This is a genomic window from Cytobacillus solani, from assembly GCF_006704205.1.
Classification (GTDB): domain Bacteria; phylum Bacillota; class Bacilli; order Bacillales; family Cytobacillaceae; genus Cytobacillus; species Cytobacillus solani.
Window position 1 is genome coordinate 865073 of sequence record NZ_CP041305.1, and the last position, 230686, is coordinate 1095758.

At 36.9% G+C, this 230686-nt stretch carries 210 protein-coding genes, 1 pseudogene, 1 riboswitch and 1 other annotated feature (2 of these 213 cut by a window edge); of the genes and pseudogenes, 44 read left to right on the plus strand and 167 right to left on the minus strand.

What is annotated here, in order from left to right:
• On the plus strand, positions 1-1119 hold the 3' portion of the coding sequence (locus FI644_RS04545) for a helix-turn-helix domain-containing protein (protein ID WP_053478926.1). Its footprint begins 117 nt before the window's first position; the window shows 1119 of its 1236 coding nt (coding positions 118-1236); the start codon falls outside the window, past its left edge; it ends in the stop codon at positions 1117-1119.
• 23 nt (positions 1120-1142) lie between these two features.
• Here the strand turns inward: FI644_RS04545 and FI644_RS04550 are convergent, their stop codons facing one another.
• Positions 1143-2906: a sensor histidine kinase gene (locus FI644_RS04550; RefSeq protein ID WP_056682752.1), complete on the minus strand. Its 1764-nt coding sequence runs from the start codon at positions 2904-2906 to the stop codon at positions 1143-1145.
• Positions 2903-3622 (minus strand): response regulator transcription factor, encoded by a 720-nt coding sequence (locus FI644_RS04555; protein WP_053478928.1) that lies wholly within the window; start codon positions 3620-3622, stop codon positions 2903-2905. Before FI644_RS04555 ends, FI644_RS04550 begins: the two co-directional genes overlap by 4 nt.
• Positions 3623-3776: 154 nt before the next feature.
• Here FI644_RS04555 and FI644_RS04560 point away from each other — a divergent pair, with 154 nt between their 5' ends.
• Positions 3777-4976, plus strand: a complete 1200-nt coding sequence (locus FI644_RS04560) for a DUF418 domain-containing protein (RefSeq protein WP_246067023.1) — start codon at positions 3777-3779, stop codon at positions 4974-4976.
• 72 nt (positions 4977-5048) lie between these two features.
• On the opposite strand, the gene FI644_RS04565 is transcribed toward FI644_RS04560, so the two are convergent.
• A complete protein-coding gene (locus FI644_RS04565) occupies positions 5049-5912 on the minus strand; it encodes a mechanosensitive ion channel family protein (protein ID WP_053478930.1) in 864 nt (287 codons plus the stop codon).
• A gap of 489 nt (positions 5913-6401) precedes the next feature.
• Positions 6402-6836, minus strand: a complete 435-nt coding sequence (locus tag FI644_RS04570; RefSeq protein WP_053478931.1) for an Rrf2 family transcriptional regulator — start codon at positions 6834-6836, stop codon at positions 6402-6404.
• Positions 6837-7039: 203 nt separating this feature from the next.
• Between FI644_RS04570 and FI644_RS04575 the strand changes: the two genes are divergently transcribed.
• Complete coding sequence (locus FI644_RS04575) at positions 7040-7681, plus strand: NAD(P)-dependent oxidoreductase (RefSeq protein ID WP_053478932.1); 642 nt, start codon at positions 7040-7042, stop codon at positions 7679-7681.
• 104 nt (positions 7682-7785) lie between these two features.
• Here FI644_RS04575 and FI644_RS04580 read toward each other — a convergent pair whose 3' ends face one another.
• Entirely contained in the window at positions 7786-8394 is a 609-nt protein-coding gene (locus FI644_RS04580; protein WP_056682749.1) for a rhodanese-like domain-containing protein, read from the minus strand.
• Between the two features lie 143 nt (positions 8395-8537).
• Here FI644_RS04580 and FI644_RS04585 point away from each other — a divergent pair, with 143 nt between their 5' ends.
• Entirely contained in the window at positions 8538-9704 is a 1167-nt protein-coding gene (locus FI644_RS04585) for a pyridoxal-phosphate-dependent aminotransferase family protein (protein ID WP_053478934.1), read from the plus strand.
• 179 nt (positions 9705-9883) lie between these two features.
• On the opposite strand, the gene FI644_RS04590 is transcribed toward FI644_RS04585, so the two are convergent.
• Positions 9884-10606 (minus strand): 3-ketoacyl-ACP reductase, encoded by a 723-nt coding sequence (locus FI644_RS04590; protein ID WP_053479307.1) that lies wholly within the window; start codon positions 10604-10606, stop codon positions 9884-9886.
• A gap of 203 nt (positions 10607-10809) precedes the next feature.
• Complete coding sequence (locus FI644_RS04595; protein ID WP_053478935.1) at positions 10810-11553, minus strand: SDR family NAD(P)-dependent oxidoreductase; 744 nt, start codon at positions 11551-11553, stop codon at positions 10810-10812.
• A 242-nt stretch (positions 11554-11795) separates the two neighbouring features.
• On the opposite strand from FI644_RS04595, the gene FI644_RS04600 reads away from it, so the two are divergent.
• Entirely contained in the window at positions 11796-12938 is a 1143-nt protein-coding gene (locus tag FI644_RS04600) for a LuxR C-terminal-related transcriptional regulator (protein WP_056682746.1), read from the plus strand.
• Positions 12939-13394: 456 nt separating this feature from the next.
• Here the strand turns inward: FI644_RS04600 and FI644_RS04605 are convergent, their stop codons facing one another.
• Genes FI644_RS04605 through FI644_RS04635 form a run of 7 tightly spaced genes read right to left on the minus strand, consistent with a single transcriptional unit; the run spans position 13395 to position 26851 of the window.
• Entirely contained in the window at positions 13395-16121 is a 2727-nt protein-coding gene (locus FI644_RS04605) for a GAP1-N2 domain-containing protein (protein WP_142108087.1), read from the minus strand.
• Positions 16122-16124: 3 nt separating this feature from the next.
• Positions 16125-17381, minus strand: coding sequence for a TRAFAC clade GTPase domain-containing protein (locus FI644_RS04610; RefSeq protein ID WP_053478938.1), 1257 nt, complete (start codon positions 17379-17381; stop codon positions 16125-16127).
• Between the two features lie 11 nt (positions 17382-17392).
• Complete coding sequence (locus tag FI644_RS04615; protein ID WP_053478939.1) at positions 17393-18028, minus strand: hypothetical protein; 636 nt, start codon at positions 18026-18028, stop codon at positions 17393-17395.
• 12 nt (positions 18029-18040) lie between these two features.
• A complete protein-coding gene (locus FI644_RS04620) occupies positions 18041-19321 on the minus strand; it encodes a vWA domain-containing protein (protein ID WP_053478940.1) in 1281 nt (426 codons plus the stop codon).
• A gap of 17 nt (positions 19322-19338) precedes the next feature.
• On the minus strand, positions 19339-21654 hold the full coding sequence (locus FI644_RS04625; protein ID WP_142108088.1) for a hypothetical protein: 2316 nt from the start codon (positions 21652-21654) through the stop codon (positions 19339-19341).
• A gap of 22 nt (positions 21655-21676) precedes the next feature.
• Complete coding sequence (locus tag FI644_RS04630; RefSeq protein ID WP_142108089.1) at positions 21677-25066, minus strand: tubulin-like doman-containing protein; 3390 nt, start codon at positions 25064-25066, stop codon at positions 21677-21679.
• A 12-nt stretch (positions 25067-25078) separates the two neighbouring features.
• A complete protein-coding gene (locus tag FI644_RS04635; RefSeq protein WP_246067028.1) occupies positions 25079-26851 on the minus strand; it encodes a vWA domain-containing protein in 1773 nt (590 codons plus the stop codon).
• Positions 26852-27199: 348 nt separating this feature from the next.
• On the opposite strand from FI644_RS04635, the gene FI644_RS04640 reads away from it, so the two are divergent.
• The 3 genes from FI644_RS04640 to FI644_RS04650 all read left to right on the plus strand — a co-directional run bounded on the left by FI644_RS04640 (position 27200) and on the right by FI644_RS04650 (position 29773).
• Positions 27200-28135: a hypothetical protein gene (locus FI644_RS04640; protein WP_142108090.1), complete on the plus strand. Its 936-nt coding sequence runs from the start codon at positions 27200-27202 to the stop codon at positions 28133-28135.
• Between the two features lie 13 nt (positions 28136-28148).
• Entirely contained in the window at positions 28149-29396 is a 1248-nt protein-coding gene (locus FI644_RS04645) for a YvbJ-related protein (RefSeq protein WP_142108091.1), read from the plus strand.
• Positions 29397-29536: 140 nt separating this feature from the next.
• Positions 29537-29773, plus strand: a complete 237-nt coding sequence (locus FI644_RS04650) for a hypothetical protein (RefSeq protein ID WP_056682736.1) — start codon at positions 29537-29539, stop codon at positions 29771-29773.
• Positions 29774-30012: 239 nt separating this feature from the next.
• Here FI644_RS04650 and FI644_RS04655 read toward each other — a convergent pair whose 3' ends face one another.
• The 23 genes from FI644_RS04655 to FI644_RS04755 all read right to left on the minus strand — a co-directional run bounded on the left by FI644_RS04655 (position 30013) and on the right by FI644_RS04755 (position 46168).
• Positions 30013-30702, minus strand: a complete 690-nt coding sequence (locus FI644_RS04655; RefSeq protein WP_142108092.1) for an N-acetylmuramoyl-L-alanine amidase family protein — start codon at positions 30700-30702, stop codon at positions 30013-30015.
• A gap of 85 nt (positions 30703-30787) precedes the next feature.
• Complete coding sequence (locus FI644_RS04660) at positions 30788-31027, minus strand: phage holin (protein WP_056682730.1); 240 nt, start codon at positions 31025-31027, stop codon at positions 30788-30790.
• Between the two features lie 14 nt (positions 31028-31041).
• On the minus strand, positions 31042-31296 hold the full coding sequence (locus FI644_RS04665; protein ID WP_056682727.1) for a hemolysin XhlA family protein: 255 nt from the start codon (positions 31294-31296) through the stop codon (positions 31042-31044).
• Between the two features lie 398 nt (positions 31297-31694).
• Positions 31695-31841 carry a hypothetical protein gene (locus FI644_RS26240; protein ID WP_181758177.1) on the minus strand — a complete coding sequence of 49 codons (147 nt, stop codon included), beginning with the start codon at positions 31839-31841 and terminating at the stop codon, positions 31695-31697.
• 15 nt (positions 31842-31856) lie between these two features.
• Positions 31857-32141 (minus strand): hypothetical protein, encoded by a 285-nt coding sequence (locus FI644_RS04670; protein WP_053478951.1) that lies wholly within the window; start codon positions 32139-32141, stop codon positions 31857-31859.
• Positions 32142-32154: 13 nt separating this feature from the next.
• Entirely contained in the window at positions 32155-33039 is an 885-nt protein-coding gene (locus FI644_RS04675) for a phage tail protein (protein WP_053478952.1), read from the minus strand.
• Between the two features lie 73 nt (positions 33040-33112).
• A complete protein-coding gene (locus tag FI644_RS26245) occupies positions 33113-33268 on the minus strand; it encodes a hypothetical protein (RefSeq protein ID WP_181758178.1) in 156 nt (51 codons plus the stop codon).
• A 21-nt stretch (positions 33269-33289) separates the two neighbouring features.
• A complete protein-coding gene (locus tag FI644_RS04680; RefSeq protein WP_142108093.1) occupies positions 33290-33604 on the minus strand; it encodes a hypothetical protein in 315 nt (104 codons plus the stop codon).
• Positions 33605-33617: 13 nt separating this feature from the next.
• Positions 33618-35348 (minus strand): tail fiber protein, encoded by a 1731-nt coding sequence (locus tag FI644_RS04685; RefSeq protein ID WP_142108094.1) that lies wholly within the window; start codon positions 35346-35348, stop codon positions 33618-33620.
• Positions 35349-35633, minus strand: coding sequence for a hypothetical protein (locus FI644_RS04690; RefSeq protein WP_053478955.1), 285 nt, complete (start codon positions 35631-35633; stop codon positions 35349-35351).
• On the minus strand, positions 35630-36217 hold the full coding sequence (locus FI644_RS04695; RefSeq protein WP_053478956.1) for a putative phage tail protein: 588 nt from the start codon (positions 36215-36217) through the stop codon (positions 35630-35632). The genes FI644_RS04690 and FI644_RS04695 overlap by 4 nt, the downstream gene beginning before the upstream one ends.
• Positions 36210-37289 carry a baseplate J/gp47 family protein gene (locus tag FI644_RS04700; RefSeq protein ID WP_142108095.1) on the minus strand — a complete coding sequence of 360 codons (1080 nt, stop codon included), beginning with the start codon at positions 37287-37289 and terminating at the stop codon, positions 36210-36212. The genes FI644_RS04695 and FI644_RS04700 overlap by 8 nt, the downstream gene beginning before the upstream one ends.
• A 1-nt stretch (position 37290) precedes the next feature.
• A complete protein-coding gene (locus FI644_RS04705) occupies positions 37291-37689 on the minus strand; it encodes a DUF2634 domain-containing protein (RefSeq protein ID WP_142108096.1) in 399 nt (132 codons plus the stop codon).
• A gap of 2 nt (positions 37690-37691) precedes the next feature.
• Complete coding sequence (locus tag FI644_RS04710) at positions 37692-38021, minus strand: DUF2577 domain-containing protein (RefSeq protein ID WP_142108097.1); 330 nt, start codon at positions 38019-38021, stop codon at positions 37692-37694.
• A gap of 1 nt (position 38022) precedes the next feature.
• Positions 38023-38988, minus strand: coding sequence for an XkdQ/YqbQ family protein (locus tag FI644_RS04715; RefSeq protein ID WP_142108098.1), 966 nt, complete (start codon positions 38986-38988; stop codon positions 38023-38025).
• 9 nt (positions 38989-38997) lie between these two features.
• Positions 38998-39657, minus strand: a complete 660-nt coding sequence (locus FI644_RS04720; RefSeq protein ID WP_142108099.1) for a LysM peptidoglycan-binding domain-containing protein — start codon at positions 39655-39657, stop codon at positions 38998-39000.
• Positions 39657-41669, minus strand: coding sequence for a tape measure protein (locus FI644_RS04725; protein WP_181758179.1), 2013 nt, complete (start codon positions 41667-41669; stop codon positions 39657-39659). Before FI644_RS04725 ends, FI644_RS04720 begins: the two co-directional genes overlap by 1 nt.
• A gap of 386 nt (positions 41670-42055) precedes the next feature.
• Positions 42056-42451, minus strand: coding sequence for a phage tail assembly chaperone (locus FI644_RS04735; protein WP_142108101.1), 396 nt, complete (start codon positions 42449-42451; stop codon positions 42056-42058).
• Between the two features lie 13 nt (positions 42452-42464).
• A complete protein-coding gene (locus tag FI644_RS04740) occupies positions 42465-42926 on the minus strand; it encodes a phage tail tube protein (RefSeq protein WP_053478964.1) in 462 nt (153 codons plus the stop codon).
• A gap of 1 nt (position 42927) precedes the next feature.
• Complete coding sequence (locus FI644_RS04745) at positions 42928-44244, minus strand: phage tail sheath family protein (protein ID WP_142108102.1); 1317 nt, start codon at positions 44242-44244, stop codon at positions 42928-42930.
• Entirely contained in the window at positions 44244-44414 is a 171-nt protein-coding gene (locus FI644_RS26250; protein ID WP_172797617.1) for a hypothetical protein, read from the minus strand. The genes FI644_RS04745 and FI644_RS26250 overlap by 1 nt, the downstream gene beginning before the upstream one ends.
• On the minus strand, positions 44407-44832 hold the full coding sequence (locus FI644_RS04750) for a phage tail terminator family protein (RefSeq protein WP_053478966.1): 426 nt from the start codon (positions 44830-44832) through the stop codon (positions 44407-44409). The genes FI644_RS26250 and FI644_RS04750 overlap by 8 nt, the downstream gene beginning before the upstream one ends.
• An 877-nt stretch (positions 44833-45709) precedes the next feature.
• Complete coding sequence (locus FI644_RS04755) at positions 45710-46168, minus strand: helix-turn-helix domain-containing protein (protein ID WP_056682704.1); 459 nt, start codon at positions 46166-46168, stop codon at positions 45710-45712.
• Between the two features lie 252 nt (positions 46169-46420).
• Between FI644_RS04755 and FI644_RS04760 the strand changes: the two genes are divergently transcribed.
• Both FI644_RS04760 and FI644_RS04765 read left to right on the plus strand, forming a co-directional pair.
• On the plus strand, positions 46421-46864 hold the full coding sequence (locus tag FI644_RS04760) for a helix-turn-helix transcriptional regulator (RefSeq protein ID WP_053478968.1): 444 nt from the start codon (positions 46421-46423) through the stop codon (positions 46862-46864).
• An 18-nt stretch (positions 46865-46882) separates the two neighbouring features.
• Entirely contained in the window at positions 46883-47317 is a 435-nt protein-coding gene (locus tag FI644_RS04765) for an ImmA/IrrE family metallo-endopeptidase (protein WP_053478969.1), read from the plus strand.
• A 158-nt stretch (positions 47318-47475) separates the two neighbouring features.
• On the opposite strand, the gene FI644_RS04770 is transcribed toward FI644_RS04765, so the two are convergent.
• The 8 genes from FI644_RS04770 to FI644_RS04805 all read right to left on the minus strand — a co-directional run bounded on the left by FI644_RS04770 (position 47476) and on the right by FI644_RS04805 (position 54925).
• Positions 47476-48606, minus strand: a complete 1131-nt coding sequence (locus FI644_RS04770; RefSeq protein WP_142108104.1) for a TIGR04053 family radical SAM/SPASM domain-containing protein — start codon at positions 48604-48606, stop codon at positions 47476-47478.
• A 261-nt stretch (positions 48607-48867) separates the two neighbouring features.
• Positions 48868-49473, minus strand: a complete 606-nt coding sequence (locus tag FI644_RS04775) for a response regulator transcription factor (RefSeq protein ID WP_142108105.1) — start codon at positions 49471-49473, stop codon at positions 48868-48870.
• The gene (locus FI644_RS04780; protein ID WP_056682697.1) at positions 49466-50581 is read right to left on the minus strand and encodes a sensor histidine kinase; all 1116 of its coding nucleotides are present in this window, start codon (positions 50579-50581) and stop codon (positions 49466-49468) included. Before FI644_RS04780 ends, FI644_RS04775 begins: the two co-directional genes overlap by 8 nt.
• Before the next feature lie 15 nt (positions 50582-50596).
• Positions 50597-51745, minus strand: coding sequence for a DUF418 domain-containing protein (locus tag FI644_RS04785; RefSeq protein WP_142108106.1), 1149 nt, complete (start codon positions 51743-51745; stop codon positions 50597-50599).
• A 218-nt stretch (positions 51746-51963) separates the two neighbouring features.
• Complete coding sequence (locus tag FI644_RS04790; RefSeq protein ID WP_053478974.1) at positions 51964-52926, minus strand: DUF4097 family beta strand repeat-containing protein; 963 nt, start codon at positions 52924-52926, stop codon at positions 51964-51966.
• Position 52927: 1 nt separating this feature from the next.
• A complete protein-coding gene (locus tag FI644_RS04795; RefSeq protein WP_053478975.1) occupies positions 52928-53527 on the minus strand; it encodes a DUF1700 domain-containing protein in 600 nt (199 codons plus the stop codon).
• Complete coding sequence (locus tag FI644_RS04800) at positions 53520-53840, minus strand: PadR family transcriptional regulator (protein ID WP_053478976.1); 321 nt, start codon at positions 53838-53840, stop codon at positions 53520-53522. The genes FI644_RS04795 and FI644_RS04800 overlap by 8 nt, the downstream gene beginning before the upstream one ends.
• Positions 53841-54115: 275 nt before the next feature.
• Positions 54116-54925, minus strand: coding sequence for a DUF2262 domain-containing protein (locus FI644_RS04805; protein WP_142108993.1), 810 nt, complete (start codon positions 54923-54925; stop codon positions 54116-54118).
• Positions 54926-55149: 224 nt separating this feature from the next.
• On the opposite strand from FI644_RS04805, the gene FI644_RS04810 reads away from it, so the two are divergent.
• A complete protein-coding gene (locus tag FI644_RS04810) occupies positions 55150-56547 on the plus strand; it encodes a YceG family protein (RefSeq protein WP_053478977.1) in 1398 nt (465 codons plus the stop codon).
• Positions 56548-56644: 97 nt separating this feature from the next.
• Here FI644_RS04810 and FI644_RS04815 read toward each other — a convergent pair whose 3' ends face one another.
• The 3 genes from FI644_RS04815 to FI644_RS04825 form a co-directional block, all read right to left on the minus strand.
• Positions 56645-57208 carry an LPXTG cell wall anchor domain-containing protein gene (locus tag FI644_RS04815; protein WP_181758180.1) on the minus strand — a complete coding sequence of 188 codons (564 nt, stop codon included), beginning with the start codon at positions 57206-57208 and terminating at the stop codon, positions 56645-56647.
• Positions 57209-57275: 67 nt separating this feature from the next.
• Complete coding sequence (locus tag FI644_RS04820) at positions 57276-57908, minus strand: class I SAM-dependent methyltransferase (protein WP_053478979.1); 633 nt, start codon at positions 57906-57908, stop codon at positions 57276-57278.
• Positions 57909-58091: 183 nt separating this feature from the next.
• Complete coding sequence (locus FI644_RS04825; RefSeq protein WP_056682691.1) at positions 58092-59774, minus strand: FAD-dependent oxidoreductase; 1683 nt, start codon at positions 59772-59774, stop codon at positions 58092-58094.
• A 227-nt stretch (positions 59775-60001) separates the two neighbouring features.
• Between FI644_RS04825 and FI644_RS04830 the strand changes: the two genes are divergently transcribed.
• Positions 60002-60613: a TetR/AcrR family transcriptional regulator gene (locus tag FI644_RS04830; RefSeq protein ID WP_142108107.1), complete on the plus strand. Its 612-nt coding sequence runs from the start codon at positions 60002-60004 to the stop codon at positions 60611-60613.
• 31 nt (positions 60614-60644) lie between these two features.
• Here FI644_RS04830 and FI644_RS04835 read toward each other — a convergent pair whose 3' ends face one another.
• The 5 genes from FI644_RS04835 to FI644_RS04855 all read right to left on the minus strand — a co-directional run bounded on the left by FI644_RS04835 (position 60645) and on the right by FI644_RS04855 (position 66419).
• Positions 60645-61478: an energy-coupling factor transporter transmembrane component T family protein gene (locus tag FI644_RS04835; protein WP_142108108.1), complete on the minus strand. Its 834-nt coding sequence runs from the start codon at positions 61476-61478 to the stop codon at positions 60645-60647.
• Positions 61469-63181, minus strand: a complete 1713-nt coding sequence (locus FI644_RS04840) for an ABC transporter ATP-binding protein (RefSeq protein ID WP_056682686.1) — start codon at positions 63179-63181, stop codon at positions 61469-61471. Before FI644_RS04840 ends, FI644_RS04835 begins: the two co-directional genes overlap by 10 nt.
• 45 nt (positions 63182-63226) lie before the next feature.
• Positions 63227-63784: an ECF-type riboflavin transporter substrate-binding protein gene (locus FI644_RS04845; protein WP_142108109.1), complete on the minus strand. Its 558-nt coding sequence runs from the start codon at positions 63782-63784 to the stop codon at positions 63227-63229.
• A 29-nt stretch (positions 63785-63813) separates the two neighbouring features.
• Positions 63814-64671: an SAM hydrolase/SAM-dependent halogenase family protein gene (locus FI644_RS04850; RefSeq protein ID WP_142108110.1), complete on the minus strand. Its 858-nt coding sequence runs from the start codon at positions 64669-64671 to the stop codon at positions 63814-63816.
• Positions 64672-64750: 79 nt separating this feature from the next.
• Positions 64751-65024, minus strand: a binding site (T-box leader).
• A 147-nt stretch (positions 65025-65171) separates the two neighbouring features.
• Positions 65172-66419 carry an MFS transporter gene (locus FI644_RS04855; RefSeq protein WP_056682682.1) on the minus strand — a complete coding sequence of 416 codons (1248 nt, stop codon included), beginning with the start codon at positions 66417-66419 and terminating at the stop codon, positions 65172-65174.
• 511 nt (positions 66420-66930) lie between these two features.
• Here FI644_RS04855 and FI644_RS04860 point away from each other — a divergent pair.
• Positions 66931-67977: an SDR family oxidoreductase gene (locus FI644_RS04860; RefSeq protein WP_142108111.1), complete on the plus strand. Its 1047-nt coding sequence runs from the start codon at positions 66931-66933 to the stop codon at positions 67975-67977.
• 83 nt (positions 67978-68060) lie between these two features.
• Here the strand turns inward: FI644_RS04860 and abc-f (FI644_RS04865) are convergent, their stop codons facing one another.
• From abc-f (FI644_RS04865) to FI644_RS04885, 5 genes are all read right to left on the minus strand, one after another.
• The gene (abc-f, locus tag FI644_RS04865; RefSeq protein WP_142108112.1) at positions 68061-69983 is read right to left on the minus strand and encodes a ribosomal protection-like ABC-F family protein; all 1923 of its coding nucleotides are present in this window, start codon (positions 69981-69983) and stop codon (positions 68061-68063) included.
• A gap of 813 nt (positions 69984-70796) precedes the next feature.
• On the minus strand, positions 70797-71804 hold the full coding sequence (locus FI644_RS04870) for a SadB/YajI family lipoprotein (RefSeq protein WP_056682674.1): 1008 nt from the start codon (positions 71802-71804) through the stop codon (positions 70797-70799).
• Positions 71805-72081: 277 nt separating this feature from the next.
• Positions 72082-73320, minus strand: coding sequence for a serine/threonine transporter SstT (gene sstT, locus FI644_RS04875; protein ID WP_056682671.1), 1239 nt, complete (start codon positions 73318-73320; stop codon positions 72082-72084).
• A gap of 454 nt (positions 73321-73774) precedes the next feature.
• Positions 73775-75082, minus strand: coding sequence for an ATP-binding protein (locus tag FI644_RS04880; protein ID WP_181758181.1), 1308 nt, complete (start codon positions 75080-75082; stop codon positions 73775-73777).
• Between the two features lie 191 nt (positions 75083-75273).
• On the minus strand, positions 75274-75564 hold the full coding sequence (locus tag FI644_RS04885; RefSeq protein ID WP_053478992.1) for an RNA polymerase alpha subunit C-terminal domain-containing protein: 291 nt from the start codon (positions 75562-75564) through the stop codon (positions 75274-75276).
• A gap of 246 nt (positions 75565-75810) precedes the next feature.
• Here FI644_RS04885 and FI644_RS04890 point away from each other — a divergent pair, with 246 nt between their 5' ends.
• Together FI644_RS04890 and FI644_RS04895 are read left to right on the plus strand one after the other, a co-directional pair.
• The gene (locus FI644_RS04890) at positions 75811-76305 is read left to right on the plus strand and encodes a CBO0543 family protein (protein ID WP_053478993.1); all 495 of its coding nucleotides are present in this window, start codon (positions 75811-75813) and stop codon (positions 76303-76305) included.
• Positions 76305-76766, plus strand: coding sequence for a CBO0543 family protein (locus tag FI644_RS04895; protein ID WP_142108113.1), 462 nt, complete (start codon positions 76305-76307; stop codon positions 76764-76766). Before FI644_RS04890 ends, FI644_RS04895 begins: the two co-directional genes overlap by 1 nt.
• 59 nt (positions 76767-76825) lie before the next feature.
• Here the strand turns inward: FI644_RS04895 and opuFB are convergent, their stop codons facing one another.
• From opuFB to FI644_RS04910, 3 genes are all read right to left on the minus strand, one after another.
• Positions 76826-78340, minus strand: coding sequence for an osmoprotectant update ABC transporter permease/substrate-binding subunit OpuFB (opuFB, locus tag FI644_RS04900; protein ID WP_053478995.1), 1515 nt, complete (start codon positions 78338-78340; stop codon positions 76826-76828).
• Positions 78337-79299, minus strand: coding sequence for an ABC transporter ATP-binding protein (locus tag FI644_RS04905; protein WP_053478996.1), 963 nt, complete (start codon positions 79297-79299; stop codon positions 78337-78339). The genes opuFB and FI644_RS04905 overlap by 4 nt, the downstream gene beginning before the upstream one ends.
• A gap of 540 nt (positions 79300-79839) precedes the next feature.
• Complete coding sequence (locus tag FI644_RS04910) at positions 79840-81099, minus strand: MFS transporter (protein WP_053478998.1); 1260 nt, start codon at positions 81097-81099, stop codon at positions 79840-79842.
• Between the two features lie 312 nt (positions 81100-81411).
• Between FI644_RS04910 and FI644_RS04915 the strand changes: the two genes are divergently transcribed.
• From FI644_RS04915 to FI644_RS04930, 4 genes are read left to right on the plus strand one after another with little or no spacing between them, the layout of a single operon-like run.
• A complete protein-coding gene (locus tag FI644_RS04915; protein WP_142108114.1) occupies positions 81412-82593 on the plus strand; it encodes a galactokinase in 1182 nt (393 codons plus the stop codon).
• A 1-nt stretch (position 82594) separates the two neighbouring features.
• On the plus strand, positions 82595-82813 hold the full coding sequence (locus FI644_RS04920) for a hypothetical protein (protein WP_142108115.1): 219 nt from the start codon (positions 82595-82597) through the stop codon (positions 82811-82813).
• Positions 82810-84291 carry a UDP-glucose--hexose-1-phosphate uridylyltransferase gene (galT, locus tag FI644_RS04925; RefSeq protein WP_142108116.1) on the plus strand — a complete coding sequence of 494 codons (1482 nt, stop codon included), beginning with the start codon at positions 82810-82812 and terminating at the stop codon, positions 84289-84291. The genes FI644_RS04920 and galT overlap by 4 nt, the downstream gene beginning before the upstream one ends.
• Before the next feature lie 8 nt (positions 84292-84299).
• Positions 84300-85343: an aldose epimerase family protein gene (locus tag FI644_RS04930; protein WP_369692271.1), complete on the plus strand. Its 1044-nt coding sequence runs from the start codon at positions 84300-84302 to the stop codon at positions 85341-85343.
• Positions 85344-85408: 65 nt separating this feature from the next.
• Here FI644_RS04930 and FI644_RS04935 read toward each other — a convergent pair whose 3' ends face one another.
• From FI644_RS04935 to FI644_RS05040, 22 genes are all read right to left on the minus strand, one after another.
• Positions 85409-86581: an ROK family transcriptional regulator gene (locus tag FI644_RS04935; protein ID WP_142108118.1), complete on the minus strand. Its 1173-nt coding sequence runs from the start codon at positions 86579-86581 to the stop codon at positions 85409-85411.
• A gap of 167 nt (positions 86582-86748) precedes the next feature.
• Positions 86749-89805, minus strand: coding sequence for a beta-galactosidase subunit alpha (gene ebgA, locus FI644_RS04940; protein WP_142108119.1), 3057 nt, complete (start codon positions 89803-89805; stop codon positions 86749-86751).
• A 417-nt stretch (positions 89806-90222) separates the two neighbouring features.
• Positions 90223-91824 (minus strand): aminomethyl-transferring glycine dehydrogenase subunit GcvPB, encoded by a 1602-nt coding sequence (gcvPB, locus tag FI644_RS04945; protein ID WP_142108120.1) that lies wholly within the window; start codon positions 91822-91824, stop codon positions 90223-90225.
• A 16-nt stretch (positions 91825-91840) separates the two neighbouring features.
• Complete coding sequence (gene gcvPA, locus FI644_RS04950; protein WP_142108121.1) at positions 91841-93229, minus strand: aminomethyl-transferring glycine dehydrogenase subunit GcvPA; 1389 nt, start codon at positions 93227-93229, stop codon at positions 91841-91843.
• A 54-nt stretch (positions 93230-93283) separates the two neighbouring features.
• Positions 93284-94060: an SDR family NAD(P)-dependent oxidoreductase gene (locus FI644_RS04955; RefSeq protein WP_142108122.1), complete on the minus strand. Its 777-nt coding sequence runs from the start codon at positions 94058-94060 to the stop codon at positions 93284-93286.
• Between the two features lie 179 nt (positions 94061-94239).
• The gene (locus tag FI644_RS04960) at positions 94240-95952 is read right to left on the minus strand and encodes an amylo-alpha-1,6-glucosidase (protein ID WP_142108123.1); all 1713 of its coding nucleotides are present in this window, start codon (positions 95950-95952) and stop codon (positions 94240-94242) included.
• Positions 95953-96006: 54 nt separating this feature from the next.
• Positions 96007-96828, minus strand: a complete 822-nt coding sequence (locus FI644_RS04965) for a carbohydrate ABC transporter permease (protein WP_053479309.1) — start codon at positions 96826-96828, stop codon at positions 96007-96009.
• 29 nt (positions 96829-96857) lie between these two features.
• Complete coding sequence (locus tag FI644_RS04970) at positions 96858-97799, minus strand: carbohydrate ABC transporter permease (RefSeq protein WP_057760765.1); 942 nt, start codon at positions 97797-97799, stop codon at positions 96858-96860.
• A gap of 168 nt (positions 97800-97967) precedes the next feature.
• Entirely contained in the window at positions 97968-99227 is a 1260-nt protein-coding gene (locus FI644_RS04975; protein WP_053479010.1) for a sugar ABC transporter substrate-binding protein, read from the minus strand.
• Positions 99228-99356: 129 nt separating this feature from the next.
• Positions 99357-100496 (minus strand): response regulator transcription factor, encoded by a 1140-nt coding sequence (locus tag FI644_RS04980; protein WP_075209085.1) that lies wholly within the window; start codon positions 100494-100496, stop codon positions 99357-99359.
• Entirely contained in the window at positions 100486-102165 is a 1680-nt protein-coding gene (locus tag FI644_RS04985; RefSeq protein ID WP_142108124.1) for a sensor histidine kinase, read from the minus strand. The genes FI644_RS04980 and FI644_RS04985 overlap by 11 nt, the downstream gene beginning before the upstream one ends.
• 806 nt (positions 102166-102971) lie before the next feature.
• Positions 102972-106472 (minus strand): endo-alpha-N-acetylgalactosaminidase family protein, encoded by a 3501-nt coding sequence (locus FI644_RS04990; RefSeq protein WP_142108125.1) that lies wholly within the window; start codon positions 106470-106472, stop codon positions 102972-102974.
• Positions 106473-106978: 506 nt separating this feature from the next.
• On the minus strand, positions 106979-107365 hold the full coding sequence (locus tag FI644_RS04995) for an MmcQ/YjbR family DNA-binding protein (protein WP_053479014.1): 387 nt from the start codon (positions 107363-107365) through the stop codon (positions 106979-106981).
• An 18-nt stretch (positions 107366-107383) separates the two neighbouring features.
• A complete protein-coding gene (locus FI644_RS05000) occupies positions 107384-107929 on the minus strand; it encodes a GNAT family N-acetyltransferase (protein WP_056682608.1) in 546 nt (181 codons plus the stop codon).
• Positions 107930-108150: 221 nt separating this feature from the next.
• A complete protein-coding gene (locus FI644_RS05005) occupies positions 108151-109158 on the minus strand; it encodes a tRNA dihydrouridine synthase (protein ID WP_056687056.1) in 1008 nt (335 codons plus the stop codon).
• 226 nt (positions 109159-109384) lie between these two features.
• Positions 109385-110764: a 23S rRNA (uracil(1939)-C(5))-methyltransferase RlmD gene (gene rlmD, locus FI644_RS05010; RefSeq protein ID WP_056682606.1), complete on the minus strand. Its 1380-nt coding sequence runs from the start codon at positions 110762-110764 to the stop codon at positions 109385-109387.
• A gap of 19 nt (positions 110765-110783) precedes the next feature.
• A complete protein-coding gene (locus tag FI644_RS05015; RefSeq protein WP_056682605.1) occupies positions 110784-111644 on the minus strand; it encodes a DNA-3-methyladenine glycosylase family protein in 861 nt (286 codons plus the stop codon).
• Between the two features lie 242 nt (positions 111645-111886).
• Positions 111887-112684 (minus strand): delta-lactam-biosynthetic de-N-acetylase, encoded by a 798-nt coding sequence (gene pdaA / locus FI644_RS05020; protein WP_056682601.1) that lies wholly within the window; start codon positions 112682-112684, stop codon positions 111887-111889.
• Between the two features lie 124 nt (positions 112685-112808).
• Positions 112809-114356: a fumarate hydratase gene (locus tag FI644_RS05025; RefSeq protein WP_053479020.1), complete on the minus strand. Its 1548-nt coding sequence runs from the start codon at positions 114354-114356 to the stop codon at positions 112809-112811.
• A gap of 384 nt (positions 114357-114740) precedes the next feature.
• Positions 114741-114926 (minus strand): SE1561 family protein, encoded by a 186-nt coding sequence (locus FI644_RS05030; RefSeq protein WP_053479021.1) that lies wholly within the window; start codon positions 114924-114926, stop codon positions 114741-114743.
• 123 nt (positions 114927-115049) lie between these two features.
• A complete protein-coding gene (locus FI644_RS05035) occupies positions 115050-115772 on the minus strand; it encodes a hypothetical protein (RefSeq protein ID WP_056682598.1) in 723 nt (240 codons plus the stop codon).
• Positions 115769-116896 carry a mandelate racemase/muconate lactonizing enzyme family protein gene (locus FI644_RS05040; RefSeq protein ID WP_142108126.1) on the minus strand — a complete coding sequence of 376 codons (1128 nt, stop codon included), beginning with the start codon at positions 116894-116896 and terminating at the stop codon, positions 115769-115771. Before FI644_RS05040 ends, FI644_RS05035 begins: the two co-directional genes overlap by 4 nt.
• A 149-nt stretch (positions 116897-117045) precedes the next feature.
• Between FI644_RS05040 and FI644_RS05045 the strand changes: the two genes are divergently transcribed.
• Positions 117046-118314, plus strand: a complete 1269-nt coding sequence (locus FI644_RS05045) for a helix-turn-helix domain-containing protein (protein WP_053479024.1) — start codon at positions 117046-117048, stop codon at positions 118312-118314.
• 58 nt (positions 118315-118372) lie between these two features.
• Here the strand turns inward: FI644_RS05045 and nhaC are convergent, their stop codons facing one another.
• A complete protein-coding gene (nhaC, locus tag FI644_RS05050) occupies positions 118373-119794 on the minus strand; it encodes a Na+/H+ antiporter NhaC (protein ID WP_053479025.1) in 1422 nt (473 codons plus the stop codon).
• A 226-nt stretch (positions 119795-120020) separates the two neighbouring features.
• Here nhaC and yfkAB point away from each other — a divergent pair, with 226 nt between their 5' ends.
• A complete protein-coding gene (gene yfkAB, locus FI644_RS05055; RefSeq protein WP_053479026.1) occupies positions 120021-121157 on the plus strand; it encodes a radical SAM/CxCxxxxC motif protein YfkAB in 1137 nt (378 codons plus the stop codon).
• A gap of 75 nt (positions 121158-121232) precedes the next feature.
• Here yfkAB and FI644_RS05060 read toward each other — a convergent pair whose 3' ends face one another.
• A complete protein-coding gene (locus FI644_RS05060) occupies positions 121233-122051 on the minus strand; it encodes a YfkD famly protein (RefSeq protein WP_053479027.1) in 819 nt (272 codons plus the stop codon).
• A 542-nt stretch (positions 122052-122593) separates the two neighbouring features.
• Positions 122594-123652 (minus strand): calcium/proton exchanger, encoded by a 1059-nt coding sequence (cax, locus tag FI644_RS05065; RefSeq protein ID WP_053479028.1) that lies wholly within the window; start codon positions 123650-123652, stop codon positions 122594-122596.
• A 186-nt stretch (positions 123653-123838) separates the two neighbouring features.
• On the opposite strand from cax, the gene FI644_RS05070 reads away from it, so the two are divergent.
• Positions 123839-125023 carry an MFS transporter gene (locus FI644_RS05070; protein WP_056682595.1) on the plus strand — a complete coding sequence of 395 codons (1185 nt, stop codon included), beginning with the start codon at positions 123839-123841 and terminating at the stop codon, positions 125021-125023.
• Positions 125024-125223: 200 nt separating this feature from the next.
• Positions 125224-127149 (plus strand): heavy metal translocating P-type ATPase, encoded by a 1926-nt coding sequence (locus FI644_RS05075; RefSeq protein WP_053479030.1) that lies wholly within the window; start codon positions 125224-125226, stop codon positions 127147-127149.
• Between the two features lie 223 nt (positions 127150-127372).
• Here FI644_RS05075 and FI644_RS05080 read toward each other — a convergent pair whose 3' ends face one another.
• The 3 genes from FI644_RS05080 to FI644_RS05090 are packed head-to-tail and all read right to left on the minus strand — an operon-like array spanning position 127373 to position 129052.
• Complete coding sequence (locus FI644_RS05080; RefSeq protein ID WP_053479031.1) at positions 127373-128197, minus strand: YihY/virulence factor BrkB family protein; 825 nt, start codon at positions 128195-128197, stop codon at positions 127373-127375.
• 28 nt (positions 128198-128225) lie between these two features.
• Positions 128226-128561, minus strand: coding sequence for a YtxH domain-containing protein (locus tag FI644_RS05085; protein ID WP_053479032.1), 336 nt, complete (start codon positions 128559-128561; stop codon positions 128226-128228).
• A 20-nt stretch (positions 128562-128581) separates the two neighbouring features.
• Positions 128582-129052, minus strand: a complete 471-nt coding sequence (locus FI644_RS05090) for a low molecular weight protein-tyrosine-phosphatase (protein WP_053479033.1) — start codon at positions 129050-129052, stop codon at positions 128582-128584.
• A gap of 521 nt (positions 129053-129573) precedes the next feature.
• Here FI644_RS05090 and FI644_RS05095 point away from each other — a divergent pair.
• Positions 129574-129801: a DUF1128 domain-containing protein gene (locus FI644_RS05095; protein WP_053479034.1), complete on the plus strand. Its 228-nt coding sequence runs from the start codon at positions 129574-129576 to the stop codon at positions 129799-129801.
• Positions 129802-129848: 47 nt separating this feature from the next.
• Here FI644_RS05095 and FI644_RS05100 read toward each other — a convergent pair whose 3' ends face one another.
• The 8 genes from FI644_RS05100 to FI644_RS05135 form a co-directional block, all read right to left on the minus strand.
• On the minus strand, positions 129849-130445 hold the full coding sequence (locus tag FI644_RS05100) for a molecular chaperone TorD family protein (protein WP_053479035.1): 597 nt from the start codon (positions 130443-130445) through the stop codon (positions 129849-129851).
• Positions 130446-130462: 17 nt separating this feature from the next.
• Positions 130463-133561, minus strand: a complete 3099-nt coding sequence (locus FI644_RS05105; RefSeq protein ID WP_053479036.1) for a molybdopterin-dependent oxidoreductase — start codon at positions 133559-133561, stop codon at positions 130463-130465.
• Positions 133554-134843, minus strand: coding sequence for an NrfD/PsrC family molybdoenzyme membrane anchor subunit (gene nrfD / locus FI644_RS05110; protein WP_231690192.1), 1290 nt, complete (start codon positions 134841-134843; stop codon positions 133554-133556). Before nrfD ends, FI644_RS05105 begins: the two co-directional genes overlap by 8 nt.
• Before the next feature lie 41 nt (positions 134844-134884).
• The gene (locus FI644_RS05115) at positions 134885-135793 is read right to left on the minus strand and encodes a 4Fe-4S dicluster domain-containing protein (RefSeq protein ID WP_053479037.1); all 909 of its coding nucleotides are present in this window, start codon (positions 135791-135793) and stop codon (positions 134885-134887) included.
• Between the two features lie 16 nt (positions 135794-135809).
• Positions 135810-136016, minus strand: a complete 207-nt coding sequence (tatA, locus tag FI644_RS05120) for a twin-arginine translocase TatA/TatE family subunit (protein ID WP_053479038.1) — start codon at positions 136014-136016, stop codon at positions 135810-135812.
• A gap of 192 nt (positions 136017-136208) precedes the next feature.
• Entirely contained in the window at positions 136209-137543 is a 1335-nt protein-coding gene (locus FI644_RS05125; RefSeq protein WP_053479039.1) for a sigma-54-dependent transcriptional regulator, read from the minus strand.
• A complete protein-coding gene (locus FI644_RS05130; RefSeq protein WP_053479040.1) occupies positions 137540-139627 on the minus strand; it encodes a sensor histidine kinase in 2088 nt (695 codons plus the stop codon). The genes FI644_RS05125 and FI644_RS05130 overlap by 4 nt, the downstream gene beginning before the upstream one ends.
• Before the next feature lie 2 nt (positions 139628-139629).
• The gene (locus FI644_RS05135; RefSeq protein ID WP_053479041.1) at positions 139630-140637 is read right to left on the minus strand and encodes an ABC transporter substrate-binding protein; all 1008 of its coding nucleotides are present in this window, start codon (positions 140635-140637) and stop codon (positions 139630-139632) included.
• Positions 140638-140824: 187 nt separating this feature from the next.
• Here FI644_RS05135 and mnmH point away from each other — a divergent pair, with 187 nt between their 5' ends.
• Both mnmH and FI644_RS05145 read left to right on the plus strand, forming a co-directional pair.
• Positions 140825-141883, plus strand: coding sequence for a tRNA 2-selenouridine(34) synthase MnmH (gene mnmH, locus FI644_RS05140; RefSeq protein WP_053479042.1), 1059 nt, complete (start codon positions 140825-140827; stop codon positions 141881-141883).
• A gap of 174 nt (positions 141884-142057) precedes the next feature.
• Positions 142058-142381: a helix-turn-helix domain-containing protein gene (locus FI644_RS05145; RefSeq protein ID WP_053479043.1), complete on the plus strand. Its 324-nt coding sequence runs from the start codon at positions 142058-142060 to the stop codon at positions 142379-142381.
• Positions 142382-142514: 133 nt separating this feature from the next.
• On the opposite strand, the gene FI644_RS26255 is transcribed toward FI644_RS05145, so the two are convergent.
• The 36 genes and pseudogenes from FI644_RS26255 to FI644_RS05325 all read right to left on the minus strand — a co-directional run bounded on the left by FI644_RS26255 (position 142515) and on the right by FI644_RS05325 (position 177709).
• On the minus strand, positions 142515-142661 hold the full coding sequence (locus FI644_RS26255) for an anti-repressor SinI family protein (protein ID WP_082446489.1): 147 nt from the start codon (positions 142659-142661) through the stop codon (positions 142515-142517).
• A gap of 29 nt (positions 142662-142690) precedes the next feature.
• A riboswitch (cyclic di-GMP riboswitch) is annotated at positions 142691-142783 on the minus strand.
• Between the two features lie 290 nt (positions 142784-143073).
• Positions 143074-143382: a DUF5658 family protein gene (locus tag FI644_RS05155; protein ID WP_053479044.1), complete on the minus strand. Its 309-nt coding sequence runs from the start codon at positions 143380-143382 to the stop codon at positions 143074-143076.
• A gap of 119 nt (positions 143383-143501) precedes the next feature.
• On the minus strand, positions 143502-143624 hold the full coding sequence (gene sinI, locus FI644_RS05160; protein ID WP_142108127.1) for a DNA-binding anti-repressor SinI: 123 nt from the start codon (positions 143622-143624) through the stop codon (positions 143502-143504).
• 113 nt (positions 143625-143737) lie between these two features.
• On the minus strand, positions 143738-143944 hold the full coding sequence (locus tag FI644_RS05165; protein ID WP_053479045.1) for a hypothetical protein: 207 nt from the start codon (positions 143942-143944) through the stop codon (positions 143738-143740).
• Positions 143945-144036: 92 nt separating this feature from the next.
• Entirely contained in the window at positions 144037-144597 is a 561-nt protein-coding gene (locus tag FI644_RS05170) for a TasA family protein (RefSeq protein WP_053479046.1), read from the minus strand.
• A gap of 35 nt (positions 144598-144632) precedes the next feature.
• Positions 144633-145373 carry an LPxTATN C-terminal sorting signal domain gene (locus FI644_RS05175; RefSeq protein ID WP_053479047.1) on the minus strand — a complete coding sequence of 247 codons (741 nt, stop codon included), beginning with the start codon at positions 145371-145373 and terminating at the stop codon, positions 144633-144635.
• Positions 145374-145440: 67 nt separating this feature from the next.
• Positions 145441-146073: a CalY family protein gene (locus FI644_RS05180; RefSeq protein WP_053479048.1), complete on the minus strand. Its 633-nt coding sequence runs from the start codon at positions 146071-146073 to the stop codon at positions 145441-145443.
• 81 nt (positions 146074-146154) lie between these two features.
• Positions 146155-146754, minus strand: coding sequence for a signal peptidase I SipW (gene sipW, locus FI644_RS05185; protein ID WP_053479049.1), 600 nt, complete (start codon positions 146752-146754; stop codon positions 146155-146157).
• Positions 146755-147247: 493 nt separating this feature from the next.
• Positions 147248-148801: a right-handed parallel beta-helix repeat-containing protein gene (locus FI644_RS05190; RefSeq protein WP_053479050.1), complete on the minus strand. Its 1554-nt coding sequence runs from the start codon at positions 148799-148801 to the stop codon at positions 147248-147250.
• Between the two features lie 230 nt (positions 148802-149031).
• Positions 149032-150027 (minus strand): ATP-grasp domain-containing protein, encoded by a 996-nt coding sequence (locus FI644_RS05195; RefSeq protein ID WP_142108128.1) that lies wholly within the window; start codon positions 150025-150027, stop codon positions 149032-149034.
• Positions 150028-150047: 20 nt separating this feature from the next.
• Positions 150048-151304, minus strand: a complete 1257-nt coding sequence (locus tag FI644_RS05200; RefSeq protein WP_056687053.1) for a type III PLP-dependent enzyme domain-containing protein — start codon at positions 151302-151304, stop codon at positions 150048-150050.
• Positions 151305-151353: 49 nt separating this feature from the next.
• Positions 151354-152280, minus strand: coding sequence for a beta-1,6-N-acetylglucosaminyltransferase (locus FI644_RS05205; RefSeq protein ID WP_056682589.1), 927 nt, complete (start codon positions 152278-152280; stop codon positions 151354-151356).
• Positions 152277-153362: an acyltransferase family protein gene (locus FI644_RS05210; RefSeq protein WP_056682586.1), complete on the minus strand. Its 1086-nt coding sequence runs from the start codon at positions 153360-153362 to the stop codon at positions 152277-152279. The genes FI644_RS05205 and FI644_RS05210 overlap by 4 nt, the downstream gene beginning before the upstream one ends.
• The gene (locus FI644_RS05215) at positions 153347-155035 is read right to left on the minus strand and encodes a M28 family peptidase (protein ID WP_056682583.1); all 1689 of its coding nucleotides are present in this window, start codon (positions 155033-155035) and stop codon (positions 153347-153349) included. Before FI644_RS05215 ends, FI644_RS05210 begins: the two co-directional genes overlap by 16 nt.
• A gap of 33 nt (positions 155036-155068) precedes the next feature.
• Complete coding sequence (locus FI644_RS05220; RefSeq protein ID WP_053479056.1) at positions 155069-155782, minus strand: WbqC family protein; 714 nt, start codon at positions 155780-155782, stop codon at positions 155069-155071.
• A gap of 13 nt (positions 155783-155795) precedes the next feature.
• The gene (rfbB, locus tag FI644_RS05225) at positions 155796-156830 is read right to left on the minus strand and encodes a dTDP-glucose 4,6-dehydratase (RefSeq protein ID WP_053479057.1); all 1035 of its coding nucleotides are present in this window, start codon (positions 156828-156830) and stop codon (positions 155796-155798) included.
• Between the two features lie 84 nt (positions 156831-156914).
• Positions 156915-157418, minus strand: a complete 504-nt coding sequence (locus FI644_RS05230; RefSeq protein ID WP_053479058.1) for a GNAT family N-acetyltransferase — start codon at positions 157416-157418, stop codon at positions 156915-156917.
• Positions 157419-157449: 31 nt separating this feature from the next.
• The gene (rfbA, locus tag FI644_RS05235; RefSeq protein WP_053479059.1) at positions 157450-158361 is read right to left on the minus strand and encodes a glucose-1-phosphate thymidylyltransferase RfbA; all 912 of its coding nucleotides are present in this window, start codon (positions 158359-158361) and stop codon (positions 157450-157452) included.
• 43 nt (positions 158362-158404) lie between these two features.
• Positions 158405-159895: a lipopolysaccharide biosynthesis protein gene (locus tag FI644_RS05240; RefSeq protein ID WP_142108129.1), complete on the minus strand. Its 1491-nt coding sequence runs from the start codon at positions 159893-159895 to the stop codon at positions 158405-158407.
• Positions 159896-159915: 20 nt separating this feature from the next.
• On the minus strand, positions 159916-160887 hold the full coding sequence (locus FI644_RS05245; RefSeq protein WP_056682577.1) for a glycosyltransferase: 972 nt from the start codon (positions 160885-160887) through the stop codon (positions 159916-159918).
• A 2-nt stretch (positions 160888-160889) separates the two neighbouring features.
• The gene (locus FI644_RS05250; RefSeq protein ID WP_053479062.1) at positions 160890-162095 is read right to left on the minus strand and encodes a glycosyltransferase family 4 protein; all 1206 of its coding nucleotides are present in this window, start codon (positions 162093-162095) and stop codon (positions 160890-160892) included.
• Between the two features lie 25 nt (positions 162096-162120).
• Positions 162121-163482, minus strand: a complete 1362-nt coding sequence (locus FI644_RS05255; protein ID WP_056682573.1) for an O-antigen ligase family protein — start codon at positions 163480-163482, stop codon at positions 162121-162123.
• Positions 163455-164678 carry a glycosyltransferase gene (locus FI644_RS05260; RefSeq protein WP_053479064.1) on the minus strand — a complete coding sequence of 408 codons (1224 nt, stop codon included), beginning with the start codon at positions 164676-164678 and terminating at the stop codon, positions 163455-163457. The genes FI644_RS05255 and FI644_RS05260 overlap by 28 nt, the downstream gene beginning before the upstream one ends.
• Before the next feature lie 2 nt (positions 164679-164680).
• Positions 164681-165502, minus strand: coding sequence for a glycosyltransferase family 2 protein (locus tag FI644_RS05265; protein ID WP_056682572.1), 822 nt, complete (start codon positions 165500-165502; stop codon positions 164681-164683).
• A 6-nt stretch (positions 165503-165508) separates the two neighbouring features.
• Positions 165509-166270 (minus strand): tyrosine-protein phosphatase, encoded by a 762-nt coding sequence (locus FI644_RS05270; protein ID WP_142108130.1) that lies wholly within the window; start codon positions 166268-166270, stop codon positions 165509-165511.
• A 50-nt stretch (positions 166271-166320) separates the two neighbouring features.
• Positions 166321-167010, minus strand: a complete 690-nt coding sequence (locus FI644_RS05275) for a CpsD/CapB family tyrosine-protein kinase (RefSeq protein WP_245637761.1) — start codon at positions 167008-167010, stop codon at positions 166321-166323.
• Entirely contained in the window at positions 167000-167746 is a 747-nt protein-coding gene (locus tag FI644_RS05280; RefSeq protein ID WP_075209083.1) for a YveK family protein, read from the minus strand. Before FI644_RS05280 ends, FI644_RS05275 begins: the two co-directional genes overlap by 11 nt.
• 34 nt (positions 167747-167780) lie before the next feature.
• Positions 167781-168947: an aminotransferase class I/II-fold pyridoxal phosphate-dependent enzyme gene (locus tag FI644_RS05285; RefSeq protein ID WP_053479068.1), complete on the minus strand. Its 1167-nt coding sequence runs from the start codon at positions 168945-168947 to the stop codon at positions 167781-167783.
• Between the two features lie 164 nt (positions 168948-169111).
• Complete coding sequence (locus FI644_RS05290) at positions 169112-170938, minus strand: polysaccharide biosynthesis protein (RefSeq protein ID WP_053479069.1); 1827 nt, start codon at positions 170936-170938, stop codon at positions 169112-169114.
• 354 nt (positions 170939-171292) lie between these two features.
• A complete protein-coding gene (locus FI644_RS05295; RefSeq protein WP_053479070.1) occupies positions 171293-172285 on the minus strand; it encodes a metallophosphoesterase in 993 nt (330 codons plus the stop codon).
• Positions 172286-172469: 184 nt separating this feature from the next.
• Positions 172470-172811 (minus strand): helix-turn-helix domain-containing protein, encoded by a 342-nt coding sequence (locus FI644_RS05300; RefSeq protein WP_056682570.1) that lies wholly within the window; start codon positions 172809-172811, stop codon positions 172470-172472.
• 182 nt (positions 172812-172993) lie between these two features.
• A complete protein-coding gene (locus FI644_RS05305; RefSeq protein ID WP_053479072.1) occupies positions 172994-173590 on the minus strand; it encodes a sugar transferase in 597 nt (198 codons plus the stop codon).
• A 41-nt stretch (positions 173591-173631) separates the two neighbouring features.
• Positions 173632-174666 carry a UDP-glucose 4-epimerase GalE gene (galE, locus tag FI644_RS05310; RefSeq protein WP_053479073.1) on the minus strand — a complete coding sequence of 345 codons (1035 nt, stop codon included), beginning with the start codon at positions 174664-174666 and terminating at the stop codon, positions 173632-173634.
• A 135-nt stretch (positions 174667-174801) separates the two neighbouring features.
• Positions 174802-174894: pseudogene (locus FI644_RS05315) on the minus strand (polysaccharide biosynthesis protein); the annotation flags it as partial.
• A gap of 791 nt (positions 174895-175685) precedes the next feature.
• On the minus strand, positions 175686-176597 hold the full coding sequence (locus FI644_RS05320) for a pseudouridine-5'-phosphate glycosidase (protein ID WP_082446485.1): 912 nt from the start codon (positions 176595-176597) through the stop codon (positions 175686-175688).
• Between the two features lie 17 nt (positions 176598-176614).
• Positions 176615-177709, minus strand: coding sequence for a carbohydrate kinase (locus FI644_RS05325; RefSeq protein WP_053479074.1), 1095 nt, complete (start codon positions 177707-177709; stop codon positions 176615-176617).
• Between the two features lie 171 nt (positions 177710-177880).
• Between FI644_RS05325 and FI644_RS05330 the strand changes: the two genes are divergently transcribed.
• Together FI644_RS05330 and FI644_RS05335 are read left to right on the plus strand one after the other, a co-directional pair.
• Complete coding sequence (locus FI644_RS05330) at positions 177881-178297, plus strand: MarR family winged helix-turn-helix transcriptional regulator (protein WP_053479075.1); 417 nt, start codon at positions 177881-177883, stop codon at positions 178295-178297.
• Between the two features lie 157 nt (positions 178298-178454).
• Positions 178455-179657: an MFS transporter gene (locus tag FI644_RS05335; protein ID WP_056682567.1), complete on the plus strand. Its 1203-nt coding sequence runs from the start codon at positions 178455-178457 to the stop codon at positions 179655-179657.
• 129 nt (positions 179658-179786) lie between these two features.
• Here the strand turns inward: FI644_RS05335 and motB are convergent, their stop codons facing one another.
• From motB to FI644_RS05350, 3 genes are all read right to left on the minus strand, one after another.
• Positions 179787-180575, minus strand: coding sequence for a flagellar motor protein MotB (motB, locus tag FI644_RS05340; protein WP_056682566.1), 789 nt, complete (start codon positions 180573-180575; stop codon positions 179787-179789).
• Positions 180568-181362, minus strand: a complete 795-nt coding sequence (gene motA / locus FI644_RS05345; protein WP_053479078.1) for a flagellar motor stator protein MotA — start codon at positions 181360-181362, stop codon at positions 180568-180570. The genes motB and motA overlap by 8 nt, the downstream gene beginning before the upstream one ends.
• Positions 181363-181583: 221 nt before the next feature.
• Positions 181584-181820 (minus strand): hypothetical protein, encoded by a 237-nt coding sequence (locus FI644_RS05350; RefSeq protein WP_142108131.1) that lies wholly within the window; start codon positions 181818-181820, stop codon positions 181584-181586.
• A gap of 195 nt (positions 181821-182015) precedes the next feature.
• Between FI644_RS05350 and FI644_RS26260 the strand changes: the two genes are divergently transcribed.
• The gene (locus tag FI644_RS26260; RefSeq protein ID WP_156341118.1) at positions 182016-182192 is read left to right on the plus strand and encodes a hypothetical protein; all 177 of its coding nucleotides are present in this window, start codon (positions 182016-182018) and stop codon (positions 182190-182192) included.
• A 49-nt stretch (positions 182193-182241) separates the two neighbouring features.
• Here the strand turns inward: FI644_RS26260 and hutH are convergent, their stop codons facing one another.
• Together hutH and FI644_RS05360 are read right to left on the minus strand one after the other, a co-directional pair.
• A complete protein-coding gene (hutH, locus tag FI644_RS05355; protein WP_142108132.1) occupies positions 182242-183735 on the minus strand; it encodes a histidine ammonia-lyase in 1494 nt (497 codons plus the stop codon).
• 266 nt (positions 183736-184001) lie between these two features.
• A complete protein-coding gene (locus FI644_RS05360; RefSeq protein ID WP_142108133.1) occupies positions 184002-186191 on the minus strand; it encodes a DNA topoisomerase III in 2190 nt (729 codons plus the stop codon).
• 226 nt (positions 186192-186417) lie between these two features.
• Between FI644_RS05360 and FI644_RS05365 the strand changes: the two genes are divergently transcribed.
• The 3 genes from FI644_RS05365 (at position 186418) to FI644_RS05375 (ending at position 190540) form a co-directional block, all read left to right on the plus strand.
• Positions 186418-187731, plus strand: a complete 1314-nt coding sequence (locus tag FI644_RS05365) for a short-chain fatty acid transporter (RefSeq protein WP_053479081.1) — start codon at positions 186418-186420, stop codon at positions 187729-187731.
• 117 nt (positions 187732-187848) lie between these two features.
• Positions 187849-189129 (plus strand): MDR family MFS transporter, encoded by a 1281-nt coding sequence (locus FI644_RS05370; protein WP_053479082.1) that lies wholly within the window; start codon positions 187849-187851, stop codon positions 189127-189129.
• A gap of 178 nt (positions 189130-189307) precedes the next feature.
• Entirely contained in the window at positions 189308-190540 is a 1233-nt protein-coding gene (locus FI644_RS05375; protein WP_053479083.1) for an aminopeptidase, read from the plus strand.
• 42 nt (positions 190541-190582) lie between these two features.
• Here FI644_RS05375 and FI644_RS05380 read toward each other — a convergent pair whose 3' ends face one another.
• The 3 genes from FI644_RS05380 to FI644_RS05390 all read right to left on the minus strand — a co-directional run bounded on the left by FI644_RS05380 (position 190583) and on the right by FI644_RS05390 (position 193612).
• Positions 190583-191737 (minus strand): hypothetical protein, encoded by a 1155-nt coding sequence (locus tag FI644_RS05380; RefSeq protein WP_053479084.1) that lies wholly within the window; start codon positions 191735-191737, stop codon positions 190583-190585.
• 133 nt (positions 191738-191870) lie between these two features.
• Positions 191871-193319, minus strand: a complete 1449-nt coding sequence (gene panF / locus FI644_RS05385; RefSeq protein ID WP_053479085.1) for a sodium/pantothenate symporter — start codon at positions 193317-193319, stop codon at positions 191871-191873.
• On the minus strand, positions 193316-193612 hold the full coding sequence (locus FI644_RS05390; RefSeq protein WP_053479086.1) for a YhdT family protein: 297 nt from the start codon (positions 193610-193612) through the stop codon (positions 193316-193318). The genes panF and FI644_RS05390 overlap by 4 nt, the downstream gene beginning before the upstream one ends.
• Before the next feature lie 276 nt (positions 193613-193888).
• Here FI644_RS05390 and mscL point away from each other — a divergent pair, with 276 nt between their 5' ends.
• A complete protein-coding gene (gene mscL / locus FI644_RS05395) occupies positions 193889-194266 on the plus strand; it encodes a large conductance mechanosensitive channel protein MscL (protein WP_053479087.1) in 378 nt (125 codons plus the stop codon).
• Between the two features lie 72 nt (positions 194267-194338).
• The gene (locus FI644_RS05400; RefSeq protein WP_053479088.1) at positions 194339-194977 is read left to right on the plus strand and encodes a Bax inhibitor-1/YccA family protein; all 639 of its coding nucleotides are present in this window, start codon (positions 194339-194341) and stop codon (positions 194975-194977) included.
• Positions 194978-195158: 181 nt separating this feature from the next.
• Here the strand turns inward: FI644_RS05400 and FI644_RS05405 are convergent, their stop codons facing one another.
• The 5 genes from FI644_RS05405 to FI644_RS05425 all read right to left on the minus strand — a co-directional run bounded on the left by FI644_RS05405 (position 195159) and on the right by FI644_RS05425 (position 201505).
• Entirely contained in the window at positions 195159-195458 is a 300-nt protein-coding gene (locus FI644_RS05405; protein ID WP_053479089.1) for a hypothetical protein, read from the minus strand.
• Positions 195459-195564: 106 nt separating this feature from the next.
• The gene (locus tag FI644_RS05410) at positions 195565-196908 is read right to left on the minus strand and encodes a TldD/PmbA family protein (protein WP_142108134.1); all 1344 of its coding nucleotides are present in this window, start codon (positions 196906-196908) and stop codon (positions 195565-195567) included.
• Position 196909: 1 nt separating this feature from the next.
• Entirely contained in the window at positions 196910-198301 is a 1392-nt protein-coding gene (locus tag FI644_RS05415) for a TldD/PmbA family protein (RefSeq protein WP_053479091.1), read from the minus strand.
• Between the two features lie 101 nt (positions 198302-198402).
• The gene (gene cls / locus FI644_RS05420) at positions 198403-199914 is read right to left on the minus strand and encodes a cardiolipin synthase (protein ID WP_053479092.1); all 1512 of its coding nucleotides are present in this window, start codon (positions 199912-199914) and stop codon (positions 198403-198405) included.
• Between the two features lie 157 nt (positions 199915-200071).
• Positions 200072-201505 (minus strand): erythromycin esterase family protein, encoded by a 1434-nt coding sequence (locus FI644_RS05425; RefSeq protein ID WP_246067029.1) that lies wholly within the window; start codon positions 201503-201505, stop codon positions 200072-200074.
• A gap of 127 nt (positions 201506-201632) precedes the next feature.
• Here FI644_RS05425 and FI644_RS05430 point away from each other — a divergent pair, with 127 nt between their 5' ends.
• Complete coding sequence (locus FI644_RS05430) at positions 201633-202130, plus strand: GNAT family N-acetyltransferase (RefSeq protein ID WP_056682545.1); 498 nt, start codon at positions 201633-201635, stop codon at positions 202128-202130.
• A gap of 149 nt (positions 202131-202279) precedes the next feature.
• On the opposite strand, the gene FI644_RS05435 is transcribed toward FI644_RS05430, so the two are convergent.
• Positions 202280-202606, minus strand: coding sequence for an SCP2 sterol-binding domain-containing protein (locus FI644_RS05435; RefSeq protein WP_056682542.1), 327 nt, complete (start codon positions 202604-202606; stop codon positions 202280-202282).
• Positions 202607-202836: 230 nt separating this feature from the next.
• Between FI644_RS05435 and FI644_RS05440 the strand changes: the two genes are divergently transcribed.
• Positions 202837-203349 carry an acyl-CoA thioesterase gene (locus FI644_RS05440; protein ID WP_053479095.1) on the plus strand — a complete coding sequence of 171 codons (513 nt, stop codon included), beginning with the start codon at positions 202837-202839 and terminating at the stop codon, positions 203347-203349.
• 36 nt (positions 203350-203385) lie between these two features.
• Here the strand turns inward: FI644_RS05440 and FI644_RS05445 are convergent, their stop codons facing one another.
• The 11 genes from FI644_RS05445 to FI644_RS05490 all read right to left on the minus strand — a co-directional run bounded on the left by FI644_RS05445 (position 203386) and on the right by FI644_RS05490 (position 214182).
• Positions 203386-203928 carry an RNA polymerase sigma factor gene (locus tag FI644_RS05445; RefSeq protein ID WP_053479096.1) on the minus strand — a complete coding sequence of 181 codons (543 nt, stop codon included), beginning with the start codon at positions 203926-203928 and terminating at the stop codon, positions 203386-203388.
• A gap of 96 nt (positions 203929-204024) precedes the next feature.
• A complete protein-coding gene (locus FI644_RS05450) occupies positions 204025-205350 on the minus strand; it encodes a polysaccharide biosynthesis protein (RefSeq protein WP_053479097.1) in 1326 nt (441 codons plus the stop codon).
• A gap of 163 nt (positions 205351-205513) precedes the next feature.
• Positions 205514-206788 carry an L-cysteine desulfidase family protein gene (locus FI644_RS05455; protein ID WP_053479098.1) on the minus strand — a complete coding sequence of 425 codons (1275 nt, stop codon included), beginning with the start codon at positions 206786-206788 and terminating at the stop codon, positions 205514-205516.
• Between the two features lie 81 nt (positions 206789-206869).
• Entirely contained in the window at positions 206870-208753 is a 1884-nt protein-coding gene (gene abc-f / locus FI644_RS05460) for a ribosomal protection-like ABC-F family protein (RefSeq protein WP_056682537.1), read from the minus strand.
• A gap of 190 nt (positions 208754-208943) precedes the next feature.
• The gene (locus FI644_RS27105) at positions 208944-209075 is read right to left on the minus strand and encodes an RAxF-45 family protein (RefSeq protein WP_256376283.1); all 132 of its coding nucleotides are present in this window, start codon (positions 209073-209075) and stop codon (positions 208944-208946) included.
• A 292-nt stretch (positions 209076-209367) separates the two neighbouring features.
• Positions 209368-210318, minus strand: a complete 951-nt coding sequence (locus FI644_RS05465) for a cation diffusion facilitator family transporter (protein WP_053479313.1) — start codon at positions 210316-210318, stop codon at positions 209368-209370.
• A 148-nt stretch (positions 210319-210466) separates the two neighbouring features.
• Positions 210467-211099, minus strand: a complete 633-nt coding sequence (locus FI644_RS05470) for a response regulator transcription factor (RefSeq protein WP_053479100.1) — start codon at positions 211097-211099, stop codon at positions 210467-210469.
• 44 nt (positions 211100-211143) lie between these two features.
• The gene (locus FI644_RS05475) at positions 211144-212166 is read right to left on the minus strand and encodes a sensor histidine kinase (RefSeq protein WP_053479101.1); all 1023 of its coding nucleotides are present in this window, start codon (positions 212164-212166) and stop codon (positions 211144-211146) included.
• Positions 212163-212897: a cell wall-active antibiotics response protein LiaF gene (liaF, locus tag FI644_RS05480; RefSeq protein ID WP_053479102.1), complete on the minus strand. Its 735-nt coding sequence runs from the start codon at positions 212895-212897 to the stop codon at positions 212163-212165. The genes FI644_RS05475 and liaF overlap by 4 nt, the downstream gene beginning before the upstream one ends.
• A 266-nt stretch (positions 212898-213163) precedes the next feature.
• Positions 213164-213811, minus strand: a complete 648-nt coding sequence (locus FI644_RS05485) for a PspA/IM30 family protein (protein ID WP_053479103.1) — start codon at positions 213809-213811, stop codon at positions 213164-213166.
• Positions 213812-213837: 26 nt separating this feature from the next.
• Complete coding sequence (locus FI644_RS05490; protein ID WP_053479104.1) at positions 213838-214182, minus strand: lmo0954 family membrane protein; 345 nt, start codon at positions 214180-214182, stop codon at positions 213838-213840.
• A 200-nt stretch (positions 214183-214382) separates the two neighbouring features.
• Here FI644_RS05490 and FI644_RS05495 point away from each other — a divergent pair, with 200 nt between their 5' ends.
• Both FI644_RS05495 and FI644_RS05500 read left to right on the plus strand, forming a co-directional pair.
• Complete coding sequence (locus FI644_RS05495) at positions 214383-215360, plus strand: VanW family protein (protein ID WP_053479105.1); 978 nt, start codon at positions 214383-214385, stop codon at positions 215358-215360.
• A gap of 31 nt (positions 215361-215391) precedes the next feature.
• Entirely contained in the window at positions 215392-216918 is a 1527-nt protein-coding gene (locus FI644_RS05500) for an FAD-dependent oxidoreductase (RefSeq protein WP_053479106.1), read from the plus strand.
• Positions 216919-217162: 244 nt separating this feature from the next.
• Here FI644_RS05500 and FI644_RS27110 read toward each other — a convergent pair whose 3' ends face one another.
• Positions 217163-217297, minus strand: a complete 135-nt coding sequence (locus tag FI644_RS27110) for a hypothetical protein (RefSeq protein WP_256376284.1) — start codon at positions 217295-217297, stop codon at positions 217163-217165.
• A gap of 74 nt (positions 217298-217371) precedes the next feature.
• Positions 217372-218511, minus strand: a complete 1140-nt coding sequence (locus FI644_RS05505) for a DEAD/DEAH box helicase (RefSeq protein ID WP_053479107.1) — start codon at positions 218509-218511, stop codon at positions 217372-217374.
• A gap of 184 nt (positions 218512-218695) precedes the next feature.
• On the opposite strand from FI644_RS05505, the gene FI644_RS05510 reads away from it, so the two are divergent.
• Complete coding sequence (locus tag FI644_RS05510) at positions 218696-219118, plus strand: hypothetical protein (RefSeq protein ID WP_142108135.1); 423 nt, start codon at positions 218696-218698, stop codon at positions 219116-219118.
• 40 nt (positions 219119-219158) lie between these two features.
• On the opposite strand, the gene FI644_RS05515 is transcribed toward FI644_RS05510, so the two are convergent.
• A complete protein-coding gene (locus FI644_RS05515) occupies positions 219159-220610 on the minus strand; it encodes an alanine/glycine:cation symporter family protein (protein WP_056682520.1) in 1452 nt (483 codons plus the stop codon).
• 295 nt (positions 220611-220905) lie between these two features.
• Here FI644_RS05515 and FI644_RS05520 point away from each other — a divergent pair, with 295 nt between their 5' ends.
• Positions 220906-222114 (plus strand): MFS transporter, encoded by a 1209-nt coding sequence (locus tag FI644_RS05520; RefSeq protein ID WP_053479110.1) that lies wholly within the window; start codon positions 220906-220908, stop codon positions 222112-222114.
• 44 nt (positions 222115-222158) lie between these two features.
• Here the strand turns inward: FI644_RS05520 and FI644_RS05525 are convergent, their stop codons facing one another.
• A complete protein-coding gene (locus FI644_RS05525) occupies positions 222159-222788 on the minus strand; it encodes a hypothetical protein (RefSeq protein WP_053479111.1) in 630 nt (209 codons plus the stop codon).
• Entirely contained in the window at positions 222769-223314 is a 546-nt protein-coding gene (locus FI644_RS05530) for a sigma-70 family RNA polymerase sigma factor (protein ID WP_053479112.1), read from the minus strand. The genes FI644_RS05525 and FI644_RS05530 overlap by 20 nt, the downstream gene beginning before the upstream one ends.
• Positions 223315-223447: 133 nt before the next feature.
• Here FI644_RS05530 and FI644_RS05535 point away from each other — a divergent pair, with 133 nt between their 5' ends.
• Positions 223448-224032 carry a hypothetical protein gene (locus FI644_RS05535; RefSeq protein WP_056682519.1) on the plus strand — a complete coding sequence of 195 codons (585 nt, stop codon included), beginning with the start codon at positions 223448-223450 and terminating at the stop codon, positions 224030-224032.
• 43 nt (positions 224033-224075) lie between these two features.
• Here the strand turns inward: FI644_RS05535 and FI644_RS05540 are convergent, their stop codons facing one another.
• A complete protein-coding gene (locus FI644_RS05540; protein ID WP_053479114.1) occupies positions 224076-224987 on the minus strand; it encodes an aminoglycoside phosphotransferase family protein in 912 nt (303 codons plus the stop codon).
• 114 nt (positions 224988-225101) lie between these two features.
• On the opposite strand from FI644_RS05540, the gene FI644_RS05545 reads away from it, so the two are divergent.
• Positions 225102-225644: a GNAT family N-acetyltransferase gene (locus FI644_RS05545; RefSeq protein WP_053479115.1), complete on the plus strand. Its 543-nt coding sequence runs from the start codon at positions 225102-225104 to the stop codon at positions 225642-225644.
• A gap of 631 nt (positions 225645-226275) precedes the next feature.
• On the opposite strand, the gene FI644_RS05550 is transcribed toward FI644_RS05545, so the two are convergent.
• Positions 226276-227043: a hypothetical protein gene (locus FI644_RS05550; RefSeq protein WP_053479116.1), complete on the minus strand. Its 768-nt coding sequence runs from the start codon at positions 227041-227043 to the stop codon at positions 226276-226278.
• A gap of 141 nt (positions 227044-227184) precedes the next feature.
• Here FI644_RS05550 and FI644_RS05555 point away from each other — a divergent pair, with 141 nt between their 5' ends.
• Entirely contained in the window at positions 227185-228228 is a 1044-nt protein-coding gene (locus FI644_RS05555; protein ID WP_053479117.1) for a lactonase family protein, read from the plus strand.
• Between the two features lie 224 nt (positions 228229-228452).
• On the opposite strand, the gene map is transcribed toward FI644_RS05555, so the two are convergent.
• Together map and FI644_RS05565 are read right to left on the minus strand one after the other, a co-directional pair.
• Positions 228453-229193, minus strand: coding sequence for a type I methionyl aminopeptidase (gene map, locus FI644_RS05560; RefSeq protein ID WP_056682518.1), 741 nt, complete (start codon positions 229191-229193; stop codon positions 228453-228455).
• A 68-nt stretch (positions 229194-229261) separates the two neighbouring features.
• Positions 229262-230266 (minus strand): zinc-binding dehydrogenase, encoded by a 1005-nt coding sequence (locus FI644_RS05565; protein WP_053479119.1) that lies wholly within the window; start codon positions 230264-230266, stop codon positions 229262-229264.
• 190 nt (positions 230267-230456) lie between these two features.
• On the opposite strand from FI644_RS05565, the gene FI644_RS05570 reads away from it, so the two are divergent.
• Positions 230457-230686 carry the start of an amino acid deaminase/aldolase gene (locus tag FI644_RS05570; RefSeq protein WP_053479120.1) on the plus strand. 943 nt of this gene lie beyond the right edge of the window, so only the first 230 of its 1173 coding nucleotides appear in the window; its start codon is at positions 230457-230459; the stop codon falls past the right edge of the window.

Here is a 230686-nt window from a genome sequence, read left to right on the forward strand (position 1 = left end):
CCATCTATGGAAAGCCTAGCCTATATCGCACAGCGATTAGGTGTAGATGTAACAGACTTATTAGAGGAAATCAGTTCACAGGAATTACGGGAAGTTCTTGAAAAGGCAGAAAAGTTGTTTAATCAAGATTTAGAAGAAGTGAATGATCAATATAAGCAGCTCATTGCCCTCATTGAACCCTATGCAAGCAGACTTGCCAATGGATACGAATCAGCACGCTTATTAGATATTTACAGCCGCTCACTTTACTATGAAAAAAAGGATGGTTGGAAAGGATTATTAGATAAAGCTGTACAAATCTATGATCAGATGAACCTCACTTCACGCAGGGCATCACTTGGTGTTTTTCGTTCGGCGGTAGAGTTTTTTGCCCATGACTATGCAGAGTCACTAAACATACATGTAAATGAACGCCGTAAAATTGAAACAACTCACGCTTACATCGATCCAATGACAAGGTTATCGTTGGATTATCATGAAGCAGCATTACACTTTGCTGTCGGTGATACAGAATCTGCTACACGCGTAATGAATGAGGCGATAAACTTTTCAAAAGAGAATCGAATATTTTACTTAATTGATGATTTATATCGGCTTGCTGCTGGATATGCGATGATGTCAAAGAATACTGAAAAAAAGGCGTATTACACACAGAAGCTGAAGCAATATGAGAAGTTTGCTGATGATATGAACTCAAAATGGTTTTGTGAGCTGATAAACATTGATTCACTCATTTCTGACGAACATGATTATGCTAAAGCAATTGAATGGATTGATGCGATACTTGAAAATAATCAGAAACCAGAAGGGTATCAACCGTATTTCTTCCTTGAAAAAGGACGAGCCTTATATGAACTTGGTCATTTTTCTGAAGCTCTTCAGTGCCTTGAAAAGATTAACATCCCTTCATATATTCATCATCCGTTCGATTTATCCATTTTTTATATTGCAGACTCCTATACGGCCCTTTGTCATCTGGAACAAAAAGATTTAAAAGCAGCTATTCATTTTTCAGAAGTTGCCGTGAAAAATTTTGAGCTGTTGCCAGATACATCGTATAAAGATTTCTGCTATGCCACCTATCAAAAAGTAAAAATGTTAAAACAAGCAGAAGAGTAATTTCTCTTCTGCTTGTCACATAGTTATTCCAACTGCTTGTTATCCTGAGGAAGCGGGATACAAACTGTAACCACGGTCCCTTTATTTATCTCCGAGTCTACAATAATGTCCCCCTTATGCAGCTCGGCAATTTGCATAGCGATACTCATCCCTAATCCAGAGCCCTCCACACGTTCATCTGTACTCGTTCCTCGATAGTAACGATTAAATAGATGTTTTCTTGTCTCTTCATCCATACCGATTCCATTATCTTTAATCATGATCTTAAGCTTCCCGCTCCCACTGTCTTCTTCTATTGCTATTCTGATAGCAGTTCCTGGCGGGTTATGAATAATCGCATTATATATTAAGTTATCCATCATTCTTTCAAACCAGCGTTTCGCAATTTGAAGGGATAGGTTATGATTTAATGGATCAAACGATAGGTGATAGTCTGATAATGTCATATCCTCATGGAACTTAATCACTATGCTTGTAAGGAGCTGATTCACTTCAATCGACTGAAAATCAACAAGTGCAGCCTCATTCTTTAATCTGAAGCTTAATGAGAAGTCTTCAATAAGACTTAGCATATAAGCACTTTTTTCGCCAATTGTTCTCCCTATATCCTCAAGCTCTTGTTTTGACCACTCATACTGTCCGCTTTCCAATAGCGTTCCATAGCCTTGCATCGTCGTTAAAGGGGTACGAAGGTCATGAGAAATGCCAGCCATCCATTCCTCCCTTGTTTTCTCAAGCTGCTCCCTCTCCTTCGTTGATGCGGCTAATTTTTCTGCCATCGCATAAAACGCTTGAAAAACTTCCGCATATAAACGGTATTTCAGGCGAACCTTCCCATTTTTCCGGAAAATAAGCTTCTTTTCCTTTTCGGTTAATACCTCATTGTACTTACCAGTCCCCATCCGGCTGAGCCAGCTAGTAAAAATAAAAAGCGGATTCCCATAACGGAAGCCATTCCAAAAGGAGATCACAATGGTTACGACAAGAACAATAACACCAGATACTGCAAATGCAATAATAATTTCTTTTAGTGAATCAAGCTTGATTTCTTCTTTATTTTTATTTGGGGTATAAAGCACCCATAAAGCCTGCGTTGCTGGATCCTTAATTATGGTAGTTTTCGTCGAATAAATATCAGGGGCCACTTTACGTACAAATACATCTAACGGGAGTTCTTCATCAAGACCTGATGGGCTGCCAACCTCTTGAATTAAATTTTCACTCACATCATAAACCTTAATAAACCCATCTATTGAAAGAAGCTGATCCTCAACCTGTTTCAATTGTTCTTGCGAAATCATGCCTTCTTTTCCATAGTCACCTATAATTTGCTGAAGTATTTTACGCCCTTTATCCTCGTGTCCTAACACGAATAAATACGGCTCCTCATATAACGTTTCTAAATAGAAATATAGGGAATAGCCTTGGAGCTCATTTGTTTCCTGCATTTTATGTAAATCATGCTGGCTATATTGTTTAGGTATCGAATCTGGAACATTGCCTGATTCAATGACTTCCCCTTTATGATTAATAAGTTGTACCCAGATCCCTTCCTCAGCCAAATCCTTATCCCAGCCATCAGGCATCGTAATTTCCTTCAATGAACTTCCTGTATCCATCGAAATGCTTTCAATTTTCGTCTGATAATAGTTATACTTTGATTCATCCTTCGTTATCCAAACAATTGTTATGAGTAAAATGAAAAAAAATAGTATGATAATTGCCACTGCCAATGAAATAAATTGAAAGGAGAAATGGAGGAATAGCCGCCTTCTTAATCGTTTCATATTTGTTTTCCTTTAATAAGCTTATAGCCAAGACCCCTGACAGTGAGCAGAAATTTAGGATTGCTTGGATCTTCTTCAATCCGCTCTCTAATTCTTCTAATATGAACGGAAACTGTGTTGTCATCAACAAAGTGTTCAAATCCCCAAACTGCTTCCAGAAGATTTGATTTAGAGAGCACGATATTCGGATGTTTACAAAAATAGAGCAGCAGTAAATATACTTGTGTAGGACATGGAACTGGCTCTCCATTAACGATTAGTTCTCCAGCACTCTCGTCCAGAATAAATCGTCCAAAATCATATAGTTTAGTAGCCTTAGATATTGGCTGTGCCTTGGCAGATGGAGCTGGCATTCTCCTAAGATACGCTTTTATTCTGGCAGCAATCTCTAGCGGATTAAATGGTTTCGTGACATAATCATCCCCGCCCGTTGCAAAACCCGTTAGCACATCAAGGTCAGAAACCTTGGCTGTTAAAAATATAATGTAAGCATTCGTTTTCTCACGGATTTTCGGACAAAGCTCGAATCCGCTGCAATCTGGCAGCATGACATCGAGAATAATAATATCGATGTTTATCTTTTCTACTATTTCAAGCGCCTCGCTGCCTGAATGGGCCGTATAAATATGCTGAAACCCTTCCTTTTTCAACATGAGCTCCAGCATTTTAACGATTGCTTTTTCATCATCTACAATTAAGATGTTGTTTGTTTCCATGTGTATCCACCTCTCCCATATCGTAGCATAGCAACTTTACGAACAGTTGAACGAAATGGAAAAAATTTATCCAATAGTAAAGTTTTGTTCATTGTCTTGAAAGCTGAACAAAGTAGAGTAGGGGTATGCAGATATGAATAAAGGAGAAGGTAAGATGAAACAAAGATTAGGAATAATTGATGGGATTAGAGGATTTAGTTTAATAGGCATTTTAATGGCGAATATGCTTATCTTTCAATACGGCATTTGGGGAATGAATGAACTTGAGCACTTTAAGTTATTTGTCGGTGATGAGGCTGCGAATATATGGGGAAAAGTATTTGTGGAAGGCAGCTTTATGCCAATCTTTATGTTTCTATTTGGGTATTCGATGATCAAAATGAAGGAAAAGCTTGAAGAAAATGGCGGGAAGGTGAAACGGCATTTTGCACGTCGTTTTTTCCAGTTAATCGTTCTTGGGCTGCTGCACTCCACCTTTGTGTGGGAGGGCGATATCCTATTTTCATATGGATGCTTAGGTTTGCTTATGATGATTTTCTTAAATCGCAAGAAAAAAACGATTTTCATTTGGGCGGTCACTTTGCTCATTTTAACTTCGTTCATTGGGTTTGGAAATATGATGGAAACTCCAGAAGAAGCAGAAAGTATAAACTCATACGTACAAAAGGCAAATCTTATTTATGCAGATGGCAGCTATTCAGAGATTAAAGATTTTCGCAATAGCGGGGAAGATCCGCTTGGCCTCCCTCCTGGTGCCTATTTCTTTATCATTCTATTAACTCCGTTTATGCTTTGCCCATTATTTTTACTTGGGATGTATGCTGCAAAAATGCGCTGGTTCACCCAGCCGAAGGAAGAACGAAAGCTGTATGTATGTTGGGCAAGTATACTCGTTCCTATTGGCTTACTACTAAAGAGCATTCCTTATTTACTGCCGAATACCGTTTGGGCAGGTGTTGCAGAAATCTTGGGTGCACCATTATTAGCGATTGGTTATATTTTCGCCTTTGCCCTACTTTATGCAAAGGGAGTAAATCCGGTTTTTCTAAAGCTTTTTGAAAATGTTGGACGTCTTTCCATGACTAACTATTTACTTCAAAGTATCATTTGTACAACCATCTTCTATGGTTATGGGTTTGGATTATTTGGGCAAATCGGCGTTATTAATGGCATATTATTAGCTATTGCCATTTATGGAATTCAAGTCATCACCAGCCACTTCTATTTGAAGGTTTGGAAAGTTGGACCTTTTGAAAAATTGATGAGAATTGGAACGTATTTAAAATGGAGCGGGAATACGAAGAAAAAGGCTAAGCCAGTACCTGATTATCCACAAGTTAAAGAACAAATATAAATATAAAATGATTGCATGAAAAAGTCAGTTCTACAATTAAATATAGAACTGACTTTTTTTAATCTATATTAATCATTCATTCCCTCGTGATTTCCCTAGATTTTGTTCATTTTTGTGAACCATCACTTGATGAGGATATGGAATTTCGATTCCGTTTTCATCAAATGCCGCCTTGATTGCCTTACGGATATCACGTTCTACTGCCCATTGTTCCCCATTCTCTGTTTTCGCTATTACACGCAGCACAACATCAGATGCACCTAAAGCTTGAACGCCGATGACATTTGGACCTTCTACAATGACAGGATTCTCTGCAGCCATTTGATCGCAAACTGCCTGAGTCACTTCAATCGCATGATCAATATCTTCATCATAAGCAATCCCAATATCAACAAGCGCACGCATACTTCCACGGGAATGATTTCTTACAGTCAGTATATCTCGGTTCGGAATAAAATTTAGTGTTCCATCAAAGCTCCGAAGCTGGGTAGTTCGTAAGCCTACTGCCTCTACAACCCCATCAATATTGCCAATTGTTACGTAATCATTTACATCCAATTGTTTCTCTAATAATAAGAAAAATCCTGTAACAACATCACTCACAAGTCCTTGCGCTCCAAAACCAATTGCTAGTCCGACCACTCCTGCACCTGCAATTAAGCTTGCAACTGGCAATCCAAATGCATTAAACAATGAAGCAGCAAGAATAAAGATTAAACTATACGATAAAATATTTTCGGCTAGCTTATGTAGTGTTAAAGCACGGCCTTCTGAAATGTTCTTCCTTTTGCTTATGTTAAGGAAAGTCCGATCTAAAACCTTACTGCCAATTTTCTTAACGATTACAAAAGCAATTAATATTCCAATAATCTCAAGAGCTTTCACTCCTGCATCTATAAGCAAACCTTCCCAATCAAAAGTCTTAAAATTTACCAAACCATTTCATCCTTCCTTTTAAAGCTTTTTCACATTGTTTATCTTAATGTGTTTCCCCTTTTCATTCAATCATTTTCTATTTAGATGGAACAATCTATTTTTTTGTTCTGTTCATCTAAAATGTTGTGTTACAATTTTTTATTAAAGTATTAAAAGAGAACTGCTTCTTTATAACCTCTTGAGCAAATCAAAAATATACATAAAGAACAGCAATACCAAGATTATTACTATGAGTATTTCAAATATACTATTATGTTATGTCCAACTATACATTCTCTCTACAAGCCTAAAAGGCTACTCCCTCTTTAATAACAGAAGATCCAACTCAAAATAAAAAAACTGAATCTATCTGATTCAGGTTAATGGAAATAGATCCAAGGTGCAGGTTCCTAGTCATAGAAAGAATTATTATGCACTAATCATCATTCCTCTATCGCATGGATTTCTGTTTATCCCGTATTTATTTCCCCCACATATTATGGGACAAGGTCATGTCCCTTGTCCTTTCTCTATTATTTCTTTTACAACGTCCATTATTGTAACGTTATCGAGTGCCTTCTCCATTGAGAGCTGGGCAGCAGAGAATATGGGGCTTATTGTTTCTTGAATATTTTTCCCAACTGGACATGATGGATTTGGATTTGCGTGAACACCAAATAGCTCTTTTTCCTGTACAACATTAACGGCCTTATAAACATCAAGCATTGTGATTTCTGAAATATCCTTCCCAAGTTCTGCACCTGCGACACCAGGACGGACTTTTACCAAACCGGCATTTTTAAGCATCCCCATGATTTTTCTTATAACAACAGGATTTGTATTGACACTGCCTGCAATAAATTCTGATGTATTCACTCCATCTTTATTAATTTCTAAAAGAGATAGTATATGAATTCCTACAGAGAATCGACTACTAATAGACATTTTATTCGCCTTCCTTCACCTTTTTCCCATAATCTATAAAGTATATACCATGTAAATTGTATAGTTACAAGTAATTGTATACATAATTAACAACCTTAATATATCCATTTTAACATTTATTGTTGACAAACGTATTAGTTGTAACTTATATTGTTACATGTAATCGTTATTATTACAACTTATACCTAAGGAGGATGAATAAAATGAAGATTGGAATTATTGGTGCAAGCGGGAAGGCTGGAAATCAAATTTTAAAGGAAGCTCTTGAACGTAATCATGAGGTCACAGCTATTGTAAGGAATGCTGGGAAACTTCAAAATCACGTTAACCTTGTATTGGAAAAAGATATTTTTGATATAACAACAGACGATTTAAAGGAATTTGACGTTGTTGTTAATGCATACGGTGCAGCCCCAGGCCAAGAACATCTGCATGTAGACGCTGGCAGAAAATTAATTGAATGCTTAAAAAATGCTCCACAAACAAGATTAATTGTCGTTGGCGGAGCAGGCAGTCTTTTTGTTGACGAAGCAAAAACGACTCGCGTAATGGATACACCTGATTTTCCAAAAGAATATTTTGCAACAGCATCGAATCAAGGAAAAAACTTAGAAGACCTGCAAAATGCAAGCGCCATTCAATGGACTTTCATTAGCCCAGCTGCGTTCTTTAACCCTGAAGGTAAAAGAACTGGGTCCTATCAAAAAGGGAAGGATCATTTAATTTTAAATCATGCAGGCCAAAGCTATGTAAGCTATGCTGATTACGCTATTGCTGTATTGGATGAAATTGAAAATCCTCAACATATGAATGAGCGGTTTACCCTTGTTTCTGAAGCTGAATAACTATTGGTTAACATCATTAGGCAGCTAAGCCTACCTCTTCTAAATTAGATGCTTGACCAAAAAACCCACTTGCCATAGGAAAGACCTGTAGCAAGTGGGCTATACTATTTTACTAATATGAAAGAGTATTCCTTTACACCTTCAATAGCATTTATCACATTTTCATATCCTAAACCTTCCAATTGCATTGCAACCTCTGAACTCTTTGTACCTGTATTGCAATATAAAGCAATTGTCTTCTCTTTTGGTAATTTATCAAGATTTTCCTTCACAGCATCGAATGGCACATTTATTGCCCCTTCAATCATACCCTCTTCTTTAACTTGCTTTTCTGGTCTAACGTCTACAAGAATAAGATCTTTATTTTCATCAATCATTTCTTGGAATGCTGCCCCTCTAACCTCCTTGTAATGCACTAAATCATACTCGTATTCTTTAACACCTTGCGCATTTGTTACATCCGTAAACCCGTTGTTTGCTAGTATTTCTGCTGCCTTTCCACTTCTATTTCCTGTGTTGCAATAGAGAATGATTGGTTTATCTTTATAGTCCTCTAGACCGCTTGAATTACGTAAATACGTATTATAAATTGAAGCAATATCATCTAATGGCCCTTCCACCCAATCATCCTTATTTGCCGATAAGGATTTAGGCGGCATATCAACAAGAATTAAGGATTTTACATATTCCAATCCACTTTTATTCAATTTCATAGAATACTCCTAAATATATAATGCTATAAACTATATGAAAACTATATCCCATTACCCTTCTGTTTTAAAAGTAAGAATAATTAGACAAAATGTTTTTTTTATAGTTAGATATAAATAATTTAACAAAAAGGGAGGCTATGGAAATGTATACAAATATTTTACGACACCCAGGACCTACACCAATACCTAAAAAAGTACAATTAGCAATGGCACAAGATATTTACAGCCACCGCAGTGGTGATTTCGTAGAACTATATCGTGAGATAAACAAACGAGTGAAGCCATTGTTTGGGACGAAGCAAGATATTTTACTTTTACCATCTGGTGGAACTGCAGCACTAGAGGCAGCAGCAGTCAATATTGTTTCACCAGGAGAAGATGTGGTCGTTATTACTATCGGGGCATTTGGTGACTATTTTGTAGGAATATGTGAAAAATATAATTTCAATGTACATAAGCTAGCGATTGAATGGGGAGAGGCTTGTACAGAAGAGATGCTTACAGAATTCCTCAAGCCTTTAAATAATATAAAGGCTGTCTTCGTTACATACAACGAAACATCTACTGGTGTTCTCAATCCGATAGACAAAATAGCAAAGGTTGTTCACGCGCATACTGATGCATTATTTATTGTAGACGGAGTCAGTTGTATCGGCGGTACACTAGCAGAAATGGATGAGTGGGGTATTGATATTTTAGTAACTGGCTCACAAAAAGCAATGATGCTCCCACCTGGTCTTTCCCTTGTTAGTGTCAGTGAAAAAGCATGGACAGCGATTGAGGAAAATAAGACTCCTTCATATTATCTAAACCTATTAAGCTACCGCAATTGGGCAGAGAAAGGAATGACACCTAATACACCAGCTATTACGCTAATATACGGACTAGCTGCTGTTTGTGACTTAATTGAGGAAGAGGGGTTTGACCAAACGGTTGCTCGGCATGCTCTAATGAGGGATATGGTCCGAGCAGCAATGAGATCTTTAAACTTAGGACTTCTTACTAGCGACGAATTCGCTTCACCAACCATTACAACAATTCTAACTCCAGAAGGATTGGATCTTAGTGATTTTCTAGGACACTTGAAAAAAGAATACCATCTAGATTTTGCTGGGGGACTAGGTCATTTACAGGAAAAAGTCTTTAGATTTGGCCATATGGGCTATTGCTTCCCGAGTAATGTTCTTGAAGCTATTTCTTTAATGGAGGCTGGATTGCAGGATTTTAACTATTCGTTTGAACCTGGCGCAGGCATTATGGCAGCCCAGAATGTATTTTTAAGTAAGAAAAATACATTGAAAACTAGATAAAGAAGTAGAACCATTAACACTATCTCTCCCACTGCCGTACGTCCGATTTCTTATACTCTTTTTAAAAAATAGTATATCTAGGCTTATAAATTTGGGATTAAACATCTTTAAAAGTAAAAAGCAGTGAATACCAAAATGCACTGCTTTTTGCTTTCGTCTTTTAATTTTAAAATGTTCTATTAAAATGGATTTGTTCCAATAAGTGTTGCAGCCTTCACATAAATTCGCGGATGTAATTTTAATTGTGACACAACAAATTCAGCTATGTCTTCAGGCTGCATATACTTCTCTTCGTTCCCATTGATTAAATTGCTTTGAACTGCAAGCTCTGTTGCTACCGTGCTTGGAGCCAATGCAGTTACACGGATGTTATTTCTGCGGACTTCTTGTGCCAACGATTCAGTTAAACCAATCAGCCCAAATTTTGATGCACTATATGCACTTGATGTAGCTGCCCCATTTAACCCATTAGTAGAAGAAATATTAATAATGTCCCCACCATTTTTTTCAATTAATTGAGGAAGAACCGCACGTGTTACATAATATGGACCCATTAAATTAACATCAATCGTTCTCTTCCATTCTTCTGGATCCATATCTAATAGAGACGCAAATTTCCCAGTTCCCGCATTATTTACGAGAATATCAGCTGTACCAAGCTCGCTTGTCAATTGTTTAACTGCTTCTTCAACCTGATCCATTGATGAAACATCGACAGCTGCGTATGCCGCATTAACACCTAATTCTTGAACTTCAGCTGCTGCCTCTTTCAAAGCATCTTCCGTTCTTGCAAGCAACCCAACATTAACTCCTTCTTTAGCTAACGCAGTCGCTATTGCTCGGCCGATCCCTCTGCCAGATCCTGTTACAATCGCTACTTTTCCTTTTAATGACTGTGACAATATAAACGTCCCCTTTCCATATATATCTTGCTCTTCTATTTCAACATTCATTATAGAAGAAGATTTATATATTTTATTCCTTCCTATTTATGTAATCAAGTAAGTTGCTTCTAGGATAAGGTTCCTGTATCCTTATCCCTCGACAAAAAGCCTATTCCCGCATGGAGAATAGGCCGCTATTTCATTCTTTTCCCGTCAAAATGTTATTGCACCGTATATCCACCGTCAACTAGTAAGCTAGCACCAGTTACGAATGAGGCATCATCACTAGCTAAGAACAATACGGCTTTGGCAATTTCTTCTGGTCTGCCTAGTCTGCCAATTGGATGCAGGGAAGCAAGATATTCTTTCACTTTAGGATCCACCTCGCTGATTAACGGTGTATCAATATAGCCTGGACAAACAGCATTCACTCGAATCCCATGCTTTGAATAAGCTGCACTCAAATTCTGCGTTAAAAGCTTTACCCCGCCCTTTGCAGCTGAATAGGCAGTTACATTTGGTAAGCTCACATGACTATGGATAGATCCAGCGTTAACAATCGCACCGCCTGTCCCTTGTTTAAGCATTTGTTCAATCGCGTATTTATCAGAAAGAAATACACCTGACAGATTAATGTCAATTGTTCTCTTCCACTGCTCATAAGATAGCTCATGAGCAATTGCATCATTGGCAATCCCTGCATTCGCATACATAATATCAAGCTTTCCGTATTTGTCTACAGCTGCAGAAATCATATGTTTTACTTCGTCTTCCTTAGTTACATCTGTTTTTACAAAAAATGTATCATACCCATTTGCATTTAGTTCTTCTGAAATCGCTTGTCCACGGTCAGAAAAATCGGCAATGACTACTTTTGCCCCTTCTTCAGCAAATAAACGAACCGTTGCCTCTCCGATTCCACTTGCTCCGCCTGTAATAATAGCTACCTTGTTATCCAATCTCATATTAATCACCTATTCCTTCATATCATATTTGTTCCATCCATGCTTGCTAAATACATATTTAGTTAAGCTTTTTTTGTTTACAACGTGCAAATACTGTTTATTGTTTTGAAAAGATTAACTATTTGTTATAATTCAATTTTACTACTCCTTGTATGAATTACTATCCTACATCATGCTGTATAATACGTAGAGGATGATCCTTCATTCATAGGGTTAAATTGTTTTAAGGAGAATGAATTCGTATGAAGCCTCAATCCAATGCATATGAAGAAATAGATTTTGAACAATTCATTATCTTTATTAAAAGTCATAGCAAGCAAATTAGAGAAAATATTACGATATATATAAATCTTGATCCTGCTATAACTGAAGAAGAGCGGATAAAAGTTGGTACACTATTAGACTCATTTATACATTTTTTGTCTCATCCAGATATTGAAGAGATCAGCAATCATTACAAGGAGCATTTAGATACTTGGCTGCAATCACAAATAACTATATTGGATACACGGATATTCCATTTTTTTCACTTATTTTTTGAAAAATCGATCCTTACATTAATGGCGAATTTAAAACAACATAGCCGCAACATTCCCATTTTATTGTTTTTATTATCCATTTTTTCTCACCTTCTCTATAGCTATAACAAATGGATGGATTCTGAAACAGAGAGTCCTGTTTCTAGAAATGCAGAGGAAAACGAGGAACTTAGAAGACTATATTTGCTAGATCAATTAAACCAGATCTTAATCAGTACTTCAGGTGTTAATAACCTTGCACATATTCTAAAAAAATGCGAGGATATCCTCCACTATAGAAGATGTGTATTTTACGCATATATTCCTTGGTCCAATCAGTTTTATGGGGTCATTGGATCTGAACTAACAAAGGTTCAGAGTATGAGAGGGCAGCTTAATAAACAGAATACCTTTTTTAATACTAGGGGACCTATATTTCTAAAAAATCCTCATAATTTTGTAAGTGAGGAACATATCAAACTGTTCAATCTCTCTTCCGTTATTTTTGTTCCCGTATTTAATCAGCAGCAATTATTAGGCTGGCTAACATTTGATCAGTTAGGGGAAGAATTTGATTGTTCGAAAGAAGAGTTAGTCTTACTCGAACAAGCCGGAAAACGGATTGGACTATACCTTGCAAGAAATAACGATGAGGTAAGCAGAGTAGCAGAGATTCGATTGACTGAACGAGAAACAATGATCCTAGACCTGCTTACCGAAGGATATGACAACAAAAAAATGGGAGAATTACTGCATTTGAGTGAACATACCGTCAGAGACTATATTAGCAGCCTTATGACAAAACTAAATGCCAAAAACCGCACTCAAGTCGTCGCCTCCGCATTCCGTCTCGGCCTGATCGAATAAATCATTCTGCACACTCCTCCTGAGGATGAAAAAGCAACAAAAAGAGCCAGACTCTGTTTAAGTCTGGCTCTTCCGTATGTTATCCTTTCAATTTGACATTCATATTAAACGTTCATAAAATCAGATTAACTAAAATAGCTATTTTAGCTAATTCGTGGAGGGTGTCGATATGATTATTAACTCAACAGAATACAAAATAATTTTGGTAAGTACTTAATGCATGCGGCACAAGAGGTTATTATTATTACACGAAACGGAACGGAACGGAAATCGCGAAGCTGACCTCAGTTAAAGATGCATCGGCAACGAATATTCCTACTATAAAAGAGCAAGTGCGTGAAAAAGCCACAGAATATAGCACTGATGGGAAAAAGGCAACTTTAGAGGAGTTTCTTCATCGTGCCTCTAATTGATTTTTCTCAATAGCAATCGTTTATAAAAGCTCATTAGATACACTCATATTTCCGATGATTCATTCTGTTCGTTTGCCTCACTAATTACCTTCTCTGCTATTGGAAGGATATAAGCTACATTGTTATCAGTAATCTTTACATTCACACTTGCTGCATTTGGTTCTACTACTATATCTGCTTCCGATACATTGTTGATTTCTATTTTCTCTTCCTTATAATTTATATCCAATTGCTCAAGAGTAGGGAGTTTTGTCATGTCTATTTCATTTGAAATCACTATAATTAATTCATCTGAATTAGAAATTTCCCCATCATTATTAACATCCTTGTATGTCATCCCAGTTGCCTGAAGTGTCATGGTTTTAGCTGCTCGTTCTGCTTCTGCACGCTCGGCTTTTACTCTTTCTTCTGCTGCTCTTTTCTTCTCTGCTTCTTCCTTTTTCTTTTGAATAGCAAGAGCCTCCGCTGCCTTTTCATCCATTATCTGCTTATAGACAAGTCCGCCTGTTCCTCCAAGAATGACCAAGCTGATCAAAATGATCAAACTGGATATCACCGTTTTTTTGTTTTTATAAATATATTTACCTAAAGCGCTAAGCTGCTGAAATTTAACCTCCTCCATTGCCTTTTTGATTATTGGATGAATAGCTTCCCATCTTTTTTCGACTCTTTTATCACCAAAAATCACCTTTGCATGCGTGTTCAAATAACGCTGGACAGAATTTTTGAAAGCAGGATCACTTACCTGGAAACCTCCCCACATTCTGATAAAACGCTGTAAAAAGACTCTCATTTCTTCCATGCCGCCATTTGAATCTACAAATGAAAACATTTCATCATAGTGATAGATAGTATCTTTTCTGTGGCCTTTGTTATAAAAACATAAAGCAATCCTTTCCGTTTGCTCTTCTAAATGGCTCGTTGGTATTAACTTTATAACGATTGCTTGAAGTTTGTCGAAATGGGAGTACTGAAAATAACGTTCTGGATTAGAGAGATACCTTTTCTCCATAATGTCATGAACTATATTAATAAGTTCGATCTTTTGCTTAATCTCAGCATTCATAAATTCCCTTGGGATATTATTGACTATGACAGCAGCTTGGTCAAATTCCTCTGGACTTAGTAATTCCATCTTTAAGCTGCCCATCACTTCTAAAGACAGATCAGTTATCATATTCTTTTTAAACCACTGAATTCTATCTGCTAGACTTCTGGTTCCACTTAAATGTTTCTGCACCTCTTGAAAGGCTCTTAATTGATTGCTTTCCTTTTGAAAAACTAAGACAAGCCTTTCTTTAGACAGACCATTAATTACTTGGTTATCAAATACCTCTGGATGCTGATCCAGCCAAAATTTAATTTCTCCTGTTACCTCTTTTAATGTTGCCATGCGATTCAATCGCATTTTCACATAAGCTTCTAGTATAACTGGCACTAATTTTTGGTTTTTCAAGATGGCAGCATTCACATTTTTAAATAGCAGAGGGTATCCCTTTATATGTTTATAAACTTGATTTAAATAATTTGAATCATTTGCTCCATAGTATAATGCCAAAATTAAATACTGATTGATTTTACCAAGATCTTTTTGAGCAAATAAGGAGGCTAGCTGTAAAATCTCGACGATTGTTTCGTCTTCAGGCAATGCATTCCTAGAGATTTTTGCAGCATCATCATTTACTAGATTCACTAAAACATGATATAACTCTGTTTTTTGCGTGATATTATCACTCGTTAAAAATGAACGAAAACTTTTATATAGGGATGACTGCTTATTGTTTAAATGGTTATAGGTTCCTTCTTTAATAGAATAAAAGGCGACTAAATCATTATAAGACTGGAGTGAAGGGCTTTTATGATCACATAATGATGTTTTCGCAAACGTATAAAAATCTGCTAGCTTTGAAGGAGTTTGCTGTAAATTTCTATATACAAACTCAATGAAAGGATGACGATTTATATTTTCGTTCGCATTGATAAAATGATTAAAAGCAAAGTCAAAAACGTAGTCCTTGCTTATTAAACTGTCATTTGGACGAATGCTTCCCTTTTCAACAAACATGAGGTTAATATTCTTTTTACTTTGGGGTTCGGCAGCATAGGAAATAAACCCAAAATATTTCCTTAGTTCATGTGGAATACATTGGAATAAATAATAAGTTAAATCAAAAGCAGATTCAGTTGCCGAAATGATATCTCTAGGTAAGGACACATACACTTTTTTCTTCGTTGTTAATGAAGAAAGCAGCGCAAATACCAACTGCATAAATTGATCAGACGAAATATGACTATCGTTCAAAACAGCCTTCAATGGTTTGAAATCCCCATTTACAAAAGGCAAATGATCTAACTCTTCCAACTGGCTCCCGTTTGTAAGTTCATAGCCTGTACGGAAAGGAAGACTCCCAAAAACTGTATCGGCGGAATAAAGATACTCCTTTGCTCTTTCTTTAGGGACAATCATATTATGGGAAAAGAAGGTTTCCCTCTCTCCTGTATAGTCCGATTCTTTATATACACTTTGTCCAAAAATCAATTCCCCTGTTTCAGTAACCATAATAAGCTTTGATTTTGGATACTTTCCTTCATCTCTTTCCCCGCTATTTAAAAGTTCTTTAGGAGGATAATAAGAACTGAGAGGGTGAATCACCTTTTTAATAAAATTGTTTTCGAGCCCTTTCGATTTAGCAATCGTATCGTATCCAGGAGTGGTCGTAAAGATTCCTTCCCTCTCCCTTGTGTACATATGCTGCTGAATTTGTACCATCACCTAGTATTCCTTTCCTTCAATATAGCCTAGCTGGTTCAATAGCCATATGACTGGTTCATCGACACGAATCGGATTTACTACTCCAGATATTTCCTTATTTACTGGATTCGTACCTAGTGCTGATACAGCAAAAAAGGCTGTGTTTGTGAAGTAAACATCTAAAGCATCTTTAAATGGGCGATCAATCTTCTCGATAAGCCTTCTAACTTCTCCATTAATATTCTCAAACTCTATTAAATTTAACGCGCCTGTATGTACATAGTTATTAAACAAATTACTGTTCGGCTGAATATAGGCACCATCTTCTTCAGCAAGTGTGGTTAATAAATCACTCTTTGTAATAATAACAGCTGTCGGAATAGCCGTTTTTCCTTTATCCTGATGACCAATAAAATTCTCAAACAAATTTAGAATCACATCTCGTGGCTCAGCATATCGCTCAGATAAATCTCCACGATTGTCTAAATGAATGAGCATTCGTTCCCGGATCGACTTAATCTGCAATGGATCAACAAGGAATAAAATCCCTGCTGAATTTTTAATATGGGAGGCAAAGATAGATAGAAAATCCTGATCAACCATTCCTTCACCTGGAACATCAAAAAAGACTAAAGTGAGCGGTGCCTGCTTTTCATTTTTAAAGATTAATTGAAAAATATAGGGCTCCTGCAGCTCTAATCTCGTAGATTGCAGCATTCTGCCATTTTCAAAAATTGGATCTTCATATTTTTCTTTGAATTTACGGCTGACATCTGCATTTAATGGCATACAGGCTGCATTAAAATTATAAGCAGTCGTATTTTGAAGGGTATGAATTAAGGAAGTCATGTATACTGATTTACCTACCGAGGATGCTCCTACAATCGAAATAATATTGCTTGGCACCTTACCAGCATTAATAGGCAGTTCATTATGGCAGCTAGGGCAAAGGCGCTTTCTCGTAACTATCCCATGTGAATCTGTAATGGCAACGAGTACACCGTCGGCATACATTTTATCATCATCATGAATGTATTTTGGATGGAGCACCGCTTCCATCTCTGGTACAGAGTCCATCCCAAATTTTGCCCGATATTTATTCAGCTCTTCATCTTCCTGAAGTGCATAATTTTCATCATCTTCCAGATGATGCGCAGCCCGGAATACTACATCTTCTGGCTGATATTTTTCGAAGCAATAAGGACAGACGATATCATAAAATGGCGGCTTTACTTTGACTTCTTCTTTCTTAAACAAGTTCTTAAACATGCTGATCATCATACATCCTCCTATTCTGGAATGAGTTCATATAAATCACCATACTGTTTTCCATCAGTAAAAAAGAGACGAATATAGTCATCCTTATTTACTTGAATTTCCGGCAGAGAGGTTTGACCTGGCTGAAAGTCATTTACAAAATGATAAATGGACCCATCGATTGTACTTGTAGGATGACTATCCTTTTTTTTGACGTAGCATAAGGTTTCTTTTGGTATGAATATTTCAGATTTAATGGTGATTTTCACCGTCTTTTTGGGGCTGAACCATCCCTTTTTATACTTTATCGAATAATAAATCTTCGCTTTCTGTGCTTTAATGGTTATTTCATTGTGCTGATTATCCTGATTAAGAATAACTATATTCCCATCTTCATGAATGGCCGGGTAGATTTTATAAACAATTTTCCCTATAGAGTCAACAGTATCCTTGTAACCAGCATTTGATTTATATTCTTCTCTTGTATAGAGCTTCATAGGAATAGAGCTTTCCTCACCAAAGGAAAGCCCCTCCTCTTCTGCTGATTTACAAATATAAACAAATTCTATATTCTTTGGCCATTGCCAAGAAAGGATGACGGCATGATCTTGCATTCTTATCTTTGGATCTTTAATCCACTGATTGGACTCTGCATAACTCCAATTCATGTTTAAAACTCCTTAATAAAAAGTTTTGCTTGTATTTTTCTTATCAGATTCAGCAAATGTTTTTCGGTTATACAAACTAACATTCGTCCTGTTCGTTCCATTTTCAGCATTGTACATTCTATACGGGACGACAGCTGAGAACAAACTTACTATAACTGCAAGGATGATATCACTCCAAAGCCTAATATAAAATCCCTTTAAGAAAAGACTTCCGAATCCCCATTCTAAAATCAAACCCGCAATTATTCCTGCTGTTAAACCGCCAATAGCAAAGCTTTGTGCTAAGAAACGGTTATCAAACATCATCCCGAGCGCTAAACCTAATCCCCCTCCAATTAAAGAAATAAATAGGATTCTAAGGAATTTATATAGAAGCATGTATTGGGCAGAACCTTGACGTTCACCAATTAAGAGCCTATCTTGTGTATCCTTTTGGATATCCTGAAAAGCGCTGGAAAGCTTACTCGCATCATCGACGCTATAATAAGCCCCCCCTGTTCGTTCCGAAATATCACTTAATAGATCTGCACCTTCATTTTGTTTCTGGCTTAAGCCAACTGTGTTAATGACAATCTGTTTATCTTGGTATGGTTTTACAGAACGAGAGACATTCATTTCACTAAACCCATCTGATAAAAGAACAGCCATTGTCAGTCTGTCATCATTTACACGGTTAAGATATTCCATTGCATCAGAAAGAGCGAGTCCGATATCTGTTCCGCCTTGAAAACGGATTGAGCTTTCAAATTCATCTCCAGCCTGTTTTTTCTCATTATTATTTTTCAAAAAAGTAAATGATTGAAGCATCTTTGTTTGATCATTAAAGACTAAAAGTGCACTTCTCTGATTCCCATCTACTTTCATTAAAAACTCTTTAACAGCAGCAATTGTTTTATTTTCCGGATCCGTTTCTAGCATACTTTCAGAAATATCCACGATTAGAATAATATCTTCAGGAGACTTCGTATCCAATGCATCTAATTCATAGATAAATTGAAACAGGCAGCCTGCAATAAATGGGAGAATCACCATAACTGGGACAAGCAATTTCAATGAAAAAGACGCATAGGATGAAGCCCAGCGTAAACCATTTAATCTAGGATTCAATTTTTCTGCAATGAATGCCAGTAAGCCAATCCATAGTCCTAACTGACCGAAATATAGCCCTACTAAAATGCTATTAGGAAGCTCCCCTTTATATTCGGAAAGTAAAGCCTCTCCAGTAAATGCACCAATTACTCCTCCAATAGCCGTTAAAATAAAGAGAAGAAAATTAAAATTCCTTACCTTCATCAAGTGACCCCTTTCAATCAAGTTGATATGGAATTCGGTTCAGGGTGGAACTCATATCCACTTTCTTGATACTTTTCATAATATCGAATCGTGTTTTGATAAAATCTCAAGTCCTCGATAGCAAACCCACCCATTAAACTCAGCTTTTCAATCCCGCTTGCTCTATTCTCATGTATACAGCCGAGGCGGTAAGGGCGATTATCCTTGTCTATTCCTAAAACATATTGAATAAAGCTGCTCTGAAAATCACCAAGGTAATACTTCTCTTCATACTTATGTTTCTGTGTATACTCTAATAAATGAATATGGCATGCGGAATCCTTTTCTAGCAGCTGGTATAGTTCATTAAATAGCTCTTCCTTTGTCATAACCTGCGGATCACCATAATCAACCATTACATTTCCCCTTGCTAATATTTCCTGTTCGAACGTTTGATCTAGCTTTCCTGATTCGAATATGAGCCTTTGGCACATTTCTGTTACTCGATTCGCAAACTGCCCCTGGTTAAGAAGGAGGGAATAGTTTGCCAAATTCTTTTCTTCAAAGTAAAATTCTGTTGAGCGTCTTTCCTCTAAATCTTGAAGAATGGATTTAACCATCCTCTCATAATACTCAGGAATATTTTGGTTAATCTTATTTTGATAACCTGAAGTCACTTCAGCCTTCATGCGGTACAAATTTGTTTCCAAGCTATTTAGAACTTCAATTTGTCCTTTATACTCTTCATGACATTCTTCTAGAATCAAAATATAGTAATTGACCAGCTCAAGCTTTGCGTTTACTAGTACACTTTTACACTTAAGCTGGTAGATTCTATTAAGTAAATGAGAGATGAAATTCCTTGTTGTCCGCTTCTTGGAAAAAGGTGTTTTTCGGAAATTCTGCTGACCTCCGTATTCACTGTAAATAGCGTTTAACTCTTCTTCAAATAACTCAAATTGATGGGCATACTCAGAACGAAGCCGGAGCAGATATTGGACAAATGGTTCATCCGTCCATCGAAAAGCGCAATAAGCTCCATAAGTAGAGTTTTCTTCCACTCGCTTTTGAAGCAGCTTTTTTAGCGGTCGTTTTGAATAGTATCTCTTCATATTTTCAGAAAATGGGTTCAGCAGATTTTCTTGAAAAAACACTTTAGCTGAGTTCCCAAACAATAATTCTTCTGCTTCTCTTAAGGTTTGATTTTCCAACTGATGATACATATAATCAGAAGGCATTAAACCAAGCATCTCTTCTATTATTTCCATAGGAGGAAAAAAAGAAGAGACTCTATTATGAATAGAGGCGTTATCTAATTCAAGTAATTCAATTACTTTTTGATGCTCTATATTACTGGCACGATCACCGATAACAGCTTTTAAATATGTATAAAAATAATATAGGACATTAATAACAATCGCTTCATTTGGACGGCAGACTTTTGAAAATCCAGCAGTAACAAATGCAGGTATCCGTTCATCATTTTGAATATTTTTCGAGAAATGGACATTGTTGTACATTTCATTTCCGGGAAAATGTTCATTTTCATTTACCTTTTTATTTTTAATTAGGTTAATCGCAGAAATAATTTCTGCATTCTTACCTATGCTATTTTCTGTAAACATCCCACGTTCGTCTTTATCACTTAGCAGATACACAAGGTCAAATAGTGGTCCCTTTCTAGTAACAGGGATTCGAATCCTATCTTTAGTAACAAGAATCTCTTTTGAAAAGGAATATTGCTGTTCTTGCATATTCTTTAATTCCCGAAGAAAACTCAAGCCTAGCACCGAGGTGCCTTCGTCTGCTGTTCTTTCTTCCAGTAAACAGAAAGCATCTAGGTAGGTCATCGTGAATAAATCCCTTAAGGAGTGTTCAAGTAAAATAGTTAACTCAGATAAAATAACTGTAAGTGGATCATTTATCTCAGTAATAACAGAGATATTAATCTTTTGAAAGGAAGCAAATTTATTCCCTAGTTCTGCAAAACGGACATTTAATTGGCGCAAAAGCTGGTTATAATCAACCAGCTTTTGCTCATCTTGATAAAAGGCTTCATATAATGAAGGCCTACTTCTTTTTCCTGTTGCATCATTTTCAGAAGCTTTAAATGAAATAACATTTGCTTCTGTCCATGTTTCTTTCAAATAGACGTGAAAATACAAAATTCCGTCATGGTTAGCCCACTTTTTTTGATTTAGTTCATAGACAGCCTTTAGAGCAGGCAGAGACTGATCACCAATAAATAGGTAAATGATTGGATTACTGATCAGCCGTCTCCCCTCTTTACCAAGATGGCTGTTTTCAGCCTTTAGAATATAATCTTCGATGATTTTTTCTAATAACTTTTGCATTCCATTTTGGCCCCTTAAAGGTTTATCTAATCACCTTAATTAGACTATTTACCTTTTCAAGAATTTGTTTATAAAATGTATACAATTCTTCTCCGTTGACGAATTCTTTTCGATCATATTCTAATGTCGATTTAGCTTCGAAGGCTGCATCACTTAATGCTTCTAATCTACTTGTTAATACCCCGGTATCATCACTCATCGACAAATTCGTATTTCTTCGATCCGCTTTCTTATCAATAATCACTTTGCGCTTTTCATTTAGCGAACGGTAGACTTGGTAAAGCTCAAATTCAATAAACTTATTGACCTTCGTTAAGTTAAGGAAAGGCTCCCAGCTCTCTTCTTCTACATCGTGATCATAGACATAAACAGCACCTTTTTTCGTAATGGTGCCTGTATATAAAACTTCAATAAACTTCTCGATATTCACAGCTTCATCCTGAAACGATTTAAGTGAAGCTTCGAGTTCATACAATACTTCCTGAATCGATTCATATTTTAGAACTTCTTCTTTAACATAATGGATGAGGTTTGGTGTACGAATAAAATTTTCAATCGCCAAATTTTTATTACTGCTGCCAAAAATATCTCTCTTGGAAACAACAGGAAGCTGCTCTGTTAAAAGCCTGCGAAGTTCACCGATACACTTTTTCACTTCACCTAAATTAGGTTTATCTGAATGATGTTCCATTTGGTAACGGTTTAGAATTTCCGAAAGATTAAATTCTCCAGAAAGAATGACTTCAAATTTATTATTTGTATTGGCATATTCGCCCTTATCCTTGATTACACCGAATTCTATTGCTTTAGCAAATAATTCTCTTATACGGCGGTTGTAATCTTTAAGTCTAGCATTTTCATAAATGTCTCCCCATGACATTTCTGGAATAGGCGATGGAAGGTATGCCCAATTATCTTTTTCCGATTGAGAAAGGTGGCGGCCTACCCCTTCTTGTTCGAATATCGTGCGTTCATAGCTTTGTTCATAACTAGTAAGAGGTGTATAGACAAATAATGGTATACCATTTTTCGTGTTCAACCAGAAAATCCGGTTCTTTACCTCACTTTCCTTGACTGTGAAGCGAGCACCACTTACTGATGTTCTCTGGAAATCCTTTATTCCCTTTAAAATATTTGGTGCTTTATGAGGGACCGAGACAAACCCCCAAGAAGGAAACACAAGATTCCCTACACTGTTGTTTAAATGAAAAACAGGAACAGCTTCATCATTAAGCAATTTTGCAATTTTTCGTTCGATAATATGTTCAATCGATTCTTCTTCTCCGTATTTCATCACGAGAAAATCTTCCATCGATTTCGTAATTAAATCACCAAACTTTTCAGAGAGGAATTCAGAAATCGAACTGACAATATCTAAATCCTGTTCTTTTACCCAACGATTTGATTGATCTAGCAGATCTTTTGTAAAATCTGCAATCATATCATTTCCATCTTTTGTTTCCATAATTTCGGTTATTTTTTCAGCCATGTCAGGAATACTTACTACATTCCAATAATAGGTTTTGTTCCCAATCCCATCCTGAGTTTCTTCGCCACGAATTAAGATATCCCCATTTTTTTCAAAAATCGCATTTAATGTATTTAATATCTCCGTTACAACAGCGTACATTTTATTATTTTCTTCATTAATCATCGTGTGGACATCCTGATAAAAATCAATCATATGCTCCATGCACTCTTTATCTGCACGAAGGTGATATTCATCAATTTTAGTCGATATGTAGGCGTTTTTCTTTTTATCCTTTGAGAATAGCGCACTTTTTGCATCGGCAAGTCTTTCTGCTCCATGCTGGGCCATATCGTTTATTTCCATTGGTTTTCGATATACCTGTTCTTGCAAAAATTCAATATAGGACTTTATTAAATTTAATAAACTATTTCCTTTAGCTGTGAAAATTAAGCGGGAAACAAAAAATGGACCCTGCTCTGGATTTAAAAATAAACGTTTAATTTGTTCCTTAAAATTTTCAAGCAGCTCTGCAGGATATTGCTTTTTCAACTTAATATAGTTTTCCCTTGCCTTTGAAAGATACCCTTGATCAAGTTCTTGATCTAAACTGATTGTTTGCTGTTTAATCACATTATTAAAGTTTAAGCGGTCGCTGTTTTCATAGCCCGGAATCGGTTCAGGAACAAGCGAATTGAACTTTCTATGTACGGAATCAATATCAAGACCCATCCTATTCGCAAACGTTTCAACTTCCTCTTGAGTAGGTGCAGCAGGAAACATTTTTTCCATCTTTTTAAATACTTTAAATGCTAAATAGGTAGTCATTTCTTCAACAGGCAAAATTGCAGATGATGCCCCAAGAATGTTATAGGAATAGTTTGCTGCATATGCTTTATGCATCTGCTTGATATTCGTGCCAATATTGCTGATATAATCGTGAATGGCAAATTCTTCTCCCGACTGCTTATCTTCATTTGCCATAAAGTTTGTAATATTTTCAGCTGTTACATTCATTGTGTAGTCATATGCATTTTCCAGCAGTTTTCCGTCGAGATTCGTCGCAGAAATGAGATGACACAGATTATATGGCGGCATTGGTGAGTTAACAGCCAGAATATTTCCATACTGCTGTTTAAAGCGCTCATTCCGCTCATCCACATTCATCCAATAATCAAGCTCTTTTAAAGCTGCAAACCCATTTTTCTTGATGTATTCACTTGTGTGCGTATTTAAGCTTTTATTAGATAAATTGACATCTGGTGTAAATAAGTACCCGAGAATACTCACTTTATCAACACCTGCTGAGCCGTGTTCCTTCTCCATAATGCCGCGAATAATATAGGAAATATCTAGGAAGCATCCAGAACCTGTACCCCCAGAGATACCCGTTAAGATGAACACGGACATCCGTTTATTTGTCCCTTCAGATAATACCTTTATTTTCTTTTCGATTGTTTGCACTACTTGATTAATTTTCGTGAATAATAACAATCTCCCTGCCTGTCTTATGCCAGATGCTCCACTAATTCCATCTGTAATCAACAGCTCTGGTGAAAGCCAATCTGTAATATACGAAGGAAGTGTGCTCCGATTTTGCAATAGACTTCCAATTTCGGGATTTGAGAGCAGGACAAATTCTGTTACAGGGTCTAGCCCAATTCCTTTGTATTTTTTAAACCGATCCTGTTCATTTGTTTCAAAAGCAAGATACTCAATATTATTTGGCTTTTCCTTCTTCTTTTTGGAGATTGGATCAGCCGGAAGCTTAAACCTTCTATTCACCTGGTATTTTAAACGGAGAAGAGCATCTATCCCTGTCCCGCCAAGGCCAATAACAAGCATTGGATTATCGATTGTATCCACACGGATTTTTTCACTTACGATTCCACCGCCTAATGATACGTCTAACTGCTGGATATGCTCTCTAACTGTTGCTTTCATGCCGTATACCCCCTATATGAGATAATCAAGAGAAATCGATTTATTCACCTTGCTCAGTTTAGCTTTCAGCCTATCATTCTTCTTAATCGTTATTCCTTTTGAAGCATCTACTGCCCGGCCAGCTTTCTCAATGATTACTTCCCCTTTATTAAAAAGAGTGAGTGTGTCATTTTTGCCTGGCACAAGAATGATAGATTCCGTTTCAATGTATTCTGGTGCAAGCTGAAGAAGCTGGTGGAGTTTAATCTTCCCTTTGAATGTATTCAACTTTCGATATTGTGGTGTTGTTTTCTCTCCTGTATCTTCATCTCGGATTTCAACAACAATCTGGCCGATAAACCCTTTATTTGCTTTTTTTATAAAAGAAAGAATATAGAATGCAAGCGCTGCTAAGAAGATTAAGCCTATTCCCATCATTACGTACAATAACCATGGGAAATCCTTTTTATTTTCCATTTTTTCAGGTGCAGCAGAAGCAGCAGCCATTACACTGGCATCGATGATAATCGGATCTGTTTCACGGTAAAAACTATTATCTTCAGCTACAACTTTTAATTCATATTTTTTATCCTCTGGAATGGTAAATTCTCCATGAAAGCTTTTTCCATCATTAGTAAGAGTAAGCTCGCTTATCGTATTCGATGCGATCTCGTTAACAACCAGTTTCGCACCCATTGATTGATATAGTTCTGGACTATCCACCTTCTGTCCATTTGATTCAAGAAAAGACTGAATAGCAATAACGTCACCCTTTTTGTAGTTCTTTTTCGCAGGATCTACTAGACGAAGCCCTAAATCATAATTAAAAACCATATTGATATCAATTTTGTCCTTTTGTACGCCTTTCACTTGAACCTTCCAGTTCCCAGAAGCTGGTTTAATTAATTTAATTAATGAATAAGCCTTTGACTTAGAATAGTAAACATCGTCGGATGGGATTTCTATTTCCTTACCATCTGGAGAAAATAACTTTGCTTCAATCGGATTCCCAGAAGTAATTGAGATGTTTGCTTCCATTACACTGTTGTTTGGAATATCGATATTCACGTCTTGAAATTGGCCATTTCCTGTTAAATTTGTAATAGGTATTACTTTTAACTTGAGATGGTTTGCAAATATCTCACTCAATATTCTTGGAAGGTCATCTGCCGTTGTAGTAGTAAAAAATTTCCCGCCTGTTTCTCCAGACAGCTTTTCTAATATCGTTTTATTTAAGGTTCCGTCCGCATTTAAACCAATTGTGTAGATAGGATATCCTTCTGACTTTGATTTCCTAATCGCTTCATCCAGATCCTTGCCAGACAGCTCCTCTGTTCTATCCGAATTTGGATTTAAATAGTTATTGCCATCTGTTAATAAAATGATTAAAGGTGTATGGTCAGCTTCCTTGCCGGCATCAAGGATTTTAACAGCTTCACTAACACCAACGGCAATATCTGTATAAGCGCCAAGGGATAATGTATCTATGTATTTCTTAAAATCAGTTTTATCAGCATCTGATCCAATCTTCATTAAGGCTTTTTCCCGAATAATTTGGTCTGTATAGGCGACCATTCCGACCTTATCCCCATTTTTTGAAAGCATGTCAATGAACATCTTCATTGCCTCATTGCTGATTTTGTTTTTGTCACTGTCCTTCATAGAATTACTGACATCTACCACTAATACAGCATCCATCTTTTGAGCATCTGTGGATATATTCGCAGCAGCAGAATCAGTTAGAATAAGTGAATTTAATAATAATAGGCATAATAAGAAAAAAGCCGCATACTTATGCACCTTCACAGAAACATCCCCCTTAAAAAAATAAGCAATCCTCTCATATTCACCCGAAAAACAGCCATATATTGTAAACTAACCCTTTATTTATAGAAAAATCGCCCTATTTTAAATATAATTAAATTATCGTATATTGTAAAGTTTTGAATATTTTTGTTAATATAGAAGGATTTTACATCCATTAAGGAGGAGGAGCTTTGATTCCATACTATTTGCCTTTACTTATCTTTATTTTTAGTTTTCTATGGAAATCGTTTCAGCTATACAAATACAAAACTACGATTATAAAACAGGAAAAGGTTGATGAGGTAATTTATGAATATATAAACAATAAGCAGGGAGGGAACTTATCACATGAGCAAAACTCCAGTCAAATTTAGCCATTTTACTCTTAATGAGAAATTGACAAACCAATTATATCTATGCAAAAGTTGCGGCGGATACACCCTGCTGCGTATGGAACATTGCAGTCACTGCTCACAAGCAAAGGGCTATCTTTCAATGGATCAATTTATCTCCAAAAAATACCGGCTTAAATTTCAGAGTGATGTTTTCCTATTATTGTTTCTCTTATTTATTGCTGTTCTCTTTACCTTTAATCCTATTTCAATAGCAATCATTGGCATAATTGGTGCTGTAGCGATTATCCTCTACAGTATTTTTAAACTGCTAATCCGCAGCTCTGAAAAAAATCATCTCCTCATGGACCAAGTCACTGCCGATAGAGAAAAAATTAAGAAAGGGATTTATGTCAACAAAACATTTGCTGAAAATAAAATGCAAGATAACGCCTACCTTGAAGCCTATGAGATTTTAAGAATCATCGGTTTATTTTCGAATGATGATGACACTAAAAAACTAAAATTAACATGCTTAAATACTTTTATCATTCGAAAAGATATGCAATTAGAAATGGATACAGTTGTTCCAGCTATGTATAGTAAGGAATTTATTACGTACTTAGGTAATGCAGCAAAAGTCCAGCGGCAGCTCGTCAATAAGAAGGTATTAGATTATGTCGTTACTTATGAAAGGGAAATACAAGAACATTTTTCTAATGAGATCTTTATCATCGTAGCGGGTGCTGCCTTAAGAATGAAACAATACTTTTTACTCTATGAAGAGTTTATTATGAAATATGTCGATGATATGCCTAAGGAGCGAATCATTCGCTTATGTAAGCTTCTGGATTCGATCAATTCTTACGAAATAGAAGAATCAAAGAAACGGGTACATCATATATTGCACACAAAATTTAATGGGGATCCATTTGTAATGGCCCTCCACTAGGAAGGACAACGTAATGAAAAATACTCTAAGAATTAGAAACGGATTATTTCTTCTGTTTATCATTTCGTTAGGACTTCTTAGTTACAAGGCTTATCTTGGTTTTGAAAAATTAACTGTCACCAAAAAGGCAGAGCATTTTTATATGTCACAGCAATACGTTAAGTCTGAATCATATTATAAAAATGCCATGAACAATCGTTCCATCCTTTACAAAGAGAATGAAATCCAATCAACTTATACTATGCTTTCAAATAACAATAAAGAAGTTTCCGCTCTATTAGAAAAGGCAGATTCCTTATACAGAAATGAAAATTATTCTGGTCTTATCAAAACGTATAAAAGCTACCTTGATCTAAAAGAAAAGAAACTAAATGATCCTATATTTTTAGATTACGATCAACACTTCAATGTACAAAATGAATTTGATACCCTGCTTTCAAATACGAAAAAGAACTTATATAAGCAAATGGATGCGAATGTAAATAATGAGATGTTTGAGAATGAATATTTCATTGCTATTTTAGGAGAATTGCCAAATGAGGTTTATGGGAGTGCAGATAAAAAAACAGAAGAACTAACGAGTCATTTTATTAATTATGATGAAAGGAAATATTCGTTTTTAGAGAAATCACTCCGTTACAATCAGCTTAAAAAAACAATTAATCGCCAAATTTCTTCCTATCATAAAATTGGCTTAGAGGCCTTTTGGCTTAAAGAAACGCTCAAGAAGATTGAAAAGGCTCATGAATTAAAAATGGCTGCTTTAGAGGAAGAACGCAAAAGGAAAGAAGAAGAACTAAAGAAAGCAATGGAAGCGGAAAAAGCAAAAGACCCTGCCTTCCAGGAAGAAATAATGGCCGTGGTCAATGAGTACGCGATCGGATGGATGTCTGCCTATAATCAGTTAGATTCTTCCTATTTTGTTCATATTACACCTGAACTATTGAATTTCTTTGATGAACGATTTGAGGAGATCAGGTCTAATCAGACAATTTTCACCGGAGAACTTTTATACACTGAATTCGACTTAGATAGTTTTAATTATAGTATGGATGATGAAGAAGAAAGTGTTGAGCTAAATGTTGTTTTAACAATGAATTCAGCTTCCTATGCTGAAGGAGAAATTTACGAAATGAAAGAAACCGCCAATCCATGGTATTACAAGCTAATCCATACGAATGATGGCTGGAAGCTAAGCGAACGCAAGGAACTTGTCCATTTCAATTACTCAAATACCAGAATTTATGAATTTGCATATTAGGGACAGGGGGACAGGTTCCTTGTCCCAAAAGTCATCGTATAAAAAAGGCAGAATTTTCAAAAGGACAAAAACGAATATCTATACGGTTCATATGATACAACAGGTTCGAAGAATATTTGAGGAAGGATGAGGCTTGACATATGTATTATATTCCATCACCTTATTACCCTGTTTATATGCCCTATAGGGATTTAAAGAGCGAAACATTAAATGTCGTTACACCATTTGTTGAGTATGGTTTAAAAGAAGCAGCATTTACATCATATTCTCATGCAATGACTGAAGTAGCAGCCATCGCCTATTTGATTGGAAAAGGATATAATCCGCAAACAGCTTATCAAATGGTTGAATCATGGGAGGTGAATGAAAAGTTTTAATTGGTGCACTTTTCATTCATAAAAATCAGATCGTCTAAACTTTGATTACTCTTCCAATGCCACAAGATATAACACTGATAAGGAGTACGAGGGGTTTCTCCTTCGTACTCCAACAAACATATGGAACCGTGTCGGCGGTTCCATATGTTCATTTGTTTTTCTTTTACCACTGAGCAGTAGGACAAACTAACTAAACAATGAAAAGGATCACGGAAACTCTTTGAGAAGTACTTCTTAGTTTATTTCACCCGAAGTCTTTGCCCAACATAAATGGTATAGTTAGCATCAAGTCCATTCCAATCTTTAATCTGTTGAATCGTGCTGCCATATTTTTGAGCTAAAGAATATACCGTATCGCCTTGTACAACAATATGGTAAACAGCTGTTGCTTTCTTAGGAAGATTAAAGCTTTTCGCAATCCCATTTACATGACCACGCGCAATGCTTTCGATAAAAGAGCTTGTCTTTAATTTAGCTGCATCATTGGCGTTATCGATAAATCCATTTTCCGTTAAAATTGCTGGCATATTAGATTCACGGAGCATATGGAAATTCGCAGTCTTTTTGCCGCGGTCAGAAAAATTAACAAGCTTCATGACTTCTGAATGAATATTGTTCTGATAGGTAGTAGTTGGTGTTCCTACACCCGGATAAACATAGTCTTCATAACCTGTTCCCCCGCCAGCATTAATATGCACAGACAATAAAAAATCTGCTCCCCAAGCATTTGCTACATTCGTTCGTTCCGATAAAGAAACGGTTTGATCACCTGTACGGCTCATTCTAATGGATACGTTGTCATATTCATTTAAAAGAATATCTCTAATTCTTGTAGAAATCTGCAGTGTAATGTTCTTTTCCTGAAGACCATTTCCAACTGCACCTGAATCTGTTCCCCCATGACCTGGATCGATAAATATTTTTGCCATTATTAATCACCTCATATTTTTATTTAAAAATCATAAAGCTTGTACAAAATAAACCACTTACAGACATTGTTTTTAATAAAGCTGTTTATTTAAGATTGTGCCGCTCAAGAATTTCTTTCTGAAGCTTTGCTTTCTTTGTTAAGGCATACGTATTTTTATAAACAGCATATAAATTGATCCCAAAAGCAATAGCTGCAGAAATCAAAACAACAAAAGCATTAATACTGTCCTGCGTAAACCATTCAAACGAAATCCCAATCGTTCCAAAGAAGAAAAAAAGGGCTGTCAAAAAGCCCCCGATCAATGTAGCAATATCTTTTTTCATTATCTAATCGCCTCTTACAGTTTAAAATTTATGGCTGCATAAAAAATAGCCACTGCTCCTCCAATCAAGCCAACAATAAATGCGTTGGTGATCGCGCGCCGTAGCCATTTTGTATCCTCTTTTATATCCTTTAAATCCATCTGGATCTCACGAATATCCCGATCATGAATTAGTGTTTTATCCTGAAGCTGGCGAATATCCTGTTTCATGTCTTCGACGGAGGTTTTGAGTGTAACGATATCTTTTTGGACTAGGTTTAGTTCATTCATTTGGTGCCTCCTTTCGATTAAATAAAAAAGAGCCTAGATTGGAGTATAAACTTTAATACTGCGTTCTTATTCTGATAGAAAAATACAGTATTGCCTTTTGCTATAGCTAGAATAAACTACCTTGAAGAATAAATTTGCGCTAGTATTATGCAAGTATGTTTATTTTTATTTCTTCTTAAAATTACTTAGGGGCTTGTTAACAAAAATTTATTCTACCCTGTTCTAAAAAGCAGTCTAACTACTTATAGAGTAATCTTCTACATCAGAAATTGTAGCAAAATAAAAGTATATAGCTCATTAATAATTATATTGGATTCGTTAGTGCGCATAATCATCCAAGTGTTTATAAAGATGTTTCTAATAGAGTGTTTAATTTAGAGCATTGATTTTGTGAAGCCCTATTTTTTCATTTGTGGAGTTATTAGAATAGCATCTCTTTCTGATTCTGTTATATAGCTTTTTGCTAGTGCATTGTTTACATACTCTTCGTTTTTTCCTAATACCCATTGGTTAAGTATGAATCCGTATAATGGATTTGTATTCATCTACTTCCCTCCTACTTATAATCCTAACAGAACGTTCAAAGCTGCTTCCGCATCATCAAGTCGTTCCTCAATGCTAGGTGGTTTTGATAGTCTGATATATTCCTGTACGGAATCATAGACTAATTGAGTAATGATTTCCAGTTCAGCGTGTGAAGGAATCTCGGCATTATACATGAGATAGGCGGCATTTTCATTGTTTGGATAAAGCTGTGTACCTCCCACAATTTTTGTTAGATCAAGTCCTTTATAATCACATTCGTGATTAGACTGGACAAGATTATGAACTTTTATTAGATTCAAATTAATTCCTCCTTTATGCAGATGTGAAGTCAAATAACATTCGAGTCAAACCTTGTACATACATGAAATTACGTTCAGTTAAATCAGTATTGATAACTGTGGCGTGTTTATCCATATCATAAGATAAAACAAAATTATTATTCTTGTTTAGGAAATAAATCGTGGAGACGTCCATTCTTCTTAATACCGTACCATTTAAATCCATTATCCATGTTACGCGTTGATTATTATTTCTACAAACGACATGACCCTCTTTTCGGTACAAAGCATACTGGTCAATGCCCCCTAATGGAATACCTCTAAGAAAGGTTCCATTAATATCTTTAAGGTTGTATAAAGCATTACTCATATTATCATACGTCCAACCATCTATATATCCATCTTGGGTTAGACCGTACCTCCATTGAGTGTCATATGGAACGGTACGAATAAGATTCCCGTACTTGTCCAAAATTTGTCCACTAAATATATAATAATTTTCAAATTTATCAATGGCTGTCCATAATTCAGCTTCAGTAAGTGTTATGGATTGAATATACAATTTTCCAGTTATCCCATTCACTCCATCAGCAAGCTGTTGAAAGGTTGGATTGTCACCACCCGCAACGGTTGAACTTTTGCCAATAATAGCGTCACGGACTAATAACTTTCCATTATTGGCTGACATAAAAGCCTGATTGGCTTTATCCATAGCTGCCTTGACCGCTTTTGGTGTCGCGGCCTTCGTTTCATCCATACTATCGGTAGCACTCGACAACTGTACATGACCTTCCTTTAACAATGTAGACTTTTTCGCCAAATGCGCTACAACGTCATTTTTTAAAGTATTTACATCCTCTCCAGTAATTTGAATATATTCCCAACTACCATCTGCTCTTTGTCTTTTAATTGTAGCCATGAGTATTTGCTCCTTTCCTTAAAAAACTCCTCAATTCGCATTGAGTTAATACACATTTTCATCCAAGAGTTTATCAAGCTACTGTTAATAGGTTTGTTAACTCCGCATATTCATCTTGCGTGACACGATTGCCAATTAAAAAAATATCCAGTTTTTGCTGCATATCCTCTTTATCAATATAAGACTTTTTCTCGATTTGTAATTTACAAGCTTTGTAAGTTAAATTCATTTTTCATTCCTCCATTTTTTATTATACTAAGCCAAGTTCAATCATTGTGACGCGATAATCTACATCAATCACGTAGCTCATCAACAACTCATTTTCGCTTTGCTCTGGAACTGGCTCTGGTGGTTCTACATATGGATAAAAACCTTTTTCAGGTGTATAGCAATACGTAAACGGTGCTACACCTTCGGGCACAGTTTCAACTTTGAGAATGTTAGCATTTAGGACACCGACAATACCGTCAGAAGTTTCAATGTTTCCGTAGATATTACGTGTTGCTGTCATAGTAACAGCTAGAATTACGTTACTAGCGCTAGTGATAATATACATCGTATGCATTATCCTCCTCTCCCTAAAATAATAATAATTCAGTTTCTGATACACTCTTACCCAAAGCATTACCCCCTGAAGGGAATGATCTGGTAAGTACGCTATTGACCGCTGCATATCTGCTACCTGTTACAAGACCTTCGAATCCCTCTACTATACCTGATATAGTAACTACACAAGATTCTCCTTCTCTTTTATTTTCACTTGCAATACCTACAACGTTTACATTATCACCTACAATTGAACCAATATCATATCTTGGCGTGTAAGTGTTTGTGTAAGAATGAAAAATAACCCTGTCTCGCAATAACCATACAGCCACAGGCTGCTGCACGCGTGAACTGTCTAGTGGTACACCAATGGTATTTCGTACAAGTATATCTTCATCTTCATCATAATAAATGCCTGCCATAACACCTGTATTCACTTCGATAAATGATGCATTTGCTGTTTTAAATAATAAAGAAGTATTATAACCAATTACACTATTTATTTCGGTTAGAGTATTGTCTTCATTTACACGTAATAAGTACGTAGTTTGACCCCATTTCAAGACAACACGATTTTTATTTATAGGATAAATTACGTTTAAGTGTGGTGTCATAGATAACGTAACTTGTGGAAAAACTACAATTTCCCCGTTATTTGTCGTCACGACATGCGCAAAATTATTATAAAAGACTAAAAGTTTATTATCATCAAGTTTTTTTACTCCTGTGGTAGCACTTACGATAGTTTTTATTACGTTTTCATTACCTACAATTAAATCTAACCCATCCCATTTAATGATACGTAAAACTACAGCAGCAGATACTGGATGTCTATACACTAGCGCTACGGTGTTTGTCTCTAATTCTGTGGCGCTGAGTGAATAACTACTAAAGTAGTGATTTACAATTGTTTTCTTAGTTATATAAGATAATTCTAGAGTATCGGGGTTTACATAACCTATACCAATTTCTAAATAATTAGAGCCATTTAGTAACGCAGCATAGAAAAACATAGTGTCATTTAATCTCGCCAGGGAGACATAGCTCGGTGAATTAATAAGCAAAGGACTATTCATATCAATATAAGTCGGTGGTACTCCTTCTGTGATTGTATCATCAACATTCAACCTACATACAATCGCTCCCATTTTGTAAACAGAGCCATCACCACCACCCCTTATTTGCACCAAATATACTGATAGTGCATCTGTAAGCTTAACAACACCGTGATTATGAGGTGACTGTTGATTTACAATTTGTTTCCCTAATCGGGTCTGATCAGCGAAATTAGGAATAGGAGAACTATTCTTTGAGCGTCTTAAACATCCATCTTTGTCGACTTGTACAGCATCCCCTTTATTCACCGATTCCCCATTTGCTACTATAAACGTTTTAGTTTGTGATAACGCCTTTTTCGCATAATCATATGCTGCCTTTACCGCTTTAGGCGTGGCTGCCATTGATTCACTGTCACTGTCTATAGAGCTGGATAGCTTTGTATGACCATAACCGTTTATCGACGCTTTTTCCGCCAAATGCGCACCAAACTCCTCTTTTATACTCTCAAATACAGTCCCCTGATACGTATTATCACTAGTGTCAAGCCACAGTCTCCCTTCCTTAATACCATCGGGAGGAGTCTCTTGTTGAATGATCGGATCGTTTCCTTCAAGAGCATCGGAAATTCCCTGCTCAATCCTATTAAAGTCTGCTTCAGTAGGAGTGTCGTTATATTTCCAGTCTGTTTTCGGCTGAAATTTCATCTATTGTGCCTCCTTTACAAATATAGTCTGTGAAAGAATTGTATCTGATGAGATTGGAACGTATACTTGGTTCGAAGTAATGACATTATCCAATTCATCTTTTAGTTCAATTTGTTGAATATTTTCAACAGAGCCAAACGGGACAGTATATCTCATCTTAAGCTCATTTGCTGCTACTTTTTTCAGATCAAAATTAGGAATTTGATAGGTTCCATTTAATACGACCTTATTAATCTTCTTATCTGTGAAAATCGCCACTTCGCTTAAAAATTCCTGGGAAATCACTTGATGATCACCTCCTTTCCTCCTACAGCAAATGGTGTGCTGCCGAGCTTCCATGTAGTTGAGAGCCTTGTCATTCTCGTAACTTGCCTCATGGAGATATGCTCTTTAAACAAAATCGTGTTGCTTAATGCGGTTTGCTGTTGATAGACCATGCTTGCGGGCTTTACTGTCTTAATCGTATGCTCAACCTCTTTAAAAACCTTCGCATCACCTATATTAGCTGCTATTGATAAAATGCTGGTTAGCCAATCGGCAGAGACTGCTGCTCTCCCTTCCCCTACTAAATAGTTGAGTCTATCCTGAAGGAATCGTATGGTAAACGGTACTTTCGTTGATTGACGGTTAATTATTCTTCGTTTTCGAAAGTCTAAGCTTTCCGTTTCCGGATCCGCTTGAATTTTAAGCAGTTTTTCGTGACGTTTAATTGCGTATTCGTTAGCAGTCTGCACAAAGCGATTACGAAAGATTTGTTCTATTTCCGCTTCAAGCAATTGAACCTCTTTATCAACAGCTTTAGCAATCTCCAAAAACTCAGGGATATCATGAAAAATTGGCGGTAATTGGGTTAAATATGCTTCAGCCATTTAAAATCACCTGGTCTAAGAAAGGAATTTTTTCGGCATCTAGTTCAACATTTACTGAAGAACCATTTATAGTTGTATTTGTTACATCCACAATATTAGGGATCGTTAATATCCGCGCTTCAATTTGAGATAAACGGATAATCGTGTTAACTTCGTTCTTCCAATTTTTTCGCAGAGATAGAAAATAATCCTTTAGTATCGCTTCAATGTCACCTACTACTTGACCAATTGTCACACCATTCGCTAAGGTAATCGTTGACTCAATAGTTAAGAGAATTTTAGCAGCACCAGTAATCGTGACAAAATGGTTCATTGGCGCAAGTCCGAGCCCTTGTCCTTGAACAGGGATTGGATCTACTTTTTCTTGTATTTCATGAATAAAATCTGGAGTTGGCTCATTAAAATCGCTTGTAAGAACACAGCATTTAACAGAACCTCCGCCTTGCCATGCCGGGAAAACCTTTGTACCTCCGATGCCATCCAGTGTATTGAGCATCTTTTTATAATCTGCAACATTGCCTCCGAAAGGTTCCTCATTTACTTCCTCAAAGAATCGTTCGCGCAAAGCCTCATCCTCTTCTTCGTTTTCACCAGGGATCAGTACATCAGCTAATTGCGCTTCAACTAGTCCAGCAATGTATTCAACTGGTAGAAGGACACCAAACTGTTCATTCCCTGCAGTCCCTGCTGTCTCACACTTCAAAATAAACTCACCTAAACCAAGCCTGCTTTCAACTAGATAATATAAACTACCAATTGAGAAGCGGCTATTAATTGGGACATCCATCGGGGTTGCATTCGCTCCATAAAACTTTCCTTTTCTTTTTGCAAAAGTGGCAAGGTTTTTATTGATCCCATGCTCACTTGTCCCTCTTGCTAAATATTCTCCATCCGCAGAGTCAACAAAAGAAAGATTATTGTGTACATCTAAATCGGCATAAAATTCAGCAAGGATATAGGCAACTGGTGCAATGGCTGTATAAATCGGTGAGCTTTCACGTTTATCAAAATTGGCTGATACCCTGCTTAGCATGCGATCAAGTAAATATTCAGGTGTCATCTGTTCATACATTCTAATTCACCTCCGTAGCTTCCTGAAAGCTTCCATATTCTGTTTCGACAGTAAATGTTACTTGCACGTTATGTTCATTAAAAATAAATTGAAAATCTTCAATGCTTGTTATTCGATCATCTTGAAGCAGCGCTTCAGTTATGCGTCGAGCTAGCTCTGATTTCACATATATGGGGTTCGTCCCTATTAAATTTTCTAATTCAATACCAAAATGATCATTGTATATCATGTGCTTAAAGCGTTCTGTGTGCAAAATAATAAAGACTGCCTGCTTAATTGCAGCAAGCTGATCTGTCATGCCAGACATTCTTTTTTTCTGAAAATCAATCTTATACGTCAAGCTCGGAAAAATCGCCACCAATTCAAGCTCTTCAATAAAATCAGACTGTGGGATTGTCATGTTCACACCACCTTATCAAGGACCACAAATTGCTGTCCGCCTTGCACTCGCAGCAGGATCACCTTATCACCATTTTTTAAACCAGCTTGAATAATAAGCGGCTTAGAGGGCGGTGCGGTTTCTCCATTTGCCGATGAGTGAGTATGCTCGTTCTCCTCATACCGGGTCAACCTTTCTGTCAGTACTAAAAAATCCTCTGTGAGAGTGAATTTTTGCTCGACATTCACCTCAAGAGGATTCGATTTTGTTACCGTTCCAAATAGAATATGAACAGGGTTTTGCGCATGTATGGCGCCAACCCCTGCTTGTTTAATGATATTGATCATGCTCATTTTATATCACCTTCAAATCCAGCGACATCGTATGATCTGCCCCTTCCCAACTGTGAGTACATTCATCAACTAAAAAATACTGACGGATACCAAATTCACTTAGAATGATAGGAACGAAGCATCCTGCCCGAATCCTCAAGTCTCCAATCGCACTAATTTTTATTTTCCTATGTTCACGATTTTTAAGAGTACCCAATTGATCTAATAGATTATTAATTTGAGCCTCATTCATTTTTTCATCTGCCTTATGAAGAAGCTGGAGACGACCCCATTTTGCAATATTGCTGCTATCCTCTGCAATATACACATCACGTTTTCCCGTCTCTTTATTATCCCGAATGATTTTGATGCGATTATACGTTTCATCATCGATAGACTTTTCGTAACTATAATCATGCATTAAGCTTTCATCCCCAATAACAACGTCTGCCTTCATGTTTTTAATATTCTTTAAAGTTAATGCACCAAAATGATCATAAAAAACATAATTTTGCGTTGTGGCGATTAATGTTAAATCAAGTGATTTACAGATCGTATCAAGAAGCTTTTTATCATCCTCTATCAATGTTGGAATTTGGTGTTTTGTATCTTCAATTACACCCAGCTTTAATTTAAGATCATTCGCTATTTTTTTTATTACTTGGGTGGCTGTTACATTCGTGCCTACATAGGTTTCATTTGTCATTAGATATCGTATTTGATCATAGGCAGTGATCTTGACCTCTTCACTTTTCCCGCTTCCAATTTTAAAAATATAGCCGTAAAACACTGGCTGATTTTCATCCTTTACGCGAATGACATCGCCATTATTACATTGGAATGCTTTATCTTGATTTGGTGAGCCTTTGATCATCGTCAGCTCCAAACTAGAAGCACGGCCGATCCTCGTCGTTTTCCAGGCAACATTTGAAACCATATTCGTTATATCCCAGACATTCCCGTTTTTGTTATCTAATAAAATTTCCATTGCTACCACCTACTTTGGAGGCAATTTTACTTCCAGTCCTATAGGAAGCTTTCGCAGCTCTGACTCTTTAATATTATTTAGCTTTTGTATTTCTTTATAGCGAGAGCCACTGCCTAAAAATTTTTGTGCAATTTTCCATAAACTATCACCTTTAACTAGTTTATATATTTTTGCCGGAGCCCGATTATCCGGGCGAGGAGATGCTTGCTTGTTAGCTGCAGCTTTATTGACAACTTTCACCTTTTGAGCTGCATAATGCACATATTTTTTCAAAGACAGCTTATATTCAATATCACCAACTGCACCGCCAGCTTCTTTCCACTCAAATGCTTCAATACTTGCAAGTGTATTAATAGAAAAAGTTGAACCCGTAAAGATGAAGCGGATCGGCTGCTTCGAAGCCATCCACTTCCGAATGTAATCCACATAGCTTTCTGGTTCAAGTGCTCTTTTTGCTAACACGAAAGGATTTTTCTGAGAAGGGAATACACCTTCAAATGTATATTCAGTTAGCGATGAATCTTTTAATACATTAATTTCCCCTATTCCTGAAATATGATAGGTTTTATTACTATTTGCATCCTTGATTTCAATAGAAGAGGGATTCTCAGGCAACTGGAATCCCTCCGCTTCATTATTAAATGAAAGCCATATTTCATAATCAGTCATTACATATACACACCCTCAGCTGCAGCATAAAATTCTTGTTCCAGCTTTTGTTCAATCCTTGCAACAATCGTATTAATGTCTGCTTCTTCCCGAACGCTTATCCCTTCCACATTCACGCTCGGTTGCAGTGACACAAAGTTTTGGATCGACTTCATTTCTGCCAGCTCTCGCATTGTTTTTATGTCTTCACTGGAAATATCCACAGTATCATTGATTTTTCCTACTTCTCCAACTTTATCGATGTTCGCTAATTGATTACCGCCATTATTCATATTAGAGAAGCCGTTACTGCCATTATTCATATTAGTGAAATTATTGCCACCTGGCATACCCGGTTTATCTTTAAAAAAGTTTTTACCTGCAAAACTTTCAAGTCCATCAGATTTCCCGAGGTTTTTAACGAAATCACTGCCAGTTTTGTAGCCATTTTGAAATGATTCAGGAACTGACTTTAACTCCATACGTGGGATTTTTACTACGTTTTTATCACTTTTAGGCTCTTCAAGATTATTAACAAAGTTTTTAAGTTTGTCAGACAGTCTACTGCTAGCACCGCTTTCAAATTTTTTGACTTCCTGAATATCAACACCTGGAATTTTGTTCAAAGCCCTAATAAGAGCATTTATTCCTCCTATTGCTAAATTTGCACCATTTACAAAAACTTTTCCCAAAATATCAGCTACCATATCAAACGAACCTGCTAATGAAGCAAGATTGTTCACAGCCATTTTGACAAGATCATAAAAGAGCTTCTTGACAGCATAAACAGGGTCAATGAATACATTAATTAAAAATTCCGCGAGCATCGCAAAGAAGTTCCAAATGTTGGCGATGTTATTATAAATTAGCGCAAAGAGAGAGGAAAACACCGCAGCAACGAAACCTACAATTTGATCTGTTGTAACGCCAAATTGCCGAATAATAAAAACTAAAAGCCCTACCGCAGCAACGATTAATAATATTGGCCAATTAGCAGCAAGCCATGCCATGGCTTGTGCAAAAATTGGCGGTACCATCCCCCAAAGTTTAGCAATTATTGAAGGGATTAGCGTTGCTCCCCAAGTCAAAAGCATAGCTGAAATCTCCGGCAAATAGGTTAAAACAAAGTTAAAAACTCGCCCAATAACATCTGTTAAGAATACGAAACCTCTTACAACAAGATCAATCCCCATCGCTAAACCATTGAAAAACTGCTCTCCATTTGCAGAATTTAACCAGGCTATAAAGCCCTGCATCTGTTCCGTTATTAAGGTTAGTGGTCCTCCAACCTGATTGAGATTCCCAATAAATTCAACAAATTTGTTTTTCATAATGTTTGTTGCACCCTCGAAAGTTAAAGGCATATGCTTGAACATACCATCTATTACATTGCTTTGATTTTCAAAAGCCTTTACGATCATGTCTGCTGTCAGCTTTCCTTCTTCTCCCAAATTCTGCAGCTCAGTTTCAGAAATACTTAGACCCGCTGATAAAACATCCATAATAGCAGGTGCCGCTTTACTCATTTCTCTGAACCCAATATCTTGCATTTTTCCATTTCCCAGCGCCTGAATCATCAGCTGACTAACATTATCCTTAGTCCCTTTGTCTGCTCCACCTATATCAAGCGTTTTGTTAAAGCTTTCGGTAAAAGCCAGCATATCGTCATTATTCTTAAAAACACCTTTTGAAGCTGATCCAAGCGCTGAAATAAATCCTGCTGTCGACTCATAGCTAGTAGCAGTACGATTTGCAACATCGAAAACTTGCTGCTGTAACTGAGACTGCGTTCTTAAACCATCATTTATAAAAGATAAACGTGTATTAGTGGCTGTAATACCGTCCGCAAATGCCATTGTGGCATCGACAGTTGCATAAACTTTTTCTGCCGTCCCTAATATTTTATTAAATCCATTTATAACCTTACCTAATCCGCCACTGATAGAACCATTATCATTTCCTGCATCATTCTGGTTAGGGGGATTACTTTGGGAGTTGAGCAGAGAAGCTTCGGCGGCAGCAATTCTTTGCAATGTTCCTACTAGATGATTCGTGAACCGATTTATTGAGCGATTCAATTCTACGATGGCAAAATTAGTCTGCTTCATATTTTGATTCATATTTTGTAATGAGCTTGAAAAACTGCTCATTATATTATTAATTGACGTCTTCTCCACCACCTTTTCAAAAGCAGAAAAGCACCCTATATACTTGAGTGCTTTCCATTTACCTTATCTTTTATTTCGTGACATCATCCGTGCTTTTGCTTCTTCCTTTCTATCTTGTTCTATTCGATAATCAATCATCGCATAGATGACTGCTTTTTCTCGTAGACTCATATTCATAAGTTCATGTGGAAGAATGCGGAGCTTATGGAGGGCATAGTATGCATAATTTGCATCTGCATCGCCCTCCTTGATTAGTTTTTTGCGTATTGAATCATTTCATTGATATCAAATCCGTTTGCTTCTTGTACCTTTTGACAAAGTCTTGAATACTCACCTGATAAAAGCATTTCTTTAAGTAAATCCTCAGCCCCCATAACACCGTAAGACTTTTGAAGATCAGGATCCTTTAAGTTAGGAAAAACAACACTTTCGGTAACAAGCTTGGCTGCGTAGGATTCCCCATCAATATTCCCTTTTTTATCACGTGGTGTATTTTTTCTAATTAATTCATTCTCTTTTTCACTCATCGAGCGAATTTTCCAAGGGATTAGTTTACCGTTTTCATCAATAAATCTCTCAGAAATAATCACATCTAGCTGTTTATTACACTTAACATTTTGAGAAAAAAATGCCTGCAGTTTACTCATCTTCTTTTCCCCCTTAATTTGTTGGTGCTACAAAACTCTCCAAAATATCCACATCATCAAAAGTGAAATTTGTTTCTTCTTCAAGAAATTCACTTTCTGTATCAACCTTTGCCATGATCACATTGTCTAAGTTGACATTTTTTAAAACGACGGTTTGTCTTCCGATACTTGATGTTGGATCTTCATTCACAATTTGAATGTCAAAATATACATCTTTTCCGGTTTTAATATAATCAAGCATCAGCTGGCGGAATCGTGTCGTTACATAGTAAATAGTCATACTTCCTGTGCCGTTCCATCCAGTCGCTTTGTGCTGCGTTCCTCTTCGGCCAAGAGCTTTCATTTCTGATTTTTGCTTTTCAACGGTCGCTTCTAGCGTTTTAACATAGAACATTTCTTCTACATTGCCATTGATCGTTGCATATGCTCTTCCTTCCTGTCCAGAGATTGCATCTCTTGCTTGTAAAAATGCCATTTTACTTCACCTGTACTTTCATATAAATTTTCTCAATAGAGTCTACTGGCTGTACATGTACTTCAACATATACACTGTCCGAATCGCTGCCTGCTTGGATTGTGACATCCTTTTGCGCATCAAAGTTTTGAATGGCATTGACGTTTTGCAGCATCAATAAATAGTTGTTCAATTCATTCCGTAAAAGGTTGCGGCCATCAGCATTATTGTCTACTTTTCCAATGTAAAATTTTTCAAAGATCCGTTTAATATCTTGATTAATGCCGTCAAGCACACGGATGACACGATTCTTTGAAAAATGTTTTCCCTTCTTCGGTGAAAAGCTTTTAAGCGTATTAATATCCTGCTCGACCATCGCAAGGCCATTGCTTTGAACAAATACAAACTCGCCATTCTTTAATGCAGCTTCAATTTGTGAATTGGTATATCGAGGCTCAGCATCTACTGCATCATCATAGGCCTGGTAGGTTAGAGATTCATTAACATCAGCTGCCGCAGTTGCACCAGCCACCCATGCTACTGCTTGGTTAGCGGATAGTGCTGTTCCATCGGATAGAATCACTCCATTCTTAACACTGATGACGCCTTCCCCGTCAGCTATTGGATAATTTTCAACAACCAGCTGGACCTTAATCCCTTCATCGCTACGTAAGCGATGAACGAACGAGCTATATAGTGATTTCAGCATGGTATCGGCTGCTGTTAATCCAATCGTGTTAAATTCAAAAACCTCGATAGCACATAAATAATCTAAATGATCCTCATTCGTGGCAGTGCCGTCTGATCCATTTGCCAAAGAAATTCCTGCTGTTTCGGTCAGGACTCCAGTTCCGCTAAAAGTTACCCAATCATTGGAATGCAGCTGCTCGATGGATTCTACCGTTTGTAAATCCATTTCAGCACCCTCAACAAGTGTTTGGACATCAAATTTAGTCGCATCATCAATGTTTTTTTGAACTGCAATTGAGATATCATTTCCTCTAATTCCGCTATATTTTGCTGTAATCGTTAGGGTATCTGCAGTTGCTGTCGCTTTTGTTCCTTCATTTAATCGATAAAGAATCACCTTTTTCGCTCTTTTCAATGCTTCGCGAACAAGTAAAAGCTCTGGATCTGTGAGGCTATACCCTAGCTTCGCTCTAACATTTTCACCTGCTTCAATCTCAAGCACTTCTTTTTCCACACCCCAGCTAAGAGGAAGTGCAAATGTAACAATTCCTCTCTCACCAAGTGAACCTAATGGTTTCGGTTCGCTTTCAAAATTGATGTATACACCCGGTCTTACTTTATTCATCGCTGTATAAGTGCCGCCTGCCATTATTTAGCCTCCTTTTTTAAAAAAGCGCTGATTAATTTATCAGCTTGTTCCGCCGTATATTTTTCATCATCCTTAAGTACAGTTTGTAGTAAATCTCTTTTATCGGCATAGCGATCCGAATTTAGAAACTGCTCTTTTGAAAAGCCTGCCTTATTCTTTGACTTAATCATGGACAAATTCCTCCTGTTCAAGCTTCTGCATCTTAATTTGATTGGTTTTTTCTTTTACAACATAAAAGTCGTAATCAACAAAAAAGTGAAAAACACCTTCAATGATTTCGTGCCTCATGTTTAATGCATGGACTAAGCTGCCATTTAAATCGATATACTCTAAATACCGGTACAGCTGTTCAGCAATTATATCTATTTCATCCATTGTGTTCGCTGAACTAGGCAAATAGGTGATATCAAAGGAATGGCTGCGCTTATATCGCCGATTGATTTCCCTTAATTGTTTAGTCGAAAGCAGCCTAACAAAAAAACAAGGTCCCTCTGCACCTTGTTTCTGTTCTTCATATAAAGTTATAGAAGAAAAATAAGTCTTTAAAGTGGCCATTACTGCCTTTCTCATTTCATTTATAGTGATCATTCACTCCCTCCTCTCTGTTGCATATCCATCAACTCCAAATTTATAAGTTGATTTTTAAAGATTTTTTCATTATTTAATCACCTCCCTTCAAGTAAGCTCGTTAACACTGGTCACCACCGAAACTGTCTTGTTCTTTAACGCCGACAATACTAAAACGGCAAATAAAAAAGCACCTACTCTTTTAATCTAGTAAGTGCTCTTTACATTCATTTTTATTATCACTAATTAAAACTAAGTAATTACTAAGGTATTGAATTCATCTCCTTGACCTCATTTTACACTGCTGGTTTCCTCTGTTTCAACTCGTGCGTAAAGTGGCAGGTTTGGCAGATATGGCTGATCATTTCATCTAATTTTACTAAAGCATGATTCCAAAATAAAAAGCACTTACTTTAAAATAAGGAAGTGCTTAATTCTTGCCTTAGACAATTCTTTTTACGTGACCATATTTTCCTTTTTCTTCAAGAAACGGGTTCCATTATCTTTTTATGTGACCACATTTTCCTTTTTCTTCAAGAAACGGGTTCTATTTTCTTTTTACATGCCTACATTTTCCTTTTTCTTCAAAAAACGGGTTCTATTTTCTTTTTACGTGACCACATTTTCCTTTTTCTTCAAGAAACAGGTTCCATTATCTTTTTACGTGCCCATATTTTCCTTTTTCTTCAAGAAACGGGTTCCATTATCTTTTTACGTGCCCATATTTTCCTTTTTCTTCAAGAAACAGGTTCCATTATCTTTTTATGTTACCGCAGTCTCCTTTTTCACTAAAAAATGGGTTCCGCTTCTTTTAACGACATTTCCCTACTGTTCAAAAAATGGAGTCTTTCTCTCAATTATAGTGTCAATCGTGATGACCTCTCGCCTTGATCTCATTTTACACTGCTGATTTATCCCGTTTCAACTCATGCAAAAAGTGGCAATTTTGGTGGATATGGTCGATCATTTCGTTTTTTAAGGTTCGGACTTTTTCTCTCGAAAGTCCTAAATGAGCTGCAATCGCTCGATAGCTCATGCCTTCCATCATGCAATCCATTAATGTAAGCTCTTGATCATCTACTAAATAAAGCTCTGCAATCTTTTCAATCGCAAATACTTTTTTTCTATACATGTTTAAACGTTTATATAATCGTCTCTCTCTTATGTCTAACGCTTCTAATTCTGCCTCACTCTTCAGTAAACTCCCTTTTGGCATGGCTGCTTCTATTCCATATTGTGTGACCCCAATGCTTTTTATAGGTACAGAAAATCCAAAAACAATCTTTTCTAATCGGCACACTTCTTTACGTAACCAATGATAATCATAAATCAGTTTTTCGATTTCATTACAATTCATTTATATACCCTCCTTATGATAATTTATTTATCCAATCTCACAAAAAAAATATCGAAATAAGTTGACCGGATAATTTAATATTCTTATAATACATATTAGATAATAAAATTATCATTTTGGTTAAAATTGGATTATTTATCAACATTTTTTCCATATTTTATATTTCTTTAGTAAGTAATTAAATTATATTGGATAAAAATATTATCTGTCAATCAAAAAATGGATAAAATATTTTTCACTCGAGGTGAGACCATGATGACTCTTGGACAAAGTCTGAAAAGCCTTCGCAAAAAAAAAGGGCTAAGTCAATATGAAGTTGCTGACAAACTGGGGATAAAAAGAGGGCGATATAATTCTTGGGAAAATGATATAGCAAAACCACGATTTGACATGCTAGATAAGATTTGTGAGTTTTTCAATATTCCTATGAATGAATTGATTGGACATTCTGAAGATAAACTGTATGTTTCTTCTAACCTATCGCCTTTTTCTGAAAAAGACGAAAAAGACATTGCTAAACGAATGGAAAAAATCAAAAATGATCTAACTAGTGAAGACGGGTTAAGTTTCAATGGAGAGCCTATGAGCCCTGAGGCAATCGAATCACTGTTAGAGGCAATGGAATATGCTGTTCGCCAAACACAACGGATTAATAAAAAATACGTTCCTCATAAATACAGAAAAGAGAATGAGTAGGGATGCGAGGCGATATCATTGGGATGGATCAAAACAATAGTGAATGAAATAAAGAAAAAGCACAAAACTTCTGACCCATTCGAGCTTGCATCTTTAAAGAAGATACACATCATTCCATGGGATTTACATGAGGAAATTTTAGGCTTTTATAAATATGATAAAAGGAATAAATATATTTTTATTAATAACAATTTAGACAATGAGATGCAGAAATATATATGTGCTCATGAATTAGGACACGCAATCCTTCATCCAAGGGTAAATACTCCATTCTTGAGAAAAAACACACTTTTCTCATTAGATAAGATAGAGGTTGAGGCAGATATCTTTGCCGTTGAAATTTTAATACCAGACGAGCTGCTATATGAAAATATGAACAATACCACTACTATTTACGAGGCTTCTGCTGCTTACGGCGTACCCTCAGAGATTATTCATTTGAAAAAGTATTAAGGGATATTGGGCAAAAGATCGTAATTACAGTAATTAAAATAAAACAAAATGATAGACCGAATGGATCAAGTTCCATATATCAAAAAATATCATTCGGTGGGAAACCATAAAGAAATATCGTACGTCTTTTCGTACGATATTTCTTTATGGCTTTAAGTTTAATGTCGTATCTGTTCCTTTTTATTTCTTAATGCTTCAGGAATATAGACACAGAACGGTTCACTTTCTAAATAATCACCAGTTACTGCATATGCTCTTGAACGGGAACCGCCACAGACAAAGCGATACTCACAAACGCCGCACTTTCCTTTATAGTTATTCGGATCACGTAACTCTTTGAAAATGCTGGATTCCCGGTAAATTTCTTTTAATGGCGTTTCTTTAATATTTCCGGCTTTAATTGGAAGCAGTCCGCTTGGGTACACATCACCTATATGTGAAACGAAAGCAAAGCCATTTCCATCATTCACACCACGTGGGGCACGTTTTAATCCATCTACCATAAATGCGATGTCTTTTGTAATCGTATCCTCGTAGCGAATATTATCTTTGCTTAAAGCCTTTTCACGCACCTTTTCTTGCAGAACCACTCGGCGGTAATGCTGCGAAGCAGTTGTTTTAATATCATAAGGAGCTGATTTGCTTAAGTCATATAGCCAGCGAAATACTTTTTCATGCTCAGCAGGTGTAATGCAATCCTTCATTTGTCCTCTCCCTGTCGGAACGAGAGTGAATACATACCACACAACCGCCTTCAGTTCCTTCACCAGCTCTGCCATTTCTTCGAGATGATCATAATTATACCTATTTATCACCGTATTAATTTGATGAGACATATTTAGTTCATTCAAATACTGAATCTTTTCAACGGTTAAATCAAATGAACCTGGGGTTCCACGGAAAAAATCATGAATCTCTGGTGTGGGTCCATCAAGGCTAAACCCCCATCTGGATAATCCGGCCTCTTTCGCCATGATCATTTTTTCCTTCGTCACATTAGGAGTAGCACTTGGAGTCATTGAAACTCGCATCCCTTTTTTCACTGCATAGTCTGCTAGCTTATAAAGATCCTCCCTCATCATACAATCCCCGCCTGTAAACACTAGCATGGGATTATTCATTTCGTAGATTTGATCAATGAGATTCATTCCCTCTTCATGCGATAACTCATCAGGATGTGGGGTTGTTTGCGCCTCAGCTCTACAATGTACGCATTTCAGCTGACACGCTCTCGTCGTTTCCCAGATTACGATAAATGGATTTTCATTGTAATCAATAATTGGATGCATTATTTATCACCATACTTTACATATAATATGATTAAATACCTATACAGGTACTATAATGCATCTTCATTGGACTTTTAATAGAGTTCACCAATTCTACTTACATACCTATGTATGCTGAAAATAATACAAATCTGACATTACAGTATGCGTAGTATTGAAAAGAGGATTCACGATTCATTCACATTTGTATTAGCATTAAAAATCACTGGATCATTTTTACATCTCAATAGATTGTTGTGAAAGGTTTCATTTTATACCGTTTTAAATCCATCCTTTATTTTTCGCCTTCTCAATCGCCTGCTGTCTCGTCGTAACCTCTAGCTTTTGGATGGCAGAAGATAAATAGTTTCTAACCGTTCCATCTGTTAGATATAAGGCTTTGACAATTTCTCTTGTCGTCATCCCTTTTTTTGCGAGACGGAGTACATCCATTTCCCGCTCTGTTAATGGATTCACCTCTTTTAAAAATAATGCTGCCGCTAAGTCCGTACTTAGTACACGTTCACCATTTTTTACACTTCGAATCGCTTCAATTAGAAAATCGATTGGTTCTTCCTTTAATAAATAGCCCTCCACCTGCGTATCAATTGCTTTTTGTAAATAGCCAGGGCGGGCAAATGTCGTGACGATAATAACCTTTGATAAATGATTCTCTTGCTTAAGTTTCTCTGCAATTTCAAGACCTGACATCGAAGGCATCTCAATATCTAATAAACACACATCAGGCTGATATTCCATAATCGCATCCCATGCCGCCAATCCATCTGCAGCTTCTGCTACGACTTCTATATCATCCTCCAGCTTTAATAATGAAGTTAACGCCCCACGAAGCATTTTCTGATCTTCCGCTATTACAACTCTAATCACGGTATCCTCCCCTTCCATTTAAATGAATTGGTACCCTCAACGTGATCGTACTGCCCTTTTGTGGACTCCCATAGATTTCAACCTGCCCTTGAAGCATATCGATCCGCTCCTTAATGGACAGTATTCCATTTCCTTTGCCTTCCTTTAATTGACCATTTCCGTCATCTATTACTTGAATGCAACAATATCCATTTTCTTCAAAATGAGAAAGTGTACAATGGTTAGCCTTACTGTGTTTGACAATATTCGTAATGGTTTCCCTTACAGAAAGTGCCAGCATCGTTTCCGCAACATTCGATAATAAAGGCATCTGTTCTTGTTTCTCATGAATCATTGCAATACCAGCAGTTTGCAAAACTCTTTGTGATTGTTCGATCTCCTCTTCAAGCGAAACAAACTTCATATCTGAAACGAGTTCCCTCACTTGCTTTAACGCAAAGCGGGATGTATTTAAAATATCATCTAGCTCCTGTTTCGCCTTGTTTTCATCTTTTTCAATTAACCTCTTTGTTAACTCGCTTTTCAGTTTTATCATCGTTAATGTTTGCCCAAGTGTATCATGTAAATCCCTCGCTATTCTCTGCCTCTCCTTCTCCAAAATAAGCTGAGCGTTTGCCGTATCGAGTTCCTCTTGAAGAACATTTGCCTTTTCTCTTATAAAAATAACAACCGGCACAAGCATTTGCACAATCATAAAGGGGAAATGCAGCGTTTTGACAATTGCAAACGGGCTTCCTTCTGTTAATAAACCGAATAAAATATGCATCACTGCAATGCCAATGATCCCGATTCCAAGATCTACCTTACGCTTTGCTCTTCCAAGCAAATCAGCAAAAATAAATCCGAAAAGTAAAATCCATTTATCCACATAAACGGCTAATAGCATAAGAATGAGGCAGCCTGCAAAACTGGCTGCAGAAAGCCTCCAATCCTTATGCCACAAGCAAATATAAAAGCATATTAAATACAAAACGACTAAAAAAAGCTGCCCTGGAAGCCCTATTGCTCCATTCGTAATGCAAACTTTATAAATTAATATCACAATAGTAATCACATCAATAAGCAAATATTTTTGAATCTGATCAAAAGGATAAAGCTTTTTTAGCATTACGATGAACTCCTTTTATTTAGTTTCTACTAATCTTGAAGTATATCTCCTAGCAGCTTCCATAGGACCAAACTTATAATGCTGCAGCCAAATATTCGCAAATATGACTTGAATCGTGCTAATAAACAGCCAAATAAGAACAATCGTCACAGAATTTACTTTTCCGCCTAGACCAATGCCCCAGCCGTAAAAAACGATCGCTGAGATTAAATTTTGCATAACATAGCAGCTTAGCGACATCTTTCCAACACTTTCAAGCTTGCTCCAAAGCCAAAAGCTCTGGGTTCTTTCTACTATTTTAGCAATAAATGCTAAATAACCTAAAGATAAAATGGGTGCAAATAGATAACGCACCGGAAAATCAAAGATGCCCCCTGGCACAAAGATGAGTAAATTTAGCGGAATGCCTACATACAAGCCTAATTTTATCAATTTCTTTCTCTGTTTCTTGCCATTTTCATCAGGAGAAAAGACACCTGATCTCATTAGACGAACACCAAGCAAAAAGAGAAATATATTCATAGGAATAACGAAAATAACCTCTGTACGTAAAAATACGAAATTTAATAGACGATATTGAATCTGCTTTATCCAGCTTCCATTTTGATAGAGGAATACGATTTCTTTTATATCACCAATTGACACATTCGACGCTGTAAATCCAAGAACGATTCCTTGCACTAAAAGCAGCAGCATAAAACCGCCGTGAAGTCCGCCAATGATCTTCATCGCCCTAGCAATCACCCGATCTCCGCCCTTTACAATAAAGGAAACAATGATCGCCGTTACCCCATAGCTCATTAAAATATCGTATTCCATGACAAGCGTGAAATGAATAAAGCCCTCCATCATTAAGATAAAGGAAGTCCATATATAAACACCCGGCCAAGCATTTCCTTTTCTTAAAGCCTGCTGATATTTTAATTCAAGACCTACGCCAAACATAATGGTTAATAAACCGAGCAGCTTTCCATTCACCAAAAATAAAACAAAAATCCTGATAAAATCTTGAAAAGACTTCCACCATGCAGAATGATCATATGTGAAAATATAAGACAAGTCCCCTAAGTAGGCAAATATCCATATATTTGTACCTAATGTCCCCAGCACGGCAAATCCTCTTAAAATATCTAGTAAGCGAATTCGTTTATTGTTTGTATTCATCCATTTCCATTTCCTTTCCTGATTTGATAATTTTATTTTAACTGTGAAAATAAGCAATCAATATTCACACTTATCAGGAGTTTTTTATGACAGGTGTCATATACAAAAAAATGGACGTGCTCATATGAGCACGTCCATTTAAATCAAAATCCTTTATGTAAAACTCCATTAATCAATAAAATCCGAATCTCAATAAAGAGACTCGGATCGTGGTGCATTTAAAAGTCAACTTGAACATCCCCATCATTAGAAACGATATCTAGCTTATGTTCAGTATTTGCCTTATGCGTTGCCTTTGCTTCGAAATTATTATCATTAATTGAAATATCTCCAAATTGATTGCGGATATTGTAGCTTAGCTCTGATTCTTTATTAGACAGCTTCAAATCAATGTCCCCAAAGCTTGAATGAATGACGGAATTTCCTAGAAGCTTTCCTTGAATGTCGATATCTCCATCATTGCTTTTCATCGAAAGCTCTTGACTAGTAAATTCTCTGAAGGTAATGTCACCAAACTTATTATTAAAAACAGTTGAAGCTGCTTCTATCCCATTAAATTCCGCATCGCCATCATTCATTTCCACGTGTAATCTTTCTGTTTTCACCTTGCTTCCTGTAATATCTCCAAACCCATTTTCAATTGTTAATTCATCGGATTGCAAATCCTTGATTACAATATCCCCATCGTTCGCATAAATGTCCATTTTATCCACTATCATTTCAACTAAGCGAATATCTCCAAATTTGTTCACTAATGAGATATCAGAGAATTTTGCGTCCTTTGGAACATAAATCTTAATAGCTGGCTGCGGAGTGCTCGTTAAAGTTAAATTAAGGAAAAATTTCGGGCCAGACTTTTGATCTTCACTTGTTAGAATAAGTGTGTCATTCTTTACTTCATGTGTAATCTCTATTCCTTTTAATGTCTTTATTTCGATTTTATATTCGGATGATGGGATGATCTCTACATCTGCATCTTTGAAATCAATCTTTATATTTTTAAAGGAAGGCAAAGAAAATTCTTCCGTTATCCGATCCTCTGGTCCGATTACCTGAAAGCCATCCTTTGTATTAGTAATGGTAAACCTTGCCCCTGCAGACAAGCCAGCCACGCTAAGAATAATTCCCATAACAATCATGCAGCTCGCAATGATCGTCATTGTTTTTCTTGAGGTTTTCATTTTACATTCCCTCCTTACGTCTGCGTGTTATTTTATCGAAAAGCCTTTTCAGCCATTTAGCTAATGAATTACTTATATTCTTTGTTACTAATACAAGTGGAGGGAATAAAAGAATACCTATTCCAGAAGCTGTTAATCCAATGCCAATAAAGAAAAGAGACGTTTGCCAATGCTGTGTAATCACAGCAAACCCTGCAACTATGCTAACAATGCCTGCTAAAGCTAGAGATACATTTAGAAGGAAGAATGTTAATAGAAAGCTTCCACAAAGCAGCACTACAGCAAATACAAGACAAACAACAAGTAAAAGCAATGGTAAAGCAATCGGTGATGCGAGAATAGCTAGAATGATGAACCATACAGCTGACAGTCCTTTTTTAGCTGTGCTTGATTCATTATCCAAACCTTTTACAGCGTATTCCGCTAAAATTTGCGAGGACACAAGTGCCGGTGAACCTAGTTTAGCTATTACCTCTGCTGTATTTTCCTCACCCGCTTCATCAAAATATTCATTATAGAAATCTATGGCTGCGTTTATTTCTTCATTCGGCAATTTATTAAGCTTTTGCCGCAGCACTTTTAAATACTCTTCCCTACTCATGATTTATTCCCCCTAATAGGACTGAATCAATTTTTTGCTTATAATCTATCCACTCCTCAAGCAGCTCCTCATATTTGGAGCGACCGCTTGGAGTAATTCGATAATACCGCCGGTTTCTTCCTTGAAAAGGCTGATCATAGGTTGTTAAATAGTCACCTTTTTGCAGCCTTCGCAGAACAGGGTAAAGTGTCGATTCTGAAATATCCATAACCTCGCGCACTTGCTGTGTAAGAGAATACCCATATGCATCCTCCTTCGCTAATATGGCCAGGACACAAGCATCAAGCAAAGAGGAACCAAGCTGAAATGACATAACTGTACACCTCCATGTATTATACATTAGCACATATTATATATCGTATAGTATTGGTGTTAGACATATTATATGACGTATAATATGTTGTGTCAACGTATATTATTGAAAAATTTTCCACTTAGATTGTTTAAGGGTTAGAATAAATAATATAAAAAAGAAGCTATTGTTTAAAATAGCTTCTTTCATGGGTGGGATATAACAGAACATAGGATAGGAGCCATGTCCCCCTTTTCCTTAACTGGGACAAGGTTCCTGTCCTCTTGTTCCTGCATTTATCCTGCAATTTCAGCCGAAGTAAGATCTCCATTAATATTTCCACTTACAATGATCGAATGTCCCCAAAACATCTCCCCATCAAAAAAGAATAAATTAAAGTCACCGTCTGAATAAACACTAATACAATCTAATTTCATAAGTTCCATGAACATGTCATTTGTAATCTCGTCTATCTCTGTCTCTTCATTATCCTGAAGCCAATCATTTGCTAATTCAGTCAGTTCTTTTGCGGCATACCTTCTAATTTTCATGTTCCATTCCTCTTGATTTTCGAAAAGAGCGTAGGCTGTTTCTAACGCAGCCTTCATCCCGCTTTCATCTTCATCCCAGTCAAAATACAGATTGCCTTCTTCTCCAGCCCATAATACTTTCTTTTCAAAAGTCTTCACACTTTTATCCAGTTCAAACTTACCTAACACCTCATCCGTGTAAAAAACCGGCTTTAACGATTCCTGCAGAATCATTTCCAACTCATCATCTTTATATGCTGTCTCCAAAACCTTAACAAGCATCATTGAATTCTCTGCTCTTCTTACAAGTAATCTCACAACTGTATTCTTTTTCAAAATATCTTTGGATTGTTCCCATTCTTCATCATTCACTTGCCATTCTAACCGTAACTCTTCTATTTTCGTTTCAGTAGATAATACATTTTTCCATGCAATTAATGGAATGGATGCATTCCACAGCTTAGCTCCACCACCTCTTCCTGCCCCAATTCCCGACGCCCCTGTAACAGCTGTAATTTCGATTACTTCTTCTGTGAATCTGTTATCAAATCTACTTTTTTCGCGCGATATACTCATCTTCCTAACATTCCTTTCATTATAAATATCTTCTTTATATATTAAACCTAAAATATACCATTTGGATGATTCCATTCTCCCCCTTTATCTAATAAAATCTTTGTAGCGGGAATAATACCCTATACCTTTGTATATATTTACTTATTAAAATTTCTGCCTATGAACTTTTCAATAATTTCCTTATAATTACATTATACAAATAATTGGAAACAGGAGAATGATTTATGATTGTAAGAACAAAGCCTTTAAAGGTAAAACTTAAATCAACAAATAGTCCTCTTGAGGATTTTATGACTATAAATAAAAAAGAGTCCGTTTCAAAAGAGGTTCTTTTTGTAAGATATATTGGTATTCCTGAATCCATTAAACATTACACAGAAACGATTCTAAAGATTGATCAGCACATGTCCACTGCTCCTTATTTACGTTTACAAGGGCTTGAGAGAATATCTAATAACAATGATATTAACAGACTGGCAAATGTTTGGGAGAATTGGCAAACGGTGGTTTCACCTTCTGCTAGCAACTCAAATTCTCTTTATCATGCAAATCTGTGTGCCCCATTACATAATGACACCCTTGAGTGGACGAAAAAGCTTACCTTTATGCAGGTTCTTTCAATGTATACTCAAACCCATCCGAACATGAATCCAAGTTTAACGAAAAACTTCGTCATTAAATTTTTACATTGGATGGAAATCTATTTACCTAAGCTTTTTACTAACTCAGGAACTTCCCCGAAAGTCATTTTTATCGGTGATATTAAACAGCATGAATTATTATTTTTGTATTTCTTATCTAAGCTTGGCTGTGATATCTGCTATATGAATCCGAAAGAGGACATTATCCATTTGCATCCTGAAGCCGAAACTTACTCCACATTATATAAATGCAGTAATTTCTATTCAGAGCCAATTAAGTTACCTGATTATTCAATTAAACCAAGTGCAGAGATTGCACCCATGCCTTCTAGGCCAAATATAATCTCCCAGCCCAAGATAGCCAATCCTGTAAAACAAATCCAAATCCGGGTGCCTGCTGCAGAACTGAGTTATGAACAGCTGGCTGGTCTATCAAACTCAGTTGTTATGATTAAAGTATATGATAACGAAAATAAGGTTGTATGCTACGGTTCTGGTGTGGTCATTCATAGTAAAGGATATATTTTAACGAATTTACATGTAGTTCAAGGCGGGCATCTTTTTTCAGTGCTCTATGAAAATGAAACAGAAGAATATGTAACAGATCATTTCATTAAATATCACCAGCAATTTGACCTGGCCATAATAAAAGTGGATAAACATTGCTCCCCTTTAATTGTTAAGACAGATGGTGAATTAGTTCGCGGCCAAAAAATTGTCGCCATCGGCAGCCCATTAGGATTATTTAATTCTGTCTCTGATGGGATTGTTTCCGGTTTTAGAGAAATTAATCAGTTATCCATGATTCAATTCACTGCACCGATTTCTAATGGAAGCTCTGGCGGTGCTTTGCTCGATATGTTTGGGAGACTAGTAGGCTTGATCACCGCAGGGTTTGATAATGGGCAAAATCTTAATCTAGCTGTGCCCTCACAAAAAATATACTTATTTGCCCAGAATTTTATTGAACATACGAACTAGCATAGTAAAATCCACCGCTTCAAATGATGATAATAATGAAGCGGTGGATTTATTTGTTATTGAGCAGTTGCCTTTTTCTTCTATTATATATAAGTTCTTAATTATTTATTTTTTTTCGTCTCATTAAAAGGTAGATTCCTATAATACCAATGACTAAAACGCCTCCACCCCATATAAACCATTGACTTCCATTTTGCTTATCCCTAAAATCAATTGTTTCAGTAGGTGCTCGTCCTTCGCCTAGTATTTCCAAGTCTTCCTGTGAAGATTTCAAATCATTTGTTCGATCACATATGATTGATACAAGTGTTTTTTTACCATACATGGTGGAATCATTTGCGTAAACCAGATATTCTTCTCCTTCTTTAAAATCAATTCCACAGTCACCTCCGCCTTGACCAGTAGTTATGATTATTTGTGATTGGTTTACACCCTTCCAGGTGTTCTTTACTTCAAAAAGAACAGACTTTGATCGATATCCTTTTAAACTTCCTTTTTCTCTTATATCGATAACTTTTCCACTGAAAACCGCTCTCGAATTTTCAAATTCAGTTTCTACACTAGGTAATTCTGCACACGAGCAAGCGCTGGCCATAGAAGGAAAAGTGCCTATTAATAATAAGCAAAAAATGAATGAGAGAACTGGAATACTTTTTTTCAAAAAAATCACCTCAATCTCTAGCAAAACCATACGTACTATGAGTAATATTATGTACAAAGTAATAGAATTATTCTCTTGCATCTGGAATTTTCATACTTATAATCTTTCTATACATCCCATTTAACATAATAGGAATATCAGTTTGAATGGATAGTTGCTTTACAAAAGGCTCGGATAATTTCTCAAAATTGATTCCAATATCTGTACCTAGCATGGAGATAAGCGGTCTTACAGCTTTTTTAATTGGTGATAGCTCTTCGTTCTTAGGGATAAATTTATCAAAAATTATTATTCTTCCCTTAGGTTTTACTACTCTAATCATCTCTTCCATACACTTTTGCGGATTCGGAACAACAGAAAGAAGTAAACTTGCAATTACGATGTCATACGTTTCATCAGGAAATGTTAGGTTTTGCGCATCCATTTGCAGAAATGTAATATTTATATGGGGAAATTTTTCCTTTGCCTTGTCAAGCATGTCACTAGAATAATCTATGGCTGTTATCTTAATATTATTGTATGGAACATATACTAAATCAGCACCTGTGCCACAGCCCACAAAGAGAACTTTTTCTCCATTAATAAATTCTATATCCTTAAATACTTCTTTTCTTGCTTTTAAAAACATACCTTTGTTGAAAAAACGGTCATAGAATGGCGACCAAGCTTTATAGATTATTTGATTCCATTTATTATTCATTTTGAACTCCTCTTATATAGTCTCTCTTTTAGTAACCTTATTCTTTAAAAAACAAGGAAATCCTTTATTTTCAGGAGTTCTTATTAAAATAGAAACCTTACCCCTGCATTCAATAAAAAATGGAGAGCCTGAGCTCCCCATTTTTTATTGAATATACTAAAGATTAAATATACTTACCGGCTATTATGCCTCTTTCAGTCTAGCCGCAACAGCAGCCATTTCACTGGCTGCTACATAGCCAAACACCATCGATGGACCGATCGTTGCACCAGGTCCAGGATACGTTTCTCCCATAACAGAGGCCGCACAATTTCCAGTTGCATATAGTCCTTGGATCGGCTGCCCGTTTTCTTGCATAACCCTTGCCAAATCATCCGTAACTAAACCGCCTTTTGTCCCTATATCTCCAGGATAAATTGGAATCGCATAGAAAGGTGCTTTTTCCAATGGAGCTAGATTAGGATTTTTCAAGGTTGGATCCCCGTAGTAGCGGTCATAAGCGCTTTCCCCACGCTTAAAGTCTTGATCTTTGCCATCAACGGCAAATTTATTAAAGCGTTTTATGGTTGCCGCAAGTTTCTTCGGTGAAATCCCGATGCCTTCAGCTAATTCCTCCGGTGTATGCCCTACCTTTAAATACCCTGTTTCTGCCCATGTTTTTGGGAATGATTGTCCCGGCATGATGCCAAAGACCAGGTATCGTTTTTTCACGGTTTGATCAAATATCATCCAAGAAGGAACAGTTGTTGCCTCTGATTGGTTGTTTTCATACATTTTATCAACAAACTCATGATAAGGGACTGATTCATTTAAATAACGCTCCCCTTTACTGTTCACAATAATCAGACCTGGTGTTGCACGTTCAGCAACAGGCATAAAGGCTGGAGTACCAGGTGGAATGGATGTTGGCGTTCCCCACATCTTATCCATTAAATCCAATTTTGCACCTAATTTACGGCTCGCTTCAATGATATCACCCGTTTGCCCTTCGGATGATAAGGTCCAATCTGTTTTCGTTGGCTGCGGCAAGTATTTTTCACGAAGCTTACGATTGTGTGAAAAACCTCCAGAGGCGAAAATGACCCCATGCTTTGCTTCGATTTTCATTTTCTTCCCCTTTTGTTCAACGACAATGCCTGACACACGATTATTTTCGAATATAAGATCATGAAAAGGAGTTGACAGCCAGACCTCCCCGCCAGCTTCTTTTAACGAAGTATATAATCGCGCAACAAGTGCCTCTCCAAGAGTGGTAGGCTTATATGAACTAAGCTTCGTTCGAATAAGGCGCATGCCTACTTTCAATGATGTTGTTTTTCCAATCCAAGTCCTTGTAATCATATTCACTTTATGAAATTCACTAGACTTTAGCACCATCCCTTTCGTTGGCAGTCCAGCTTTTCTCAAATTCTTTTCATCTTCTCCTAGTTTATTGAGATCAAACAGCTGTGCTTCCATTGCCCGCCCATTCGGATTTCCGCCAGGAAGCTCAGGATAATAATCAGAATATCCAGGGGTATATTCCCATCTAACATGTTCTGTATTTTCATGGAGGTACTTTATCATCTCCGGACCTCTACGTAGGTAAGCATCCTTTAAGGATTTGGGCACACGATTACCTATGGCTGCATCCATATAAGCACTTGCTTGCTCGTAGGAGTCCTCTACCCCAGCCTCTTTAAGATAGAGGTTATTAGGCACCCATACCGTGCCACCGGATTTAGACGTTGAACCTCCAAAAAGCTCTGTTTTTTCCACAACTATCGCAGAAAGCCCTCGCAATCTAGCGGTTAAAGCTGCAGTCAATCCTCCTGCTCCTGATCCAACGACTACCACATCAAAACTGGAATCCCATTGTTTACTCAAATCTTCAATCCTCCCCTACAAATGTATCCTAGCCTAATAATAATATGATATAATACAATTTCAAAAAGAGGGAAAATTCAATCAATTAAAGAAAATATAGATCCCCTTTTACCTACTATAATGTTCTAAGGTCAAATCAATCAATCAGTAAAATTCTATTAATTGTATAGATAAACAACAGATATCATAAATGTGTATATAAAAAATAATAGGAGCAGCAGACAATTATGGATAAAAATATCGATAGACGAGTACGCAGAACAAAGGCACAGCTCAAGCAAGCTTTTATCAAATTAATGGAAATAAAAAGCTATGACCAAATTACCGTGACGGACATTGTGAATCAGGCAGATTATAATCGGGCAACCTTCTACCGGCATTATAATTTTAAAGAAGAATTGGCAGAAGAAATAATCTCTGACAGAACGAGGGAGCTTATAGAAACATTTAAATATCCCTACAAAAGAAAAACACTTATTCATATGAACACTCTATCCCATTCAGACATTATTATATTTGACTACATTATGGAAAATAAAGATTTCTACAAGCTTTGGGAAAAATTCAAATCAATACCTGGATTTGAGGAATCGTTCTTACAATCCATCGCGAAATTTTTCAAAAAGGACATTATTCTATTAACACCCAATGATTCTAACTTGGATAATAATCTTTATACATCCTTTTATGCCAATGGAATTCTAGGTCTGATTATGGACTGGATAAAGAACGGACTTGAACCGGACCCAGACTATATGGCAAAGCAGCTTGTAAAAATATTAAATTACTATCCAGCAGTGTCGTTTATAGGAAACAGGGAGACGAGAATTCTCCCTTAACTTTGGTTTCATATCATGCTTTCTAAAACAATTACGATTCAAAAGGATTATAAAAACGGTTTCCGTCATGAAAGGTAACTACCATTGCAGTCACAAAGATTACTCCAAATACAAATAGTGTTACATAATCTCCTCTCTGAAAGGGGCGCGCACTATACCAGGTCCTTTTGTTACTTTTTCCAAAACCGCGAAGTTCCATTGCATTACTTATTGTCTCAATCTTATCAAGACTAGATAAAATAAGCGGAAATATTATGGAGGCAGCATTTTTTATGCGGATTGGCAATTTTTCTTTTTTGGACATATCAATCCCCCGAGCTTGCTGCGAAAGAGCAATGGTTCGAAAATCCCGTTGAACATCAGGTATATAACGAAGTGCCAAAGCAACAGCATAAGAGATTCGATAGCTCACACCAATTTTGTTCAATGAAGCCGCAAATTCACTTGGGTGAGTCGTAACAATGAAGAGTAATGCTATTGGGATAACGGCGAAATATTTTAACGTTACATTGCATTGGTAAAAAATTTGTTCGATTGTGACATCATATCTTCCAGCTATCTCAATTAAAACATGACTGCTGCCATAGATTTTCACTCCCTCTTGAGGAGAGAATAGATAAATAGCCAGATTATTGATGAACAAGAAAACCAGAATAAATATAAGAACGAATGAAACTTCAGATACCTTTATTTTTGAAACAATAAAAATGACAATACTAAAAATAAAAAGAAAGGCAAGAATACGAGTATCATACGTCAGCATTGCAGCAGACGACCATACAATAAAGCAAATGAGCTTTGTTACTCCGGTTAGCTGATGGATAAGAGTTTTTCGGTCAATATACGATAGCATTTCTACTGCCATTGTCTTCTAACCTCCCGATCATATGCAATAAAATGCTCAACAAATTCCTTTGGCTCTTTTATCCCCACACGTTTCGCTAGAACCAATAGAGAGGTTTCCTTTAAATTCGCCTGACGCGTAATCTCTGAATCAGTCAAAATCATTGATGGCGGATCATCAGCTATGATTCTCCCCTTGTTCATTACGATCGCCCGTGTTGTATATTCAAGCATCAAATGCATATCATGCGTGATTAGTAGAATCGTCATTCCCTGGCGATTTAATTCTGCCAAAAAGTCCATCATTTCCGTATAATGCCGTAGATCTTGTCCAGCTGTCGGCTCGTCCAAAATCATAACCTCAGGCTCCAATACTAATATGGATGCAATGGTCACACGTTTCTTTTGCCCAAAGCTTAATGCCGATATAGGCCAATTTCGGAATGGATAAAGCCCACAAATTTTAAGCACTTTCTCCACTTGCTTCTTCGCCTCATTCTCAGGGACACCTCGAATAATAAGACCTAATGCAACCTCATCAAAAACGAGATGCTTCGAAATCATATGGTTCGGGTTTTGCATGACCATTCCTATCCGAAAAGATCGTTCCTTAATCGTATCACCAGTTATGTCTTGTTCTTTAAAAAGGATACTACCTGAGCGAGGCTTTTCAAATCCGCATATGATCTTTGATAGGGTTGACTTTCCCGCCCCATTTTTGCCAACAATACTTACCATTTCCCCTTTCTCTACAGACAACGATATTCCCTTGATTGTTTCATGACCGGGAGCATAACGAAAAGATATATCCTTCAATTGAAGGATAGGTAATTTTATTTCTTTTGGCACCGCTTCATTGGCTTTCTCAAACCAATCTAAAAGTTTATCTTTGCAGCTTTCTATGGAAAATGAGTGCAGTTGTGAAGGCTTCATTTCCTCTATCACATCACATCCTGCATATTTAGCCGCTCTAACATATAATGGCTCACGAATATGGCTAGATTCTAGGATTACACTAGATAAAAGCTTATCTGGACACATATCAGCAACGATACGGCCATCATCAACAACAATAATACGGTCCACATGTCGATGCAGTACATCCTCTAAGCGATGCTCAATAATAACGACTGTCGTATTCGTTTCTTTATGAATTCGATCAATTAATTCTATCGCATATTGACCAGTGGCAGGATCAAGGTTTGCAAGAGGTTCGTCAAATAATATGATCTCAACCTTATCCACCATCACTCCTGCGAGTGATACTCTTTGTTTTTGTCCCCCTGAAAGATGATGAATAGAGGATGATAGATACTCATCCATTTCTACCGTTTTTACCGTCTCCTCTACTAGATTCTTCATGATCCCTTGTTCCGTACTGTCATTTTCCAAGGAAAAGGCAATATCCTCTCCTACTGTTAGTCCAATAAATTGTCCATCAGGATCTTGCAAAACAGTCCCCACTATTTTCGACCGAGAAAAGATATCTAAACTATGCGCATCTTTTCCCATAATCTTAAGGCTTCCAGTCGCTTCACCTTTATAAGAAAAGGGGACAAGCCCGTTGATACAATGACCAATCGTGCTTTTCCCCGAGCCAGAAGGTCCTACAATTAATACCTTTTCACCTTCGAAAATAGTAATATTAATATCATGAAGGGTTGGCGCTGCCTGACTATGATACTTAAAACTATAGTTGTTAAATTCAATGACTCTCTTTTTCATTTTTTTCTCCTAGCCACACTTTTTTAGGATTAGCAAATAATGAATCTATAACTCTCTATGCAAGCTATTGCTTCGACTGCGTGTTTTAGCATATCCCAATAATAATAATGTTCCAATCACACCGACTGTTACCATGTTCGACAAGCCGGCAAAAAGTCCTTGCAGAAAAACTTTGTTTGCTGGCTCTGCATAGATTAAAATATCCAATGCCGGTGCGACTAAAAACCAACCGAAACCTTGAGCAATAACCTGAACAATGTTAAAAGTAATGATTTTTTTTGTATTAAAAATTCCTGATTCAATATCCAATTTCTTTGCCGCCAGACCAATTAATAGTCCTACAATCATTGATACAGCCACCCAGCTCCACCAAACGGATCCATATGAAATCGCATCATTGAGTGCATGACCGATTAAGCCAATTAACCCGCCAGCAATTGGACCAAAGACAACAGCCATTAAAGCTAAAAATGCATAAGATGTTTGAATCGAGGTATTTGGAACTGGTGAAGGCACAGCGGCAAATTTCGCTAAAATAATGAATACAGCTGCTCCAATTCCAATTGCCACAATTGTTTTAATAGATAATTGATTTCCTTTCAAGCTAAACATCCCCTTTTACAAATTTGTATTTAATTATATGCAATATTCGGAACTTTTTGTATAAATATTTTCCAGTTTGCACCTGATTGGACATGATAAGCCTTTGCAAAAGATCCTTGATTCAGTGCAACGCCAATTTTATCCAGTGAATTTACATAAAGCAATGGTTCACCTAAATGACTATCCGCGAATGATCTTCCAAATGTCATAATATTTTTATACACCTGACGTGTTTCATTCTCGATCTTTACTTCGAAAGAATCACCGTATTCAATTTCCAGTTGCTTAAACAATTCGCGGTCAATATTGGTCCACAGATTACCGAATCGAATATCAAGAATATCAATGTTTCCTATAATTTTCCTCTTATTCAGGCTTGCATCAGTCACCGGCAGCTCAATAATAGAATCAACGTCAATCTCGGGACCCACTTGTTCAAAAGGAATGACCCCTGATGTAAGTCTGGCACCAGTAAATGCATACACATCACGGCCATGGAATGTATAAGACTCCCCAGATTTCGGCAGACGATTCACTTTCTCATCAATGATTCTTGCTTCAACTATGCCAATGTGCTTCTTAATCTGCGTTAGTGTTCCATTGTCAGGTGTTGTGATGTAATGATTTGTTGATGTTTTTACAACAATGCTTCTTCGCTCAGACCCTACACCTGGGTCGACAACAGATACGAATACCGTACCTTCTGGCCAATATGAAATTGTTTGGTATAAGCGATACGCTCCCTCCCAAATATTGTATTGAGGAATATCATGGGTAAGGTCAAAAACCCGAACGGAAGGATTCACAGACAGCGCAACACCATACATGGCACTTACCGCACCATCCCCCATACCAAAATCCGATTGCAATACTAAAAAATTATTCATGTTAGCTCCTCCAATCATTTTTCTTTTAAAACTAAACATTTTTTTAGAAAAACAAAAAAACCACGTCAATATCCAACTGGATAAGGACGTGGTTTATTCACGTGGTACCACCTTACTTTACTGTTTGCTCACACAAAACAGCCTTAACAAGTACACGGGTGTATCAATTCTCCCTAAATACTGTGGTATGGATAACGAGTACCAAATCTCGTCGGAACCTACTCGTATCTTTAAATACTTTCAGCACGAAACTCAGAGGCCATTGTTCAGATAAGTATTTTTGCTTCTTTTCAGCTACCGAAGCTCTCTGTGTAAAATAGCTTAATCCTACTTTTTCTCTTCATCGTTTTTAATTATTTTCATAATAATTCAATAATTTAAAATTTATTATTTTTGATTATAATTGATACATTTAAATTGTGCAAGGAATTTTAAAAATACACTTTAAAGGAATTAAAATTTAAAACGTCCCTACTTATAAGTAGAGACGTCTTTTTAATTTACTCCTGTGATTGCGGTGAAGGCTTGCCCGCTTCCAATAATATTTTGCTTCGGCCTAAAAGAATCGCTAGTACGATCATGAATACTCCCGTTCCTATTAGCAGCCATTCAATTTTAACAAAGTCAGCGATTGGACCAAATATGAGCATGCCAAGCGGCATCATTGAGGTTGAGATCATCCCCATTACCCCAAAAACTCTGCCTAAATAATCTTCTTCTATTTTCTCCTGCAGCAGCACTGTTGCTGGCGTATTAAAAATAGGCATGGCAACTCCGAATAGTGCCATGAAAATTAAATAAATCCAAAAACCAGGAACAATGCCAAGTGCAAATGTACAGGCTCCCATTATGACACTAGCAAACCCCATAGTTTTCACTTTATTCGGGAACCCTCCCCAGGAAGCAATAATACCTCCACCAACCATCATACCAATGGAGAAGGCAATTTCGATTGCAGTCAATCGCCAGACGTCATCGCCAAAGCTTCGTGTCACCTGCAATGGTGTAAGAAAGGCTGCAGGTGCCATCAGTACAAAAAAGACAGCAAAGAATAAGAAGAATTTCTTCAGAAAATCATGCTTATTTACATATTGTAACCCTTGTTTAAAGTCACTGAAGTAACTCGTTGTTTGTTTCTCTGCTGCTTTCTCATGCACAGAGATTTTTAAAAAGGCAAGCAGTGTGACAATTGCGATGGCTGCAGTTATGACATCAATAAAAAATATAATTTCAATTGAGGCCATTCCTAATAAGGCTGCACTCACCATCGGAGATACGAACATGATAACGGCTTGAATACTGCCATTTGCTCCGTTCACCTTTGTTAGTTTATCCTTTGGAACAATTTGCGGTAAAATGGCACCAACGGCAGGCGTTTGAATTCCTGTTCCAAGGGCACGAATTGCCGCCATTACAAAAAGCAGCCAAATTGCGTCATATCCCATTAAAAAGAGAATAGCAAGAATTAATGTTGACAATGCAATAAGACCATCCGCTAACATAATCAGCATTTTTCGATTATATCGATCTGCCCAAACCCCAGCAACTGGGGATAAAAGAAACGTTGGTATAAAACCGCAAATAATATACAGCGTCATCATCATACCAGATTCAGTCTCTAAAGTGATATACCACATAATGGCGTATTGAACTAAAGATGACCCAAAAAGTGAGATCGTTTGGCTAGTTAAAAAGAGAACAATATTCCTTAGCCAATTCTCCTTAGTTTGATTACTTTTTGTTTTCATTGATTAACAACCCATTTCCTATAAAATTTTTTTTATAAATGCTTCACCTACATCCATAAGATTGTACCGCTCTAATTATGACAATAGCTTTTTAAAGACAACAAAAAAAGAGGGCAGACTCATCCCCTCTTTTTTAAATAACCGTTAAATATAGGTTTCCTTAAAAATAAACAGACCAATCCCGTTGCTCTGAACATAGGCAGAGCTATCAAGCGTATTAAATTAACGAATGATAAGTGGGAATCTTAATCTCATTGATGCTGTCAAAAGGAAAACCTCCATTTCATTTATAAGTGATTTAATCATAACAAAAGTGCCTCTTTGATACAAATATTTTTTAAATATTTCACACAAATTTTTTATCTGCCCCCCTAGAAAATTTTAGTATCACTAATTTTTCTAATATAAAGGGATAAAATTATTTCACTCCACATATCTTTTTGCAAAGGAAAATCGTTTTATAAATGATTAAAGAATTTACTTTATATAAAACTTGGGTGGAGGAGAATAGATGAAAGTTCTTATATTAGGAGGCACTCGTTTTTTAGGAAGAGCTTTAGTTGAAGAAGCTTTAGCAAGAGGGCATGAAGTTACCTTATTTAACCGCGGCACGAATAAAGAAATATTCCCTGAGGTTGAACAGTTAATTGGTGATAGAAATATAGATATAGCATCGCTGGAAAGCAGAAAATGGGATGTGTTAATAGATACATGCGGATTTGCTCCTCACCAAATAAAAAAGGTTGCAGATGTGCTGGGAGATAATATTGAGCATTATACATTTATTTCAAGCATCTCTGTCTATAAAGATTGGATTCCACTTAATATTGCGGAAGACTATCCGTTACTATCCATGCTGCCCGAGGATAAATTAGCTGATGTTGAAGCAGGTAAACTCTCCCCTTACGAATATTACGGAGAGCTGAAAGCATTATGTGAAGCAGAAGCAGAAAAACATTGGCCTGGCAGTGTGTTACATGTTAGGGCAGGTCTTCTAGTCGGACCTTTTGATTATACGGATCGTCTTCCATACTGGGTTCAGCGTGTTGCTAAAGGCGGAAACATATTGGTGCCTGGACGCTCATCCCGCCCTGTTCAATTGATTGATATTAAAGATATTGCGTCATGGGTGCTTACTATGGCGGAAAAGAGAAAGGCAGGAACATTCAATGTTACTGGCCCTAAAAATATATTGACGATAGAAGAGCTATTGAACACTTGTAAAGTCGTTTCAAATAGCAATGCCCAATTCGTATGGGCAGAAGAGACATTTTTATTGAAGCACAAAGTACAGCCGTGGACAGAGATGCCGCTATGGATCCCTGAGTGCTCCCCACTAGAAGGTCAAGCAAAACCGTGGAAAGGAACTTTTTCTTTCAATATTGATAAAGCTGTTAATTCTGGTCTTGCCTTTCGTCCTCTTGAGGATACGATTTACGATATTTATCAATCGGAGAAAGTAAGGGATAGCATGGAACGAAGAGCAGGGATCTCACTTACGAAAGAGCAGGTGCTGCTTGAGCTATGTCTACAAGAAAGTAAAAAGGGGGAAATTTGAGAAGGTTCAATACAAAAAAGGAATAACCATAAAAAAAGCTGCCTGTTCCCTTGAATCTGTTGGGGACAGGCACCAATTTTTAGTTAATCATTTATCCACATTTCCATCACGGCTTCTAGTTCTTTATTTAACTCAAGCTTCCTTTCATATAGCTTATTTAGCTGTCCATAATCAATCGGATCAGCTGACATGGCTATATCAATCTCCATTATTTCTCGTTCCAGACTTTCTATCTTTGACAGAGCCTTGGCCTTTGCTGCATCCTTTTTAGGGTTGTCATAAATATTCCTTTGTTTTTTCACTTTCTCACTTTTTACAATAGGAGCTTTATTCTCTAAGATGCCTGCCTTCTCCTTCTCCAATTTAAAATGATCGTAATTACCCTGATAGCTTTTTAATGAGTGATTCTCTAAAACAATCACTCGCTCACAAATTTTATTGATAAAGTATCGGTCATGTGAGATAAAGAAAATGGTCCCGTTAAAGTCCCCCAGTGCCTCTTCAAGGGTTTCGATGGAATCGATATCAAGATGATTCGTAGGCTCATCAAGTATTAATAAATTTATATCTTGAAATAACAACATAGCCAGCTTTAGTCTAATTCTCTCTCCACCTGATAAATGTTTTACTTTTTTGAAGACACTGCTTTTATAAAACATAAACTTAGAAAGATATTCACGTGCTTTGCCTTCGACAATTGAAATATCCTCCCTAAAGGTTTCTAACACCGTATGCTCTTCATTATTAAAAACGATCTTCTGAGGCAAATAAGCACTCATCACATTTGCCCCTAGTTCAATGACCCCATCATCTGGCTGTTCTTCACCTAGAAGCATCTTCAGGAAGGTCGTTTTCCCGCTGCCATTCGGACCGATAAGGCACACTCTTTCACCAAAGGTAATGAGTAAATCTGCTTCCTTAAAAAGCATTTTTTCTTTATAGCATTTAGTCAGTCCGATTGCCTTAATCGTTTCATTTCCTGACCGAACAGCAGCATTCAGGTCCAGTTTCATATTGCGCTTTTCAAATAGAGGCTTTTCAATTCGCTCCATCTTATCCAGCTTCTTTTGGATACTGGCAGCTCTGCGAAAAAACTTATTGTTATCAGCCCTCATTGCCCAGTCTCTCAAGCTCATAACGGTCTTTTCCATGTTATTAATCTTTTTTTGCTGCTCTCTAAAATGTTCATATTGAATCCGCATATTTTCTTCTTTTTGATTTACAAATGAGGAATAATTGCCCTTATAGCATATTGACTCCATATCTTCGATTTCTACAATTTTTGTAACTACATTATCTAAAAAATATCGATCATGGGAAACGATTAAGATAATTCCCTTGTAGCCTTTTAGATAGCCTTCAAGCCATTCAACGGATTCCATATCCAAATGATTTGTAGGTTCATCCAGCAGCAAAATATCCGGATTATGAATCAGGAGCTTTCCAAGGGCAACTGTCGTTTTTTCCCCTCCGCTTAATAAAGCATAATCCTTATTTAAAAAGATCTCATCAAAATGAAGACCTGTACAAACCTTGCTTACTTTTTCTTCCCGTTCATATCCGCCTTTGACTTCAAATAATTGAACAAGGTCACTGTATTTCTTTAAGTTTTTTTCCAACGCTTCATCTTTCAAAATCTTCATTTGCTCTTCTAATTCACGCATTTGCATCTCAATTTGGTCAATATCCTCAAAGGCTAGGTTTAATACATCGATCACTTTTAAGCCTTTTGGAAAATTAGGCATTTGATCAAGATAAGTACTCGTTGCTCCTCTTGGCAAATGAATCAAACCTTCATCATATCCAGGGCTGGAGGTTTGAGGGTAACCTGGGTAGTAATTCATCGGCTCTATTCCTGCAATTAATTTAAGAACCGTACTCTTTCCGCACCCGTTTGCCCCTATGATTCCAACCCTTTCTCCTTCATAAGCTTCGAAGGTTATATTTTTTACTACAAGGGTGGCTTCAATAAACTTTTTCACACCATTTAATTTCAGTTCCAACATACTTTTTCCTTCTTTCATCCATAATGTAAGTTATATCTTTATGGATAAGCTAAAGAAGAGCACTGTACTATTTATTTTCAAAATAAAAGCTCTGTTATAATTGAATGTTGATTTTACTGTGTTTGAGAAATAAATGGAAAAATTCCGTTTAAATTAGGAAATAACCATATTTCCTTAAAAATAAAGGAAGTTTTTCCGTTTATAGTATCCAAATCTTTGGATCTTGTCTTAACTTGAGCAGTTAATCGGAATATCTCCGCTTATATCTGCTTCTTAAGCTTCCTCTCTGTATATTTGCGGGAAATTCTCCGCTAATAAATTTTCATACATACACGAAAATCAACAATGAAAAATAACAGAGCCTAAATAAAAAAGACCATAAGAAGATTATTCTTCTTACAGTCTAATATTCATAGAAAATAATTTACGCAAAGAAATTCTGCATACATTCATGCGCAAATAAAGCACAATCTTATGCATCTAACTTGCGCCAGCTAAATCGAACACTGGCAGTATAAATTATCATCTCGATAGTAGAAAAGTAAGTACCTTCTAAATTGCCGTGATTCCATAAAGAGCATAACAAATAAACCTAACTCAGCTAGGTAATTATCACTCACTATAAAATCTGTATTAATTTAATAAATAAATTAAAATTAGCAATTAGTTGGTTCCATAAACTTACTTTCCCCCTTCCGAATTTTCTTTATTATCCCACTTTTTTGTTTATATGTAAATAACTGTTTCCTGTTTCTCATACGATTAAAAGAGAATCAATCATTTAATCTATGAGAGGATGTATTACTGAAATGATTACTTTTTTCCATTAAATATGTTATTCATTCTTTGAAGCTTCTTTTTAATTTCTGGGTGAATTTGATTCTCCTCTTCAATGATCAAATGGTCAATTTCATATTCTAAAAACATTTCATAAATATACCTTAGCTGGTTCATTTGTTCTGCCGTAGGCTGATTTATAACCATTTGGTTAAGTGTATTAAGTGCACTATCTAAAGAGACACTTAGCTCTGGATTCAATTCACTTGCAGTTTCAAACAATCGCTGTGCATTTCCAAGATCAACAAGGATTGGGTCAAATATTGCAGCTCGATCATGGATTTCCTGTAGATTGTTCTCACTAGCTTCTAAAGCTTGCACCGCTTTATTCGTAAAAGCTTGTTTCATTAATATGTAAGCATCACTGAAAAATGCGTAGGAAGCAGGCTGATTGTACTGCTGAAATAGATTCTCTTTTTTATACAATGTTTCTTTAATGAATCCCTTTGCTTCATGATCGTATATAAGTTTATGAACGGATTTATCAGAATGCCACATCTCTATCATCACAATGCCTGGTTTTCCATCAAAAGTTGCCGTACTAAAGTCGATGGAACCTAATTGAACAAAACCATCATAAAGAGGATAGGTTTTTTCACCGTCATTTACGACCAACAACCATGTCTGTCCATCATCCCATGCAAACACACCATTCTCCATTTTCTCTGCGTTTACATATAGTTCAATTAGTTCATCCTCTCCATCCATATCAATATCAAGAGTGATTTCCTTATATAGCGAACGCGGATAATTTTCAATGTCTTTTGCAAGAATAGTAGCGTACCCATTATTCGATGTTGCCTCAAGAGCTTTTCTTTGTTCCTCCACCGTATTTTGCAAAGCTTTATTTTCAATTGATAATTGTTCAATTTGCCTTTTTAATTTAATTATTTCATTTGCCTCGTCTGCATTTGTCTGATTGGTACAACCAGCTAGCATTGCGGTAACTATCAAAAAAACTATGCAAAGTAAAATCCTCTTCACTTTCCACTCCCCTTTACAATTGGACGAAAAAACAGGAAAAAAGCATCAAAAATTTAAATATCAAAAGCATTTAATCGTCCACAATAGATTTATATATACATATTAACACATCTTTATTGAACATTATGAATTAACAGATAATTTTAATGGACATTTCTCTATCAGGCTCTGATTTCTATTAAAATTCGCTTTCCACTAAAAAAACTGTACCTCCAATGGCAGTCAATTCCGCCAAAATTTGAAGATACAGTCAGTTTATAATTAGTAAAATTCTTCTTTATGCTACTTTTCTAATCTCAATTTTTTTCCCTTTTTTTCGCCATTCTTTATATTCAGCTGCTGCCGTAAAAAGAACGTCAGTAGAAGAATTAAGGGCTGTTTCAAATGAGTCTTGCAATACACCGATAATAAATCCTACTCCAACGACCTGCATAGCCACATCACCTGGGATTCCAAATAAACTGCACGCTAGAGGAATTAATAATAACGAGCCGCCAGCGACACCTGAAGCACCACAAGCACATACAGCTGACAGGACGCTAAGGATGATAGCTGTAGGAAGATCGACTGAAATCCCAAGCGTATGAACCGCAGCAAGTGTCAAAACAGAGATCGTAACAGCTGCACCAGCCATATTGATCGTTGCACCTAATGGAATGGAAACAGAATAACTATCTTTATTTAACCCAAGATCTTTACATAATTTCATATTTACAGGAATGTTTGCAGCCGAACTGCGTGTAAAGAATGCTGTAACTCCACTTTCCTTTAGGCACTTAAAAACAAGTGGATATGGATTTTGCTTAATGATTGTAAATACAATGATTGGATTTACAACTAATGCAACAACTAGCATACAGCCAATTAATACAGCTAGCAGTTTCCCATAGCCTAGTAATGCATCCAATCCATTTGTTGTAATAGACTCAAATACGAGACCCATAATTCCTAATGGGGCAAGCTTGATTACCCATGTAACTAGTTTAGAAACAGCATCTGATAAATTAGTAATTAATGTTTTTGTTGATTCAGCGGCATTTTTCAAAGCCAAGCCAAGCAGAATTGCCCAAGCTAGTATGCCAATATAGTTCGCATTAACAATCGCATTTACTGGATTATCAACAATGTTTAGCAATAATGTTTTTAATACCTCAACAACGCCGCTCGGAGGCGTTACGCCTTCAGCACCCTTCACAAGCGTTAAGCTCGTTGGAAAAATAAAGCTAACAATAACAGCAAGTAATCCAGCTAAGAAGGTTCCTAATAAATAAAGAATAATAACAGACTTCATATTCGTCTTTTGACCACTTTTATGTTGCGAAATTGCTGCCATAACCAAAAAGAGAACTAGCACCGGTGCAATAGCCTTCAAAGCACCTACAAATAAAGAGCCAAAAATAACAACCGGTTTGGCTGTTTCTGGGATCGTTAAAGCCAGAATAATACCAATAACTAAACCAATAATAATTTGTTTGACTAGGCTCACTTGATTCCACTTTTTCAATAAGCTTTTCATAGATGTTCCCCCTTAGTTAAAGTTGCCATAATGTTTGTCATTATTTTTTCTAATAGAGTATAGTTTCTATTAAAAAATAATATAGATAGTTGCTATACATTTACCTAGGTTATAGAGGGCTATCTAAAAGTTCAGCCTACAATGACCATACAAATTTCTGGGATAATTCACTTTTTAATTGGTGAACACTTTTGTAACATTCCTCCCCAGAAGGACATTTGTCTTCTGTATGAATAGTATTATACTGACTTTTTTAATATATTACAATACTATTATTCAATTATGATTCATTTTAATTTATAAAACATTCAAAAAAATATAGAGGAAAGCTTTGTCTATCCACCATATTTCAGCAAATACTATTATTAATTTACATATTCATGCAATAAAAAAACAGCGCTTTAGTCTATAAAACACTGCCAATTCTCGTACCCCATTAGTATGTATTTATTTTCTAGCCTTTAGGTATGCTCAATATAATTTTCGTACCCTTTCCCATTTCACTCTCTACGATTATTTTCCCATTATGATCTTCGATGATTTTTTCACAAATTAATAAGCCTAATCCTGTTCCTTCCTCTTTTGTTGTGACAAAAGGCTGTCCTAAGGTATTTAATATTTCCTTAGGAATGCCTGGACCTTCATCAGCTACATATATATGAACATGATCAATTAAATCCCTTGCAGTAACCGTTATAAACCCCTTTTCCATTGCTTCTATGGAATTTTTAATTAAATTTATTAATACTTGCTTCATTTTCATATCATCACAAGTAATTAGAATGTCACTATGGTCATACTCTAATTGAATCCCAATATTTTTTTTAACAGCCTGAGGTTCCAAGAGTAATTGGACGCTCTCTATTAAATGAAATAAATTGATTTCCTTCTTATTATCTACGTGCGGCTTTGATAGAATCAGGAATTCAGATGATATTTGTGCTATTTTTTCTATTTCCTCATTAATGATATGTAAAAATTTTTGATTCTTACTTTCAGTAGCTTCTATTAGTTTAAGAAAGCCTTTTATAGCCGTTATTGGATTACGAATCTCGTGAGCAATTCCAGCTGCTAGTTCTCCTGCAATAGAGAGTTTTTCCGAACGAATCACTTGGTTCTGTGCCGCTTTTTCTAATTTAATTTGTTCCGAAATAGCTGGGAATAGGACTGGCTTTTTCTTATACAAGTTAGAAGTTGTTAAATGAGTATCAGTCATATGGTATTCATGTGCCTGTAAAATTTCACATAGAATGGAAGATGGCAGTTCAAATCCATCATAAGCACAAACAGATATAAAATTTTCTAATTCACTTACAAAGGACTCACAGCCACACTCATATAATTTCAGACAAGCCATTAAGCTATTTTGGTTTTGTTCTTTCCATGTAACAAACCCCCATGTACGTATGACTCTTTCTTTTAGATGAGGCTCTAGTATGTCCATAAAATTGGCCATCACTTGATTAATATTAAAAACATCGTGAGTTTCATAAAAAACATCCGTATCAGCAAAGATGATTTCTTTTAATTGTTTCTCAGAATAATTGGCAAGCTTAAGCTTATCAATAATATGCTTATAACGGTCTGGTTTATCAATATAAATGACAATTTGGTTTTTGTCGAGACCCTCTGTTATATAGGAAAGTGCGTTTTCAAGATAATAGTTCAAATCAGTGTATGTATAAACAATATGGCACCCTGCTGATAATTCAATATTTGTAGTGAAATTCACTTTATTCCCAATATCTATATTTTGTTCCACCTTGTCACCTTTTTCTAGTGTAGAATCATTTCCACGGTTCTTTGATTCAGAATAATCAAGCAAATTAAAATTCTTATATTTAGTCTATCATTTTTATAACACATGAACAATTTAGCCAGATACAGTACATCTATTTTAAGTGTACTTGATTGTTTAAGATCTACTTATAATCATTTTATTTAAACTTAAATTCATTCTTTAAATGATAAACCTTCTTCTTGTAAGGACCTTCTCATAATTGGTAAAGAAGCTGGTCCAATCCCATGAAGTTTTAAAATTTCTTTTTCCGTGTAATTAGATAGTTCTTGCAAGGTGTCAATCCCTTTATGAACCAATGCATTTCTAGCAGGTGAACTCAGTTTAGAAAGAAATCCACTTTGAGGCTTATTCGCTTTATCACAGGTAGGACAACTTTGACATTCGCTGCTTTTATAAAATGTATGGCCTTTTTCACATACTCTTAAACTTTTTTCTTTTGCCATTACAATCCCTCCAATTTCATTCCATTTATTATTTTTAATTTTATATATGGTATACCTACTCTTTATTATCTGATATACCCTCTGCATGTCCAGATAAATCTAATCTTCTCCGTCTGAAAAAATTCCTGAATTTTTATAGAATCTCGCTCTAAGCTAAAAGACGTTGTTGAATATGATTTAATCAAACAGAAAATACTTTTACTGGTAAGTATTTTTTATCCCCTTGGGAGGTGGAGTTTCTAAGAAATGATAATGGAATATTTTATCCTAGCAGCCATGTGGGTTTTCGGTTTTGTTGGCTTCATTCTGTTTATTCCACACAAAGATCGCCGCAAGGGATTCTTAGCACTCATGGTGTTTCAAGCATTTATCTGGCTTTGTGACATGCCTTCGTTTACATTTGGCTTATTAAGTGCACCTGTCCGGGAGTTCCCGAAAGCTACAGATCTCGCCATTACAATCAATTATTTTTTTTATCCCGTATTATTCTCTATCTATTACGTCAACCAAAAACCTCAGGGAACTAAATGGACAAGATTTACATACTTTTTTGTTTGGATTTCTGCAATCACAATATTTGATATTATTATCGAGAAATATACAGATTTATTAGAATATGGATTCTTGACGTGGTACGGGATGTGGATTTACATTGTGTTTCTCTTTTTCGTGAGTCAAGCCTGCTGTAATTGGTTCTTTAAGGACAAAGCCTTATTTCAAGCAGAACGGCGGGAGACCTAATGAGAATTGAATGGTGGCTCTTATTATCTGTATATGCATTGTCAACAGGAATTCTATTCTTCATTCCAAAAAATAAAATTCGGCTTGCGATAGTAGCGTTCTTGTTCAAACAGATTATCACTTTTCTTATATGTTTAGTAGTCGTAGAGTTAGGGCTGCTTGAATATCCTATTCGATTATTTTCTTCAATCAATCGGACGAGCTTTACGTATGAGTATTATGCTTTTCCCGTCACATGCGCCATCTTTACTGTATGGTATCCCCATGATCGAAGGACTTTTATTAAATTGGGTTATTATATTGCTTTCACTTCTATATTGACTCTCGGTGAGGTCATTATCGAAAAAAATACCGATCTCATCAAATACATACACTGGGAATGGTATATATCTTGGATTACCATCTGTCTTTCGTTTTATCTTACTCGCTCATTTTGTGTTTGGTTTTTCGCACTTAAGTGATTGAATTCTTCTTTCTTTAAAAAAAGGAAGTGGGACAAGGTTCCTATCCCCATACCCACTTATTTTTTTAACCCCTGTTTTGCCAAGTAATTCTCCGCAACCTCAAAAGGGCTTTTCCCTTCTGCATTTACTTGATAATTCATTTCTCTCATTTCATCATCCGTTATTTTTCCAGCTAATTTATTTAAAGCATCCACCATTTCAGGATACTTATGAGCGGTTGCTTCATTTAATAAGGGTGCACCATGATATGGTGGGAATAAGAATTGGTCATCTTCCAATACTTTTAGATTATATTGCCGCAGCTCACTATCCGTAGAATAGGCATCAACTAAATTGATCTCACCTGATTCTACTGCCACATAGCGTAATTTCGGTTCCATCGTTACGAGATTTGGAAACTGAAGGCCATAAAGGGACTGGATGCCCAAATACCCATCTTCACGGTCGGAAAACTCCAAAGTAAACCCCGCAGTTATTTTATCCTCTATGCCTTTCAAATCGGATATAGTTTCTAGCTCATTTTGATCAGCAAAATCGGTCGGTACTGCCAATGCATAGGTATTGTTATATTGCATTGGTTTCAGCATGACCATATGGAACCGCTCCAACAAACCATCTTTTGCTTGTTGATAGACTTCTTCACGATCAGTACTTTTAGCTGTTTCCTGTAAAAACTCAGAAATGGCTGTTCCAGTAAACTCTGGGTAAATATCAATGCTCCCTGATTTAAGTGCATTAAAAACAAAGGAGGTTTTGCCGAGCCCTGGTTTCAATTCCACTTGAAGATTTGTCTCCTCTTCAATTAATATTTTATACATATTGATTAAAATTTCCGGCTCTGAACCGAGTTTTCCAGCAATAACCACTTTTTGGTCTTGATGGCCAATTAAAGGATACACAATGATTATTAACGCCAATAACCCAATTGTACCAATTGTAATAAAGGCTTTCTTAAAAGATAGAAGTTCAAATTTCTTAAGTAAATAATCAAAAAGGATGGCAAGTAAAGCAGCGGGGATTGCACCAAGCAGAATTAGATTTGTATTATTTCTATCAATCCCTAAAAGAATAATATCACCAAGTCCGCCAGCTCCTATCAACGCTGCAAGGGTAGCTGTTCCTACAATCAATACCATCGCTGTCCGGATACCAGCCATAATAATTGGCATTGCAAGCGGTAATTCAACCTTAATTAATCTTTTTCTTGGATTCATTCCCATCGCTCTGGCCGCTTCCACTAATGAAGGATCAACTTCCTTAATTCCTGTATATGTATTTCTTAATATTGGTAATAAAGCATAGGCAACTAAAGCGATGATGGCTGGCATTCTTCCAATTCCGAACAAGGGAATAAGAATACCTAGTAAAGCCAATGAAGGAATGGTTTGGATGACAGATGTGATGCCGATGATTCCTTCAGCTGCCTTTTTATGCCTAGTTAAATAAATTCCCAGGGGAATAGCGATTATTACTGCAAAGAAAAGGGCGATAAAAGAAATCTGGATATGTTCCAATAATGCACGTATTAGTTCATCTTTTCTTTCTAGTAAGACTTGAGTAAACTCATTCATTGTCTGACCCCTTTCTGCAGTATAGCAGATACATATTGCATGACTGACCTGCGATCTATATACCCGATAAGATTCCCATTCTTTTCTATTGCTAGTTGCTCATGTTCATACAAGATTTCCAAAATCTCTTGAACAGGAGTTGATGAAGGTACAATAACTGATGATGCTTCCCCTATTTCAGCTACATTTGCTGTATGAAGTAAATCTTCCAATTTAATGTCATTCGTCCGTGCTCCATATTTAACACCTACAAATTCTTTTACAAAATCATTGACTGGGTGAGTAACTAGTTCATGCGGAGTTCCAATTTGAACAATTTTCCCTTCATTCATTATGCAGATTCGATCTGCCAATTTAAAAGCCTCTTGGATATCATGAGTGACAAAAACCGTCGTCTTTTTAAGATTTTTCTTTAAATCTAACAAATCATCTTGAAGCTTTTCACGGCTTATTGGATCCAAAGCACTATACGGCTCATCCATTAAAATAATCTCAGGATCAGCAGCAAGGGCACGAACAACACCGACTCTTTGTTGTTGGCCGCCAGATAGTTCAATTGGTTTTCTGTTTGCATATATTTCATGGTCTAATCCAACCATATCCATAAGTTCATGTATTCGTTTTTTGATCTTTTCCCTTCGCCATTTTTTCATTTCAGGAACAATCGCAATATTTTCCTCAATGGTCATATGTGGAAATAGAGCAATCTGTTGAAGTACATAGCCAATATTCCATCTTAACTCATGGATATCGTACTCACTTATTTTTTTACCATTAATGGAAATCGTGCCATTCGATAGAGCAATCAACCGATTGATCATTTTTAATGTTGTTGTTTTTCCACACCCACTTGGTCCAATAAGGACAAAAAACTCCCCCTTCCGAATTTCAAATTCTAATGAGTCAACAGCAACGGTTCCATCTGGGTATCTTTTTGATACATTTTTAAATTTAATCATAGAATGATTTCTCCTTGTTATTACAGGATTGGCTCCTTATTTAGAAACTCAGATTCACTAGAAAAAAATTTATTAACATACTTTTCTACCCTTACAAGTACATTTTTTAAACATTCCTTCGACAGTCCGTATTCATTAAATAGTATAGGCATTCCAAATCTATTTCAGAATATGAAATTAGAGCCATCCCCAATGCTTTTATCGAATAATAATGAAATTTTCGTTTCTCAGGCAGTTTTAATAGGAGGGTTAATTACCGAAGATTTCGGTGAACCTGGTGAACTCACACGAACTGTAGGATCGATTGTTCTGGTCTCGATCTTACTGTTTATACTTTCTTTTATTACTTCTTAGAAACCGATGGTGCAGCCTGTGCGTTAGCAGGAACAATTATGCCCCTTTCATTAGTTTTAAAAAACCCCCTTATAGTAAGGGGATCATTTAATCTATTAGAATTTACTTTTGCAGCAAGCAGTGTGAGATAAAGAAATAAATCTAACTACCCAAAAAAGCTATTCTTCTAGCAAATATTCAAAATTTCTATGATTGGTCTGTTGCCCGACGCTCTTCCTTTATAGACATTACTCCAATCAAACCAAGTATGGAGAAGAGAACTGGAGTGATGAAACCGTAGTAGTATCCATCACCAATACTACTTGAAGCATTTTGAAAATGATCCAATACCATTCCAAAAATACTCGGCAGCAAGACGGCACTTAAAAAACCGCCCGTATTCGCAACACCAGAGACTACGCCAGCTTCCTCTATCGGAAAGGTCTGACGTACAACAGCAAAGGTTAAGGCACTGGCTCCATACCCAAAACCAATTAGAAAGAAAAGCATATAAAGCATCAGAACTGGCGGATTTCCTTTAAAAAATAAAAAAGTACACCAACTCAATAATATAGTGATATGCACAACAACATAGGGCCGTTTAATTGTTGCCAATCGGCTTGAAATCCAACTCATCAGAGGCGCACCAATAAGTGCACCGATAAGACCAAACATTATGAGCTGACTTGCAGCAGAACGTGTCATTTCATATACATTCATGCCATAGGGCACAGCCCATGAACCGATAAATCCTACATATGCGCCGACAACACCAAAATGACAAAAGAATAATGACCATGCCTGCCGATTCGAAAATATTCTGCGTAATAAAACCGACGTTTTTTCACGTGATAACTGATTTTTGACAGAAACTGATTCGCTAAGAAGAATTTGTTTTGGCTTTTGTACGAGTACATAATAAAGAAGAATTCCACAAAAACATAATAGAAGGCCCGCTGAAAAAAATGCTGCCCTCCAGCCAAGTAAATGTATCCATGCTGAAAAAGGAACAGTCGCCAAAAGGAAGCCAAGACTTCCAGTCATTCCTGCTATTCCAATTAAGCGCACAAATTCCTTCACTTTAAACCATTGGCCCAAAATTAACACCATATTGACCCAGATCGTCGCATCCCCTGTCCCCGTAAGTACTCTAGCAATAAACAGCACAATTTCATGTGTACCTAGACTATAAATGATTGTTCCTAAACCCGTAAGGATGGCACCGATAATTAGAAAAAAATTGGGTCCATAACGATCAGCCAATATTCCCATTGGAATTTGCAAACTAGTGTATACAAAAAATTGAATGCTTGTCAGTAACCCGATCGTTGATGCAGTTACACTAAAATCCCTCATCACTTGGTCTGTAATTAATCCTGGAGCTGTCCGCTGGCTCGCCATTAATAAATAAGTCAGCAGAACAGAAGAAAATACAACCCATCTAAATCGACTATGTTGTTTGTCCAATGATTTCTACCCCTGTAAGCTTTTACTCTTATATATATGGAGTTCCGCTCTAGGTAGAAATGAAGTTTTTAAAATAAATTAAAATAAAGAAAGGCGGATTATTCTAACGGTTTGGTTGAACCGATAAGCAATCTAGCCCTATGCGGCACAACCAAATCCAACAAACCCAATCATTCCAACCCCTTACAATGATTGCGTACTCGAATAAAAAGTAGTAAACTTTATATAACTTAATTAAATTAATTAATTAAGTTATTATGATAATGAAGCAAGAGAACCGTCCCTTTGCTTCTCATTAAGGAGGCAGCATAAATGAGCCAAACAGCCAATTTAACGGGTGAGTTTCAGTCGATTTTTCATACGACAAAGACTCCTAGAACCTTTTTTGCTCCTGGAAGAATTAACTTAATCGGCGAGCATACAGATTATAACGGCGGACATGTTTTCCCAGCCTCTATCTCTTATGGCACATATGCATTAGGAAGCAAACGGGATGATCAAAAGTTACGTTTTTATTCGTTGAATTTCCCAGAAACCGGTGTAATCGAATGCAATTTAGCTGAATTAGCTTTTAATGAAAAGGACAACTGGGCTAACTATCCTAAAGGAATGGCTCTATTTATGCAAGAAGCAGGCTGCGACATTCTTCAAGGTGCTGATATCCTTTTTTATGGAAATATCCCAAATGGCGCTGGACTTTCCTCTTCCGCATCAATTGAACTGGCAACAGGTGTTTTACTAAATGGATTATTTGATTTAAAAATGGATCGGATGGAAATGATCCGCCTTGGACAAAAGGTTGAAAATCACTATATTGGGGTGAACAGTGGGATTATGGACCAATTTGCCATCGGTATGGGCAAAAAGGATCATGCAATCCTATTAAACTGTCAAACATTAGAGTACAAATATGCCCCCATTGGATTGAATGATTATGTCATTATGGTTATCAATACGAATAAACAACGAACATTAGCTGAGTCGAAATATAACGAGCGACGAATCCAATGTGAACAGGCATTAAGCGATTTACAGCAGAAACTTTCTATTAGTAGTTTAGGCGATTTAACGCCAACAGAATTTGAGATACATAAACATCTTATTCGTGATGAGATCCATCAAAAGCGCGCAAAGCATGCTATATACGAAAACGCCAGAACGTTAGAAGCACTGGAAAAACTACAACAAGGGGAGCTCTATCATTTTGGAAAATTAATGAATGAATCGCATCAATCATTAAGGGATGATTATGAAGTTACAGGTCTTGAGCTTGACACGATTGTTGAGACTGCTTGGGAACAAGATTTCGTTTTAGGCGCACGGATGACAGGTGCTGGTTTTGGCGGCTGTGCAATTGCCATTGTTAAAAAAAACAAAGTAAATGAGTTTAAATATACTATTAACGCGATTTATAAAGAAAAGATTGGCTATGACGTAACCTTTTACACTGCTTCGATCGGTTACGGCGCAAAAGAAATCTTAGAGGGGTGCTAATATGAGATTATTCGTTTTAGGTGGAGCTGGTTATATCGGCTCCCACGCAGTCTATCAATTAATTGATCAAGGAAAGAATGTGGTTATTGCTAGCTTAGAAAAAGCAAAACTAGTATTAGGCTGGAATCCAACCCGAACCTCCGTTACAAAAATGATTAAAGATGGATGGAAGTGGCATTCTACTCATCCAAAAGGCTACGATAAGGAAGTTAACGGATGATTTACCAGTATATAACAGGACTCATTCAGAAGGCTTTAGAAGTAGATTTAATTGAACCAACCGATCAATTTTTTGTTCGTAACCGCTTGATGAGTTTACTAGGCTTGGAAAACTTTCCAGAAGCTGTCGTTTCTATCAGCATGGATACTATCCCAAATCTCGTTGAAAAAATCATCACTTATGCGATTGAGGAAAACGTGATCCAAAATGTTTTTGATGACAAGGAAATACTTGCAGCCAATATTATGAATTGCTTTGTACCAAGGCCTTCCGTTGTCAATGCAACATTCGAGCAAAAATATAAGGATTCACCAATCGCTGCGACCAATTATTTTTACAACCTGAGCAAAAACAATAATTACATCCAGCTAAATCGAATCGCGAAAAATATTTCCTATAAAGTAGATACCCAATACGGTCAAATGGATATTTCTATAAATTTATCCAAGCCTGAAAAGGACCCCGAGCAAATTAAGCAAGAACATAATATGAAGAAACATGCAGATAATTATCCAAAATGCCTTTTGTGTATAGAAAACGAAGGATATTCAGGAAGAACAAATTATCCTGCACGCGCCAATCACAGAGTCATCCGTGTCCCTCTATTAGGGGAGAATTGGTATTTGCAGTATTCACCATATGTTTACTATAACGAACACTGTATTTTATTTTCCGAGGAACATCGTCCGATGAAAATAGATCGAGAGGCATTTGAAAGATTACTTGCTTTTACTAAGAAATTCCCCCATTACTTTATTGGTTCAAATGCCGATTTACCCATTGTCGGGGGCTCTATTTTAAGCCATGATCATTACCAAGGCGGAAACTATGAATTCGCAATGACTCGAGCAGTGGATGCTTTTTCTTTTGAGCTAAAGGGCTATCCAGCTATTAAAGCCTCTGTCATTAAATGGCCGATGTCTGTCATTCGCTTACGGGCAACGAATATCCGTACCCTTGTCAAGGCAGCTGATGACATCCTGCAGACTTGGAGAGGGTATTCTGATAGGCTAGCAAATATCATAGCATATACAGGGAATACGCCACATAACACTATTACCCCCATCGCAAGAAATCGTGATGGAATTCTCGAGATTGATTTGGTGCTAAGAAACAACCGTACGACTTCCGAACACCCGCTTGGTCTTTTCCATCCACATGCAGATGTTCATCATATCAAGAAGGAAAATATTGGATTAATCGAAGTCATGGGGCTGGCTGTACTGCCCCCAAGATTAAAGGATGAAATAACTGATATTCAGAAAGTCTTATTAGGAATATCCAATCAAGTTGCCGACTATCATTCTGAATGGGCTAAGCAATTGAAAGCAAAGTATGGAACTCGATCGAGCAAAGAACGGGTAGATTCCATTTTACTAGAAGAGCTTGGAAAGAAATTTGTAAGATGCCTTGAAGATGCTGGAGTATTTAAAGAACATGAAGCATTTATGAGATTCATTCATACTTTGAACAAATAGGTGGAAGAATGATGAGAATAACGACAAAAGTAACGAATGGGAGATGGAAAGAATATACATTATCAAATGACAGTGGTATTTCCCTAAATGTCTTGAACTACGGCGGTATCATTACAAAAATTATGGTTCCAGATCAAAAAGGGAACATTGAAAATGTCGTCCTTGGGTATCGAGATTATCGGGACTATGAATCTAACCCTCATTACCTCGGTGCAATCATTGGGAGAGTTGCAGGCAGAATTCAAGGTGCTTCCTTTAAAGTGGAAAATAGAACCTACCCACTAGAAGCTAATAATGGAAAAAATCATTTGCATGGGGGTCCAAATGGGTTTCACCACGTCATTTGGGATACTGTCCCTTTTCAAACAAAAGATACAATTGGTTTAAAATTAACCTATAAAAGTGTCGATGGTGAAGCTGGATATCCTGGTAACTTAGAGATGATGATAACCTATACTCTAAATAATAAGAATCAGCTTTCCCTTGATTATGCTGCAACTTGTGATCAAACGACTCCTCTTGCTTTGACAAATCACTCTTATTTTAATTTGAGTGGAAATTTAAAAAATACAATCCAAGGTCATCATGTTACAATAGCAAGCAGCAGGTTTGCTGAATTAAATGAAGAATTAATACCTACTGGAAAACTAGTTGATGTCGATGAGACTCCCTTTGATTTTCGTAATAGTGGCCTTGTCCTAGGCACTGGGTTTAACAGTACCTTTATGCAAAATAGGATTGTCGGAAATGGGTATGATCATTATTTCTTTTTTGACAATAAGATCGAAGCAGTGGCAACCATAGAAGATCCAATCAGCGGGCGTGGGATGTCAGTAAAAACCGATCAACCTGGAATGGTCATGTATACCTCGAATGCGATGGATACGGAATGGACATTTCGAGAGGGCTCCTCGCGGAAATATCTCGGTATTTGCTTTGAAACTCAGGCCTCACCAGCATCCTTACATCATCAGGGGTTTCCAAGTGTAATTGTACAAGCTGGAGAAATGTATGAAAAGCAGACGGTATTTTCATTTAAACTAAAGCATTAGTGGTTGTTATTTCGCTATTGAACATATCAAACCAAAAAAATAGGCTGGACCCCTTAAATATAGGGTCAGCCTATTTTCCCCAATGGATCAAATAGTTCGACCAACAGTAAAGCAACGGCTCCCAACAATGTCGCATCGTCTCCCAACCTTGTGACGGTCACTTTTGTCTTTTTCGCCTCAGTTGTTAAAATCCTTTGCTGAATCGTTTCGAGAAGAGCTGGCATAATAAATTTTTCACTCTTCATCACTCCCCCTCCCAAGACAATTTTACTCGGATTAACGAGATGAATTAAATTGGTTAAACCGATTCCGATCATCTCACCTGTTTCCTGTAGTAAGTGAACACAAGCTGGATTCCCATTTTGAGCACATTCAAATATTTCTTTAGCAGTTAGTTCGCCTTTCATTACCTGCTTTCTTGCCCTTTTTGCAATCGAAGAACCACTTACGAGCGTTTGCAGACAGCCTTGATTTCCACACTCACAAACGTCTCCATTTATATCAATTGTCATATGACCAAGCTCACCAGCAATTCCTTGGGCCCCATGATATAATTTTCCATTTATGATCACTCCAGCTCCAACCCCACGTCCAATATTCACTGCTACAATGCTATCTACCTCACCATGTCCTCCAAACCATGATTCTCCCAATGCCATTGCCCGTGCATCATTTTCCACTTTAATCGTTAGGTTAAACTCCTCTTCCAGTGCTGCTTTTATTGGTATATTTCTTAAGTTTAATATCGGGGCTACAAGTGAAGTGCCTGTTTCTATATCTACTGCCCCATGCATAGCGATCCCAATTCCAATAATTTTATCTTGATTCATATTTGATATTTGTAAAATTTCGCGAATACTTTCCATTAAAATAGAAAGGAACTGTTCATTTGTGATAGGTTTTGATAGCAAACTAGAAGTTCTTTCAATAATTTTACCTGTTAAATCAGTGAGGATACATTCGACTTTCTCCGGTCCCGCATCTATTCCTATGACATAAAAAGCATTTGTATGAATATGTAGCATGGTCGGTTTGCGTCCTCCACTTGAGTGACCAAGCATGCTTTCCCTTACTAATCCCTGATCGATTAATTCTTTAACAATACTACTGACCGTTGGGGGAGTAAGACTCGTTTCTTTCGCAATCTGTGCTCGTGAAATTGGCTCAGATAGACGAATTTTATTCAACACGATTGATTTATTTACTGACTTCATTAATTTGAATGTGCCACGCTGCATCGAAAATCCTCCACAAAACTAACATTTCTCTTATTATAACACTTATCCATAGTTAATTAATTTAATTAATATACTATATAAAAAGCAGACTTTTATATAATAATCAAAACAAATATAAAGGACGACGAATTACCGCCGTCCGCATTCATTATATGACTTATCACTTTCTACCCAATCCGTCCAAGCTCAACCGCTGAAGTTTCTTTACAGCAATAGAATGAAATTTTAAATGACAGTGAAAAATCTTCAAATTTACAGCGATACTTTTCAAGCTGATTCTGGCCACAGGAATTACTTCCGAGTCCATTTTGTTGACTGTCGAGATGTAGAACTACATAATCTCTTGGTTTCAAATCAATCGTATGCTTTGCCTTTTCAAGATCATGTACCTCATAATGAGATGCTTGAAAGTTAAAGGATTCATTCGTAGTGAAAATTATCCCATTTGATGATTGATCAGCAACACTTACCCAATCACAATCAGAGCGATTGCCATTTTCTTGCGGTTTCACATAATTAACAAACAAATCATTAATATTTTTATGATAAACACCTATATGATTTGCCTGTTTAGAATCTGCGTAATTTTCACCAGGCCCTCTTCCTCGCCATTGTACATCAGTGAAATCCTTATTCAATTGCAGTTGCACACCTAATCGCGGAATCATTTCTGGGGCATTTTCTTTCATCCCTGAAGCGATCCCTGAAATATTACATACTATATCGCCATCTGGATAAATCTTGTATTGGTAATGAAGTTGATAATACCACGAGCTATTTGTCGTGCCATAATAGGTATCTGTCTGCCACACAAATATGCCATCCTTCAAGTCATATTGAATATTTCTTACTCTCTCATGACCTAAATGCATGAAATATTTCGTACGGTAATCATCTATCAAATACATGTCATTATCGATTGGCGCGCGCCAGAAATTGAATTGCGGACCTTTTTCAATCTGGACCTTCCCATTTCGCGTGACTTCTTTTATCAAACCTTTTACACAATCGAATGTAACTGTAAACTTACTGCCATGTACGGTAATAAATGCTCCGCTTTTTGTTGTGTAAAGTTCTCCATCAGCATGTTCTTTTGGCTGTTTCTCTGTTTCAGATAGAATAAAGGAGGCATTTGCTAATTCATGCCCCTTATTCGCCCAAGGAGTATCTTGATTTAATCGATAGGAAAATACAAGAAAATATTTAGCCCCATTGACTTTCCCTATATCCGGCACTTGCGATAATTGAATCTCGGCTGTTTCCCGTCCTTGTATACTTGGCAGTTCCATTATTGAAGATACCAAAAGTTTGTCATCCTCGAAATAGGATAAAGTTAATTCAATCTGATCCAGTGCTAAAAAATCGTAGCGATTGATAAGTTTGAATTGACCCTTTTCTAGATTTATGCACTCTGTTTGCACAGGTTCAATGACTTTTTTATACTCTAGTAAACTAGGTGATGGTGTACCATCTGGCATAATTAATCCATCTATACAAAAGTTCCCATTCGTTGGGTCATCACCAAAGTCTCCTCCATAACGATAATACACTTTCCCATCTTCAGAGACCGTTTCAATTCCATGATCAAACCATTCCCAAATAAATCCGCCTTGAAGTTTATCATACTTATAAAATAAATCCTGATACTCTTTAAGATTCCCTGGGCCATTCCCCATTGCATGTGCATACTCACATAGAATATGCGGCTTTTTGCTATTTTCTATTATTTGATCCATCGTACGCCTATTTCCATGTGACTCTAACCATGTATACATCGTACTGTATACATCTGTCACTTCACATTCTCTATCCCCTTCATAATGAACCAGCCGAGTTGGGTCCATGTCTTTCGCGCGTCTAGCCATTGACCTAAAGTTGTGGCCAAAAGAGGATTCATTTCCTAGCGACCACATAATAATACAAGGATGGTTTTTATCTCGTTCAATCATTCTCTCTATTCGGGATACGTATGCCAATTCCCATTCTGGATCATCGCTGATCCAATCATACTTTCCTGTTAGTTCAAATCCGTGACATTCCAAATCTGCTTCATCAATGACGTACATTCCGTACCGGTCACATAAATCATATAAGCAAGGGGAATTCGGATAGTGTGCCGTGCGAATTGCATTAATATTATGTTGCTTCATGATAATAATGTCCCGCTCTATCTCTTCTTCTGACACAACCCTTCCAGTCTTTGGGTTATAGTCATGACGATTCACACCCTTTATTTTAATCGCCACACCATTGACAAGGAATGTATCTCCTGAAACAACAATGGAACGAAAACCAACATGCTGATGAATGACCTCTATCATTTTCCCCCCATTATCCTTTACTGTCATATATAAATGATAAAGGTTTGGCGTTTCTGCACTCCACTTTAAGGGAGAGGAAATGGTCTGGCAAATGGGATGATCCGTATCCTCTTCTAGTTGAAAAATGCACTCCCCATTTTGGTCGATTAATTCATATTCAATTCTCTGTCCTAACTGATTTGTTAATTTTACCGAAACATGCAGCTCTGCGTCCTGCCATTTCTGGTCAAATAATGTATTAATTGTAAAATCATATAAGCCTGCAATGGGACGAGAATATAATTCTACATCCCTAAAAATCCCACTTAGCCACCACATATCTTGATCTTCTAAATAGGTTCCATCAGACCATTGAAACACACGAACAGTAATGTTGTTCTTACCTTGACGAATCATATCTGTAATATCAAACTCTGCTTGAATACGTGCTCCTTTGCTGTAGCCCACAAATACACCATTTAAGTACAATTCAAATGCAGAATCTATCCCATTAAAACGAAGAATGATCTGCTCCCCATCAGCCTGCTGTTTCCATTCAAATTCCCTTCGGTAGATGCCTGTTGGATTATCTGTTGGGACGTATGGAGGGTTAATCGGGAAGTTATACCATAAATCTGAATAATGCATTTTTCCGTATCCTTGAAGCTGCCAATTACTTGGAACAATCATATCATCCCATTCCGTTGTATCTAAATCATCTAGATAAAAGCCTTCTTCCCAATATTCGGGAGCCTCCAAATACACAAATTTCCACGTTCCATTTAAACATTGATAAAAATGTGTGTTGGCTTGGTTACCCGTTTCTGCCGCTTTGCGGGAAGGATAGCTTAAATAATGAGCACGAGCATCCATTCTATTTATTTCATCAATCTGAATATCTTCCCATCTTTTTACATGATTCATTTTTCATACTCCCTAGTTGTTATTCTTTAATCGAACCACCAAGTATTGGACCTTGCCCCTTTATTATTAAAAGATAATCGTTATCTCAATTAATCCTCCATATTACTTTGCTGCCTAAGATACGGCCGTCTTTTTTATAAGATAAAAAAGAATAACTTTCGAGTTAGAGAATTGTCTAGCTCCAACGCCTATCGCCTATCAAACTTCAGGCCCACTCCCTACGATAAGTCAACATCGGTTCGCTCTCGCTCACCGTGTTTCCTTTATCTCAGTCGTGGTCCTTCCAGTTTGTACGGCGATGACCAAGGCGCTTCCGCTTTTCTATATGTCTAGCTTCAGCGCCTATCGCCTATCAAACTTCAGGCCCCCTCCCTGCGATAAGTCAACATCGGTTCGCTCTCGCTCACCGTGTTTCCTTTATCTCAGTCGCGGTCCTTCCAGTTTGTACGGCGATGACCAAGGCGCTTCCGCTTTTCTTAAGTAAGACCGCCATGTTATACACCATTTATCTGGATGGTCAAGGAAATCTTGCTCATCCATTTTGTGGATTGTACTATTATGTGGAGCTGTTTTAACAATTTCCGGATTTTCATATGCTTCCTTTGAAATTTGCTCCAGCGCATGAATATATTCATCCAGGTCTTCCTTGGAATAGGATTCTGTAGGCTCTAACGTAAAAGGCTGCTTAACAATATATGGATGATGACTTGTCCAGTAATGCAGGCCAAAGTCTGTCATTCTTCTTGTTACATCCTCAGTCGTTACACCTGTTTCTTTCGTCATCTGCTCCCAGCTATAACGAACCTGCTCTAAACGATGCCCCTTTACATACGGTGCACTGGCTCCGCGAATAGCTAGTACTTTGTGATACATATAGTTATTATTTAAAACAGCAATTTTCGCTACTTCCTTCAGGCCTTCAGCTCCTAGTGCACGAATCCATGCATATGCCCGCAAAACTGTTTGTGCGACACCGTGGAAGGAGCGAACCTTGCCAATGGATTGCTTTAAATCGTATTGGAGTGAATACTTACCATCCTTATGTTCGACGATCGGTGCAGGCAAGAATTCCTTTAACTTGGTGATGACACCTAATGCGCCAGTTGCTGGACCTCCACACATATGTGGTGCTGCAAAAGTTTTATGAAGATTAAAGAAACACATATCAAATCCTGCTTCTTTTGCTCTCGTAAAGCCTAATAATCCATTTGCATTTGCTTGATCATAAAAGCATAGCCCGCCTGCTTGATGAACAATATCAGTAAATTCCTTAATCCTTGGGTTGAAAATTCCTGTATCCTCTGGATTTGCTACAACAAAGCCTGCTGTCCGCTCGGATACAGCCGCCTTTAATTTTTCTATATCAGGGAAACCATCTTCATCCGGATGCAAAGTAATTATTTTGTATCCTTTAACCGCTGCAGTTGCTGCCTGTGATGGATGAGAGAAAATGGTTGTGATAATTTCATTCCGCTGATCTCCTTCTCCCCTTGATTCATGATATTTTCGTACAATCGAAGCCATTGCAAACAATGCTTGTGTTCCACTGCCAGGCTGGAAGGAGAAATAGTCCATTCCTGAAATCTCCCGCATACATAAATCAAGCTTATGGAATATTTCTAGCATCCCTTGAACTGTTTCTTCATTTTGCAATGGGTGTAGCTCCATCATTTTTGGATCACGAATCAACAGCTCATTAATTTTTGGGATGTATTTCATTGTACAAGTGCCCTGGCCAATTTCCACGTTAAAATCAGACCCTAATGTTTCTTGAGAAAGTCTTACATAATGTCGAAGCACACGTGCCTGCCCAATCTCTGGGAGACCTAGTCTGCCTTTTCTCTGCATCACTTCCGGAATAACTGATATTCCGTCACCAACCGCTAATGCCACTTCTTTATTAACGGGAGGCAGTTCTACCCCTTTCTCACCCGGCTGATGGAGTTCAAAAATAATCGGTTCATTCCATTTCGCTTGGTGGAAATCACGCGTTTTGTTTGTACGTTTAATCCTTTGCATATTTAACAACTCCTTTCTATTTTTCTATCACTTCTTTAATTGATTGAACGAGATAATCAATATCCTCTTTCGTATGAACTTCTGTTACACAATATAAGGCTGACTGACCAAACTCAGGAAATTCACGTGATAGGTCTTTTCCACCAAAAATCTTCTTTTCAAGCAGGCGTTTATTCAATTCTTCTACCGAGAGTCCTGTATAATTAAGATCAATGATAAACTCCTTAAAAAATGGCGAATTCAAACAAGATCCCGTTATATTAGGAATTTGATTTAATTGCTGTACAGCATATTGGCTATTCTGCATAATGGTTTGGCCTACTTCATACATCCCATCAGGTCCTAGGAGAGCTAAATAAACACCTGCTGTAATTCCCCATAATGCTGTTTGTGTGCCAACAGATTCCTTCCCTTCTTCCCTTAAGGCAAATGATGTCCGATCATAATAAACATCTCCAAAGCCGTACTCTCCCTCTTTCACTGTTGGAACAATCCCAAACAATCTTGATGGGAACTCCTGCACAAACTTCACTTCATCACGAGTAGCAATGAAACCAGCCTGCCCTCCACTGAAGTTCATATGCATGCCTAGCGGCTGTAGATCTCCACAGATGATATCAGCACCATAATGACTAGGTGGTGCCAGTACTCCTAATGAAATCGGATCGACTCCTACTACCATTAAAGACTGATTATTCTTTAATAACTTTGAAATTTCTGGTCCCTGTTCTTCAATGAATCCAAGATAGGATGGGTTCTCAAAATATAGGGCGGCAACATCTTCCGTTAATTTTGCTTCTAAATCCTTGAGGTCCATTGCACCTGTCTTTACATCAAATTGAACAAATTCAAATTGCAAATCTGGTGTGCCATAATTGATCATGATATCTCTGCGCTCTGGTGCTGTTGACTTTGTAAGCAGCACTTTCTTTTTGCCAGTGATTCTCGCTGCCATTCGAATAGATGTAGCGGCTGCTTGCCCCCAATCAAAAGTTGGAACATTAACAACATCCATATCTACCAATTCAGCTACTAAACTTTGATACTCAAACAGTGCATGAAAGCGTCCATGGTCCTCATAAGGCTCCCCGGCATATGCCGTCAAAAATTCTGAACGCTGATTGATTTCGTCACAAACAGCTGGGATAAAATGCTGCCAGCAGCCAGCACCAAGGAAATTAAGATATTCCTTTGTACTCGTATTCTTGTTAAGAATGCCTTCGATATGACGTCTTAGCTCATATTCCGTTAATGCAGGTGGAATATTCATATTTTCTTTTAGCTTTAATTCATCTGGTATACAAGAATATAACTCCATAATATTTTTAGCACCAATAACTTTTAGCATCTCTTCCTGTACTTTTGGTACCATATTTGGAATATATGGATGTACCTTTTGAGCCATTCGTATAGCCTCCCAACAATCATTTAAATTTTAATTACTATAGAAGTGTTCAACCTATGCTAATCCGCCACCATCAACAGTGAGGTGGGTTCCTGTTACCCAAGCTGACAAATCACTTGCTAGGAATAACACACCTTTGGCAATATCTCTCGGTGTCCCAATTCTTTCTAATGGACGCCCTACTGCAGATGAAGCTAAGAAAGCGTCTTCCTGAAGATTAAGCTGCTTTGCCTCGCTTCTAAGTAATGGCGTATCCGTATCCCCTGGACAAATGCAGTTTACACGTATATTCTGCGGGCCATGGTCAATAGCCATCGCCTTCGTTAAATTCACTACCCCAGCTTTAGCAGCACAATAGGCAGCTGCTTTGTCTCCGCCTTTTAACCCCCATCCAGAACCAGTATTAATAATGCTCCCCCCATTCACTTCCATTAAAGGAATTAAATACTTTGATAGGAGATATGCTCCTTTTAAAGAGACATCAATCACCAGATCCCAATCTGATTCCTCTAAATCGACAACTGATTTTCTCCTTATGACTCCCGCATTATTAAAAAGAACATCCACACTTCCATAATTTTTCTCAATATATTTCTTAACATCGATACAATCATTTTTACTTGTCACATCACAACGGATGAACTCTACCTTATAAGCCTTTTCAAGTAGATTACTAGCAGCCCTTTGTCCACCTTCTTCATTAATATCCAGCATAATTACTTTCGACCCGACTTCAGCTAGAAGCTCAGCTGTTGCCAGTCCAATTCCAGATGCGGCGCCAGTAACGACAGATACTTTATCTTTTATTCCGAAATAATCTTGAGCACTCATTGTTTCCCTCCAGTTATAAAAACCCATTCAAAAATACTGTTCATTTTAAAAAAACAAATAAAAGATTAGTAATTTTTTAAGTAAAACTTTTACTCTATGCTCCATTAACACATTTCTAAATTTTCAATATATTCAACTTAGTAAATTGCAAGTAATTCAAAAATTTAGTAATATGTTCCCTACTCCACATTAATCATATGTCCAGCTATTAAAAAAACACTAGATGTCCAAGTAAACGCCGGGTCACGAAGACCTTTTCCAGTAAGAGCATTAAAGTTTTCTGCCATACCATATTGATTAGCCATTTTGCAAAACTTTTCAGCCGTTGTTCTTGCTAATTCTTCTTTCCCACACGCCTGCAGCCCATCGATCAACAGCATGGTGGACGGAGCCCAAATCGGCCCTCGCCAATAGCCATCTTCACGATAAAAAGGACTCTTAACACTCTCCGTTGCAAAACCATATTCCGTACAAAAATGATGTCTATTTACCAATCCATCTATTAAGATTTTTTTCTGTTCATTTGTCAGCCGCCCACCTAAAATAAGAGGAATATACAGTAAAAGACTCTCCGTTTCAATCGGTTCATGAGAGTGGGATATACATGCCCGGAATCCTTCTCCCGTCCAGAAATGGTTCATCATTTTCATGAACGTTTTATCAGCACGGAGTTTCCACTCAAGGGCTTCCTCCATTTTTTCGAGACGCTCTGCTATCATCGCTAGGACATCCATTTGTATAATTAAGAAGGCTGATAAATCAGGTGTTTCCACTGGAATACCTTTTGAAAAAACCGTGCTATTGTCCCAGCCGCTATCATTCCCATGATTATATTGAGCAATTCCATCCAAATCATCATCCCGATGAAAAAACCACCAATTCGTCCACCGAGCAAGTGGGTTATAAACCTCTTTTAATTTTTTATCATCAATGAAATCAGAACGGTCCATCATCCATTTCAATGTCCAGCCATGGATAGGTGGTTTACAGCAATTCCATAATGCCCATTGATTATTTAAAAAATCCGGTAATGCCCCAGACTCATCTTGCTGATCAAAGAAAATACAAAATTGATCCCATGCAAGCTCTGGTTGTTTTTCGATTAATGCCATTGCATTAAAACAGTGGTCCCAGCTCCAAATATTGGTCATCCAATTTTTTGACATGTACATAGCTGGTCTAGTTAATAATCCATCTGGCTTCACAACGCTTGACCATGTTATGTATGATGCCATGTCATGTCCCTTTTGAAAAATGGCAGGCACGTTCAATGTATTCTCCTGCCATTGTTTATATTCGTTAGCTACCCGTAAGGCATTTTCCGAAAAGCTCATTTCGAGACTTTTCTCTTGTTCAAAAACAAGCTGATATTCAGAAATAGCAAAGTCAAATATTTGACTAGTTGAATCTGGATGACAAAGAACAATAATATGCTTGCTTTTATCTACTTTAAAAGGAGCATCAACTTTTACGGAACCTTCTAACGGAATAATTCGAAAGCGACGTTCTTGGACAAAGCTATTAATCTCCCAAGTCTGATCAGGAAAAGGTAATGCATAATCATAAGCACCTGTAATGGCTGTAAGTTTTAAACCTACACGATGTCCTCTTATACGAATTGATGAATCTGAGCTAAAGCAGCATTCTACAATATCTCCACTGCCATCCATTGCAATCAGCTTTAATACATGTGGCTCCATTTCTACTTCATAATCAATTACTTGGTTACCACGAACAACATCTATTTTAAAAATGGCACCATTTTTCTCATCTCCACCTCGAATATGGCGAATGTATAATGATTTCTGATCACTGTCCCGTCTAAAGATAGGGGAAATGACCAAAAAGGAGCCATATCGGCTAAACGGTATTGTCATATGTTCTACTTTCATCTAATTCTACCTCCATGGATACAAAATGGATGAACCACACCATTCATCCATTTTTTATTTCAAACTAGTTGATTGTACTCCTTCGACAATTTTCTTTTGTGCTAGGAAGAATAGAATAAGCGGCACAATACTAATCAAGAACGTTACAGCCATAATCCCATTCGTATCTACATCATGAACCCCTTTAAATTGCGCTAATCCAAGTGTTAACGTATATTTACTTTGGTCATTCAAGAAAATTAACGGGCCTAAGTAATCATTCCAGGTTCCTAATATATTAAATACTGCAATTAAAACAATGACTGGCCATACTAAAGGCAGATAGATTTTGTAATAGATTTGGAACACATTCGCCCCATCCATTCTCGCAGCTTCATCTAATTCTTTCGGAATTGACATAATAAATTGACGTAATAAGAAGATATAAAAGGCTGAACCGAACCACGATGGAATAATTAACGCCTTCAGCGAATTAATCCACCCAAACATATTGAATGCCATATATTGTGGAATCATGGTTACATCCCATGGAATCATCATCGTTGCCAAAAGGATAATAAAGAGAAAATCTCGTCCTTTAAATTTAAAACGGGCAAACCCATAAGCAACAAGGGTTGAGGAAATAATTTGTCCGATTGTCGTAAGTACTGTCACAATCAAACTATTGACTAAATATAGATTAAAAGGCTGACTATTCCACGCATTTAAAAAGTTTTCAAAGTGCCAAGTAGATGGCAATAGCTTCGGTGGATATTGGTAAAGCTCATCCGGAGCCTTAAGTGCCGTTGTAACCATCCAAATAAATGGGGCCAAAAATAAAATTGATAATAAAATTAATAATGTATACACAAAGAATTTATGCAATCCTTTTTGCATTTTCACTCCGAGTCACCACCATTTCTATTCTATTTATCATTCTTCACTTCATTCTCGTAATACACCCATACACTAGAAGATTTAAATACAAGCATGGTTAAGGACAATATAATAATGAACATGACCCACGCATTTGCAGAAGAATACCCCATTTTAAAATATTTAAATGCATTTTCGTAGACATACATTGCATAGAAATAGGTCGACTGAAGGGGTCCACCACCCGTTAATACAAGTGCTAATGTCAGCGTTTGAAAAGCACCGATAATAGTCATAATCAAATTAAACAGAATGGTTGGGGTAAGCAGTGGCACTGTAATTTTAAAGAATTTATATATTTTCCCAGCTCCATCTATTTCTGCCGCCTCATATAAATCTTGTGGAATATTCTTCAGTCCTGATAAAAAGATAAGCATCATCGTCCCTTGACCCCACAAACTTGCGATGACCATCGCGACTAACGCCCAGCTTGTATCATTCAACCAATTTGGCCCTTCAATTCCAATTAAGGAAAGTAAATAGTTTAAGATTCCATATTCCCCGTCGTAAACAGTTCCCCAAATCATCGCAAGCGCAACACCTGATATAACAGAAGGTACATAGAAGAATGTTCGAAACCATGAACTTCCCTTTACCTTTTGGTTTAATAGCATTGCAAGCAATAATGCAAGAATAATGTTTAAAGGGACAAAGAAAAGCGCAAACTTCAAGGTAATCCATAAGGAAGACCAAAATAACGGATCATCCGTAAACATAGTAATATAGTTAGTTAACCCGATAAATTTCTTTTCCCCAACAATTGGCCAATCAAAGAAACTAATGATAAATGAAAATAGCAATGGTCCTAACGTGAATACGATAAAACCGATAATCCATGGGGAGATGAATAAATATGGGACTATTTTATTCCATTTTTTCTTTTTTTGGTAAACTGGGTTATATTCCGCATTGACACCTACATCTGTTTTCATAAAAACCTCCTCTTCCCCTATTTCATCTTGTCACAACCAAAAAAATTGCCACTCCGAATTCTAATGATCATTGAGGTTCCTACACACCCAATCATCTAGAATGGCAGTGACAATACATACCCTCAAACTATATGATTTTATTCACTTTTTTAATTTTTTCCACACACCTTAATCCTTTGTTAAATATTTCTCAGATTCATTTACAACCTTGTCGAATAATGGTTTCCCATCTTGTCCTACCATGACAGCATTGATCGCAGCAGATAAGTTACGGTTTATTTCATTCCAATTTTTATTTAGCAAAAATGCAGGGGAATTTGTGGCATTTTCCAACATTGTATAGAACGGCTCATATAAAGGATTCTCCATCACTTTATTTTTTTCTACGACACTTTTACGCACTGGTAGATCCGCTGTTCTCATATTGATTGCTTTCTCTGAAGAAAAGTATTTTACGAATTTCCATGCTAACTCTTTTTGCTTCGAATCCTTTGCAATGGAAATGGAAGATGAAGAAATTAATCCTTTTACAGGCTTAGAACCGAATGCAGGCATCATTACTGTTCCAAAGTCAACTTTAGCATCTTTAAAGCCCTGAATTGGCCATACCCCGCTAACAAGCATACCAAGTTTGCCAGACTTGAAAATATCACTTGCACTTTGCTGATTTTTGCCTCCAGTCAGAATAGCTGAACCTTCTTTCACCATATCTCCATAAAGTTGAATGGATTCAACCGTTTCAGTACTATTTATAAATCCTTCAATTTCTTTTCCGTCATCACTGATGAAGCTTCCGCCATTACTCCAAACTAAACCTTGCAAATCGTACGTATCAGGCTCAGATGTGACAGAAAACCCATATTGCTTCTTACTTTTATCAGTTAGATTTTTTGCAATTTCCTTAAACTCATCCCATGTCCAACCTGCTTGTGGATAAGGAATTTTGTATTGATCAAAGAGCTTTTTATTGTAGTACACAACCATTGTTGAAAAGCCTGCGGGCATGCCATATAACTTATCATCTACTTTCGAATAGTTAAAGAGCCCCTCATAAAAATCATCCATATTAATTTCCGTATCTTTCTCTATATAGGAGTCCAATGGTTCAAGTGATTGGCTATAGGTGGTGAAATCCCACATATACATAACATCAGGCGGGTTCTTTGCTCCAAATGAAGCAGCAATCTTTTGATCAAATCCATCTGCATAGGCTTCAACCTGAACTTTTACATCTTTATTTTCCTTTTCAAATTCCTTTGCAATATCTTGTTGAATTTTTAATGATTCTCCCGTATCCCAAGTTGCGAAGCGCAAGACTGTTTTCCCATCCTTTGTCTCAGTCCCTGAAGAACCGTTTGAGCTACAAGCAGACATGATAAGAACGGCGATTGATACAAGTAACGAAAACCAGATTTTCTTTTTTCTCATAGGACCCCTCTTTTCGTTTTTCGAATATTAAAAATATAACCGCTTTCATTTTATATTTTCTGAAAGCGGTTAAACACTTTTATTTGTTTTGTATTTGTCGCAATTTTTAGTTATTTATGATTATCCTCGTTATATTGTTAGCCTTTCATCGCCTTTTTGTTGGATTCGATAATTTGATGGCGGCAAACCTGTACAGCGTTTAAACCATTTACTAAAGTATTTTGCATCTTGGATGCCAATCTGTTCTCCAATTTCTTGAATGGTTAATTTCGTTCCTTTTAAAAGCTGTTTGGCAAGATGGAGTTGTTTTTTCTCAATAAATGAATGAATACTGTCGCCAATCTTTTTCTTAAACAATGTACTTAAATGACTCCTGCTCATCCCCACAGCCTCCGCAATATCCGAAACAGTCATAGGCTCTGATAAATTTCTCATAATGTGCTCCACCGCTTGCAAAAGTACGGATGGATATTGATGCAGCATTCCATCCTGCTGCTGGGCATGATGAAATGCCATAACAGACTTTATCCAATCTTGCTTTCCTATGAGCGGCCCTGCATGAATCCAATTTAAATCTTGCAGAGCAACCCTCTCTTCAGTTAAATTAGCTAATAATGTTGGATGGTATGATTCATCCACAAAGAGAAAGGTTAGATTTTTACCAAATGATATTGTAATATAATTAAAGGATTGTAAGTCAATCTCCTGAGCCATTGAAGGCATATTTTGAATAAAAAACGCATAAAACTTATGATTCATCCAACCCCATTCACCATTAAAAAGTTCATCCAATTTCTGTTCAAAATTATTATTATATCCACTTAACCACAGTAAGAAGCTTTCATTTAAGCCATCGGTTAGGAAATTTTTTGACGTGCCTGCTATTTCTTTTTGAAAGGTACTTAGAAAATACTCTAACTCTTTATCATCAAAAACTGTCTTTAATAAATATCCTGAAGCACCTAGATTTATCCCTTCCTGTGCAAATTCAAAATCTTTATGACAGCTTAATAAAAGAATTTTCGTTTTTGGTGCTTGCGCTTTAATTTTCCGTGAAAGCTCTAGTCCGCTTTCTTCAGGCATAACAATATCGGTTATGACAACATCAGGCCGATGAGCCAAAAATTCCTCCCAGCCCCGTTTTCCATTTGAAGCCTCTGCGACTACAGTCATTCCATACTTTTCCCAATTAACAGTAGCACGTAACCCTCTGCGAACAATCGGTTCGTCATCGACTAACAAAACTTTTATACATGCCTTACTCATCATAATGACCTCCCCATCTAATTGGCCAAGAAATTGAAATAACTGTTCCTTGATTAACAACTGAATTCACGTTAATCAAATAGTCGTTCCCATAATGAATATAAAACTTTTGCTTCACATTCGATAAGCCGATTCCGCCACGTACCTTTTCATTTGGCGTCAAGAATAATGTGTTCAACTTGTCCTGGGACATCCCTTTCCCATTATCCTTTAAGGCCAGCTGAAAATATCCCTTTGTCTTTGTTATTTCCAGTTCGATATTTCCTTTCCCATCCTCAAAAGCATGGAAAAAAATATTTTCTAGCATCGGTTGTATAGTCATCCTTGGGATTAACCCTTGTTCAATCCTTTCATCCATTTTCAAAGAAAAGGTAAAATGCGATCCAAATCGAAGTTCTTGAATAATGAGGAAATGTTTAATTGCCTCTATTTCCTTTTTTAGAGGGATTAATTCAATCGTAAAATCTAAATTTCCTTCAAGTACTTTTGTTAAATGCAACAGCATTTTCCCAATCTCCTCATTCCCATCTAACCGTGCTTTCCACTGAATAGTGTTTAACGTATTAAAAAGAAGATGAGGATTAATTTGATAATGAATTGCTTTCATTTCTGCTTCCCGTTTCATTAATTCTTTCTGTCTGACTTCTTCCATTAATTGTTTGATTCTATCAACCATCCGATTAAAATGAAGACCAAGCTTACCAATTTCATCTTTTGTATGAAACGAAACCTTCTTTTCAAAAACCCCTTTACTCACTTCTTCCATTGCAAATTTTAGATTTAATATTCTTTTTGTAAATTGATTTGAAAAAATATACGAAAGAATAAGTGCTAAAAAAAATGCAGCTAGAATTCCTATCAAAACGATCTTAAATATAACATTAGAAGATTGATAAAAAGCATCTCTTGGTACACGAATTTCCAATTCCCAATTATTAATGTGAGTATATTCTTTCCAGACCACGTCATCCTTCAAATCTTGTTCATCACTTTTCGTTTGATATAAAAGTTTCCCAGTTTCATCCCGTATTGTTATTCTTGAATGTAAATCTTCCTCTAATAAATTCATTGAATCAAATAAACTATCTAAATCGGTTTCAATAAAAAGAAAACTATCGTTTAACACACCATATGAAAACTTTAACGGAACAAGCAGCCCAAGGGCATATTGTAGATTATTGTATCGATAATGATTCGGTTTATAAATTCCTATTTCTGTATTTCCACTCCTAAAGCCACGCTTCCATAGTTCAAGCTCTTTAAACTGATCTACTTTAAAACTATAGTTTCCATAGTAATAGCCAGACGATGTGATAACATATATCCCTCGTATATTTGATTTTTCATGTGCTTGTAAAAGTCTCTCCAAATTATTTGCGACTTTGAAATCCCAATACGTTTCTGGTTTCTGATGCTTTAAATTAATCGATGTATTATCAGCTAAATACTGTTGGATTGCAGCAGTTCCATAATACATATCTACTAAAATTTGATTAAGCTCTGTTTTAATTTTTTCACCAGAAAACTGGTTGTAATTTGATAACTTTCCATTCACCACTTTTGTTGACTGCATATAAGAAATTACGCCTAGGGTTAATAATGGGAGCAACGCCACAATTAAAAACATAAAGAAAAGTTTCTTCTGTGTACTAAGAATATTGGTGAATTTCATATGTACCCCTACCCATATACCATTTTTTTGAAATCAAAAAAAATTAATGAAGTTTAATACATTTAGTACAGGACCTGAAATATTGACGAAAAACTTTTTCAAAAGATTTGCCACTTTTAAAAGGAGAGGACTTTGTTACAATTCAAGAGGATCCTTATTTCGCCATAAATAAGCAATTTAATATGAGCTGGTAAGATTGAGTATGGTATACTCTTTGAACGACAATGCTTGTCTCCGTGTCTGGCAGGTCAAGACCTGTATTATGATTCGGAAAAATAAATTAGTAATAGGCTTGTACAATTCTAGTTTTAATGTCTCAATCTTAATATTTGTATTTTTGATTTTTGATTCAGTAATACTACTCAGATTATTTATAAAATTTAGTAAAAACTAACTTAGTAGAAGATTATATTATTAGTTCTCAATGTGTCAATTAAATAAATAAATTAAAACTGCGACGGGTAATTTGGAGGTTATTAAAACTAACTACTTTTTTCGGCAAACAAATAGGTGATAAAACTGTATCTAACATCAAGAAATTTGGCATTTTAATAGATTCAGTATAGTAAACTTGTTCACTAAAAAGGATCAGTCTCTTCATCACTTTTAAGCGATGGAGACTGACCCCAAAAATGATCTTAAAATGTATCAACTCATCAATCTATTATTCTTATTCCGCCAAATCAAATACCAAAATCTGTAAGTTTTTAAAATTCAACTATATAGTTAAATCCCGATTCAATTCGATGTCCATTTCAACTAAATTTAGAATTCATCTTGACACTTTTCTATTAAAACTATTGTTTCTATTTGTTTGATACTACTTCAATAACCAGATTATCAAGCATGAAATCTTTATAGCCATTAAAGTTAGCTTGTGAGTCTTTTACACCCTGAGTATCAGCAGCTTTGCTGGTAGAATAAATCCCAAACCAGCTTTGACCTGTTTCATCTCCTGTTAAAGTAAAAGAATATGTGCCAGCTTTTGCATTCTTATCACTGCTTGCTGTTGATTTTAGTTCATCCTTTGTTAATACACCTTTTTCTTCAAATGGTGCATTCCCTGTTACTACTGCGTAAGTTCCATCACTGCCTGCCTCATAATCAAAAGTAATTTTATACGTTACTCCTGGTTTAAATTTGAAGTTTTGAGGGATCGTTTGGTACACAAGTGCCTCGCGTTCTGTTAAACCATTCGTTTTAAGTGACCATTTACCGGCAATAACATCATTTACTATTTTTTGGTTCCAGCCTCTTTGAGTATATGGTGCATGTAATTCAGCAAGGTGCGTTCTATTATCTTCTACCCCTTCAATATTCCCAATGACAAACGGGTAGATCCCTTGTGCTACATTTTCAAAATCTTGTACAAATTTATTGCTGCTTACTTGGTTTTTGGCGTCATTTTCTACGATGCGAATATCATCAAAGTAACTTGCACCATCTCCAGCATCTCTAGATAAATCAATGGTTACATCAGATGCATTTTTACCTGTTTCAAAAAATACATATAGATTTTGGAAATAACTTGTGCCATCTACCGTTGAAGTCATTTGACCATCTGCTTTTGCTTGCTCCGTGCCTAGCGTATTATGTGCATAAGCTCTTACATAGTTTTTGGCGATAGATTTACCCGTACTATTCGTATATTTTTTACCATTAGAAGTAATGGTTATACTTGCTTGTGCTTCACTTCGGTTGTCTATACCAACATAAGCAGCATATTTCGTATTTGGTTTTAATCCCGTTACTTTTTGAGTAACATCTACTTTCTTTTTATTATTAGAGATTGTTAGCATGTTATTATTGCCTTCACTCTTCGTAATTGTTACTGCTTTAGAATCTCCCTTAACTTTCCAATCCTTTAAGGAATTGCTGTTAAAGCCAGTATCCACAAGATGCATGCCTTCGCTCCATTTAACATCTTTGTTAGCTTTTACTTCTTTATAAATGACATAGGCAGTAGATTTTTTTGCATCTAATGTGATTTTGCCATTTTTAATCTTAACATTTTTTACATTGTCTTTTCCTAATTCAGTTAACTCATAAACCTTAACTGTTCCTTGCCAGCCAGCTGGAACGGTCCAGGTTGTTTCTCCTCCGTTTGTGTTCCAGTGATATAATTTCTCATCTGCTGTTGATAACTTTTTACCACTTTGATCCCACGACCATGGGATTAAGTATTTTTCATCGCCAGGTTTCCCTTCAAATATTCGATTGCCATTAAATGACATTATTCTTGTTCGATATCCATCTTTATCATTAGCAAAATCATTAGACTTTCTTTCAATGGTAAGTGTATTTTCACCAGTATCATCCTTTAATACTGCCTTCATGCCTGGTACCCAGCTGTAAGCTTGTTGTTTATCATCGATCATTTCAACTGCTTTTCCATCTTCCCACTGTGTTACTTGGTAATGTTGAATAAATTTTGTTGGAACGTTTACCGCAAATAAGTTATCTAAATAGGCTTTGTAATCACTTCTGCCTTGCCATCCTTCAAAGTCTTTCATGCTGTAGCCGAATAATAATGGAGCATCCGCATCACCGCCATACTTAGGATAGTTGCCAATCCATGCATCTTTTTGATGGTTTTTAATGAAACGAGTGATGGTACTATTAATGCCTTTTAGAGTATAGCCACCATAAGTTAAATCGGCAGCCCAGTGTTGAAATGTTGAATCATATTCGTTGGCATATCCCCACTCACTGCCTAAGCGCCAGCCTAAACTATTAATTTCTTTACTTAGCTGGCGGCTTGGCCATGTACTATTATCACCTGACTGTCCATTGCCCCAAACGTCTACATAAATAAAATCTAAATCATTCTTTTTGCCGCCAAGAACATCATAAAAATCCTTGAATCGCTGTGCTCTGCCATTTCTTAAATCATAATCCGCATTAATGTTTATTCCTTGATCAATCCAGTTCCAGCCATATTTATACGTACCATCTGGATTTTTTAATAAACGATCTTCTTGAAAATACTTTGATTCCGGATACGTTTCACTTGCATTTACGTGTACGCCAAAGGTTGCACCATATTCTTTCCCCTTTGCAAGCAATGTTTTCATATCCTTTGCGCCACCGATGCGCGTGCCAATATCTGCGTAGTTTAAATGGCCAGAATCATGCCCTTCACTCCCATACCCTTTCAGCAGGATCGATTGTCCCAATCCATCGGTACTTAAGTAAAACTTCTTCACTCCGTCTAAAGCCATTAAGAAAGGATTTTGCGCTTGACCGCCAAAGTTCATGCTAATGCGGTAACCAACTAAATCAGGAACCTTTTCTGTCCCAAGAGGTTCGTTCATAATTTTTCTATAAGCAATCGCTCCATCTTGCCAGTTAACTTTTTTATCCCCATTCTCGTCAGCTGTAATAATTACCTTCACGGATGGCATTTCATCGACCTTGTTTACTGTTCCATCTTCTAGCTCCAGTGTACCATCTTCCTTACGATGCTCTTCTGATTTTTGATAAGTCCAAAAGGTACTGCTTAAACCAATTGTTTTTTGCCCTGCACTATTCGTCGTAGCCGTAGCTGTAATTCTTTGTGCATCCGTCTTTGCCGCATAAGAATCTGGAGCTAATTTTTTCGCTAAATTATTTTCTGTATTAGACCATATACCTGCACTTAATTCATCATTGGAAAGAAAGGCATACATATATCCTTTTTGCTCTTCATCTTGCGTATTTAAATCTTTATCCACCTTTACCTGTCTGTCACCATTAATACGTGTATTTGTAGACATCTGGACGCCATCAAGTACGGCATCCCTTTGACTGCTATTGACTGAAATTAAATGGTGATTAGGAATTTCAATTGTTTTTACAATTTTGTGGTCTACAATTTTTGTAATATTGAATTCTAAAATATTCTCTTTAACAACCATTTCTGCAGTAATAACTGCCGAGATATTATTGCTGGCGTCTTCTAAAGACATCTCATATTCAATTTTATCAGGTGTAACTTTTGCTTTTACTTTTGGCTTCACTGCTATGTCATTAATAAGGATTTTATCTAATGCCTCAGTCTGTCCATTAAATGTCTTCCCTGCTCCATTTCCCGATTTTAAATCGTATCGAAAGACTCTTGGAAAATTTACATCGACAAGAACATCCATTTGATTAGAAGAAATAACAGCTTGTGCACTTTGTGGAATGATTTGGCTTCCTACCTGTTTAATATCCGCTTTTCCCTCAGCTAGTATCGGGGTACTATTTGCAAACGCTGTAGCACCTACCACACTTCCAGCTAAAAGTACTGCCATTGTTTTTCTAAACTTTTTTCTTGAGTTCCCCATAAACACTCCCCTTTGTCGTTTTTCATTTGGTAATCTTGCACTTCTGGCATTGATTGTTTCTTCAAAGGTATCGATTACTTTGAAATTTGAGTTTTTGATAGAATGTGAAAACTGTTGAGATTTTTTCAAAACCAGAAGCAGTTACCAGCCCAACCTTATATTCAAGGGTACTTTTGTTAAAACGCTTACACAAGCGAGATATTGTTCTATTTTTTAGAAATATTGTTTTTTTGTAATATTCACTAAAATAGTCCTAATTCGAAATGCATGTATTAAATTTCCTTTTCATTTTATTAGGCTGTTGGATAAAAACGGATATCCAAGAATGAATGGGAACTTCATTAATGAGGACAGAGGGAGAGGAAACTAAACGAAAAATGCTTATCGTTTTTTTTTACGCTGCAGCTGATTTTTTACAGAGACCGATTTGCTAAGAATTTGTTTTGTTTTTTATGAGTACAATATATAGCTGCATTCCACAAAGACATAAAAAAAGAAAGGCAGATTTATTCTTCCTTTCCTTCTTTTTTATATAACTCCAGCCATTTATTAACCAAACGCTTCGGTGCCGCACGCAAATAGGCTTCTTGAATAAGATCATTCAACTCATCCCAATTATCCCCTGACGGATTTTGGATCGACACCCAGCCGTGATGTCCTATATATGGAGTTTTGTAAAAATACTCTTTCTGCAGCAATATTTCTTGCGTTTCCCGATCTGACTTGAACGACAGCCTAAATCCTCTTTCGCTTTCACCTGAAATTACAAAGGATTTTCCATTGATTTTAAACGTATTATGACCAAAGCCATCGACTATCTCGACAGCTTCGGGCAGTGCAAGACAGATTTTTCGTACATTATCCAGCATGACAGCTATGTCTTGTAATTCCATTTGATTATTCTCCTTTGCTTAGCTGTCTATTGTGATTTTCCCAAATAGAAGGGCATCATAATATTTATCCTCTATAAAATAGTGGTCTCTTAATCGTCCTTCTAACTCAAAATTGTTTTTTTTAAGTATCCTTGCAGAACCAATATTAGCATCGACTACACTTGCATAGATTTTGTGAAGATTCAGTGATTTAATAGCAAAATCACTCATCAGTGCTACACACTCTGTGCCAAACCCCTTCCCCCAATGATCTTTATGCAAAACATAACCAATTTCTGCTTTGTTTGCTTCATGGTCAAAATTGAAAATCATAGCTGTCCCTACAATGGCTTGGGTTGACTTTTGAACAATGGACGCATAAAAATGAGTTCCTTCCAACTCCCGCTTTAACATAACTTCAATATAACTCCGAGTTTCTTTTAAATCATTCATTAAATTCCAGCCAATAAATCGCGAAACATCTACATCTGACGCGTAGCTATGTATCTCTTGCGCATCATCTGTACTTAATGCTTTAAAATAAATATTTTCCCCTTCTAATGAATGAAATAAACGATGATTCATCTGAACAGCTCCTTTGAAATATAAATTTGCATTACAGTCTTATAATTATTATACATACTCCCGTCCGGATAACGTTAAATTACTTCATAAAAATATTAAAAAGGCCTATCTCCGTGAAGGGGATAGGCCGAGAAATAAATATTACAATAAAAAACTTGAAACGGAAGAAAATAAGTACACATGAGTCGCTGTGATTCATTATTTCTCTACCTTTTTGAGAGTTACATCATTTCACTGTCCTGCCCATCAATATTCTTTCCAAAGTTATCAAGCAATACACGCACTTCATCTGTTGATTTCGTGTTCATCAATTGATTTCTTAATTCAGCAGCTCCATGGAATCCTTTGACATAAATTTTGAAAAAGCGATGAAGCCCTGTCATTGAACGTGGCAGTTCGTTCGCATATTGATCTTGAAGATCAAGCTGCAGCCTTAAAAGTTCAAGGTATTCTTTACTGCTATGCTCTTTTGGCTCTTTTTCAAAAGCAAACGGATTTTTAAAGATACCTCGTCCGATCATAACGCCATCAATCCCATATTTTTCAGCAAGCTGCAGCCCGGTTTGACGGTCAGGGATGTCTCCATTGATGGTTAGGAGCGTATTTGGTGCAATACGGTCACGTAATTTTTTGATTTCCGGAATTAGCTCCCAATGCGCATCTACTTGGCTCATTTCCTCTCTTGTACGTAAATGAATAGAAAGGTTCGCAATATCCTGTTTTAAAATATGCGTTAGCCACTCTTCCCACTCCTGAATCTCCTTATAGCCAAGTCGTGTTTTCACGCTGACAGGCAGTCCGCCCGCTTTCGCTGCTTGAATTAGTTCTGCCGCAACGTCTGGCCGCAGAATAAGGCCACTGCCTTTCCCTCTCGAGGCCACATTCGGTACAGGGCAGCCCATATTAATATCGATGCCTTTAAATCCTAGCTCTGCCATGCCAATACTCATTTGACGGAAATATTCGGGATTATCCCCCCAAATATGTGCCACCATTGGCTGTTCATCTTCTGTAAAAAGCAAACGGCCACGCACACTTTTCATGCCCTCTGGATGACAATAGCTATCCGAATTTGTAAACTCTGTAAAAAATACATCCGGTCGGCCAGCTTCACTTACGACGTGACGAAAAACAACATCTGTCACATCTTCCATTGGTGCAAGTACAAAAAATGGCCGTGGTAAATCACGCCAAAAATTATCTATCATTTCAAACTCAAATCCTCTCATTATGGATACAACTTCAAACTCCCGGTCAAAAAATATAAGCCTCATGTTCCACTTCTCTTACACTTATATCATGCTTACTAACTTATAATCAAACACAAGTAAATTCGGACGTATATCATTTGTGAAAATCGGTAATGTTTATTTTAACGAAAATCGGTCCTGAATGGTATTTTTATAAACAAAAAAGCAGATGGTATAGATATTTTCTATATCATCTGCTTTTCTATTATACCAATTCCAACAACGTGACTGCTTCCACGTGCGCCGTTTGCGGAAACATATCCACCGGCTGAATCATTTTCACTTTATAACTAGCACTCAATACATTAATATCCTTCGCCAATGTTGATGGGTTGCAGGATACATAAACAACCTTCTTCGGCTTTACCTTCAATATTGTTTTCAATAGCTGCTCATCCAGGCCGGTTCTAGGCGGATCAACGATGATCACATCTGGCTTCCAGCCCTCTTTGACCCATTTCGGCAATAAGACTTCTGCTTTGCCAGTTACATACTTCGCATGTTTAATTCCGTGCCTTGCCGCATTTTTCTTGGCATCTTCAATCGATTCAGGGATGATATCCATTCCTCTAATTTCAGCTGCTCCATCCGCAACCCATAGACCGATGGTACCAACCCCGCAATAGGCGTCTGCTACTTTTTCTGTTCCTGTAAGAGCGGCAGCTTTTTTCACTTCATTATATAGCTTTACCGTCTGTTCTGGATTCAACTGGAAGAAAGTTCGTGCGGAAAGCTCAAATTGAAGGTCTCCAAGTGTCTCTTGAATAAAGTCGCTTCCTTCAAGATTTACGGTTTCGTCTCCAAAGATAAGAGATGTTTTCTGTCCATTGATATTTTGAATGATTGATTTAACTTCAGGCAGTCTCTTTTTGATTTCTTGGATGATGAGTTCTTTTTTTGGCAGTTCTTTTTTCGTTGTAATAAGAACAATTTGAAGCTCTCCTGTTTGAATCCCCACTCTTGCAACAATGGTCCGTACAAGTCCCTTTTTTGATTTCTCATTATAGATTGGAATCTTAAGGTCCTGAAGAATTCGTTTGACCGTTTTCGTTGCTTTATTTGTTTGCGGGTGCTGAACGGCACATTGTTCAATATTAATTAGACGGTGGGAGTTCATACCGTATAAGCCAGCTAAGACTTTTCCATCTCTGAATCCAACCTGGAATTGGCTTTTGTTTCGATAACTCCAAGGATCCTCCATGCCAATTGTTTCTTTAATCTCTAACTTGGAAGGGTCTAGCTTTGTATGTCTTTCTAATGCCTGTATGACGATATCCCTTTTTTCTTTAAGCTGCTGGTCGTAGCGAAGATGCTGAAGCTGGCAGCCTCCGCATTCTTCATAGATTGGACATGGCGGCATGACGCGGAACTCTGATTGCTTGCGAATCTTTTTTATCTTCGCCTCTGAAAACTTTGGATGAACCTTTGTTGCTTCCACAACAACCTCTTCACCAGGGAGCGCTCCAGGTACGAAAACAACCTGTTTTTTAAAATAGCCGACGCCCTCTCCATTGATTCCAAGCCTTTTAATTGTCAGCGGAAATGTTTGATTGAGTTTCAATTTATTTGATTGCTCTTGTTTCATCTTGCTTAATCACTCCATATTATTCAATGCTTCTCCATAAATAAAGAGAGGCATAGCTTAGGTAAGGATCCCAGCCCTTTGAAAATGACTCCATTTCCTGTAAGGTTGGTTTTGCCTCTAATTGATATTGCTTTTTCAACGCATTTTGTATGCCGATATCAGCCATTGGAAATAGATTCTGTCTGCCAAAGCCGAACATCAAAAAATTCTGTACAGTCCACGGACCAACACCGCGCAGCTTAATTAATTGATCAAATACTTCTTGGTCAGATTTATTTTTCAATTCCTCAAAATTAAGAATTCCTGAGGCAATTTCCTTGGCAATACCAATGACATATTCCGCTTTTCGTCCGCTAAATTGCAGCTCACGTAGATCTTCAACCTGTAATTCCGCCACTGTCTCAGGAAGCGGATAGAACCAAACCCCGTCCTTCTCAAATCCAAATGTTTTTACAAATCTCTCAGTCAATGTATGGGCAAAGGATAGATTTAGCTGCTGATGAATAATGCATTTCTGCAAGCAGCTATATGGATCGAAATCGAGAACGATCGGTGTCCCGTAATGCTGATCAAATATTCCTTTAAGATCCGTATTTTGAAAATGCTGATGGATGGTCTCTAACGGTGTATTCCATTGGAAAATTTCCCCCAGTCTTTCTGCAGCTTTATCTTGGAATGATTCCTCTATTCCTGTAATAACAAATTCCGGTGCTTTAGTTGAACCAATCGCTTTCACTTGCGCTACCATAGGTTCATTTCCAATCATTAAAGGTACAAATACGCTTCTATTTTCTGCATCAACCTGATGAAGCGGGTCGAGTGAGAGTCTGTCGAGTACGAGGTCAAAATTATAAGGTCCATCAATTTTTATTGTTTCCAATCATGATCCGTCCTTTGACATTTTCTCGTATTATACCATTTTTCACTGTTCACGTCTTTTTAAGCAGGAATAAACCCGAATTCGTGAAAAATTCGGGTTCTTTCATTATATTTAGATTACATTTTTTTATCTCGGACCACTTTTATTCTTTTACAGGCCACTTTTCAGATTTACAGGCTACTTTTACTCTTTTACAGACCACTTTTCAGATTTACGGGCCACCTCCCGAAAAATCACCAATATCAATACAGCATACTTTCCTCAAACGCCTGACTCATCATTAAATCATCCAAGCTTTTAAATGTATAGCCTCTTGCCTTTAAGTCCTTAATGACTTTTTCAAGTGCATCGGCATTGTCCTTAGAAACAGTGTGCAGCAACAGAATAGCCCCAGGATGTATTTGCTTCATAATATTATCATAGGAATATTGCCAGCCCTTTTGCTGATCGGTTAGCCAATCTTTAAAGGCTAGTGACCAGAATATATGTGTATAGCCTTCCTTATTCGCTAAATGAATCGTCCGCTCGCTGAAGATTCCTCTTGGAGGGCGCAAGTATGACATATGCTTGATCCCAGTCAGCTTCTCTGTTCCTTCACGGACTTTCTCCAGCTCTTCTGCTAGCCGTTCTCCGCTGATTCTTGTCATATCTGGATGGCTCCATGAGTGATTGCCAATAATATGCCCTTCAGCAGCCATACGCTTCACTAGATCAGGGGCACTATTTATGTAATGACCCGTAATAAAAAAAGCTGCAGGAACTTTCTCCTTTTTTAAAATATCTAATATCTTTGCGGTGTAGCCATTTTCATACCCATTATCAAAGGTAAGATAAATATCTTTTTTCGCTGGATCTCCTTTATAAAAAGCACCCAGTCGGACCAGCATATCGTCAAGAGCCTTTCCTGCATCGGCCTGCTCTTCATTTGCTCCCTTTTTAAATCCCCAATGAATGGGGGAATTAGGATAATCAGCATGAGCTGTTGTTGAAAAAAACATCAAGATTGCACTTAAAACGACCAGATGTTTGAAAAGTTTCATCTGCGCTCCTCCTCTATTTTTTTCTTATTGTTTGTGAGTGGAATAAAAACATTCGCACTTACTGATACCAATAAAAACCACAAAAAAGAGACCCTAAACAGGATCTCTCTTTTAAAAATCTAATTTAAAATACTCGCTCTTTAAACATAGCTAATTTTTCTAATGAAGATTTGTCTACATCTGCATGAAGGCTATTTCCATGTGAATCCATTGTAACAACGGCTGTAAAGCCTTCTACCTTTAGATGCCACATCGCTTCTGGAATACCGAATTCCATTAAATCTACACCCTCAACGGCTTTAATACAATCAGCATAGTATTGCGCCGCTCCACCGATCGCATTCAAGTACACACCGCCATGCTCTTTAAGCGCAGCTAATGTTTTCGGTCCCATTCCGCCTTTTCCAATGACTGCACGAATGCCGAACTTTTTCATGATGTCGCCTTGATAAGGCTCCTCACGAATACTTGTAGTCGGACCCGCAGCTTTTACATGCCAATTTCCTTCACCGTCTTTTAGCATGACAGGACCACAGTGGTAAATGACTTGACCATTTAAATCAACTGGTGCATCATGCTCCATTAGATGATGATGGATCGCATCACGACCCGTGTACATTCTGCCGTTAATTTGAACAACATCTCCAACTTTTAGGCTGCGGATTTGATCTTCCGTAATCGGTGCTTGTAAAGTAATGACTTCACTTTTCGTTTCTGCAGCTGCTGCTGTTTCCTTTTCTGCCTCTGTTGCTCCAAAGTCGATGTTTTCTCCCTCTTGGTACATCCACTCATTGATTTCTCCCGTTTCTGGATTGACAGCAACACCAAGGCGGCGGAATGCCCAGCAATTATACGCAACAGATACGAAGAAGCTAGCAGGGATACGGTTCATGACGCCAACTTTACATCCTAGAAGGGTTGTTTCTCCGCCAAAGCCCATTGTACCAATGCCAAGCTCGTTCGCATGATTCATTACATACTCTTCTAATTTGTGAAGATCTTCGTTTGGATTCACATCTTCAACCGAACGGAAAAGCTGTTCTTTTGCAAGATCATAGCCAGAAGAGCGGTCACCTCCGATTCCAACACCGATAAAACCAGCGCTGCAACCTTGTCCCTGTGCTTGATAGACTGAATGCATGATGCATTTGCGAATGCCATCAAGGTCGCGTCCTGCACGTCCTAAGCCATCAAGCTCGCAAGGAAGGCTATATTGAATGTTTTTATTTTCGCAGCCGCCTCCTTTTAAAATTAGGCGTGCATCGATATAATCTTTCTCCCATTGTTCGAACTTAATAACAGGTGTTCCGCCACCGAGATTGTCTCCGCTATTTTCCCCTGTTAGCGAATCAACTGAATTCGGACGAAGCTTTCCGTCCTTTGTCGCTTGAGCGATGGCATTTTTGATCGCTTCTTTCATTACAAGCTGATTTGCACCAACCGGAGTTTTAATTTTAAAAGTCGGCAGACCTGTATCCTGACAAATCGGAGAAACATTATCATCAGCCATTTTAATATTATTTGTGATAGTGGCTAAGCTCATCGCTGATCTCGTACCGGCACTTTCTCTTTCCTTCGCTGTCTTAATGGCGCGGCGTACATCCCTAGGAAGCTTTGTAGAAGTCTCAACAATTAGCTTGTACATGCTTTCCTGAAATTTTTCGATATTCATGACTTGCTGGTCCCCTTTCCCTTTGTTCCCTTATATATCTATTATGAAAATTATAAATTATTTAACGTATATTATTATACCCCTATCATAATAGGTTGGAAAGACCAAGCTTTGGATATCAAATTAAAAGGCTGTTTTCGCAATCGTGTTACTTTTAACTAGAAGTTGATTTCCGCTCCAGGTCGCTCGCTTTCCGCGGGGTGGGCGCTGAGCCTCCTCGTCGCTAAAGCTCCTGCGGGGTCTCACCTGTCCCACTCCTCCCGCAGGAGTCTCGCACCTTCCGCTACAATCAACGTTATTTGTCTAAGATTTTTACTCAAACCATTTATTCAAAAAACAACTATCTTTTAGAATAGAGCTAATTAAAAAGAGCCGAAGCGGCTCTTACTCTTCACGGTTATTAAATTCACGGCATTTCGTTTCAAGATCATCAATCATTTCTATTAAACGATCAATATCTTCAAGCTCTGTTTCTTCTGGTTCAATCGCATCCAATACATCAAGAAACATATTCAACCGCTGCTTCAAAAATGAAACCTGGCTATTTTTATCTTTAATCGGACTACCCAAATCGTTCTCTCCTTTCGTTACGTTACCATCCTATCGAAAAATCCTTCCATTCGCAAATATATTTTTTCTATTTGTCATTTCCCTTTATGTAACTACTCCACACTGACAAAACGAACTATTTGTTCACTGGCGGTGCTGGTCATTGCTTGTTGACAGTGCATATTGCACCCACCATTCTCCTTCTCGTTCTTCCATTTGTATCCCGTGCCAGCCTTCAGCCAGTTTTACTTGCTGAGCATGAATGTCCTGCATTTGCATAAAAATGGTTTCCTTATATTTAGGTTCTTCTATATCCTCTAAGTCTTTCACTAAAATATAACGCATACTGCCGCCATATTTTTCTTTTAGGGCTGCAATCTTCATTCCTTGAGCAAATTTATCCTTAAGACTAGGTATGTTAAAAGGTGCTACCGTACAGCAGACATAACGGTATGGAGGATTTTCCTTTGCTAACTCGTGCATGATAAGGCTCGCTAGAATTTTTTGCAATTGGTTTCCGCGGAATTTTGGAAGCACATTTGAAATCTCCTGATAAATGACCTTGGGCAATTCTGTTTCTGATAGCCCAATATCCCTTCCTAAATGCTCCTCATCAATCAGGGGCACTAACAATGCCCGAAAGGCAATTAGCTGATCTTCAGCAAATGCTCCAATCATCCACCCATTTCCTTCTAAGATGAATTGAAATTCTTCATCTGTTAGTGGCTGAAGCCGCTTTTTATTTTCCAGCTGAAGGATCACTTGGTCTTGCACATTCAATATCCCTGGCAAATCTCCCATCGTTAATTTTCTTACAGCAAAGGAGATCTGTTTATTTTTTAGTATTCCTTTGTAAATGTGACTCACACATTCTCCTCCTTTAAATAGACGCTTTCATGGAAGACTGTTAATTCTCTCATCATTTCATCGTTCACGTCCACACCAAGTCCAGGCTTATCTGTTAGTCGAATAAATGGCACATCATAGTGAAGTTTGCCAACATCTTTTGAAAATTTCAGCGGACCAGTCAGCTCTACACTCGTAATTGCTTTTTTGGAAAAAGCAACATGGAAACCTGCTGCAGAACCAATGGAGGATTCCACCATTGATCCAATTTGGCATTCAAGACCTGCAAGCTCTGCTTGATGTGCCAGTTTGACTGCTGGATAAATGCCCCCGCATTTCATTAATTTAATATTCACTTTATCGGCTGCACGCTTTTGGATAATCTCAAGCATTTCACGCGGTCCTTTTAATCCTTCGTCTATCATTAATGGAAAAACAGATTTCGCTTTTATTTCAACCATTCCATCAATATCATCTGCTACAACAGGCTGCTCTACCCAGTCAAGATTACAATCCTGCAATTGTTTAAGTGCGGTTAACGCGGTAGCGCTATTTTTCCAGCCTTGATTGACATCCACACGAATCGCAATCTCTTCTCCTACCTTTGAACGAACGGCTTGAATGCGCTTAACATCCAAACTAACATTTGTTCCGACCTTCATTTTAAAGGAGCAGTATCCTTGCTCAACCATTGCTGCTGCTTCAACTGCCATTTCTTCAGGTTCTGCAATACTTAATACATGAGTAATCGGAAACTCATCATGATATCTGCCGCCAATTAGCTGATAAACAGGCTGCTGCAGTTTCTTGCCCATAATATCAAAACAAGCTATATCTATAGCCGCTTTTGCCGTCGGTGCACCATAAATTGTTTTGTTCATATGATCATGAAGTTTTTCGATTTCCATCGGATTCTTTCCCATTACAACGGGTGCAAGGGTATTTTTGAGAATCTGGTAGACTCCTTCCCATGATTCCCCTGTCACATGTTCATCCGCTACCGCTTCCCCATACCCAACAATGCCTTCGTCTGTTTCAACCTTTACAATGACAGATGGCATATAATCGTATGAATGGTAGCTGACAACAAATGGGACATGTAGCGGTAAGTGAATCGCGTAAAGATGAATAGCTGAAATTTTCATATGTAAAACTCCCTTTTTTTAATTTACAAATATTCTATTTATTTGATATAGTTGTCGTTAAATAGTCGTTAATCACGAAGGAGACCTGAAGTTTGATAGACGATAGACCTCTTGCGCTAGACAATTCCCCACAATAAAGAGGTGAACCAATGAAAACAAGAATTGCAGTAATAAGCTCTGCTGAATTTTTCGAACGAATTCAATTTTTGGTATCTTTAATCAATGATATTGAATTAGACAGTTACATCTATCAAGATCCTCTACAGGCACCTAGTTTAATTAATCAACTTAAACCTTGTGATGTGGTGTTCTTTTCTGGAGCATTGCCCTACTATTTTTCTAAAAAAGAACGAGAGCAGCTGCCAGTTCCCACTCTTTATTTAGCACAAGATGAATTAACCATTTCTTCTTCCTTGTTAGCTGCAATCTATCATAAGCAGGTTTCCTTGGATCGTATATCCATTGATTTATTCAACTCTTCCATCGTTGAGGATGTACTTGCTTCAGTAGATATTGAAACTTTCCCTAAGCATGTCATTGATTACGAGGATATGCTTAATAAAGATAGGTTCAATTTATTCGAGATTGTTTCTTTCCACCAATCCTTATGGGAAAAGGGAAAAATTGATTTAGCCATCACAAGCATCCATGCTGTTTACGATCAATTAGTGCTTTATGGGATCCCTTCTATGCGTATGGCTGACCCGAAAACTTCAGTGATCCGCGGATTACAAGAAGCAAAATCATTTGCCATGTATAAAAAAAGTCTTTCGGCACAGGTCGCAGTTGGCTATTTATCGACAGACTTACAAGTAAAAGAAATTCAGAAACTTTTTGAAGCAATTGCACATGCCATTCATGCTTCAATTCAACAAATCAGCCCTACTAATTATTCATTATACAGCACTCGCGGTGACATAGAAGGATTACTAGAGCAGGATACTCTCCTTCAGTATTTTTCGGGTTTTCCTGGTGTATCAATCGGTTTTGGCTTTGGCTCAACCATTATGGAAGCGGATAAAAACGCACTAGTTGCTCTCCGTTTTGCCGAAAAGGATCTAAAAGAAAGCTGCATGTATATTTTAACTAATGACAAAAAATTATTAGGTCCTTACCCAAAGGAGAAAAAGCAACAGCGCTTAATCAATGATCACCCTGAATTGCTTCAAATTGCTCAAAAGGCAAAATTAAGTCCGGCGAATCTTTCAAAGCTCATCCAATTTGGAAAGGAAAGACAATCCCATCACTTTACCGCGGCAGATCTTAGTGAGTATTTACAAGTGACACGAAGAACGACCGAGCGGATCATAAAAAAACTGGCTGATCACGGATACATCAGCACAATCGGTGAGGAAATGACCTATCAGCAAGGTCGCCCGAGAGCTGTATATATACTTAATTTACCTATTTACCAGTAACTTGGTCAGAATGTAGGAAAAAGGAAAGTTCATACGAAAATGAACTTTCCTTTTTTTCTTACCCTTTAAGAACAGCCTCTTCTTCTTTTTCCAGTGCTAGCTTTTCTGTTTCCGTCAGTTTAACGATCGAAAATCCAGTCATAGCAAAGATAATTGAAATAATTGGTACGATAAAATTAAGTACAGCATATGGTGCATATTGGAATGCAGATACTCCAAGGGTGCCGAAAATGAAGACTCCGCATGTATTCCAAGGAACGAAGACGGATGTTAGTGTTCCCCCATCCTCTAGAGCCCTCGATAAGTTTTTTGAATGAAGCCCTTTATCTCGATAAGCTTTTGCAAACATGCGAGATGGAATAACAATAGAAATGTATTGCTCAGAACATGCAGCATTTGTGGCAAAGCAAGAAGCAATAGTAGAGATTACCAGGCTCTTCGCTGTTTTAGCTAGTTTCAAAATCTGTGAAACAATGGCACTGAGCATTCCTGTGTTTTCTAGTATTCCTCCAAAAGTCATTGCGACAATGGTCATTGAAACCGTGTACATCATGGAGTCTAATCCTCCGCCGTTAAATAGATTGTCCACCATTTCATTTCCTGTATTAATGACAAACCCACTTTGCAATGTAGCAACCGCGTCTGCAACATTTCCTCCTTGAATGACAATTTGTGATAGAAAACCTAGTAAAATCCCTATTAACAAAGCAGGAACAGCAGGAACTTTTTTTGCTACTAAAATAATTACGATTAATGGCACGGCTAATAGCCAAGGTGATATCACAAAGCTATCCTGCATGACTCCAATAATTTGATCAATATTAGCAGTATCTACATTCCCTTTTCCAAAGTTCCTTCCTAAAAATGCATATGTGACTAATGCAATAATTAACCCTGGAATTGTTGTATAAAACATATGTTTAATGTGTACAAATAAATCTGTATTTGTCAGCCCTGACGCTAAATTGGTTGTATCTGAAAGCGGTGACATTTTATCCCCAAAATAAGCACCAGAAATGATGGCTCCCGCAATCATCGGAGCCGGTATCCCCATACTTAGTCCGATCCCCATTCCAGCAACACCGATTGTTCCCATTGTTGACCATGAGCTTCCAATTGCTAACGATACAATTGAACAAATGACACATATTGAAACTAGGAATAGTGAAGGTGTGATGATCTTCAATCCATAATAGATCATCGTAGCTACCACTCCGCCACCGATCCAAGCCCCAATTGTTAGCCCTACGAGCATAATAATAATAACGGCTGGCAACGCGAGACGAATCCCCTTATACATCGCTTCTTCAATTTCCTTCCATTTATAGCCAGACCTCCAAGCAACAAGTGCAGCAACAGATGTCCCGACAATCAAGGGAATGTGCGGTCCCTGCTCTAGTACGACAACCGTAAGAGCCATTACTATGATCATTACAACAAGTGGTATAATGGCAACCTTAAACGAAATCTCCCGCTTCATATAAACTTTCCCCCGTTCCCAAAATATTACAATTATTAGACAATTTAAAATTGTCGTTAAATAGTCGTTAATAGAAATATAATAATCTTTCATATAGTTGCAAGTCAATTAATTTTTATCCAATTAATTTCAGAAAAGTTGGTTTTTATTATGAATAATCAGTATCTATTGACAATATTGCCCGTAAAATTAATAATATCAGATGTTACTAGAAAGGAAGAAAATTATGATAGGAAAGCTAAAGCAAATAAGCCCAAAATATGATCCCTGGGAAGCATATATGGACATGGAGGAATATGGAAAGCTTACATTGTCTAATATTGAGTTTACGACCACTGTTTTATGTAATATGAGATGTGAGCATTGTGCTGTCGGCTATACACTCCAGCCCAAAGATCCAAATGCATTGCCAATTGATTTCTTGCTTAAAAGACTTGAGGAAGTTCCCCAATTAAGATCATTAAGCATTACTGGCGGAGAACCTATGCTATCGAAAAAGTCTGTGGAAGAGTATGTGGTGCCATTACTCCGTTATGCACATAATCGTGGTGTTCGGACACAGATTAATTCGAACTTAACACTCGAACTTAGCCGTTATGAGGCAATTATTCCTTATCTTGATGTGCTGCATATTTCTCATAACTGGGGAACCGAGAATGATTTTATCGAAGGCGGTTTTGCGATGATGGAGCGCAAACCTACTGTGGATCAGAGAATGAGGCTTTTTGATCGGATGATTGAGAATAGCCGTGAGCTAGCTAAGGCAGGTGTGATGGTTTCTGCAGAGACAATGCTTAATAAACGGACTTTGCCATACCTTGAGAAAATCCATAAGCAAATTGTTGAAGAAATGAACTGTGGAAGACATGAAATTCACCCGATGTACCCTTCCGATTTTGCCTCCACATTAGAAACACTTTCTTTGGAGGAAATGCGTTCTGCTATTCATCATTTACTGGATATCCGGAATGAAGATACATGGATGCTGTTTGGCACCCTTCCATTTTATGCGTGCAGCTCGAATACGGAGGATCTAGACCTATTAAAACGCCTTTATGCTGCAAAAAATGTTACGGTACGAAATGATCCTGATGGACGTTCCCGTTTAAATGTAAATATTTTCACTGGTGAGGTCATTGTGACTGATTTTGGTGACACCCCTGCACTTGGAAATATTCAGGAGAATGCGCTTGAAGAGGTGTTTCAAAAATGGATGAAATCTGACCTTGCAGAGTCATTGAACTGTCATTGTTCTCAAGTAAGCTGTCTCGGTCCAAATGTATTAGTGAAAAACAGCTATTACAAGGATATTGATTTTTTAAAAAGAAAAGCCCAGCTTACGAACACAACACTCAGCCGCTAAATGCGGCTGAGTTTCTAATTATCTGTCCACCTATGAAGTATAAATATCTCCATGAACAGTGCATGGCACCAGTTATTATCTTGGGTGTTCAGATGCCATAAAACCGAACGAAACATGATCTTGTATAGGAATCCATGCCCCTACACCCTGTGAGGTAACGTTTTTAATAATAATCATTTTTTTATTTCCTTTAAGCATGATATACACTTCTCCATAGGTTACTTTTCCTTTTTCATTAACTGCAGGAGCATAGGCATATAAATAGCCTAAACGTTTTGGAGGAATGTTGTACTTATGATCCTTTTTCGTCCCCGCACCAATAATCGTTTCAAAGCCGAGCGGCAATCCAGACTTTTCCATGGCTTTTAACAACATCATCTTTTTAACATCTTCGTTATTTGGAACTTTTGCTGTTAGTCCTCCTCTTACAATTTTTTGAACTTCTTGAACGTAATGGATTTGATAAGGAGCCTTCCCTCCCCGGTTATCAAAGTAATTCGTATTAATCTTTTGATATTCCCAGTTTGGCGAAGTTTCAGATGACTCATAATTGAGCGGCCATTGTCCTAAATAAATAATTGCGCGATACCCAATAGCAAATGGCGTACTATTCACAGTCGTTTCATTAAGCATTCGAATGAGATCAGGGTTTTCAATTTTCACCTTCGATGTATCAATTAACTTCTGTGTCAGATCACTAGGCTGCAGTGTTGGCATATCCTGAACTGGATTCGGGTACGTATTTTCTTTCGTTATTTGTAAAACCGAATTCGGAATCGCTATTCCCTTTGGAACTTGCTCATCCTTTTTCTTCTCTTTATCTGCCCCAGCAGGATGTTGAAGTGTAAATACAAGAATTAGACCTAACAAGAAAATGGACAAGTACTTTTTCATGCTGATAAACTCCTTTCAATTCACAATCTTTTCAGGCTTGCTTATAGTTTTTTCGGAGTCCTGTAATATTATCCATTCCTAGAAATAAAATTGCATTCTATCACATCTATTTTGTAACACATTTGTAAAAATCAGAATATTTACAAATGTTAATAATTAACATATAATAAATTTACTTTAAAAGAAAAAGGAGGGCCGTTAAGTCGATTCGCTTACTAATAAAGGAGGATGGCATTTTTATTGAATAGAAATCATCGTTCCAACATAGGTTTTGTGGTCAAATAACAACATGAAAGTTGGTGATCAATGCCTTTTCAAGCGAGTAGATTGACATTCCTTTTTTAACCGGATGAATAGAAACGACTCTGTGATTATCACAGAGTCGTTTTTTTGTAGGAAAACACTATTTATAATAAGCAAACAACTTTTTTACATATTCTCATTTTTATTTGCAAACTCCGCCTTTTTTGCGTATTCTCATTTTTATTTGCAAATCAGCCCTCTTTATTTGCAAACACCATTTTCATTGTAAATTGAACTTTTTATAGCAGATAAAAGCCGATCCCCATTATTAAATAAGCAGCAAGCAATGTTGCCCCCTCAAACCAATTCGTTTCGCCATCATTCGAAATGATGATCATAAGCAAGGCTGCTGTGACCATCGTTATGAGCTCTGGAAGAGTAAATACTAAAGGCATTGCAGTAGGAAACATTAAGGATATTAAAACAAGCAGAGGTGCGACGAACATCGCTACTTGTAAGGTTGAGCCAATCGCAATTTCAACGGCAATGTCCATTTTGTTCTTATAAGCCATAATAATTGCTGATGCATGTTCAGCAGCATTCCCTACAATAGCAACAATAACAACCCCGATAAACAACTCTGACCAGCCAAAGGTTTCCCCAACAGTTTCAAATGTGTGTACTAAATTTTCGGAAACATATGCGACTGCTATTGTTGCAAGCAGAAGAACTGTAATGGCTTTACCTTTCCCCCACTCTGGCTCTTCCTCTTCATGCCGAACTTCGCTCACGTTATCTGTCTGGTATACCCCACGATGGGTAACAAGCTTGAAAAATAAAGCTGCTAGATACAAAACAATCAATATAATAGAAATCCCAACACTAAAACTTAATGTTTTGCTTTCGGTCATTGTCTGAGAAAAAATTTCTGGGATTACAAAAGCGACAATGACTCCAAACATGAGCAGACCAGAATTATGTCTTGCGTCAAAAACATTAAAGGTTTGGCGTTTATATTTAAGACCACCGATAAAAAAGGATAAACCGGCAACTAATAATAAATTCCCCAATACAGATCCAGTTAATGAAGCTAAGACAACGCCAATCAGGCCCTCTTTAAGCGCAAAAATCGAAATAATTAGTTCAACAGCATTTCCAAATGTCGCATTCAACAACCCGCCAATCCTTGGTCCAGCTACAATTGCCAAACTTTCAGTTGCTCTCCCCATAAAACTTGCCAATGCAATAATGGTTAAGCAATAGACAATAAATAGGATAATACTTGACCAATGCATTAGCGTCCCGATGACAGATAGCGGAACACCCGCTAATACTAATACCATAAAAACTTTATTCATTATATTGAATCATCCCTTCTAAGCAAAATTCACTTTCGGCTCAGCCATGCTCCACTCTTTTTCTCCTTAATATGTCATATTATTCTTCCCTGACAATCAATTTAAAAACATTATTTTTCTTGCCATTCCCCATTATTCTCGAGTACCATCATTAATGAGTGCGTAAAAGAAATAGAGGGATTCATAATGAATAAAGAAAATACAAGGTTTTGGATATTAGTTAGTATTGTAGCTATTTCCGGGTTTAGTCAGGGGATGCTGCTTCCTTTAATCGCTATCATTTTTGAAAATGAAGGAATTTCCTCAAGTTTGAATGGGCTAAATGCGACAGGGTTATATATTGGCATCTTACTCATTTCCCCTTTTATGGAATATCCCTTAAGAAAATATGGCTATAAACCAGTCATTATTCTTGGTGGATTTCTAGTTGTGCTCTCGCTAGTTCTCTTTCCTTTTTGGAAATCCTTTTGGTTTTGGTTCATCCTAAGGCTGTTAATTGGAATCGGTGATCATGCCCTACACTTTGGGACACAAACATGGATTACTTCTTCATCGCCTGAGCATAAAAGAGGACGGAATATTTCCTTATATGGATTATTTTTTGGCGTTGGGTTTGCCATTGGACCTTTAATGGCACCGCTTGTCAAAGTAAATGAGACTTTGCCTTTTATTATCTCATCTGCCCTTTGCCTTATTGCCTGGGTATTCATTTTCACATTAAAAAATGATTTTCCTGAACAAACGATCGAGGTGAATTCATTAAAAGAAACAATCAAGCGTTTTAAAAAAGCAACGAAATATGGCTGGGTTGCATTCCTGCCTCCTTTAGGCTATGGATTTCTCGAAGCTTCATTAAATGGGAGCTTTCCTGTATACGGGCTTAGGATCGGGCTTGAGGTATCCAGTGTATCCATCCTGCTCACCTCCTTTGCAATTGGGGCCATTGTTTTTCAATTGCCACTGGGGATTCTTAGTGATAAATATGGAAGAAGAAACATATTGATGATTATTTTATTTGCTGGTTTTTTAAGCTTTACGGCGGCAAGTTTCATGGAAGAAAGCATCATTGCTCTAACGATTTGCCTATTTATTGCGGGAATGGTTGTCGGTTCAACCTTTTCTCTAGGCATCAGTTTTATGACTGACTTAATGCCGAAGAATTTACTTCCGACAGGAAACCTTCTCTGCGGGGTTGCTTTTAGTATTGGGAGTTTAATCGGACCATATCTCGGCGGGGTTTTTATTCAATACTTTAAATCAATCAGTTTTTTTAATATTATAAGCATAATGCTTTTGTTCATTTTCCTGATCGTTGTAATTTTTGGACAAAAGCAAGCTGTACCAAATAAAGAATCATATTTTAATAGTTAATAAAGAAACATTTCCCTGTTCATTGCATTTCATATATAGTAAACTATAAATAATAATAATAAATGACTTGTGTCTACAATGTTTTTTTGCTGTCGCCTTTGGGCGGCAGCTTTCGTCGTTTTATAGGGCAATTGACGTTGATTATTTTTCTCAACAAGAATAACAAAAAGTCTAAATTCATCATACAAAGGAGGAATATCATGAGTTCTGAAGTGAAAACCTTAACCCAAAGTTCATCATTAGCAGAGAACAGTACCTTATTTGAAAAAGCAAAGCCGCATGCAGAATTAATCGCTGCGCTCCTAAGCGGTGTTCTTATTGCAGCTGGCTGGCTTTTAGACAAAAATGAGCTTGCAACTGCTTCAATTGTCACATATATAATAGCCTTTATTATTGGCGGCTTTGCTAAAGCAAAGGAAGGCATCGAAGAAACAATTGCGAATAAAGAATTAAATGTAGAGATGCTTATGATTTTTGCAGCCATTGGCTCATGCCTAATTGGCTACTGGACAGAAGGTGCCATACTGATCTTTATCTTTGCAGTAAGTGGAGCCATGGAAACCTATACGATGAATAAAAGTCATAAAGAGATTTCGGCATTAATGGAGCTTCAGCCGGAGCAAGCCTTACGAATCAATGATGGATATGAGGAAAAAATCCATGTTTCCGAATTAGTCATCGGAGATTTCATATTAGTAAAACCAGGTGAACGCATTCCTTCTGACGGTAAAATCGCCAAAGGCCATACTACCATTGATGAGGCAGCAATTACTGGTGAATCCATCCCTGTATCTAAAGATAAAGAGGATGCCGTTTTCGCTGGAACAGTTAATTTAAATGGGGCGATTACAGTTGAAATTACAAAGCCAAACAGTGAAACTCTATTTCAAAAGATCATTCAGCTTGTTCAATCGGCACAAAGTGAAAAATCCCCTTCACAGCTTTTTATTGAAAAATTTGAAGGCACTTATGTCAAGGTGATCTTAACAGTTGTTGTATTGATGATGTTTCTTCCTCACTTCCTGTTAGGATGGAGCTGGATGGAAACCTTTTACCGGGCCATGATCTTACTTGTTGTTGCTTCTCCCTGTGCTTTAGTTGCCTCCATTATGCCTGCTACCTTATCAGCTATTTCAAACGGAGCAAGGCATGGGATCCTTTTTAAAGGAGGCGTCCATTTAGAAAACTTAAGCCATTTAAAAGCCATTGCATTTGATAAAACAGGTACATTAACAAAGGGAAAACCTGAAGTAACTGATATTATTGCGGCCGATTGCGTTTCTAGTGAGGAAGTTTTGTTAATTGCTGCCTCCATTGAAAGTCACTCTACACATCCATTAGCAAACGCTATTGTTAATTATGCAAAGAAGACTTTGGATAAGGCATTGATTACTCCAGAAAGGATGGAGGATGTTCCAGGCTGGGGAGTAAAGGCTTCCTTGCTTGAGGATGAGTGGAAAATTGGCAAAGCATCATTTGTTGGGCTTGAAGCAGCCGAAAACTTTTCAAATGGCGCCTTGGAACGAATGGCCTGTCAAGGTAAAACCGTTGTTTTTGTTCAAAAAAACGATGAAATAGCTGGGCTCATCGCTCTGCAAGATGTGGTTCGTGAAGAGACCAAAAAAGCAATTGATCAATTAAAAACCCAAGGCATTTATACAATTATGCTAACTGGTGACAGCCAAAAAACAGGGAAAGCCATTGCAAAAGAAGCCCACTTAGATGACTTTATTGCCGAATGTTTACCCGAAAACAAAGTGGAGCACTTAAAAAAGCTTAAGGAAACACATAGCAATGTTGCAATGGTTGGAGATGGAATTAATGACGCTCCCGCCCTTGCCACTGCTAATGTTGGGATTGCCATGGGGGAAGGCTCTGATGTCGCGCTCGAAACGGCAGATGTGGTTCTCATGAAAAACGATTTGCCTCGTATTTCTGATGCCATTCAGCTTTCTAAACGAATGAATCGAATCATCAAGCAAAATGTCGTCTTTTCTATTACCGTGATTATGTTCTTAATCGCATCTAACTTTCTTCAATTTGTGGATCTTCCATTTGGTGTGATCGCTCATGAAGGCAGCACCATTCTAGTTATCCTTAATAGCTTAAGACTTTTAAAATCATAAGAGGAGCCCGGGATTCCCCGGGCTTTTCTTAATGATATCCATTTTGTCCGTTAGCAGATCCGGATGTTTTTTGCTTCGGCTTGTTCTTGCCCTTTTGCTTGGTTCCACCGTCTTTTTTTGTTTGCTTTGTCATTTGATTGCCTCCTTTGATAATAAATCATTTCCCCCTGTCTTATTCTTTAACAGAAGATTATTTTTATCATAGGAAACTTATAGCATATTTTTAACAGTCATCCCTTTTGTATTTACTGTAGATGGCATTGATTTCTCCGCCAATAATGATGATGACCCCTGTTAAATAAAACCAGATCATCAATACAATGATTGCACCAATGCTTCCATAAGTAGCGGAGTAATTGCCAAAATTCGTCACATAAAAGGAAAAAGCGAGAGATGATATAGCCCAGCCGACTGTAGCAAATATAGCGCCTGGAATAACAGTTATACACTTTAATTTTTTATTAGGGGCGATCCAATAAAGCCCTGTAAACACAATGAACAAAATAATCGAACTTACGAGCCACCTAAGCGTATTCCATATCGACATAAACTCATCAGAAAGGCCCAACTTAGCAAATAAATAGACCCCAATCAGCTTGCCAAATACCGGAAGAAGCAAAGCAACGACAAAAACAAATAGCATCGCAAAGGTAAATAAAATCGCCATACCCCTTGCAATAAGAAAAGGACGGCTCTCCTCTACTTCGTAAGCTGAATTCAGCGCTTTAACAATTGCGTTAATTCCATTTGATGCTGACCAAATGGTTGCGATGATTCCAAAGGAAAGGAGCTTTCCGTTTTTTTGTGAGAGTTCATTAATATTTGTTTCAATTAATTTCATGCTATCTCCTGGTGCAAAATCACGGATCACTCCAAGGATATCCTCCTGAGTGATTGGCAAATAAGGCAAGAGAGTAACTAAAAATAGAAGTAATGGAAAGAGCGAGAGCAGGAAGAAATAGGCCAATTGAGCAGCAAGACCAAATAGATCATTTGCAAATATTCTTTTTACTAACCTCGGAATAAGGGTCCTGAATGCTTGTCCCATTTCAACACCTCCCCCATTTCATTTGTGCTTAATTCTTATCTTCTATTGGCCACTCTTTATAGGAATCATCAAAATCATCTTCCAGTCCAGCAATATCTGCTGTCCCATCCTTTAATTCTTCCACTTTGCTGGCAATAAAGGAAACATCAGTAGTGACTTGCTCAATCGTTGTTTTCACCTTATTTGTCATTTCTTTCACTTGACTAATCGCCTCGTTAGGATGCTTTATATAATGTGTAATCTCACCCGTTGTCTTTTTACAATTTGCTGCAACAGCTTGTCTCGTGTCCTTATCAAATAAGCTTAATGCACCACCTGCTATCGCACCTAAAAATACACCTTTCCAAAATAAAGATCTCCCCATTTTTTCACACACTCACTTTCTTATATATTATGGTTCCTGCGCACTTCTTTTAATAAATTTGTACAGCCTATTTTCACGAGTTCATATGTTTCCTCAAAATCCCCCGTAAAATAAGGATCCGGTATATCTTTTTCTTGTTTTTCATCGACATAATCAAGGAGCCTAACAATATGTGAATGAGAATTTCCCTTAATCAGCTTCTCGATATTTTGAACATTAGAAGCATCCATTGCCACTATGTATTGAAAATCATGTAAGTCACTTTCTCGAATTTGCCTCGCACAGAGGCCTTCTGCATCAATATTGTATTTTGTCAAAATGCCTCGCGTTCCTTCATGTGGTGGACTTCCAACATGCCAGTCCCCTGTACCTGCAGAATCAACATGAACCTCATGTTCCAATCCTTCCCTCTTAACAAGATCTCGAAACATCGCCTCTGCCATCGGTGATCGGCAAATATTTCCTAGACAAACAAATAAAACATTAATCATATTCCAATTCCTCCTTGTCATTATTTTCTTCTAACTTGCTATCTTCTGCAACCCATATCAATATTTCCTGTTGACATTTAATAATGAACATGGAAAGATGGGAATATTATTAGAAATGCGGAAGCGCCTTGGTCATCGCCGTACAAACTGGAAGGACCGCGACTGAGATAAAGGAAACACGAAGAGCGTTAGCGATTCGATGTTGACTTATCGTAGGGAGGGGACCTGAAGTTTGATAGGCGATAGGCGCTGGAGCTAGACAATTCTCTAACTCCAAAATTACACTTTCTTATTATTAGAAATGCGGAAGCGCCTTGGTCATCGCCGTACAAACGCAGAAGGACCGGTTCTTTCGATAAAGGAAACACGAAGAGCGTTAGCGCATTCGTGCTTGACCTATCGCAGGAAACGGAAGGCCTATAGTTGCTGGGTGCTGCAGCTAGACAGTTATCTAAAACAGAAAAAAACACTAATTTTTTTGTTACAAGCTGAATATGATAGTTCTGGGAGGGGATGTCTAGGTGAATCTTACTATAAAGTCAACTGAAAATGTAGAGTACATGATTGAAGAAATTAAGAATAAGCTTAAGGTATTAAACTTAGGAGCCATTAAACCATCACATTTCGATGAGGAAATGTACGAGGAATTAAAAGATATTTATGACCTTGTCATGAAGAAGAACTCCTTTAGTCCCAATGAAATGCAGGCATTAGTAGAGGAACTGGGCAGCCTTAGGAAAAACAAGTAAAAATACAGCCTTTTATAGGCTGTATTTTTCTATTACCTTATTTTTCTTCATGCAGTTTCATTCATTTCCTCTGTCATAATCTGAATATAAAAATTTAGAAATTCTTTAAAAAATGGATGCCTTATTTTCGGTTTTGCGTTTTCCCTTAATACTTGCAGGACAGGAAAAATATAACGGCCAATTACATTTTGATTTAGTTCATTAAGCTTGCTTTTATACTCTTCATCCTTTTCAGCATCAGCTTTTATGCTTTCTTGGATTACAGAACCAAGAAAAGCAGTAATGCATCCAAAATGATCTGGATAAATCTCTTTTTCAAGCGGATATAAGAAACCAATCTTTTCATATAAACCAATCAGACAAAGCAGATCCTTCTTCCGTTCCTCGTGTTCATCAAGCCCTTTTTTTATATAAGAGGAAAAGTAAGGCGATACAAAATAGTCACCTGGAATAAAAAAATGATTCTCATGCCATAACTTTACTTCCTCCAGATTATAGTGAGAGTGGAAAGGGAATTTCTTTATCAATTCCTCATCCATATGTCGAAAGATCCCTTCATACCGGTCCCATTCTCCAAGCCAAACACATGACATAATATTATTTAAGGCAAGTTGGCCATATCGTTCCTCTTTCGTAAGAATCATAATGATCACCTTTATATTTAGACTTTTTCAATGTCAACAAAAACATCCTGCTGTGCGGGTCCTCCAATTAAAAGATCTGCTAAATATCCTTCAAAATAACTATCATCCTTATCAGCCAGATCATTCACAGAGAATCCTTGTCCTCTTCCTCTCGAATATCCTGATTCCTCATGCATTGGTGTATTCGTATTAAATGGGAGGTGACCATATTTCTCTGCCGGTTTTATTATTTTCCCATCAATTTTTTCCTTACTTGACCCGTATGCATAGTGACCAAAGCTAAAGTTAGCACCTACGACACCTGGTTTTATTCCTGGTGTAACGAGTACCCTTGCTTTTTCCTTTTTACTATTGGAAATAATATGAACGAAATCAGACGTTTCGATTCCTTTTTTCTTGGCATCTATCGGGTTCATCCATAAATAATTCTCATCTCGCACTTCACGAAGCCACGCGTTACTTTCATTCCGATGCGTTCCCATATTTCTTGATTTCCAGTTAATAAACTGAAAAGATTTATTGGGTTTATATACCTCCCCGTTATATTTCCTAATTTCATCGAAAAAAGCCACTCCCTCAAAGAACTTACCCGTATAGGAGCTTTTGAATCCTGCAGCCTTCTCATCATAGAAATGAACAAGATTTGCCCATTGATATTTAATATGTGCCCCGATATGTTCATCTCCTTGAGCCTCATATCTTCCTCCACGATTTAGGACATATACAACCTTTTTCCATTCTTCAGGCGTAACGGAACTTTTCAGTTTATTCATATCAAAATACTTTCCTAAGGCTAGTTTTCTTGCCTTCTCAAAAATGGCTATTTCTTCTGAGCTCGCATCCTTTACTGCCTTTTTGCCATCGAAAGCAATATTTGCAACCATTTTAAGATAATAATCTTCCGGACTATTAATTGGAGACCCATCAGCTAGTGCGCTATCTCCAACACCTGGTAATCCCATTTCTTTCAAAAGGTCAATATATACTTGTTCTGTCTGCCTTGCATCTGGTACAACTCTAGTCACTGGCTGAATGACACTCGCAAATTTATATTTTAGGATTGGGAAAATGGCCTCTGTATTCCAACTCTCTAGATAGGATAAATCAGGCAAAATAAAATCAGCATATTTAGTTGATTCTCCTATAACAATATCGGAGGATACAACAAGTTCAACTACTTTTGTATCTTTTAGGAATTTCTCCTGCATATCTGACCGTGGTCCTGACATGATCGGGGATGTTCTGTTCATAATAAGAGCTCTAATCTTATATGGATAGCCTTCTGCTGAACTTGGAAGAACATCTTGAATAAGCTTGTTCCCTAAAGGATACCAAGGTCGTTTAGCTGGATAGCCCTCTCTTTCGAATAATGTTGTTTTTTCATAAGGTGTTTTATGACGAGTAACTGGTATTCCCCAAGAAATGTTTGGATTTGGCACAGAAGCTAGATCATATCTGCCTTCAGTTGTTTTATATTTTGCACCTAATGCAGTGTCTCCTCCTGCCCAGTCATGATTTCCTACTAAATGGTTGAGCATATTTATCGCGCGGCTGCTGTAATATCCATTCGTATGCATGGCTGGGCCACGATAGGAGTGAATGCCTACTTTCTTGCCATGGGAAGTAAACTCTTTGGCTATTTGGATGATTATTTCTGAAGACACATCACACTGCTCCGAGTATTCCTCTATTGTTTTTTCAAGCGCTTTTTCTTTAAAAATTGTAAAGGTAGATTTCACCTTAATCCCATTTATCGCTGTACTTACCTCTAGGTCACCATCTGCCGCTTTTGTATGTGGAACAGGTTTTCCTCTTTCAAGAACGACAAACTCATCTTCACCTATTCCTAAATCCTTTGCTCTTAAAAACGGTCTCTTTGGATCTCCAACATTAACAAGATAAGAAGCATCACTCCATGTTGGTTCACTATCTAAATGTGCAGCAGCTTCATTAGGGTTTCGCAAATATCGTTCATCATAACGATTATTCTCAATAATCCATCTGCACATTGCCATTGCAAGTGCACCATCTCCGCCTGGTTTTACTGGAACCCACATATCTGCTTTTTCAGCAGTCTTACTATATCGAGGATCAATCACAACCATTTTCATTCCGCGTTCGATTGCATTAGTAATTTGTGGGGCAAATGTGGTTGGACCACGATTAGCTGTCATCGGGTTCGTTCCCCACACTAAAACATATTCAGCCTTCTCAAAGTCAGGGATCATTCGTTTCTTCTGTTTTGTTGCATCGAAAGATCGAACATTCCCCATTACACTCGTAATTCCACAATAACCGCCATGGTCATAGTAATTAGCTGTGCCTAAGCTTTTCATTGCAAGACGTTCAATGAAATCCCTGCGATGTCCAGCCATGATCGCTATTTGATTTGACTTTGGTCCAAAGTCAGGGTGATTTGTATCGATTAACACATCTTGATACTTTTGATCAAAAGCGGATTTTTCCATTTCGCCTGCCTGCACTTTATCCCAATCGGCCATTACCTTTTCTTCTGGGACATATGCCCATATTTCTTTTAAGGATGGGGTTTTTAAATCCTTGCTTCCTTCTAGAATCTCTTTGTATGCCTCTTCCCAAGTTAGTGTTGTCCATACTCCGCTTCCACGTTCACCCACCCTCTTTAATGGATGCTGTACACGAAATGTATCATAGGCTGTTTGTATTCCAGCTTGTCCTTTTAAGCAAGTACGTCCCCCACGGAACCCTCTTCCACTTTTGGCTACATCTCCAGTTCCTTTAACCGCTTGTTCAAGTGGAGTATCATAGTTTATGTGGCCGTAAGGGACCATATTTATCGGGCTGTATTGATTCCCAGCAATTTTTCTAATAATGGATGTGTATGCTCCTCCAGCACTTCCAGCAACAATATAAGCTTTAATCGTACAAGAGGAATTACATTGCTGACACGATGTAAAAATGACATTTTCGGCTGTATAATCTTGATAATCCGTTCCAACACCATGTTCATCATCTATCCATACCCCGTTAATGACCTGTTTTACAGGGCCAATAAATGCGGGACCTATAATCGCTACCGCACCAATTGATCCCAGTGCTTTTAGAAAGCCTCTTCGATTCATTTTATCCTTACTCATGTTTACTCACTCCCTTTTCGTGAGAGTCTAGTTCATCTATTGGAAATAGTTTTTCGCCAATTGTATAAAGAATGAGACACATGGCAATGACCCCAAAAGAAGTTAACCACTCAGAAAGATTCATATAATAATTTCCATAAGGCATTCCATCGATTTTTGGCATAATTAACGTTGGTATCACCATATTGAAACGCACCCCGACTACACCAATTAGCACCATGACAGAAGCGCCTAGAATCCAATTTATTGATTCCCGTGTTTTTTTGATTACTAATAGGATAAGCGGGAACAACAGGGCAAACCCCATTTGAAAGAGCCAGAAAGACCATGAATAAGGACTGCCCATTATTAATTGAAGCGTGCCGAGTTCTTCATGCTCTAGCCCATAAAATCCAACTAAAAATTCATACCAGACCATGATGATTTCAATTCCGATAAATAGGGCGAGCATACTTCCCAAGGAACGAATCATTGAATGATCTGCCTGTTGTTTTTTCACTTTACATTTAATCACATAGATCGCAATGGATAATGCTGTGCCAGATACTAACGCAGATATAATAAAAATTAATGGGAACAGTGCAGAATTTAAATAGGGCTGTGCTTTTAGAACTGCAAAGATGGAGCCTGTTCCACCATGAACACCAAAAATAGCAAGCGGAATTCCGATAATACCCATTATTTTTAAACGCTTTTTATCCTTTCCTTTATCGATATCCGTATATTCCTGTTTATTGAAAATGAGGAATCGTGATAATTTCCCTTTAAAATTGTTGCTTTTTGCTACTTTTACAAGATCATTTCTCATAGAAAAATACAATTCAACTACTAATAGAATTAGGTAGACGATATAGAAATGAATTTCCCATGACATGGTACTCGTTACATTCCAATAGATTACAGCATTCATGACGTGATCTGGACGACCGATATCCAAAAAAACAAATAAAATACCAGTAATCATACAAACAATCGCAGAAAGTAATGCAGCTCTGCCGATTTTTTCGAATTTTTCCATTCCAAATCCATAAACTAATGTAGATAATAAGAAGGAACCAGCACTTAAACCAATAAAATATATATAAAAAGCAATCCAACCGCCCCATGGCACGATATTAGATAGATAAGTAGACTCCATTCCTTGCATAAAATAGCCGGTAATGATTGAATACACCCCTACACCAAATACAATGAATAAGGAAATCCAGTATATTTTTTCAAGCTTCCCTTTCTTATGTTCAGGGGTGAGCATATTGTTCACTAAGTTTGCCTTCGTATTCACAAAATTCACTCCTCCTTTTGGTACTCTAAATGAATGCTTACTTATCTTAAATACACCACTCTTGGTTTTGTACCTAACTCTTCTTTTAACCGAAATGCTCTAGGACTTGCGGCAAGCTTTGAAACCACACTATTCGGGTCACTCATATCTCCAAAATAACGAGCATCTCCAATGCAAGTTTCCACACACGCAGGCTCTTCTCCCCGCTGAAGGCGATGATAACAAAAACTGCACTTCCTTACTGTTTCTTCTGGAACATCTCCTTTTTTGCGTTTTCCGCGCTCAATTCCATATTCGGGACTTGTTACGTCATTATATCCGATCATTTCTTGTTCATAACTATTTCCGAAATCATAAGATCTTGATCCATATGGGCAAGCTACCATGCAATATCTGCAGCCGATACAGCGATCATTATCAATGATGACGATTCCATTTTCCATTTTATATGTCGCTCTTGTTGGGCATACTTGAACACATGGCGGATTGTCGCATTGCATACAAGGCTTCGGTAAATTTGTGATTGAAAAGTTCGGATAATCACCTTTAATCGTTTCTAGGACAACATTATAAGACATACCTGGCGGTGTTCTATTTTCCGCTTTACAGGAAACGGTACAAGTATCACAGCCCACACATTTTTTTAAATCTATAACCATCCCCCATTTGGGACCAGTTCCCGCTGAGGTTGAAGAGTTCTGACTAGTTTCACTAGGTCCGCTAGCATACTGATCACCAAATTCTTTTATGAGCGAAGCAGAATATACCCTATGAAAATCCTCAATTTTTAATTTCCCGTTAATTACCTTTCTAGCATCTCTTGCCATATTCTTCCCTAATTCCGAATCATATGGGCTTGTAGCCAGTACTTTATCTGAATTAGGAACAAATTGATCTGCCAGCTTTGAATAATCTTCAGGTTGTAAATGACTTTTCGAATGAATGGCCATATTAATAAGCTCCTTTCTATTTTGACGTTGTATCTTTTGCTTCTTTCATATCTTTCTGTACATCCTCAGTCATGTCACTTGTCAGTTCACGAGCTGACTTTTTAAACTCCCTTAATGTTTGTCCAACTGCTCTTCCGATTTCAGGAAGCTTTTTTGGGCCAAAAATGATCAGTGCTAAAACTAAAATTAGAATTAATCCTGGAATACCAATGTTTGATAACATCTCTTCACATCCTTTTATTTATGTTCATTATTACACTTGCAAGTATCATGCCAAAATGGATACCTTATATAAAATACGAGCAATCCCCTATTCTCTAAATAAAAAAGACGGAAAGAAAGAAGTTTTCTTTCTATCCGCCGTATAAAAATTGCCTTTTTGTCACGTTATGACCAATCACTATATGCCATTTTGTCATTCTTCAACTAATTTATATTGATCAATTTTTCGATATAAGTTTCTTACACTGACTCCTAAAATTTCAGCCGCCTTCGTTTTGTTCCATTTTACGTTGTTTAAGACTCCTTCTATATGTATCTTTTCCAATTCCTCTAAGGAGCATAATGATTGCAGCTTTTCTATTTGCGCAAATTTCCGGGTCGGCAAAAGTAAATCCGCTGCTTCAATTTGATCTGATCTAGATAATAGAATTCCTCTTTCAATAATATGTTGGAGTTCTCTAACATTTCCCTGAAAATCATAATTCTGTAATTCAAAAAGCGCTTCAGAAGACAGCCTTTTCCCTTGGATTTTCCCTTTATTAATGAAATAATTGATAAAGAGCGGAATATCTTCTTTTCGATCCCTTAGAGGGGGAATTGTTAATTTAACAACATTTAATCGATAAAATAAATCCTCTCGAAAATGTCCTTCAGCCACTTCATCTTCCATGTTTCTATTTGTTGCAGCTACGACCCGAACCATCACTTTTCTTTCCCTTACATCACCAACACGCCTAAATTCACCTGATTCGAGAAATCTGAGTAGTTTCACCTGGAGCAATAATGGCATTTCACCCAATTCATCCAAAAATAAAGTTCCTCCATCTGCCGCTTCAACTAGTCCCTTTTTATCATGATTCGCCCCAGTAAAAGCACCTTTCACATGTCCAAACAATTCACTTTCTAATAGTTGTTCAGGCAGTGCAGCTGAATTAACAGCCACAAACGGTTCATCCGCACGACAGCTCCAATAATGAAGAGCTTTTGCAAACAGTTCTTTCCCTGTTCCACTCTCACCTTCAATAAGAACTGGCACATTACTGTCAGCAATCCTGCGAGTGAGCTCAAGAACTTCAGTAAATATTGGACTTTCTCCTATAATTTGAAACTCATTATGCTGTCTAATAATTTCTTTCATGCTATCATTCTTATGTTTCAAATTCCTGCTTTCCTCTGCCTTTTGTATGGTGATTTCAAGTTCTGAGAGATTGTACGGTTTGGTTAAATAATCAAATGCACCAATCTTCATTGCTTCTATCGCTGTTTCAATCGTTCCATGGCCTGTTAACATTAATATCTCAGTCTCAGGCTGAATAATTTTTGTTTTTTTTAGAAGTTCAATTCCATCCATTTTCGGTAAACGAATATCGTAAATCGCTATATCAAACATGTGCTTCTTCAATAATAGGAGGGCATCTTCTGCTGTTTCTGCACATTTCACTTCATATCCTTTTCGAATAAGCCTTTTGACTAGAAGTTCCAGTAAATCTTTCTCATCGTCAACAATTAATAATCGAGCTGAATTCATTGCTTGTCCTCCTTAAATCTTGTTTCAGCCGGAATGCTAACTATTACCATCGTTCCTTTCCCTACTCTGCTCTCCACCATTATCGTACCGCCAAATTCCTCTACAATCCCATAACAAACAGATAATCCCAAACCTGTCCCTTTTCCGACTGGCTTTGTTGTAAAAAACGGATCAAAGATTTTCTGCATTTCATGATCAGGAATCCCACAGCCATTATCCTTTATTTTAAAAACAAAATTCCTATTTTGCAGTGAAGCAGAGATCGCTACAGTCCCCCCTTGATTGATTGCATCGATTGAATTATTAATTAAATTCACTAGTACTTGCATTAGCTTTATACTATCTCCAACCATAAACGGCATTTCTTCTTGTATAGATACATCTAAAAGGACATCCTTCTTTTTCAAGGAATACTCAACCAAACTTATACTGTTTTGAATTGTTTCTTTTATATCAAACTGTGATACCTTCCAATTAGACTTTCTTGAAAAATTTAATAGATTTCCTGTAATTCTCTTACAGCGATCTGTATTCTCTTTTATTTTTCTTAAGTACAAAGCCATTTCAACCTCATCCAAATCATCATCAAATTGCTCTAGACGATCAATTAAATCCTCAGCATATACATGAATCGTTGCAAGAGGATTGTTCACCTCATGCGCAAAACTTGATGCCATTAATCCTAGCGCACTAAGTTTATCTGTTTGAATCATCTTTTCTTCCATTTGCTTTTCCTCAGTAACATCTTCAATAACAATTAGATACTCCCCTTCCCCCTTAATCGCATGGGTAAGCGGAAAAACTCGATGCCTAAAAAGTCGCTCTTCACGTCTTCCTCTTTGCATCCTCAAAATTGTGTCCGCATTATCATTTATTTCAGGACAAGTTATTGGACAATTTTCACAAGGAGTATTCATACCACCAATTAATGTATAGCAAGGCAATTTAATTTCTTCTTTATTCATCCAACTCTCAAGCAATGGATTCGTCCAAGTCACTTCATAATTCTTTGTAACAAGTGCTAATCCGGCGCCAATTCCGTTAACAACGACATCCAGCCGCTCCTTTTCCTGTTCCAAGCGAAATGATTTCTCTTGGAGCTCTTGACTCATTTCATTGAAAGACTGGGCTAGCTGTCCTAGTTCATCATTTCGATTTAATATAATTGGTGAAGCAACATGTCCAGCCTTTAATCTCCTCATTTCTTTATCAAGAAGAACGATTGGTGCTGTAAAATAAAGACCAGCATAAATACTGATTAAACTCACAAAAAGTGTAACAAATACTGCAACCATTAATCCTTTCATAAACATTTCATTGATTGGCTCGTAGGCGGTTGTTTTAGGCTGTTCCATTATGATTGTCCAGCCTAGATCAACTAGTTCTTCTCTTACTCCTAACATTTCCTTGTTATCTGCTTCTGGACTTTGATGCCATAGTTTCCTGTAGTCCTGATGGGCAATTACCTTCCCTTCACGGTCTAGTAAATATAAATAAGATAAATCGTCTTGTTTTAATGATGATATCTGCCCTATTATTTTTTGTAATTGAATGGTGGCACCAACAGCATTTCTACTTCCATTTTCCATATAAACTAAAGCTATCTTCATAACAGGCTGTCCAAACTGATTAAATTCTACTTCCCCATATAGGCGGTCATCTGACTGAAAGACAGCCCACATTTCATCAGAAAACCACCGTTCATTAGATTCTGGAATATTAAGATCATATCTGGAAACCTTTTCCTCTATTCTTCCACTTTCATTTATAATGACTACTTCCTCTATTGAAGTATTTTTCATTAATAAATCATAAAATATTGGCTGCTTATCTTCTTTATCATTAATAAAAGAAAACAATTGAACTTGCTGAAAGATCTGGTTAAATTCTAATTCAATTTCACCTGTTAGATTTTGGAGCACCAATTCTTGTTTACTTATGATTCTTTCCTCAAGATCTGGTTTGACATTACTATAATAGTAATAACTGATTAATAAAAGCGGAATGGTTGACATAATAATTCCAAAAACCAACACTTTCACTCGCATAGGCTGAGAATGTAGCCAATATATGATTGACTTCATTATTATTGGCTCATCCCTTCTGCATTAGGATTAATAAACTCTGCCAAATGTATAATATCCTTATTAAGTTTAATTCCGAGCTCAGATTTTACTTTTTGATTAACGATAAATCGGATATTATCAGGCATCTCAACAGGAATGTCTGCTGGTGAGTTTCCTTGAATAATTGAACTAACAAATCTTGCTGATTGATATCCCTGGTCAAAATAGCTAGTACCATAGCTTGCTAAAATCCCATCTTCTGTTTCATTCTCATATAATCCCATTGCAGGTACATGATTCTCCTTTGAAAACTGAGCAATTTCTTTTGATAGTGACTCCATCTTAAATCCTGGCATAACTAATATCGCATCATTCACTTGTATTTCATGTTTCATTTCACTTAAAAAGTTTTTTGAATCACTTACATTCCATGGGATGATTTCTAATGAAAGTCTTTCAGCTGCTGCCTTCACATTCTCAAGACTCAGTTTACTCACTTCAATATCTTCATCATAAAGAATGTGAAATCTACTAATCGAAGGCACTAAATCACGAAAGATCTCCAGCCTTTTTCCTGATAAGCTTGTATGGTAATTATTTATGCCTGTAAAGAGACCGCCTGGTGAACGATAATCCTTAATGAGACCAATTTCCTTCGGAGCGGCAACTCCAGCAAACACAACAGGAATTTGTATATTCTTCTTTTCCATTATTTCCTTCAACTTCAATGTTTCTATTCCGCCTAAAGCTACAATTAACTCTGGCTTTTCATTTAATAAATCGTCAATTTGAGATGCGAGTGTTGCTTCTTGATCTCTCCCGCTTTTTACTAAAAATTCGGTTGACCAATCATCATATCCTAGCTCCTTCATCCCTTTTTTAAGGCCGATTAGCTTTTCATATCTGCTATCTCCAATCATAATAATGCCAATTTTCAAAGGCTTTTGATCTTTATTACCTATAAAAGGAAAACTAATAATAGAAAGAACCATAATCGTTAATATAAAAAAATACCATTTTATTTTCATAGGAAATCACCTCCCTCAAACACCCACCTTCACTATATCGAATATTTATGATTTAATACCTTGCTAAAAAGGAGAATTATATGAACCTTCCATTCTCTGACGTGCATGCAATTTTTAACAGGAGGTTTTCTTTATTAGCATAAAGGGCTAAAATAGTCCTTATATATGCAGACTCGGAGGAACACTTATGAGAGAAATTACTGTTGATCAATTCATCCAATTGAATAATGCCGTTTCAGTTGATGTTCGCTCACCAGGAGAATTTAAAGAATTTCATATTCCAGGAGCCGTCAATATTCCATTATTTACAGATGAAGAGCGGGTTATTATTGGTACGATTTATAAACAAGAAGGAGCAGATGTCGCAAAGTGGAAAGCAATGGAATTAGTCTCACCGAAGATTCCTTCGATTTTAAGTGGAATTAAGGATATTCATAAAAAAGGATCTGAGCCGGTTATTTACTGCTGGAGAGGGGGAATGCGGAGCAAGGCAGTTGCCACTTTTATCGCTTTTGCAGGGATTTCTATTCCTCGGCTTATCGGCGGTTATCGGGCGTATCGTCAATATATTCTCGAGAAAATTCCAGCCATGCTCCCAGATAAGGCAATTACACTTCATGGAATGACCGGTGTTGGTAAAACGGATGTGTTAAAGGGTTTATACAAGAAAGGATTACCTGTCATTGATTTAGAGGGATTGGCAGGTCATCGAGGATCCATCTTCGGAACTTTCGGATTGTTCCCTGGCAACAATCAAAAAACGTTTGATTCGCTTCTATATAAATCATTAACGGAAATGATTGATTCTCCCTTCTTCATTATCGAAGCTGAAAGTAAACGAATTGGTAAAGTTGTTTTACCTGATGAACTTTTAAAGAAAAAGCAGCTTGGTACCAATATTCATTTACAAGCTTCAATGACATCACGGGTTGAGCGTATTTATAATGACTATTGTTTGCCATATGCACACGAGGATTGGTTTCATAAAAAGGTCATTGAACGTCTTTCTTTTATTAAGAAACGCATAAAGAACCATGAAATTATTGCTTCTCTAGACGAAGCAGCTTCCATTAAGGAGTACAAAACTGTCATCCAAATTCTTCTCGAAGATTATTATGACCCCCGTTACGCACATAAACAAATGGAATATAGCAAACCCTTCCATCATATCGATGCTGAAAATACTGATTCGGCGGTTATGGAAATTTTGCAGCTGATTCATACAAAAAATGCTCTAGTCAATTAACTTAGAGCATTTTTGCTCTAAATTTTCAATTATACGGACAGATACTATGCAAGAAGCTCGTATATTTATGATAAAATACTAATATCTTTTCAAACCAATTGTTCTTTATATGGAACTTTCCGTCGTTTTTTGGTATGATAATATTACATATTATAGTAAGGTGTGTGAGATTGGATGATCGGTGAACGAGTTAAACTACTTCGAAAGGAAAAGAAAATGTCGTTATCCGAGCTTGCCGAACAAGCTGGTGTGGCCAAATCCTATTTAAGTTCTCTCGAAAGAAACTTACAAACAAACCCTTCGATTCAATTTCTCGAGAAAATCGCTGCAGTATTAAATGTACCTGTCGATCATTTAATTCATGAACAGCCGAATAAAGAAGAATTGGACTCTGAATGGATGAAAATTGTACAGGAAGCCATGAATTCTGGCGTTACTAAAGACCAATTTAGAGAATTCTTAGCATTTAATAAATGGCGAATTGACCAAAATAAATAAGCATTTCATTATACAAGAAGGGTCAGGGAGGCTATGTTAATTAGCCTCCATGGCCCTTTATTTCAAAATAAAAAGCATTTCTTAAATGAGAAATTTCTCACAAGAAATACTTAAAACTTGTCCCCATCAATATTCATCCTTTAAGAACTATTTCAGTAACCCCGCTATTCATAAAAAATTCCCTAATCTCATCTTGTTTGATTCCCATTTTTTTTGCCTCAATAATCAGCTCAAGCCATTCTGTATCCATTTCCCCCACAGTCACTTTCACCTCAACCACATAGTTCCCCCCAAAATACGAATCGTATTTAAGGCAACCCAGCCATCCTAGTATTTTATCCAACATACCTTAGACCTGTGACTTTGCGTCCCTGCCTTTCAGCAGGTTTGCCTTTTTCTATATCCTTTAAATAGGTAATATATTCTATATTATGTATTTTATAAGATATTTATCACTTATGGTGTTGATTTTTGTCTATTCAGAAAATTTTTGATCTACTTTTTTTATCCTTATTTCGACATGGTTCTTCCCTTCCTAAAAGCTGCTTATACTTAAATTGACATATTAAATGCCTACAAGGAATATTCATTTAAAAGTTGGTATAACAACCGTAGAAATTAGTCGAAAAATATTAATATATAATGCCTAATTAAATCATTGACAATATGATTTATTTTACACAGTTCTTTTACTAGAAAAGGTATACAATCAATGGGAACATCCATACACCATGCAATCCGATAACGATGGTGTAGACCGCTGAGGCTGTAATTGACAAGACTTTTATAAGTCGAGTCGGTGGAAGCTTCTTCATTAAGATCAATCCGAAAAGAACACCTGAGAGTAATAGCTTATATCCAAGAAAAAACAAAGGACTTATATCATATAGACCATTCATCATAGGATTGCTTTCTTCAATCATAGAGAAATGAAGACCCAAATAGGTAAAGACTCCATCAGCTATATTAACTATTGCTAGGTAAGAGAATATTCGTTTCAAATTGACCACCCTTTTAGGAGCTTTGTGGGTTGCACTTGCAAATTTTTTTATAATAAAAAGTATTTCCTAAAAAGGTTCCCCTTCTCATAGAAATACTTAAACTCGTATTTATTCTTTATTTATACATTATGATTTAAATAGTCCAAGATCTCTTGTTTCTCTATTCCTAAATTCTTTGCTTCTATTATTAACTGCAACCATTCTTTATCTATTTCTGTGACCTCTATTTTTGTCTCGACCACAATGTTCCCCCCAAATAGGAATCTTATACTAGATAATCTATTTTTATTACCATCTTTCTTTGTCTATGCATCTTTTGTTGGAAAAATTTCAAAATATGCACGGGCTCCTACTCCTACACTTTCATATAAGCATATCCTTTTCGATAGGCTTCAGCTTTTTTCCGAATGGTTGGTCGTTTAATATTTATCCTTTCCAATGTCATTGCATCAAAAAAGGGATAGTTGGTTAGATCCTGTCCACAAATTGGGCATAACCATTCACCCTTCTCACTGCTGCTATATGATGGGCGGCAGCAGCGATCACAGTTTTTTTGGTACATGATAGGGTTCCTCCTTCTTTATGGATACAATGGATAACCAAATTTTTAAAAGGCAGGAACCTAATCCCACCTATTAACATTGTTTTAGAAAACTATTTATTCGAACCATCCTGTTGTTTAGCATCAAAAGTCCATGTAAGTTTTAAAGCATCATCTTGGAATTTATTTTGATCTTCCCCATTATCAACAAACTCAAATTGGACAGTAAATTTGGCATTCTTTGCACCAGCCGGGAAATTTTTGAGGACTTGAACTGGATTTTCATTTATTTCAGCTAAAGTTTTTTGGAAAATAACTGTATCTTTACCAGATGCATTGTACAAGTACTCCACCATAATATGTTCCCCAAAGTCTTCTCCTGCATTGTCACCTTTCTTATCAGACACTTCATAAGTGGAATTTAGTAGGATTTCCTTCATATCAAGTGACCCATCATTTGAAAGCTGGAAATACCTAAAGAAACGGTCTCCTGGTTTAATGTTATCAATACTAATAATTGTTTCTTTATCAATTCCTAAATCTAATGTTCCAGCAGCAAAGGTGTTATTTGTTGTTTCCACATCGTTAAAATATGCAAATGTTCCTCCGCCAACTAATGAAATGCCTATTGCTGCAGAAGCAATTCCTAAACCTAGTTTCTTTTTAATACTCATTACTAGAATCCTCCTTATAATCTATATATTTATTTTCATTCTAAATTATTTATTATTCTGAATTTTCGTTTGTAAAAGATACTGCCTGCAACAAATAGTACACTGCCAATAAGCAGACTATTATAAGTATTCGTAGCTGTTTTTGGAAGGAGGTTTTCTCTAATTTCTGGTGAAACAATGATTGTACCCGTCGGATTGTTTGTTTCGATCACTTCATCATCTGGCTCTTCTCCGGAGTTTTCTACAACAGGTTCTTCACCTGGATTTTCTCCGCCTGGATCTCCACCACCAGTATCGCCTAAGGCTTCAGCAACAAATAATATTTCTACTTCGGCACCAGAGCTTTGAAATGCATTTCCTAAATCGTTTGGCATCGTCACTTGAAAAAATAGTGTTTCAGATTCACTTTTTGCTAGATTTCTAGGAGTAAACCCAGTAAACTGGTCCATTTTCCCGTCATACAATACTTCTTCATTTTTTTTAACGATTAAATCTAGTTCTTTTAACAGTCCTTTAACAGACTTTTTCTTCCCTAATATAGCCATATATTTAAAATCCTGAGTTCCAGCATTGGATATGACGATATCCCTTGGCATCCAATCCCCAGGTTTCAAGTTTCCTACTTCAAAAAAGTAGCCGCTCGGATTCATTTTCGTATGTATATCAATTTCTTTATTTGCTGCCCTTGCACTTGTCTCTCCTACTAACATAAATATGAAAATGCCGGCTATAAATGCGATAATCTTCGGTTTTGCCAATATAAATCTTTTATTCATGGCATTACCTCTCCATCTAGTTTTTAACAAAAGGCGGGAACGAATTCCCGCCTTTTGTTATTGAATATTATTTAGATTCACCTTCTGTTTGATGAGCAGTGAATGTCCATTCAAGTGCTAAAGAATCACCTTGGAATTCGTTTTGATCTGCTTCATTATCAACGAATTCAAATGCTACATACATATTATCTGAAGAGCCAGCTTTTAAACCACTATCTTCTCCCCCTAGACCCAGAAGCTCAGTCAACCAGTGATTTAAGTTTTCTACTGCATCAGGAGTCATATTTTGAAGATCATATAAGGTTGTCTCAGAAATTACATCATTGTAATCCCCAATCACCCAGCCATCACCTGTTTTGTCTGCGTTTTCAAGGAAAAGTACTTTAATATGTTTACCAAAATCATCTTTGTTGTTACTATTTGCATCGGTCACAGTATACTTAGTAAGTAGATCAATTGTAGCAATGTCTAAAGATCCATTGTTTTCTAATTTAAATTCTCTGACCATAGTATCACCAGGCTTGATATCTTTTACATCGATAATAGTGGTTGGATTTGCTGCTAAATCCAAAGTACCAGCAGCGAATGTGCTATTCGTTACTTCAGTATCACTAAAGTATGCAAATGTTCCTCCGCCAACTAATGAAATACCTAGTGCTGCCGATGCAATTCCTAAACCTAATTTTTTCTTAATGCTCATTTCCAATTTCCTCCTCTTACCCTTTGGGTATGTATAATTTTTTTATATTGACCCTTGTTTTGTACAAGGAGTACAACCAAATTAAGTTGGCTTTTCTTCTGTATCGATGTCTGTTTTTCTCTTTTTCGGATCAAGCTCTTTAAGTCCTTGGTAAATGCTAAATGCTGCATAAGCTAAGAGCAATAATCCAGGACCAATCAGCAGTATGGCACTTCCTTCTTTTGACTGTGCAAAATCGATAAAATAACCTGCATAAGGAATTGTAAATCCAGAATAGACTGCCTGTACGTTATCTGAAAGGACTGGATCCAAATCAGCTGCATTGTTGTTATCCCCTTTTGTTTCGTACATGACATGTTCTCCGCTTGTTTTGATTCCGATGACCCTGTGGGTAATTAACCTTTCCTTACTATCTACAAAAGTAATTACATCCCCTTCTCTGAGGTTCTTCTTTTCATTCCCCTCAAGTGAAGTGACTGCTATGATAGACCCAGTTAAAAAGGTCGGTTCCATGGAGCCTGATAATACTGCTTTAAGCTGATAGCCGAAAACCTGTGGTTCTCCTCCAGAAGCTTTTGAAGAGATTACTAGAACCGCCATTATAATTAAATTAATAAATAAAACAGTTGTAATGATATTACTTAAGATTTTTCTCGCTTTTCTCCAAGTAAACTTCATCATTTCCACCTTCCTTAGATAATAGTTTCTAGAATTATAAGTTTCTCTCAGAACCAATTGAGTAGATTCCGTTCTTTGTTTCCGTTTTATTTGTTCTTTTTAAAGAACTACCATGAATTGAGTATAGTTCAAATGTAATGTTTTGAAAAAGGTTAAAATCAGTCATTTTTGCGTTATAAAGAACATTTTCCATTAATTTTCTCACGTTTTCTTTAATTATCTTACATTCTCGTATTTTTTATCGAACTATTTGTTCTTTATAATGAAAATGTATTTTTTAGGAGGGAATGCCCGGATGAAGAATATTTCTATTTTACCCGGCACTTTTACTACTGGCAGGTGCAGTTCTAATCTGCCTTCACTAGCAGGTCTTGATCATAGTTGGAGATGCCCGTATCGTTATGTATGAACTGCATTTAGAATTAACAGTGAACCCAAATAAAGGCCAATCCAAACTTTACATTTAGCAAAGAATGGACTGCCCTTTATGCAATTGTTATCGTTTACTCCAGTTCGTCCAACTGCTTTCTGAAAGAGTAAATCGAATCCATCTCTCATTTGTTCCAATTCTTTGGTACTCTTGATAGCATCCTGTAATAGTCTGGCTAATATAATAAGTGATTAAAACCCCAGAAGCTTGTACTGGCAAATTCGAATCATTAATTGCCTTTTCAGTAGTAATAGTTGTATAACGAATTTGAAATGGAGGAAAATCTTTTATAGCATTGGCAGCGTTAAATAAATTTACATCACTAATTATTTTAACTTCTTGCGGTTCAAAATTTTCTTCTGGGGGATTGGATGAGGATTCTAAAATGAGGCCTAAATCAACTCCTTTGTAACCAGCATTTCGAGCAACAGAGTTTTTTGTTAGTGCAAAATTTCTAGTTCCAGTTAGAGCTCCTGTAGGATCTATCATAACAGAGTCATAATTCGCTTCTACAATATAGTCGCTTCCCCTAATTATATTTTTATTTGTATTTATTGCTGCTAATAGATTGTTACGAATAATCGTTGTATTGGCATCAAACATCTTCAAATCGTAAACTTGAATGCAATTTGAAAGATAGCTTTTGCTTGGATATAGAATATTATTTTCAATTAAGAGATTTTCAACCTTAGCAACTATGAATATCCCGGTAAATCCACTATTAAAAGCAATGTTATGCTGAAATGTAATATTCTTCATCATATATGGCAAATTTGTTTCGCTATTATTGGAAGAAATATTGTAGCCTCTTAGTGAGTCATAGACGATATTATTTCTAAACAAAATATTTTCTAATCTCCCTCCTGCTTCTGCAGCAGTAGAAAATCCTGCACCGTTAGGTACCGTTGCAATATTATTATAAACCTGAATATTAGATGAATCTCTCGAAAAAGCATCTACATAAATTCCTACTCTGACCGTATTATTTACATAGCAATCATGGATTGTACCATTTTTACATCCATCCTTTACATCAATTCCTTCTTTGTAGCAATTAATGACTTGGCAATTTTTTATTTCAAACCGATTAACATTTAATAAAGAAATACCTTCTTGTCCTAAATTTTTGTTCGTTTCTTTTGCCATAAGATTATCAATGAGAATGTCTTCCGCAAATTCCACAAAAAAACCTGAACCCCCAGCTTTGGTAACAGAACAGTTTTTTATTTGGATATTTCTTGAACCAACTGTTGATGGCTCCTGATAGTCATCTCCAAACCCCATTCCATAAGCATTTTCCAGATGAATTCCTTCAAAAAACCAATGGGACTGCCTATTAAAGTTAATGAGCCCACCCCAATTTCCATTTCCAGTCCATTTTATTCCTGCCCCATTTATAATTGGACGATGATCAGGATACGCTACAAGCTTTATGGGCTTATCCGAAGTACCTGATTTGTTTAATTGAATACGCTCATTATACGACCCATTTTGCACATAAATAACATCTCCAGCACTTGCCGAATCAATAGCGTATTGAATTGTTTTGAAAGGCTGACTTAACGTCCCATTGTAACTATTATTCCCCTTTGTAGAACTAACGTACATTTCCTTAGCCACTTATTTTCCCACCTCTCGTTTTTGGCTTAAAATGTTCAATTCTATTGTATGCTCATTGATTTGTGGTGTTCTATTACAGTGGCCTTTTTTGCATAGAAAAAACGCAATACCTCGTTCCCTATTGAATCAAACACTGTGTTTATATGTATGGGAAAAGGTAAAAAAATCAAACCCTCCTCAACAGCTTGGAAAGCTGTGGTTTTACCACGAAACTACACCCAAAAAAAAGGTTATAATGAAACTTCACTTGCTTGTGGGGGGACATTTTTTATTAACTTTACTTCCTCGTACTTAACCATGATTAGATCTTCTTCATACTCATTGTTTTGTAATTGATTTGTAACCCCACTAAGGTTGTTTATAATATTTTTAACAAAGTTCTGCCCTTGCAAGTGTGCGTGCAAATATCCTCCGCCAAACCGTGGATTAATTTCGGAAATAACAAATCCCCCTTTAGTAAGAAAACAATCAATATCGATTGGCCCCAACGGATTTAATACATAGACTAATCTTTCAATCAATTGCTTTAGGTCGTTATCCCTTACTGAAATAGATTTATCCGTTTCGCCAGCCCTCATCATGATCTTCTTTTTCATGAACATATTAACTGGTTTTCTAGAAAATATATCAATATAGCAATCAACACCATATTCTTGACCATTCACAAACGGCTGGATAACTAATTCTTCTGTTTCATTTTTATAAATAAGCAGCTCTTCCATCGTATACACTTTATTAATTCCAATACTGGCGCTGCCTTTTCTTGGTTTTATGATAAGCGGGAATTCCAACTTCCCCACTGTTAAATCACAGATAACCTCCTCAATATTTATATACGTTGGAATGCATGGTAATCCATGGCTTCCCAAGATTTGTGAGGTAGAATATTTATCAAAGCATGTTTCTACTATTTGTTTATCCGACACAATGACATATATTCCTTCTTTCTCAAATTCCTCCACATAATTTGCTAACAAACTTAATTCTGGATCAATTAGTGATAGAATACCTGTTATCTTATACTTCTTACATACTTTTTTCAGATAGTCTATATAGCGCAAATCATCAATTCTAGGGACAACTTCATACACATCTGCAAAGTGTAAAGCTGGTGCGGTTGAATCACAATCTACTGCTATGACCTTTCCATTTACTTTCTGAAGCTCAGATCGAAATGCTTCTACTAGTTTCACCCGTCTGCCAACACTGCTAATTAAAATGTTCATATGAATCTCCTTTTTTAATATCAAAATAGATAGAGTGCTTCATTAAAGAATTCTTTAATCGTTTCCTTCTTTCGAGCAACAATTGTTTCTCCGTCCTTGATGGCAATAATGGCAGGTCGCTCTTTAATAAATGGTGGGTTGAATACAATTGTGTATGCACCAACATTGTTGAATAACACATAATCCCCGATGGAAGGAATCGGAGTGACTACATTATGTGCAAGATAATCCTTCTCCATACAGGTATAACCGACAATACTAAACGTCTTTTGGATATTTCGGTTTCCTCCCTCATTTTGTGTAATCACCTGCATGGGTAAGTTGTTTTTATGCATGGTTGGTTTAATATTATGAACACTGCCGTCAACCAAAACAAAAGTCTTATCCCTTACATTTTTCACTTCAATTACCTTTGCAGCGAATCGGAAGACGTTAGCCACCATTGAAATTCCTGGTTCAATGATAAGGAGCGGCTTCTTTTCCCAACCGGCAAATTCTTTGATCATTGTTTCACCGATTGCCTCTGCATAATCATTAAAACTAGGTGCTGTTAGATGAAAACCCTTTGGCAACTCTCCATAAAAACCTCCACCTATATCAATATATTCAATCGTGTCTTTGAAAAAATACTTAGCTAGAACACATAATTTTTTCGTAATCAATCGGTATGTTTTGACACTGCGTGTTTTCGTTGAAAAATGACCATGTAAGCCAACAATCTTTGCATTCCTTACATCACTTAGCATATTTATAGCTGTTTGCAAGTTTCCGTTTTCAACACAAATACCGAATCGGCCTACTTCATATCCATCTTGAAGCACACTTTCGCCGCCATCTGATAGGGGAAAGTTTAATCGAAGACCTATTTTAATCATTTCTTCTGGATGATTTAAGCAATATTCCTTTACATACTCAATCTCATAAAGGGAATCGATATTCAAAATACTTCTGTTATGTAAAGCCTTAAAAATATCATCCTTGGTTTTTACTGGTCCATTGAAAATAATCCGTTCTGGATTTTCTCCTACCTTTATCGCCAAATCGTACTCCAGACGAGAAACGACTTCAGCATAAGCTCCTAATCTTGATAATTCTTTACATAAATATGGGAGATAGTTTGTTTTATATGAATACCCGATGATGCATTTAGGATATTGACTTGTAAAAGCCTCTTCTATTTTCCGGTAGTTTCCTTTCAATTTATCCACATCCATTAAATAAAAGGAAGAACCATATTCTGCTTCTAATTGAAAGACCTTTGCATAATTTAATTTCATTTGCTCATCCCTAATATGTTCTCCTAATTGTTTAGTTATCAAAATCCCCTTAACTTCCTCTCTTTAAATATTTCACATCTTTAGAAAGTGTTACTCTTTGATGAAAATAATGAATGATCGCCTCATCTGTTTTTTCTTCAAACTTCCTCGCAAAAAATTGTTCTGACTTTACTATTCGTGCTATGTCTTCACTTATTAGATCTTGCGGAGAATTTCTTTCACTTAATGTTTCTCCCCATTTAATAAAAAACAAATGATTATTCACCACATTTGACTTATATTTTGAATTCAAAATTAACGTATGAAAGAAACTTTCATCGGGTACTAAAGAGTTCGTAAAGAATGAGTAATACCATGAATTTTCCTCTAAAAATTGATTGATATATTTCGCGACATCAAAGGGTATAGAAAACCATTGGGAACCTTTGTAGAAAGAATATTCCCGCGGCCAGTAATTTTTATTAGGGAAAAGACTAATTCCCTTCCCGTATAAGCTTAATAGAATTCTACGGATTATTCGTAATGGATGGCTATTTGTATACCTTTTTCTCATAACTTTAGGCCACCTAATATTCATTAGTCCCGTGTTTCCCTGACTTATATCTCTATAGTCTAAAAAAACGCTATTCCTATTTGCTCTCAAAAAATCTTTGAACCCATCCTTTACCAATAGATCCTGCCCACTCCTTAAACAGACAAAATCGTATTCATTTCCAGATGCCAAAACTTCCTTTAATAATAAAAGGGTGGCATCAATTTGACTGATGTCACCCCATTCACAATTTACACTATTCTCTAGGATATATACATTTGGACCTTTAACTAATTGATTTTTCATTCCCTCATAACTTTTTTTATCAATATGAATATAGACATCTGCTTGTTCTTTAGCGGTTAACTGCTGGATAAATTTATTCACCTGCTGAGGGTTTTTATGAACTTGCAGTATAAATGCTGTACGGGGAGTCGTGTTCATTGCGCGTTCTCCTTTAATTCTTTCACTATGGACTTAGAATCATAACGTTGATTCCTCTTAAGCAACGGCTTTAGTCTTTTGTTTAATGGCTTTTCTATAAATGAGTAAACAAAACAACCGCAGATGACGGATATGACTATAAACAAGATAGCTATGACGATATTCGAAAGAAAGTTAAACATAGGCTGAAGAAAAATGATTGTAAGTGCTGATATGCAATAGTAGTGTGTTAAATAGATTGAAAAAGATGCATCACCTAAATACTGTGCGATTTTTGGAATCTTTACGTCCTTTTGCAGGTCAATGGAGGAAAATCCTATGATAATAAAAACAGAAGCAATCGTTGTTGCAATCTCGATATTTAATGCAGCATAACCATATTGGGCATTTATCCAAGAGAGCGGAAAAGCAGCAACCCCAATAATCACAAGAATCCATGACACATACAGATTTATCCTTACCTTCAACACGATATACGCACAAGCAATTCCAGATAAAAATATTAGATTGTAGCTGTTAAATAAATAGTTGAGGAGGATATTGGAGCTATTAAACAACTGGATGCTAAAAGCAAAGGAAATCATGGCCCAAAGGATGGCTGCCGTAATAGAAAATTTACTCTTTTTGAAAAAAGCAATCGTAAAAATCAAATAGAAAAATACTGTATGAACTAATGACCATGCAACACCTAGAACCAAATTGGATCCATTGGGAATAAGAAGTAAAGAGAAAATAATATCTTCCATCCCTTGTTGATGCTCAGGAGCAAGACTAGGAAATACAATCATAACAACTAAAACAGATATGGTCACAATCCAATAAACTGGATAGATTCTAATAAACCGACTGTACAGAAAATATTTGATCATTTCCCGATTACCAAACTTATTATGGTACAGATAATAAGCCATAAAACCTGACAAAGCAAAAAAATAATAGACACCGCCAGATTTCAGAATATCAGGGAGCATTAGAAAGTTATAATGAAAATAGACAAGCATAAATGCTTTTACATGAAATAGAATGACAAAAATCGGCACAAAAGCCCGAGAAAATTGAATCAAGTTTAAGTGCTTTCGCATAGAGACTCTTCTCCCCGATTAAAATTTATTAGTGGAATAAAAAATGCCCATAATAATGCAATAAATACTAGAAGTACTCCCACATTATCAAGGGTTAGCAGCATATATGTTATATACACAATAGGAGTAATAAACATGATTACAAGCCAAGCAATCACCAACATAACCCCTTTACCAAACCATTTCCACTTACCATTCACATAAAAATGTACATTTAAACCAATTAGCCCAAGCAACGTTGGCCAAAGAAAAATATAGCTAGCCCCCTTTATCAATAGACTCGTATAGATCGCGATGAAAACCAAAACGAAAAATGCCCCCACCGCTAAGTTATTTACAATGAATTTCTTTTGAGCTAATTTATACACTAGAAGAAATATGCCCACCATTACTAGAATCATGATAATGAATAATGGATGGCTCATTCTTAAATCTACCCCCATCGCCCAACTGTTTTCAGCAAGAATAGATAGTACCGCGCCTTTCGTTATAATGCCTAGAAAATAAGCCATCCCTATAATGAGCAGAAACAGTAACATTCCGCCTATCAAACCCAAAATGGTCAACTTCCTTCGTATAAAGCCAAGGATTGCGGTGATCAAGAATGCAACGATCACAATACACATAAATGGGATCACAAGATACTCTGGATAGGAAATAACTTTCTTTCCAAAACTATTAAAATAAACGCTATTCCCTCCCTGATCTTTGTCTACTAAATTCATGCCTCCGTAATATCGAACAAGATCAAGCATATTTTCCCCATGATGTTGTAAACTACTTAAGCTCAAATTTTCTACCGTATCATCAGCAGAATGATAGGTATGTATCGTTTCAAAAAAAGCAAAATTTAAACCAGACATCCCTGCTTTTTTATAAATAGATAAATCTGTATCATTTGGCATATTTTTGTAAATTTCACTAATAAAAGAATGTGCTATTGGATTAGTAGCTCCCTTAATGAATTCTGTTATTAATCTTTCATTTTTATTACTAGTTTCAAACATCACAGAAGGGCCACTGCTCCCCCTTGCCTCAAAGTTAAGAACAATTCCAACCTCATGTGCCCAAGGATGGAACTCTGCAAATGCTTGTGCACCTAATAAACCTATTTCTTCCCCATCCGAAAGGAGAATAATAATATCATTCTTAAGTTTTTTTGATTCAGACAATACTCTTATCGTTTCAAGAATAGCAGCAATACCCGATCCAGCATCAGCTGCTCCTGGGCTATGATCTACAGAATCATAATGGGAGGTGAGCAAAATGGCTCTCGTTGATTCCCTACCAGGAATTCGCGCTACTATATTTTCAATCTTACCGTCAAAGGGTGCTCCCCATACTGTTAAATCTTCCTTTACAACCTGTATTTCTGATGAAACTCCTAATTTCGTTAATTCAGATACCAAATAATCTCTTACATTGTCATGATTTGGTGAACCTATTGGACGTGGCTTCTCCGCAATTATCTCTAAATACTTCATCGCCCGCTCGCTAGAGAACTTTTCTTCACTATCATCATGTGCAATTACTTCTGGTGTGCGAAGTTGTAATAGCCCCATCGATATGGAAAATGAACAAACCAATAAAGTGAAAAAAACAAGTATGATGTTTTTAAGAAATAGACTGCGTTTTTTATGAGTAGATATCGGTACCTCCACTACCTCTTTCATGACTAACTCCTCCATAAATAACCATATAACCTATTATTTCACCAACACATATTCATCAAGCATCTCATTAATTTCTTTTGGCCCATTAAACATCATCACATCAATTATTGATAGTCCAGGCTCAAATATATCTCTTTTTTGAGAATATCTATTCAGATTCATTTTTAAAAAGTGAATACCAATACCAGCTCTTTCGTACTTATTCTTATCGAAGAATTCCAAACCACCCTCTGGATTCCAATACTCATCAATATTCCCAATAGAATTACATATATTTAATGCCCATTCATCTGGTGCATTTGCCTCCTCAATGTATAACCCCATTTCGGATAAAACACTAATATTTGCGTTAATCCCAATGTAATGACAGATAGCCCGCAATAAATATTCATCTAGTTTTACAATATCATCTGTCTCCAAACTTAACCCCTGCTCTAATATATCGATCGTCTGGCTATAAAAAGGGGCTCTTTTCTTATAATGCTCTAATTGCCTGAAAATCCTCGTTCTCCAATCCTGTTCCATTTGAATCTTAATATCTTTAATTTTCGTTTCTCTACTATGTTTTTTTAAAGGAACGCCTATATACTGCCAGCCTGAATTTGGTTTTAATATCCTGTTTCTCTCAATCCAGCCATGTCTAATAAACTGAACCGTATCAAATAGGATAAAGCGGTCCGTTTGTTTGATAAGACTAAAGTATCCTAGATATGGAATGAAATATGGCTGCATGATCCCTATTCTCATTTGTTCATCTCCATCAGCTTTTTTTAGCCACTTGTTCATTGAGGTAAAAATCAATTGTTATTTCTAACCCTGTTTCAAAATCAAATTGATTTTGAAAGTTTAGCTCATGTCGTAATTTTGAATCATCAATTGCATATCGAAAATCATGACCTGGTCGATCAGATACAAATTGAATCAGCTGATGATAATTGGTAATGCCTAAATGATTTTCTTTAACTGGGCATATTTTATCTAACGTATTACAGATTAGATTAGCTACGCCAATATTCGTCATTTCATTATGTCCACCAATTACATATGTTTCGCCAGATTTCCCCTCAAAAAATACTTTCTCAATGGCTCTGCAATGATCAACTACATATAACCAATCTCTAACATTATCACCTCTTCCATAAATAGGAATTAACTCTAAGGATAGCCCTCTTCTAATAATAGTTGGAATCAGCTTCTCTTCGTGCTGCCCTGGTCCATAATTATTTGAGCAATTTGTAGTCACAGCATTCATGCCATATGTGTGAAAATAGCTGCGAACAAGCATATCAGAAGACGCCTTACTCGCCGAATACGGACTATTCGGGGCATAAGCTGTTTTCTCTGTAAAAAAGCCATCCTTACCCAATGTTCCATACACCTCATCAGTAGAAATGTGATGAAATCTTGAATTCTTATATAATTCCTTATAGGAATTCACTCCATTCATCCAGTGTCTCCGAGCCACCTCAAGCAATGTAAAGGTGCCTAACACATTCGTTTCTATAAAGGCATTTGGGTTTTTTATAGAATTATCCACATGTGACTCCGCAGCAAAATGGACAACACCCTCAATTTCATATTCCTTAAAAATATTTTCTACTAGCATAAGATTACAAATATCTCCCTTTATAAAAACATGTCGTGGATCATTAATTGCTCCTTTAAGATTTTTGAGATCGCCTGCATAAGTTAATTTATCAATATTTATTATCTGAATTTCCTTATACTTCTCCAACATATATAAAATAAAATTAGAGCCTATAAACCCGGCTCCACCTGTAACAAGTAAATTCATTACACTCTCTCCATATTATTAATTTAATCCTTTTCCTTTGGACACCAACTTGAAACAGATAGAAATTCCCTAGAATTAACGGTCTTATAAATCCCTCACAATCATATAGGTATCATTTTCTGTTTCGCTTTCAATTTCGAATTTAAATCTCAATAAGAAATTCAACCATTTTTCATTTGATTTATGAACCTCTGCCCTATACTTCTCCATCCCCTTTTCTTTAGCAAATTCAAATGAAAATTTAACTAGATTCCCGATTAGGCTTCCTCCGCGGTGTGAAGGTATTAACCCGATCGTGGTAGTATAAGCAGTTTTCGTGACAAAATCATTTGCATAAAGCGACATCATGCCGATATCCTGAGCCCCATCTGTCAAAATAAAATTATACCCATTATCAATAATTTTTTTTATATATTGGAAAAGAAGCTCTTTGTTTTCTGTAGGAAATAAATATTTAGAATCTACTCCAATTAGCGCATTTTTCATTCTCTCTATATCATCTAAATCCTTACTAAGCATTATAATTTTAATGTTATTCCGTAGAAAAATATCCTGATATCTTTCCAAACAGCTTGTTTTTGTCTCCAAATACTACCTCTCCCTTTTTTACAAATAAAACTTAACGACCCGATACAGAAAAAGATGTTAAGCTAGAACTATTACTGAATTTCCCATACACTAAATCTGTTAGATAAGCACCATACTCATTCTTATACTTTGTTGCTCTCTTCATTACATCTTCTGCTGATATCCAATTATTTCGATAGCTTATTTCCTCTAAACAAGCAATCTTATAACCTTGACGTTTTTCAATTGTTTCCACAAACTGACTAGCCTCTAGAAAGCTTTCAACTGTCCCCGTATCTAACCAGGCAAATCCACGTCCAAGATTACCAACCTTTAGTTGGTTCCTTCTTAAATATTCCTGATTAATATCTGTAATTTCGAGTTCTCCTCTAGAAGAAGGTTTAATACCTTTCGCAATATCAACAACATTATTATCATAAAAATACAAGCCAGTAACTGCATAAGGTGATTTTGGATTTGTCGGCTTTTCCTCAATAGATAGCGCATTATGATCCTTATCAAACTCTACAACGCCGAATCTCTCTGGATCTTTTACTTGATAGCCAAATATAATCGCACCTTCCATTAAACTAGCAGCAATTTTCAATAATGGAGTAAAACCTGTTCCATAGAAAATATTGTCCCCTAATATAAGAGACACGTGATCAGTACCAATAAAGTCTTCTCCAATAATAAAAGCATCCGCCAATCCCCGCGGATGCTCCTGCACTTTGTATTCAAGGCTAATTCCAAAATCTGCCCCGTCTCCAAGCAAGTTTTTAAATAGTGGTGCATCTTGTGGAGTTGTTATAATTAAAATCTCCCGAATTTCTGCCAGCATAAGCACTGATAAAGGATAGTAAATCATTGGTTTGTCATAGATAGGCAGTAACTGCTTGGAAATAGCTTGTGTAATCGGATAAAGCCTTGTTCCACTGCCGCCAGCAAGAATAATCCCCTTCATTCCCTCACCTTTTCCTTTGTATCAACCTCAATTATTTATATACTTATGCACCATGTGCTTTTATGATATTCTTTTTTGTTTTCTTGAAAAGCTGAACCAAGATTTCCAAAACCAACTTAAATTCTTGATTTTTCAGCCCCCAGCTAAGAGCTATATAAATCAACATACCAAATAGTATCTGAATAACCAATTTAAAAAACAAGTTGAGTGCCAATATCGTTCCCAAAAAATATACTGATATCCCCATCACACTAGCTAACAAGAAAAAAAGTGCCATATCCTTAAGCTGCTGACGACTAGAATAATCGATTTCTTTTGCTGAATAAAACGCATTTATTAACAGGGAAACATAAGAACTAATTATTGCAGCACCTATTAATCCGAGAATTCCTAAAGAAAAAAGGAGCGAAATGACAATTAAAACTGTAATAAGGATTTTCTTAATAATTTCTAGCTTCAGGAATAAGTCTGATCTTCCTTTTACTTGAAGAATATTTAAATTAATAGCATGGATTGGATAAATCATTCCTATTAAGCATAAGAGTTGAAAAAATACGATTGATTCCGTCCAAGCAGGCCCAAGTAATATTGGAATTAATGTATCAGCAATCGCAATTAGTCCCATCATCATTGGAAACATGATAAATGCTGTTGTTCGAATAATTTTTCGAAAGGCGCTTTGCAAATGATTTTCGTCATCTTGTATTGAGCTCAATACCGGATATGTCACCCTTTGAATGGCACTTGTTGCCGAGTTTGTGATCACATCTTTCAATTTGTTCGCATTTGTATAGAAACCCAATTGGCCAGCCGAATAAAGTTTTCCAATAAGCAAGGAAAACACATTATTATATGCCGTATCTAACAAACTAGAAATCACTAATTTGTATGCAAATGAAAATAGTCTCTTGAATGACGACATACTAAATACCAAACTAGGAACCCATTTGTTGCTAATCCAAAGCAGGAGCGTTTGCATTGTTTGCAATGTTAATGTTTGTGCAACAAGGCTCCACACTCCAAATCCTAAAAACGCAAAAATGGAAGCAACAATTCCAGCACAGATAGTAGAAGCCAAATTTATTTTTGTTTGCGTCTTAAAATTAATTTTTTTCGTTAGCATTACTCGTTGAATAATGCCTAAAGAATTTATAATAAGGGTGAAAGACAAGACTCTCAATATCATGGATAGCTGCTCATTTCCAAAGAAATGACTTATCATCGGTGCAATACTGTAAAGAATAATTGTCAAAAAAACCGAAATGAATAGATTAAAAAAGAATACAGTCGAATAGTCAACCGGACTTGTATCTTTTTCACGAATAAGTGCCTGTGTTAATCCACTATCAATGAGGGAATTGGATATGGCAATAAAGACAACCACCATCCCGATTAATCCGAAAAATTCTGGTGCCAATAATCTTGCAAGAATCATCAGAACAATAAACTGAATCCCTTGGCTTGCAAATAAATCGATAAAACTCCATACTAACCCTGTAATTGTTTTTCCTCTAATAGGGCTGATTTCTGACATATTTAATCCTACTTTTCATATTATTTTCTTCCGGTATTCAGCGAATGTTTCATTTGTACTACTTTTTGATAAATACCCGGGAAGTACATCCTTGAATACAATTTTGTTTTATCAATCTTGCTTAATTCCTTAATTACCTTTTTATACTTGTTTGTCCTCATCACTTTAAAGTTTTTTTGCAATAACAAGATTTCAAACTCTTTTTTCAAAACCTCTCGTTCAATTTCATCCGAATATCGAAAGTTTGTTTCTTGATTAAAATGATTTAACAATTGGATGTCTGACTTTTTTACTTCAATATTTTTCTCAATCATATTTGAGCCTGAATTTAGCTTAGTAGACCATGAATCAGTAATCCCTACTCGGTAAGCTGACATCATTTCGTCTATATAGTGGATGCTCCCTTGGCTTGCTGCCCACATTTGCAGCGCATAGTCACCTACATGTGCTTCTTTCAAAAGTGCTGGGAGGGGGTCTATTATTTCCCTTTTGATAACTAAAGAAGCGGTAGGACAAAATCCCCCACCGCCTGCAATCATATCTCTTATTGGACTATTTCTTGTCTTTTTGTAAGGTCTTATATATTGATTCAGTGAATCCCCTATTCCATTTACAATTTCCGCACTATGGAAACAAAGGGCACAATCTGGGTTGTTTTCCAAATAGTCAATCTGTTTTTGTAATTTATGTGGATTTATCCATAAATCATCCCCTTCACATAAGGCAATATATTTCCCCTTCGAAGCTTCCACCAGGCGTTCGCTATTCTTTTTTGCACCAACATTTGAAGAAGATGTAATTAATCTTATTTTCCCAGGAAACTTATTCATATATGATTCAACAATTTCTCGCGTTCCATCCTTGCTGCAATCTTCACCAATTAAAATTTCAAATGCAAAATTCGTTTTTTGGCTCAAAAAGCCTTCAATAGCTGCACCGATGTATCGCTCATGATTATAGGTAATGCAATTCACACTAACAAGAATGTCCATCTTCACTCTCCTAATATAGTAGCAACTAAAGTGGGATAGGTTTTTCCCCTGTCAAATTTTTCTTCTGCTAACACACGATTATTCCTCCCCATTTCCCTTCGATTATTTTCGTTCTGGAAGAGAAACAAGATTTTTTCTGCAATATCTTCTGGATTTCCATTTTCGCAATTTATCCCTGCTGAATAATTGGTTATCAAATCTCGGTATTCATGACATTCTTGCGTATTAATGACTGGCAAACCTGCAGCAGCATAATCACCTACCTTATTAATTATGCTACCTGCAGCTCCTTTTGCTATCGGATTAACAGCAATATCACACTGGATTAATTTGCTCACCATCTCGGAATAATCAAGCATTCCTGTGAACTCACAGCGAATCTTCTTTTCCCTTGCATATTGAATAAATCGCTGTTTTAAGGGGCCATCACCCATAATAATAAATTTAAAATTTGAATATCCCTTTTCTTTTAACAAATGCAGGGCATCCATAATGGATGTTAAATCATAGCTATGTCCTAAAGTTCCAATATAAGCTAGCCAAACTTCATTCATTGGTTTCATAATATTTCTACACTTATTTGCTAAGTGATCAAAATATGTTAGTTCTGTTCCAAGAAATACACTTATGCCCTTTTGGCATTTACTGTTTACATCCATTGCTCGCTTCACATATGTTTCTGAAACGGCAATAACTTTGTTAGCTACACGATATACATAATTCGCCTTTTTCATCATTGGAAAGAAAAGCAGATCACTAATGAACGGAAGCTTAAAAACCATCTTAAATGCCTCTGGCCAAATATCCTGTACATCGATAATAAAGTTAATTCCATTCCTATTTGCATATTCAGCCGCTATATAAGCTGCATCTATTGAAGGAACTGCACAATAAATCACATCGGGTTTAACTCTTTTGTCTAGATATTTTTTTAGATTTTTTCCAAAAGTGTAATGACTATAAATCCTTTTCAGCGAGACATTCTTTTTATAGCCTGGCTCTTCTAACATTGCAATTTTATAATCTACTTGCTCAAATAAACCTTGCTGAAACTCCCTATGCATCTTGCAATCGTGAGAAAAATTTGTCGTCACTATTTCAATTTTATGTCCCTCAAGTGCTAGCAGATTTGCAATATAATGGAATCTCCCATTTCCTTTCTCCCCAGGTGTTTGTGTAAAATGAGCAACAATTAGAATATCCTTCATTTAACTCATCCTTACAATTGAAAATTTAAAAACGAAGTGGCTGCACGGCCCCTTCGTTTTCCTTTACAACTTGTGAACTTGATAAATAATTTTTCGATATGAAAACAAGTATTGTTATATAAAAGAATTCATCAAAATAAAGCATTTCTAGTGAAAGCCATGGCAAAAAGTATGCCACTCCAATCATGAGTAAATACATACTATTTACAAATGATAATTTTATTTTATTAGATAAACCCTTATAAACCATTCTCCACCAGCCAATCATTAAAATGCTTCCCAATATACCAAGCTGATAAATCATTTGTATAATGGTGTTATGCGAACTATAACCATTTACATAAACGGGAGATAAACCCATACCGAAAAACAATGTATTTAAATTTCCCATAAAGTATTCAATGTACATATTTACTAATTCACTTCTTCCAGTAGTCAAGGATTGTGCATCTGAAACCATACTGAATCGAATCAAATATTGATTTAATTGTTCAGTAAATAAACTGCTAGAGAAAAATGCAATTAGGATGACAACAGAAAATAATAAGAATTTCAGTTTATACATTACACTCTGTCTAACAATCAGAAAGCAGAATAACCAAATTCCTCCCATTAAAACTAAGCACAAAATGAACATTTTTGACACTGAAAGCATACCAAAGTAAATGAGTGCAATAATGGACAGTAATTGAACCATAATAGATATGGTTTTTTTTGTGTTTTTTAATGTTAATAGCAGGCAGGCAATTGCTACTAGTATGTGTACTGAATAAAAGTTCGCATCTCCATAAAAACCACTTAACCTAGTTAACCCCATTCTCTTCCATGTATAAACATTAATATAGCCAACCATATGCGGAAGAGTCATCAGAATTTTTGAAGCAAAACAAGCAGATAGTACCCCAGTAGTGATAAATAGGACACATGTTTCAAAATTGATTTCATCTTTATATTTATGCATATACATAGGAATGAATATAATTAACAAGATAAAAAAGAAATGGGAATTACCTGGTATTATTCCATTAACTAACTTGATTGTTAATGTATAAGCACTTAAAAATAGCGGTATAAAAATAAATTTTAATTTATACTTTTTATTTTTTATAAAATATTCTAAGATTACTAGCATAAATAAACATGGGACGATCATGGAATAAAAAGAATGTGTACCTGGTGAAAATTTCAAAACAGGTGACCATGGAAGAAAAAAGAGCATAATAGGTAAAAAATACCTTTTATCCATAAAGAAAGTCATTCCCATAAATAGTGCTATTGCCATTAAGATGAGCATTTTTGAATTTACAGCATGGCCTAATGAGAGAATGAACACACATGCTACTGACAGGAATAAGAGTCTTATTTCACCCTGTTTAATTCTATACATGTCTCTGTACTCCCATTTGTCATCAATTGATTGAATTGCTTAATCGCAAGCTCATTTGTAAAGGAAATGCTTCTTAAATTTTGCTTATATTTTTCAATAAAAAAAGGCTCCTTTAGGATCCCTTTTATTGCTTGATATATGGCAGTTTCGTTATTTTCACATACAATCCCTTCGAATCCATCCCTTACCATTTCAGTAGCGGAAATGGTTTTTGTCGTTATAATTGGGACATGTAATGATTTAGCTTCCATAAAAACCATTGGAGCAGCTTCGTGTAGGGAAATTAATAGAAATAAATCAGCATTTAAAAGATATTTATAAGGGTTTCTTTGATTCCCATATAGGCTAATATAATTTTGCAATCCATAATTGGTAATCTCCTTGTTTAATTCATTCCTTTGCGCCCCATCACCAATGATGTGCCAGCAAATACTGTATCCATCTTTTATAAGTTGAGATACAATCCTTATTCCCTTAAGTAAGTCTTTTTCAGGGCTCAATCTCGCTATTGTGACAATATTTATACTTTCTTTGCTATAATTCTTTGGATCCTTCCTTGCATACTTTCTATATTCCGAAAAGTTGTGGCAATTATAAACGCAATGTACTTTCCCCGATACATCTGGGATTGCTTGAATAAAGCTCCGTTTGCACCCTTCAGACACAGCAGCAATCTTATCAAACTGCCTATAAATTTCTCTGTTTTTTATAGTGTTTCCTCCATAATTTAAAAAGTCACAATGAACAAACGTTATCTTTTGTTTTGCATCAACCCTTTTTAGAACAAATTCGTTACAGCCACCATAAAGTGCTTTTTCTTCAGCACTATGACAAAAGGAAATTGCTGCATCAAATCCAGATAGTCGTTTTTCAGTTGTTAGCAAAAATGCAATAGGAAGATGATTGCTAAAAATTTTTGTATATAACCCACATAAAAACCGGATGATATAACGCTTTAATCCCAGTTTCATTGTATGTCTTTGTGATAATCCAAGTACCCTTAGGTATGAGGATGCTTCAAGCACTTTAACACTTGGTGGAATTTTATTAATATAATCACCTGTTTTACTAAAAACAAACACTGTTATATCATATTCTTTTTCAATTTGCTTTAGAAGATTTATAAAAGCACGCTGAATTCCGCCAGTTGCAAGATTATTATTAACAATGAGGATTTTCTTTTTTGCCTTGCTCATTTCTATACTCCTTCTATTAAACAATGCTTTCTGCCAGCCAGCATATATTTAATCGCTTGTAAAAATCCCATTTCATTTTTAAATATTTTGTATTTTCTTATTGCAAATTGTAAAATTAGAATGCTTGAAAACTTTTTTGACATTGTAGCGTAAAAGAAACCTTTATCAAAAAAATATTTCTGATTAAACCCTTTAAACCATGTAGATTGATTATGATGTACAATTCCTATTTCTGCGGTATTTGTCCAGATTTTAAGTCCCTTATTTAAACAATCAAAAAGAAATAAAGTATCCTCACCTGCACTATATTTGGCTCCTCCCCCAAATAATAGTGAGAAATAGATATTTGCTTTCAATATCTTTTCTCTTCTAAAAGCAATACTATAAGTACCATATCTCATAAAGTTCAGATAATGAACTGGTGAATTTTTCAGTATTTGTGCTGGCCCAGATCTTTTTTCATTTGAACTTGGTACATTAAAAATAATCACATCGGCTTGCGGGTTTTTCAGAAAGGCTTCAATAATCAAACGTTCATACTGATCATGATAAACAACATCATCATCAGCAAATAAACAAATATCACTAGAGGCCCTCATTAAAGCGTTATTCCTGCTTAACCCGACACCTCTTTCATTAAACGAATAGAATTTTACCGTACGTTTTTCGTCCGCAATCTCATAATACTGATTCACTTGGCATTGATTAATAATAAGCGCATTTCCCTTTATATTCATTTTATCGATTAAAGAAAAGTCCACTTGATTCATTGTTGATACTAATACTTCTATACCCTTTTGTTTAATATAAATCCCTCCTATCACCCCTTGTTAGAACAGACCTAAAATTTTCTTCCTCATTGGGATAGGCTGTTCAACATGAACTTGATTTCCGTTATGAAGTAATTCTGCATTTTCTCTGAAAAAGTACATTTGCTGTATTCCATAAAGCTTCGTAATCGTTTCATAAGCCTCATTAAGCGTGAATGTTCGTGATCTTGTATTATGTGCATCTGTCGCAATAAAATGAGCGAAACGGTGATCAATTATTTTCTCAGAGAAGGATTTTATCTTTCTTCCAAATAATCCAATTATACTTCCAGATGTTATTTGAACGAGTGCACCTTCTAGAACAATATCAAATAGCAGTTGGCAATTTTCAATAAAACCTTGATTTCTTTCTGGATGTACAATGATTGGCGTAATCTCTTTAATCAATAACTCGTAAATAACTTCATGCGTATAACTTGGTACATAGGATGAGGGTAGTTCTAACAATAAGTACTTTCCATTATTAAGCGTCAATATTTCCCCTTTATCTAATGCAGTAAATAAGTCCCTATGAATTTGAACCTCTTGACCTGGATAAAGTTGAACATGGATATTTGCCTTTTTTAATTGTTCATTACATTGCTCAACATGCTTCAATATGTCATTTTTCGTGTTTATATAGTATCCATTCATGTGGTGTGGTGTGGTGTAAATAACCTTGATTCCTTGCTTTCCTGCATGCCTAGCCATTTCTAAAAAATCAGACCATGTTTTGGGTCCATCATCAATATATGGGAGAATATGACAATGCAAATCAATCAATTTACTTTATCCTCCTCTTTTTAAAACAAGATTAATATAGTTGCTGTTCATCACTTATATTCTCGGTAATATTCCTTTTTGGAAAGTTCAATCCCATTAACAACAGCACCTAGTATATGTGCTCTTGCTTGTTTTAATACATCTAAAGATTTTAGTGCTAATTCCCTATTCGTTTTCCCGCTTGCCACTACTAAAATCACACCATCACACTTATTAGCTAGAACTTGAGAGTCTGTAACTGCTAATGCTGGTGGTGTATCATAGATAACAAAATCAAACATTTCCTTTAGCTTGCCCATTAATGTTTCCATAGAATTAGAGCTTAATATTTCTGATGGATTGGGTGGCTTTGCACCACTTGTTAACAGAGATAAATTATGAATGTCCGTTTGTTTTATTGCACTATCCAACTCTACTTCCTTTGTTAAAACATTTGTTAATCCATCTATATTACTTACCCTGAACGCATAATGAATAGAGGGTTTCCTTAAATCTGCATCAACTAGTAATACTTGATTTCCTTGTTGAGCTAATACGATTGCCAAATTAGAAGCTGTAGTAGATTTCCCTTCACCAGATTGTGCTGAAGCAAGCACAATAGATTTTATCGTCTTATCGACTGAGGAAAATTGAATACTCGTTCTTATTTGCCGGTATTGTTCAGTAATTGGGAGCATTGGGTTCATATGCGCAATCAGATGTATCAGTTTTTTCCTCTTTTTTCCCTTGCTAAATTTCAACTGAATCCTCCTTTGCTTTTTGGAGCACATTATTTTTTTTTGATACCATCCCTTTTCCCGTTCCGCGTGGCATTTTTGGAATTAAACCAAGCACAGGTATTCCAAGATGTTCATCAATATCATCACTGGTTTTTATCGTTTTATCCAAAAATTCAAATAAACACGATAACCCTATACCTACCATTATTCCTATTACTATCCCAATAGCGATATTTACTATTGGTTTTGGTTTAATAGGTAAAGGTTCTTCCTTCGATTTAGCCTTGGTTAAAATACTGACATTATCTACACTCATGATGTTTTTTATTTCCTGTTGAAAATTGCTGGCAATTGAATTTGCAATATCCACTGCCCTATCAGGATTACTATTCTCTACTTCAATTAGGATTATTTGCGATCCCTCAAAACTTTTAACATTGATACTTTCATATAGCTCTCCTTCACTCTGCTCAAGCTTTAATTCTTTAATGACTTTATCAAGAATGATTGGGCTTTTAATGATTAAACGATACGTATTAATTAACTCTACATTGCTTTGCAAGCGTGTGAAATCAAGTTGGTTATCGGAATTCCTTTGGTTAACAAGTAGTTGTGTAGATGCATAGTAAACAGGTGTGATGAAATAGAATGAAATAACACCCACTATAGAAGTAAAAAGAAACGTAATAAATATAATTAACTTCCACCGCTTCAACATAATTTTCATAATGTCTTTTATACTAACGGTATCTTCCATAAATACCTCCATTTAATTGCACGAAAAAATTAATTCATCGCAACAAAATTTTACTATTATTCCATATACTTACAATGACTCTCATCTGCTCCTCTACTGTTAAACTAGAGCTTGAAGGCAAACAGAGTCCTGACCGAAAGAGCTGTTCAGAAATGTTGTCATTCTCGTTATGCTTGTAATATTTGCAACCATCGAAAAGCGGCTGCATATGCATCGGTTTCCATACATGACGTGCTTCGATATTTTCTTCTTCTAAAGCAGTAATCAACTCCCGTACTGTCACTCCCCTAACCCTTTCATCAATCATCAAGGCTGTTAGCCACCTATTTGAGAATGTATTCTCCAATTCGGGCATAAAGGTAATACCCGGCACGTTCCCAAGTTCCTGTTCGTATAGTTGATAAACATTTCTTCTTGCTGCTATTCGGCTATTCAATACCTCTAGCTGTGCACGGCCAATCCCTGCTGATATATTACTTAATCGGTAATTATACCCTTTCTCACTATGCTGATAATATGGCGCTTTGTCTTTAGCTTGTGTTATTAGAAAGCGTGCCTTCTCTAATGCCTCTACATTATCAGAGACAAGCATTCCTCCCCCGGATGTCGTAATAATTTTATTTCCGTTGAAGGAGAAGATACCAAATTCCCCAAAGGTGCCGCTTGCTTTTCCTTTATAGGCAGACCCTAATGACTCCGCTGAATCTTCAATGATTGGGACACCGTACCTCTTACAAATCAAAGCCAGTTCATCCATTTTTGCCGATTGCCCAAAAAGGTTCACAATAATGACTGCTTTTGGAAGCTGGTTGTTTTCGCACGCTTCCTGAAATGCTCTTTCCAACGCATTTGGTGACATATTCCATGTTTCTGGCTCTGAATCAATAAATACCGGTTCAGCTCCCTCATATAAAATGGGATTTGCTGATGCAACAAATGTTAAACTTGAGCAGAAAACAGTGTCTCCCTTTTTTACATTCAATAAAATAAGAGCTAAATGGATCGCCGCAGTTCCCGAGTTCACTGCGACAGCTCCATTCGCTCCTACAAAGCCTGCCATCTCTTTTTCAAAAGCATCTACATTGGACCCAAGAGGGGCTATCCAATTGGAATTGAAAGCTTCCTGAATATATTTCATTTCATTCCCGCTCATATGCGGAACGGAAAGTGCAATCCTGTTTTTTTGTATTGTTTTTATCAATCTAATCAACTCCTAGGCTCATTTAATGCAATTCCTTGTATCCTTATCTAGGCTGAATTTTCTTAAGGGAATCCCAAATGGTGTTAAGTGTTTTCATCGGGCAGCAAATTGATATTCCAATGAAAGACCCTTTCTGCGCGGAACACTTATTCACTCCTCATCTGTTAATGAGTCACTGATAAAACCTTTTCTTCCATAACTTCTTTATTCGCTAAACGCAGTAGAGTCTCTCTTAGCTGATCCCTATGAATAGTCGAGAAAGTTAAAAGCAATTCTTCAATTTCATGAAAGAATACATTGGCTGACATTTTCCCAGTATAAATTTTCGGATACACTTGCTGTTCGTGGATTTCATCCTTATAAAATAATTCTTCATATAGCTTTTCTCCTCGTCTCATACCCGAAAAAACAATCCCAATATCTCCAACAGAATTTCCCGATTGGATAATAAGGCTCTTTGCTAAATCGACAATTTTAATCGGAGAACCCATATCTAAGACAAAGGTCTCTCCTCCCTTAGCAAGGCTCCCTGCTTGAATAACAAGTCTCGATGCTTCAGGGATAGTCATAAAATAACGAACCATATCTGGGTGAGTCACTGTTACAGGTCCGCCTTCTTTTATTTGCTTTTTAAATAATGGAATGACACTGCCTCTGCTTCCTAACACATTTCCAAAGCGGACAGTAAGAAATTTCGTCTGGCTTTTTTGGTTCATATCCTGAATAATCATTTCGGCTAATCTCTTTGTTGCTCCCATCACGCTTGTTGGATTAACTGCCTTATCTGATGAAACCATTACAAATGTGGAAACATGATGAATACTCGCTGCCATGGCAACGTACAGTGTTCCAATCATATTATTTTTAACCGCCTCTTCTGGATTTCGTTCCATAAGAGGTACATGCTTGTGGGCAGCTGCATGGTAGACAACATCTGGTGAATGCTGGCCCATCACTATATTCATTTTCCGTTCGTCTTGAATGTCGGCTATTTCGGTCGTAATTTGAATACCACTTTTTTCACAAAGCTTTCTAAGTTCATTTTCAATTGAATATATGCTATTTTCACCATGACCTAATAAAATAATTTTTCCTGGTTTGAATTGGACAATCTGACGGCAAATCTCGGATCCAATTGACCCCCCTGCTCCAGTCACAAGAACAACTTTATTCGTTATGTAGCCAGAGATACTCTCTATATCTATCTCAACCTGTTCTCTTCCTAACAAATCTTCCACTTGTACATCACGAAATTGATTAACTGATAATTTCCCTGTCACTAAATCCTCTAGCAAAGGCAAAATTTGCGTCTTCACATTTGTTTTCATACATTCTTGAAAAATCGTGTTTAAATCTTTTTTATCAAGGGAAGGGATGGCAATGATTATATGCTCAATCCCTAAACCCTTTACGGTTTGTTCGATCAATTCTATACCTCCAACAACAGGCACACCCAGTATTTGACGATAATGCTTCTTTCTGTCGTCATCAATGAATGCTACAGGAAAAAGGCTGGCGGCTTTATTGTTTTTCAGCTGTCTGACAACCATGTTACCAGCCGACCCCGCACCAATTATTAACACTTTTCTTTTACTTTCTTGGCCTTTAATCAATTTATGCCTTGAAATTCGCCAATAAAATCTTGATCCGCCTACAAAACTTAATAGAAGAAGCCAACTTACAAAAAATGAGCGAAACAATAATTCTCGGAAGATTATCAATTCGATTACTAAAACGAGACCAAATGAAAAAGTAACCACCTTCAATATGGCTACTAATTCCTCAATACTTGCATATTCCCAAACTTTTTTATAAAGTTTGTATTTAATAGAGAACAATTTATAGAACATTATTTGTAGAATAATTGCGATTGCCATGACGTTTGTTTCCAACGTATACGGATTAAGTAAAAACTGACTACCCATTATTGCTGCTGCTATTAAAAATGAATCAAGTGATAATAATAACAGCAGCCTTTGATGGTATGGCATCCTAGCTCCTCCTTTATTTGTGATAACGTATAAATCAATAAAGCTTTTAACGAAATGGCTTTATTAAAACCATCTCGTTAAAAGCTTTATTTTAAAAGTGGGCATCTAACCCTCCCTCACATCACCCTTTCGACAACAAAGCATCTAAGGTTCATAAAACCCACAGGATGACCGAGTTCCTCCTTTATAATGGTAAGAATACATTACTAATATTTCCTTATAAAGAATCAATCATTCTTTATAAAGAATGATTCCTATTACAAGAGAAAAAGGACCAACCCCATTTATGCATTTAGCAAATATTAGACTTAGCCCTTATGTTTTTCTGAATAATATTCTTTAAATCATTTTCATTTATCTATCGTTTTTCCCCTGTAATCTAAGCACATTAATTTCAGGTGTATTTAAAAATCGGAATTTCATAAAGAGGATTGCATCACTACTACCAAGTCCAGCACTAACATATTGCTTTATTCCTAGATAGTCCCATAATCCCTTGACACGATCACGTGGTGGAAATATTCCACCCCATAAATAATACTGTTCAGGAACGAAGAGTGCCCCAATTAGCGGCACTCGAAATTGCCCCCCATGATAATGACCAGCAATAATTAAATCATAATTTCTAAAATTATATTCTCTCTTGCTCCTTAGATAATCAATCCTTTCATCAGGAATCGGGTAATGATTTAATGCAATTAAAATATCAGATTCATTTAATGTATCTAGGGTTGATAACTCTTTTTGCAGTTTATTTATCGATCCCTTCCTACTTTTCATTTGTCCTTTTAAGATGGAGTTTTCAAAGTATGTAAAATACAACATTGAATTCCCTTTTTCAACTTTTTGAACAGAGTTTAAAAGATTAACTCCTCTTTCTTCCATTCCTTTGATAAATTCACCTTTTTCTAATGTGGCTCCTTCATCCAGGATAAAACTCTGCGGATCTCTATTTCCAGGTACAAAAAGGGCAATTTCCTTATTTGATATTCCTTCTATTAATGTATAAAAAGGTTCATAATTTGTACTTGAAGGTTTATCAAGAATGTCACCTGTAAAAACAATAGCATCATAGTCATGTGAATTGATTACTTTTAATAACTTCTCTTGTTTATCCCCAAATACCCTTTCATGCAAGTCCGAGATTTGAAGAATGGTGAAACCTTCAAAATCCTTTGGTAGATTTTCTATTTGTATTGTTTGTTCTATGGTGATGACGCGGTTGTTGTCGTATATATTGTAAAAAGCCAAAACTAGAATAAATAGAAATAGAGTGATACCACCTCGTATTTTAATACCTGGAGAATTTAAATTCGCCTTTATAGATTTTGGTAATTTAGAATGCATTCTTTTCTACTTCCTTATACTTATCTGTTGTTACATAGCTTTGCTTACTTTTTCTCTAATTTTTAACTTTAAATGTATTGGTTCTTCAATTAATACATTTACAAATAGAAACAAGTATCCTTGAAAACTGTATCAGATTCAAGTGTCTCTTTATCTGGGACAAGCCTGCTCTCCCAGCCTTAAGCTATTCGGATCTTTCGTTTTGCCATTTAATAAATTCAATTAACAGTTTATATTGCTGTATCTCTTCTTTTTCAATCCCTAATTCTTTTAGTTCATTTAAAAAATTCACCCATTCTTTTTCGATAAAAAGATGTTTGTCAAGGTCGTTGCATGGTTTCAATAGTGTAATTAGATCTACATTTAATACCTTTGCCATTTTTTGCATAACCTCAAGTGATGGGTTTTTATTAATATCCCTTTCTATATTACTTAAGTAAGACTTAGATATATTCGCTAGCTCTGCAAACTCTGAGAGTGTGTATCCTCTTTTTTTTCTTATCCTCGCTATATTTTTTCCGATCATCTATTTACCTCTGCTCTTTTTTAGAGTCTACTATTCAATCACTTCAATACTTCTTCATAACAGTTGTTGTTCTAATGATAGAATCAACATATTTTTCAAACATTTAATAAAGAAAGAGCCAAATCGCTACAGTACGTAAACTAAATGCAACAGCTTCCTTTGCTCCAATCACATTACATACATTATCCATGACTCTCTTTTCTTATTGTTCCTTCAAAATCATGCTCATCTATATGGACGTCATCTGATCGAAGTACCCTTATTATTGTTAACAATAATATTTTTATATCTAGGAAGAGCGAATGGTGTTTCACATACCAAACATCTAGTTCAAACTTTTCTTCCCACGTTATCGAATTTCTGCCATTCACTTGTGCCCATCCAGTTATGCCTGGTCTAACTAAATGCCTACTTGCTTGTTCTTCTGAATACAATGGAAGATACTCCATTAATAATGGACGTGGTCCAACTAAGCTTAAGTCACCCTTTATTACATTAATTAATTGAGGCAGTTCATCAAGGCTGTATTGTCTAAGAAAGGAGCCAAAGGGAGTCAAACGTATATGATCTGGCAATAAACTTCCTGTACTATCCTTTTCATTACTCATGCTCCGGAATTTATACAGAAAAAAAGGGGTACCATTCAAGCCAGGCCGCTGTTGTTTAAAAAGGATTGGAGAGCCGAGTTTCCATTTGACCAAAATAGTTATCAATAACATGAAGGGAAACAAAATAATTAATCCTATTAACGCAATCATAAAATCCATTAATCTCTTCATCTCTTCACTTCCAACTCATCTGTATAAAGGGAATTCCTATTTTACAAAATTAATTCTGCTTCTTTACTAAGATATCCATTAGGATTATTAAATTGCCATTGCCATGCATCCTCACACATTTCTTTAATTCCCATTTCTGCCTGCCACCCTAATTCCTGCTTCGCTTTAGCTGGATCTGCATAACTGATTGCTACATCACCAGGTCTTGGATTTGTTATCTTGTAAGGTATTCTAACTCCAGTAGCAGATTCAAAAGCAGTAATTAACTCAAGTACACTATTTCCTTCACCTGTGCCGATGTTATAAGTTTCTACACTAGAAGAACTAAATGCTTTCTCTAACGCTTTTAAATGGCCTTTGGCAAGATCGACAACATGGATATAGTCCCTAACGCCAGTGCCATCTATAGTCGGATAACAATTTCCATAAACTTGAAGAGTTTGTAACTTCCTTGCTGCTACCTTAGTAATAAATGGCATGAGATTATTGGGAATGCCATTTGGATCTTCACCAATGAGCCCGCTTTTATGGGCACCAATTGGATTAAAGTAACGTAAAATAGTTATACTCCATTCGTCATTTGATAAATATAAATCTCTTAATATTTCTTCTATCATTAATTTAGTACGGCCATATGGATTGGTCGGTTTTGTTATACAGTTTTCTCGAATTGGCAAAAATTCTGGAATACCATATACAGTAGCAGATGAACTAAAAACCATTTTATTTACATTAAATTTTTTCATTACTTCGCATAGAATAATTGTTCCTGTTACATTGTTTTGATAGTAATGAAGTGGTGCTATTACAGAGTTTTCTACTGCTTTTACCCCAGCAAAATGAATAACTGCTTCAATTCTATTTTCTAAAAATACTGTTTCAATATCTGTTTGGTGGAGTAAATTTATCTGGTAAAATAGTATTTTCTTTCCAACAATTAATTCTATTCGTTTAATAGATTCTCTATTACTATTTGAAAGATTATCGACTATTACTATGTCATAACCCGCCTGAATTAGTTCGACACATGTGTGACTTCCTATGTAGCCAGCACCTCCAGTTATGAGGATTGCCACTACTATCACCTCCAAAAAAATATAGGATTATTAATCACTTACATAATGCTTTTCTAACCTGCATTTTTACCATCAAGAATTTATAGAAAAATATTTTTTGCAAGGATTTTCAGCATTCTAGCAACTAGGTGAATTTCCTGGTAGCCGGAATAAGTTTTTCGCGAGATCAATAATCTTTACTGGTTCCCCCATATCTAAAACAAAAATTTCGCCGCCATTAGCCAATGCTCGCATACTACCAAGATTTTTTATAAAGCTTGTAAAGATAGCCAAAAAATAGCTATAAGTACAACTAATGAATCAGAAAAAAATAAAAAGGAAAATCTATTTCTATAATCCATTCATATCCCCCTTTCAAATTTTTAAAGTCCTTATCTATAAGGTCTTCAGTAAAAACCTCATAATTAAAAACTTTAAAAAAGTGGGCATCTAACCCGTCCTCACACCATACTATTGACGACTCGCGTCTAAGGTTATTTCAACCCACAATATAGCCGAGTGCCTCCATTGATAACGGTAAGGAGACATCACCACAAAAGCATATTTAAAAGAACGATTTGTTCCTAATAAAGAACGAATTGAGTAAAAAATATATTCAATTACTTAAAAAATTGAACAAAATGTTTTTTTTCTTAATAAGGAACGAATCATCCAAAATAGCCACTAATCTGTACGTCTTATTTTAGTTCATTATAAAGAACATTTCAATGAAAAAATGTTCTTTGTTTAATAATTTTCAATTAATTCCTCCCTAATTTATTAGCCTTATTTATGGAATTATATTTTATAATGTAATCCATATATTACAAATAAAAATTTTTTTCGTTAAAAATGACTAGAAATCATTAAACCTCTCTAAATTCTCAAGATTAATTTACTTTTTTTCTACAATATAAAATTCGTTATAATGAATACCCATAATTTTAAAATTATTAAATACAAATATCGAACGCAAAAAAAGCTAGTCTAACCTTCGCTGTGAAGATTAGACTAGCCTTTATTTTAATATTATCAATTCTTTATTTCTGTAAACTTACAGCGATTCTTGAACCCACTTCTGCATTATGCTTCACTAAGGCAATATTGGCAATCAAGCTCTTTCCTTCTGTTAATTCCTTTACTTTGCTTAAAAGGAAAGGAGTCACTTTTTTACCGGCAATATTGTTTTCCTTTGCTTCTTTTAATGCAGATTCAATGACATTTGTAATAAATGCTTCGTCCAGTGCATCTGCTTCTGGAATTGGATTGGCAATAACAAGACCGCCGTTTAAACCTAGCTCCCATTTAGTACGAATTGTCGCAGCTGCTTCTTCTGCTGTATTCACACGACAATTCACATCGAACGGACTCGTACGAGTAAAGAAAGCTGGAAATGCATCTGTTTTAAATCCAACAACAGGCACCCCATATGTTTCTAAATATTCTAGTGTTAGGCCAAGATCAAGAATGGACTTGGCACCTGCACATACAACTGCCACATTTGTTTGAGCAAGCTCCTGCAGGTCAGCAGAAATATCCATTGTCGTTTCTGCTTCACGGTGAACACCACCGATTCCTCCTGTAACGAAAACTTCAATTCCTGCAAGCTGTGCACAAATCATCGTGGAGGCAACCGTTGTTGCCCCATTTTTCTTATTAGCAATTAAGTAAGGCAGATCTCTTCGGCTTGCTTTTTCGATATTCTTGCTTGTTCCTAAAAACTCAAGATCCTCGTCTGAAAGTCCAATTTTAATTTTCCCATTAATAATCGCAATTGTTGCTGGTACCGCACCATTTTTACGGATAATTTCTTCTACTTCCTTTGCCATTTCAACATTTTGCGGGTAAGGCATTCCGTGTGAAATGATTGTAGATTCTAATGCAACAATTGGTTTATTCGCTTTCTTCGCTTCTTGTACCTCAGCAGAATACTCTAAATAATTTTCCATCATGGTGTCAAAACTCCTTATTAAAAGTATTTTTTAAATGTTTCTTGCAATCGAATATGACTTAATGTGGGATTTACTGTTTCATGTGACTGAAGCGTCAGGATGGAACAAGCAACCCCAATCTTACACGCATCTTCTGTATTTAACCCTTTTAAATGAGCAAACATAATTCCAGCAACAAGGGAGTCTCCAGCACCAGTCACATCTTCTACACTGACCTTTGGCGGAAGCACAACACCTGCTTCGCCCTTTTTTGTATAATAGATTAATCCCTTATCACCACGAGTGATAACGACTTTCTCTACTCCTTTATCCATGATTTTTTCAGCCGCCTTGAAAAAATCTCCCTCATCCTTTATCTTTATCTCTGATAATGTTTCTGCCTCATCTTTATTGGCAATGAGCCAAGTGACCCCTTGAAGATCGGGTGGAAGCTTTTTAACCTTTGGAGAAGATACAGGTGTAATACAAAGCGGAATATTTTCCTCATCACAGCGGCTAATCACTTGCTTTAGCACCTTACCAGGAAAATTCGTATCCATGACAACCATTGCTGATGATGCGATATATCCCCATCTTTTTTCAATAAAATCAGTATCAATGGAATCATAAATCGCCATATCCGCTAGTGCAACAGCCATTTCTCCTTCATCATCCAATATAGCCGTATATGTACCGGTTGCCGCATTCGGTGATACTTGAGACGGGCTGATATCAACAAATGACTTCGTATATTCAAGCAGCCATTCACCCTCATGATCCTCTCCAACAATTGTCATAAGTGCGACATCACAGCCAAGTCTTCCTAGGTTCTCTGCAATATTTCTTGCCACTCCCCCACAAGATTGAGAGCTTTCAGCAGGATTGGATGTTCCTAGCTGAAGATTACTTAGCGTTTGAATTTTTCTATCAATATTTGATCCCCCGATAGAGACAATATCCTTTCTCTTTGGAAGGACATAGGCTCTGCCAAGCAGTTTCCCTTCTTTTGTTAAAGAGGAAATATAGCCAGCAACAGCTGATCTTGAAAGCTGTGTTTTCTCAGCTATTTCAATTTGTGAAATAAATGGGTTCGCTTTAATAAGCTGCAATATAAGTGATTCTTTTTCATTCATCGTTAGCTCAGCCCTATCATTCATAAACTTATGTCTATATTATAAACATATGTTTTAAGAAAATGCAATTTTTTTCTGCTTTAAACCAAAACTATTCTCCTAAAAAAACTAGACAATTTTAGAATAGAGGAATATACTTAGCTAGGTAACTAATTTAAACTAGGTGATTTTATGAACGAAAATCAAAGTAAATTCTTTCATTCTATAAACCAATTCACTCGTCATTTTTCAAAATCATTAAATGAGGTTCTCGTCCCTCTCGGCTTATATTCCGCTCAATGGACCATTATCTATCTTCTTAAAACAAAGGGACCTGCAACTCAAAAGGATTTATCCCTTTATTTAGGAGTTGAAGCTCCTACAATGACTCGTACTTTAGCAAGATTAGAGTTGGCAGGCTGGATTTCAAAAGTGCCAGGCACGGATAAACGGGAGAAAAAGATCATCCTGACAGATGCCGCCATCCAAAAATACGATGAATGGCTTGAAGCGGTCCGGTCATGCGAGAAAAATTTATTAAAAAACGTTGGTAATGAAGAAATCAGCTCAATGATGGAGATTATTGAAAAAATGAATAGGAACCTTTGAAATATAAACTGTTTGGAATTTGCTTGGCTCTGGTAAGATCTATGCAATCGGTGTCCTGCCGATTGCTTCTTTGTCCTCGTCTAACCCCTGACTTCAAGCTATCATTCACTCTAAAAAAACATCTAGTTAACAAACTAACTTTTTCACGGAGGTCATCATGAAGAAACAACCATTATGGACAAAGAACTTTCTAGGAATTTCCTTTATTAGTTTATTTTTATTTCTCGTATTTTATATTTTGCTTACGACCTTGCCGATTTATGTATTAGATGAATTACATGGAAATGAAACGCAAGTAGGATTAATTGTTGCCGTATTTTTAATTGCAGCCGTACTATGCCGTCCATTTACTGGAAAATGGATTGATGCCATCGGACGGAAAAAAATCCTGCTTTCTTCCGTTATCATATTTACCATCGCCAGTCTTTTATATGTATGGACAGATTCTATTCCTCTCCTGCTTGGACTCAGGTTCTTACATGGGATCGGATTTGGGATGGCAACAACTGCAACTGGAGCAATAATAGCTGACATTGTTCCAAATGAAAGAAAAGGGGAAGGACTCGGCTATTATGCATTATTTATGAATTTAGCGATGGTTATTGGTCCATTTGCCGGCCTAACGATTATCCAAATATCAAGCTTTAATCGCCTCTTTATTTTGTGCACTGTCTTAGCTTTCTTTGCACTCGTATTATCATTTATTGTTCGTATTCCAGAGGCTTCAATCCCTGAAGAAAAGGTACATTCTACATTTTCGATTGGCAGTTTTTTTGAAAAGAATGCCATTTCAGTATCCATTGTAGGAGGAATATTAGCTCTTGCTTACTCAGGAATCCTTTCATTTATTTCTATTTATGCAAAGGAATTAGGACTATTTAAAGCGGCAAGCTTCTTCTTTGTTGTTTATGCTATTGCCATTGTGATATCAAGACCATTTACAGGCAGATGGTTTGACCTCTATGGGGAAAATAAAATCGTTTACCCATCCATTATTTTGTTTGCGATTGGAATGGTCCTGCTAAGTCAGGCAAATAGCACCTTCCTATTTCTGTTTTCAGCAGCTATTATCGGATTAGGCTACGGAAGTCTTTCTCCAAGTTTGCAAACTGTTGCCATCAAAAATTCATCCCCTTCAAAAAGGGGATTAGCGACATCCACCTTCTTTACATTTTTTGATTCAGGAATCGGAATTGGTTCCTATGCTCTAGGTGTTATCGCTGTATATATGGATCTATCTACTCTATATTTAATTCTTGCTGTTGTTGTCCTCCTTGCTTTACTTGCTTATTATTTTCTTCACGGCAAAAAGTCAAACAACCAGAATATGCTGCATACGGAAGCTGATATTTCACTCTAAGGAAAGAGCCCATTTAAGGGTTCTTTTTTTGTCAAAAGGTTAATAAAAAATCCATTCATCTTTAGAGGCTTCAAGATATCAGCTGTTTTTTCAGGAAAATATTTATTCATTTACAAAAAAAGGCTAAACCTATTCAGGTTTAGCCTCTGTTCTTGGTAATATTAAAATTTCGACTCTTCTATTTTTTGCTTTTCCTTCAGCTGTATCATTTGAAGCCACAGGCTGGAATTCACCAAATCCTTTAGCACTGAACATTCTTGGATCGAGCGCATTATTCTTTAAAATAATTTTCATAAAGTTAATCGCCCGCATAACACTTAGTTCCCAGTTTGAATCAAAAGGAGCGTTTCCGATTGGAACATTATCCGTATGCCCGCTAATAATAATATTTCTTGGCGGATCCATAACAAGGAGTTCAGCAATCTCATTCGCAATCTTTAAATCCTCTGGTCTAACATCCGCACTTCCAGGTGCGAATAACACATTATCTCTAATGGACACCATTAGTCCCTCACCGGTTAATAACGTCTGCAGTTTCCCTGTTAGCTGGTTCTCTTCTATATACTTATTAACCTTTACTTGAATGGCTTCCAATTCTTTCTGATCTACCTTTTGCAGTAATTTCTTATCAATCTTTAACCCATTTGGATCTTCAGCCTCTGTATTCTCAGTCTCTTCATCGGCCTGTAATTGTCCCTCAGGCAATGGACTTGGGAACTCCATCATCCCTGTCCCTCCAGTAAGTGCACTGCTGAATGCTTTTGAAATTGCCTGAAACTTAACTGCATCAATAGAACTAGATGCAAAGAGAACAATAAATAAGGCTAGCAATAAAGTTAACAGATCAGAATAAGGAAGAAGCCAAGATTCATCCACATGTCCTTCATCATGATTCTTCTTCTTTTTTCGTTTACTCATCCTTCTTCACGCTGCTTTCTTCAAGAAATTTCTTTCTATCCCCAACAGGTAAATAAGAAGCTAATTTTTGCTCAATCACTCTTGGTGCTTCCCCTTCTAAAACAGATAATACACCTTCAATCATCATTGATTTAAGCTTCACTTCTTGCTTTGATTTACGTTTTAGCTTATTAGCGAATGGGTGCCATAGAACATATCCAGTAAAAATCCCTAGTAAGGTTGCAACGAACGCTGCACTAATCGCATGCCCTAAAGCATCTGTATCACTCATATCCTTTAATGCTGCAATCAACCCTACTACGGCACCCAAAACGCCTAAGGTTGGAGCATAGGTTCCAGCTTGTGTGAAAATCAGCGCTCCTGCTGAATGTCTATCTTCCATTGCTTCAATTTCCTCACTTAATACATCACGTATGTAATCTGCACTCTGTCCATCAACCGCAAGTGATAGACCATTTTTTAGAAAGGGATCATCTATTTCACTTGTTTTTGCTTCAAGAGCAAGTAACCCTTCTTTTCTAGCTAATTGTGCCCATTCAGAAATCATTTTGATTAGATCAATCGGATCCATTTGCTTTTTTTCCTTAAAAATGACTCCAAATAACTTTGGAATCCGTTTGATTTCATTAGTCGGGAACGCAATAATTACAGTTGCTGCTGTACCTGCGAGGATGATCAAGATTGCTGCCGGGTTTGCTAATGCAACCAAATCTACCCCTTTTAAAACCATCCCAACCCCAACTGCAACGAATCCTAATATTAACCCTATTAACGAAGTTTTATCCATATGCCCTCACCTATTTCTATTAATCTATGAATTATTTTTCTTAACAAGAATATTTGCTTATTCCAAGATATATTAAATGATTTCTTATTTCTTATTTCGACAAAATTCTTATAAGTTTTAGGTGAAATTATATATTTATTTCTTTTACCTGGTTTATGGCAATTTGATAAATAAAAAACAATGAAAAAGCAGGGGTTTCTCCCTGCTTTCTCATTCTTCTATTAAAACCAGCAACAGCATCTTCTGCAATGTCTTCTATTATTATCTCCAATACCTGCCACATCGTTATCTCTTCTGCAATGTCTTCTATTATTATCTCTAATACCTGCTACATCGTTATCTCTTCTGCAATGTCTTCTGTCCTCTTCCCCCAGCACAAATACTCGATTAGCACGAATAAATACATTGTCAACATTACGATCTGGTCTTCTATCATCATTATTACAATTTCTACACATAAATTTCCCCTCCTTCCCTATCAATTACTATAGAATATGTAACCAATTAATAATCGAATGGACAAACATGCCGGGAAGAGACAAATTTCTTAAAATAACGTTTTTGCCTATTCTTCCCTTTAAAAAAGTGACCCCAAATTTAATCTACATAGGTTTTTCGAATAAGGGGAAGCTACTTGAAGATATAGGAAAGGGGTGTTTATTATCGCTCGCGGTGAACATTTTAATCACAAAAGGAAAAATCATCCAGGTAATTTCCCAGACATTGGCGAAACTGAAAAACGTGCGGCAACAGAAGCACAGGAGGATGAAGAATTTCTTGTGGTTCAAGAAGCTTTCAAAAATCGTGTGGAAGAAGAGGAAGATAGGTAAAGGCTGCAAGAAGAAAGAGGGTCTATTCTATTTAGACCCTCGCCTATTTTTATAAGGTATCGATTTTTATATCCTTAAGCCATGCAGAGCAGGCCGCAATATCCTTTGAAAAGATACGATCTTTTGTGATGGAAGGTACGATCTTACGTGCCTCTTCATAAAAGCGCTTTGTTTTAGCTGCCATCTTCTCAATTCCTCGGTATTCTACAGCCTGAAGTGCACAAATTAGCTCGATTGCAAGGACATTATTAACATTTTGAACAATTTGATACGCATGTCTCGAACCAATTGTTCCCATGCTGACATGATCTTCTTGATTAGCAGAAGAAGGAATGGAATCCACACTTGCTGGATGTGCCAATGTTTTATTTTCGGATACAAGCGATGCTGCTGCATACTGAAGGATCATTCCCCCTGATTGAAGACCAGGCTCTGGGCTTAAGAATGGCGGCAGATCACTAAGCTGCGGATTAACAAGACGTTCAATTCGTCTTTCAGAAATGTTAGCGAGCTCCGCAACCGCTATTTTCATGAAATCCATCGCGAAGGCAATCGGCTGCCCATGGAAGTTCCCTCCTGAAATCACGTGATCCCCATCATCAAAAATAAGCGGATTATCGGTTGCTGCATTCATTTCAATCTCAAGCTTCTCTTTTACATAATCAAGTGCTTGCCAAGATGCCCCATGCACTTGCGGAATGCAGCGGATGGAGTATGCATCCTGAACACGGATATCACCTTGCTTCGTAATAAGAGCACTTCCTGATAAGTATTCTCTCATTCTTCTAGCAGTATCCACCTGTTGTTTATAGCCTCTAGCCAAATGAATTTTTTCATCGAAAGCATCGATAATGCCATTCAAGCCTTCCATTGTAACCGCGGCAATTAATTCACTTTGATAGGCAAGCTTCTCTGCCTCCAGATATCCAACAACCCCCATTGCGGTCATTGCCTGTGTCCCATTAATTAAAGCAAGCCCTTCTTTCGCTTCTAATGTAAGTGGTTCAAGTCCTTCTTCTGAAAGAACCTCATGAGAAGACCTTCTTTCTCCCTTGTAAAAAACCTCTCCCTCTCCTACTAACACGAGTGCAAGATGGGAAAGTGGTGCAAGATCTCCACTCGCACCAAGTGAACCTTGCTGCGGAATCACTGGATGAATCTCTTTATTCACTAGATCAAGCAGACGCTCAATAATAATTGGGCGTGCACCTGAAAATCCTTTAAGTAAGGCATTTGCTCGTAAAAGCACCATGGAGCGAGAAACAAGTTCTGGGAATGGCTCTCCTACTCCACATGCATGAGAGCGAATAAGATTAAGCTGAAGATCGTTCACATCATTTGGATGAATGAGAACATCACTAAATTTTCCAAATCCAGTATTAATTCCATATACAACTCTTTCTTCATTTACGATTCTTTTTACAGCATCATGACTCTTTCTAACAGCATCCATGCTTTCCTCAGATGCTGAAATCTTTTCATTATTGAATAAAACCTTTTGAACTTCCTCTAAAGTTAACGTGTTGCCAGATAAAATAACCATTTCCTTCCTCCTCAATACATTAGTGAGATAAAGAAAAGGCTGTACTTCAAACAAGCGTTTGAAATACAGCCTTTTTGTATGAACGAGCTATTAATTGACAAGACATAGCAATCATTCCAATCGAAAATTTTCCGAATATAATTAATTTTACGTTTAGAATTTATGAATTGTCAATGAATAATTGTAAAATTTTAACAAGTTAGATTATTAGATTGGTAGTAGAGTAAAGTGCTGAAATAAAAAAAAGAGAGGTCCTCCCCTCTTTTTTAATCAAATTTTAATCCCTTTAACGCCTCTGCTAATGCATTATTAATCGGTTCCTCTTGTTTATTTTGTTCCTTTAAATACTTTTGTACAGTACGTTTATCTACTTTCCCCTTAGATTCTTTTTTACGGCGTGTCTCAAAAGCCGATAGTTTTTCACGATAGCCACACTTACATGCGAAAATTTGCCCTTCTCCTTCTCCTCGGAGCTCTAGCTTCTTCTTACATTGTGGGCAGCGTGCGTTTGTGACACGTGCAACATTTTTTCGATGTCCGCATTCTCGATCCTGGCACACAAGCATCTTGCCTTTTTTACCATTTACTTCAAGCATTGGTTTTCCGCAGTCCGGACAACTCTTTGTGGAAATGTTATCATGCTTGTATTTTTTATTGCTTGCTTTGATTTCAGATACAATTTCTTTCGTATATCTTTTCATCTCGCCAATAAACACTTCTTTTTTCAGCTTGCCTGCGGCAATCGCTTCCAGCTTTTGCTCCCACTCTGCTGTTAAGCTAGGGGATTTTAGCTCTTCAGGCACTAAATCCAATAATTGGCGGCCTTTAGAAGTGATGTGAATATCTTTGCCGCGCTTTTCAATTAGGAATGAATTGAATAACTTATCAATAATGTCAGCACGGGTAGCAACTGTACCTAATCCTCCAGTAGATTTCAGCATTTCTGCTAATTTTTTATCTCCTGTTTCCATATACTTTGTTGGATTTTCCATTGCCGAAAGTAATGTTGCCTCATTAAAACGTGCAGGTGGCTTTGTTTGACCAGAAGTTTGTGCGATTAACTTTACATTTAATGTATCGCCTTTTTCAATGCGGGGCAAAATCTGTTCTTTTAAATCATCTGCTGCCTCATCATCTTCAAAGCGATTTTCATAGACTTCCTTCCAGCCAAGCGATAAAATTGTTTTTCCTCTAGCCGCGAAGTACTCCTCACCGATTTTCGCACGGAGGGTTAATTGCTCATACTCATAGGCTGGGAATAATACAGCTAAAAATCGTTTAACAACTAATTCATAAATTTTGCGTTCTTTATCTGTAAAGGCAGAGAAGTTGACATAGCTTTCTGTTGGAATGATAGCATGGTGATCAGATACTTTGCTATCATCAACAAATGATTTTGAAACTTTTATCGGTTTATTTAAAATTTTATTCACCAATGAACGATATTCTCCGATTCCACATGCTTTCAGGCGTTCAGAAAGCGTTCCGACGATGTCTGAAGAAATATATCGTGAATCCGTACGAGGATAAGTTAAAACTTTATGCTGCTCATAAAGCTTTTGCATAATATTTAACGTTTCCTTTGCCGAGTAGCCAAAGATTTTATTTGCATCACGCTGTAGTTCCGTTAGGTCGTAAAGACCTGGAGCATAAGATTTCTTCGGCTTTTTCTCCATTTCTGTCACAATGGCATTTTGCTTGCCTAGTTTCTTTACAATTCCATCGATTTTCTCTTTATCAAAGCTGCGGCTGTTCCCTTTTGCATCCTGCCAAGTCAGCTTTAAATGATTTGTTGTTTGCGCTTCAATGCCAAAATAGGTTTTTGCCTTAAAGTTTCTTATTTCATCCTCACGTGCAGCAATGATCGCAACAGTCGGTGTTTGTACACGGCCGCAATTTAGCTGGGCATTGAACCTAGTTGTGAGTGCACGTGTTGCATTCAAACCGATATACCAGTCAGCCTCTGAACGTGCAACAGCCGAAGCATATAAATTGTCATACGCTTTACCTGGTTTTAGGTTAGCAAAGCCTGCCTTAATCGCTTTATCCGTTACAGAGGAGATCCATAGACGCTTCATCGATTTATTTACTTTTACTTTATCAATAATCCAACGAGCGACTAATTCCCCCTCTCTCCCTGCATCTGTAGCCACGATGATTTCATTGACATCCTTTCTAATCAACTGACTTTTAACCGCTTGAAACTGTTTTCCAGTCTGTTTTATAACCGTCAATTTCAAACGCTCAGGCAGCATAGGCAGATCTTCTAAATTCCATGTTTTATATTTCACATCGTAGCTCTCTGGGTCCGCTAATGTGACTAGATGACCAAGTGCCCACGTAACGATATATTTATCACCTTCAAGATACCCATTTCCTTTTTTATTACAATTCAGCACACGTGCAATGTCACGTGCAACTGAAGGCTTTTCAGCAATTACAACACTTTTTGCCATATTTAAAACATCCTTTCAAATTTTCCGTAAGTTAAATATAGCATACGTCTTTGATGGATTCAGTAATTCTGAATTTATACGTTTCTTTGAAGGAGGTAGTGAGGAATTCCTATCATATTGAAGTTAAGCTACTAAATGATCTGTATTCGCTCTTTTTCTTTTTTTGTCATAAACAGCCCGTCTCCTTTCATAGCATGTACTAATTCTAATGAAGGAGAGTGAAAAAATGTTAAACAGAATTGCAGACCGCTTTTCAAAGGTCGCTGAAAGATATCTTCCTGATGCGTTTGTCATTGCTGTTTTAATGACCCTTCTTGTTTTTGTCCTTGGTTTCTTTATGAAGCCATCTGAACCTGTCGAGCTTTTCAAATCATTTGGTGATGGGTTCTGGGTTTACCTATCTTTTACCATGCAAATGGTTCTATTATTAATGACTGGAATGGCTCTCGCTTCTGTGCCTATCGTTGAAAAAATGCTATCGTTTCTAGCATCTAAGGCAAAAACGGCCAATCAAGCATATGTCATGACTTTTCTCGTATCTGCTGGTGCTTATTATATTAACTGGGGACTTGCTGTTGTTGTTGGCGCCATAATTGCCCGCGAATTAGGCAAGAGAAATAATAAAGCACACTTCCCCCTTTTAGTTGCAGCTGCCTACACACCAACTGCCCTTTATACTGCAGGCTTATCTAGTTCCATTGGGTTGACTGTGGCAACAAAAGGGCACTTCCTAGAAAATGTTATGGGAGTCATTCCAACTTCCGAAACCATCTTTCATCCCGGCACAATTATTATTTTCCTCGCACTATTAATTACACTTCCTATTTTCATTGTTCTTATGGCTCCTAAAAAAGGCATCATTTCCTATTCTTCTCAGTCAAAAAAAGCAGAAACTGAGAATCTCAATGAAGGAGAATACACTCCTGCAGAACGATTAGAAAATACTTCATTTTTAGGCATTATAACCGGATTAATTGGAATGGTTTATGTTGTTTATGAATTTATTAATGGCAGAGACCTCGATTTAAATATCATCAATATTCTCTTTTTATCACTTGGACTTATCCTTCATAAATCACTCGGACAATATGCAAAAGCGTTTAAAGAGGCAGGCACAGCGATATCCCCTATTATCCTTCAATTTCCTTTTTATGCAGGGATTATCGCTGTACTTGGCAGTTCAGGACTGGCAGAGTCCATTATTAATGGAATGGCTTCTGTTGCGAGTAAAGATACATTTGATATCTTTACTTATTGGACAGCAGGTCTGGTTAACATTCTAGCTCCTTCTGGCGGGGGTCAATGGGCGCTTCAAGGACCGCTTCAGGTTCCAGCAGGCATCCAGCTTGGTGTCGATCCCGCGATTACTGCCATGGCTGTTGGGTGGGGGGATGCTTGGACAAATTTAATTCAACCTTTCTGGGCTTTGCCAATTTTGGCAGTAGTTGGCCTTCATATTCGTCATATTATGGGTTACTGTATTTTATTAAGTATTTGGGTTGGGATCTTAACTACTGTACTTATGTTCTTTGTGTACTAATTAACTTTCACCCAAATTGAATGTTTTGATTCCTCGCTTTTTTCAAATATTTCTTGTTTTTTCCTCAAAATTGGTAGTATGATAGCGTTATTCTAAAATGGAAATTGAGGAAACAGCATGAGAATTAGAGATTGGGATTCAAATTTAAAGGTTCGATTATTTGGGGAAGCCGCTTTAAATATTGCCTTTTGGATGTTCTTTCCGTTTTTAACCATTTATTTTGCAGGTGAATTTGGAAAAGACAAAGCTGGCTTGATGCTTATTTTTTCACAAGTATTTTCAGTACTAGCTAACTTAATGGGCGGTTATTTCGCTGATCGCTTTGGGCGTAAAACGATGATGGTTCTATCATCTTTCGGGCAGGGGATATGCTATCTTGTTTTTGCCCTAGCTAGTTCTCCATGGCTAAACTCCCCATGGATTGGGTTTATCTGCTTTGCACTTGTCGGTGTCTTCAGCTCATTCTATTGGCCAGCGAGCCAAGCAATGGTAGCTGATGTTGTTGAGGAAAAGGAACGCAGCCATGTATTCGCAATATTCTATACATCTATTAATATAGCAGTTGTCGTTGGTCCGATTTTGGGAGCAATTTTTTATACAGATTATCGCTATCAGCTGCTCCTTGCCGCAGGGATTATCTGTATGGTGCTTTCAGGCCTCCTTGCCAAAATGACAAGGGAAACAGTACCGGAACACACTGGAATCTCCCAAGAAAATAAGAAATGGTACACTGTTTTAATCGATCAAATGAAGGATTACGGCATTATCTTTCGGGATAAAACGTTTCTGCTTTTCATCATAGCTGGTGTTTTAGCAGCCCAGACATTTATGCAGCTTGATCTGCTGCTCCCAGTCTATATGAAGGAATACGTTCAAAATCAGACATTGATCCAATTTGGCGATTGGTCATTTAAGGTTCATGGGGAACAGGCCTTTGGCATCCTGCTTTCTGAAAATGGCTTTTTAGTTGCGTTGTTTACAGTAGTCGTTACAAAAATGATGATGAAATATAGAGAGAGAAATGTATTTATTTTATCTTCTTTAGCCTACGCAGTAGCCATCTTCATGATGGGCCAAACCAATTGGATTTGGGGATTAATTTTTGCAATGGTACTCTTTACTCTTGGTGAATTAATGGCAGCAGGCATTCAGCAAAGCTTTGTTTCAAAGATTGCCCCAGATCATATGAGGGGACAATATTTTGCAGCTGCAAGCCTTCGTTTTACGATTGGCAAAACCATTGCACCCATTTCTATCCCATTAACCGTGTGGATTGGCTATGACTGGACATTCATCATCTTAGCTGCACTTGCTGTTTTAAGTGCTTTCTTATATTGGGTCATGTTTGCGATTGCTGAAAAGCCTAAAAATTTAAAGGTGAAAAAGGAATCTGTGTAAGGATTCCTTTTTTTAACCGAGCATGATATATATTGACATAAAATTTAATAATTGACCGTAATAATTAATGAACATACCTAAATAGTATAAAACAGGAACATTTAAATCATTCGAAGTTTCTTTTTTACAATAAAAACGCTACAATGTTAATGAAGATTCTGAAAAAGGAGATTACATAATGAATGACTTTCAAAAAAACTTAGAAAAATATGCTGAGCTTGCAGTAAAAGTTGGTGTAAATGTTCAAAAAGGGCAAACACTTGTCGTTAACACGACACTTGATGCAGCTGAGTTCGTCCGTCTTATCGTTAAAAAAGCGTATGAAGCTGGTGCGCATAATGTAGTTGTTAACTGGAGCGATGATGCTGTTTCCCGCACGAAATACGAGCTTGCACCTGATGAGGCTTTCACTGAATATCCAGAATGGCGTGCGAAAGAAGTTGAAGAACTTGCTGAAAATGGAGCAGCATTCATGTCAGTCGTTTCTGCAAGCCCAGACTTGTTTAAAGGAATTAATCCCGAACGCATTGCGAACTTCCAAAAAGCAGCAGGGAAAGCATTATCAAAATACAGAAAAATGATGATGGCTGACAAAGTCAGCTGGACAGTTATCGCTGCTCCATCTCCTGCATGGGCTGACAAAGTCTTCCCTGATGCACCTTCAGAGGAAAGAGTTCAATTGCTGTGGGATGCAATCTTTAAAGCAACTCATACAAATGTTGAAAATCCAGTTCAAGCATGGAAAAATCATGATGAAACCCTTCATGAAAAAGTAAATTATTTAAACAATAAACGCTATAAGAAACTTCACTATACAGCACCAGGAACAGACTTAACAATTGAGCTCCCTGAAAAGCACCTATGGTGTGGTGCCGGAAGCATCAACGAAAAGGGCCATGAATTTATGGCAAACATGCCGACAGAGGAAGTATTTACCGTTCCTTTAAGAACAGGTGTAAACGGAACAGTATCAAGCACGAAGCCTCTAAGCTACGGAGGCAATATTATTGATCATTTTACCCTTACTTTTGAAAATGGCCGCATTGTTGATGTGAAAGCAGAAGAAGGCGAAGAAATCCTTAAACAGCTTGTCGAAACAGACGAAGGCTCACATTATCTTGGAGAAGTGGCGCTTGTCCCTTTCAACTCGCCAATCTCTCAATCCAACCTTTTATTCTATAACACATTATTTGACGAAAATGCTTCCAACCACCTTGCTATCGGCAGTGCGTATGCATTTTGTTTAGAAGGCGGCAAGCAAATGTCCAGTGATGAACTAAAAGAACATGGGTTAAACGAGAGCTTAACACATGTCGACTTCATGATTGGCTCTGCAGAAATGGATATTGATGGCATTACAGCTGATGGCACTTCTGAACCTGTTTTCCGTAATGGGGATTGGGCATTTTAATAGGCACACATAAGGTCATGCGGAATATCTCCGCATGATCTTCTATTTTTTTCGCAAATACATCCGTTCAACTTTCCCATCTTTATCTGTCAAAATTTCAATACTGTAATTTTCTGCTAGATAAACAGCCAGTTCTCCTTCATTCTTCTTCATCTCTTGATCTGGGGTTCCAAACATTTTTTTTACATTCGTCAAAGTTGTTTTCAGACGTTCCCCTGGAATGGATACAGCGTTAACGATGCCTGTAGCCTCTTCAAAATAATAGGTGATTTCAGGATATAATACGTATGGAATCCCATCCACATCTATTCCCTCATCAAAATAATGTGGATCTGATTTTTTTATATTTGAAATGCTCGTTCCAATTGGATATGGACTCCCTAAAGGAATTCCTTGCTTTGCTTTTTCAAGTACTTCACTAGTAAGTTCTATATTTAAGAATGGAAAAAAGTATTCACTTTTTTCACTCCATAGCTTGTACCACTTCTCTCCTTCTTGACCTTCCACAAGTGTTTCATCATGCTTAAATAAAATCATTGATTCTTTATCAAATCCCCACGTCGTGTATATCCAATCTTCCCCATCAACTAAATGGGCGGTTTGAATGAACTTCTGATTGATTGCTTTCACTTTGGTACCAACAATTGGCAGTATGCTCTCATTTTGTTGAACTTCTTTTATTTCTCCATCATTTATAAAATAGAATTTGGGGTGCGATTCAGAGTCAATGACTGCAATAATCGTATTTTCCCCTAAAATTAATGGATAAGCCTGGACAGCAGATGAGCTAAAGGTTAATTCTCCTTTTTGCTCCAACACTCCCTGTTTATACGCGACCGTTGAATCCTTTTCTGCCAAATACATGGAATAATGACCTGTATATAATTGTTCCCCTTTATTGGCACTATCCGAAGGAGCCTCATTCAATCGGCTTTTCTCATCATCGGCAAAGATAAAGACAGTGTATTCAAATTCGTCTGCAACTGCTTCAAATTGATAGAGTGCTTTTTCCTTTAGCCATATTGTTTCCTTCTTTTCTTTTCCTTCTGTCAACACTGCTAGTTTTTTATCACTTGATTGTTGATTACCTTTTTTTATATCAATATTTTCTATTTTAATAGTTGTATCTAGTTTCTGTGAACAAGCTGCCATGCCGGCCAGCATTAATAAAGATAGTATATATATATAATTTTTCATTTAATTCTCCCTAGTATGTCAATCACTATGTTAAGAGTGTAACAAAAGAAAAAGGATTCTACAAATCTCCCAATTTTCAAAAATGAACTAAAAAAGAGCGCAAAATCACAATAGATTTCACACTCTTTCTTTCTCAGGATAAAAGGCTTACTTGATTTGTATCCTTTTTCCCAGTTATTAAACTAACCGCAATAAATGCAATGAATGATAAAACAATCGGAAGGGTAACCGTATGCATACCGAAGGGATTTGGACAATAAAGGTGAATAATAATATAGGAACCCGTACCAATCAGCATTGATGTAATTGCCCCAAATTTATTTCCCTTTTGCCAATATAGCCCAAGAACAACGGGCCAAATAAAGGCTGCCTCCAAACCGCCAAACGAAAATAAATTTAACCATATAAGTAAATCTGGCGGACTAATTGCCATCAAGAAAACAAGGATTCCTAACACAGTGGTTACACTAAAGCTCATTTTTTTGATGGTTCCTTCACTTGCATTTGGTCTTATGTAGTTAATATATACATCTTTTACAACTGCAGAGCTTACAAGAAGCAGAAGAGAATCTACCGTTGACATGATCGCTGCCATCGGAGCTGCCAAGACAACTCCAGCAAGCCATGGAGGCAATACTTTTAGGGCAATTAACGGCATAACTGTATCTCCAACCTCTATACCTGGCAGAATGGGACGGGCAAAAACGCCAATTAAGTGCATACCTAGCATGATAAATCCTACAACAATGGTTCCAATTATAATCGCCCGATGCATCGCTTTTGAGTTTTTATAAGACATGGCACGAACTGTTACTTGCGGAAGACCGACAACACCAACACCAACTAGAATCCAAAACGAGGAAACATAGAGCGGTGTTAGCCCCCCATCAAATCCATAAGGAGTAATTAAATTCGGATTTTCAGCTGCCAAATCGCTTATGATCTTTGGAATTCCACCACCTGCAATAATAACAGCGATTAGGAGAATAAGAGTACCAATAAACATGATTGCACCTTGAACAGCATCGGTTAAGGCAACTGCTCGAAATCCGCCAATGACAACATAAACCATAACTGAAATGGCAAATATAAATAAAGCCGAAATATAACTTAAACCAGTTAATGACTCGATTAGTCTTGCTCCACCGACCCATTGGGCTGCCATGGCTGAAAATAAAAAGATAATTATACTAAAAGCGGACAGCCATACGACCCACTTGCTTTTATAACGTTCCTTTAAAAAGTCAATTAAGGTAACTGCCTGATATCTTCTTGCCATGATTGCAAATTTTTTCCCAAGGACCATGAGGACAAAATATCCCGTTACAACTTGTGACATGGCCAGCAATACCCAGCCAAGCCCTTGTGTATAAGCCACACCAGGACCGCCAATAAAACTGCTTGCACTCCCATATGTCGCCATCATTGTCATAGCTAAAACAAATCCGCCAAGCTCCCTTCCCCCAAGAAAGTATTCCTGAAGAAAGGAATTGGAGGAATTCATTTGTTTGCTTGCCCAAAAGCCTATAATAAAAATAAGGACTAAGAAAATAATTAATGGGGTAACCACTTGCCAATTCATTTTGGTTCGGCCTCCCCTTCTGCTTCATCATCGAAAGAAACTTCTTTAAAAAATAGCTTAACAGCTAAAACAACAAGCACTGACATAACTATGAATCCTGCTACACAGCTGTAAAAAAACCAAGCAGGCAACCCAAAAATAAAATGGTAGCTTTCCACACTCCCAGATCCAAGAGGTCCATACGCAAAGCCGAACCACCAAGCAAAATTAAAAAGTACAAGTCCAATCCCGATCCAAGCTTCCTTAACAGCAATTTTAAATCGAGGATCTTTCCGCTGTTTGTTAATATCCATTTCATCCTCCTAAAGTTTTCTTCTTTTAGTATTGTAAAGAAACCTCTAAATATTTCATAGTCAAAAAATATAAAAGAAATAAATATCTGAATATTCATATTAATGATTACATCATACCAAACATTCACCACAAATTCTTTCATTCTAAGTCATTTTTCACACAATATCGTCTTGCAGGAATTTCCAAATTTTAAAATTAAGTCCTTTTCAACTGGCTTCCTTCACCCACACGTAGTATAATTACGATAATTTTTTAAGGAAAGGTGCTATTAATCCATGTGGAATGAGTTTAAAAAGTTTGCATTGAGAGGAAATGTTCTGGATCTTGCCATAGGTGTCATCATCGGAGCTGCCTTTGGTAAAATAGTTTCCTCGCTCGTCGATGATATTATTATGCCGCTAGTAGGAGTGCTTATTGGTGGCGGGATTGACTTCTCCTCGCTTGCTATTACCGTAGGAAAAGCGGAAGTAAAATACGGAGCATTTATTCAGACAATTGTTGACTTCCTTATTATTGCTTTCTCTATATTTATCTTTGTAAGAATCATTAATAGACGATTTAAGAAGAAAGAAGAAGAAGTACAACCTTCACCGAAAGTGGACAAGAAAGAGGAGCTTTTAACGGAAATAAGAGATTTATTAAAAGAGAAATAACTTTTTTGAAACCATCTTTAAGAATAACCGTATATAAACTATAGTTAAATTAATATGAGGAGAAATGAAAATATGTATGCACAACAAACAACTAATCCATATTTGCCTTCTGTTTTGAGAACATTTGCGATCTCATTGGCAATCGCATTCGCAGGAACAATGGCAGGTGTTCTTGTTCCACCCGCAATGTTTTTGCCGCTCATGATTCTTGAAATTGGCATGCTTGTATTCGCGTTTATTATCCGTCGTAAAAAAGCAATGTCTTATTCATTCCTTTTTGCGTTCACATTTATTTCAGGTATCACCACGTATCCAATTGTTTCACATTACTTAGCTACAATTGGCCCAAATCCGGTTTTACTTGCGCTTGCAACCACAACAACGGTATTTACCGGGCTTGCGATATACGCTTCAACTACTAAGCGTGATTTATCCTTCTTAGGCGGAATGTTAATGGCCGCGCTATTAGCACTGATTGCCATTTCAATCTTTAGCCTATTTTGGCCTTTAAGCTCTACAGGAATGCTTGCTTTCTCTTTCATTGGCGTACTCGTATTTAGCGGATATGTATTGTATGATTTTAACCGTATGAAGCATTATGGGGTATCAGCTGAAGAAGTTCCTTTAATGGCTCTTAATCTATATCTAGACTTTATTAACTTGTTCATTAATATTTTACGTATTTTCGGTATTCTTGGAAGCAGAGACTAAGCAGGAGGATGACTCCTGCTTTTTTTATTGGTGTTATTTCCTAAGTCTGATTTCTTTATTCTTTTTAACGTTCCAGATATAATATAAAAACTTCATATAAAAAAGGTAGAATACTCGTTGAACTTTCTTCAAGAAACGCATGTGCAAATGAACCAAATAAAATAAATAACGGGTAAAAAAGTTAATCATACTTTTCTACCCGTTTTTTCATTTCCTGATACTTATTCATAAATTCGGACGGTTCTGCTTTAACACGATAGGAAAATAACCCCTGGTTTGTATGAAGGTAAAAAAATCCATATCCAGAACTAGAAGCCTTAAAGGAAATATCCCATATTTCTTCAAGAGAAAATTCATTTATATGGGAAGTAATTTTATCCTCTGCTAGTATCAATTTTTCTTCTCTTTCCATAAAATGCTGTTTATTCCAATCGATCGAACGTGACACAACCATATAGGGAAGGGCAGCGATAATTTTCACAATGAACCCCCAAATTTCTTTTCTGAATCTATTGAAACACAAATCATTCCTGTGAACAAACAAAAGAGGGCACACCACTTTATAGTGATATGCCCTATCAACCAACCTATTCCACGGTTACAGCCAATTCCTTAATCAGCAAGGATGGGGAACCGACATTGGACATCGAGAACTCTAAATCGGAACCGATCGCTTCAATATTTTTTAATAATTCAAAGAAGTTTCCAGCAATCGTCATTTGCTTCACTGTGTTTTGAACTTTCCCATCCTTTACAAAAAAGCCGTTAGCTGCTAGTGAAAAGTCACCTGACACTGTGTCTGCACCAGAGTGCAAGCCTGCTAAATCTGTAATGAGTATCCCTTCATCAACCGAAGCTGTGAGCTCCTCAAGGCTCTTTTTTGACGGCACCACATATAAATTCGATGGAGACACAGTTAAGCTGCCTTTATAAGAACCTTTATACGCATTTCCTGTTGACTCTATTCCAGCAATGCCTGCTGTTTTCCGATTATGAAGCAGTGTAACAAGCTTGCCATCCTTTACAATTGCTTTTTTCATTGTTGCGAAACCTTCACTGTCAAAGCTTCTGCTTAATAGACCGTCTTCTAAAAATGGATCATCAACCATTTGAAGTGCTGAAGCAGCAATCGTTTCTCCTTCCTTCCCCTTTAACAACGATCTTCCCTTCTGTGCGTTCTCAGCTGAAAAAATCTCTGAAAAAGTTTGGAAAAGGTCCCCCGCTGCATCGTTGCGCAATAATACAGGATAGTATTTACTCTCTGCCGTTTTTGCATTCAGCTTTGAGAGAGCTTCCTCCACTGCATACTTAGCAATCTCTTTTGGAACAAAGGAAGAGAAATCCTTGGTTGCCTTCACGTAAGCACCTGTTTTCGTCTCATCCCCCTGCTTAACTACAACAGAAATAAACATCCCAATATAATTCTGCTTCTCATCAAGAGAAAGACCTTTATTATTACTAATGTATCTTTCTGATTCAGCACTTTCTAGAATAAAGTAATTAGTGCCTGTAACTCTTTTATCATAAGCATATATATGCTTTTCTATTTCTTTTAGGAGCTCAATTTTTTTCAGAACGGTCACTTTTGCAAGTTCAGTAGAGTAGAAGCTACCTGCTTGATATTCCTCACTGCCTCCGAAAATCTCCTCTTGAATTTCTTCCTCAATCAATTGCGCATTTTCCTTCGCATTTTCAACGAGATATAAGACGGAATCCTCATCTAATTTCTCTGTAAAAGCATAGCCCATTTTCCCATTGAAAAGCCCACGGAATGAACCCCCAGCAATTTCAGAAGTTTCGTAGGAGTCAATTTCACCCTTAAACAATCCACATTTAAACTTTTCCTCGCGTTCAAAATAAAGCTCCATATCCGTAAAGCCCTGCTTCTCACCCATACCAAAAAGCTTCTGCTGAAATTCTTGGATATTCACTCTACTCCCCCTCCTTACTTCCGCCCACGGTCATTTCACTGACTCGAATCATCGGCTGACCTACATTTACAGGAATGCTTCCACTTAACGAGCCACACATACCCGCACCATGTCCTAAATTATTTCCAACCATATCAACGAGTTGTAATGTTTCGGCGCCATTCCCAACAAGAGTTGCTCCTTTAAGCGGCTTTCCGATCTTCCCATCCTTTACAAGATAAGCTTCCATTACAGCAAAGTTATAATCCCCTGTTGCCGGATTGACGGAACCGCCACCCATATATTTTGTATAGATGCCATGCTCGGTATTGGAGATAATTTCTTCAGGTGTCGACTTTCCTTCCGCAATGTACGTGTTCGTCATTCTCGAAGTAGGTGCAAATCGGTAGGACTGTCGTCTTCCTGACCCTGTCGACTCCATTCCCATTCTGCGGCTATTAAATTTATCGATTAAATACCCCTTCAAGATTCCATTTTCAATTAATACATTTTTGCGGGCCTTTTCTCCTTCATCATCGATAGTGATTGATCCCCACTCATTTGCAATTGTGCCATCATCAATGTATGTAACAACGTCCGAGGCCACTTTTTCACCAATTCGATTCGCAAAAACAGAATTGTTCTTAGCAACAGATGTTGCTTCAAGTCCGTGACCGCATGCCTCATGAAAAATAACTCCACCGAACTCATTATCGATAATAACTGGGAATTTCCCGCTCGGACAAGGATCAGCACCAAGCATCGTTACAGCAATCCTTGAGGCTTCATTTGCATAATGCTCCAGGTTTAAGTTCTCAAAAAACTCAAATCCCTTATGAGCACCCGGACCATAAAAGCCAGGCTGCATTTGTTTGCCATCAGAAGCAATTGATTGAATCGCCAGCCTGCTTCTTACCCTTTTATCTTCAATAAATTTACCTTCACTATTCGCAATTAGAACATTTTGCTCTTCGTCTAAGTAACGTACAAGCACTTGCTGAATGCTAGAATGATAGTTTTTGGCAATCTCGTATGCCTTCTTCATTACATTCACTTTTCGAGTTTTCTCTGTTTCTCTAGGGTTTATCGCAATCGGATGGGCACAAGTAATTATTTCTTTTTTTAATGGCTCAGGATGAATGATAGTCTCACCAGAGATCGCATGGGCTGCATTTCTTGCTGCCTTTAGTAAGCCCTCCTTTGAACCATCCGTTGTGTAGGTGTACACGCTTTGAAGACCCTTAAATACACGAATGCCAATCCCGAAATCTCTGCCTGATAAGCTATTTTCAATCTTTCCCCCTTGCAGAGTCAGATTATTCGTATAACGGTCCTCAAGAAAGACTTCGGAAAAGTCTCCCCCCGTTGCTAATGCCGCAGTAAGAACGTCCTCAATTACCGATTTCGCTAGCATAAGGTCCCTCCTTATAATTAGTTGTTTTTTCTAACTATTCAAATTATACAGGTTAATTCCTTTTTTTACTAATAAAAACAGCTCCATATTATTGGAGCTGCTCACAGTACACCCGAAAATAGGCGGGCAAAGGATTCTTTAGATCTTTCAGCAAATCCTCTCTTATAATATTGAACAGGACTAATTTTCTCACTATCTTCCATATCTTGTTCGTAATGAGCAACAAGCTCACGAATGGAGCTTGTGCCATATAAGAAGACGTTCACTTCGAAATTCAAATGAAAACTGCGCATGTCCATATTTGCTGTTCCAAGTGAGGCTAAATTCCCATCAACAATGATAATTTTTTGATGGAGAAATCCCTTTTTATAGGAATAGATTTCTGCACCTGTTCTCAGCAATTCTGGAAAATAAGATCGACTCGCATATTGAGTCAAAAATCCGTCATTAACATCAGGCACCATAATTCTTACTTCTACTCCTTTTGCAGCTGCTATTCTTAAAGCCGTTCGGATAGCCTCATCTGGGATAAAATATGGTGTTGCGATCCAAATAGACTTTTCTGCACTAGCGATCATCGCAAAGTAAAAATCACACATGAGACCTTGCTGCGTATCTGGTCCGCTGGCCACAACTTGTACAGCTCCATCAAGGACGGATTCATCTATTGCTGGTTTCATTTTAGGGTATTTTTTCAAGACGCTTTCTCCACTGACATATTCCCAATCTAACAACAAAGCTGTGTGAAGAGAATACACTGCCTCCCCAGTTAACTTCATATGCGTGTCCCGCCAAAATCCGATTTTCTCATCTTCACCAAGATACTCTATCCCAACATTCAGTCCGCCAACAAATCCAATCTTCCCATCGACAATAATTATTTTTCTGTGATTGCGAAAGTTTAATTTTTGATTAAAGAATCCATATTTCAATGGAGAGAATATTTGTACCTTTACCCCTGCTTCCTCCATCAATTGAATGTCTTCCACCGCAATCTTTCGGCTGCCAGCTGCATCAAAAATGAATAATACCTCGACTCCTTGCTTTGCTTTTTCGATGAGGATGTTAATAATTTCCTTTCCCAGCCGATCCGTGCGAAAAATATAATATTCAATATGAATGTACTGTTCAGCCTCTTTCAGCCTTTCTTTAATCTCTGAAAAAGTCTCCTCCCCATTCTTTAGGACATACGATCGAGATGCAGTGCTTATAGGGGTGGGTGATCGATGGTTTGCAAATTTTGCAAAGGAAAGCTGCCCATCTTGTAAAAAAGCTAAATCTGGAGATTCGTCCTGTTGAAGGAGCCTTTTCCATTCTTCTCTATCCTTCTTTCTCTTGCTTCTAAACAGATAGCCCTTTAAATATAATTGCCCTGAAAACAAATAGAACAAGTATCCAAGCAAAGGAAAAAACACAAGAACATATATCCACAGAAGTGTATGCTGAGGGGACCGATTTTCCAGCATTAATGAATAAATACTAATCATAATTGCTGTAATGTATAGGATCAAAATCCATGTCTTTGCTGCGAGGCTTAGATTGGATAATAATATCAGCGAAAGAGAAAAAGCTAATATAAAAGCAATTAAAAATTCAACCCGGCGTTTTCTCATTCCGTCTCCTCCACATAGAAAAAAATAAAATTAAGAGGTTAATGTATATATCATACCCATAATGAAGAGCTTTAAAAGCTGACATCCAACAAGAGCCAACTTGTATTATAAAAAGCCCCTTAACCAAAGGAGCTTCTCTATTCTTATTCACAATAATTTATTTAATATAAGTTGGTGCTTTAACTTTATTAATTAAAAGAAGTCCATCATATTGGTCTCTAGGGACAAAACTTTCCTCCATAAACCCCCAGCTATATGCAAAACGCGGTTCAAACATCCATGAACTCCCCCGCTCATTTTGGCGATATCTCATATCAATAAAGGTATATGGGCTTTGCTTGCTTCCTAATAAATCTTCAATCGAACCGCTTTTTACAGGGAGAACACTCATTGGATTACGCATATTGTCTGCCGTTTCCCCACTTGCCATGTACAATCCTAACACATAGCTATATTTTTTAAATTCGACAGGTAAAAGCTCTCCCATTAGCTTGACTGGGTACGGCGAGCCCTGTACTTCTGAATGCGACTTGCGAATATGATCATTATGTCCCCAAACAATAAATTTTTCATTCGGATAGACTTCGGTTGCCAGCCATATTAAATTTGCTAACATTGCTTGATCCCGCCACTCCATGGATTTCAAAAATGATGTTGGATCATAGTTTTCCATCTCAATATTAGATTTTATATTGATTTCCACATATTCTTTAACAACTCTAATCCTTTCCTTTAAAGCCCTTTCTATCAATTTTACAATTTGTGGTTCGTCAGGATAAGCTGTCCTTAACGCACTTTCCTTCTGCTTCACCTGTGATAGTACTTGTTCATAGGTTTGAATCAGTCCTGATTTTGCTTTCTGATATCCCTTTAAATCTTTGCTTCCTCCCCAATTCATAAGCTGTTTTTCGGCTTCTGCCAACTGTTTTGCCATTTTTTCATCTTTAAGCCAGCTTGTATCGATAAATTGTCCCTGCTGTTGAATATCAAATCCTGCTAAAAGTAACGGCTGATCCGTGTTCCGGGTAGTTTTTATGTAATCAAAAAGAGGCAGCGTCTCTTGTGCCCACCAAACACCAAAAATGGAGCCCTTCATCGCCTGCTCTGCAGATAAATGGCTGATTTTCCCTTGAACATTCATTGAATTACTTATACCACTTTCAAAGGCAAGAACATTATATCCCATTTCTTCATGCAAAAATTGAATCAATCTTGTCTTTGCCAAGTTAAACTCAGCCACCCCATGTGAGCTTTCCCCCAAGAAAACAATGCGTTTGTCGTGCAGTAAAGGCTTTAGCATTTCTAAATCTTTGAATCGATCTGCAGGAATCTTTCCATTCACCGCTGTTTCAGGCTGAATGCTAGAAAGACTATATGCATGATCTGTTGTCCACTTTTTCCAATCCTGAAGTGCTTCCATGGATGTACGCACAGATTCACTAGTTGTTACATACGCTGATTGCTGTTTCCCTTCGCCTCCCGCTGCCGACGCCACTTTTAGTTCTGTCATACCAGTAAAGCTTGTTATTATAAAAGCAAGTGAAAGTAAAACAAGCCTTTTCATACGCTTTTTCCCATCTTGAATACTCAAATACTCAACCCCAATCGATTATTTTAATATAATCATAAAATGTAAAGGTTAAAATTATGATTGTCTTTGTTTAAAATTTGTTTAAAAATGGTAGAATTGAAGAACAATTTGCAAGGAGGGGAATCTGATGAATATTAGACTTTTAACACCGAATGATTCTGACGCATATAGAAAAATGAGATTAGTGGCTTTGCAGAAACACCCTTCAGCCTTTGCGTCAAGTTACAAGGAGGAAAAGGATCGATCAGCAGCTTTTTATGGAGAAAGATTTCAATCCGAGGAATCATTTACTTTTGGTGCTTTTAAGGAAGAAAAGCTTACCGGTTCCGTGACTTTGCTAAGAGAAACAAAGCTTAAATTAAAGCATCGGGCTTTGATTGTCGCAATGTATGTTTCAGATGAATCTCGGAGAAAGGGCGTTGGAAAGGCATTAATCTCAGCTGCACTTGAGAAAGCAAAAGGGATTGAAGGGATTGAACAAATCTACTTAGCCGTCGAATCAACAAATGAACCGGCCAAGAGGCTGTATTCATCCTTTGGTTTTGAGGTATTTGGAAAAGATAAAAAAGCGATGAAAATTGAAGATATCTATTATGATGAAGACCATATGTTGTTGTTTCTTTAACATTAGCGAAAGACCCAGGCAAATGGACTGGGTCTTTCGCTATTTTATTATTAGTACCGATTAGTTTTTACATTTATCAGCCAATTAGTTTATGTATATCAGACCAGATTTCATCCTTTATCATCCAAATCTATTAATTTATCAGACAATTATTGATACTTCTTTACAATCTCCTGCAGCTTCAAAGCAAGCCCAATTTTTCCATCCACCTTTAAGCCGCCAGTCATGAATGCCATCGTTGTATTTAACTCATCCTTTAACAGTTTAGAAAAGTTTTTATCAGAAAGGCTCAGCTTCACTTCCGATTCAAATGGAGTCCCTTCTGCAATTTCGATTCGTCCGTCCTTTAGAACAATTTGAAGCGTGCTGCCATCATCTAAATTCACCTGAAAAACACGATCCTTTTCATTCTCAATATGCACCGGATTTTCATTCATTTTTTTCGCTAAATCCTTAAGTTCCATAATAACTGACATTTCCTTTTCCCCCTCAGCTTTCATTATCTTTTTGTTTCACTTTAAAATTCAACGATTAGGGTATCAATCCCTTTATTTGAATGAATATTCACTCATTAACATTATCTATTTAAACTCGTATGAGCATTTTTTATGTTTTTGTAAATTTTCCAAAGTAAATTTCCCTCTAAATCTCTGATATGTTATATTGACGAGAAATAAATCATTTTTCCAATACAAGGAGGATTACGATGAACGAATCAAAAAAATGCAAAGAATCCTTTGTGGTTAAGACAAGTATTGTGTTGCCTCCAGATACAAATGCTTACGGTACATTATTTGGCGGTAAATTGATGGCATATATCGATGATGTTGCCGGAATATCGGCTATGCGTCATGCACGAAAAAATGTTGTTACTGCTTCTACCGATTCAGTAGATTTCCTGCACCCAATTTATCAAGGGAACTCTGTTTGTTTAGAGGCATTTGTGACCTATACAGGGAGATCATCTATGGAGATATTTGTGAAAGTCATTGCCGAGGATTTACTGTCTGGAGAAAGAAATATTTGTGCCATGTCATTCCTGACAATGGTAGCCATTGATGAAAATGGAAAGCCTACACCCGTTCCTTCTGTCATCCCAGAAACCGAAGAAGAAAAAAGCTTGTATGATTCTGCAAAAGAACGTGCAGACATCCGAAAAAACAGAAGAAAAGACAGCGAATATAGAGCCAAAAAATACGGGATCAATCAATCTATTTAGGAATCCATCAGAGCAGCCATTCGGCTGCTCTTTACATCATCCATTTGCTACTAGTTCCTTTACCTTCGGACGTAATCGGTCCTTCGCACGTCTCATTCGAGTTTTAACTGTAGATATGGGCAAACTTGTCAAATTGCTAATCTCCATTAATGTTTGGTTATGATAATAGAATAAAAGTAAAGGCTCCCTGTACATTTTCGGAAGATCTTGAAGCGTAACAACCATCTCCTCCTGACTGCATTTGTTGAGAATCAATTCCTCTGGCTGTTCAATCACGTTCGAATCTTCTGCATACAGGTAAACCTTTTCCTCCCAAAACCGATTGGCTGATTTCTCCTTCCGCCAATAATCCCGACATTTGTTCACTGCTATCTTAAATAACCAATTTTTCACCTTCGCTCTTTCTTCAAAGGAAGGCAATGCTAAATAGGCGGAAATTAGTACCTCCTGATACAAATCCTCAGCTAGCTCCTTATGTCTTACTAATGAATAAATATAATTAAACAAGGATTTGCCATGTTCTAGAATACAGGTTTCAAAATATTGCTCCATTGATTGTTTGTTTTTACAGATCTTCATTTTATATTTCTCCTTAAAAATTTCATCGCTCACATTAATAGACGAATATTTCTGGCTGAATCCCTACAGCTTTAAAAAAATAAATCTTCCATTCTATTAATGAAATCTTTTTATAGGAGCTAGTAAAATCGTTACACCGATTTTTTTACATATGGTCAAGTAATGCATTAGGTACAAGACGACAGCTCCTGCATTCATCCCTATAATTACCCCATCCATCTGAAAGGTATGCAACGATCCGAGGACATAAATAACTGAGAATGAAACGACTGTCGACCAGACAAAATGGTAAAGAGCTTCCTTCATTAGACCAATACCGATTAAAAAGGCTTGCATCGGAATAATGAAATAATGCAGCAGGAAAAATGGCCAAAGCATTTGTAAATATACTGCTGCATCTGGTGAATGAAAAAATGTCCTCGTGATCGGCTCTGCAAAAAAATAGAAGAGCGTAACAGCGGGAATCCCATACAAAATTGTCACTTTAAACACTTGCTGGAGAAGAATCTGTAATTTTTGATTATCTTTATCTGCATACGCTTTGGAAACTGTCGGAATTAACATAATTAAAAACGAATGCGCAATGAATGCCGGGAAGAAGCCAATCGTCATCGCGATTCCGGCAAGCATGCCAAAATGCTCAGTGGCGACAACCCCGCTCACCCCTGCTTGTAAAAGGGCAGCTTTGATTAAGAATGGTTCGATCGCATGTGTCAGCGCATGAAATACTCTCATCGCGGTCGTCGGAATCGATACAGCCATTAAACTATGTCGCACCGTCTTTCCACTCATCCTTTCACTAGGCTCCTTTTTTACTTGCTGAAACTGAATAATAAACATATGAAGCAAGTATAAAAAGACAACAACCTCACTGCCAATCAGTGTACAAAAAGCAATGAATACGGAAGTCTTAGTGTCAAATTGGAAAAATTGGTATAGAAATACAAGAAATAAAAGCTGAACGAGCTTTCGCAAAAAATTATACGTAGCGATTTTCCCCATCTGATTTTTCCCCATGAAAAACCCTCTCGTAATCGAAGAGAAAGAAACGATCGGAATAAACGCAATAACGACCCATCTGAGATACGGATGGTACTGGTCAAAAACAGTTAAAAACGGCATGATCAGCATCGCAAGCGGCATTAGAACAGCGGTGAAAATCACCGTCAATTTAATCACATGGTTCAGCATACTTTGATGGTACTTTTTATCCTTCTCGGCAATAAATTTAGAAATAGAAATGGGCAGTTCAAAGCTTGCAAGAAGAACGACTAGAAAAATCGTTGGCAGAATAGACATATACATGCCAAGCCCATTTTCCCCTAACTCTCTAGCCAATACCATATTTACTAAAAACTCAATGCATTCACCAGCAAAAGCAGCGACCGCCAGCAATAATGTTCCTTTAAAAAATGTATTCATCCTGTCTCCCCTTATACATCTGACTCGTTTGACCGGCTTCGCTTTCCGGTACGCATTCTATATAAGATATGAGACAAGTTGTCTAATTATTTTATTGTTTTTCTTTTAAAAAGTTTATATTGAAAAGAAAAAGGCCGGCATGGATGCCGCCCCCTAAAAGTATTTATTTCTCTAACATCAATTTTAAAATCATCTCATCTGTTTGCCTTGTTCCTTCATTTCCGAGTTTACAAAAGCTTTCGATGCTTTTTTCGACATCATCATGAATGAATCCATCTGTGGAGCTGATTTCCTGATGATTCAACGCAAGCAATGCTGATTGGACAGCTACATTCGAACAGGTTGAAACCTTCATCGCACAGCCTGCCTTTGCTCCATCACAAATCATTCCCGAAACATTTCCAATCGTATTTTGAACAGCTGCCTTTACTTGTTGAATTCCCCCATCAAGTAAATAAACAATCGCAGCACTTGCTCCCATTCCAGCAGCTGTTACACCGCATAAAGCCGACAGACGTCCAAATTTTGATTTAATGTGTATCGTTATTAAATGGCTCAGGGCTACTGCGCGAATCATTTTTTCCTCTGATACTTGCAGCTTTAATGCCGCTGCAACAACAGGCAGTGTTACGGCAATACCTTGATTCCCGCTTCCCGTATTTGCCATGACCGGAAGGGTGGAGCCAGCCATTCTTGCGTCAGAACCAGCAGCAGCAAGAGACATGGCTGCTGTTGCCAAATCATCAGACAAGATGCCTTTTTTCACATTATCTTGAATGGTTCTTCCAACATTCAAACCATAATTACCGGAAAGACCTTCCTCACCAATTGCCTGATTTAATTCAATGCTCCTTTTTACAAGTGTTAAATCATTTATATCTGTATGAAGAACCCACTCATATATTTCATCGATCGTAAGCTCTTCAAGTTCTTCTTCATCCGTTTGGATTCCAATATTTTCACAACCGCCAAGGTAGACAGCTTTTCCATCTACTTCAATTAAAGTAATATTGCTATGGTTATCAGAAATAACAACCTTACAAATTTGCTCCTCTGTTTCAACAATGACCTCAATATAAAGCCTTTTAGGCGTCTCCGCTTGCCCTGCAGTTATCTTTCCTTCTTCAATTAGCCTGATGGCACGCAGCTCATCTTTATTCGTAAGCCCATTTAACACTTCGAGGTTTTTTGTGGGGTCACCCGCAACAGCTCCGAGTGCAGCAGCAAAATCTAAGCCTTTTCCCGTCATTCCTGGGATCCCGACAGACTTAGCATTCTTAATAATATTTCCGCTAGCCTTCACACAGATCTTTTCTATCGTTCCCTTAATATGACTCTTTGCAGTTGCTGCCGCAAGCGCAATAGCTACTGGCTCCGTACAGCCCAATGCGACAACTAATTCTTTTTCTAAAATAGACATGATTTTATTCTTTTCCATTTGACCCCACCTGCTTCTCCATAAAGTACAATTATCTAAAATTCTATCATAAACACTGTGGGATTTTTCAAAAAAATATAATTACAGCCATTTCTCCAATTGTTGATACAATGCTTCCCTGTCTTTTTCCAGATCCCCTTTTTTCTTAAATAAATTTTGCAGATTTTCTAAAGCTTCTTCACATTCCATTTCTGCTTCTACTAGCAAAAGGGCTGCTTCTAATTCCTCTATTAAATTTTCCAATTCCATCACTTTCAGCTCATTGCTTCTTTGCTTTATTGTCGGCTCTTTAAGCACTCTCTCTTCATTTATTGGACTTTCTGGAACAATAACTTTTGTTTGTTCATCTAACTTTTTCTTAGCCCAGTTATAGTCCCCAGCGAAGAGGTGAATTTTTTTATCATCGATCCAATAAATCTTCTGAAAAATTTTGTTTATAAAGTAGCGGTCATGAGATACAGCCAGAATGGTTCCTTGGTAATCCTCAAGTGCTTCCTCTAAAACCTCTCTAGATTCAATATCTAAATGGTTCGTTGGCTCATCCAAAACAAGAAAGTTTATATCCTGATACATAAGCTGTGCCAAGCGGAGCCTCATTTTTTCCCCCCCGCTTAATTGTGAAACACTTCTAAAAACTGCATGCCCGTAGAATAAGAAACTTGCAAGGATATGGCGAGCTTCCCCTTCAGTAACTGATACCTCATCACGGAACGTCTCAATAACAGACTGATCCGTTGCTTCAGAAAAAACATGCTGGGAAAGATAGCCAACCTTCACATTGCTTCCTCGCCGCACCTCTCCTTTATCAGCCTCAATCTCATCAAGAATCATTTTTATCAATGTTGATTTTCCCGTCCCATTATCACCAACAATGGCTATTCTATCTTGAAATTGGATATGCATATTTACATTCTCAAAAAGCTTCTGGCTGCCAAAAGACTTGGAAACTCCCTTCATATAGACAACATCTTTCCCACTTCGGTCAGCTGAATCTAAATCCATATTCATCTTCTTACGGTTTATGTTGGGACGGTTTAGCTTCTCCATTCGTTCAAGTGCCTTCTCCATACTCCGTGCCCGCCGATGAAGTCCTGCATTTGGCGGATTTGCCTGATTGGCCCACTCTTTTAACCGTTTAATCGTTTCTTTCATCTTTTTTATTTTTTTCTGCTGTTCTTCATACTGCTGGAATTCTCTTAACAGCCTTTCCTCCTTTTCCTTAACAAATCCTGAGTAATTGGTATGGTAGATCGTCAACTCACCATCCTCAAGATCGAGGATTTTGTTTGCTGTCTCGTCTAAAAAATATCGGTCATGGGAGATGATCACAACCGTTCCATCATATTCTTTCAAAAACCCTGCTAACCATTCAACAGCCTTTATATCAAGGTGATTGGTAGGCTCATCCAGCAATAGAAGATTTGGACTTTTAAGCAGCATATGACCAAGACAAATTTTTGTTTTCTCCCCGCCGCTTAAAGAGTTAAAATCCTTATTTAATAACTCGGCAATATTTAGCCCATTGCTTATTCGGTCGATAAAAGCGTCCATTTCATATCCTTTTTGATGAGTAAACTGCTCCTGAAGCTCCCCATATTTATTGACCAGATTACTTAATTTTTCGGAATTGGTTTCCTCCCCCATTTCCTTCTCTAACTTTTTCATATTTACTTCCATTTCCACTAAATGGGCAAAGGCTATTTTCAATACATCTATCGTCTTCATCCCGTCAGGATAACTTGGGATTTGTTCTAAAAACCCTATTTTACATCCTTTTCGCCAATGAACCTGACCTAAATCAGGTGCTTCCATTCCTGCTAATAGCTTAAACAGGGTTGTTTTCCCGCTGCCATTTCTGCCAACTAAACCAACGATATCCTTTTCATGTATTTCAAATGAAAGATTCTCAAACACAGAATTTCCGCCATACATTTTTCCTAGCTGCTGTCCACTGCATGCAATCATTATTAATTCCTCCGTTTATTCACATATACTTTAAACAAAAAAAGACCATAGGAATGCATCATCCTATGGCCCAGAGGAATAGAAAAGGAGAGCATAAAGAAGCCCTCCTTTTACCATTCCTTATATTAAGATTGTCATAAAGGAAGTTTGTCCTTCCTCATATACAACATAAGTGGGTAAAGAGATGTTTTCACTGTTTTGTTTTCATTATGCAATTGCTAAAAAAGGGCATACGTATCCCGTTAAAAGCAGCATCATGAAAAATTGCACGGCAAAGATATAAATGTTTCATTTCTTCACGTGCAAAAACAGCTTGAATCATCCCTTCTCCACCTCCAATCAAATTAGTTAAGTATATTCTAATATTTCTGCAATTCTAAATCAACAATTTTCATTTATCTCTTCGTCTAAATTTTGATACAAACTGTTCATATTTCTAACAGGAAGGTTAGACACTGATAAATAAAGATATTCAAAGTCTTAAAAGATGGCTAGAAGGAGGTGGAATCTTTGTCCATCCTATTTCTTCATCATATTTATTAAAATCTATTCTACACAAACCTGACTCACAAAAATGTCCACGGACCATGTCAGGCACTGTCCGTGGACATTTTTTATTTCCAGGTTGGGATTTGATCCGTTTCTAATATTCCCAAGGTGACATCACCTATATCAGGATCTTCCAGCAGTTTATCTCTTACTCTAAATTTAATATCATCTGCATCAGCAAGCGATAGACCTTCAGTTAATTCAATATAGCTTTCCACATGGTACTTTCGACCTTCCTGAAGAATTCTTAAGTTTTGAATATCATCAACATGTTCATCAGATAAAATGATCGCTGCTACCCGATCTTCCACTTCTTTAGGAGCGGCGACTCCGATTAAGCCCAATGTGTTCTCATAACCAATTTTTATCGCTATTCCTACTAGGAGCAAACCAATTAATAGGGTACCAATCCCATCAAGTATATATAAACCCGTAAAATAAGCGATAACAATTGATATTAGGGCTAACAAAGCACCAAAAGTGGCAATGATATCTTCATAAAACACCAATCGGGTTGGCGGAGAAGCAAGACGGACATTTTTCACCGCTACAGCAACAACGCCAAAACCTTTGGCAGTACTCCTTGATTCATGGGCAATTTCTTTCATTGCTTTAAATAAAATGAAACCATCAATAAGTACAGCAAATAACATAACAGCAACATTAAGCCAAATATCAGTTGACTCCTTCGGATGCCGAATCAATTCCCAGCCTTTATGAATAGTCTCATAGGCCATAATCGAAATAACAATTACTGCAATCAACACAAACAGATTAATAACCCTTCCAAAGCCTGTAGGAAATTTTTTTGTCGGAGCTTTTTCAGCGAGAGCACTGCCAAAAAAAACAAACCCCTGATTTAACGCATCTGCCAATGAGTGGAGAGTCGTGGCAAGCATCGCGCCGCTTCCGCTTATTCCTGCTGCAATCCCTTTAACTATAGCAAGAACCGTATTCCCTAGAGCGGCAATTCCTGAAGATTTATTGCCCTTTTTTAATAAGCTAATAAATGACATATCGTCACCTGCCTCATTATATTTAACTAAATAATGCCCTTTATATGTATGAATTAAAAAATGCACTTATTAAGTATTCCCTAAAACAAAAAAGAGCTATCATTATTAGCTCTCTTCCCTTTAAATAATTTACTTTTCCTATTTTTTCCTATTCCGCTAGTGAATGTTTAAATGCATATATAACAGCCTGGGTGCGATCCTGTACCTGTAGCTTGCTAAGAATGTTACTGACATGCGTCTTTACTGTCTTTAATGCAATAAAAAGCTCATCCGCTATTTCTTGGTTCGTTTTTCCTTCTGTCATTAATAAAAGAATTTCCATCTCCCTGCCTGTCAGTTCTTCATGTGGGAGCTGCTGTGTTTTCTGTCTCATTTTCACCATCATTTTTCCCGTTACTTCGGGCTCAAGAACAGATTGGCCATGATAAGTGGAGCGGACTGCATCCGCTATCTCACTCGCTTTCGATGTTTTTAGCATATAGCTGGTAGCTCCAGCCTCAAGAGCAGGATAGACCTTTTCATCATCTAAAAAGCTTGTGACAATAATGATTTTCGCTTCCGGCCACTGCTCAATAATATTTCTTGTTGACTCGATCCCATCCATTTCTTTCATGACTAAATCCATAAGTATAATGTCGGGACGTAATTCAAGGGCCATTTCTATAGCTGTTCTCCCATTATCTGCTTCCCCGATGACTTCAATGTCCGGCTGTGCAGATAAATAAGAAGAAACACCAATCCTCACCATTTCATGATCATCAACAAATAATACTTTAATCAATTTGCCTCACCCTCTACAATTATGTCTAGCTTAGACACTCATTCCTAAATGATCGGTACCTTCACTTCAAGACGTGTTCCGTTATTTTTCAAACTGATAATCTTCAACGTACCGCCAACTTCAACAGCTCGTTCATACATATTTTGCATTCCATATGAACCTGCTTTTGCTTCCTCTACATCAAAGCCTATGCCATCATCGACCACTCGTAAAATCACAAACTCATCTCTCTGAATGAGCAGTACTTCGAGGGACGTTGATTTAGCATGTCGAAGTGTATTCGATACTGATTCTTGCAGGATTCGAAAGAGATGATCTTCAATTCCTTTATCTAATGGAAAATCTTCAATTTTCCATTTTATTTCCATTGTCACTTTTTGTGATAATTCAATTAATAGTTCTTCAATTCCTTCTTGTAATGTCTTTCCTTTTAACGCTACTGGTCTTAAATGAAGTAGAAGTGCACGCATTTCTAGCTGGGATTGATGAATCATTTCCTCCACCATCTTCAGCTGCTTTGTTTCTCTATCATCCGTTTTTGTCTTTGCTTCGTTGATCGCAGACATCATCATTGATGCAGCAAAAAGCTGTTGGCTGACGGAATCATGAAGCTCACGAGCTAAGCGATTTCTCTCTTGAGAGATAATCTCCTGCATTCGAGTCTCCATGTCCTCAGCTTTTTCCGTTGCTAACTTCTGAGAGAGCTTTGCTTGCTCTGCTATTTGTTTTTGAATTTTCTCTACCCTTGTTGCAATTGTTTGAATTTCTGATCCTGCGTTTATTTCACTAAGTTCAAGCTGCCTTCCTTCTTCAATTTGATAAAGCCAGCCATCAATTGATTCAATTTGTTTTTTCCAGTGAATACCTGATATTAATCCAAAGAGAATACCAATGACGATGCTTAAACTTGGAATAAATATGATAAACGGAATATCCATTACATCCGTTTCCCATAATGACCGCCAGTCTGAGAGTGGAAACCGAATAAAATAGAAAACGGTAAACGACACACAAATCAATATAGAAAGTCCCGCTCCCCAAACCATTTGCCGCTGAACTGTACTCATACCCGCTTCACCTCTAAATCACCAACAAGCAATGAGGTGAAGATTTTGATTCGCTGTTCAGCCTGGTTAAATCCAGGTGTTTGCATATGAACAGATTGATTGAATATTTTATTTTCATGAAAATCAAAAATTTCCGTTGCACCTGCAATAACAGAATGGTTTACACTCACTTCCACATCATATGGGACGAGAACATGAATATTTCCAACAAAGTTCCGAATAAAAATGACTGTTTCACCTTTTGGCAATACCGTATAGCTAAAGTCGATGATCGTATCCCCAATTCCAGCTTGAATATTTATATCGCTCCACTCATATCCTTGCTCAGGTGTTTTTTGCTGCCCAAATAATTGATTGGAAAAAAGTGATTCCTTTTTAATCACAGTTTCTTTTTCAATTGATGGGCTAGACTCCTTGATTAAAGGCTTCAAATGGGCTGGACTCCGTTTCGATTGCACAAATTGAATGAAGAAATGCAATAAAAGCGCCAACAGGAAAAATTTTAATGTCATCATGTTAAAAATATTAATAATTAGAAAGATAAGTCCAAACCAAAACAGGAGCTTCCCAGATGTTTTCGGCATCCATTTTCTCCCTATGTAAATCATACCGATCGACACGAGAAGGGAGAAAATCAAGCCCCGGTTAAAAAAGAAAAATTCCAAAAGAAGAACGATAATCCCTAGCATAACAATCCAACTAACATACTCACTTTTTACTTTATTTAACATCGGACTTCCTCCCTTCTGTGAAAACCTTTACTTTATGCCAAAAAGGCGCAGCTGTCCTACGCCTTTTTAGAATACCATGTTTTCCTAATAAAGTCAGAATGTATTACTATGGAGTTAGAGATTTGTCTAGCTCCAGCGCCTATCAAACTTCAGGTCCCCTCCCTACGATAAGTCAACATCGGTTCGCTCTCGCTCACCGTGTTTCCTTTATCTCAGTCGCGGCCCTTCCAGTTTGTACGGCGATGATCAAGGCGCTTGCGCTTTCCTTATGAAATAGAATGAGTTTCTTCCTTTTTCATCTCTTTTTCTAATTGAGCGATGCGCGCATCGATTGTATTCCGATAATATGAACTGTTTACTTGATGCTCAAGGCGGTCAAGATATGACTCAATTTCCTGAAAGCGTGAGTATGATTCATTTGAATATGCATGATTATCAAGCACCTTATTCATTCTATTGTTGGCACGAGTAACATTTTCCCTGCCCATTAATTCCATTCGGCGAATATGCATATCCTTCAGTTTATGTTTCATTTCTTCATATTTTCTTTCAAGCTCAGCAAGCTGCTGCACCGTTTGATCCAATGTTGCTTTTAGACGAGAAGCTCGCTCCTCATACTGTGCTTGCTCATTAGCAGCAAAGACATATAGTTCAGTTTCTCCTGCCTTCGTAGCAATTTCAGCTTGACGCTTTCGTTTGATGGCCACCTCTTGTGCCTGATTGAATTCACGAGTAAATTCCTCTTTAAGCTGATATTGGCGCTCTAGTAATTTTCTTACCTTTTCAGTTTCTGCTTCACATTCACGTAAGTATTGGTTTAATAACGTTATTGGATTCTTTTTCTCCTTTTGGTCTAATACTTCATTGATATCTGCTAATACCGTATTTTTTATGCGTGTAAATAAGTTTGCCATTCTTTATCTCCCCTTAAATAAATTGATTAGTATTTGTTGATATCTGCCCATTGCTTTTCAAAGTTGACAAATGGATCCTTCTCTTCAGCAACGACTGATTTTGAGGTATTCCATTTTTTATATACAAGGTAAAGAACATATGCAGCTGCGATCCCTAAGATTGCTGGGATATTTGAAGCGGAAGCCATCAGCGCAATAAGTCCGATGATTCCCCAGCCAATCTTACCTAAAGTTGACTTTTCTTTAATAAACTGTTTGAACACAAGGTATAGGATTGCTACGCTAATCGCTAGCCCAATCATTGGACCTAAATTTGTCAGCAGCACGATTGCTGCAATTCCTCCTGCCATTAGTAATCCAAATTTTTTCATTTTCGTTTCCTCCTTTCTTGATTTCATCTTACCTTGATTCCTATCTCCTTATAACGAGCCAGAGCTTTATTTTCATCTAGGACCTGAGACGTATCACATGTAAGACTAACTTTCTTATACAGAGGAATTGATTAAAATATCATTCAACCACATGAAAACAATGGACTCAATCCATACTAACTTTGGAGGTGTAAGAAAATATGAATGCAGCTTGGTTTTTCGGGTTACTTCTAATCATTCAGCCTATCAATCCTTCTGAAAATTTAATGATTGAGAATCAAGGTGAAATGATTACAAGCATAAACCGGCTTGACTACACCATGTCTTTTCCGGGTATACCATTAATTGATTTAGAAAAATACAATGCGTTTATCAAGGAGTTAGATGAACAAACGTACAAGCCGCCTGTAAATGCTTATATTAATGATTTTGGAAGAGTAATTGAGGGTGAACCGGGTAGAAAGTTATATCGAAAGGCTTTTAATGACTTGTTCTATACTTATTTTTATAAAACGAACGCTTCAAGAGTTGAGGTTCCCATGCTTCCCATTTACCCCAAAATAGACCGCGACCTATTATTGCGTATTTATGTAAAGCCCATTGGCCAATATGTGACTTATTTCAATCGCAATAATACAGCACGCAGCCATAATATTACCCTTGCATCGGAAGCCATTAATAATTATGTGATCTTTCCGGGTGAAAAATTTTCTTTCAATCAAGTGGTTGGAAAAAGAACGAAGGAAAAAGGATATATGCGGGCTCCTGTTATTGTAAGAGGAGAATTATCAGAAGACATTGGGGGAGGGATTTGCCAAGTGTCCTCTACTCTTTTTAATGCAGCTGATCGAGCGGGATTAAAAATGGTTGAACGCTACTCACATTCAAAAAATGTCCCTTACGTCCCCCCAGGTAGAGATGCAACTGTCAGCTGGTACGGACCTGATTTTAGTTTTATTAATGAATATAGCTTACCGATTCTCATCCGCTCAAAAGTCCTAGGAGGACAAATGATTATTCAGCTTTTTTCCTCAGACGAGATTGATTACGAACCACGTCAAGTTCCAAGTACGAAAAATGTCCCTCAGCAAGAAATACAAAGTGAAAAGGAAACGATTAACAAAATCTCCTCCTCTTCTTTGCATTTGTATACAAACGCTTTTGATAGGGAAAATTAAGTATAAAAAGCTTTATTACAGGAGGAAAAATATGACGTCTACACATGAAATGCCTCAATATCCAGAGTCTTATTGGAGAGAAATAAATCTGCCTTCATTCGAAAAGCTATCTGAACATACATCTGTTGACATTGCCATAATCGGCGGGGGGATTACCGGAATAACTGCCGGGTATTTACTAATTAATGAGGGATTCAGGGTTGCTATTTTAGAAGCTGGAAGTATTCTTAGTGGAACAACAGGTCATACAACAGCAAAAATTACTGCACAGCATGGCTTGATATATGATGAATTAATCAATCATTTTGGGCAAGAAAAGGCCTCTTTATACTATAACTCTGCTAATGAATCTTTAGAATTTATCCGAAATACTGTGAAAGAAAAACAAATTGATTGTGATTTTAGCCAGGAAGAGGCATATATTTATGCTACATCTGATGAGTATGCACGAAAAATAGAAGCAGAATTAGAGGCATATGAAACGATTGGCATTAATGGAGCTTTAGTAGACGGAATTCCTTTTAATATTAAAACAAAAGCCACATTAAGCATGCGGGATCAGGCTCAATTTCATCCGCTTAAATATTTAGAGCATTTAGTACAGGAATTCATAAAAGCTGGCGGGATCATTTACGAGGGCACAACAGCCACAGATATAGGCGAAGGAGATCACCCCGTTGTCATTACACGAGATGGACACCGAGTAAAATGTAAAAATATTATTGCTGCCTCTCATTTTCCCTTTGTTGATATGATGGGGTTTTATTTTGCTCGTATGTATCAAGATCGTTCGTATGTTCTCGGTGTTAAGGTTCAAGAAGAATTTCCAGGCGGCATGTATATAAGTGCAGACAACCCCACCCGTTCCTTGAGATATACGCCATACAAAGATGAAAAGTTAATTCTGGTCGGGGGAGAAAGCCATAAAACTGGGCAAGGAATTGACATGATGAAGCACTACGAAGCTCTCGAAGCTTTTGCTGAAAAAACGCTTGGTATAACTGATTTTCCATACCGTTGGTCAACACAGGATTTAATTACCTTAGATAAGCTCCCATATATTGGTCCAATTACGAAGCAGAAATCTGGCATCTTTGTCGCGACTGGATACAGAAAATGGGGAATGACGAATGGAACGACAGCTGCCTTGCTATTGAGGGATCTGATTATCGGAGCTGAAAACCCATATAAAGAGTTATTTGACCCTGCAAGATTTCAAACAGACCCAAGTTTAAAGAAGGTTATTTCCATAAATACTGACGTTGCCAAACATTTAATAAAAGGCAAGCTTGAAACCGTATCAAGAGAACCAAGCGAGTTAGAAAATGATGAAGGCTCCGTTGTTATGATCAATGGAAAACGAGCAGGTGCATATAAAGATAAGGAAGGCAAGCTTCATTTGCTTGATACCACATGCACACATATGGGCTGTGAAACCGAATGGAATGCCGGAGAGAGAACATGGGACTGCCCTTGCCATGGTTCACGTTTCTCATATGACGGCGAAGTGTTTAACGGCCCTGCAAAAAAACCATTAAAAAAGATTGATTTAGAATAAGAAAAGCGGAAGCGCCCTGGTCATCGCCGTACAAACTGGAAGGGCCGCGACTGAGATAAAGGAGACACAATAAGCGATAGCGAATGGATGTCGACTTATCGTAGGGAGGGGACCTGAAGTTTGATATGAGATAGGACGCTTGCCCTAGACAATTCTCTAACTCCAAAGGTATAAATTCTGATACGATAATATAAATAGAAAAATCCTCTTTTTAGAAATAGAGGATTTTTCTATTTGAATCATACTAGTCTTGACGGCGATTTTTTTGTTTATCATCACTGCCGGTTGTAAACTCCACCAATTCTGAGCTAGTTCGATTGCCTTTTTTCACATTCTTATTGCGTTCAGCGTTAGCATTGCCTTGTTTTTGTCTTCCCATTGTACCTCTCCTTTTTCACATAATCAAAGGTAGTATGAGCGACAAAAAGACTCCTTATGCATGCGGATTTGCTATTATCTTTGTCCTGGATCAACAATTTTTCCGCCACGCATGACTTTTTTCACTGCTTGAATCCCCATCTCATTCGTAAATTTCTTTAGGTCTCTTTCCTCCCTCTCAGTAACAACAGAAATAACCGTCCCTTTTGCACCAAATCTTCCAGTTCTTCCAGAACGGTGAACATATTGCTTTAGATCTCTTGGGAAATCCATATGAACAACATGTGTCACACCTTGGATATCTAGCCCGCGTGCGGCTACATCAGTTGCAAGTAGCATATTCGTTTTTCCTGTACGGAAGTCCTTCAAGGATTTCTGACGTTCCATCTTATCTAAATCACTATGTAGAGAACTAGACACAATGTGGTTATAATCTAGCTTTTCAGACATGACAGTCAGATTTCCGATATCTTTAACAAAAACAAGTGCTTTTATATCTGTAAGTCTTGAAATCTTCTCAAGCAGCTTAATTTTGTCTCTTTGTTCAGCAACAAAGTAGATGTGGTCAACTTCAGCTGCATCAATTGTCTCATCCTTTTCAACTCGAATAACTTCAGGATTGTTTGTCAATTCCTTTGCGAGCTTTTCCGTTTCCTTTGGAAGCGTGGCCGAGAACAGAACAACTTGACGCTCACTTAAAGTTGTTTTAACAATATTTCTAATTGTTTCTATATGCTCTGGTACAAGCAGCTGATCTCCTTCATCAAGGATGACTGTTTTTACCTCATGCATTTTAAGCTTCTTTTGTTTGATTAGCTCAAACATCCTGCCTGGGGTACCTAATGCAATATGAGGATGTTTTTTTAATTTCTCCAGCTGTCTCTTTACGTTTGCTCCGCCAATAAAGGTAGCAGCCCTAATCCCGCTTCCCTCACCCCACTTCTGAATTTCCTGCAGGATTTGCATCACTAACTCTTGTGATGGCGCAATGATAACAGCTTGAACGGCTCTTTTTTCAGCATCAATTTTTTCTAGTAAAGGAAGCAAATAAGCAAGCGTCTTTCCTGTACCAGTAGGCGATTCAGCAATAAGATCCTTTCCTTCTATTGCGGCCGGAATTGCCTTTGTCTGAATAGTAGTTGGCTGTGTGAACGCAGACTTTTCCCAAACCACTTGAATAAATGGCTGTAGTTGGCTAATTATTGAATGTGTCATCAGTATCTCCTTTATTTCGTCTAAGTAGTTGAAAAATGCATCTATATAATAATGATTAGTATCCTCAAAAATGAGTTTCGTTATTGATACTATCTTATGAACGGAAGGATGTCTAGTAGCTTAATCTTCTAACCTCATCTCATAATGAAAGTCATTTTGGCCATATTATGAATGAGGTGATGTTTTGATTAAAAAGATTGCTTTTACCGTTTTAATCACTTTCCTTTTCACCCCTACACACGCTCCTGCTCAAATGAAAAATGTCATTGAAATTTATGATATCGAACAGGAGACTGTGATAAAGACAATAACGATAACCTCCTTTATCCGAAAAGATTCGGATAAAGTACTTCAAGGAATTAGTAGTATATATAAGAAGTTTAATCCCCTTCCGGAAAAAGGACTGCTGGTAAAGATTCCATTGGATCCTGCTATACATGTGACAAATCAATGGATAAATTCATTAGTAGATGAGTTGATTATTTTTTACCCTGAGGAAGATGAGCCTTTCATTTTAATTTATGATGATGAAAATAGCACATATTTTTTTACAATTGATAGAAAGGTTCCTGAGGAAATCCTATTCACATTATTATTTCATCATTAAAAAAAGATGCTCGGCCAAGCCGAGCATCCTTCCCCCTACATTAGGAAACTTTTTCTTTTTCCTCTTGATAACCGTCTGCCCAATAATCCGCATTTTTAATACCTAGTTTTGTCGAATTAAATACAGGGTCAAGACCTTGTTTCTTTTGTTTCTCATAGTCCTTCAAAGCAATTATTGCAGGCTTCATCAGTATGAGTATGGCAATGACATTCAGCCATACCATTAAACCTAATCCAACATCTCCAAGAGCCCAAGCAAGGCCTGCTGTTTTTACAGCGCCGTAGAAGGCTGAAATTAGTATGACGAATTTCAGAATAAACATCGGCCACTTACTATTTTTAAATAAGTAAGCAACATTTGTTTCAGACATATAGTAATATGCCATTAATGTTGTAAAGGCGAAGAAGAATAGTGAAATTGCAACGAATCCGGCTCCAAAGCCCGGGAAAGCGGTTTCAACAGCTGCCTGCGTATAGCCTGGACCAGCTTCAACACCTGGTAAATGGTTCACAATCATCGTTGCTCCATCTGGACCAACCGTATTAAACATTCCTGTAAATAAAATCATAAATGCAGTTGCAGAACAAACTAATAATGTATCGACATAAACGGAGAACGCTTGAACTAAACCTTGTTTAGCTGGGTGAGATACTTCTGCAGCTGCAGCGGCATGAGGGCCTGTTCCCTGACCTGCTTCATTCGAGTAAATTCCACGTTTAACTCCCCAAGCAATCGCACTACCAACAAGTCCGCCAAACATAGACTCAGCACCGAAGGCACTCTTGAAAATTAAAGCAAAAACACTTCCAACTTCACCAATATTCATAACCATAATAATAAGTGCTACAAGAATATATCCAAGAGCCATAAAAGGAACGACTAATTGGGCTACATTGGCAATACGCCTTACCCCACCAAAAATAATTAATCCTAATAATGCAATAATAACTAACCCTGTTATCCATGTTGGAATTTTAAATGCATTTTCCATCCCTAAAGCAATTGAGTTCGATTGAATACCTGGCATCAATATAGCTAAGGCAAGTACTGCCGTAATTGCGAAAAGGACAGCAAACCATTTAACTCCCATCCCTTTTTCAATGTAAAATGCAGGACCTCCACGATATTGCCCATCAATTTTCACTTTGTAGATTTGAGCTAATGTCGATTCTACATAAGCCGTAGCTGCACCAATGAAGGCCATCGCCCACATCCAGAAAACAGCTCCAGGGCCTCCCATTGCAATGGCAGTTGCAGTACCAGCGATGTTACCAGTTCCGACGCGGCCGGAAAGAGCAATAGATAAGGCCTGGAAAGATGAAACGCCCGCTTCAGAACTTTTCCCTTGAAACATTAGCATAATCATGTCTTTAATATGTCTGACCTGTAAGAAACGAGTTAAGATGGAAAATAATAATCCTACAGCTAGACAAATGTAAATAACTGGTGTACTCCATAGAATGCCATTTAAGTCATTAACAAAAGCCTCCAAAAAAATCCCCCTCTTTTTATATATTCTGAATCTTTTACCTATTAAGAATTATAAAACAGGCATTTAAATAATACAATCATTATTTTTAACTGCTTGTATAATCCTAAAGTAGGACTATACTGTTATATTAAAGTATTATAAATCGATAACTGTATTAATACAATATTATTTTTCAAAAATTATTTTAATTAAGTATTTTCTAACCACTTGTTTGAAGCACTTCAATTTTTCCTGAAAATCCGTTATACTATTTAGGGAAACGAAATAGTTGACAGGAAAGAAGTGTGAAATACAGATGAAAAAAGATTCAAGTCGTAACTTAGTCATCATGTGGTTCGCCAATTTCTTTATTGCCGGCAGCATGACGATGGTTTTGCCATTTATCTCGCTTTACATCGAAACGTTTGGAAATTTCTCAACATCGTATGTACAGCATTGGTCCGGCTGGACTTTTGCAATTACATTTGTAACTGCATTTATTTTTTCACCGATTTGGGGAAGGATTGGCGATTTATTCGGGCGAAAGAAAATTCTCATTGCCTCTGGAATTGGAATGGGAATATCCATTTTTTTGATGGGATATGTTACATCTGTTTGGCAGCTATTTACACTTAGGTTCATGATGGGGATTTTCACGGGCTTTGTCGGCATGTCTCAAGCCTTTATCTCTACACAAACACCAAAGGAGATTGCCGGAAAAGTAATGGGAACCCTGCAAACAGGGAGCATAACTGGCTCTTTGATGGGGCCATTACTTGGGGGAATTCTTGCTGACACTTTTGGCTATGCAGACACTTTTAAATGGACTTCTATTTCAATATTTGTATCTGCGTTCCTTGTCTTTTTTACAATTGAGAAAAAATTAGCGGTTAAGGAAGGCGCGAAAACGAGTTATACAAGTAAAGAAGTTATTCTTCATATTATCCGCAACCCTGTTCTCCTAACTGTCCTGCTTATTTCATCACTTATCCAAATGGCTCATTTTAGTATTCAGCCGATTTTATCCCTATACGTCAGTGAATTGCATGGACCTGAAAATCTTGCTTTCTTTGCAGGAATTGCTTTTTCTGCTGCAGGACTTGGTAATTTAATAATGGCTAGACAATGGGGGAAAATTGCGGATCAGTACGGCTATGTCAAGATCCTTGTCATTTTATTATTCATGGCTGGCATTTTCTACTTCCCAGGTGGATTTGTAACAAGCTTATGGCAGCTTGTGCTTGTCCGATTTGCCCTTGGTGTAACGATTGGCGGTATTATTCCAGTCCGTATCGCTTATATTCGGCAAGAAGCACCCATCGCTATGCAAGGAGAGGTTCTTGGCTACAACACAAGCTTGCGTTTCTTTGGTAATATTATTGGACCAGTAATGGGGGGACTCCTTTCTGGCTACTTTGGTTTTACAGCTGTATTTATTTCGACAAGCATTCTTCTGATTCTAAGCGGTGTGATTCTTTTAGCAGCCATGTACCGACATCCTAAATTGTTGAGAGGCTCGGCATAATATAAAAGCTGTCCGAGTAAGGGCAGCTTTTATATATTATGAGTTCAATTCCTTTTCTCTGTTTGTAAAAAAAAGGTTTCCTTTTTCCCATCCCATTCAACTGTCACTTCGACTTTTTCATCTTCTCTCATCATGGCTCCATTCCCTGCCCCAGAACTATTTCCAACTATTTTTTGACTCATCTCATCAATATTCCCACTGCCCCCACCCGCTGTTGTTTTATAGTTATAAGATAGAGTTTTTCCCTGTATTTCTATTAATTCGCCTTTATATTCCATTTGAAAAACTTCTTCTGATTCACTTTCATAACCAATTTTCCCATTCCCTCTTTCAAAGAAAACACCTTTACCTGAAAACTTAAACTTTGCTTTCCAGTGTTCACTCTCACCAGAATACACATAATCATGAATAACAGTATTATTCCCATCTGTTGCTTGATTTGAAGGATTAATTGTTTCTATCGAAAGAAGATAGGAGATTGCTCCAAATGCTATCAAGATACTAGCTACACTACTTAATATATATTTCAAGGAAGAAGAAAAAAATAAGCTTTGTCTTTTTTTAGGAAGATTATGAAGGGTTTCATTTATTCTTTGTTTGACAGAATGAGGCACTTCAAGCTCCATTTTTGAAATGGTATTTTTAATATGGTTGTCAATTTTTGAGTGGTCCATTTTTTGCACTCCTCTCTTCACTTTTTGGATTCAAATAAGTTGCCAACATGAATCGTGCACGATTCAATCTTGATTTAACTGTCCCTTCTCTGATATTGAGAATAGCTGCAATTTCTTTTATTGAACAATCTTCAAAATAAAATAATGCCACGACTGATTGATATTTTTCATTTAATTCAGTTATTGCATCCCTTAGCTCATTAAATGCATTTTCAGCATCCTGATGAATTGAAATATTTTCAATACTTTCTATCGGAAAACTCCTCTGCTTTTTCTTTAAGATATCATTACATTCATTGATAAGTATCCGGATAAGCCAAGTTTTAAAATAAGCTGGTTTTTTCAGCTTGCTTATTGATTTATAGCTTTTCAAAATCGTTTCTTGAATCGCATCTGCACAATCGGAATCTTCCTTTAAAAATCCTTTTGCCACACGATAAAGGGAAGATTCACAACAATTGATTATTCTTATAAAAGCTTCTTGATCTCCACTTTGAGCCAAAAGCACATCATTCTCAAAAAGCATCACTACTCCCCTCCCTGTGCGCATTAGACTTTATTTATTGAGAAAAAGTTCCATAGATGTGATAAATATTAAAACTTAATACGTATGTATACGTAAATTAGATAAGGGTTTTAAATAGAGGGGGAAATTTCAATTGAAGAAGAGGAAAGGAACAGGAAAGAAACAATTAAATTATAAGAATAGGAATCTGCCTGTCATTTCTTGTGCAGTATTACTTCTAATATTTTTGCTCCTATCATTCCTATTATGGGTTGTGGCAGAAATTATAAAAGAACAATTTATTTTAAATGAAATGCTGAATAATTATTGTGGATTAAGTTTTATGCTCTGTTTCATATTTGTTTTTTGCTTAATCTTAATTTCCACAAAGAATATCCTAGCAAAAATTGCATCCGTTTTCGTTATCATCATATTTATTAGTGTAGGAGCAGATTTTTATCATTCATCGCATCTCCTTTATAAAGATTGGATGGCTTATGAAAATAAACAATTTGAAACAAAGGTTGGTGTTCCGCTAAAGGTTGAATATGATAACCCTGATTCTGGGCCAGAATGGTTATTTGAATTAGTCTTTAAAGATAAGACCCTATTTGTCCATCACCTCCAAATTAGCAGGAATGACCATGATGCACATTTTAAAGACAAGCAACTGGAAATCCTATATTTACCCAATAGCTTATATGCTGTAGAAATAAAAGTACATAAATCGAATGAGTAAGTTTCCCGCTGCTAAAAAGAGCAGCGGAAAGCCAGTGACGATTTTACTTAAACCAAATAGGCTTTGTTAATTCAAAGTTTTTATGATCCTCTAGAATTTGATAAATCCGCTCAATCATTTCATTTAAATTCTCAGGAACGACTTTTATCGTCCAGACAATGGCAGAAAAGATACTCATCCCTAAGTAAATTGAATATAATGTCCAAAAATCCTCAGGGATTTCTTCATTAAAATAGCCATTTATCTGTCCGATTGAAAATGGGATACTAACTTCTCTACTAAACAAGCCAACTTTCAGAAAATCATGGTACGGGTCTCCCCAATCATAACGGTTGAAGTCGATGATTCCAGCATATTGCCTGTTTTCTACAATGATATTACCTACATGGAAATCATCATGCTGAATCCGACTGGGACGATTTATTAAGAGCCGCTCATTTTTATCAATAAAGTTGATAACTTCATAATCGCCTCGAATTTTCAATCCACATGACCAGTAGGCTTCAACATATTTCTGATGCTTTTTCATTATTCTGTCGTACCAATGGTCAATCGATGCTGGAGCACGAACAGCATGTATTTTTGCTAAGTCAATGCCAGCAAATAAACCTATTTTATATTGATCTTGAATACTGTAGAACGGCAGTAATTCACGTGCATCCTCCCCCTCAATATAAGAGAGCAGGTAATAACAAAGATTTAATTCTTCTACTTTGCCTACGGCAATCGGCTGCGGTGACTGGATACAATAATTTTGCAAATCGGTAATTAAATTAAATTCTGATTTTTTCCTTTCATACTGGTCAATCGCCGCTGTCCGGAGCAAATACTTTTTGCCATCCGCCATTTTAACAACATATTTATTATCATTCGAGAAACCTTTATTAATTTGTTCGATCATTGTCGAGGTTTGAAGTGATGGAATCCTATTCTTAAGCTGCTCTAATAAATTCATAAAATCCCTCCGAAATTCTCCTAGAAATAAACAATATTAATCAAAAGGAGATGAATACTAAGCTAGCGAATATAATAATCAAACTATGTAATCATTTAACTGAAAGGAGAAAATATGTTATTTACTAATAATCACTTACTCGTAAGGAACCTTGAATTAAAAGATAACCACCTATTAGCCAAATGGCTTTCTGATCCAGCTGTTCTGGAATATTATGAGGGCAGAGACAATCCGTTTGATCTGAAAAAGGTAAATCAAAAATTTTTCGATCGCAAAAACGAAGTAAACGGCTGCATCATTGAATATAACAAAATTGAAATTGGATACATCCAATATTATCAATTAGACCAGAACACAAGAAATGAATATGGTTATGAAGGAAACAGAGAAAATATTTATGGCATCGATCAATTTATTGGTGAACCTAACTATTGGAATAAAGGAATAGGGACACTGCTTGTACAATCGATGGTAAATTTTTTAATTGAACAAAAACAAGCTGATATGGTTGTAATGGACCCACAAATAAAGAATGTAAGAGCTATTCACTGCTATGAAAAGTGCGGATTTACCAAAATTAAAATGTTGCCTAAACATGAGCTGCACGAAGGAGAATATAGGGATTGCTGGCTGATGGAATATAAAAAAGGGCAGTAAATCTCATTTTGAAAGTAGTCAAATAGATTGTTTACTTACTCTTAAATGACCGTAAGACCAAAAATCCTAGTTTAATGGAATCTTTACTGGTCTTTGGTTACCGCGGAACGCTATTTCCCACGTTTACGGGCACCAATGCTTGCCTTTGGTTACCGTGGAACACTATTGTCCTCGTTTATGGGCACCAATGCTTGCTTTTGGTTACCGTGGAACGCTATTTTCCTCGTTTACGGGCATCATTGCTCCCCTTTGGTTACCGTGAAATGCTTTTTTCCTCGTTTACGGGCACCAATGCTTACCTTTGGTTACCGCGGATTGCTTTTTTCCTCGTTTACGGGCACCAATGCTTGCTTTTGGTTACCGTGGAACGCTATTTCCCCCGTTTACGGGCATCATTGCTCCTCTTTGGTTACCGTGGAACACTATTTTTCTCGTTTACGGGCACTTACCCTCCCCTTTGGTTACCCTGAAATGCTTTTTTCCCCATTTACTGGAACCAATGCTCCCCTTTGGTTACCGCGGATTGCTTTTTCCCTCTTTTACGGGCACCAATGCTTGCTTTTGGTTACCGCGAAATACCTTTTCCCTTTTACCCGCATCTAGCTGCTCAAAATGCAAATATCCAGATACCTCAACCTCTCCTATAACTCATTTGATAGAATTCCAGCGCCTCGAATAAGAATTTTCTATCATACCTTGTCTTTGAATGAATTCTTTCCACCCACTCTTCAATTGTGAGCAACTGTTCTTCTTTAAATAATCCTTCACTTGTACTTAAATAGCTTTCCCAATTACAGAATTCCCAGTGGGCTATTTCACTTTTGTAGGGTGTTCTTACTTCTAGCAGCGGCCTTGGTCGAATCTGGTTTTGGGAATATTCTGCCGCTTCCATAAACAATTTCAAATCAAGTGGCTCGGTATGATAGACTTGGCGAGATAATTTCCCACTGGGTCTGTAATAGATTACCTCAACACTACTACTAACAGGTTTAATTTGTACTTGAGCAGCTGGAAAAAATCCACTTAGTATTTCACCAGTAAAATCATGCTGCGCTGAATCTATTAATATTGGCTTTAGCCACTGATCTCCAAGATCACACAGAAATCTCCTTCCTCTTTCATCTAATGCTACTACTGCTGTATGAGCTTTTTCTGTATTTAAATAGTTGCCGATTGGATAGGCTTCAATTCCATCTTTTTCAAACTCATCAAGCAGCCAAATAGCAAGATCAAAACAATTACCCGAAATCCCATATTGTTCCCTATGTTCCTTCATTAAAGAAACTGAACGTTGTTTTCTCCTGCTTGATTTTTGATAAAACCAAGCTTTAGTTAAGGTCTCCATGGGAAAATCACAGAATTTCCCCCACGTCGTTAGAATTCCATTTGGTGGTAGCATCTCCTCATCCTCTCACAAATCTATGTTGGTACATTCTCTCCGCGTAGTAGAATTTCCTTTTTTATTACCTGCTATTTTTTAATCACAGTTTATCTATGATACATTTAAGAAATAATAGAAAATTTTTAAGGAGGATTCATTTTGGAAAACAACAAGCAAATAGGATATATCGGTACATATACGAAGAGCGAAAGTGAGGGTATTTATGCATTTTCATTAAATACGGAAACAGGGAAAATCACTGATATTAAGCTTGCTGCTAAATTAGATAATCCAACTTATTTGGCCATTAGCAGCGATAATCAATTTCTGTATTCTGTTATAAAAGAAGGAGAAACTGGCGGTGTTGCATCGTTTAAGGTCCTTGATAATAAACTAGAAATAATTAACAAACAAGTTACTGAAGGGGCACCTCCTTGTCATGTAAGCTTAGATCTCAAAACGTCTAATATCTTTAGTGCAAATTATCATAAAGGCACAGTCGAATCCTTTTTAATCGACGATAAAGATGGTTCAATATTGCCGGTAAGCTCAGTAATCAAACTCCAAAACCAAGGAGGAGATACATTCCCTCATACTCATTACGCGGCCCCGACTCCCGATGAGAAATATATTATCGCTGTTGACCTCGGAATAGATCAAATCATCATTTATGATCTAAATGAAGGAGTTTTAAAGGAGAAAAATAGTTTGTCAGTTAAACCTGGAAGCGGACCAAGACATCTTGTATTCCATCCGAACGGAAAATACGTCTATGTCATGACTGAATTCAGCTCAGAGGCAATCGCATTTACGTATGAACCCGATACTGCCAGCCTAACACACCTTCAAACCATTTCTACCATTCCCGAGGATTTTCGAGAAAACAATCAAGGTAGTGCTATTCATATCTCTTCAGATGGTCGATATGTGTACGCTGGAAATCGTGGGCATAATAGTATTGCAGTATTTAGTATAATGCAGGAATCAGGGAAGCTAAAGTTTATTGAACATACTTCAACTGAAGGAAATTGGCCAAGAGACTTTGCACTGGATCCGACCGAGAAATTTGTAGTTGCCTCTAATCAAAATTCCAATAATCTAGTTTTGTTTTCACGTGATCAAATGACAGGAAAGCTAACATTACTGCAGTCAGATATTTCTGTTCCTGAACCTGTCTGTGTAAAATTCTTGAAAACCAATTAGAAAAATAGCCCTCCATACCTAGCGGAGGGCTTTGATTAATTAAATAATTTGAAGGGTAATAAGAGGAAGTAATAGCCTAACTCATTCCCATTGTTTTTTTGAATTCCATTATCATCATTTCCTTTTATTCACCTTTTTAATTCACTCTGCTCCATTGCATAAAGAAAGAAAACTAACCGTCAGTTAAGTGCACTGCTGATGGTTAGTTTTTCTGCTAACAATTATTATCTAGTAAGAATAATCGGTTCACCTTTTGTAACAATTAATGTATGCTCACATTGTGCTACATAGCTTTTGTCTCTTGTTACAAATGTCCAGCCATCATCAAGTTCAATGACTTCTTCGGCTCCAGTTGAAACGAACGGTTCAAAAGCAAGCACCATTCCATCCTTTAATAATTGAGAATCCCATGGCTCAAAATAATTTAAAATATGGTCAGGCTTTTCATGCAAGGAATGCCCAATTCCGTGACCTGTTAAGTTTTTAATAACCGTATAGCCATGCTGATTCGCTGTTCTATTAACTACTTTACCAATCATGCTAAGCTTTGCGCCCGCTTTTATTTTTTTCAGTCCTTCTTCAAATGCCAACTGTGCTGTTTCACAAAGCTTCTCTAGCTTTTGATCGTCTCCAACGACGATAGACAAGCCCGTATCGGCAAAATATCCATTTTTTGATCCAGATACATCTATATTCACGAGATCGCCTTCCTGAATGACCCGCTTTCCTGGTATTCCGTGTGCAACCTCTTCATTCACACTTATACATGTGAATCCAGGGAAATCATATTCCCCCTTCGGACCTGATAAAGCGCCATGCTTTTCAAAAAGCTCCCCAGCATAATCATCTAATTCCTTCGTTGTTATGCCTGGCTTCGTCATTGCAATTAATTCATCCCTTATAAGCGCAACAATTTTGCCAATTTCTTTTAAGCCGTTTAAATCTTCTTCTGTTTTCACAATCATTTTGATTTCCTGCCTTTTACTTTATATATTGTCTCTTCTATTATATTCTAATTCTTATTAAAATGAACTTAAAGCATTTCGGAACGAATTATGAATCCTATTTTCCCCATTTGCTCTGCTTCCTCTAATCGTTGAAACGCCCTGTCAAATTCGCTTAAATCAAAAACTTCATCGATTACTGGTTTCAACTGATGCCTCTCCATAAACTGGAGCATTTCTTTATATTCTTCAGCACTTCCCATTGTGGATCCTAGGAGATTTTGCTGAGCATAGAAAAATGTGCGCAGGTTAAATGTTACTTCATCTCCAGCGGAAGCACCAAATATAACGATCGTTCCCCCACTGCGAAGTTGTTCTAATGACTTATTGAATGTGGCTGCTCCGACAGATTCAATGACCAGATCCATTTTCACACCTTTTAACGCCTTACTCCAATCCTCATTGCTGTCAATCGCTTGATGTGCACCAAGTTCTAGTGCACGATCACATTTTTTCTTTGAACGTGAGCTTACATATACTTCTGCCCCAGCAGCTTTTGCGAATTGCAATAGAAAAGTGGCGACCCCACTGCCAATCCCTGGAATAAACACCTTCATTCCAGAAGTTACTTTTCCTCGAGTAAATAAAGCACGATAGGCCGTGAGTCCTGCTAAAGAAAGGACACCTGCTTCTTCCCAGGATAAATATGTTGGCTTTGGAACTGTATTTTCTGCAGGTACGACAATCTTCTCTGCAAATGTCCCATGATCAGGAAGTCCAACGATCTCAAAGCCTGCTGGTGGTGCATCGCTTTTTTCTTGCCATCCGAGTCCAGGATTAATCATTACCTCATCCCCGACTTTAACTGTATGTACGCCTTCACCTACTGCATCAATCATTCCCGCTCCATCAGACCCAATAATAAGAGGCGGATCAGACGGCAAATGGCGATTCAGTACAAAAAGGTCGCGATGATTTAGACCTGCAGTTTTCAATCGAACGCTTACTTCTCCAGCTCCAGGCACCCTTTCAGCTATTTCCCCATAGGATAGCCCGCTAAAACCTGCTTTTCCTTCATGTATTAATGCTTTCATCCAATCACTCCTCATCATATATTTAATCTTTAGACATGTCCCAAATATATTTTACCATAGGAATAAACGAAATCCTTCTGTTCTAAATTCAATAAACTGAATTTTTAAAATAATTATCCCCACTTTTATTTACGTATCCTTTATAATAAAAATAAGCTACATAATTATGAATGATATGTGAGGGGTTGCCTTGCTTTCAAAACAGCTGCTTAATGAAATTTCTCTGCCGGCATTACTTTTAGACTTAGATGCATTTGATGAAAATTGCCAAGAAATTGCTAAAAAAGCGAATGGAAAAACCATTCGAATTGCCACCAAATCGATTCGCTCTGTTTCTCTTCTAAGAAGAATACTCCAATCAAACCGAATTTTCCAAGGCTTAATGTCCTTTACCCCACAAGAGTCAATATTTCTTTCTGA

Bases quoted from the DNA above. Each gene is read 5' to 3' on its own strand.
- FI644_RS04835 (WP_142108108.1), bottom strand. From the start codon at position 61,478: ATGGCAGTAGAAATGCTATCGTATATTGACCGAAAAACTCTTATCCAT.
- FI644_RS04650 (WP_056682736.1), top strand. From the start codon at position 29,537: ATGTATTATATTCCATCACCTTATTACCCTGTTTATATGCCCTATAGG.
- FI644_RS05060 (WP_053479027.1), bottom strand. From the start codon at position 122,051: ATGAAAAAGTACTTGTCCATTTTCTTGTTAGGTCTAATTCTTGTATTT.
- hutH (WP_142108132.1), bottom strand. From the start codon at position 183,735: ATGGTTATTTTATCTGGCAACACGTTAACTTTAGAGGAAGTTCAAAAG.
- FI644_RS04860 (WP_142108111.1), top strand. From the start codon at position 66,931: ATGAAAGTTCTTATATTAGGAGGCACTCGTTTTTTAGGAAGAGCTTTA.
- motB (WP_056682566.1), bottom strand. From the start codon at position 180,575: ATGAGTAAACGAAAAAAGAAGAAGAATCATGATGAAGGACATGTGGAT.
- FI644_RS05430 (WP_056682545.1), top strand. From the start codon at position 201,633: ATGAATATTAGACTTTTAACACCGAATGATTCTGACGCATATAGAAAA.
- FI644_RS26245 (WP_181758178.1), bottom strand. From the start codon at position 33,268: ATGAATTTAACTTACAAAGCTTGTAAATTACAAATCGAGAAAAAGTCT.
- FI644_RS04895 (WP_142108113.1), top strand. From the start codon at position 76,305: ATGAGAATTGAATGGTGGCTCTTATTATCTGTATATGCATTGTCAACA.
- pdaA (WP_056682601.1), bottom strand. From the start codon at position 112,684: ATGAAACTTTTCAAACATCTGGTCGTTTTAAGTGCAATCTTGATGTTT.
- sipW (WP_053479049.1), bottom strand. From the start codon at position 146,754: ATGATGAAGTTTACTTGGAGAAAAGCGAGAAAAATCTTAAGTAATATC.
- FI644_RS04615 (WP_053478939.1), bottom strand. From the start codon at position 18,028: ATGAATTGGAGTTATGCAGAGTCCAATCAGTGGATTAAAGATCCAAAG.
- FI644_RS05180 (WP_053479048.1), bottom strand. From the start codon at position 146,073: ATGAGCATTAAGAAAAAATTAGGTTTAGGAATTGCATCGGCAGCACTA.
- FI644_RS04740 (WP_053478964.1), bottom strand. From the start codon at position 42,926: ATGGCATTTTTACAAGCAAGAGATGCAATCTCTGGACAGGAAGGAAGA.
- FI644_RS04780 (WP_056682697.1), bottom strand. From the start codon at position 50,581: ATGCTAAAAAAGCTTTATCCTTTTGATCAGATTCAAAAATATTTGCTT.
- FI644_RS05550 (WP_053479116.1), bottom strand. From the start codon at position 227,043: ATGCTACCACCAAATGGAATTCTAACGACGTGGGGGAAATTCTGTGAT.
- FI644_RS05565 (WP_053479119.1), bottom strand. From the start codon at position 230,266: ATGAAAGCATTAATACATGAAGGAAAAGCAGGTTTTAGCGGGCTATCC.
- cls (WP_053479092.1), bottom strand. From the start codon at position 199,914: ATGAGAAAACGCCGGGTTGAATTTTTAATTGCTTTTATATTAGCTTTT.
- FI644_RS05330 (WP_053479075.1), top strand. From the start codon at position 177,881: ATGAACGAAAATCAAAGTAAATTCTTTCATTCTATAAACCAATTCACT.
- FI644_RS04660 (WP_056682730.1), bottom strand. From the start codon at position 31,027: ATGAAAAAAGATATTGCTACATTGATCGGGGGCTTTTTGACAGCCCTT.
- abc-f (WP_142108112.1), bottom strand. From the start codon at position 69,983: ATGTTGGAACTGAAATTAAATGGTGTGAAAAAGTTTATTGAAGCCACC.
- FI644_RS04970 (WP_057760765.1), bottom strand. From the start codon at position 97,799: ATGAAAACAGATGTAGGTGTCAATGCGGAATATAACCCAGTTTACCAA.
- liaF (WP_053479102.1), bottom strand. From the start codon at position 212,897: ATGTTAAATAAAGTAAAAAGTGAGTATGTTAGTTGGATTGTTATGCTA.
- FI644_RS04655 (WP_142108092.1), bottom strand. From the start codon at position 30,702: ATGGCAAAAATATTTATCGATCCAGGTCATGGGGGAACAGATTCAGGT.
- FI644_RS04560 (WP_246067023.1), top strand. From the start codon at position 3,777: ATGAAACAAAGATTAGGAATAATTGATGGGATTAGAGGATTTAGTTTA.
- FI644_RS05375 (WP_053479083.1), top strand. From the start codon at position 189,308: ATGAATGACTTTCAAAAAAACTTAGAAAAATATGCTGAGCTTGCAGTA.
- FI644_RS04675 (WP_053478952.1), bottom strand. From the start codon at position 33,039: ATGGCTACAATTAAAAGACAAAGAGCAGATGGTAGTTGGGAATATATT.
- FI644_RS04600 (WP_056682746.1), top strand. From the start codon at position 11,796: ATGAAGCCTCAATCCAATGCATATGAAGAAATAGATTTTGAACAATTC.
- FI644_RS04930 (WP_369692271.1), top strand. From the start codon at position 84,300: ATGATGAGAATAACGACAAAAGTAACGAATGGGAGATGGAAAGAATAT.
- FI644_RS05100 (WP_053479035.1), bottom strand. From the start codon at position 130,445: ATGATTCTTACGAAAGAGGAACGATATGGCCAACTTGCCTTAAATAAT.
- FI644_RS26250 (WP_172797617.1), bottom strand. From the start codon at position 44,414: ATGATTAAGTCAAAGAATAAGGCAGGCTTTTCAAAAGAGCAGTTTCTA.
- FI644_RS05370 (WP_053479082.1), top strand. From the start codon at position 187,849: ATGAGAATTAGAGATTGGGATTCAAATTTAAAGGTTCGATTATTTGGG.
- FI644_RS05320 (WP_082446485.1), bottom strand. From the start codon at position 176,597: ATGATGGAAAATTATTTAGAGTATTCTGCTGAGGTACAAGAAGCGAAG.
- rfbB (WP_053479057.1), bottom strand. From the start codon at position 156,830: ATGAATTTACTTGTTACAGGTGGAGCCGGGTTTATAGGCTCTAATTTT.
- ebgA (WP_142108119.1), bottom strand. From the start codon at position 89,805: ATGAATCATGTAAAAAGATGGGAAGATATTCAGATTGATGAAATAAAT.
- FI644_RS05325 (WP_053479074.1), bottom strand. From the start codon at position 177,709: ATGAATGAAAAAGAATCACTTATATTGCAGCTTATTAAAGCGAACCCA.
- FI644_RS05115 (WP_053479037.1), bottom strand. From the start codon at position 135,793: ATGGCCATTCATTCGAAAAGTCATTTACAACCTGAAGATTATTCAAAG.
- FI644_RS04710 (WP_142108097.1), bottom strand. From the start codon at position 38,021: ATGAGCATGATCAATATCATTAAACAAGCAGGGGTTGGCGCCATACAT.
- FI644_RS04685 (WP_142108094.1), bottom strand. From the start codon at position 35,348: ATGAAATTTCAGCCGAAAACAGACTGGAAATATAACGACACTCCTACT.
- gcvPA (WP_142108121.1), bottom strand. From the start codon at position 93,229: ATGGCTCAAAAGGTACATCCATATATTCCAAATATGGTACCAAAAGTA.
- FI644_RS04620 (WP_053478940.1), bottom strand. From the start codon at position 19,321: ATGAAGGTAAGGAATTTTAATTTTCTTCTCTTTATTTTAACGGCTATT.
- FI644_RS05075 (WP_053479030.1), top strand. From the start codon at position 125,224: ATGAGTTCTGAAGTGAAAACCTTAACCCAAAGTTCATCATTAGCAGAG.
- mscL (WP_053479087.1), top strand. From the start codon at position 193,889: ATGTGGAATGAGTTTAAAAAGTTTGCATTGAGAGGAAATGTTCTGGAT.
- FI644_RS04995 (WP_053479014.1), bottom strand. From the start codon at position 107,365: ATGGAATTACAAGACATAGCTGTCATGCTGGATAATGTACGAAAAATC.
- FI644_RS05005 (WP_056687056.1), bottom strand. From the start codon at position 109,158: ATGAGAGGATTTGAGTTTGAAATGATAGATAATTTTTGGCGTGATTTA.
- FI644_RS26240 (WP_181758177.1), bottom strand. From the start codon at position 31,841: ATGAATACAAATCCATTATACGGATTCATACTTAACCAATGGGTATTA.
- FI644_RS04745 (WP_142108102.1), bottom strand. From the start codon at position 44,244: ATGGCAGGCGGCACTTATACAGCGATGAATAAAGTAAGACCGGGTGTA.
- FI644_RS05290 (WP_053479069.1), bottom strand. From the start codon at position 170,938: ATGCCATACCATCAAAGGCTGCTGTTATTATTATCACTTGATTCATTT.
- FI644_RS05305 (WP_053479072.1), bottom strand. From the start codon at position 173,590: ATGAAGAGATTAATGGATTTTATGATTGCGTTAATAGGATTAATTATT.
- FI644_RS04610 (WP_053478938.1), bottom strand. From the start codon at position 17,381: ATGATCAGCATGTTTAAGAACTTGTTTAAGAAAGAAGAAGTCAAAGTA.
- FI644_RS05335 (WP_056682567.1), top strand. From the start codon at position 178,455: ATGAAGAAACAACCATTATGGACAAAGAACTTTCTAGGAATTTCCTTT.
- FI644_RS04980 (WP_075209085.1), bottom strand. From the start codon at position 100,496: ATGATGAGTAAGGCATGTATAAAAGTTTTGTTAGTCGATGACGAACCG.
- FI644_RS05540 (WP_053479114.1), bottom strand. From the start codon at position 224,987: ATGAATTTATTAGAGCAGCTTAAGAATAGGATTCCATCACTTCAAACC.
- FI644_RS05215 (WP_056682583.1), bottom strand. From the start codon at position 155,035: ATGAAAGAGGTAGTGGAGGTACCGATATCTACTCATAAAAAACGCAGT.
- FI644_RS05280 (WP_075209083.1), bottom strand. From the start codon at position 167,746: ATGGAAGATACCGTTAGTATAAAAGACATTATGAAAATTATGTTGAAG.
- FI644_RS27110 (WP_256376284.1), bottom strand. From the start codon at position 217,297: ATGGGAAGACAAAAACAAGGCAATGCTAACGCTGAACGCAATAAGAAT.
- FI644_RS05530 (WP_053479112.1), bottom strand. From the start codon at position 223,314: ATGCTTTTTGAGAATGATGTGCTTTTGGCTCAAAGTGGAGATCAAGAA.
- FI644_RS05240 (WP_142108129.1), bottom strand. From the start codon at position 159,895: ATGTCAGAAATCAGCCCTATTAGAGGAAAAACAATTACAGGGTTAGTA.
- FI644_RS04720 (WP_142108099.1), bottom strand. From the start codon at position 39,657: ATGACTGATTATGAAATATGGCTTTCATTTAATAATGAAGCGGAGGGA.
- FI644_RS05200 (WP_056687053.1), bottom strand. From the start codon at position 151,304: ATGAAATTAAATTATGCAAAGGTCTTTCAATTAGAAGCAGAATATGGT.
- abc-f (WP_056682537.1), bottom strand. From the start codon at position 208,753: ATGATTGCATGCAGTGGACAGCAGCTAGGAAAAATGTATGGCGGAAAT.
- FI644_RS04820 (WP_053478979.1), bottom strand. From the start codon at position 57,908: ATGAATAATAAATGGAATCAAATAATCTATAAAGCTTGGTCGCCATTC.
- FI644_RS05025 (WP_053479020.1), bottom strand. From the start codon at position 114,356: ATGAATATCGAAAAATTTCAGGAAAGCATGTACAAGCTAATTGTTGAG.
- FI644_RS04975 (WP_053479010.1), bottom strand. From the start codon at position 99,227: ATGAGAAAAAAGAAAATCTGGTTTTCGTTACTTGTATCAATCGCCGTT.
- rlmD (WP_056682606.1), bottom strand. From the start codon at position 110,764: ATGAAACAAGAGCAATCAAATAAATTGAAACTCAATCAAACATTTCCG.
- FI644_RS05135 (WP_053479041.1), bottom strand. From the start codon at position 140,637: ATGAAAATAAAATGGTATTTTTTTATATTAACGATTATGGTTCTTTCT.
- FI644_RS04785 (WP_142108106.1), bottom strand. From the start codon at position 51,745: ATGAATACAAACAATAAACGAATTCGCTTACTAGATATTTTAAGAGGA.
- FI644_RS05090 (WP_053479033.1), bottom strand. From the start codon at position 129,052: ATGATTAATGTTTTATTTGTTTGTCTAGGAAATATTTGCCGATCACCG.
- FI644_RS04695 (WP_053478956.1), bottom strand. From the start codon at position 36,217: ATGGCTGAAGCATATTTAACCCAATTACCGCCAATTTTTCATGATATC.
- FI644_RS05545 (WP_053479115.1), top strand. From the start codon at position 225,102: ATGTTATTTACTAATAATCACTTACTCGTAAGGAACCTTGAATTAAAA.
- FI644_RS04915 (WP_142108114.1), top strand. From the start codon at position 81,412: ATGAGCCAAACAGCCAATTTAACGGGTGAGTTTCAGTCGATTTTTCAT.
- FI644_RS05380 (WP_053479084.1), bottom strand. From the start codon at position 191,737: ATGAAAAATTATATATATATACTATCTTTATTAATGCTGGCCGGCATG.
- FI644_RS05255 (WP_056682573.1), bottom strand. From the start codon at position 163,482: ATGTATAGAATTAAACAGGGTGAAATAAGACTCTTATTCCTGTCAGTA.
- sstT (WP_056682671.1), bottom strand. From the start codon at position 73,320: ATGAAAAGCTTATTGAAAAAGTGGAATCAAGTGAGCCTAGTCAAACAA.
- FI644_RS05520 (WP_053479110.1), top strand. From the start codon at position 220,906: ATGAAAAAAGATTCAAGTCGTAACTTAGTCATCATGTGGTTCGCCAAT.
- galT (WP_142108116.1), top strand. From the start codon at position 82,810: ATGATTTACCAGTATATAACAGGACTCATTCAGAAGGCTTTAGAAGTA.
- FI644_RS04630 (WP_142108089.1), bottom strand. From the start codon at position 25,066: ATGAAAGCAACAGTTAGAGAGCATATCCAGCAGTTAGACGTATCATTA.
- FI644_RS05475 (WP_053479101.1), bottom strand. From the start codon at position 212,166: ATGAGTACAGTTCAGCGGCAAATGGTTTGGGGAGCGGGACTTTCTATA.
- FI644_RS05300 (WP_056682570.1), bottom strand. From the start codon at position 172,811: ATGATCGGAAAAAATATAGCGAGGATAAGAAAAAAAAGAGGATACACA.
- panF (WP_053479085.1), bottom strand. From the start codon at position 193,319: ATGAATTGGCAAGTGGTTACCCCATTAATTATTTTCTTAGTCCTTATT.
- FI644_RS05400 (WP_053479088.1), top strand. From the start codon at position 194,339: ATGTATGCACAACAAACAACTAATCCATATTTGCCTTCTGTTTTGAGA.
- FI644_RS04755 (WP_056682704.1), bottom strand. From the start codon at position 46,168: ATGAATTGTAATGAAATCGAAAAACTGATTTATGATTATCATTGGTTA.
- FI644_RS05175 (WP_053479047.1), bottom strand. From the start codon at position 145,373: ATGAATAAAAGATTTATATTGGCAAAACCGAAGATTATCGCATTTATA.
- FI644_RS05360 (WP_142108133.1), bottom strand. From the start codon at position 186,191: ATGGCAAAAAGTGTTGTAATTGCTGAAAAGCCTTCAGTTGCACGTGAC.
- FI644_RS04750 (WP_053478966.1), bottom strand. From the start codon at position 44,832: ATGATCACTATAAATGAAATGAGAAAGGCAGTAATGGCCACTTTAAAG.
- FI644_RS05505 (WP_053479107.1), bottom strand. From the start codon at position 218,511: ATGACACATTCAATAATTAGCCAACTACAGCCATTTATTCAAGTGGTT.
- FI644_RS05245 (WP_056682577.1), bottom strand. From the start codon at position 160,887: ATGGACATTCTTGTTAGTGTGAATTGCATTACCTATAATCATGAGCGA.
- FI644_RS04645 (WP_142108091.1), top strand. From the start codon at position 28,149: ATGAAAAATACTCTAAGAATTAGAAACGGATTATTTCTTCTGTTTATC.
- FI644_RS27105 (WP_256376283.1), bottom strand. From the start codon at position 209,075: ATGATTCAAGCTGTTTTTGCACGTGAAGAAATGAAACATTTATATCTT.
- FI644_RS05040 (WP_142108126.1), bottom strand. From the start codon at position 116,896: ATGAAAATTTCAGCTATTCATCTTTACGCGATTCACTTACCGCTACAT.
- FI644_RS04625 (WP_142108088.1), bottom strand. From the start codon at position 21,654: ATGCAAAAGTTATTAGAAAAAATCATCGAAGATTATATTCTAAAGGCT.
- FI644_RS04715 (WP_142108098.1), bottom strand. From the start codon at position 38,988: ATGGAAATTTTATTAGATAACAAAAACGGGAATGTCTGGGATATAACG.
- FI644_RS05105 (WP_053479036.1), bottom strand. From the start codon at position 133,561: ATGAGTAAGGATAAAATGAATCGAAGAGGCTTTCTAAAAGCACTGGGA.
- FI644_RS04800 (WP_053478976.1), bottom strand. From the start codon at position 53,840: ATGTCATTTCAGCTTGGTTCCTCTTTGCTTGATGCTTGTGTCCTGGCC.
- FI644_RS04640 (WP_142108090.1), top strand. From the start codon at position 27,200: ATGAGCAAAACTCCAGTCAAATTTAGCCATTTTACTCTTAATGAGAAA.
- FI644_RS04920 (WP_142108115.1), top strand. From the start codon at position 82,595: ATGAGATTATTCGTTTTAGGTGGAGCTGGTTATATCGGCTCCCACGCA.
- FI644_RS05220 (WP_053479056.1), bottom strand. From the start codon at position 155,782: ATGAGAATAGGGATCATGCAGCCATATTTCATTCCATATCTAGGATAC.
- mnmH (WP_053479042.1), top strand. From the start codon at position 140,825: ATGAGAGAAATTACTGTTGATCAATTCATCCAATTGAATAATGCCGTT.
- FI644_RS04840 (WP_056682686.1), bottom strand. From the start codon at position 63,181: ATGAAAAAGAGAGTCATTGAATTTAACAACTATAGTTTTAAGTATCAT.
- gcvPB (WP_142108120.1), bottom strand. From the start codon at position 91,824: ATGCAAAGGATTAAACGTACAAACAAAACGCGTGATTTCCACCAAGCG.
- FI644_RS04935 (WP_142108118.1), bottom strand. From the start codon at position 86,581: ATGCAGCGTGGCACATTCAAATTAATGAAGTCAGTAAATAAATCAATC.
- FI644_RS04555 (WP_053478928.1), bottom strand. From the start codon at position 3,622: ATGGAAACAAACAACATCTTAATTGTAGATGATGAAAAAGCAATCGTT.
- FI644_RS05350 (WP_142108131.1), bottom strand. From the start codon at position 181,820: ATGTGTAGAAATTGTAATAATGATGATAGAAGACCAGATCGTAATGTT.
- FI644_RS04885 (WP_053478992.1), bottom strand. From the start codon at position 75,564: ATGGCAAAAGAAAAAAGTTTAAGAGTATGTGAAAAAGGCCATACATTT.
- FI644_RS05130 (WP_053479040.1), bottom strand. From the start codon at position 139,627: ATGAAGTCAATCATATATTGGCTACATTCTCAGCCTATGCGAGTGAAA.
- FI644_RS05080 (WP_053479031.1), bottom strand. From the start codon at position 128,197: ATGGGACAAGCATTCAGGACCCTTATTCCGAGGTTAGTAAAAAGAATA.
- map (WP_056682518.1), bottom strand. From the start codon at position 229,193: ATGATTGTGAAAACAGAAGAAGATTTAAACGGCTTAAAAGAAATTGGC.
- FI644_RS05085 (WP_053479032.1), bottom strand. From the start codon at position 128,561: ATGGGGAGATCTTTATTTTGGAAAGGTGTATTTTTAGGTGCGATAGCA.
- FI644_RS05250 (WP_053479062.1), bottom strand. From the start codon at position 162,095: ATGAAGGATATTCTAATTGTTGCTCATTTTACACAAACACCTGGGGAG.
- motA (WP_053479078.1), bottom strand. From the start codon at position 181,362: ATGGATAAAACTTCGTTAATAGGGTTAATATTAGGATTCGTTGCAGTT.
- FI644_RS04955 (WP_142108122.1), bottom strand. From the start codon at position 94,060: ATGAGTGCTCAAGATTATTTCGGAATAAAAGATAAAGTATCTGTCGTT.
- FI644_RS04585 (WP_053478934.1), top strand. From the start codon at position 8,538: ATGTATACAAATATTTTACGACACCCAGGACCTACACCAATACCTAAA.
- FI644_RS04805 (WP_142108993.1), bottom strand. From the start codon at position 54,925: ATGAGTATATCGCGCGAAAAAAGTAGATTTGATAACAGATTCACAGAA.
- yfkAB (WP_053479026.1), top strand. From the start codon at position 120,021: ATGATAGGAAAGCTAAAGCAAATAAGCCCAAAATATGATCCCTGGGAA.
- FI644_RS05415 (WP_053479091.1), bottom strand. From the start codon at position 198,301: ATGCTAGCGAAATCGGTAATTGAGGACGTTCTTACTGCGGCATTAGCA.
- FI644_RS05485 (WP_053479103.1), bottom strand. From the start codon at position 213,811: ATGGCAAACTTATTTACACGCATAAAAAATACGGTATTAGCAGATATC.
- FI644_RS05210 (WP_056682586.1), bottom strand. From the start codon at position 153,362: ATGCGAAAGCACTTAAACTTGATTCAATTTTCTCGGGCTTTTGTGCCG.
- FI644_RS04570 (WP_053478931.1), bottom strand. From the start codon at position 6,836: ATGTCTATTAGTAGTCGATTCTCTGTAGGAATTCATATACTATCTCTT.
- FI644_RS05435 (WP_056682542.1), bottom strand. From the start codon at position 202,606: ATGTCAGTTATTATGGAACTTAAGGATTTAGCGAAAAAAATGAATGAA.
- FI644_RS04595 (WP_053478935.1), bottom strand. From the start codon at position 11,553: ATGAGATTGGATAACAAGGTAGCTATTATTACAGGCGGAGCAAGTGGA.
- FI644_RS05500 (WP_053479106.1), top strand. From the start codon at position 215,392: ATGACGTCTACACATGAAATGCCTCAATATCCAGAGTCTTATTGGAGA.
- opuFB (WP_053478995.1), bottom strand. From the start codon at position 78,340: ATGAATGAGTTTACTCAAGTCTTACTAGAAAGAAAAGATGAACTAATA.
- FI644_RS04830 (WP_142108107.1), top strand. From the start codon at position 60,002: ATGGATAAAAATATCGATAGACGAGTACGCAGAACAAAGGCACAGCTC.
- FI644_RS04575 (WP_053478932.1), top strand. From the start codon at position 7,040: ATGAAGATTGGAATTATTGGTGCAAGCGGGAAGGCTGGAAATCAAATT.
- FI644_RS05455 (WP_053479098.1), bottom strand. From the start codon at position 206,788: ATGGAAAAGAATAAAATCATGTCTATTTTAGAAAAAGAATTAGTTGTC.
- FI644_RS04770 (WP_142108104.1), bottom strand. From the start codon at position 48,606: ATGCATCCAATTATTGATTACAATGAAAATCCATTTATCGTAATCTGG.
- FI644_RS05260 (WP_053479064.1), bottom strand. From the start codon at position 164,678: ATGAGCAAGGCAAAAAAGAAAATCCTCATTGTTAATAATAATCTTGCA.
- FI644_RS05440 (WP_053479095.1), top strand. From the start codon at position 202,837: ATGAACGAATCAAAAAAATGCAAAGAATCCTTTGTGGTTAAGACAAGT.
- FI644_RS05145 (WP_053479043.1), top strand. From the start codon at position 142,058: ATGATCGGTGAACGAGTTAAACTACTTCGAAAGGAAAAGAAAATGTCG.
- cax (WP_053479028.1), bottom strand. From the start codon at position 123,652: ATGAATAAAGTTTTTATGGTATTAGTATTAGCGGGTGTTCCGCTATCT.
- FI644_RS04680 (WP_142108093.1), bottom strand. From the start codon at position 33,604: ATGCATACGATGTATATTATCACTAGCGCTAGTAACGTAATTCTAGCT.
- FI644_RS04985 (WP_142108124.1), bottom strand. From the start codon at position 102,165: ATGAAATTCACCAATATTCTTAGTACACAGAAGAAACTTTTCTTTATG.
- FI644_RS04990 (WP_142108125.1), bottom strand. From the start codon at position 106,472: ATGGGGAACTCAAGAAAAAAGTTTAGAAAAACAATGGCAGTACTTTTA.
- FI644_RS05490 (WP_053479104.1), bottom strand. From the start codon at position 214,182: ATGAAAAAATTTGGATTACTAATGGCAGGAGGAATTGCAGCAATCGTG.
- FI644_RS04810 (WP_053478977.1), top strand. From the start codon at position 55,150: ATGATTGTAAGAACAAAGCCTTTAAAGGTAAAACTTAAATCAACAAAT.
- FI644_RS05045 (WP_053479024.1), top strand. From the start codon at position 117,046: ATGAAAACAAGAATTGCAGTAATAAGCTCTGCTGAATTTTTCGAACGA.
- FI644_RS05465 (WP_053479313.1), bottom strand. From the start codon at position 210,318: ATGTCATTTATTAGCTTATTAAAAAAGGGCAATAAATCTTCAGGAATT.
- FI644_RS04790 (WP_053478974.1), bottom strand. From the start codon at position 52,926: ATGAAAACCTCAAGAAAAACAATGACGATCATTGCGAGCTGCATGATT.
- FI644_RS04890 (WP_053478993.1), top strand. From the start codon at position 75,811: ATGATAATGGAATATTTTATCCTAGCAGCCATGTGGGTTTTCGGTTTT.
- FI644_RS05170 (WP_053479046.1), bottom strand. From the start codon at position 144,597: ATGAGTATTAAAAAGAAACTAGGTTTAGGAATTGCTTCTGCAGCAATA.
- FI644_RS04795 (WP_053478975.1), bottom strand. From the start codon at position 53,527: ATGAGTAGGGAAGAGTATTTAAAAGTGCTGCGGCAAAAGCTTAATAAA.
- FI644_RS04850 (WP_142108110.1), bottom strand. From the start codon at position 64,671: ATGAATAATTTTTTAGTATTGCAATCGGATTTTGGTATGGGGGATGGT.
- FI644_RS04665 (WP_056682727.1), bottom strand. From the start codon at position 31,296: ATGAATGAACTAAACCTAGTCCAAAAAGATATCGTTACACTCAAAACC.
- FI644_RS04605 (WP_142108087.1), bottom strand. From the start codon at position 16,121: ATGGTACAAATTCAGCAGCATATGTACACAAGGGAGAGGGAAGGAATC.
- FI644_RS04735 (WP_142108101.1), bottom strand. From the start codon at position 42,451: ATGAGTAAACTGCAGGCATTTTTTTCTCAAAATGTTAAGTGTAATAAA.
- FI644_RS04550 (WP_056682752.1), bottom strand. From the start codon at position 2,906: ATGAAACGATTAAGAAGGCGGCTATTCCTCCATTTCTCCTTTCAATTT.
- FI644_RS05205 (WP_056682589.1), bottom strand. From the start codon at position 152,280: ATGAACACGACTCCCCGTACAGCATTTATACTGCAAGTTCATAAAAAC.
- FI644_RS04580 (WP_056682749.1), bottom strand. From the start codon at position 8,394: ATGAAATTGAATAAAAGTGGATTGGAATATGTAAAATCCTTAATTCTT.
- nhaC (WP_053479025.1), bottom strand. From the start codon at position 119,794: ATGAAGCGGGAGATTTCGTTTAAGGTTGCCATTATACCACTTGTTGTA.
- FI644_RS05295 (WP_053479070.1), bottom strand. From the start codon at position 172,285: ATGCATTCTAAATTACCAAAATCTATAAAGGCGAATTTAAATTCTCCA.
- FI644_RS04760 (WP_053478968.1), top strand. From the start codon at position 46,421: ATGATGACTCTTGGACAAAGTCTGAAAAGCCTTCGCAAAAAAAAAGGG.
- FI644_RS05070 (WP_056682595.1), top strand. From the start codon at position 123,839: ATGAATAAAGAAAATACAAGGTTTTGGATATTAGTTAGTATTGTAGCT.
- FI644_RS05195 (WP_142108128.1), bottom strand. From the start codon at position 150,027: ATGAACATTTTAATTAGCAGTGTTGGCAGACGGGTGAAACTAGTAGAA.
- FI644_RS04960 (WP_142108123.1), bottom strand. From the start codon at position 95,952: ATGAAAGTAGAACATATGACAATACCGTTTAGCCGATATGGCTCCTTT.
- FI644_RS05525 (WP_053479111.1), bottom strand. From the start codon at position 222,788: ATGGACCACTCAAAAATTGACAACCATATTAAAAATACCATTTCAAAA.
- FI644_RS05125 (WP_053479039.1), bottom strand. From the start codon at position 137,543: ATGAATTCAGCTCGATTATTAATTGTTGACGATGAGAAAGATTTACTG.
- FI644_RS05365 (WP_053479081.1), top strand. From the start codon at position 186,418: ATGTTAAACAGAATTGCAGACCGCTTTTCAAAGGTCGCTGAAAGATAT.
- FI644_RS05445 (WP_053479096.1), bottom strand. From the start codon at position 203,928: ATGAAGATCTGTAAAAACAAACAATCAATGGAGCAATATTTTGAAACC.
- FI644_RS05165 (WP_053479045.1), bottom strand. From the start codon at position 143,944: ATGTACCAAAAAAACTGTGATCGCTGCTGCCGCCCATCATATAGCAGC.
- FI644_RS04700 (WP_142108095.1), bottom strand. From the start codon at position 37,289: ATGTATGAACAGATGACACCTGAATATTTACTTGATCGCATGCTAAGC.
- FI644_RS04905 (WP_053478996.1), bottom strand. From the start codon at position 79,299: ATGATTAAATTTAAAAATGTATCAAAAAGATACCCAGATGGAACCGTT.
- rfbA (WP_053479059.1), bottom strand. From the start codon at position 158,361: ATGAAGGGGATTATTCTTGCTGGCGGCAGTGGAACAAGGCTTTATCCG.
- FI644_RS04965 (WP_053479309.1), bottom strand. From the start codon at position 96,828: ATGCAAAAAGGATTGCATAAATTCTTTGTGTATACATTATTAATTTTA.
- FI644_RS05495 (WP_053479105.1), top strand. From the start codon at position 214,383: ATGAATGCAGCTTGGTTTTTCGGGTTACTTCTAATCATTCAGCCTATC.
- tatA (WP_053479038.1), bottom strand. From the start codon at position 136,016: ATGTTATCAAACATTGGTATTCCAGGATTAATTCTAATTTTAGTTTTA.
- FI644_RS05000 (WP_056682608.1), bottom strand. From the start codon at position 107,929: ATGAATCATCGTTTATTTCATTCATTAGAAGGGGAAAATATTTATTTT.
- FI644_RS04705 (WP_142108096.1), bottom strand. From the start codon at position 37,689: ATGACAATCCCACAGTCTGATTTTATTGAAGAGCTTGAATTGGTGGCG.
- FI644_RS04855 (WP_056682682.1), bottom strand. From the start codon at position 66,419: ATGAAAACAAAAAGTAATCAAACTAAGGAGAATTGGCTAAGGAATATT.
- FI644_RS05390 (WP_053479086.1), bottom strand. From the start codon at position 193,612: ATGGATATTAACAAACAGCGGAAAGATCCTCGATTTAAAATTGCTGTT.
- FI644_RS05450 (WP_053479097.1), bottom strand. From the start codon at position 205,350: ATGAATACATTTTTTAAAGGAACATTATTGCTGGCGGTCGCTGCTTTT.